Origin of the sequence: Kribbella koreensis (assembly GCF_039525325.1) — a bacterium.
Classification (GTDB): Bacteria; Actinomycetota; Actinomycetes; order Propionibacteriales; family Kribbellaceae; genus Kribbella; species Kribbella koreensis.
In genome coordinates, this window is sequence record NZ_BAAAHK010000008.1 from 1 (window position 1) to 214,145 (window position 214,145).

185 protein-coding genes, 5 tRNA genes and 4 pseudogenes are annotated in these 214,145 nt (G+C 67.9%); 106 read left to right on the forward strand and 88 right to left on the reverse strand.

Annotated features, from left to right (window positions below; all coding sequences use genetic code 11):
* The coding region (locus ABD116_RS18080; RefSeq protein ID WP_343971003.1) for a hypothetical protein at nucleotides 1-244 on the reverse strand (244 nt) is incomplete at its 3' end.
* 715 nt (nucleotides 245-959) lie between these two features.
* On the opposite strand from ABD116_RS18080, the gene ABD116_RS18085 reads away from it, so the two are divergent.
* The 5 genes from ABD116_RS18085 (at nucleotide 960) to ABD116_RS18105 (ending at nucleotide 11,615) form a co-directional block, all read left to right on the forward strand.
* Complete coding sequence (locus tag ABD116_RS18085) at nucleotides 960-1,406, forward strand: hypothetical protein (RefSeq protein WP_343971006.1); 447 nt, start codon at nucleotides 960-962, stop codon at nucleotides 1,404-1,406.
* Between the two features lie 306 nt (nucleotides 1,407-1,712).
* Nucleotides 1,713-6,602: a DNRLRE domain-containing protein gene (locus tag ABD116_RS18090; protein ID WP_343971009.1), complete on the forward strand. Its 4,890-nt coding sequence runs from the start codon at nucleotides 1,713-1,715 to the stop codon at nucleotides 6,600-6,602.
* Between the two features lie 18 nt (nucleotides 6,603-6,620).
* On the forward strand, nucleotides 6,621-10,313 hold the full coding sequence (locus tag ABD116_RS18095; protein ID WP_343971012.1) for a golvesin C-terminal-like domain-containing protein: 3,693 nt from the start codon (nucleotides 6,621-6,623) through the stop codon (nucleotides 10,311-10,313).
* 29 nt (nucleotides 10,314-10,342) lie between these two features.
* Complete coding sequence (locus tag ABD116_RS18100) at nucleotides 10,343-11,020, forward strand: DUF4241 domain-containing protein (RefSeq protein WP_343971017.1); 678 nt, start codon at nucleotides 10,343-10,345, stop codon at nucleotides 11,018-11,020.
* Nucleotides 11,021-11,303: 283 nt separating this feature from the next.
* Complete coding sequence (locus tag ABD116_RS18105; protein WP_343971020.1) at nucleotides 11,304-11,615, forward strand: beta-ketoacyl synthase N-terminal-like domain-containing protein; 312 nt, start codon at nucleotides 11,304-11,306, stop codon at nucleotides 11,613-11,615.
* 611 nt (nucleotides 11,616-12,226) lie between these two features.
* On the opposite strand, the gene ABD116_RS41800 is transcribed toward ABD116_RS18105, so the two are convergent.
* The 6 genes and pseudogenes from ABD116_RS41800 to tenA all read right to left on the reverse strand — a co-directional run bounded on the left by ABD116_RS41800 (nucleotide 12,227) and on the right by tenA (nucleotide 16,304).
* The gene (locus ABD116_RS41800; protein ID WP_425552103.1) at nucleotides 12,227-12,421 is read right to left on the reverse strand and encodes a tyrosine-type recombinase/integrase; all 195 of its coding nucleotides are present in this window, start codon (nucleotides 12,419-12,421) and stop codon (nucleotides 12,227-12,229) included.
* 72 nt (nucleotides 12,422-12,493) lie between these two features.
* Nucleotides 12,494-12,625: pseudogene (locus tag ABD116_RS41805) on the reverse strand (helix-turn-helix domain-containing protein); the annotation flags it as partial.
* A 556-nt stretch (nucleotides 12,626-13,181) separates the two neighbouring features.
* Nucleotides 13,182-13,658 (reverse strand): annotated as a pseudogene (locus ABD116_RS41810) (tyrosine-type recombinase/integrase); the annotation flags it as partial.
* 283 nt (nucleotides 13,659-13,941) lie between these two features.
* Nucleotides 13,942-14,017, reverse strand: a tRNA-Lys gene (locus tag ABD116_RS18120).
* Nucleotides 14,018-14,085: 68 nt separating this feature from the next.
* Nucleotides 14,086-15,639 carry a phytoene desaturase family protein gene (locus tag ABD116_RS18125; RefSeq protein ID WP_343971024.1) on the reverse strand — a complete coding sequence of 518 codons (1,554 nt, stop codon included), beginning with the start codon at nucleotides 15,637-15,639 and terminating at the stop codon, nucleotides 14,086-14,088.
* Nucleotides 15,639-16,304, reverse strand: a complete 666-nt coding sequence (gene tenA / locus ABD116_RS18130; protein WP_343971027.1) for a thiaminase II — start codon at nucleotides 16,302-16,304, stop codon at nucleotides 15,639-15,641. The genes ABD116_RS18125 and tenA overlap by 1 nt, the downstream gene beginning before the upstream one ends.
* A gap of 93 nt (nucleotides 16,305-16,397) precedes the next feature.
* Between tenA and ABD116_RS18135 the strand changes: the two genes are divergently transcribed.
* Entirely contained in the window at nucleotides 16,398-18,155 is a 1,758-nt protein-coding gene (locus ABD116_RS18135) for an aminotransferase class V-fold PLP-dependent enzyme (RefSeq protein WP_343971030.1), read from the forward strand.
* Here ABD116_RS18135 and ABD116_RS18140 read toward each other — a convergent pair.
* The 3 genes from ABD116_RS18140 to orn form a co-directional block, all read right to left on the reverse strand.
* Nucleotides 18,145-18,636, reverse strand: coding sequence for a hypothetical protein (locus tag ABD116_RS18140; protein WP_343971033.1), 492 nt, complete (start codon nucleotides 18,634-18,636; stop codon nucleotides 18,145-18,147). The genes ABD116_RS18135 and ABD116_RS18140 overlap by 11 nt on opposite strands.
* Nucleotides 18,637-18,750: 114 nt before the next feature.
* Nucleotides 18,751-18,823 (reverse strand) — tRNA-His (locus tag ABD116_RS18145).
* Between the two features lie 50 nt (nucleotides 18,824-18,873).
* Nucleotides 18,874-19,482, reverse strand: a complete 609-nt coding sequence (gene orn, locus ABD116_RS18150; protein WP_343971036.1) for an oligoribonuclease — start codon at nucleotides 19,480-19,482, stop codon at nucleotides 18,874-18,876.
* Between the two features lie 157 nt (nucleotides 19,483-19,639).
* Between orn and ABD116_RS18155 the strand changes: the two genes are divergently transcribed.
* The 3 genes from ABD116_RS18155 to ABD116_RS18165 all read left to right on the forward strand — a co-directional run bounded on the left by ABD116_RS18155 (nucleotide 19,640) and on the right by ABD116_RS18165 (nucleotide 23,834).
* Entirely contained in the window at nucleotides 19,640-22,837 is a 3,198-nt protein-coding gene (locus ABD116_RS18155) for a tetratricopeptide repeat protein (RefSeq protein WP_343971039.1), read from the forward strand.
* Between the two features lie 33 nt (nucleotides 22,838-22,870).
* Nucleotides 22,871-23,239, forward strand: coding sequence for a M23 family metallopeptidase (locus ABD116_RS18160; RefSeq protein ID WP_343971042.1), 369 nt, complete (start codon nucleotides 22,871-22,873; stop codon nucleotides 23,237-23,239).
* Between the two features lie 109 nt (nucleotides 23,240-23,348).
* Complete coding sequence (locus ABD116_RS18165) at nucleotides 23,349-23,834, forward strand: GNAT family N-acetyltransferase (protein WP_343971046.1); 486 nt, start codon at nucleotides 23,349-23,351, stop codon at nucleotides 23,832-23,834.
* Nucleotides 23,835-23,883: 49 nt separating this feature from the next.
* On the opposite strand, the gene ABD116_RS18170 is transcribed toward ABD116_RS18165, so the two are convergent.
* Both ABD116_RS18170 and ABD116_RS18175 read right to left on the reverse strand, forming a co-directional pair.
* Nucleotides 23,884-24,087, reverse strand: coding sequence for a cold-shock protein (locus tag ABD116_RS18170; RefSeq protein ID WP_026163488.1), 204 nt, complete (start codon nucleotides 24,085-24,087; stop codon nucleotides 23,884-23,886).
* A gap of 225 nt (nucleotides 24,088-24,312) precedes the next feature.
* On the reverse strand, nucleotides 24,313-25,716 hold the full coding sequence (locus tag ABD116_RS18175) for an MFS transporter (protein ID WP_343971049.1): 1,404 nt from the start codon (nucleotides 25,714-25,716) through the stop codon (nucleotides 24,313-24,315).
* A 59-nt stretch (nucleotides 25,717-25,775) separates the two neighbouring features.
* Between ABD116_RS18175 and ABD116_RS18180 the strand changes: the two genes are divergently transcribed.
* Nucleotides 25,776-26,210, forward strand: coding sequence for a MarR family winged helix-turn-helix transcriptional regulator (locus ABD116_RS18180; protein ID WP_343971052.1), 435 nt, complete (start codon nucleotides 25,776-25,778; stop codon nucleotides 26,208-26,210).
* Nucleotides 26,211-26,301: 91 nt separating this feature from the next.
* Here the strand turns inward: ABD116_RS18180 and ABD116_RS18185 are convergent, their stop codons facing one another.
* Complete coding sequence (locus ABD116_RS18185; RefSeq protein WP_343971055.1) at nucleotides 26,302-27,081, reverse strand: hypothetical protein; 780 nt, start codon at nucleotides 27,079-27,081, stop codon at nucleotides 26,302-26,304.
* 39 nt (nucleotides 27,082-27,120) lie between these two features.
* On the opposite strand from ABD116_RS18185, the gene ABD116_RS18190 reads away from it, so the two are divergent.
* Nucleotides 27,121-28,050: a sigma-70 family RNA polymerase sigma factor gene (locus ABD116_RS18190; RefSeq protein ID WP_343971058.1), complete on the forward strand. Its 930-nt coding sequence runs from the start codon at nucleotides 27,121-27,123 to the stop codon at nucleotides 28,048-28,050.
* On the opposite strand, the gene ABD116_RS18195 is transcribed toward ABD116_RS18190, so the two are convergent.
* Nucleotides 28,028-28,582 (reverse strand): dihydrofolate reductase family protein, encoded by a 555-nt coding sequence (locus tag ABD116_RS18195; protein WP_343971061.1) that lies wholly within the window; start codon nucleotides 28,580-28,582, stop codon nucleotides 28,028-28,030. The two genes, ABD116_RS18190 and ABD116_RS18195, sit on opposite strands and share 23 nt — an antisense overlap.
* Before the next feature lie 174 nt (nucleotides 28,583-28,756).
* Here ABD116_RS18195 and ABD116_RS18200 point away from each other — a divergent pair, with 174 nt between their 5' ends.
* From ABD116_RS18200 to ABD116_RS18215, 4 genes are all read left to right on the forward strand, one after another.
* Nucleotides 28,757-29,557, forward strand: a complete 801-nt coding sequence (locus tag ABD116_RS18200) for a hydroxypyruvate isomerase family protein (RefSeq protein WP_343971064.1) — start codon at nucleotides 28,757-28,759, stop codon at nucleotides 29,555-29,557.
* Between the two features lie 26 nt (nucleotides 29,558-29,583).
* The gene (gene gcl / locus ABD116_RS18205; RefSeq protein WP_343971067.1) at nucleotides 29,584-31,350 is read left to right on the forward strand and encodes a glyoxylate carboligase; all 1,767 of its coding nucleotides are present in this window, start codon (nucleotides 29,584-29,586) and stop codon (nucleotides 31,348-31,350) included.
* Nucleotides 31,351-31,360: 10 nt separating this feature from the next.
* Nucleotides 31,361-32,371, forward strand: coding sequence for a 2-dehydropantoate 2-reductase (locus tag ABD116_RS18210; protein WP_343971070.1), 1,011 nt, complete (start codon nucleotides 31,361-31,363; stop codon nucleotides 32,369-32,371).
* A 193-nt stretch (nucleotides 32,372-32,564) separates the two neighbouring features.
* On the forward strand, nucleotides 32,565-33,320 hold the full coding sequence (locus ABD116_RS18215; protein WP_343971073.1) for an EamA family transporter: 756 nt from the start codon (nucleotides 32,565-32,567) through the stop codon (nucleotides 33,318-33,320).
* A 74-nt stretch (nucleotides 33,321-33,394) separates the two neighbouring features.
* Here ABD116_RS18215 and ABD116_RS18220 read toward each other — a convergent pair whose 3' ends face one another.
* Genes ABD116_RS18220 through ABD116_RS18240 form a run of 5 tightly spaced genes read right to left on the reverse strand, consistent with a single transcriptional unit; the run spans nucleotide 33,395 to nucleotide 39,676 of the window.
* Nucleotides 33,395-35,119 carry a glycoside hydrolase family 35 protein gene (locus tag ABD116_RS18220; RefSeq protein WP_343971076.1) on the reverse strand — a complete coding sequence of 575 codons (1,725 nt, stop codon included), beginning with the start codon at nucleotides 35,117-35,119 and terminating at the stop codon, nucleotides 33,395-33,397.
* Nucleotides 35,120-35,161: 42 nt separating this feature from the next.
* The gene (locus ABD116_RS18225) at nucleotides 35,162-36,523 is read right to left on the reverse strand and encodes an ABC transporter substrate-binding protein (RefSeq protein ID WP_343971079.1); all 1,362 of its coding nucleotides are present in this window, start codon (nucleotides 36,521-36,523) and stop codon (nucleotides 35,162-35,164) included.
* A gap of 11 nt (nucleotides 36,524-36,534) precedes the next feature.
* Nucleotides 36,535-37,944: a ricin-type beta-trefoil lectin domain protein gene (locus ABD116_RS18230; RefSeq protein WP_343971082.1), complete on the reverse strand. Its 1,410-nt coding sequence runs from the start codon at nucleotides 37,942-37,944 to the stop codon at nucleotides 36,535-36,537.
* 11 nt (nucleotides 37,945-37,955) lie between these two features.
* Complete coding sequence (locus tag ABD116_RS18235) at nucleotides 37,956-38,813, reverse strand: carbohydrate ABC transporter permease (protein ID WP_343971085.1); 858 nt, start codon at nucleotides 38,811-38,813, stop codon at nucleotides 37,956-37,958.
* Nucleotides 38,810-39,676, reverse strand: a complete 867-nt coding sequence (locus ABD116_RS18240) for a carbohydrate ABC transporter permease (protein WP_343971088.1) — start codon at nucleotides 39,674-39,676, stop codon at nucleotides 38,810-38,812. Before ABD116_RS18240 ends, ABD116_RS18235 begins: the two co-directional genes overlap by 4 nt.
* 106 nt (nucleotides 39,677-39,782) lie before the next feature.
* Between ABD116_RS18240 and ABD116_RS18245 the strand changes: the two genes are divergently transcribed.
* Nucleotides 39,783-40,814, forward strand: a complete 1,032-nt coding sequence (locus tag ABD116_RS18245) for a LacI family DNA-binding transcriptional regulator (RefSeq protein ID WP_343971090.1) — start codon at nucleotides 39,783-39,785, stop codon at nucleotides 40,812-40,814.
* Nucleotides 40,815-40,879: 65 nt separating this feature from the next.
* Here ABD116_RS18245 and ABD116_RS18250 read toward each other — a convergent pair whose 3' ends face one another.
* The 3 genes from ABD116_RS18250 to sucC are packed head-to-tail and all read right to left on the reverse strand — an operon-like array spanning nucleotide 40,880 to nucleotide 43,832.
* Nucleotides 40,880-41,755, reverse strand: a complete 876-nt coding sequence (locus ABD116_RS18250) for a 2-hydroxy-3-oxopropionate reductase (RefSeq protein WP_343971093.1) — start codon at nucleotides 41,753-41,755, stop codon at nucleotides 40,880-40,882.
* 15 nt (nucleotides 41,756-41,770) lie between these two features.
* On the reverse strand, nucleotides 41,771-42,664 hold the full coding sequence (gene sucD, locus ABD116_RS18255) for a succinate--CoA ligase subunit alpha (protein ID WP_343971096.1): 894 nt from the start codon (nucleotides 42,662-42,664) through the stop codon (nucleotides 41,771-41,773).
* A gap of 19 nt (nucleotides 42,665-42,683) precedes the next feature.
* Nucleotides 42,684-43,832, reverse strand: a complete 1,149-nt coding sequence (gene sucC, locus ABD116_RS18260) for an ADP-forming succinate--CoA ligase subunit beta (protein ID WP_343971099.1) — start codon at nucleotides 43,830-43,832, stop codon at nucleotides 42,684-42,686.
* Between the two features lie 115 nt (nucleotides 43,833-43,947).
* Between sucC and ABD116_RS18265 the strand changes: the two genes are divergently transcribed.
* From ABD116_RS18265 to ABD116_RS18295, 7 genes are all read left to right on the forward strand, one after another.
* On the forward strand, nucleotides 43,948-45,318 hold the full coding sequence (locus tag ABD116_RS18265; protein WP_343971102.1) for an OFA family MFS transporter: 1,371 nt from the start codon (nucleotides 43,948-43,950) through the stop codon (nucleotides 45,316-45,318).
* Nucleotides 45,315-45,914 carry a hypothetical protein gene (locus ABD116_RS18270; RefSeq protein ID WP_343971105.1) on the forward strand — a complete coding sequence of 200 codons (600 nt, stop codon included), beginning with the start codon at nucleotides 45,315-45,317 and terminating at the stop codon, nucleotides 45,912-45,914. Before ABD116_RS18265 ends, ABD116_RS18270 begins: the two co-directional genes overlap by 4 nt.
* A gap of 335 nt (nucleotides 45,915-46,249) precedes the next feature.
* Nucleotides 46,250-47,974 carry a thiamine pyrophosphate-binding protein gene (locus tag ABD116_RS18275; protein ID WP_343971108.1) on the forward strand — a complete coding sequence of 575 codons (1,725 nt, stop codon included), beginning with the start codon at nucleotides 46,250-46,252 and terminating at the stop codon, nucleotides 47,972-47,974.
* 13 nt (nucleotides 47,975-47,987) lie between these two features.
* Entirely contained in the window at nucleotides 47,988-49,214 is a 1,227-nt protein-coding gene (frc, locus tag ABD116_RS18280) for a formyl-CoA transferase (RefSeq protein ID WP_343971111.1), read from the forward strand.
* Nucleotides 49,215-49,252: 38 nt separating this feature from the next.
* Nucleotides 49,253-51,391, forward strand: a complete 2,139-nt coding sequence (locus tag ABD116_RS18285) for an acetate--CoA ligase family protein (protein ID WP_343971114.1) — start codon at nucleotides 49,253-49,255, stop codon at nucleotides 51,389-51,391.
* 46 nt (nucleotides 51,392-51,437) lie between these two features.
* Complete coding sequence (locus tag ABD116_RS18290; RefSeq protein ID WP_343971117.1) at nucleotides 51,438-52,937, forward strand: Nramp family divalent metal transporter; 1,500 nt, start codon at nucleotides 51,438-51,440, stop codon at nucleotides 52,935-52,937.
* A 2-nt stretch (nucleotides 52,938-52,939) separates the two neighbouring features.
* The gene (locus ABD116_RS18295) at nucleotides 52,940-53,485 is read left to right on the forward strand and encodes a hypothetical protein (RefSeq protein ID WP_343971120.1); all 546 of its coding nucleotides are present in this window, start codon (nucleotides 52,940-52,942) and stop codon (nucleotides 53,483-53,485) included.
* A 322-nt stretch (nucleotides 53,486-53,807) separates the two neighbouring features.
* Here the strand turns inward: ABD116_RS18295 and ABD116_RS18300 are convergent, their stop codons facing one another.
* The 6 genes from ABD116_RS18300 to ABD116_RS18325 form a co-directional block, all read right to left on the reverse strand.
* A complete protein-coding gene (locus ABD116_RS18300; RefSeq protein ID WP_343971123.1) occupies nucleotides 53,808-54,557 on the reverse strand; it encodes a GntR family transcriptional regulator in 750 nt (249 codons plus the stop codon).
* Between the two features lie 175 nt (nucleotides 54,558-54,732).
* Complete coding sequence (locus ABD116_RS18305; RefSeq protein WP_343971126.1) at nucleotides 54,733-54,888, reverse strand: hypothetical protein; 156 nt, start codon at nucleotides 54,886-54,888, stop codon at nucleotides 54,733-54,735.
* Between the two features lie 118 nt (nucleotides 54,889-55,006).
* On the reverse strand, nucleotides 55,007-56,167 hold the full coding sequence (locus ABD116_RS18310) for an NAD-dependent formate dehydrogenase (RefSeq protein WP_343971128.1): 1,161 nt from the start codon (nucleotides 56,165-56,167) through the stop codon (nucleotides 55,007-55,009).
* Nucleotides 56,168-56,271: 104 nt separating this feature from the next.
* A complete protein-coding gene (locus ABD116_RS18315) occupies nucleotides 56,272-57,213 on the reverse strand; it encodes a LysR family transcriptional regulator (protein WP_343971131.1) in 942 nt (313 codons plus the stop codon).
* Between the two features lie 112 nt (nucleotides 57,214-57,325).
* Nucleotides 57,326-58,282, reverse strand: coding sequence for a hypothetical protein (locus ABD116_RS18320; protein ID WP_343971133.1), 957 nt, complete (start codon nucleotides 58,280-58,282; stop codon nucleotides 57,326-57,328).
* A gap of 56 nt (nucleotides 58,283-58,338) precedes the next feature.
* Nucleotides 58,339-58,722, reverse strand: a complete 384-nt coding sequence (locus ABD116_RS18325; RefSeq protein WP_343971136.1) for a winged helix-turn-helix transcriptional regulator — start codon at nucleotides 58,720-58,722, stop codon at nucleotides 58,339-58,341.
* Between the two features lie 87 nt (nucleotides 58,723-58,809).
* Here ABD116_RS18325 and ABD116_RS18330 point away from each other — a divergent pair, with 87 nt between their 5' ends.
* The gene (locus ABD116_RS18330; RefSeq protein WP_343971138.1) at nucleotides 58,810-59,199 is read left to right on the forward strand and encodes a nuclear transport factor 2 family protein; all 390 of its coding nucleotides are present in this window, start codon (nucleotides 58,810-58,812) and stop codon (nucleotides 59,197-59,199) included.
* Here ABD116_RS18330 and ABD116_RS18335 read toward each other — a convergent pair whose 3' ends face one another.
* Both ABD116_RS18335 and ABD116_RS18340 read right to left on the reverse strand, forming a co-directional pair.
* Entirely contained in the window at nucleotides 59,200-59,913 is a 714-nt protein-coding gene (locus tag ABD116_RS18335) for a YdcF family protein (RefSeq protein ID WP_343971141.1), read from the reverse strand.
* Between the two features lie 15 nt (nucleotides 59,914-59,928).
* Nucleotides 59,929-60,855, reverse strand: coding sequence for an aldo/keto reductase (locus ABD116_RS18340; RefSeq protein ID WP_343971144.1), 927 nt, complete (start codon nucleotides 60,853-60,855; stop codon nucleotides 59,929-59,931).
* A 125-nt stretch (nucleotides 60,856-60,980) separates the two neighbouring features.
* Here ABD116_RS18340 and ABD116_RS18345 point away from each other — a divergent pair, with 125 nt between their 5' ends.
* Genes ABD116_RS18345 through ABD116_RS18365 form a run of 5 tightly spaced genes read left to right on the forward strand, consistent with a single transcriptional unit; the run spans nucleotide 60,981 to nucleotide 66,065 of the window.
* Complete coding sequence (locus ABD116_RS18345) at nucleotides 60,981-61,325, forward strand: hypothetical protein (protein WP_343971147.1); 345 nt, start codon at nucleotides 60,981-60,983, stop codon at nucleotides 61,323-61,325.
* 27 nt (nucleotides 61,326-61,352) lie between these two features.
* Complete coding sequence (locus tag ABD116_RS18350; protein ID WP_343971150.1) at nucleotides 61,353-62,687, forward strand: glycosyltransferase; 1,335 nt, start codon at nucleotides 61,353-61,355, stop codon at nucleotides 62,685-62,687.
* Complete coding sequence (locus ABD116_RS18355; protein ID WP_343971153.1) at nucleotides 62,687-64,051, forward strand: hypothetical protein; 1,365 nt, start codon at nucleotides 62,687-62,689, stop codon at nucleotides 64,049-64,051. The genes ABD116_RS18350 and ABD116_RS18355 overlap by 1 nt, the downstream gene beginning before the upstream one ends.
* On the forward strand, nucleotides 64,048-64,761 hold the full coding sequence (locus ABD116_RS18360; RefSeq protein ID WP_343971155.1) for a hypothetical protein: 714 nt from the start codon (nucleotides 64,048-64,050) through the stop codon (nucleotides 64,759-64,761). Before ABD116_RS18355 ends, ABD116_RS18360 begins: the two co-directional genes overlap by 4 nt.
* A gap of 2 nt (nucleotides 64,762-64,763) precedes the next feature.
* The gene (locus tag ABD116_RS18365; protein WP_343971158.1) at nucleotides 64,764-66,065 is read left to right on the forward strand and encodes a hypothetical protein; all 1,302 of its coding nucleotides are present in this window, start codon (nucleotides 64,764-64,766) and stop codon (nucleotides 66,063-66,065) included.
* Between the two features lie 215 nt (nucleotides 66,066-66,280).
* On the opposite strand, the gene ABD116_RS18370 is transcribed toward ABD116_RS18365, so the two are convergent.
* Nucleotides 66,281-67,111, reverse strand: a complete 831-nt coding sequence (locus tag ABD116_RS18370) for an alpha/beta fold hydrolase (RefSeq protein ID WP_343971161.1) — start codon at nucleotides 67,109-67,111, stop codon at nucleotides 66,281-66,283.
* Between the two features lie 190 nt (nucleotides 67,112-67,301).
* Between ABD116_RS18370 and ABD116_RS18375 the strand changes: the two genes are divergently transcribed.
* Nucleotides 67,302-67,400, forward strand: a complete 99-nt coding sequence (locus ABD116_RS18375) for a DUF3418 domain-containing protein (protein ID WP_343971164.1) — start codon at nucleotides 67,302-67,304, stop codon at nucleotides 67,398-67,400.
* A 10-nt stretch (nucleotides 67,401-67,410) separates the two neighbouring features.
* On the opposite strand, the gene ABD116_RS18380 is transcribed toward ABD116_RS18375, so the two are convergent.
* The gene (locus ABD116_RS18380) at nucleotides 67,411-68,019 is read right to left on the reverse strand and encodes a TetR/AcrR family transcriptional regulator (RefSeq protein ID WP_343971167.1); all 609 of its coding nucleotides are present in this window, start codon (nucleotides 68,017-68,019) and stop codon (nucleotides 67,411-67,413) included.
* Between the two features lie 99 nt (nucleotides 68,020-68,118).
* The gene (locus ABD116_RS18385) at nucleotides 68,119-68,934 is read right to left on the reverse strand and encodes an alpha/beta fold hydrolase (protein ID WP_343971169.1); all 816 of its coding nucleotides are present in this window, start codon (nucleotides 68,932-68,934) and stop codon (nucleotides 68,119-68,121) included.
* A gap of 228 nt (nucleotides 68,935-69,162) precedes the next feature.
* On the opposite strand from ABD116_RS18385, the gene ABD116_RS18390 reads away from it, so the two are divergent.
* Nucleotides 69,163-72,372: an ATP-binding protein gene (locus ABD116_RS18390; protein WP_343971172.1), complete on the forward strand. Its 3,210-nt coding sequence runs from the start codon at nucleotides 69,163-69,165 to the stop codon at nucleotides 72,370-72,372.
* Here the strand turns inward: ABD116_RS18390 and ABD116_RS41915 are convergent.
* The 3 genes from ABD116_RS41915 to ABD116_RS18405 all read right to left on the reverse strand — a co-directional run bounded on the left by ABD116_RS41915 (nucleotide 72,358) and on the right by ABD116_RS18405 (nucleotide 73,289).
* A complete protein-coding gene (locus tag ABD116_RS41915; RefSeq protein WP_486336011.1) occupies nucleotides 72,358-72,555 on the reverse strand; it encodes a WCX domain-containing protein in 198 nt (65 codons plus the stop codon). The genes ABD116_RS18390 and ABD116_RS41915 overlap by 15 nt on opposite strands.
* Entirely contained in the window at nucleotides 72,552-72,866 is a 315-nt protein-coding gene (locus tag ABD116_RS41920; protein ID WP_343971175.1) for a helix-turn-helix transcriptional regulator, read from the reverse strand. The genes ABD116_RS41915 and ABD116_RS41920 overlap by 4 nt, the downstream gene beginning before the upstream one ends.
* Nucleotides 72,867-73,212: 346 nt before the next feature.
* Nucleotides 73,213-73,289 (reverse strand) — tRNA-Arg (locus ABD116_RS18405).
* Nucleotides 73,290-73,483: 194 nt separating this feature from the next.
* On the opposite strand from ABD116_RS18405, the gene ABD116_RS18410 reads away from it, so the two are divergent.
* From ABD116_RS18410 to ABD116_RS18420, 3 genes are all read left to right on the forward strand, one after another.
* The gene (locus ABD116_RS18410; RefSeq protein ID WP_343971178.1) at nucleotides 73,484-75,223 is read left to right on the forward strand and encodes a PrsW family intramembrane metalloprotease; all 1,740 of its coding nucleotides are present in this window, start codon (nucleotides 73,484-73,486) and stop codon (nucleotides 75,221-75,223) included.
* A gap of 90 nt (nucleotides 75,224-75,313) precedes the next feature.
* Nucleotides 75,314-79,252: a dynamin family protein gene (locus ABD116_RS18415; RefSeq protein ID WP_343971181.1), complete on the forward strand. Its 3,939-nt coding sequence runs from the start codon at nucleotides 75,314-75,316 to the stop codon at nucleotides 79,250-79,252.
* Complete coding sequence (locus tag ABD116_RS18420; RefSeq protein ID WP_343971184.1) at nucleotides 79,249-80,913, forward strand: GTPase; 1,665 nt, start codon at nucleotides 79,249-79,251, stop codon at nucleotides 80,911-80,913. The genes ABD116_RS18415 and ABD116_RS18420 overlap by 4 nt, the downstream gene beginning before the upstream one ends.
* Nucleotides 80,914-81,028: 115 nt before the next feature.
* Here ABD116_RS18420 and ABD116_RS18425 read toward each other — a convergent pair whose 3' ends face one another.
* The gene (locus tag ABD116_RS18425) at nucleotides 81,029-81,652 is read right to left on the reverse strand and encodes an SRPBCC family protein (protein ID WP_343971187.1); all 624 of its coding nucleotides are present in this window, start codon (nucleotides 81,650-81,652) and stop codon (nucleotides 81,029-81,031) included.
* 177 nt (nucleotides 81,653-81,829) lie between these two features.
* Between ABD116_RS18425 and ABD116_RS18430 the strand changes: the two genes are divergently transcribed.
* The gene (locus ABD116_RS18430) at nucleotides 81,830-82,261 is read left to right on the forward strand and encodes a single-stranded DNA-binding protein (protein WP_343971190.1); all 432 of its coding nucleotides are present in this window, start codon (nucleotides 81,830-81,832) and stop codon (nucleotides 82,259-82,261) included.
* A gap of 53 nt (nucleotides 82,262-82,314) precedes the next feature.
* Nucleotides 82,315-83,031, forward strand: coding sequence for a Type 1 glutamine amidotransferase-like domain-containing protein (locus ABD116_RS18435; protein WP_343971193.1), 717 nt, complete (start codon nucleotides 82,315-82,317; stop codon nucleotides 83,029-83,031).
* Between the two features lie 220 nt (nucleotides 83,032-83,251).
* Here the strand turns inward: ABD116_RS18435 and ABD116_RS18440 are convergent, their stop codons facing one another.
* A complete protein-coding gene (locus tag ABD116_RS18440) occupies nucleotides 83,252-83,455 on the reverse strand; it encodes a hypothetical protein (protein WP_343971195.1) in 204 nt (67 codons plus the stop codon).
* Nucleotides 83,456-84,339: 884 nt separating this feature from the next.
* Between ABD116_RS18440 and ettA the strand changes: the two genes are divergently transcribed.
* Entirely contained in the window at nucleotides 84,340-86,022 is a 1,683-nt protein-coding gene (ettA, locus tag ABD116_RS18445) for an energy-dependent translational throttle protein EttA (RefSeq protein WP_343971197.1), read from the forward strand.
* A 156-nt stretch (nucleotides 86,023-86,178) separates the two neighbouring features.
* Here ettA and ABD116_RS18450 read toward each other — a convergent pair whose 3' ends face one another.
* Nucleotides 86,179-86,628, reverse strand: coding sequence for a MarR family winged helix-turn-helix transcriptional regulator (locus tag ABD116_RS18450; protein WP_343971199.1), 450 nt, complete (start codon nucleotides 86,626-86,628; stop codon nucleotides 86,179-86,181).
* Nucleotides 86,629-86,750: 122 nt separating this feature from the next.
* Here ABD116_RS18450 and ABD116_RS18455 point away from each other — a divergent pair, with 122 nt between their 5' ends.
* A complete protein-coding gene (locus tag ABD116_RS18455; protein WP_343971202.1) occupies nucleotides 86,751-88,112 on the forward strand; it encodes an FAD-dependent oxidoreductase in 1,362 nt (453 codons plus the stop codon).
* Here the strand turns inward: ABD116_RS18455 and ABD116_RS18460 are convergent.
* Both ABD116_RS18460 and ABD116_RS18465 read right to left on the reverse strand, forming a co-directional pair.
* The gene (locus tag ABD116_RS18460; protein ID WP_343971870.1) at nucleotides 88,093-88,758 is read right to left on the reverse strand and encodes an SGNH/GDSL hydrolase family protein; all 666 of its coding nucleotides are present in this window, start codon (nucleotides 88,756-88,758) and stop codon (nucleotides 88,093-88,095) included. The two genes, ABD116_RS18455 and ABD116_RS18460, sit on opposite strands and share 20 nt — an antisense overlap.
* Nucleotides 88,755-89,213 (reverse strand): MarR family winged helix-turn-helix transcriptional regulator, encoded by a 459-nt coding sequence (locus ABD116_RS18465; protein WP_343971872.1) that lies wholly within the window; start codon nucleotides 89,211-89,213, stop codon nucleotides 88,755-88,757. Before ABD116_RS18465 ends, ABD116_RS18460 begins: the two co-directional genes overlap by 4 nt.
* 139 nt (nucleotides 89,214-89,352) lie before the next feature.
* Here ABD116_RS18465 and ABD116_RS18470 point away from each other — a divergent pair, with 139 nt between their 5' ends.
* Nucleotides 89,353-89,907 (forward strand): YceI family protein, encoded by a 555-nt coding sequence (locus tag ABD116_RS18470; RefSeq protein ID WP_343971205.1) that lies wholly within the window; start codon nucleotides 89,353-89,355, stop codon nucleotides 89,905-89,907.
* 47 nt (nucleotides 89,908-89,954) lie between these two features.
* On the opposite strand, the gene ABD116_RS18475 is transcribed toward ABD116_RS18470, so the two are convergent.
* Complete coding sequence (locus ABD116_RS18475; protein ID WP_343971208.1) at nucleotides 89,955-90,557, reverse strand: TetR/AcrR family transcriptional regulator; 603 nt, start codon at nucleotides 90,555-90,557, stop codon at nucleotides 89,955-89,957.
* Between the two features lie 104 nt (nucleotides 90,558-90,661).
* Here ABD116_RS18475 and ABD116_RS18480 point away from each other — a divergent pair, with 104 nt between their 5' ends.
* From ABD116_RS18480 to ABD116_RS18490, 3 genes are read left to right on the forward strand one after another with little or no spacing between them, the layout of a single operon-like run.
* Complete coding sequence (locus ABD116_RS18480; RefSeq protein WP_343971211.1) at nucleotides 90,662-91,807, forward strand: acyl-CoA dehydrogenase family protein; 1,146 nt, start codon at nucleotides 90,662-90,664, stop codon at nucleotides 91,805-91,807.
* Nucleotides 91,808-91,818: 11 nt separating this feature from the next.
* Nucleotides 91,819-93,039, forward strand: coding sequence for an acetyl-CoA C-acetyltransferase (locus ABD116_RS18485; protein WP_343971214.1), 1,221 nt, complete (start codon nucleotides 91,819-91,821; stop codon nucleotides 93,037-93,039).
* Nucleotides 93,039-93,794 carry an SDR family oxidoreductase gene (locus tag ABD116_RS18490; RefSeq protein WP_343971217.1) on the forward strand — a complete coding sequence of 252 codons (756 nt, stop codon included), beginning with the start codon at nucleotides 93,039-93,041 and terminating at the stop codon, nucleotides 93,792-93,794. Before ABD116_RS18485 ends, ABD116_RS18490 begins: the two co-directional genes overlap by 1 nt.
* A gap of 6 nt (nucleotides 93,795-93,800) precedes the next feature.
* On the opposite strand, the gene ABD116_RS18495 is transcribed toward ABD116_RS18490, so the two are convergent.
* The gene (locus ABD116_RS18495) at nucleotides 93,801-94,199 is read right to left on the reverse strand and encodes a (R)-mandelonitrile lyase (protein WP_343971221.1); all 399 of its coding nucleotides are present in this window, start codon (nucleotides 94,197-94,199) and stop codon (nucleotides 93,801-93,803) included.
* Nucleotides 94,200-94,202: 3 nt separating this feature from the next.
* Nucleotides 94,203-95,069, reverse strand: a complete 867-nt coding sequence (locus ABD116_RS18500; RefSeq protein WP_343971224.1) for a helix-turn-helix domain-containing protein — start codon at nucleotides 95,067-95,069, stop codon at nucleotides 94,203-94,205.
* A gap of 124 nt (nucleotides 95,070-95,193) precedes the next feature.
* On the opposite strand from ABD116_RS18500, the gene ABD116_RS18505 reads away from it, so the two are divergent.
* A complete protein-coding gene (locus ABD116_RS18505; RefSeq protein WP_343971227.1) occupies nucleotides 95,194-96,231 on the forward strand; it encodes a zinc-binding dehydrogenase in 1,038 nt (345 codons plus the stop codon).
* 73 nt (nucleotides 96,232-96,304) lie between these two features.
* Here ABD116_RS18505 and ABD116_RS18510 read toward each other — a convergent pair whose 3' ends face one another.
* Nucleotides 96,305-96,868 (reverse strand): TIGR03086 family metal-binding protein, encoded by a 564-nt coding sequence (locus tag ABD116_RS18510; RefSeq protein ID WP_343971230.1) that lies wholly within the window; start codon nucleotides 96,866-96,868, stop codon nucleotides 96,305-96,307.
* Nucleotides 96,869-96,943: 75 nt separating this feature from the next.
* Here ABD116_RS18510 and ABD116_RS18515 point away from each other — a divergent pair, with 75 nt between their 5' ends.
* The gene (locus tag ABD116_RS18515; RefSeq protein ID WP_343971233.1) at nucleotides 96,944-97,933 is read left to right on the forward strand and encodes a helix-turn-helix transcriptional regulator; all 990 of its coding nucleotides are present in this window, start codon (nucleotides 96,944-96,946) and stop codon (nucleotides 97,931-97,933) included.
* Here ABD116_RS18515 and ABD116_RS18520 read toward each other — a convergent pair.
* The 6 genes from ABD116_RS18520 to ABD116_RS18545 form a co-directional block, all read right to left on the reverse strand.
* Nucleotides 97,886-98,443, reverse strand: a complete 558-nt coding sequence (locus ABD116_RS18520) for a hypothetical protein (RefSeq protein ID WP_343971236.1) — start codon at nucleotides 98,441-98,443, stop codon at nucleotides 97,886-97,888. The two genes, ABD116_RS18515 and ABD116_RS18520, sit on opposite strands and share 48 nt — an antisense overlap.
* A gap of 23 nt (nucleotides 98,444-98,466) precedes the next feature.
* Entirely contained in the window at nucleotides 98,467-98,763 is a 297-nt protein-coding gene (locus ABD116_RS18525) for a hypothetical protein (RefSeq protein ID WP_343971238.1), read from the reverse strand.
* Nucleotides 98,764-99,030: 267 nt separating this feature from the next.
* Nucleotides 99,031-99,747 carry an ABC transporter permease gene (locus tag ABD116_RS18530; RefSeq protein WP_343971241.1) on the reverse strand — a complete coding sequence of 239 codons (717 nt, stop codon included), beginning with the start codon at nucleotides 99,745-99,747 and terminating at the stop codon, nucleotides 99,031-99,033.
* Between the two features lies 1 nt (nucleotide 99,748).
* A complete protein-coding gene (locus ABD116_RS18535) occupies nucleotides 99,749-100,663 on the reverse strand; it encodes an ABC transporter ATP-binding protein (RefSeq protein ID WP_343971244.1) in 915 nt (304 codons plus the stop codon).
* On the reverse strand, nucleotides 100,660-101,559 hold the full coding sequence (locus ABD116_RS18540; protein WP_343971247.1) for an ABC transporter permease: 900 nt from the start codon (nucleotides 101,557-101,559) through the stop codon (nucleotides 100,660-100,662). Before ABD116_RS18540 ends, ABD116_RS18535 begins: the two co-directional genes overlap by 4 nt.
* A complete protein-coding gene (locus ABD116_RS18545; RefSeq protein ID WP_343971250.1) occupies nucleotides 101,552-102,451 on the reverse strand; it encodes an ABC transporter ATP-binding protein in 900 nt (299 codons plus the stop codon). Before ABD116_RS18545 ends, ABD116_RS18540 begins: the two co-directional genes overlap by 8 nt.
* Nucleotides 102,452-102,580: 129 nt before the next feature.
* On the opposite strand from ABD116_RS18545, the gene ABD116_RS18550 reads away from it, so the two are divergent.
* Nucleotides 102,581-103,480: a GNAT family N-acetyltransferase gene (locus tag ABD116_RS18550; protein ID WP_343971253.1), complete on the forward strand. Its 900-nt coding sequence runs from the start codon at nucleotides 102,581-102,583 to the stop codon at nucleotides 103,478-103,480.
* A 78-nt stretch (nucleotides 103,481-103,558) separates the two neighbouring features.
* Nucleotides 103,559-104,446 carry a GNAT family N-acetyltransferase gene (locus ABD116_RS18555; protein WP_343971256.1) on the forward strand — a complete coding sequence of 296 codons (888 nt, stop codon included), beginning with the start codon at nucleotides 103,559-103,561 and terminating at the stop codon, nucleotides 104,444-104,446.
* Here ABD116_RS18555 and ABD116_RS18560 read toward each other — a convergent pair.
* A complete protein-coding gene (locus ABD116_RS18560; protein ID WP_343971258.1) occupies nucleotides 104,443-104,895 on the reverse strand; it encodes a MaoC family dehydratase in 453 nt (150 codons plus the stop codon). The two genes, ABD116_RS18555 and ABD116_RS18560, sit on opposite strands and share 4 nt — an antisense overlap.
* A gap of 12 nt (nucleotides 104,896-104,907) precedes the next feature.
* Nucleotides 104,908-105,663 (reverse strand): 3-oxoacyl-ACP reductase FabG, encoded by a 756-nt coding sequence (gene fabG / locus ABD116_RS18565; RefSeq protein WP_343971261.1) that lies wholly within the window; start codon nucleotides 105,661-105,663, stop codon nucleotides 104,908-104,910.
* A gap of 92 nt (nucleotides 105,664-105,755) precedes the next feature.
* Between fabG and ABD116_RS18570 the strand changes: the two genes are divergently transcribed.
* The 5 genes from ABD116_RS18570 (at nucleotide 105,756) to ABD116_RS18590 (ending at nucleotide 108,458) form a co-directional block, all read left to right on the forward strand.
* Nucleotides 105,756-106,184: an acyl-CoA thioesterase gene (locus ABD116_RS18570; RefSeq protein WP_343971264.1), complete on the forward strand. Its 429-nt coding sequence runs from the start codon at nucleotides 105,756-105,758 to the stop codon at nucleotides 106,182-106,184.
* Nucleotides 106,181-106,600, forward strand: a complete 420-nt coding sequence (locus ABD116_RS18575; protein ID WP_343971267.1) for an acyl-CoA thioesterase — start codon at nucleotides 106,181-106,183, stop codon at nucleotides 106,598-106,600. Before ABD116_RS18570 ends, ABD116_RS18575 begins: the two co-directional genes overlap by 4 nt.
* A gap of 13 nt (nucleotides 106,601-106,613) precedes the next feature.
* Entirely contained in the window at nucleotides 106,614-107,033 is a 420-nt protein-coding gene (locus ABD116_RS18580; RefSeq protein ID WP_343971270.1) for a globin, read from the forward strand.
* Nucleotides 107,034-107,055: 22 nt separating this feature from the next.
* Nucleotides 107,056-107,487 carry an OsmC family peroxiredoxin gene (locus ABD116_RS18585; protein WP_328321092.1) on the forward strand — a complete coding sequence of 144 codons (432 nt, stop codon included), beginning with the start codon at nucleotides 107,056-107,058 and terminating at the stop codon, nucleotides 107,485-107,487.
* A 128-nt stretch (nucleotides 107,488-107,615) separates the two neighbouring features.
* On the forward strand, nucleotides 107,616-108,458 hold the full coding sequence (locus ABD116_RS18590) for a hypothetical protein (RefSeq protein ID WP_343971275.1): 843 nt from the start codon (nucleotides 107,616-107,618) through the stop codon (nucleotides 108,456-108,458).
* 54 nt (nucleotides 108,459-108,512) lie between these two features.
* On the opposite strand, the gene ABD116_RS18595 is transcribed toward ABD116_RS18590, so the two are convergent.
* From ABD116_RS18595 to ABD116_RS18610, 4 genes are all read right to left on the reverse strand, one after another.
* Nucleotides 108,513-112,550 (reverse strand): glycoside hydrolase family 88 protein, encoded by a 4,038-nt coding sequence (locus tag ABD116_RS18595; RefSeq protein ID WP_343971278.1) that lies wholly within the window; start codon nucleotides 112,548-112,550, stop codon nucleotides 108,513-108,515.
* Nucleotides 112,547-115,936, reverse strand: a complete 3,390-nt coding sequence (locus ABD116_RS18600; protein ID WP_343971283.1) for a CBM35 domain-containing protein — start codon at nucleotides 115,934-115,936, stop codon at nucleotides 112,547-112,549. The genes ABD116_RS18595 and ABD116_RS18600 overlap by 4 nt, the downstream gene beginning before the upstream one ends.
* 135 nt (nucleotides 115,937-116,071) lie before the next feature.
* The gene (locus ABD116_RS18605; protein WP_343971286.1) at nucleotides 116,072-118,237 is read right to left on the reverse strand and encodes a discoidin domain-containing protein; all 2,166 of its coding nucleotides are present in this window, start codon (nucleotides 118,235-118,237) and stop codon (nucleotides 116,072-116,074) included.
* 266 nt (nucleotides 118,238-118,503) lie between these two features.
* Nucleotides 118,504-119,298, reverse strand: coding sequence for a mechanosensitive ion channel family protein (locus ABD116_RS18610; protein ID WP_343971289.1), 795 nt, complete (start codon nucleotides 119,296-119,298; stop codon nucleotides 118,504-118,506).
* 104 nt (nucleotides 119,299-119,402) lie between these two features.
* Between ABD116_RS18610 and ABD116_RS18615 the strand changes: the two genes are divergently transcribed.
* Entirely contained in the window at nucleotides 119,403-120,530 is a 1,128-nt protein-coding gene (locus ABD116_RS18615) for a hypothetical protein (RefSeq protein WP_343971292.1), read from the forward strand.
* Nucleotides 120,527-121,465, forward strand: a complete 939-nt coding sequence (locus tag ABD116_RS18620) for an FAD-dependent oxidoreductase (RefSeq protein ID WP_343971295.1) — start codon at nucleotides 120,527-120,529, stop codon at nucleotides 121,463-121,465. Before ABD116_RS18615 ends, ABD116_RS18620 begins: the two co-directional genes overlap by 4 nt.
* Here ABD116_RS18620 and ABD116_RS18625 read toward each other — a convergent pair.
* A complete protein-coding gene (locus tag ABD116_RS18625) occupies nucleotides 121,449-122,942 on the reverse strand; it encodes a glycerophosphodiester phosphodiesterase (protein WP_343971298.1) in 1,494 nt (497 codons plus the stop codon). The genes ABD116_RS18620 and ABD116_RS18625 overlap by 17 nt on opposite strands.
* Nucleotides 122,943-123,187: 245 nt before the next feature.
* Here ABD116_RS18625 and malQ point away from each other — a divergent pair, with 245 nt between their 5' ends.
* From malQ to ABD116_RS18650, 5 genes are all read left to right on the forward strand, one after another.
* Nucleotides 123,188-125,305, forward strand: coding sequence for a 4-alpha-glucanotransferase (malQ, locus tag ABD116_RS18630; RefSeq protein ID WP_343971301.1), 2,118 nt, complete (start codon nucleotides 123,188-123,190; stop codon nucleotides 125,303-125,305).
* 137 nt (nucleotides 125,306-125,442) lie between these two features.
* Nucleotides 125,443-126,084, forward strand: a complete 642-nt coding sequence (locus ABD116_RS18635) for a lytic polysaccharide monooxygenase auxiliary activity family 9 protein (protein WP_343971304.1) — start codon at nucleotides 125,443-125,445, stop codon at nucleotides 126,082-126,084.
* 155 nt (nucleotides 126,085-126,239) lie between these two features.
* A complete protein-coding gene (locus ABD116_RS18640) occupies nucleotides 126,240-126,740 on the forward strand; it encodes a hypothetical protein (RefSeq protein WP_343971307.1) in 501 nt (166 codons plus the stop codon).
* 70 nt (nucleotides 126,741-126,810) lie between these two features.
* Entirely contained in the window at nucleotides 126,811-127,089 is a 279-nt protein-coding gene (gene ctaJ, locus ABD116_RS18645; RefSeq protein WP_343971310.1) for an aa3-type cytochrome oxidase subunit CtaJ, read from the forward strand.
* Nucleotides 127,076-127,474, forward strand: a complete 399-nt coding sequence (locus ABD116_RS18650; RefSeq protein ID WP_343971313.1) for a DUF5130 family protein — start codon at nucleotides 127,076-127,078, stop codon at nucleotides 127,472-127,474. Before ctaJ ends, ABD116_RS18650 begins: the two co-directional genes overlap by 14 nt.
* Before the next feature lie 48 nt (nucleotides 127,475-127,522).
* On the opposite strand, the gene ABD116_RS18655 is transcribed toward ABD116_RS18650, so the two are convergent.
* The 3 genes from ABD116_RS18655 to pepN all read right to left on the reverse strand — a co-directional run bounded on the left by ABD116_RS18655 (nucleotide 127,523) and on the right by pepN (nucleotide 131,697).
* Nucleotides 127,523-128,371: a hypothetical protein gene (locus tag ABD116_RS18655; RefSeq protein ID WP_343971316.1), complete on the reverse strand. Its 849-nt coding sequence runs from the start codon at nucleotides 128,369-128,371 to the stop codon at nucleotides 127,523-127,525.
* A 210-nt stretch (nucleotides 128,372-128,581) separates the two neighbouring features.
* The gene (locus ABD116_RS18660) at nucleotides 128,582-129,124 is read right to left on the reverse strand and encodes a hypothetical protein (RefSeq protein ID WP_343971319.1); all 543 of its coding nucleotides are present in this window, start codon (nucleotides 129,122-129,124) and stop codon (nucleotides 128,582-128,584) included.
* Nucleotides 129,124-131,697 (reverse strand): aminopeptidase N, encoded by a 2,574-nt coding sequence (pepN, locus tag ABD116_RS18665; protein ID WP_343971322.1) that lies wholly within the window; start codon nucleotides 131,695-131,697, stop codon nucleotides 129,124-129,126. The genes ABD116_RS18660 and pepN overlap by 1 nt, the downstream gene beginning before the upstream one ends.
* 225 nt (nucleotides 131,698-131,922) lie before the next feature.
* On the opposite strand from pepN, the gene ABD116_RS18670 reads away from it, so the two are divergent.
* The 5 genes from ABD116_RS18670 to ABD116_RS18690 all read left to right on the forward strand — a co-directional run bounded on the left by ABD116_RS18670 (nucleotide 131,923) and on the right by ABD116_RS18690 (nucleotide 136,500).
* Nucleotides 131,923-132,519, forward strand: a complete 597-nt coding sequence (locus ABD116_RS18670; protein ID WP_343971324.1) for a mycothiol-dependent nitroreductase Rv2466c family protein — start codon at nucleotides 131,923-131,925, stop codon at nucleotides 132,517-132,519.
* A gap of 94 nt (nucleotides 132,520-132,613) precedes the next feature.
* Complete coding sequence (locus tag ABD116_RS18675) at nucleotides 132,614-133,648, forward strand: SH3 domain-containing protein (protein WP_343971327.1); 1,035 nt, start codon at nucleotides 132,614-132,616, stop codon at nucleotides 133,646-133,648.
* Nucleotides 133,649-133,760: 112 nt separating this feature from the next.
* Nucleotides 133,761-134,237 carry a ribose-5-phosphate isomerase gene (locus ABD116_RS18680; protein WP_343971330.1) on the forward strand — a complete coding sequence of 159 codons (477 nt, stop codon included), beginning with the start codon at nucleotides 133,761-133,763 and terminating at the stop codon, nucleotides 134,235-134,237.
* A gap of 144 nt (nucleotides 134,238-134,381) precedes the next feature.
* The gene (locus ABD116_RS18685) at nucleotides 134,382-135,221 is read left to right on the forward strand and encodes an Fpg/Nei family DNA glycosylase (protein WP_343971333.1); all 840 of its coding nucleotides are present in this window, start codon (nucleotides 134,382-134,384) and stop codon (nucleotides 135,219-135,221) included.
* Nucleotides 135,222-135,312: 91 nt separating this feature from the next.
* The gene (locus ABD116_RS18690; protein ID WP_343971336.1) at nucleotides 135,313-136,500 is read left to right on the forward strand and encodes a PP2C family protein-serine/threonine phosphatase; all 1,188 of its coding nucleotides are present in this window, start codon (nucleotides 135,313-135,315) and stop codon (nucleotides 136,498-136,500) included.
* On the opposite strand, the gene ABD116_RS18695 is transcribed toward ABD116_RS18690, so the two are convergent.
* Entirely contained in the window at nucleotides 136,488-136,904 is a 417-nt protein-coding gene (locus ABD116_RS18695; protein ID WP_343971338.1) for a hypothetical protein, read from the reverse strand. The genes ABD116_RS18690 and ABD116_RS18695 overlap by 13 nt on opposite strands.
* 220 nt (nucleotides 136,905-137,124) lie before the next feature.
* Here ABD116_RS18695 and ABD116_RS18700 point away from each other — a divergent pair, with 220 nt between their 5' ends.
* Both ABD116_RS18700 and ABD116_RS18705 read left to right on the forward strand, forming a co-directional pair.
* Entirely contained in the window at nucleotides 137,125-137,301 is a 177-nt protein-coding gene (locus ABD116_RS18700) for a hypothetical protein (protein WP_343971341.1), read from the forward strand.
* Between the two features lie 46 nt (nucleotides 137,302-137,347).
* The gene (locus ABD116_RS18705; protein WP_343971344.1) at nucleotides 137,348-137,800 is read left to right on the forward strand and encodes a hypothetical protein; all 453 of its coding nucleotides are present in this window, start codon (nucleotides 137,348-137,350) and stop codon (nucleotides 137,798-137,800) included.
* Here the strand turns inward: ABD116_RS18705 and ABD116_RS18710 are convergent.
* The 3 genes from ABD116_RS18710 to ABD116_RS18720 are packed head-to-tail and all read right to left on the reverse strand — an operon-like array spanning nucleotide 137,797 to nucleotide 138,950.
* The gene (locus ABD116_RS18710) at nucleotides 137,797-138,177 is read right to left on the reverse strand and encodes a PIN domain-containing protein (protein WP_343971347.1); all 381 of its coding nucleotides are present in this window, start codon (nucleotides 138,175-138,177) and stop codon (nucleotides 137,797-137,799) included. The genes ABD116_RS18705 and ABD116_RS18710 overlap by 4 nt on opposite strands.
* Nucleotides 138,177-138,464 carry a type II toxin -antitoxin system TacA 1-like antitoxin gene (locus ABD116_RS18715; protein WP_343971350.1) on the reverse strand — a complete coding sequence of 96 codons (288 nt, stop codon included), beginning with the start codon at nucleotides 138,462-138,464 and terminating at the stop codon, nucleotides 138,177-138,179. Before ABD116_RS18715 ends, ABD116_RS18710 begins: the two co-directional genes overlap by 1 nt.
* A gap of 39 nt (nucleotides 138,465-138,503) precedes the next feature.
* Nucleotides 138,504-138,950, reverse strand: coding sequence for a MarR family winged helix-turn-helix transcriptional regulator (locus tag ABD116_RS18720; RefSeq protein WP_343971353.1), 447 nt, complete (start codon nucleotides 138,948-138,950; stop codon nucleotides 138,504-138,506).
* A gap of 78 nt (nucleotides 138,951-139,028) precedes the next feature.
* Here ABD116_RS18720 and ABD116_RS18725 point away from each other — a divergent pair, with 78 nt between their 5' ends.
* The 4 genes from ABD116_RS18725 (at nucleotide 139,029) to ABD116_RS18740 (ending at nucleotide 141,475) form a co-directional block, all read left to right on the forward strand.
* On the forward strand, nucleotides 139,029-139,205 hold the full coding sequence (locus ABD116_RS18725) for a hypothetical protein (RefSeq protein WP_203591232.1): 177 nt from the start codon (nucleotides 139,029-139,031) through the stop codon (nucleotides 139,203-139,205).
* A 38-nt stretch (nucleotides 139,206-139,243) separates the two neighbouring features.
* Nucleotides 139,244-139,690, forward strand: a complete 447-nt coding sequence (locus ABD116_RS18730; RefSeq protein WP_343971357.1) for a nitroreductase family deazaflavin-dependent oxidoreductase — start codon at nucleotides 139,244-139,246, stop codon at nucleotides 139,688-139,690.
* A gap of 158 nt (nucleotides 139,691-139,848) precedes the next feature.
* Nucleotides 139,849-140,577 carry a CDP-alcohol phosphatidyltransferase family protein gene (locus ABD116_RS18735; RefSeq protein WP_328321152.1) on the forward strand — a complete coding sequence of 243 codons (729 nt, stop codon included), beginning with the start codon at nucleotides 139,849-139,851 and terminating at the stop codon, nucleotides 140,575-140,577.
* A 1-nt stretch (nucleotide 140,578) separates the two neighbouring features.
* Complete coding sequence (locus ABD116_RS18740; protein ID WP_343971360.1) at nucleotides 140,579-141,475, forward strand: DMT family protein; 897 nt, start codon at nucleotides 140,579-140,581, stop codon at nucleotides 141,473-141,475.
* Here the strand turns inward: ABD116_RS18740 and ABD116_RS18745 are convergent.
* Nucleotides 141,420-142,616: an AAA family ATPase gene (locus ABD116_RS18745; protein ID WP_343971363.1), complete on the reverse strand. Its 1,197-nt coding sequence runs from the start codon at nucleotides 142,614-142,616 to the stop codon at nucleotides 141,420-141,422. The genes ABD116_RS18740 and ABD116_RS18745 overlap by 56 nt on opposite strands.
* A gap of 145 nt (nucleotides 142,617-142,761) precedes the next feature.
* Here ABD116_RS18745 and ABD116_RS18750 point away from each other — a divergent pair, with 145 nt between their 5' ends.
* Complete coding sequence (locus ABD116_RS18750) at nucleotides 142,762-143,706, forward strand: Gfo/Idh/MocA family protein (RefSeq protein ID WP_343971366.1); 945 nt, start codon at nucleotides 142,762-142,764, stop codon at nucleotides 143,704-143,706.
* Between the two features lie 9 nt (nucleotides 143,707-143,715).
* Here ABD116_RS18750 and ABD116_RS18755 read toward each other — a convergent pair whose 3' ends face one another.
* From ABD116_RS18755 to ABD116_RS18775, 5 genes are all read right to left on the reverse strand, one after another.
* Nucleotides 143,716-145,758 (reverse strand): golvesin C-terminal-like domain-containing protein, encoded by a 2,043-nt coding sequence (locus tag ABD116_RS18755; RefSeq protein ID WP_343971369.1) that lies wholly within the window; start codon nucleotides 145,756-145,758, stop codon nucleotides 143,716-143,718.
* Nucleotides 145,759-145,913: 155 nt separating this feature from the next.
* Complete coding sequence (locus ABD116_RS18760; protein WP_343971372.1) at nucleotides 145,914-147,782, reverse strand: ABC transporter ATP-binding protein; 1,869 nt, start codon at nucleotides 147,780-147,782, stop codon at nucleotides 145,914-145,916.
* On the reverse strand, nucleotides 147,779-149,443 hold the full coding sequence (locus tag ABD116_RS18765) for an ABC transporter ATP-binding protein (RefSeq protein ID WP_343971874.1): 1,665 nt from the start codon (nucleotides 149,441-149,443) through the stop codon (nucleotides 147,779-147,781). The genes ABD116_RS18760 and ABD116_RS18765 overlap by 4 nt, the downstream gene beginning before the upstream one ends.
* A 329-nt stretch (nucleotides 149,444-149,772) precedes the next feature.
* Nucleotides 149,773-152,619 carry a hypothetical protein gene (locus tag ABD116_RS18770; RefSeq protein WP_343971375.1) on the reverse strand — a complete coding sequence of 949 codons (2,847 nt, stop codon included), beginning with the start codon at nucleotides 152,617-152,619 and terminating at the stop codon, nucleotides 149,773-149,775.
* Nucleotides 152,620-152,724: 105 nt separating this feature from the next.
* Nucleotides 152,725-155,502 (reverse strand): phage tail protein, encoded by a 2,778-nt coding sequence (locus tag ABD116_RS18775; RefSeq protein WP_343971378.1) that lies wholly within the window; start codon nucleotides 155,500-155,502, stop codon nucleotides 152,725-152,727.
* A 170-nt stretch (nucleotides 155,503-155,672) separates the two neighbouring features.
* Between ABD116_RS18775 and ABD116_RS18780 the strand changes: the two genes are divergently transcribed.
* The 7 genes from ABD116_RS18780 (at nucleotide 155,673) to ABD116_RS18810 (ending at nucleotide 162,440) form a co-directional block, all read left to right on the forward strand.
* The gene (locus ABD116_RS18780; protein WP_343971381.1) at nucleotides 155,673-156,734 is read left to right on the forward strand and encodes an AAA family ATPase; all 1,062 of its coding nucleotides are present in this window, start codon (nucleotides 155,673-155,675) and stop codon (nucleotides 156,732-156,734) included.
* A 187-nt stretch (nucleotides 156,735-156,921) separates the two neighbouring features.
* A complete protein-coding gene (locus ABD116_RS18785) occupies nucleotides 156,922-158,709 on the forward strand; it encodes a vWA domain-containing protein (protein WP_343971384.1) in 1,788 nt (595 codons plus the stop codon).
* 63 nt (nucleotides 158,710-158,772) lie between these two features.
* Complete coding sequence (locus ABD116_RS18790; protein WP_343971388.1) at nucleotides 158,773-159,951, forward strand: MFS transporter; 1,179 nt, start codon at nucleotides 158,773-158,775, stop codon at nucleotides 159,949-159,951.
* Between the two features lie 8 nt (nucleotides 159,952-159,959).
* Nucleotides 159,960-160,265 carry a hypothetical protein gene (locus ABD116_RS18795; RefSeq protein WP_343971390.1) on the forward strand — a complete coding sequence of 102 codons (306 nt, stop codon included), beginning with the start codon at nucleotides 159,960-159,962 and terminating at the stop codon, nucleotides 160,263-160,265.
* Nucleotides 160,266-160,396: 131 nt separating this feature from the next.
* Entirely contained in the window at nucleotides 160,397-161,167 is a 771-nt protein-coding gene (locus ABD116_RS18800; RefSeq protein ID WP_343971393.1) for an MBL fold metallo-hydrolase, read from the forward strand.
* A 42-nt stretch (nucleotides 161,168-161,209) separates the two neighbouring features.
* Nucleotides 161,210-161,611, forward strand: a complete 402-nt coding sequence (locus tag ABD116_RS18805; protein ID WP_343971396.1) for an NUDIX domain-containing protein — start codon at nucleotides 161,210-161,212, stop codon at nucleotides 161,609-161,611.
* Nucleotides 161,612-161,684: 73 nt separating this feature from the next.
* A complete protein-coding gene (locus ABD116_RS18810) occupies nucleotides 161,685-162,440 on the forward strand; it encodes a hypothetical protein (RefSeq protein WP_343971399.1) in 756 nt (251 codons plus the stop codon).
* Here ABD116_RS18810 and ABD116_RS18815 read toward each other — a convergent pair.
* A tRNA-Gly gene (locus tag ABD116_RS18815) sits at nucleotides 162,440-162,510 on the reverse strand. The two genes, ABD116_RS18810 and ABD116_RS18815, sit on opposite strands and share 1 nt — an antisense overlap.
* A 134-nt stretch (nucleotides 162,511-162,644) precedes the next feature.
* Here ABD116_RS18815 and ABD116_RS18820 point away from each other — a divergent pair.
* A tRNA-Pro gene (locus ABD116_RS18820) sits at nucleotides 162,645-162,717 on the forward strand.
* A gap of 77 nt (nucleotides 162,718-162,794) precedes the next feature.
* A complete protein-coding gene (gene tig, locus ABD116_RS18825; RefSeq protein WP_343971401.1) occupies nucleotides 162,795-164,192 on the forward strand; it encodes a trigger factor in 1,398 nt (465 codons plus the stop codon).
* Between the two features lie 117 nt (nucleotides 164,193-164,309).
* Here tig and ABD116_RS18830 read toward each other — a convergent pair whose 3' ends face one another.
* A complete protein-coding gene (locus ABD116_RS18830) occupies nucleotides 164,310-165,269 on the reverse strand; it encodes a hypothetical protein (protein WP_343971404.1) in 960 nt (319 codons plus the stop codon).
* 220 nt (nucleotides 165,270-165,489) lie between these two features.
* Here ABD116_RS18830 and ABD116_RS18835 point away from each other — a divergent pair, with 220 nt between their 5' ends.
* The 6 genes and pseudogenes from ABD116_RS18835 (at nucleotide 165,490) to ABD116_RS18860 (ending at nucleotide 172,991) form a co-directional block, all read left to right on the forward strand.
* On the forward strand, nucleotides 165,490-166,113 hold the full coding sequence (locus ABD116_RS18835; protein WP_343971407.1) for an ATP-dependent Clp protease proteolytic subunit: 624 nt from the start codon (nucleotides 165,490-165,492) through the stop codon (nucleotides 166,111-166,113).
* A 22-nt stretch (nucleotides 166,114-166,135) separates the two neighbouring features.
* Nucleotides 166,136-166,753: pseudogene (locus tag ABD116_RS18840) on the forward strand (ATP-dependent Clp protease proteolytic subunit); the annotation flags it as partial.
* Nucleotides 166,754-166,966: 213 nt separating this feature from the next.
* Nucleotides 166,967-168,262 carry an ATP-dependent Clp protease ATP-binding subunit ClpX gene (clpX, locus tag ABD116_RS18845; RefSeq protein WP_343971410.1) on the forward strand — a complete coding sequence of 432 codons (1,296 nt, stop codon included), beginning with the start codon at nucleotides 166,967-166,969 and terminating at the stop codon, nucleotides 168,260-168,262.
* 200 nt (nucleotides 168,263-168,462) lie between these two features.
* Nucleotides 168,463-170,064, forward strand: a complete 1,602-nt coding sequence (locus tag ABD116_RS18850) for an alpha/beta hydrolase (protein WP_343971413.1) — start codon at nucleotides 168,463-168,465, stop codon at nucleotides 170,062-170,064.
* Nucleotides 170,065-170,201: 137 nt separating this feature from the next.
* Nucleotides 170,202-171,740, forward strand: a complete 1,539-nt coding sequence (locus ABD116_RS18855) for an alkaline phosphatase D family protein (protein ID WP_343971416.1) — start codon at nucleotides 170,202-170,204, stop codon at nucleotides 171,738-171,740.
* Between the two features lie 12 nt (nucleotides 171,741-171,752).
* A complete protein-coding gene (locus tag ABD116_RS18860; protein WP_343971419.1) occupies nucleotides 171,753-172,991 on the forward strand; it encodes a hypothetical protein in 1,239 nt (412 codons plus the stop codon).
* 48 nt (nucleotides 172,992-173,039) lie between these two features.
* Here ABD116_RS18860 and ABD116_RS18865 read toward each other — a convergent pair whose 3' ends face one another.
* Nucleotides 173,040-174,341 carry a phosphodiester glycosidase family protein gene (locus ABD116_RS18865; protein WP_343971422.1) on the reverse strand — a complete coding sequence of 434 codons (1,302 nt, stop codon included), beginning with the start codon at nucleotides 174,339-174,341 and terminating at the stop codon, nucleotides 173,040-173,042.
* Between the two features lie 127 nt (nucleotides 174,342-174,468).
* Here ABD116_RS18865 and ABD116_RS18870 point away from each other — a divergent pair, with 127 nt between their 5' ends.
* Complete coding sequence (locus ABD116_RS18870) at nucleotides 174,469-175,392, forward strand: AEC family transporter (protein ID WP_343971425.1); 924 nt, start codon at nucleotides 174,469-174,471, stop codon at nucleotides 175,390-175,392.
* A gap of 29 nt (nucleotides 175,393-175,421) precedes the next feature.
* On the opposite strand, the gene ABD116_RS18875 is transcribed toward ABD116_RS18870, so the two are convergent.
* Together ABD116_RS18875 and valS are read right to left on the reverse strand one after the other, a co-directional pair.
* Entirely contained in the window at nucleotides 175,422-176,189 is a 768-nt protein-coding gene (locus ABD116_RS18875; RefSeq protein ID WP_343971428.1) for a hypothetical protein, read from the reverse strand.
* A gap of 299 nt (nucleotides 176,190-176,488) precedes the next feature.
* The gene (gene valS, locus ABD116_RS18880) at nucleotides 176,489-179,029 is read right to left on the reverse strand and encodes a valine--tRNA ligase (RefSeq protein ID WP_343971431.1); all 2,541 of its coding nucleotides are present in this window, start codon (nucleotides 179,027-179,029) and stop codon (nucleotides 176,489-176,491) included.
* A 71-nt stretch (nucleotides 179,030-179,100) separates the two neighbouring features.
* On the opposite strand from valS, the gene ABD116_RS18885 reads away from it, so the two are divergent.
* The 9 genes from ABD116_RS18885 (at nucleotide 179,101) to ABD116_RS18925 (ending at nucleotide 187,989) form a co-directional block, all read left to right on the forward strand.
* Nucleotides 179,101-180,462, forward strand: coding sequence for a bifunctional folylpolyglutamate synthase/dihydrofolate synthase (locus ABD116_RS18885; protein WP_343971434.1), 1,362 nt, complete (start codon nucleotides 179,101-179,103; stop codon nucleotides 180,460-180,462).
* On the forward strand, nucleotides 180,459-180,791 hold the full coding sequence (locus ABD116_RS18890; RefSeq protein ID WP_343971437.1) for a DUF4233 domain-containing protein: 333 nt from the start codon (nucleotides 180,459-180,461) through the stop codon (nucleotides 180,789-180,791). Before ABD116_RS18885 ends, ABD116_RS18890 begins: the two co-directional genes overlap by 4 nt.
* A gap of 58 nt (nucleotides 180,792-180,849) precedes the next feature.
* The gene (ndk, locus tag ABD116_RS18895; protein ID WP_343971440.1) at nucleotides 180,850-181,260 is read left to right on the forward strand and encodes a nucleoside-diphosphate kinase; all 411 of its coding nucleotides are present in this window, start codon (nucleotides 180,850-180,852) and stop codon (nucleotides 181,258-181,260) included.
* 151 nt (nucleotides 181,261-181,411) lie between these two features.
* The gene (locus ABD116_RS18900) at nucleotides 181,412-182,437 is read left to right on the forward strand and encodes a rod shape-determining protein (RefSeq protein WP_164603246.1); all 1,026 of its coding nucleotides are present in this window, start codon (nucleotides 181,412-181,414) and stop codon (nucleotides 182,435-182,437) included.
* 4 nt (nucleotides 182,438-182,441) lie between these two features.
* Nucleotides 182,442-183,368: a rod shape-determining protein MreC gene (mreC, locus tag ABD116_RS18905; protein WP_343971444.1), complete on the forward strand. Its 927-nt coding sequence runs from the start codon at nucleotides 182,442-182,444 to the stop codon at nucleotides 183,366-183,368.
* Nucleotides 183,369-183,413: 45 nt separating this feature from the next.
* Nucleotides 183,414-183,947, forward strand: a complete 534-nt coding sequence (gene mreD / locus ABD116_RS18910; RefSeq protein WP_343971447.1) for a rod shape-determining protein MreD — start codon at nucleotides 183,414-183,416, stop codon at nucleotides 183,945-183,947.
* Nucleotides 183,944-186,001: a penicillin-binding protein 2 gene (mrdA, locus tag ABD116_RS18915; RefSeq protein ID WP_343971450.1), complete on the forward strand. Its 2,058-nt coding sequence runs from the start codon at nucleotides 183,944-183,946 to the stop codon at nucleotides 185,999-186,001. Before mreD ends, mrdA begins: the two co-directional genes overlap by 4 nt.
* Nucleotides 185,998-187,164: a rod shape-determining protein RodA gene (gene rodA / locus ABD116_RS18920; protein ID WP_343971453.1), complete on the forward strand. Its 1,167-nt coding sequence runs from the start codon at nucleotides 185,998-186,000 to the stop codon at nucleotides 187,162-187,164. Before mrdA ends, rodA begins: the two co-directional genes overlap by 4 nt.
* 72 nt (nucleotides 187,165-187,236) lie before the next feature.
* Nucleotides 187,237-187,989 carry a hypothetical protein gene (locus ABD116_RS18925; protein WP_343971456.1) on the forward strand — a complete coding sequence of 251 codons (753 nt, stop codon included), beginning with the start codon at nucleotides 187,237-187,239 and terminating at the stop codon, nucleotides 187,987-187,989.
* A gap of 47 nt (nucleotides 187,990-188,036) precedes the next feature.
* Here ABD116_RS18925 and ABD116_RS18930 read toward each other — a convergent pair whose 3' ends face one another.
* Together ABD116_RS18930 and ABD116_RS18935 are read right to left on the reverse strand one after the other, a co-directional pair.
* Nucleotides 188,037-190,415 carry a helix-turn-helix transcriptional regulator gene (locus tag ABD116_RS18930; RefSeq protein WP_343971459.1) on the reverse strand — a complete coding sequence of 793 codons (2,379 nt, stop codon included), beginning with the start codon at nucleotides 190,413-190,415 and terminating at the stop codon, nucleotides 188,037-188,039.
* A 253-nt stretch (nucleotides 190,416-190,668) separates the two neighbouring features.
* Nucleotides 190,669-191,127, reverse strand: a complete 459-nt coding sequence (locus ABD116_RS18935) for an Lrp/AsnC family transcriptional regulator (protein ID WP_343971462.1) — start codon at nucleotides 191,125-191,127, stop codon at nucleotides 190,669-190,671.
* A 79-nt stretch (nucleotides 191,128-191,206) separates the two neighbouring features.
* Between ABD116_RS18935 and ABD116_RS18940 the strand changes: the two genes are divergently transcribed.
* Nucleotides 191,207-191,617, forward strand: coding sequence for a DUF2000 domain-containing protein (locus ABD116_RS18940; RefSeq protein ID WP_343971465.1), 411 nt, complete (start codon nucleotides 191,207-191,209; stop codon nucleotides 191,615-191,617).
* A gap of 6 nt (nucleotides 191,618-191,623) precedes the next feature.
* Here ABD116_RS18940 and ABD116_RS18945 read toward each other — a convergent pair whose 3' ends face one another.
* Nucleotides 191,624-192,589 (reverse strand): asparaginase, encoded by a 966-nt coding sequence (locus tag ABD116_RS18945; RefSeq protein ID WP_343971468.1) that lies wholly within the window; start codon nucleotides 192,587-192,589, stop codon nucleotides 191,624-191,626.
* A 35-nt stretch (nucleotides 192,590-192,624) separates the two neighbouring features.
* Between ABD116_RS18945 and pcaD the strand changes: the two genes are divergently transcribed.
* From pcaD to ABD116_RS18965, 4 genes are all read left to right on the forward strand, one after another.
* Nucleotides 192,625-193,383: a 3-oxoadipate enol-lactonase gene (gene pcaD / locus ABD116_RS18950; RefSeq protein WP_343971471.1), complete on the forward strand. Its 759-nt coding sequence runs from the start codon at nucleotides 192,625-192,627 to the stop codon at nucleotides 193,381-193,383.
* Nucleotides 193,384-193,434: 51 nt separating this feature from the next.
* A complete protein-coding gene (locus ABD116_RS18955) occupies nucleotides 193,435-195,669 on the forward strand; it encodes a P-loop NTPase fold protein (RefSeq protein ID WP_343971474.1) in 2,235 nt (744 codons plus the stop codon).
* 60 nt (nucleotides 195,670-195,729) lie between these two features.
* A complete protein-coding gene (locus ABD116_RS18960) occupies nucleotides 195,730-196,179 on the forward strand; it encodes a YcxB family protein (RefSeq protein WP_343971477.1) in 450 nt (149 codons plus the stop codon).
* Between the two features lie 81 nt (nucleotides 196,180-196,260).
* Complete coding sequence (locus ABD116_RS18965) at nucleotides 196,261-198,192, forward strand: TIGR03960 family B12-binding radical SAM protein (RefSeq protein ID WP_343971480.1); 1,932 nt, start codon at nucleotides 196,261-196,263, stop codon at nucleotides 198,190-198,192.
* Nucleotides 198,193-198,213: 21 nt separating this feature from the next.
* On the opposite strand, the gene ABD116_RS18970 is transcribed toward ABD116_RS18965, so the two are convergent.
* The 5 genes from ABD116_RS18970 to ABD116_RS18990 all read right to left on the reverse strand — a co-directional run bounded on the left by ABD116_RS18970 (nucleotide 198,214) and on the right by ABD116_RS18990 (nucleotide 203,881).
* Nucleotides 198,214-198,642, reverse strand: a complete 429-nt coding sequence (locus ABD116_RS18970) for an SEL1-like repeat protein (RefSeq protein WP_343971483.1) — start codon at nucleotides 198,640-198,642, stop codon at nucleotides 198,214-198,216.
* A gap of 122 nt (nucleotides 198,643-198,764) precedes the next feature.
* Nucleotides 198,765-200,144, reverse strand: coding sequence for an HAD-IA family hydrolase (locus tag ABD116_RS18975; protein ID WP_343971486.1), 1,380 nt, complete (start codon nucleotides 200,142-200,144; stop codon nucleotides 198,765-198,767).
* Nucleotides 200,141-201,487, reverse strand: coding sequence for a M28 family metallopeptidase (locus ABD116_RS18980; RefSeq protein WP_343971489.1), 1,347 nt, complete (start codon nucleotides 201,485-201,487; stop codon nucleotides 200,141-200,143). The genes ABD116_RS18975 and ABD116_RS18980 overlap by 4 nt, the downstream gene beginning before the upstream one ends.
* Before the next feature lies 1 nt (nucleotide 201,488).
* Nucleotides 201,489-201,719: a hypothetical protein gene (locus ABD116_RS18985; protein ID WP_343971492.1), complete on the reverse strand. Its 231-nt coding sequence runs from the start codon at nucleotides 201,717-201,719 to the stop codon at nucleotides 201,489-201,491.
* A 56-nt stretch (nucleotides 201,720-201,775) separates the two neighbouring features.
* Complete coding sequence (locus tag ABD116_RS18990; RefSeq protein ID WP_343971495.1) at nucleotides 201,776-203,881, reverse strand: DUF8189 domain-containing protein; 2,106 nt, start codon at nucleotides 203,879-203,881, stop codon at nucleotides 201,776-201,778.
* A 173-nt stretch (nucleotides 203,882-204,054) separates the two neighbouring features.
* Here ABD116_RS18990 and ABD116_RS18995 point away from each other — a divergent pair, with 173 nt between their 5' ends.
* Entirely contained in the window at nucleotides 204,055-204,594 is a 540-nt protein-coding gene (locus tag ABD116_RS18995) for a hypothetical protein (protein ID WP_343971498.1), read from the forward strand.
* On the opposite strand, the gene ABD116_RS19000 is transcribed toward ABD116_RS18995, so the two are convergent.
* The 3 genes from ABD116_RS19000 to ABD116_RS19010 form a co-directional block, all read right to left on the reverse strand.
* Nucleotides 204,591-205,574 carry a GNAT family N-acetyltransferase gene (locus tag ABD116_RS19000; RefSeq protein ID WP_343971500.1) on the reverse strand — a complete coding sequence of 328 codons (984 nt, stop codon included), beginning with the start codon at nucleotides 205,572-205,574 and terminating at the stop codon, nucleotides 204,591-204,593. The genes ABD116_RS18995 and ABD116_RS19000 overlap by 4 nt on opposite strands.
* A 123-nt stretch (nucleotides 205,575-205,697) precedes the next feature.
* Nucleotides 205,698-206,576 (reverse strand): prephenate dehydratase, encoded by an 879-nt coding sequence (locus ABD116_RS19005; RefSeq protein ID WP_343971502.1) that lies wholly within the window; start codon nucleotides 206,574-206,576, stop codon nucleotides 205,698-205,700.
* A 39-nt stretch (nucleotides 206,577-206,615) separates the two neighbouring features.
* Nucleotides 206,616-207,419, reverse strand: a complete 804-nt coding sequence (locus ABD116_RS19010) for a lysophospholipid acyltransferase family protein (RefSeq protein ID WP_343971504.1) — start codon at nucleotides 207,417-207,419, stop codon at nucleotides 206,616-206,618.
* A 175-nt stretch (nucleotides 207,420-207,594) separates the two neighbouring features.
* On the opposite strand from ABD116_RS19010, the gene ABD116_RS19015 reads away from it, so the two are divergent.
* Nucleotides 207,595-209,964: a M64 family metallopeptidase gene (locus ABD116_RS19015; protein WP_343971507.1), complete on the forward strand. Its 2,370-nt coding sequence runs from the start codon at nucleotides 207,595-207,597 to the stop codon at nucleotides 209,962-209,964.
* A 37-nt stretch (nucleotides 209,965-210,001) separates the two neighbouring features.
* On the forward strand, nucleotides 210,002-210,502 hold the full coding sequence (locus ABD116_RS19020; protein WP_343971510.1) for an anthrone oxygenase family protein: 501 nt from the start codon (nucleotides 210,002-210,004) through the stop codon (nucleotides 210,500-210,502).
* A gap of 6 nt (nucleotides 210,503-210,508) precedes the next feature.
* Here ABD116_RS19020 and ABD116_RS19025 read toward each other — a convergent pair whose 3' ends face one another.
* Nucleotides 210,509-211,492 carry a quinone oxidoreductase family protein gene (locus ABD116_RS19025; RefSeq protein ID WP_343971513.1) on the reverse strand — a complete coding sequence of 328 codons (984 nt, stop codon included), beginning with the start codon at nucleotides 211,490-211,492 and terminating at the stop codon, nucleotides 210,509-210,511.
* Nucleotides 211,493-211,570: 78 nt separating this feature from the next.
* Here ABD116_RS19025 and ABD116_RS19030 point away from each other — a divergent pair, with 78 nt between their 5' ends.
* From ABD116_RS19030 to ABD116_RS19040, 3 genes and pseudogenes are all read left to right on the forward strand, one after another.
* Entirely contained in the window at nucleotides 211,571-211,894 is a 324-nt protein-coding gene (locus tag ABD116_RS19030; RefSeq protein WP_343971516.1) for an ArsR/SmtB family transcription factor, read from the forward strand.
* A gap of 47 nt (nucleotides 211,895-211,941) precedes the next feature.
* Complete coding sequence (locus ABD116_RS19035; RefSeq protein WP_343971876.1) at nucleotides 211,942-212,769, forward strand: TIGR03936 family radical SAM-associated protein; 828 nt, start codon at nucleotides 211,942-211,944, stop codon at nucleotides 212,767-212,769.
* Between the two features lie 146 nt (nucleotides 212,770-212,915).
* Nucleotides 212,916-214,145, forward strand: a pseudogene (locus ABD116_RS19040) (ribonuclease E/G); the annotation flags it as partial.

Here is a 214,145-nt window from a genome sequence, read left to right on the forward strand (position 1 = left end):
TGGCGGTCGAGCCGCCGAGGTCGTCGTCCCAGTTGGCCGACCACTCGATCTTCACGTTCTTGCCACTGATCAGCGACTTGGGCCGGGCGACCGGGGTGTGCTCCTGGGCCAGGGCGCGGAGGTGCTGCTGGCGCCGGTCAACGGGATGTAGCGCCGGCTCGCGTCCTGCCGACGTGCCTTCGTCGACGGTAGGTTCAGGTGCACGGTTGGTGATGCTGGCGCGAACCGCGGCCCCGACGGCCACACTGATCAACCACACCGCCCCGTCGACGGACTTGCTCGGAGCTCAAATGGTGTGGCGCGGCACTGACCACTGCGACAACTCGCGTCGCGGCCCGGCACTGCGTCCAGGGTCAGCGCCTGGCCTCGTTCGATGTCGTGCTCAGTGCCGACAAACTCGTGCGATACCGCGCCCATCGTCGGGGAACGGACTCACATCAGGTCGATCAGAATGCTGACCGATGCCACTCTGGACTTTGCTGGGCTCCGGTCGCCGTGGGTGCTGTCGAGCGAGTCATTGCTGAGAACTCGGAGCTGCTAGAGCAGTGGGCAGGGGCCGACGATCTGGCATGGGCGGCTGCAGTTCAGGATCTGCTCAGCCGCCTGCGATGGCAGTTCGCGAAGGCGCACCGCCGCGTCGGCAAGGCGGCGGTTGCGGCGTGCAGTTTGACCGCAAAGGCGGCGCCGTAGCGAGCAAGGTCAGGGTCGTGCATAACCAAGCGCCCAGCCAGCGGCATCCGGCTCGGTGCGATGCATCCGCTGTGCGGCCTTGATCCGATCGCGGAACTCGGCTTCGAAGTAGATCTGGCAGTGCCCCGGGGCGCCGTCTAGCCTGATCGTCGGTCCACCTGCCATCAGGTCACACTCCTTGACATCACGGTGTCTCCTGGCCTGCGGGCGTAGGTCGGACTGCGGGATCCAGGCGAGGTGGCCATCACGGTCGCGGACTGCCCAAGCCATTGCCCACCGTCGCGAATCCAGGCATCCAATTCGCCCGGTTCCCAAGCGACAAGGTGCTCCACGGGCTGCGCCGGGTCGACGGAGCGGATCTCATCGGCCGGCCGTGGCCCGTGGGCGTTGAACTGCAGGTCGAGATCGGTCTTCATCTGCTCGGCTGCGGCCTTGTCGAGGTACTGGCGCAGAGCACTTATTCCTGGCTGTTGTATTCCTCTTCTGGCGCGGCAGGTCTGCAGAGATGGCTGGTGATCGCGGGGGCGGGTGGTTGGGTGTTGGCGCGGGATAGCCAACCCGCCGGCCAGCCAGCCGTGGCCGGAAACGGGGCGGTTGGTCGCGATGGCGACCGTGCGGTTAACGCAGATCCTGCCGGCGCTGTCCCTATCTGGACAGGCCCCGCGACATTGCCGCTGACAAGCATCCTCAAGGGCTTGCCTGTCAGCGGTTCGTGACCAGCAGTGGTCTCGCGCCGCCGCCTGCTGGGGCTCGGCGATGCTGTTGAAGCCCGTTCGGGGTCAATGGCCGGTCCTTCGACCCGACGCTCTGCACCGAATCGAACCCATCGCGCGTGATCGGGAAAGCCTGCGGGACGTTACAGATTTGCAGGTTGTGACATAACCGCGGAGTAGCACTTGTGCGGCCCCGGCCGTCTCAGGGAACCTTCTCCGGCCCAGCCAGAGCTGGGCGAACCGCCTGGCATCCGGGGTTCGGTGACTCACCGTGAGCCACCCCGGGCAGACGAAGGAGATCCGCCGCCCATGTCCCGAGTCCGCCGTGTGCTCGTCCCTGTGTCAGTAACCGTCGCCTTGCTCGTGTCCGGTCTGCAGACGCAGGCCTTCGCCGACTCGGCCAAGTCGTCGGCGCCTCCGGCCGCCGCCGACCTCAAGGGCTGGCGCAGCCAGTCAGGCCAGCCGGATCCGGAGCTGAACAACGTGCTGCCGGCCGGAGTCGCCGGTAACGAGAAGATTCCGGCGCCGATCAAGCGGGACGGTCGGCGAGTGAAGGAGCTCGCTGCCCGACGTACGCCCACCAGCAAGGTGTTTCAGCTGGCGGATGGCCGGACCGAGGCGGAGCTGTCCAGTGAGCCGGTCAACTTCGAGGCCGCGGACGGCACGCTGGAGCCGATCGACACCACGGTGAAGGCGAGCCGGGTCGCGGGGTTCGGCCTGGCCAACGAGACCAACAGCTTTCGCAGTTTCTTCGGTACGAAGGCAGATGGGCTCGTCCGGTTCGATCTGGGTGGCCGTGGGCTGACGCTGGGCGCGCAGACCACGAAGGCGCTGAAGCCGACCGCCGCTGGGGACACGGTCACCTACCCGGACGTGTTCGGAGACGCGGATCTGGTCTACCAGGTCGGGCCGGACCAGCTGAAGGAGAGCATCGTCCTGGAGTCGGCTCCGGCCGATCCGACGTACCACTTCAGCCTGAAGCTTGCCGGGGTGAAGGCTGTGCCGCAGGCGGACGGCTCGATCTCGTTCCTGCCGCAGAGTGGGGTCGGCCGGCCGGTGTTCACGATGCCGCGGCCGTTCATGACCGATGCCCGCGACGACGCGGCCTCGCCGTACGGGAAGGCCTTCAGCGACAGCGTCACGCAGACCGTCACCCAGCGCGGCGCCGACATCGACATCACCGTCCGCGCGGACGCCGCTTGGCTGGCTGCGCCGGAGCGGCAGTTCCCGGTCGTGATCGACCCGACGATCGCCATCGAGCCCGCGCCGGACCAGGCGCAGGACGCGATGGTCGACTCCGGCGCGCCGACCACCAACTACGGCGGCATCACCGGCCTGTACGCCGGTACGACCGCCTCGGCCAAGCGCCGCAGCCTGCTGAAGTTCGACATCTCCAGCATCCCGGCGGGCACCGCGGTCGACTCCGCCCAGCTGAAGCTCTACTTCGACCAGTCCTTCGAGACCAACGCGAACGCTGTCCAGTTGGAGGCCCGGCAGGTCGCGTCGGCCTGGACCGAGTCGACGGTGAACTGGAACTCGACCGCGAACACCACCTTGGGCAGCCTCGCCTACAACATGTCGTATGTCGACGACAGCTACACGTCGAAGACCTCGATGGTGGGCGCCTGGGTGCAGCAGGCGTTTCCTGCGGCCGACGGCGGCGGGTACAAGTACCAGAACGACGCTGCCACGGGGTCGTCCTTCAGCTGGTATCCCGACATCACCGAGACCGGGAACTACGAGGTCTCAGCGGGCTATATCGCAGGCAGCAACCGCGCGACCAATACGCCGTACTCGGTGGTCCATGGCGGCGGCACGACCGCGTACCTGCTCGACCAGACAGTGGGCACCGACAACGTCGTGAAGCCGCTGGCCACCTTGCCGTTCACCGCGGGTGGCAGCTATCGGGCCTCGGTGGGCGACGTCGCGAACAAGGTGACGACCGCGGACACGATGCGGTTCATCAAGCGGGCGTACGACACCAAGGACGCCGGCGAGACCAGCGTCTGGCACACCTTCAGCGTGCGCTCGATGCTGCAGAGCTGGCTGGGCGGCGCCCCGAACAACGGCATGATCGTCAAGGCGACCGACGAGACGCTCGGCCGGGGCGGACCCGTCTACCAGGCCAGCGAGTACGCCTACAACGGCTCGGACGTGCACCGGCACGCCAACCGGCCGAAGCTGATCGTCACCTACGGACGGCCGGGTGTCACTGTCAGTACGCCGACCACGATCGCCGCCACCGGCGCGACGCTGAACTGGAGCGCGTACGCCGATCCGAGCACCAGCACCGCCGACGACATCGTCGAGTACCAGGTGCACCGCAGCATCTTCCAGAACTTCACGCCGACCCCGGACACCCTGGTCTCGCCGGTGGCGACCGGAACGACGACGTTCACCGACACCAGTGCGGAGCCCACACCGGCCGACGACACCTCGGACGAGGGCGACGGCTACTACTACATGGTCGCGGTCAAGACGAAGGACGGCGGCCTGACCCCGTCGGCGACCCAGCTCGCCCGGCTGCCGAAGGCCGGTCAGGTGGTGAAGTACTTCCAGAACTCGGCCGACTCCACGCTGTCGAGCGTCCAGTTCGCCACGAACCTCGACAAGGTCGAGGGCAATGCCTGGCTCGAGGTCGGCAACAACTCCACCTACGGCAAGACCCGAGCGGTGGTGAACTTCGGCAACGTCGCTTCGTCCATCCCGGCCGGGTCGACGATCCTCGACGCCAAGCTGGGGTTGTGGAAGGCGCACTACGAGGGCACCGGGGCCCAGCTGAACGCGCATGCGCTGACGCGGACCTTCACCGAGGCCTCGACGACGTGGCAGAAGGCGGACTCCGCCACCAGTTGGACCACGGCGGGCGGTGACTTCGGTGCATCGCTGGACTTCGTGCCGGCCGCAAACATGGGTCCGGATCCGACCTGGCACTGGTGGCAGGCCAAGACCGCCGTACAAGGTTGGGTGAACACGCCCGGCACCGAGCGCGGCTTCGTGGTGAAGCAGGCAACTGAGACCACGACCGGGCATGCGTTGTTCCTCAGCGCGGAGGCTGCTGAGCCGTTGCTGCGGCCGCTGCTGAAGGTCACCTACCTGACGAAGACCCCGGAGTCGGCGTACCACGCGCCGCAGACTCCGCAGCGGCAGACGCCGGGCGCGCAGTACCCGGTCGATGTGACGATCACCAACACGCAGGCCTTCGCGCTGAAGACCTCGGACTACGCGCTGTCGTATCACTGGACGCTGCCGGACGGCACCGAGGTCACCTCGTCGGCGAACCGCCTCGACACGGCGCTGCCGGCCGACCTCGCACCGGGTGCGGCGGTCAAGGTGAGCGCCCAGGTGAAGAGCCCGGTCGCCGGTGATCCGAGCAACCGCCGTGAGGACTTCGTCCTCCAATGGGACCTGCGGAACAAGACGACGGGCGCCTGGCTCTCCAAGACCACCGGGGGAGTCGGCACGCTCGACCAGAACGCGGCGGTCGAGGACCCGACCTCGGACCAGCTCGGGCTGGAGAAGTTCTACCAGTACGCCGGTAAGAACACCGGCGCCGGCTCGTCGGCGATGGTCAACCTCGCGACCGGAAACGTTGCCTTCGGCTACAACGCACTGACGAACCCGAGCCGGGGCGCGTCCACCTTCGTCCGGATGACCTACAACAGCCTGGACACCTCGGCCTCGTCGATGGGCTACGGCTGGTCGTTGTCGACCTCGACGCTGAACCGCCTCGGCTCCGCGCTGGACTTCCACCCGCGCGGCCAGAAGTGGCCGACCGACATCACACTGACCGACGGCGACGGAACCAGCCATACGTTCGCGCTGAACAAGCACGGCACCACGGACGAGACGAAGTGGGACTACGACCACCCGAAGGGCGTACATCTCTACCTGCAGAAGCTCGCCGATCCGCCGGACAAGAAGACCTCGGTGAACCGTGCCTGGGTGCTGACCCGGCCGGACCGGACCCAGTTCTTCTTCGACGACCAGGGGTTCCAGTCGGTCCTGCGGGACAAGAACGGCAACGAGATGCTCTTCACCTACGAGGAGCGCAAGAGCGCCAACAAGCCGGTCAAGTTCCTGGACTACATCACCGACGCGGCCGGCCGGCGGACGCTCACCCTGGACTACTTCGAGAAGGGCCAGGCGTACAGCTACATCAACGACGCCGGCGTCAAGACGGCCGGGACGAACCTGACCAACCCGAAGATCATCGACCAGGTCGAGTCCGTCACCGACATCTCGGGCCGGAAGGTGACGTTCACCTACTCGGACAAGGGCCTGATGGCCGAGCTGGTGGACGGCGCGGGCGCCGCGGCGGCGAAGACGTTCAAGTTCGTCTACGACGCGACCAACACGAACAAGAACACCAAGCTGGTCCGGATCACCGACCCGCGGGGCAAGTCGACGAACCTGTCGTACTTCGCGGCGACCACCGATCCCAAGGACAAGTGGAAGCTCGAGAAGCTGACCGACCGGCTGGGCAAGACGACCACGTTCGGCTACGTCCCGGGGACGGGATCGGTGGAGACCACTGTCACCGACGCGACGCCGCGGACCACGAAGTACGTGACGGACGGCTTCGGCCGGCCGGTCCAGACGACCAACGCCAAGAACGAGACGACCAAACTGAGCTGGGACGACGACCACAACGTCACCCAGCTGGAAGAGCCCAACGGGGCACGCAGTACCTGGACGTACGACCCGAAGACCGGCTTCCCGTTGACGGTCAAGGACGCCGAGGCCAACGCGAACGGCACGCCGGGCACGGTGCTCAGCTACAACGTCGGCGGCAACGGCTTCTACGGTGAGCTGATCCGGAAGGTCAGCCCGGAGGGACGCACCTGGACGTTCGGGTACGACCCGCTCGGCAACCTCACCTCGGTGACCGACCCGAAGGGCAACGCCACTGCGACGGCCGGCGACTACACCACGAAGTACACCTATGACCTGCTCGGTCAGCTCAAGACGTCGATCGATGCGAACAACAACACCACGACGTACTCGCTGTATCACGACACGGGCTACCCGACCCGGATCACCGACGCGCTGTCGAAGTCGAGCGATGTCAGCTATGACGTGCGCGGGAACGTACTGACCACCACGGATGCCAAGCTCAAGACGAGCACGTACACGTACGACCTGTTCGGGCGGCCGCTGACCAGCAAGGTCCCCAAGGATCAGGCGGCCAACCTCTAAATCACCACCCCGGCGCCGGTGTACGACGCGAACGACAACGTCACTCAGGCGACGGCGCCGAACGGGGCGGTCAGCACCAACGCGTACGACGACGCCGACCAGCTGGTCTCGTCGAAGGCGCCCAAGGACTTGGCGACCGATCCCGACCGGGAGACGAAGTACGAGTACGACGTGGTCGGCAACCTGCTCCGGCAGACCGAGCCCAAGGGTGCGCTCACCCCGGACCCGGCCGACTTCGTCACGTCGTACGAGTACGACCCGGTGTACCAGCTGCTGTCGGTCACGAACGCGCAGAACGACAAGATCAGCTACGAGTACGACAACGTGGGCAACGTCGTGACGGTCGTCGACCCGCGCAAGTCCAAGTCGACCGACCCGGCGGACTACACCTCGAAGTCGACGTACGACAAGGCGCACCGCCCGAAGACGGCAACCGATGCGGCGGGCAAGACGACCTCGCAGGAGTACGACCGGGACGGCAACGTCATCAGCACGACCGATGCCGACGGCAACAAGACGCTGGTCACGCTGGACGAGCGCGGCAAGACCGTGCAGGTGAAGGTCCCGCACAGCAAGGACGCCGGCGGGGTGGTGACCTACCGGACCACGCAGGTCGAGTACGACCAGGTCGGCAACCAGACCAAGGTGATCAGCCCGCGCGGCGTCGAGACCACCGACGACCCGGACGACTTCGCCCAGGTGACCGTGTACGACGCGCTGAACCGGCCGAAGGAGAAGGTGTCGCCCTACGACAAGGACGACGCGCGCTACAACACGCCGGACAAGACGGTGATGACGTACGACGAGGTCGGCAACGTCACCAAGGTGAGCGCGCCGGCGTCGGAGGGGCAGACGGTCCGCAACGACACGTCGTACGACTACTTCGACAACGGCTGGGTGAAGTCGTCGACGGATCCGTGGGACATCGTCGCGGCGTACGGCTACAACGACCTCGGTCAGCAGACGGCGCGGACGCTGACCAGTGCGGGTGGTTCGTCGTCCCGCACGATGGCGTGGAACTTCTTCCCGGACGGCAAGCTCAAGTCTCGTAGCGACGACGGCGTACCGGTTGGGCTGGATGTCTCGCTGGTGGACAACTCCGATACGGGTGACGTGGATGTCGCCGGTACGTGGGCATTGTCGTCGAGCGGTACCGGGTTCCAGGGCACGAACTACCGGACGCACGCCGCGGCGACCGGAAGTACGGACAAGTACACGTGGAAGCTCAATGTGCCGGCCGATGGGAAGTACACCGTCTATGTGCGGTATCCGTCGGTGGCGGGTGCGTCCACGGCGGCGCCGTACTCGGTCAGCACGGGCGGCGCACCGGTGAGCAAGCCGGTCAATCAGACGACGGGGGCCGGCACCTGGGTGAGTCTCGGCCAGTTCACCTTCGCGGAGGCGACGACCGGGTCTGTGTCGCTGACGCCGGCTGCGACCGGCACGGTGGTGGCGGACGCGGTGAAGGTGGTTCGCGACAACACGGGTGAGACCGACGCGGAGAAGAAGGACTTCACCTACAACTACGACACGAACGGCAACCTGCTCCAGATCACCGACACCCAGCCGGGCGCGAAGGTCAGCGACTACCTGGTCAGCTACAACGGCCTGAACCAGGTGGCGAAGGTCGAGGAGAAGAAGGCCGCGGCGCTCCTCAAGACCACGACGTACACCTACAACGAGAACGGCGCCCCGGTCACCCGCGGCTACGACGACGCGGCGGACAAGGACGACCAGTTCTCGTCGTACAGCTACGACGTCCGGGACCTGGTCGAGCAGGTGAAGAACGGCAAGTCCGCTTCGGACCCGGCGCCGAAGATCTCGGGCTATACGTACACGTCCCGCGGCGAGGCCGACGTGGAGACCAAGGCCAACGGCAACACAGTCGACTCCGACTACTACCTCGACGGCCTGGTCGCCTCACAACTCGAGAAGAAGTCGAACGGCACGCTGGTCTCGCAGCACGCGATGGAGTACTCGCCGAACGGCGACCGGATCAAGGACACCGCGAAGGTCCAGAACGCCGATGACCATGCGGCGTACCTGGACAACGTCTTCGCCTACACCTTCGACCCCCTGGACCGGATCGCCAAGGTGGAGAAGAAGGATGCCGCCGGCGCAACAGTCCTCTCCACCGAGTCCTACACCCACGACCCAGCCGGCAACGTCGTCGCCCAGACGGTCAAGAACGTCTCGACGAACTACACCTACGACCGCAACCGCCTGCTGACCTCGACGACGGCCGGCGCCACCGCGTCGTACACCTACGACCCGTTCGGCCGGCTCTCCCAGGTCTCGTCCGCCGGCACCGTGATCGAACGCAACACCTACGACGGCTACGACCACATCGTCAAACACCGCCAACTTCAGGGAGACGGCAGCACCAAGACCACCAACACCACCTTCGACGCCCTGGACCGCACCAGCTCCAAGGTCGAGGGCACGAAGACCACCAACTACTCCTACCTGGGTCTGTCCGGCGAAGTCCTCTCCGAAGAGGTAGCCGGCCAGCTCACCGCGTCGTACCAGTACTCCCCGTGGGGCTCCCGCCTCTCCCAGGTCAAGTTCAAAGCCGACGGCTCCACCGAGGACTCGTACTACGGCTACAACCCGCACTCCGACGTAGAAACCCTGACCACCGAGACCGGCGACACCCGCTCCACCTACGGCTACACCGCCTACGGCAAGAACGACGACGACCGCTTCACCGGCGTAGACAAGCCCGAAGCCCAAAACCCAGGCAAAGACCCCTACAACGTCTACCGCTACAACGCCAAACGCTGGGACCAGTCGTCGGAGTCCTACGACATGGGCTTCCGCAACTACTCCCCAGGCCTCAACCGCTTCCTCACCCGCGACGCCTACAACGGCGCCCTCGCCGACCTCAACTTGGGCACCGACCCTTGGACCAGCAACCGCTACGCCTTCGCCGGCGGCAACCCCATCTCCGGCGTAGAGGTAGACGGCCACTACGCCATCGACGAGTACGGCAAGCGTGTCTCACAGGAGACGCCGACCCTCGTGCAGCCCAATCCGCCAGACGCGCCCGGAACAAGCATCGATCTGGTACCGGGAGTGTTCGCGTCCCGGCTCGCAGCTCAAGAAGCGGAGGCTGCCGCGGCGCGAGCAGCCGCCGCGGCGCGGCTCGGTACAGGGGCCCGACTTCTCGGCATCTTCGGCGCGATTCTCAGTCTTGGCGGCGACTCGGTACAGAACGAGATGCTAGAGGTGGACCGAGACTCCCAGGAGCGGTCTTGCCGAGACTTGATGACGTCGAACGGAACCTCGATCTACTATTACCCCACTCAAGGATCCTATGGGCCAAATGGTGAGGGGCGAGCTACGGGAGCCGTTGCCTGCTTGAACGGGGCCCTGCCGAAATCCTTCCGTGACGAGACGGCCAGGTACACGCCGCCCGGCTATGATTCGGACACGATGCATCGAGGCCACCTGATTGCTAACCAGTTCGGTGGAGACAACCGAAAGCCAGAGAACATCATCCCGCAATATTCCGGGCGCAACATGAGTGACATGAGAAAGGTGGAGAATAATATCGCCCGTCGCCTCGTGGCCGGACAGACAATTTACTACGGTGTGTTTCCGGTCTACGACCCATATAGTCGCGACCCCGCAGTGCCGAAGGGTGTCCAGATATATTGGCGGAGCAGTAACGGTGAGTCCGGCGACCCGTATGTTCCCAACTATCCGTGATCTAACCATGTCGGTAGGGAAGGTATACCGTGACAGGTCATGATTTTCCGTTTCGCGCGGGCGACCGGTACTCTTGGTCAAGCGGATCGCAAAGTGAAACAGAGATCGTTTCTGCGGGTGAGGTGCATTTTCCAACCGGTATGGTCGTCGCTGCCGATCCTGCCTGGTCGATCAATCCGCTGGAGGAATCGGATGCGGTCGCGGCGAATGTACCGCCCGGCAGCTACCCGGTTTCTCTCCTGGTCTCGGTTTGGCGTCAGCCGCCCGCTTCCGGTGTTATTCCGCGGAGCAAGGTATGCGCCTCCAAGGTTCGTATCTCGAATGATCCGGTGACTCAATGGATGCCCGCTTTTCCGTCGGAATCCGATCAAAGCGTGGCGCTCGGCTTCGCAGTGGACAGCGGAACGGCGAGCTTCTTCGACTTTTCCGCGAAGGATTGGCTTACCGCGCGGCAGGATAATGACGACTGGTGGGACGAGATTTCCGACGTACTCCTGCGCGATCTTTATGTTTTGATCGAAGATCAAGCCACCGGGGCTAACGCCATCATCTACGAATGCGGCATGGGCGACGGATCCTATGAAGTCTGGCTCGGGCTGAATGCCGATGGGCAGATCGCGGAGATCTTCGTCGATCTGGAGTTGCTGTCCCACAGTACCGGCACTGTGTCCCGAGATTCTGAGGTTGGACCGCGGGCGCCTGGCTGAGCAGTTATCGAACGATCGACGAAGCAGTGTGCACGGCCTCGGAGATGCTGATTGAGAACTCATTGCGACCGTTGACCTACCGTAGGGCGCGTTCGTGGACGGACGTGAGACGGGTCAGTTGCTGACCGGCCGTTTCGCTATCGTTTCGTGTCCTTGAGGCGCCGGACTTCGTTTCCCAGGACGAGGCTAACCAGTCCGGTGGTACCGCGGAACTTGGCGTACGAGGCTCCTGTGCCGGTGTCTCGAAGCGGCGCGAGCACAGGACCAAGAGAGCAGATGCGCCATGGCCGACAGACGTGTGGTCGTCACGGGAATGGGAGCGATCACGCCGTTGGGACTGACACCGGCTGCGGTGTTCGACAACCTCATGCAGGGACGAACCGGAGTGGCGGCCACCACCCGCTTCGACATGGCGCGATGCCCGGTGAAGCATTCCGGCGAGATCCGTGACTTCGACCCCACCAGACATGGCATCACCGCCCGGGACCTGCGCACTCTCGACCGCTGCCAGCAGTACGTACTCGCCGCGGCCCAGGACGCCCTGGCTGACGCGGGGCTGGACCTTCCGCAACGCGAGATCACGGCCCGCAGATAGGACGACGCGGGTTACGGCCGGATCGGCGCGGCGGTAGGAATGGCCTTCTCCAGCACCGAGGTGCTCGCCCGGCAACTCGAAATTCTCGCTGACAGGGGCGCTCGAGGAGTGACTCCGCGATTGTCCAATCAGACGCTCCCCAACGCGGCAGCGTCCCTGCTGTCGGTGCGATTCGGGCTGCGAGGCCCGCTGGTCACGGTCAGCGGCGAACTCATGGCGCGCATCGCTCGGGTGCGTGAAGAACGCAACGAACCACGGGTCGTCGAGGCCATCGAGAGTCTGGCCGCAGCTGCTGCTCAGTCGCGCGCGAGCAGGCTGGAGCCACGAAGATCAGACCTGCGCGGCGCCAACTCCCGGATCCGTCCGCAACACCCGCATCGGAGATGCCGACAGTCCCCGGTACACACGCAACCCCGACACTAGAACTCAACGTCCCGCTGTCGTCAGCAGGGCCTCAGCTGCCAACCAACGGCCGTCGGCTCCACGGCCCGGCTGCGGCTTGCTCTAGGCCGCCCGATTCGCCGGTGACAGATCGGCCTTACCAGTTGATCTGTCCTCGTCGGCACGCGCTAGATCCTCGACTGTTCGAACGCTGAAATGAAAACAGTCCTCTAGAGAAGGTCGGGGTCTTCGAAGGCATGTTGGATGGCGTTGGTGGCTTCGGGGTCGGGGGCTGTGCGGTCGTAGTAATGGTCCTGGGTCATGGAGATTCGGGAGTGGCCCAGTTGGTTGGCGGTGCCGCGGGCTGATTGGCCGGCCTTGTCTAGCGCGGTAGCCACGGTTTTGCGGAAGGCGTGGGAGGTGATCCAGGTGAGGGTGTCGGTGGGGACCGGTGCGGCGGCTTCGTCGACCTGGGATAGGAAGGCTTCGGTTGTCTCTGGGGTGGGAGCGTAGGTCCAGAGAAGGGTGGTGGCCACGGTGCGGTCGACCTTGATGCGGCCGGTTTCTATGAGTTCGATTCTGGTCTTGGGCCAGTTCAGGGCCTTGGCTGCTTCTTCTCGAGTGAGGCCGGCTTCTCGGCGGGAGGGCTCGGAGGGCTTGGCCGAGGTTTCGACGGGTGCTGTTGCCGACGGGGGCTAGGGCGGTGCGTAGGGAGCGGCGGACGTTGTTGGGGTCGCGGTGGCCGCCGGTGGTGTCGGGGAAGACGGGGTCGTCTAGGCGGATGCCAGCGGCGGCTCGGGTGCGGAGGGTGGCGATGAGCCAGTTGGGGAGGCCGACTTGGCGGTTGCTGGTTCTGGATTTGCCGGGTTTGCGGATGAGGCCTTCGCCCTTGATGCGGACGATGGTGTGGGTGATGTCGACGGTGGCTGCTTCGAGGTCGACTTGGGACCAGAGGATGGCGAGGGATTCGCCGATGCGGACGCCGGTGCCGAGCATGAAGGTGACGAGGTCGGGGAGGTCGGCTCGGACGGCTGTTTCGTCGGTTGCCAGGTGTTTGCGGAGGAGGGTGATCTCTTCGGTTTGGATGGCTCGGGCGGGTTTCTTGGCGGGGTGTTCGATGCTTTCGACTTCGCGGACCGGGTTGACGGTGATGGCGCCGTAGCGGACGGCGAGCTGCATCAGGCCGGAGATGATGGCTCGGCAGGTTTTGGCTGTTGGTGGGCCGGCGTTCTTCTTGATCTTGGAGATGACGGTGTCGATGCGGGGTGTGGTTGCTTCGCCGATGCGGAGTTCGCCGAGGGCGGGGCGGACGTGGTTCTTGATGGCGCGGAGGTAGGTGTCGAGGGAGGTGGGGGAGCGGGTGCCGTCGGCGATCTGTTGCCCGAACTTGGTGATCCAAAGGTCGATGAGGTGGTTGATCTTGTGCATCGCCGTGAGCTCGCCGCCCTGGCCGGTCTTGGCGCGATCCTGGAGCTTCTTGAGCAGGGCGCGCTCGGCGGCTGTCGCGGTTTTGGCGTAGGCCGTCACGTCGCGGACCTGGCCGTCATGGTCGCGGAAGTTGGTCTTCGCGCGGACGCTGACCGGCTTACCCTTCGTGTCGGTCTTCATGACCTTGGTGGAGATCCGTCCCCAGGTGCCGATGGGCAGTGGTGGTCTCGCCATCTCAAGCCTCCAACCTGTTCGATGGTTGGCTGCTCAACGGCTGGTTGGGAGGAAGATCCGGTGCCGGGGGAATGACGCGCAACGATGTGAGGTGACACACAGTCACGATCAGGTTAAGGCGTGGGGAAAAGCATGGTCGGCCGGAGGAGGGGTCGACGGAGGGTGCGGGTTCGGTCGCTGGTAACTCGATGACGAGCGACGTCCGGCAAAAGGGGTCGTAAGAGGGTCGTGAACAACACAAAGGCCCGAGAACAGATTGCGATGTCTGCTCGGGCCTAAGTGTTGGTGCGCCGCCAGGGACTCGAACCCCGAACCCGCTGATTAAGAGTCAGCTGCTCTGCCAATTGAGCTAGCGGCGCATGTTCTGTTGTGCTTGCGAACGAAGAGGATCGTAGCAGGGGTTTTGGGTGGAAGTGAAATCGGTATGTCAGGGGCGGAGGTCGAGGACTGCCATGGCCGCGTTGTGGCCGGCGATGCCGCTGACGGCGCCGCCTCGGCGGGCGCCGGAGCCGCAGATCAGGAGGTTGGCGACGTCGGTTTCGACGCCCCAGCGGCCGGCCTCGGTGTCGTCCTCGGCCCAGGGCCATTGGAGGTCGCCGTGGAAGATGTGGCCGCCGGGCATGCCGACGGATTCCTCGATGTCGACCGGGGTTTTGGCTTCGATACAGGGGTTGCCGTCGGCGTCGCGGGCGATGCAGGGGTCGAGCGGCTCGGCCAGGTAGGACTCCAGGCCGGCCAGCACCCGGCGTACCGATTCGGCGCGGGCGGCGTCGTTGTCGGTGGCAAACAAGCGGGTGGGGAAGTGGACGCCGAAGACGGTCAGGGTTTGGTGGCCTGAGGCAACCAATTCGGGGCTGAGGATGGAAGGATCGGTGAGCGAGTGGCAGTAGACCTCGGAGGGCGGTACGGACGGCAGCGAGCCACCGGCGGCCGACTGGTACGCGGTTTCGAGTTGGCTGTAGTCCTCGTCGATGTGGAAGGTGCCGGCGAAGGCTCGCCTCGGGTCGTCGCCGGAGCGCAACTGGGGGAGCCGGGAGAGCAGCAGGTTGATCTTGAGCTGGGAGCCTTCGGGCTTCTCGGTGACGGGTTGACCACGCAGCGCGGCAAGAGTGGTGGGCGCGACGTTGGCGAGTACGTAGGAGCAGTCCACCGTGCGCTCTCCGTCACCACCCATCCAGGTCACCGACCCGCGGGTGCCATCGGCTTCCACTGAGGTCACGGAGGCGTTGACGACCACAGAGGCGCCAGCACGTCGAGCAGCGCCGGCCAGTGCGTCCGTCACGGCGCCCATGCCACCCACGGGCACACGCCACTCGCCAGTGCCGTTGCCGATCAGGTGGTAGAGGAAGCAGCGGTTCTGGATCAGGGACTCGTCGTGCAGCCCGGCGAAGGTGCCGATGACCGCATCGGTCGCCACCACGCCCCGCACGGTGTCGTCGGCAAACAGTCGCTCCACGACCTCGCCGAAGGGCCGCTCGACCAGCGCCTCCCACAGCGCAGGGTCCACCTGCTTGCGGAGCTCCGCAACGGAAGGCAGCGGCCCCAGCAGGGTCGGCGCGACTACACCGGCCAGCGACGAGACAGAGTTGTAGAAGGACGTCCAGGCCTCGTACTCCGAATCGCTACCAGTCAGAGCCGCAAAGGAGGCCCGGGTAGCCGCCCCCTCCGGTCGCTCGACCACGAGGCCGAGGTCGCGCCCATCGCGGCGTACCGGTGTGTATGAGGCCACTGACCGCGAGCGGAGCTCCAGGCCCAGGCCGAGGTCGGCCACGATCTCGTCGGGGAGCAGGCTGACCAGGTACGAGTACCGCGACAGGCGAGCGTCCACACCCGGGAACACCTGCTGGCTGACTGCTGCACCGCCTGTATGCCCCTGCTGCTCGAGTACGAGCGTGCTGAGGCCGGCACCGGCCAGGTACGAAGCCGCGACGAGGCCGTTGTGGCCGCCGCCGACGATCACGACGTCGTAGAAGTTCTGCATCAGACCGGCCAATCCAGTTCGCGGTACGCGGCGTCCCAGAACATCCACTCGTACCTGGTGGTCGTGGCGAAGTGCCGGTGGCAACGGTCGCGTTCGCCCGGGCCCACCTCGGCGCCGAGCCGGTCTGTCACCGCCAGGACAGACTCTACGACCGCATCGAACTCCTCGGATCCGTACGCGGCGATCCACTCCGCATAGACCGGATCCGGCGAGGAGTGCTTGAGCAGCTCCCGCCCGACCTCGCGGTAGATCCAGTAGCAGGGCAGTACGGTCGCCACTGCCTCGGCGTATGTCCCAGTGGCGCAGACAGCGGTCAAGTAGGACATGTACGCCGTGGTGGTCGGCCCGGAGCCTACGGAGTCGACGTCGGCCGAGGTGAGACCCAGGGAGCCCAGTAGCGAGCTGTGGAGTTCCTGCTCGACAGCGATCGCGTCTGCGGCGTGCCGGGCGAACATGCTGACCGCATCCTCGTCCACTGCCCGGGCAGCGACCAGGGCTAGCGCACGGGAGTACGAGCGCAGGTAGTGGCTGTCCTGGATGATGAAGTAGCGGAAGGCGCTGTGCGGCAGCGTGCCGTCGGTCAGCCCGGTGATGAAGGGGTGCCGGACGATCCCGGCGTACACCTCGGCGGCCCCGGACTCCCACAGCTCCTTGGAAAACGTCATCCCCAGCTCCTCGCGTCGACTGCGCCAGAGCCTAGCCGCAGGAGTGTCAGGTCTTACAGGACGAATGTGGCTTACCGGCCGTACCCTGACGGCATGACGATGCAGGGGGATCTCTCGACCAGCACCGCCGACGACACCGCCGCGGACACCCAGGTGGCGATGCCGCCGGACACCGCGTTGCTGAGCCGGATCCGGGCCTCGGTGATCGGTGACGACCAGGTGATGCCGGGTCCGTACGGGCCGCGCCGGGTCACGTACGCCGACTACACCGCGTCCGGCCGGGCGCTCACCTTCCTCGAGGACTTCATCCGCGAGGAGGTGCTGCCGCGGTACGCGAACACGCACACCGAGTCGAGCGGCACCGGCCTGCAGACCACCCGGCTGCGTGAGGACGCCCGCCAGATCATCCACGACAGCGTCGGCGGCGACGACGAGACCGCGGTGATCTTCTGCGGCTCCGGCGCGACCGGCGCGATCGACAAGCTGATCGGCATCCTCGGCCTGCGCATCCCGGCCCAGCTGGACGACGAGTACCACCTGACCGACACGATCCCGCCGGAGCAGCGGCCGGTCGTCTTCATCGGCCCGTACGAGCACCACTCGAACGAGCTGCCCTGGCGCGAGTCGATCGCCGACGTGGTGGTGATCGGCCAGGACCCCGACGGGCACATCGACATCCCGATGCTGGAGAACCAGCTGGTGAAGTACGCCGGGCGGCCGCTGAAGATCGGCTCGTTCTCGGCCGCCAGCAACGTCACCGGCATCGTCAGCAACACCCATCGCGTCTCCGCCCTGCTGCACCGGCACGGTGCCCTGTCGTTCTGGGACTGCGCCGCCGCCGCGCCGTACGTCGAGATCGACATGTACGGCGGTCGCGACGCGGATCCGCTGGCCTACAAGGACGCCATCTTCCTCAGCCCGCACAAGTTCATCGGCGGACCCGGTACGCCGGGAGTGCTGGTGGCCCGGCGTGAGCTGATGCGCAATCGCGTGCCCGACGTACCGGGTGGCGGCACGGTCGCCTTCGTGAACCCGACCGAGCACCGCTACCTCGACGACCCGATCCACCGCGAGGAGGGCGGCACGCCGGCGATCATCGAGTCGATCCGGGCCGGCCTGGTCTTCCAGCTGAAGCAAGCGGTCGGCATCGACGTGATCCGCGCGCACGAGGACGCGTACCTGCGTCGCGCCGTCGAGGCGTGGCGTGCGGAACCGGCGATCGAGATCCTGGGCAACCTGGACGCGGAGCGGCTGTCGATCGTGTCGTTCGTGGTCAAGGCGCCGTCGGGCCGGTACCTGCATCACAACTTCGTGGTCGCGCTGCTGAACGACCTGTTCGGGATCCAGTCCCGGGGCGGCTGTTCCTGCGCGGGCCCTTACGGCCACACGCTGCTCGGTATCGACCTGGCCCGCTCCGCCGAGTTCGCAGAGGAGATCGTGCACGGCTGCGAGGGGATCAAGCCCGGCTGGGTGCGAGTGAACTTCAACTACTTCATCTCCGAGGCGGTCTTCGAGTACGTCGTCGCCGCGGTGAAGCTGGTCGCCTCGGATGGCTGGCGGTTGCTCGGCGACTACCGCTTCAACCCGGCCAACGGCCTGTGGAAGCACTACCGCGGTCCGGTGGAGCCGCCGATGCGGCTGTCGCAGGTCGGGTACGACGCGGACGGTCAGCTCCGCTATCCCCGCCACGACGACAAGGCGCCCGAGTCGGCGCTGGCCGGCTACCTGGCCGAGGCTCGTACGCTGCTGTCGGCCTGCCAGCACAAGGACTCGCAGACCGAGGCCCACGTCAACGACGAGTTCGACCACCTCAGGTGGTTCGACCTCCCGGCCGGCTGCATCACGAAGTAGCGGTTCGCAGGGCCTGCTCGTACTGCCCGTCAGCGCCCACCGTCCACGGCACCCCGTTCAGCAGCAGGGTCCGCCCGGCGATGGGCGCTTTCGCAGTGGCCAGTACGGAGTCGGTCTTCTTGTGGCAGCCGCTGCGGTAGACGCGTTGGGTGACCCGTACTGCGACCGCTCCCGCGCCCTCGGCGTACGTGACCACCTGCGGGTCCTGCGCGCAGCCGGTCGGGGTGGCGACGATCAGCACGACCTGCTGCGGATTGCCCTTGACTACTTGTACTTCCATCACGCCGACCGCGACCGGGCGCCGGTCGATCGTCGTGGTCGGGCTGGAGACCGCTTGAGGTTCGGGCGCCGGCTTCTCCTGCGGTGCCGAGGACCCGAACACCTTCGACAACACGAACACGGTGAAGGCGAGCATCCCGACCAAGAAGGTCACCACGACGGCGATCCCGTACCCGAACCATGCACTGCCCGACGACTTCACGCCTCGGATCCTAAGCGGGTGTGGGTGGCGAAGCCCCCACCCGCGCCGACGGCGCACAAAATACCGAGGGCGACCGGTCTGCGCTTTCTGCAGACACGATCGCCCTCGTCCGAGGGTGAGTAACGGGACTTGAACCCGCGGCCCCCTGGACCACAACCAGGTGCTCTACCAGCTGAGCTATACCCACCATGTTCAGCCGCCTTAATCAGCGCGACTGGAGAATCATAGCGATGAAGGTCAGGAACTTGAAATCGGGGTGCTGACCGCTGAAGCGGCCGCCTTCGCGGTTTCCGTGTCCGGACCGGGCATCGGGACGAAAACGGTCTGCCGGTAGTAGCGGAGCTCGGCGATCGACTCGGTGATGTCGGCCAGCGCGCGATGGTTGCCGTTCTTGGCCGGCGTCGCGTAGTACACGCGGGGGTACCAGCGGCGGACGAGTTCCTTGATCGAGCTGACGTCGACGTTGCGGTAGTGCAGATGCGACTCGACCTTGGGCATGTCGCGGACCAGGAAGGTGCGGTCGGTGCCGACCGAGTTGCCGGCCAGCGCCGCCTTGCGCGGCTCCTTGACGTAGCCGGAGATGAAGTCGAGGACCTGCTGCTCGGCGTCGGCGAGCTCGATGCCCTGCGGCAGTTCGTCGAGCAGGCCGGAGCCGGTGTGCATGTCGCGGACGAAGTCGCCCATCTGCTCCAGGGCGGCCGGTGGTGGTGCGATCACCAGGTCGATCCCGTCTCCGAGCACGTTGAGTTCGTAGTCGGTGACGAGCACGGCGACCTCGATCAGGGCATCCTTTTCGAGATCGAGTCCGGTCATCTCACAGTCGATCCACACCAGCCGGTCGTTCATGGGCACCCACCTTAGCCGTCCCGGGACGGCAGTCCCGCCGATACCGGGCAAACCTCCCGGAGAGATCCGGGCTAACACTGTTGCGGCGCCACTACTGACGGTGTTGTCCTGTTCTACGTACTCGGGGGAGTGCAGACGGGGACACGGAGGTGGGGCTATGGAAGGGACGGTCGCAAGGCCGAGGCTGACCAAGCTGCTCAGCGAGGGCGCTCGCCGCCGCTTGCTGACCGTGGTGGCCGACGCCGGGTTCGGCAAGTCCACTCTGCTCAGCGCCTGGGCTGCTGAGCGCCCCTGCGCTTGGTATACCGTCCGCGCCGAGGACCGCTCACTAGCTGCGATGGTCACCGGGCTGGTCGACGCACTGCGCCGCCAGGTGCCCGCACTGTCGACTGTGCTCGCCGCTGAGCTCCAGGGACCGCGCGGCCCCGACGCAGATGCCGAGCAGGGCACCAGAGCTCTCGCGTACGCCGCTTTGCTCGCCGACGCGCTCGAGCAGAACCTCACCGGCGACCTGGTGCTCGTGCTGGACGACCTGCACGAGCTCAATCCGGGTGACCCGGCAACGAAGTTGATCGAGGGCCTGGTGCGTGTCGCGCCGCCCTCGCTGCATCTCGTGGTGGCGTCCCGGACGGCCATGCCCTTCGGGATCGATCGGTTGCGTGGCAGAGGCCAGGTGCTGGAGATCGACGCGACAGCATTGGCTTTCACCGTGCAAGAGACCGTTGCCGTGCTCAACGTAGTACTGGGTGAAGGGGCTGAGGAGCTGGCTGAGCCGTTGCAGGCCGCAGTACAGGGGTGGCCGGCTGCTGTGCGGCTGGCTGTCGAGGCGCTGCGGACAGTACCGGCTTCGGAGCGGCCGGGCCGGCTGCAGCGAGCACTGCGGTCGGATGGGCCGCTCTATGACTACCTGGCCGAGGAGGTCTTCGCAGCAGAGCCAGCATCTGTACGCCGGTTGGTCGCTGCGGTCGCCGTCTTGCCCAGGTTCAGTGCCGAGCTCTGCCAAGCGATAGGGGTCACCGAGAACCCGGAATCCCTGCGCCAGTTGCGGATTCGAGGTCTGCTCGTCTCTGCGGGCGAGGTTGACGGGTATGAGCTCAACCCGCTGGTCCGGGGCTTCGCCATCGACAGATTGTCAGCGGATGAGGTCGGCATGGCGGAGCTGACACTGCAAGCAGGGCAGTGGTTCGAGTCTGTCGGAGACCAGCGAGACGCCCTGGCCTGCTACCAGGCAGTGGACCCGGCCCACGTCGCCCGGATGCTGACCCACCGTGGGCATGCCATGGTCAGTGGTGGCCTGGCGGAGACAGTGGTCGTAGCCGTCAGTTCCCTGCCGGACCAGCTACGGGATGCCGCGATGGATCAGCTGGAAGGCGAAGCACGGCAGGTACTCGGCGACTGGCAGGGCGCGGAGAGGTGTTTCGACCGGATCATCGAGCCCGAGGGCGAGATCCCCGTCGGCATCGCGTGGCGGCTCGGGCTGATCCATCACCTGCGCGGCAGAACCGATGTCGCGGTAGCCATGTACCGCAGGGGCAGGATCGACGGCCAGCACCCGGCGGACGAGGCCCTGTTGCAAGCCTGGTGGGCTGGAGCGCACTGGCTGCGGGGCGAGTTCGACGAATGCCGTGAGCTCATCGCGGCGGCGGAAATCTGCGCCAAGGTGTCCGCTGACGACCGGGCGATGGCCATCGTCCATACCGTGCTGGCGATGCTGGCCGCTGTCGACAGTGACCCGCGCGGCAACGCATCTCACTACCTGCGTGCGCTGGAGCACGCGGAGCGAGCCGGCGATCTCCTGCAGGCGATCCGGATCCGGGTCAATCGCGGATCGCACCATGTTGCCGAAGGCGACTACACGTTGGGGCTCGACGAGTTGGAGATCGCCCTGGAGCTGGCGGATCGCGCTGGCTTCGCGGTCTTCCGGGCGTTGGCCCTCAACAACCGGGGCGAGGCGCTGCTGCGGCTCGGCAGGCTCGACGAGGCCATCGGCGAGCTGGAGGCGTCCCGGGCGCTCTACCAGAAGCTGGAGTCGAAGCGGGTGGCTCAGCCGCTGGCCGTGCTGGGCGAGGTCTATCGCGAGAGGGGGGACAGGGCGATGGCGAGAGCGTGCTACGAGGAAGCGATCGCGATGGCGGACGACACCAAGGACATGCAGTCGCTCGTACCGTCCCTGGCCGGGCTTGCCCGGGTGCTGGCGGTGGAGGAGCCCGAGCGGGCGGCGGAGCTGGCCGAGATCGCCAGGCAGGCTGTGGCCTACGGCCCGGTCCCCGGCCTGTCCGGAGCGCTCGTGGCGCTGGGCTGGGTGACGCTGCATGCGGGCAACAAGGCGGAAGCGGCGGCGGCTGCCGAAGAGTCTGCGGCGCTCTGTCGTCGGCGCCGCGACCGGGCCGGGCTGGCCGATGCGCTTGAGCTGTACGCGGCTGCCGACGGCGGTGAGGTGCTGCACGAGGTTCTGAACATCCGGAACGAGCTGGGCGATCCGTTGGGACAGGCACGCGCGGAGTTGATGCTGGCCCAGCGTACGCAGGGTGCTGAGGGCCGAGAACTGGCGTTGCGAGCCCACCAGCAGTTCCTGGCCGCGGGAGCTACTCGCTATGCCGCAGCGGCTCTGGCGGCCAGTCAGCAGACAGGGCCGGCGCCGGTACGCATCGAATGCCTGGGCGGCTTCCGCGTACTACGTGACGGCAAAGCCATCCAACTAGGCGAATGGCCGTCGAAGAAAGCACGCGACCTACTGAAGATCCTGGTGGCCCGCCGCTGCCGCCCAGTCGCCCGGGTACAGCTTCTCGACCTGCTCTGGCCAGACCAAGGGGAGTCAGTCGCCTCGCCAAGACTCTCGGTCGCTCTCTCGACCGTGCGCTCAGTATTGGACCCCGAGAAGCGCTACTCGCCCGACCGCTTCGTCGGCGCCGACCGCGCGACCATCTGGCTGGACGGCGACCAGACCTCCGTCGACGTTGAGGGCTTCCTCCACGACGCCCGGAGCGGCCTGGACAGCAACAGCATGCCGCTGCTGCGAGCGGCCGAGGCCGCGTACAGCGGGGACTTCCTAGAGGAGGACGTGTACGCCGACTGGGCCGCGGGGATGCGTGAGGAGGCCAGGGCGCTCTATGTCCGGGTGGCGCGGGTGCTGGCCGAGCGGGGGAAGGATGATCCCGATGCGGCCGCCGGTTACCTGCTGCGGATCCTCCAGCGCGACCAGTACGACGAGCGTGCCCACCTGGGTCTGGTGGGCGCGTTCCAGGCGAGCGGGGCTCATGGAGAGGCCAGGCGGGCGTACCGGACCTACATCCAGCGGATGGCCGAGCTAGAAGTCGAACCGGCCCCTTACCCGGCGGTCCCAGCCCGGGTTTAAGACTGTCTGAAGGTTTGCTCGCACTCTCTTCCCATGGCAGCTCCGGTACACAATGCGGACGTGACCTGCGAGTTCGGGGTCGCGGGCGGCGAGCAACACGGCCTCCACTCGGGCCGTGACTACCGCGCGGCGGCCGGTACGCCGATCAGGGCCACCATGGCCGGGGTCGTCGTCCGGGTGCTGGCCCATCAGGTCGTGGTCGAGTCCAATGCCATCTGGCATCTCTACGACCATCTGGCCGAGCCGGAGGTCCGCCAGGGCGACACGGTGGAGACAGGGGATCGCCTTGGCGTGGCCGCCGGCCCACACCTGCACTACGAGGAGCGGGTCATGCCATACGGGTCCGGTGATCACCGGTACCCGCGGTTCGACCTGCATCCGAACACCAGGCTTCGGGCGTAACGGGAGGGAAGAAGGGGTGGAGATGGCGACGAGCGGGCCGGCCGTGGAGGGAGCGGCCGAGCCGCTCGAAGTCAGTGCACTCCGTCCTGAGCGCACTACCGTTAGCCGGATGATCGCGACCAGGTTCGTCACTGACCGGCTGGCCATGCTGCCGCTGCGGGTGGAGTACTCCGTGCCGATGGCCGCGGTGCTGGCCGATCCGGAGCTGTACAGGTTCACCGGGGGTGAGCCGCCGACGGCGGAGGCGCTCAGTGAGCGGTACCGCCGGCAGGTGGCGGGGCCAGGGCGGCCGGGGGAGTCGTGGCTCAACTGGGTGATCAGCGTTACGCAGTACGACCAACTGGTCGGCTATGTGCAGGCCACTGTGATCGGGGACGAGGCGGAGATCGCCTGGGTGCTGGGGATGGCCTGGCAGGGGCAGGGCTACGCCAAGGAGGCCGCCGTGGGGATGGTCGGCTGGCTGGAGGCTCATGGGGCCGCGCGGATCATCGCGCACGTCCATCCCGACCACACCGCGTCTGCGGCCGTCGCGGCCGCTGCCGGGCTTCGGCGTACCGATCAGGTGGACGACGGCGAACTTCTCTGGGTCAAATAAAAAGAACGAGCCCGGCCGAAAAATCGGCCGGGCTCGCTCAAGCGGTGGTTCAGACCGGGCGGACGTTCTCCGCCTGCGGGCCCTTCGGGCCCTGGGTCAGGTCGAACTCGACCTTCTGGTTCTCATCGAGCGAACGGTAGCCGTCCGCCGCGATCGCCGAGTAGTGCACGAAGACGTCGGCGCCGCCGCCGTCCTGAGAAATGAAGCCGAAGCCCTTTTCACCGTTGAACCACTTCACTGTTCCGCTGGCCATGATCTGCTCCTTGTGTGGGGCGGGTAACAGGTCCCGACGGTCGTCGGTCCCCTGGTTGCCGAACGAGCCCTCCCACACCGGACCGAGGCCCAGAAATGAGAAAACGCCCTGCGGATCACAAATCCGCGGGCGTTTCAAAAACGAACGGGGAACTGCAAAACTGCAACCGTCAGAAACGGTAGCACACCGTGGCGGTCCGCACCCGACACGGCCACGGCGAATTTCTCACCAGGATCCGCGATGATCCGGCACCAGCAGGGTGAACGGGACGATCAGCAGCAGGAGCGCGGCGAACACCACGAAACTGTGCGCCTGGGCCAGACCGCCATTACCTGCATGGGCCAGGAGCGTGGTGGTTACGGAGACCGCGACGATGCCGCCGGACTGCCGGAACATGCCGCGCAACCCGGCGATCGCTGAGATCTGATCGGGAGCAAGTTGCAAACTCGCGTTGTTCGAGGCGGGGATGGAAAGCCCCATCCCGACGCCGGTGATGCCGGCGGCGAGAGCCAGCCAGCCGTACGGGGTAAGGCCGTGCGGGGCCAGCGCCATCACCGTCATCCCGCCCGCGACCAGCAGGAACCCACCGATCATCGGCGCTCGATAGCCGGTACGCCGGAGCGCGAACACCGCCAGTCCGGCGACGCAGATCATCCCGACGGCCCGGGCGGTGAGCAACGTCCCGGCTTGCAGGGGCTGGATGCCGTAGCGCGATTCGGCGTACAGGGGGACCAGGGCGCCGAAGCCCAGGACGGCCGCGCCGAAGAGGAAGTTGATCGCGTTCATCGCGCCGAAACCGCGGCCGCGGAGCAGGGTGACCGGGATGAACGGGGCCGCGTTGCGGTTCGCGTGCCGGACGAAGAGGAAACCGAGCGTGACCGCAATCACCTCGGCGGCGATGAAGAGCGGGTCGGTCGGCTCGGCGCCGCTGCTGCCGAGCGAGGTGATCCCGTACATCCCGAACAGGATCGTCAGAGCCAGCAGCACGGCCCCGGTGATGTCCACGCGACCGGCCGGTTTGGGCGTGCTGCGCGGGATGAAGCGGGCGCCGAGCGCGATCAGCAGGATGCCGATCGGCACGTTGACGATGAAGATCTCCCGCCAGGACCAGTACGTGACGATGACGCCGCCGATGATCGGGCCGAGGATGCCGCCGATCGGGAAGATCGAGGTGAACATGCCGATCGCCCGGTCCCGCTCCCGGCCGAACTGCTCGGCCACGATGCCGGTCGCGGTCGGCATGAACGCGCCGCCGCCGATCGCCTGGAAGGCGCGGAACACCACCAGCAGATAGATGTCGTCGGCCAGGCTGCAGCACAGCGAGGCGACCGTGAACAGCACCGCGGCGCCGAGGAAGACCCGCTTGCGCCCGAACTGGTCACCGAGCCGGCCGGCCAGCGGCATCACGATGATCTGGCCGAGCGCGTAGATGGTGATCGTCCAGCCGCTCCAGTTCAGCTCCGCGTGCAGGTCGCCGCGGATGGCGTTCAGCGCGGTGGCCACTATGGTCTGATCGATCGAGGCCATCAACAGGCCGATCGCGACGATGCCGAAGACCAGCCGCCGGTGGGCCAGCGGCTCGTCCGCGGCCTGGTCGGCGGTCAGCTCTGCTGAACTCGACGGTTCCATCGATGAACAGACTACATTGCTTGCCAGCAGGCAATAAAGCCCGAAATGAGATTCCGGACATGACCGACACCGAGACGTTGAGCAAGCTCCGCGGCGTGATCTCCCGGCTCGCCCGCGAGCTCAACGCCACGGCCACCGCCGAGGGCCTGACTCCGACCCAGGCCTCGGTCCTCGGCCTGATCGCCTTCCGCGGCCCGCTGGGCCTGACCGAACTGGCGCAACTCGAAGGCCTCAACCCGACGATGCTGTCCCGCGTCGTCGGCAAACTGACCGAACTCGGCCTGATCCAGCGCGACCCCAACCCCGACGACCTCCGCGCCATCCGCGTCGAGGCCACCGACGCCGGCCGCCACCTCCACGAACGAGTAAAGCTCCTCCGCACCGAAGCCATCGCCACCTGCCTCGACCAACTCCCCACGGCGTCGGCCGAGACAATCATCAACGCCCTCCCCGCCCTGGAGGAACTAGCCCTGGCACTGCGAGCCACGCACTAGTACGACCGCGAGCCGGCCCTAGCTACGGCGGCGAGGCGGCCCTAGCTGCGAGCGCGAGCCGGCCCCAGCGCGAGCCGCCGGGCCGGCGGCCCTAGTGGTGCGCGTCCGCCCCGCGGGCGTCGTACTCGTCGGGTGTCTCCGAGACGGTGAGGGCGCAGCCCGACCGGCCGCACTCGCAGGCGAATGGGTAAGGCTGCTGCTCGGCCACCGCGATGTCCGCCAGCCAGAGCCGGATCTGCCGGCTGGCTGCCTTGTTCTCGATCGACCGCTGCCGGGCGAGCTGACTCCCGGGCGGCAGCTGCTGTTGAGGCCCAAGTGCTGTTCTTACCGCTGTGGTGATCGCGGACCAATCCGGGTCGGCCGCGACCTCGATCAACGTCTGCCCGTACTGCGTTGTCTCCTGCCGCACCCGATCGGCAAGGAGGGCGTCGCGGGCGAGCAGCCCTTCGAGGCGCGCCCGGCCCCTCGCGTCCTCAACACGAGCGAGCCGTGCCTCCCGCGCCCGGCGCGTCTGCTCGGCATCGGGCATCAGCCAGACCGCGGCACGCACCCCGTCAGCGACCATCGACGGATAGAGCTGTGGCCCCTCGACAAGCGCCGGTACGTCGCCGAGCTCGCGCGCCCGAACGTCCTCGACGACCAGCTCGATCCGCAACCGCGCGATCCGTACGAACGCCTCGGCCGCGACCTCCGGGCCCTCGGCCAGATCTTCTTCGAGCGGCCGATGCGCAGGCATCCGGCCCACGTGGTCGTAGGTCCACAGATCCACCGGATGCAACGGCAGATCCAGCTCCCTCGCCAGTTGCCGTGCGATCGTCGACTTTCCGGCGCCTGGTGCGCCGCCGATCCAGATCATCCCCGGCCAGCTCATCCGGCCATCTTGGCAGCCGTCGGGTGCTTTGATGGGTGGGTGGACTTCGAAGGGCGGACGGCGCCGTTCCGGCGGGAGTTGCTGACGTTGTGTTACCGGATGTCGGGCTCCAATCACGATGCCGAGGACCTGCTGCAGGAGACGATGATCCGGGCCTGGCGGGCCTTCGACCGGTACGACGAGACGCGCGCCTCCCTGCGTACCTGGCTGTACAAGATCGCCACCAACACCTGTCTCACCGAGCTGGAGAACCGAGGACGGCGACCGTTGCCATCCGGGCTGGTGGCCAGCGGGGACGATCCCGAGGGACCGCTGCGGAAGGGTGCTGAAGTCCCTTGGCTGCAACCGTTTCCGGACGATCCGGCAACGGTGGCGGAGGAGCGCGGGACGCTTCGGCTCGCGCTGATCGCGGCGCTGCAGTTCCTGCCGGCCAAGCAGCGGGCGGTACTGATCCTGCGTGATGTCCTCGCCTGGTCCGCCGCGGAGACGGCCGACGTTCTTCAGCTGACGCCCGCGGCTGCGAACAGTGCGCTGCAGCGCGCACGGGCGAAGCTCAAGGAGACAGGGCTGGCCGAGGAGGATGTCCTCGAGCCGGACGACCCCAAGTGCGTCGACTTCCTCAATCGCTACATCGCCGCCTTCGAGCGTGCCGACGTCGCGGCCTTCACTGACCTGCTGACCGAGGATGTCCTGCTGGAGATGCCGCCGTTCTACAACTGGTTCCGCGGCCGCGAGTACCACCTGCGCTTCATCGCGCGGGTCTTCGACCAACGCGGTACCGACTGGCGCGTCCACCCGATCGCGGCGAACGGCCAGCCGGGCATCGCGGTCTACCGCGGCGACGGCGACGGCGGGTACGTGCTGCACACCTTGCACGTCTTCACCGTCACCGTGGCCGGCATCTCCCACAACCACACGTTCCAGGACGACGGGGTGTTCGCGGCTTTCAAGCTCGCCGGTACTGCGTAAGCACCGCGGCCCCCGCCTGATCCGACGCAACGCAGGTCAGGTGGACCGGCGACGACGTCGGACCGAACAGCCGCTCGCCCGCGCCCACGATCGACGGGAAGGTGAGCAACCGGTACTCGTCGATCAGCTCGTGTTCCTGCAAGAGGTGGATGACGCTCGAACTGCCCGTCACGACCACATCGCGTTCCTCGCGCCGGACGGCGTCGACGACGTCGCCATCGACCAGCGTCGAGTTGGACCACCCGGAGACGTCCGTGAGGCGATGCGATGCGACGAGCTTCGGGATCTTGTTCATCTTGGTGGAGAAGTCGTCGGCCCGCTGGGGGAAGAGCCCGCTGAAGAGCTCCCAGGTCCGCCGGCCGAGCAGCAGGACGCCGTCGTCCAGGAGAGCGCCGAGCCGGAACTTGTCCCCGCCGACGGCCTCCGGTCCGTGCCGGAAGGCCCAGCCCCCGTACGGCGTACCGCCTGAACCGTCCGGATCGGTGACGTAGCCGTCGAGGCTGACGAAGGCGATCGCGATGACTGTGCCCATGACTGAAGTCCTTTCGGAAGGTTGCTGTCACGGGTACGTACCGGCGGGCTCGCGAGAACTCATCGGTGCTGCCTATCAAATCATCGCAAATGTGACCTACGTCATGTCTTGACCCGTTCTTCGAGCCCGGCCTACTGTATGCGGTATACCAAACCGCTCCGGAAGGTGGGATCGATGGAGAGTCGGTTTGCCGTCAACTGCTCGATTCTGTTCACCGAACTGCCGTTGCTGGAGCGGCCGCAGGCTGCTCGGGCGGCCGGGTTCGAGGGGGTGGAGTTCTGGTGGCCTTTCGATACCGCGTTGCCCGGCGATGCTGAGGTTGACGCCTTTGAGCGGGCGATTCTGGATGCCGGTGTCCAGTTGGTCGGGCTCAACTTTGCTGCTGGTGACATGCCGGGCGGTGATCGCGGGCTGGTGTCGTGGCCGCAGCGGTCGCTGGAGTTCCGGGACAACATCGCGGTGACGTTGGGGATCGGCGAGCGACTCGGGTGCCGCGCGTTCAACGCGTTGTACGGCAACCGGGTCGACGGCGTTGATCCAGCTGCGCAGGATGAGTTGGCGGTGGAGAACCTTGCCCTCGCCGGTACGGCTGCAGGCTCGTTCGGTGCGACCGTGCTGGTCGAGCCGGTCAGTGGCGCCGCGCGGTATCCGTTGCTGACGGCAACCGATGCGGTCGGGGTGATCGACCGGGTGGAGCGCGAGTCCGGCGTCACCAGTGTCGGGTTGCTCGCGGACCTGTATCACCTGACCGTGAACGGGGATGACGTGAGCGCGGCGATCGCGAAGTACGGGGATCGGATCGCGCATGTGCAGATCGCCGACGCGCCGGGCCGAAATGAACCGGGTACGGGCGAGATTCAGCTCGAGCGGTATCTCGGCGAGCTGCAGGAAGCCGGCTACGACGGCTGGATCGGCCTCGAGTACAAGCCCAGCACCACCAGCCAGGACAGCTTCCGCTGGCTGCGACAGCTTTGAGCGCACCTGAGAACAAGGAGCACTGTATGCCCCGAATGACTGCCGCCCGCGCGGCGGTGGAGATCCTCCGTCGCGAAGGCATCACGAACCTGTTCGGCCTCCCCGGTGCGGCCATCAACCCCTTCTACAGCGCGGTTCGCGCCCAGGGCGAGCTCAAGCATGTGCTCGCCCGGCACGTCGAGGGCGCCTCGCACATGGCCGAGGGGTACACCCGCGCCAAGGCGGGAAACATCGGCGTCTGCGTCGGTACGTCGGGTCCGGCCGGCACCGACATGATCACCGGCCTGTACTCCGCTTCGGCCGACTCGATCCCGATCCTGTGCATCACCGGGCAGGCCCCGGTCGCGAAGCTGCACAAGGAGGACTTCCAGGCCGTCGACATCGCCTCGATCGCCGGGCCGGTCGCCAAGTGGGCTGTGACGGTGATGGAGGCGGCGCAGGTCCCGGGCGCTTTCCAGAAGGCGTTCCAGTTGATGCGCACCGGTCGTCCCGGGCCGGTGCTCATCGACCTGCCGATCGATGTCCAGTTGACCGAGATCGACTTCGATCCGGAGCTGTACGTCCCGCTGCCGGTCGCTGTGCCGCGTGCTTCGGTGGCGCAGGCTTCGGAGGTGCTGCGGCTGCTGGGTGAGGCGGAGCGGCCCCTGATCGTGGCCGGTGGCGGGATCATCAACGCGGACGCGGCTTCTTTGCTGGTGGAGTTTGCTGAGCTCACCGGCGTACCGGTGGTGCCTACGTTGATGGGCTGGGGGACCATCCCTGACGACCATCGGTTGATGGCTGGGATGGTGGGGCTGCAGACGTCGCATCGGTATGGGAACGCGACGTTGCTTGCGTCCGATCTGGTGATCGGGATCGGTAATCGGTGGGCGAATCGGCATACGGGGTCGGTGGCTACTTATACGCAAGGTCGGAAGTTCGTCCACATCGACATCGAGCCGACGCAGATCGGGCGGGTGTTCGCGCCGGATCTGGGGATCGTGTCGGATGCGAGGGCGGCGCTCGAGGTACTGATCCATGTCGCTCGGGAGAACGCTCCGCTGCGCGACCGGTCGGAGTGGGTGGCTGCTTGCCGGGAACGGAAGCGGACGATGCTGCGGCGGACCGACTACGACGACGTCCCGGTGAAGCCGCCGCGGGTCTATCAGGAGATGAACAACGCCTTCGGACCGGAGACCCGGTATGTCTCGACGATCGGGTTGTCGCAGATCCAGGCGGCGCAGATGCTGCATGTGTACCGGCCGCGGCACTGGATCAACGCCGGCCAGGCTGGTCCGCTCGGCTGGACGGGTCCGGCGGCGCTGGGTGTGGCGGTCGCGGATCCGGAGGCGACTGTCGTCGCGCTGTCGGGTGACTACGACTTCCAGTTCCTGATCGAGGAGCTGGCGGTCGGGGCGCAGTTCAACATCCCGTACATCCACGTGGTGGTCAACAACGCTTACCTCGGGCTGATCCGGCAGGCGCAGCGGGGGCTGGAGATGGACTGCTGCGTGCAGCTGTCGTTCGAGAACATCAACACGCCGGAGCTGAACGGGTACGGGGTCGACCACGTGAAGGTCGCCGAAGGCCTTGGCTGCAAGGCGTTGCGGGTCTTCGAGCCGGACGGGATCCTGCCGGCCCTCGAGGAGGCGAAGAAGCTGATGGTCGAGTACCAGGTGCCGATCATGGTCGAGGTGATCCTGGAGCGCGTCACCAATGTGTCGATGGGGACCGAGATCGACAACGTGGTCGAGTTCGCCGAGCTGGACGGCGTACAGAATCCGATCCCGACCGCCTCCGGCCTGCGAGACTAGGGGAATCAGGATGAAGGTTGCGATTCTGGGCGCCGGCGCGATCGGCGCGTACGTCGGCGCCGCGCTGCACCGTGGTGGGACCGAGGTGCATCTTGTTGCCCGTGGCCCCCATCTGCAGGCGATCCGGGCTGATGGGGTGCAGGTGCTGAGCCCACGTGGAGACTGGGTGGCCCGTACGCCGGCCACCGACGACCCCGCCGAGATCGGGCCGGTCGATGTCGTCTTCCTCGGGCTGAAGGCGAACTCGTACGCGTCCTGCGGCCCGCTGATCGAGCCGCTGCTGCACGACAAGACGGCCGTCGTGGCCGCCCAGAACGGCATCCCGTGGTGGTACTTCCACGGCCTGCCGGGCCCGTACGAGGGTCGCCGGATCGAGTCGGTGGACCCAGGTGGTGAGGTGACCCGGGTCCTCTCGCTCGACCGCGCGATCGGCTGCGTCGTCTACTGCTCGACGGAGTTGGAGGGGCCGGGCGTCGTACGGCATCTCGAAGGCACCCGCTTCTCGATCGGCGAACCTGGTGGCGGCCGATCGGACCGCTGCCTGGAGTTCAGCGAGGCGATGATCGCCGGCGGCCTGAAGTGCCCGGTCGAGGAGGACATCCGCAACGACATCTGGATCAAACTCCTCGGCAACGCCGCCTTCAACCCGATCAGCGCGCTCGCCCGCGCCACCATGGTCGAGATCGCCCAGCACCGCGGCACCCGCGCGATGATCCGCCTGATGATGGAAGAAACCCTCGAGATCGCCGCCGCCGTCGGCTCCACCCCCGACATCTCCGTCGACAAACGCATCGACGGCGCCGAGCGGGTCGGCGAACACAAAACCTCCATGCTCCAGGACCTGGAAAAAGACAAGCCCCTGGAACTCGACGTCATCCTCGCCGCGGTTGTCGAACTAGCCGACCTGACCCACACCAAAGCCCCCACCCTCCGAGCAGTCCACGCAGTAACCGACCTCCTCTCCACCAAAGTCGGCACCACCCCAATAGCCCACGCACCCACCGCAGCCCGAGCCGTCTAACCCAGACGACCGCCCGAGCCATCCAGACCCAGGTGGGTCCGCAGGCGCGAGCCCTGCCAGGCCCCTCCGGACCCACCTGTCTCCATTCCAATGAGTAGACAGTGTCTACGCCGGTGCTGTAGACATTGACTACGTGATGGTTCTGGGGATCTTGGGTGCTGCGGCGGTGTGTCATGCCGGGTGGAATCTGTTGATGAAGAAGGCCACGCAGGACGGGCCGGAACTCGCCTGGTTGTGTGCGGTGATCGCGGCGCCGGTCTCCGTCGGGCTGCTGGTGTGGGCCGGTTTGCAGGGGGAGTTGGCGAAGACCTGGCCTGCTGGATTGGTGAGCATGGTGCTGCATACCGCGTACTCCGTGGTGCTGCGGTGGGCCTATAAGGCGGGCGACTTCAACGTCGTGTACTCCGTCAGCCGGGGCGCGACCCCCGTCATCGTCACCCTCGCCGCGATCCCGTGGATCGGCAGCCCGCCGCCACAGGTGTGGGGCGGGGTCGCGGCAGTGGTCGTGGGGGTGATGGTGATGGATCGGGTGGCGTCCGGGCGGGGGAGCCTGCCGGGGGTGGCGGTGGCTGGGTGCAGTGCTGTGTACACGTTGTGGGATGGGCATGCGATCGCGTCGCTCGGGGTGAGTGTGTTGCCGTATCTGGCGGTGACGAATGTGGGGCAGTTGGTGGTGCTGAGTTTGGTGCTAGGGCCTCGGCGGAAGCTGGATTTCTCGGGGTGGCGGCGGGCGGTGCCGATTGCGGTGCTGACGCCGGCCAGTTACGGGTTGGTGCTGGTGGCGATGTCGATCTCGCCGGTCAGCACGGTGGCGGTCGGGCGGACGCTCAATGTTGCCGTGGGCAATCTTCTGGGAGTCGTCGTACTGCGCGAGCGGCTCACCCTCGTGAGCGTCGTCGGCCTGACCGCGGTACTGGCCGGCGTGGTACTCGTCTCGATTGGAGCTTGATGAAGGCAGGACACCGGATCCTCTCGAAGGTGCCGGACCAATGGCTCGCCGCGGTCTCGGCCTTTCTCGCCTAGCTACAGGTCGGTCGGGCCGAGTGATGCGGTTGCGGTGAACTGTGCGGTTCGGGAGGGCATTGTGTCGAGTTCGAGGACGACCAGGTCGTTCGGGCCTTGGTGGATGAGTGGGCCGGGAACATAGAGCGTGTGCTGGGGGCCGCGGTGCCAGTAGCGGCCCAGGCAGAAGCCGTTGACCCAGGCGAATCCCTTGCCCCAGGCATCGGTTTTCAGGAAGTGGTCGATGGGGCCGTCGGCGTTGAAGGTCGCTCGCCAGGCGGTCGGGCCTGGGCCCACAACGGACGCTCCACCGGACTGCCATGCAGTGGGAACCGTGTCGAGATCGATGACGCAGGTCGTCCACTCGGTGAGCGGCGTAGAGTCGAGCAGGACGCCGCCGATCAGGCCCTTCGGTTCGCCGATCCGGGGGCCGTAGTTGACCCGGCCCTGGTCCTCGACGACCAGCTCCAGCCGGCCGCGGCCGTGCGGTAGGAGGATGGCGCGATCGTGGTTCTCGCGTTCGAGCACACCGACAGGATGTCCGTCGAGGAAGACCTGGGCACGGTCGCGAACCTCGCCGACCTCGAGCAGCGCCGGGCCCTCGACGTCCAGCTCGGTCCGGTAGATCGCGAGCCTGGCGCCCAGCTCATCGAGAGTCGGCAGGGCCGCCGCGGCCGTCCACACGCCTCGAACAGCAACGGGGTCGCCCAGAGGTACAGAGAATTCCGGCGCCGGCGCGACCGGATCCGGTGCGAGCGGCGGCACCGGGGCATACCGGGAGATCACCTCGCGGAAGGCATGGAACTTCGCGGTGAAGTTACCCGCCTCGTCCAAGGGCGCGTCGTAGTCGTACGACGTCACCGTCGGCCGATAGACGCCCTTGTCGTTGGCCCCGTTCGTGAGCCCGAAGTTCGTGCCGCCATGAAACATGTACACGTTGACCGAGGCGCCCGCAGCCAGCAGAGCATCCAGCTCCGCGGCCGCGTCAGCCACCGAGGTCGTGTGATGCGGCCCGCCCCAGTGGTCGAACCACCCGTCCCAGAACTCCATGCACATCAACGGCCCCGACGGCTGATGCGCCCGCAACGTCCGGAGCCGTTCCGCAGACCTGGAGCCGAACGACCCAGTACGCAGTACGCCGTCCAGCCCACCGGCCTCGAGCATCTCGTCGACCGGCTGGTCCACGGTCACCAGCGGCACCGTGATCCCGCCCTGGCCGATCAGGTCCGCGATCGCCTTCAGATAGACCTGGTCATCCCCGAAGGCGCCGTACTCGTTCTCGACCTGAACCAGCAGCACCGGCCCATCGTGCTGGACCTGCAGCGGCTCCACGATCCGCAGTACCTGCCGCAGGTACTCCTCGATCGCGGTCATGAACTGCTTCTCATGCCGGCGCACCCCCACGCCCGGCTCCTGGAAGAGCCAGGCGGGGAGCCCGCCGTTGTCCCACTCCGCGCAGATGTACGGACCCGGCCGCACGATCGCGTACATCCCCGCCTCGGCCACCAGCCGTAGGAACCGGCCCAGGTCGAGGATCCCCGAGGTGTCGAAGACCCCGCGCCGCGGGCTGTGCGCGTTCCACGGCACGTAGGTCTCGACGGTGTTGAGCCCCATCAGGCGGGCCTTCTCGATCCGGTCCGCCCAGGAGTCCGGGTGGACGCGGAAGTAGTGCAGGGCGCCGGACAGGATCCGGAACGGCGCACCGTCGAGGAGGAAATCGGACTCACCGATCGTGAAGTCGGACATGGATCCCTTTCTGCGCGGAACGCGCGGGAATCGTGGAGGGGGTCAGCCGTTGGTCTGGAAGCCCTGCTGGTTGCCGTACCCCACCAGCGCGTCCTGCCAGGCCTTGAGCGCCGGGTTCAGATCGGACTTGCTCTGGTACGCCTTGCCGACCGTGTCGCCGAAGATGCTGTTCGCGTACAGCTGGAACGGCAGGTAGCTCCAGTCCTTGACGACCGTACCGGCCGCGCCGGTGAGCACCTGGTTGATCTTCTGGCCGCCGAAGTACGCGCTCGGCTTGTCGACGAAGGCGGGATCCTTGAGGTCGGCAACGGTCGACGGGAAGCCGCCGCTGGCCAGGAACGGCTTCACGCCGTTGTCGTGGTTGAGCCACTTGACGAAGCCGGCCGCCAGCGCCGGGTTCGCGCTCTGCTTGAGGACCGACTGGGTGCTGCCGCCGTTCTCCGCGGTGGCCGGTTGTCCGTCGTACGTCGGCATCGGCGCGACCGCCCACTTGCCGGCGCCGGCCTTGACCGACGACTCGAGGACGCCGGGCATCCACGCGCCGACCGCCAGCGAGGCGATCGTGCCGTCGCCGAGCGCCTTGAACCACTCGTCCGACCAGCCCGGGATGCTCGCCACCAGGCCGCCCTCGACGAGCTGGTTCCACACGCCGGTCCACTTCTTGGTGCCGTCGTCGGCGAGGTTGATCGTGACGGCCTTGCCGTTGGTGCTGAACGGCTTGCCACCGGCCTGCCAGATCATGCTGGTCGCGAAGCCGGCGTCACCGGTGTCGTTGGTGATGAACTTCTTCGGGTCGGCGGCGTGCAGCTTCTTGGCGGCCGCGACGTACTCGTCCCAGGTTTTCGGCACGGTGATGCCGTACTTGCCGAAGACCTCCTTGTTGTAGAACAGGGCCATCGGGCCCGAGTCCTGCGGCAGCCCGTAGAGCCCGTCGCCGGCGTGCACCGCCGTCCAGGTCGACGCCGTGTACGCCGACTGGAAGCTGTCGAACCCGTACTGCCGCAGGTCGACCAGCGAGCCCGGCAACGCGAACTGCGGCAGCGCCTGGTACTCGATCTGCGCGACGTCCGGCGCCCCCGACCCGGCCTTGATGACGTTCTGCAGCTTCGTGTACTGGTCGTTGCCGGTCCCGGCGTTGACGTAGTTCACCTTGACGTTCGGGTACTCCTTCTCGAACGCCTTCACCTGAGCCTCGGCCGACGGCGTCCAGCTCCAGTACGTGATGCTCCCGCCCTTCTCGAGCGCGGCCTTCACAGCATCCGGCGACCCCGCCGGCTGGCCGCCACTGCCCGAGCTGCCGGAGCTGTCCGATCCACCGCAGGCAGCCAGCAGAACCGATGCGGTCGTGATGGCGACGGTGCTGACGACAAGGTGCCGCAGGCTGCGCCGATGACTGGTCTTCATGATGTTCCCTCTCACTGTTCCCACTGCTGGTTGCTGAGGCCGTTGCAGGCCGAGACGATGACTGCACTTCCGTTGGCGGTGCCGGCGGCATCGAGGCAGAGACCGGGATGGCCGATGCTCGTGACCGACTTGTCCGCCTGGAGCTCCCACGCCTGGTCGGAGGCGCCGGTGCAGGTGGTGATGATCGCCGGGCTGCCGGCAACGGCTCCGCCGGCGGTCACGCACTTGTTGCCGTAGACCGTCAATTGCTTGCCGGCCGTGTGGTTCCAGGACTGGTTGCCGCCGCCGTTGCAGTCCCACAGGTCGAGCGCGGTGCCGTTGGTGGTGGAGGCGCCCGGTACGTCGAGACAGCGGCCGCTTGCGACTCCGCGCAGTTCCTCACCTGGTGGCGCGGGTGGAAGGTCGTTGACCGGTTCCTTCTTCAGCAGGCCCCAGCCCCACTGCAGCTGGGCCAGCCCGCTCGCGTTGTTGACCTCGAGGTCGCGCTCGCTGATCCGGGTGGTCATCGAGTAGGAGTCACCGTCGCGCAGGCCCGGCCAGTACACGATGCCCATCTTCTGCTCGCGGGCGACCTGGGTGAGCGCGCCGAAGTACGAGGTGGAGACGTTGCCTTCGTGGTTGCCGTAGTTGAGGCCGGTGGTCATCGGGGAGCCGGCCTCGTCGATGATGGTGCGCCAGCCGTACTGGCCGATGCGGGGGCGGAGGTTCGCGAGCCATTCCGCCTCGGTGGTCGCGTCGTCCCAGAAGCCGTAGAAGTGCAGCGACAGCAGGGTTCCCGTCAAGGCGGGGACCGCGCCGACGCCGGTGACGTTGTCGTTGTAGCCGGTACCTGAGATGACGACCCGGCCACGCGGCACATCCCGGTGCCGGGCCAGCCAGGAGGTGGTGACGCCCACCCACTCGTCGAGGGAGTAGCCGAACGGCTCGTTCATCGGTTCGAAGTACACACGGGGGTTCTTGCCGTACCTCTTGACGACGGTGTCCCACATGGCGGCGTAGGCGGCTGGGTCGTCGACCCGGCCGTCCTTGGCGTCGTTGGCTTCCCAGTAGCTGAGGATGACCTTGAAGCCGTTGCCGGTGGAGGCGTCGATCGCGGCCTGGTACGACCGCCACCAGCTGGTCCCGACACTCGACGGGTTGATCGGCAGCCGGATCGTGTTGGCCTTCAGCTCCGCCCGGAACTCGCGGACGATGCCGGTGGCCTTGCGGTAGGTGGTCGCGTAGTCGTCCGCAGTACTGAGGCCGGACGGTACGACCTCGTCGGACGCGTAGTTGTCGCGCGGATCCGCCCAGTTCACACCGCGGTACTCGCGCGTGTTCGCCGGAGACGGCGCCGGCGACGCGGCTGCGGGGACAGTCGTCACAACACCGGTCACCAGGGCCAGTGCTGCGGCGGCGTGGAGCCAAGCTGCAGGTTTCATCCACAGTCCTTTCATTGTTTGACGCTGCCCGCGGTCAGGCCGGACTGCCAGAAGCGTTGGAGGAGGAGGAAGGCGACGACGAGCGGGACGATGGTCAGCAGCGAACCGGTGATCACCAGGTTGTAGATGGGGCGTGCGCCGACGCCGGTCGCCTGGTTGCTCCACTGGGTGAGCCCGACGGTGAGCGGATACAGGTTCGGTTTGCTGAGCATGATCAGCGGCAGGAAGTAGTTGTTCCAGGTCGATACGACCGCGAACAGCAAGACGGTGACGATGCCGGGGGCAAGGAGTCGCAGGGCGACGGTGAAGAAGATCCGGATCTCCCCGGCGCCGTCGATCCGGGCCGCCTCGAGCAGGTCGTACGGCACCGCGTCGGTCGCGTAGACCCAGATCAGGTAGAGCCCGAACGGGCTGATCAGCGACGGGATGATGATCGCCCAGACCGTGTTCGTCAGCCCCAGCTTGGAGAACATCAAGAAGGTCGGCACGGCCAAGGCGGTCCCAGGGACGGCGACCGCACCCAGCAGGACGGCGAAGACAGCGCGCCGCCCGGCGAACCGGTACTTCGCAAGCCCATAACCAGCCGCAGTCGCCAGCAACGTGGCGCCGCCCGCTCCGACGACGACGTACAGCAGCGTGTTGCCCAGCCAGCGCAGGAAGATGCCGTCGTCGTAGGTCAGCGTGTCGTGGATGTTGCCGAACAGCGCGAACGAGCGACCGAACCACAGCCCCGGACTCGACACCAGATCGCCTTGCGTCTTGGTTGCACTGAGCAACAACCACAGCAGTGGGACCAGCGTGTAGACGAGGTACAGCACCATCAGCACGGTCAGCAGAGGCGAGCGTCTGGGACGCAGTGACGTGTTCACAACGCCTCCCGGGATCCGCGCAGCTGGACCACGTAGGCGATCACCGCGGTGATGATGCCCATCACGATCGCCACCGTCGCGGAGTAGTTGAACTGCTGACCCGCGAAGGACAGGTTGTAGGCGTACATGTTCGGCGTGTAGTACGTGGTGATCACGTTCGGCGCCAGTGTGCGCAGGATGTTCGGCTCGTTGAAGAGCTGGAAGCTGCCGATGATCGAGAAGATGGTGGCGATCACGATCGCGCCACGCAATGCCGGCAGCTTGACCGCCCGGATCGTCCGGAACGCGCCGGCGCCGTCGATCGCGGCCGCCTCGTACAACTCCTCCGGTACGGTCCGCAGGGCCGAGTAGAAGATCAGCATGTTGTAGCCCACGAACTCCCAGGTGACGATGTTGGCGATCGACGGCAGCATCCACTTCCCGCTGAGCGGCTGGATGGCCGTCGTGCCGAGCAGGTCGTTGAGGTCCGCGGCCAGCCCGAAGTTGTTGCCGTAGATGAAGCCCCACATCAAGACGGCGACCACGCCCGGTACGGCGTACGGGAGGAAGATCACCACCCGGAAGAAGCTCGCGCCGTGCAGCCGGGCGCTGTCGATGGCGAGCGCGGCCAGCAGGGCGAAGACGAGCATCACCGGCACCTGGACGACCAGGAACAGCAGCACCCGCAGGAACGACTCCCACAGCTTCGAGTCCTGGATCGCGTCGACGTAGTTGTCGAGCCCGACGAACACGGTGCCGCCGAAGAACGCCTGGTCGCGGAACAGGCTCAGGTAGATCGCGTAGCCGATCGGCGCCAGGAAGGTGAGCGCGAACACGGCGAGGAACGGCCCGACGAACAGCCATCCCCTGGTCTCTCGGTGCATCTGCCCACAGCCTCCATGTTTACGTCAACATTTCTGGCGAGGAAGCTAACGTGTTTACGTCAACATGTCTATAGTTCGGCGGAGACGACCGAGGGGGAGACGCCTGATGACCACAGACGAAACGCCGGTACGCCGCCGGCGCGGAGCCTCGATGGCCGACGTCGCCCGGCTGGCCGGTGTCTCGGGCCAGACGGTGTCCCGGGTAGCGAACGGCCGGCGCAACGTCGACGAGGCCACCCGGGACCGGGTGCTGGCCGCGATGCGCGAGGTCGGGTACCGCCCGAACAGCGCGGCGCGGGCCCTGCGCAACGGGCAGTTCCGCAGCATCGGCGTGATCGCGTTCGAGCTGTCCAGCTTCGGCAACACCCGGACCCTGGACGCCATCGCCGCGGCGGCCACGTCCAGCGGGTACGCCGTGAACCTGATCCCGGTGCTGCATGGCACCCCCCACGACTTGTCGGGGGCCTTCGACCGGCTCGGTGAGCAGGCGGTGGACGGGGTCATCATCCTGATCGAGGCGCACCGGCTGGACGAGGCCGATGTCCAGATGCCCGAGGGGATGCCGGTCGTGGTCATCGACTCGAACGCTGATCTCGACTACCCGGTCGTCGACACCGACCAGGCCCAGGGCTCCCGACTGGCGACTGAGCACCTGCTCGACCTCGGCCACCGTACGGTCTGGCATCTCGGCGGTCCCGAGGACTCGTACGCCGCCTCGCGCCGGCTCCGATCCTGGCGCCAGACCCTGATCGACCACGGCTGCCCGGTACCGCCCGTGCTGACCGGCGATTGGTCGGCCGGCTCCGGGTACGCGGCCGGCCGCAAACTCGCCGCCGACCCCGACGTCACCGCGGTCTTCGCGGCCAACGACCAGATGGCCCTCGGCCTGCTGCGCGCCTTGCACGAGGCCGGCCGGGCGGTTCCGGAAGACGTCAGCGTGGTGGGCTTCGACGACATGGAGGAAGCCGCCCAGTTCTGGCCGCCGCTGACGACGATCCGGCAGTTCTTCCCGGAGGTCGCGCGCCGCAGCGTCGACGCCCTGATCGAGGGGATCCGGACCGGCGAGCACCACCACCAGCCCGTCGCCGTCGGCACCGAACTGGTGGTACGGGCCAGCACGGCCCCGCCCCGCCGCTAACCAGCGGCGGGCCAGTACCGCCCCGCCCGTGATCGGGGGCGGGCGAGTACCGCCCCGCCTCGTGATCAGCGACCGGACAGTTGCTCTACCACCTTGAGTAGTGCGGAGTGGTCCAGCGAACCGTTGCCCTGGGCACGCGCCGCTGCGACCAGCTGAGCAACGATCCCGGTGACGGGCAAGGACACTCCCGCGGCGCGAGCCGATGCCAGGGCGATGCCCATGTCCTTGTGGTGCAAGTCGATCCGGAAGCCCGGTTCGAACTGGCGGGCAAGCATCGAGGCCGACTTCAGATCGAGGATCCGGTTGCCCGCGAGCCCACCGGCCAGTACTTCGAGCCCGCGCTCGCCGTCGACCCCCGAAGCCTCCAGCAGCACGATCGCCTCGCTGACCAGCGCGATGATGCCGGCCACCATCAACTGGTTGGCCGCCTTCACCGTCTGGCCGGCGCCGTGCCCGCCGACATGCACGATGGTCCGCCCGAGGTCCTCGAAGATCGGCCGCGCCGACGCGAAGTCCTCCGCCGACCCGCCGACCATGATCGACAGCGACGCCTTGATCGCGCCCTGCTCGCCACCACTCACCGGCGCATCCAGCACCCGTACTCCGCGCGCCGCGCCCTCGGCAGCAACAGCAAGCGACGTCTCCGGCGCGATCGAACTCATGTCGATCAGCAGAACTCCCGCTGCGACCGCCTCGAGCACCCCGCCCGGCCCGAGCACGACCTCCGAGACCTGCGGCGAATCCGGCAGCATCGTGATGACGACCTCCGCGCCCTCGACCGCCGAAGCGATGTCGGGCGCGGGCTTGCCACCGGCCTGCAGGAGTTTGTCGACGGACGCCGGTACGACGTCGTACCCGGTGACCTCATGGCCGGCCGTGATCAGGTTCGCGGCCATGTGCGAGCCCATGATGCCCAGCCCGATGAATCCGATCTTCGCCATCCCAGGGCTCCTTTGTCAGTGCACGAGCAGTTGGTCGAGGGCTTCGCGCATCAGCCGGGCCGTCTCGCTCGGCGTCTTGCCGACCTTCACACCGACCGCTTCGAGGGCTTCCTGCTTGGCGGCCGCGGTCCCGGACGAGCCCGACACGATCGCGCCCGCATGCCCCATCGTCTTGCCTTCGGGCGCGGTGAAGCCGGCCACATAACCAATGACGGGTTTCGTAACATATGAGCTGATGAACGCGGCCGCGCGTTCCTCCGCGTCGCCGCCGATCTCGCCGATCATCACGATCGCCTCGGTCTCGGGGTCGTCCTGGAAGGCCCGCAGCGCGTCGATGTGCGTGGTCCCGATGATCGGGTCGCCGCCGATCCCGATCGCCGTCGTGAAGCCGTACTCCCGCAGCTCGTACATCATCTGGTACGTCAGCGTGCCCGACTTCGACACCAACCCGATCCGGCCCGGCCCGGCGATGTCGGCCGGAATGATCCCGGCGTTCGCCTTGCCGGGACTGATCAGCCCGGGGGAGTTGGGGCCGATGATCCGGGTGGTCCCGGACGCCTCGGCGTGGGCGAAGAAGGCGGCCGTGTCATGCACCGGCACACCTTCGGTGATCACCACCACCAAAGGGATCCCGGCGTCGATCGCCTCGATCACCGCACCCTTCGTGAAGCGCGGCGGGACGAAAACGATCGACACATCCGCGCCGGTGGACTTCACCGCGTCGGCACACGACCCGTAGACGGGGATCGACCGCTTCGCGAAGTCGACCGACTGGCCGCCCTTGCCCGGCGTCACGCCGCCGACGATGTTGGTGCCTGCGGCAAGCATCCGCGAGGTGTGCTTCTGCCCCTCGGCGCCGGTCATGCCCTGCACGACGACCCTGCTGTTCTCGGTCAAGAAGATTGCCATCTCTCAAAGCCTCCTAGGCCTAAGCAGCCAGCTCGGCGGCGCGGTCCGCGGCGCCGTCCATGGTGTCGACCACCGTCACCAGTGGGTGGTTCGCCTGCGTGAGGATCCGCCGGCCCTCGTCCACGTTGTTGCCGTCGAGCCGGACGACGAGCGGTTTGTCCGCCTGGTCGCCGAGCAGCGCGAGCGCCTGCACGATGCCGTTCGAGACCGCGTCGCAAGCGGTGATCCCGCCGAACACGTTCACGAACACACTGCGCACCTGCGGGTCGCCGAGGATGATGCTCAGCCCGTTCTTCATCACCTCGGCCGACGCGCCGCCTCCGATGTCGAGGAAGTTCGCGGGCTTCACGCCGCCGTGTGCCTCACCGGCGTACGCGACGACGTCGAGGGTGGACATCACGAGCCCCGCTCCGTTGCCGATGATGCCGACGGAGCCGTCGAGCTTGACGTAGTTCAGCCCCTTCCCGGCCGCCGCGACCTCCAGTGGATCCCCGGCGGCCTTGTCCTCGAAGGCCGCGTGATCGCGATGCCGGTACGCCGCGTTCTCGTCCAGCGTCACCTTCCCGTCGAGCGCCTCCAGCGATCCATCGGCCAGCTTCACCAACGGATTCACCTCGACCAGCGACGCGTCCTCCTTGATGAACACGTCCCACAAGGCCCGTACTACGGAAGCCGCCTCCGCAGGGAATCCCGCCGCGGCCACGATCTCGGCCGCCTTCGCCTCATCGACCCCAGTGGCGGGATCGATCGACACCTTGGCAATCGCATCCGGGTTGGAGTTGGCGACCTCCTCGATCTCGACGCCGCCCTCGGTGCTCGCGATGCACAGGTAGCCGCGGTTCGCCCGATCCACCAGGAAGGAGAAGTAGTACTCCTCGGCGATGTCCGCGGCCGGCGCGAGCAGCACCCGCCGGACGGTGTGGCCCTTGATGCCCATGCCGAGGATGTCCTGGGCGCGTTCGGTCGCCTCGGCCGGCGTCGCGGCCAGCTTGACGCCACCCGCCTTGCCGCGGCCGCCGGCCTTCACCTGGGCCTTCACCACTACGCGGCCGCCGAGTTCTTCCGCGGCCGCGGCGGCGTCGGCCGCGTCCTCGATGACTCGCCCGAGAGTGACCGGAACGCCGTGCCGGGCGAAGAGTTCTTTGGCTTGGTACTCCATCAGGTCCATGCAGACGACTGTATTCTGTATGCACTCACGTCACAAGACCTTCTCAACTCTGGACAACCGCCACCGCAGAGGAGTACCAAGAACACATACGGTATGCAGTAGTCAGGAGGCGCTGATGAAGGCACGGGACGTAAGAGACGTGTACGGCCGCCAGTACCGGGTCGGTGAGGATCCGCGAGAACTCACCGGCCATCCGAGGCGGTGGCAGCTGTGGGCCGCCTGGGCTTGCATGGTGGCGATCAGCCCTCTGCAGTACTCCTTCGGTTCGGCGGCTCTCGACCTGCAGTCGAATCGCGGTTGGGGTTTCGTCCAGACGATGTGGCTGCTGGCGATCTTCGTCGCCTGCCAGGCGCTCGTCGCGATCCCGGCGGCGTGGCTCCAGCGAGTGCGACGGGTCTCGCCGACGCAACTCGTAGTACTAGGTGGTGTCTTTGCTGCAGCAGGTCTGGCGACGCTGGCACATGCGGGCAGCTACGCGGTCGTGGTGCTCGGCTATGCGTTGATCGGCGGGGTCGGGGCGGGTCTGGTGTACGCGGCCTGCATCACGACCGCCGGCCGGTGGTTCCCGGACAAGCGGGTGGCCACGATCGGCTTCGTCACCGGTGGCTTCGCCGTCGGCGCGGTACCGAGTATCGCGCTGCTGGCGGTCTTCAATTCGTCCAGCGGCCATCGCCTGGTCTTCGACCTCGCCGCGGCAATCGCTCTACTCACAGTGCTGACAGCTGGCGGCGTACTGAAGGATCCGCCTCGGCATTGGTGGCCTGCCGATCTCGAACCGCAGTCCTGGGCGATCGACCGCAAGCTCAATCGCAGCATCCCGAACAACATCCCCGCGGCCCGGCACTATCGCCCTGGTGAGGCGATGCGCACCGGCGCGCTGCCGTTGATGTGGTTGACCCTCGCGCTTTGTGCCGCGCTGTCGCTGTTCGGCATAGCGTTCGTCGTGAGCTATGCGATGCAGGCCGGGCTGGGCTTGGCGGTCGCCGGGTTCGCGGCCGGGTTGCTTGCCGCGGTCAACGGTCTCGGCAGGTCCTTCGCCGGTCACCTCTCGGAACAGTTCGGTCGTCGGCGGGTGCTGGCGGCGGTACTGATGATCGAAGGTCTCGCTCATGCCGGACTCGTGCTGGCGGGCGAGTCTGGCGTGGAGTGGGCGTTCGTGTTCTGCGCGATGTTCGCCGGCCTCGGCGGTGGCGCCTTCTACGCGATCATGGCGAACCTGGTGCTGGAGTTCTTCGGTGAGAACAGCCTGCTGCAGAACCACGCGATCCTCTACAGCGCCAAGGCGTTCGGGGGTCTGGTCGGGATCGGCGTGACGGCCAGTCTGGTGGAGGCGATCGGCTATCGGCCGGTCTTCCTGATCGCCGGCTTCCTCGGCCTCGGCACGGCGATGACGGTCCGGTTCCTCAAACAGCCTGGCCGACCGTCCCTGACTGTCCGGCGGCAGTTGGGGACTCCGGTCGCCGGAGTAGTCCGGCCAGGCGAGTGAGCCAGGCGGAGTACGGCCGGGTGATGCGGCCTGAGCCGTGCGTACTGGAGCTCGTCTCCAAGCTGGCCAGGGAACCCTGGACGGATCGGCCCGCCTGCGTCCACCCCGTCCTCGGTGCGGTTGCCCGAATGGTCCACGATCACAGCACGAAGGCGGGGCGACGAGCCCTGCTGCCGTTCGCGGCCGACTTCATCGACACGGCTCGAGTGGGCTTCGACGGCTCGGCCCGCCTGGTGGCGCTCTGTACGTCGACGGCCCTCGCGACCGCGGAGGAGTTGGCCGAGGATGAACGAAGACGCATGTCCAACGCGCGTCGTACGGCGCTCTATCTACTCGGTACTGCGGACGAACCGGCCGGCCCAGCAAAATGGTGGCTACCCGCGCTGAACCGGGTCGCGCTGGGCGAACCGTTCTACCGCACCTTCGTCGCCCCCGAACAAGCTGCCGAAGCCGTATCGGTCACCGCGCGAGCGGCGGACGACATACGACTCCGGCAGCTGTTGAAGCAGTGTCTGGCGGTTCAAGGGGCTCGGCGGCCTGGTGCGCCCAGCCCCTCATGGTCAGCGTCGCCCGTTGCCCAGAGATTGTGGTTGTAATCGTCGTCAGGGATGGCCACCAACTCCTGCAAGCGCGGCGGACCGACCTGTTCCTCGAGTCGCCGAAGGTCCGTCGAACACCTCGTCACGTCGTCGATCAGGCGCAGTACGTCGAGGTGCGCGCCGAGCTGATTCCGTAAGCCCGCAAGGGCTTTCTCAAGATTCTGTACCGCGCGACGGGTCTGGCCGAGTTCGTCATGGATCGACATCGCAACTCCCTGCTGAGCTCTGGACAAGGGGATCGGCAGTGCGGTATGACTACGACTACCAAATACTGTATGCAATCTACAGGCTGATAATCCAGCACGGCCTTCCTCTGAGGAGATGACTGCCAGATGGCCCAGACAGTGTCCGAAACGAACGCGGTTGCCCAGGTGACCGAGCCGGAGCCGAGCACCGCCACGATCTCGGGTGGGCATCTGGTCGCCAAGGCCCTCAAGGCCGAGGGCATCGACGTGATCTTCACCCTCTGCGGCGGCCACATCATCGACATCTACGACGGCTGTGTCGACGAGGGCATCGCCGTCGTCGACGTCCGGCACGAGCAGGTCGCGGCGCACGCCGCCGACGGCTACGCCCGGATGACCGGCAAGCCGGGTTGTGCCGTCGTCACCGCCGGCCCCGGTACCACCGACGCCGTCACCGGTGTCGCCAACGCCTTCCGTGCCGAGAGCCCGATGCTGCTGATCGGCGGCCAGGGCGCGCTGAACCAGCACAAGATGGGCTCACTGCAGGACCTGCCGCACGTCGACATGATGACGCCGATCACCAAGTTCGCCGCCACCGTGCCGCACACCGCGCGGGTCGCCGACATGGTCTCGATGGCGTTCCGCGAGTGCTACAACGGCGCTCCCGGCCCGTCCTTCCTGGAGATCCCGCGCGACATCCTGGACAACTCGGTCCCGGTCGAGTCGGCCACGATCCCCGAGGCGGGCCGGTACCGCGCGTCGACGAAGAGCATCGGCGACCCGGCCAGCATCGAGGCGCTGGCCGACCTGATCTCCCGGGCGGAGAAGCCGGTCGTCCTGCTCGGCACCCAGGTCTGGACCGCTCGCGGCAGCGACGCGGCGATCGACTTCGTCCGCCAGCTCAACATCCCGGCCTTCATGAACGGCTCGGCGCGCGGCACCCTGCCGCCCGGTGACCCGCACCACTTCCACCTGTCCCGCCGGTACGGCTTCAACAACGCCGACCTGATCCTGATCGTCGGCACCCCGTTCGACTTCCGGATGGGTTACGGCCGCCGGCTGCCGAAGGGCGCGACCGTGGTCCAGATCGACATGGACTACCGCACCGTCGGCAAGAACCGCGACATCGACCTCGGCCTGGTCGGCGACCCGGGCGCCATCCTGGCAGCCGTCACCCAGGCCTCCTCGGGCCGGATCGCGAAGGCCGGTGACCGCAAGGCCTGGTTCAGCGAACTGCGGGCCGAAGAGGACGCGGCGTACCAGAAGCGGCTGCCCCGGCAGCTCTTGGACGCCAACCCGATCCACCCGTTGCGGCTCGCGCACGAGATCAACGAGTTCCTCACCGAGGACTCGATCTACATCGGCGACGGCGGCGACATCGTCACCTTCTCCGGCGGCGTGGTGCAGCCGAAGTCGCCGGGCCACTGGATGGACCCGGGACCGCTCGGCACCATCGGCGTCGGCATCCCGTTCGTGATGGCGGCCAAGTACGCGCGGCCGGACAAGGAGGTCGTCGCGCTGTTCGGCGACGGCGCCTTCTCGCTGACCGGCTGGGACTTCGAGACGCTGGTCCGGTTCAAGCTGCCGTTCGTCGGCGTGGTCGGCAACAACTCCTCGATGAACCAGATCCGGTACGGCCAGGAGGCCAAGTACGGGCACGACCGCGGCCGGATCGGCAACACGCTGGGCGACGTCAAGTACGACCAGTTCGCCAAGATGCTCGGCGGGTACGGCGAGGAGGTCCGCGACCCCAAGGACATCGGGCCGGCCATGCAGCGCGCCCGCGAGTCGGGGCTGCCGTCGCTGATCAACGTCTGGGTCGATCCCGACGCCTACGCGCCCGGAACCATGAACCAAACCATGTACAAGTAGCCGGAGGACCGTTATGGGTAAGGCCCTTGAAGGTGTTCGTGTACTCGACATGACCCACGTGCAGTCAGGACCCTCCTGTACTCAGATCCTGGCCTGGCTGGGCGCCGACGTCATCAAGCTGGAGGCGCCGACGGGTGACATCACCCGCCAGCAGCTGCGCGATCTGCCCGACGTCGACAGCCTCTACTTCACGATGCTGAACTGCAACAAGCGCAGCATCACCTTGAACATGAAGTCCGAGCGGGGCAAGGAGATCTTCACCGACCTGGTGAAGAACTCCGACATCCTGGTGGAGAACTTCGCGCCCGGCGCGATCGACCGGATGGGCTTCACCTGGGACCGGCTCCAGAGCATCAACCCGGAGCTGATCTACGCCTCGATCAAGGGCTTCGGCCCGGGCCGGTACGAGGACTTCAAGGCCTACGAGGTGGTCGCCCAGGCGATGGGCGGCGCGATGAGCACGACCGGGTTCGAAGACGGCCCGCCGACCGCCACCGGAGCTCAGATCGGTGACTCCGGCACCGGCATCCACCTGGTCGCCGGCATCCTCGCCGCCCTGTACCAGCGGACGACCACCGGCAAGGGCCAGCGGGTCTCGGTGGCCATGCAGGAGGCGGTACTGAACCTCACGCGGGTCAAGCTGCGTGACCAGCAGCGGCTCGCGCACGGTCCGCTGAAGGAGTACCCGAACGACAACTTCGGGGACGAGGTACCGCGCTCAGGCAACGCGTCCGGCGGCGGACAGCCCGGGTGGGCGGTCCGTACCGCGCCCGGCGGCCCGAACGACTACATCTACGTGATCGTCCAGCCGCCCGGCTGGGCCCCGATCGCCAACCTGATCGGCAAGCCCGAGCTGGCCGACGACCCGGACTGGAACACGCCGGCCGCCCGGCTCGACAAGCTCGACAAGATGTTCGGGCTGATCGAGCAGTGGACCGAGCAGCACACCAAGTTCGAGGTGATGGAGAAGCTGAACGCGCTGAACGTGCCGTGCGGCCCGATCCTGTCCACCAAGGAACTGATCGAGGACGAGACGCTGGCCGAGCTCGGCGCCGTCGTCGAGGTGAAGCACCCGCAGCGCGGCACCTTCAAGACCGTCGGCTGCCCGATCAAGCTGTCCGACTCCCCGGTCCAGGTGGAGACCTCGCCCGGCCTGGGCGAACACAACTCCGCGATCTACGGCGGCCTGGGCATCGATACCGCCGAACTCGAAGAACTCAAGGCCGCCGGCGTCGTCTGAACGCCGTCCCACCCAACCGCTTCTGAGGAGCTTCAGGCATGACTTATGACAAGGCAGCTGTCCAGTCCGTCCTCGACCGGGCGCTGGCGGAGGGCCGGACCTCGCTGAGCGCACCGGAGGCCAAACAGGTCGCCGACGCGTACGGGATCCCGACGCCGGGTGAGGGGCTGGCCACCAGCCCCGAGGGGGCCGCCGCGCTGGCGGCCGAGATCGGGTTCCCGGTCGTGCTGAAGATCGTTTCGCCGGACATCCTGCACAAGACCGAGGCCGGTGGCGTGGTGGTCGGCGTCGACAGCGCGGAGGCCGCGGTCACGGCGTACGAGCGGATCATCGCGAACGCTCGTGCCTATGACGCTGAGGCCGAGCTCACCGGCGTACAGGTGCAGAAGATGCTGGTCACCGGGGGCGACGTGCAGGAGGTGATCGTCGGGTCCGTCACCGACGAGACCTTCGGCAAGATCGTCGCCTTCGGGCTGGGCGGCGTCCTGGTCGAGGTGCTCAAGGACGTCACCTTCCGGCTCGCGCCGACCTCTGCTTCTGAGGCGCGGTCGATGGTCGACGGCATCAGCGCTCACGAGATGCTGAACGGCGTCCGCGGGTCGAAGCCGGTCGACAAGGACGCGATCGCGGCCATCATCAGCAAGCTGTCCGACCTGGTCGAGGACTTCCCGCAGTTCGCGGAGGTCGACCTGAACCCGGTGCTGGCCGGTCCGGACGGCGCCACCGCGGTCGACTTCCGGATCATCGTGGACGCCGGGGCCGGCAAGCCGGTCGAGCGCTACACCCAGGACGAGATCCTGACCGCGATGACCCGGATCATGAAGCCGCGCGCGGTGGCCGTGATCGGCGCGTCCAACGAGGACGGCAAGATCGGCAACTCGGTGATGAAGAACCTGGTCAACGGGGGATACAAGGGTGACATCTACCCGATCAACCCTCGCGGCGGTGAGGTGCTGGGGCTGAAGGCGTTCCCGTCCATCACCGACGTGCCGGGGGACGTGGACGTCGCGGTGTTCGCCGTCCCGGCCAAGTTCGTCGGTGGCGCGCTCGAGCAGTGCGGGCAGAAGGGGGTCGCGGGCGCGATCCTGATCCCGTCCGGGTTCGCCGAGACCGGTGAGCAGGAGCTGCAGGACGAGGTCGTCGCGATCGCCCGCAAGCACGGCGTACGGATCCTCGGGCCGAACATCTACGGCTACTACTACCTGCCGGAGAACCTGTGCGCGACGTTCTGCACACCGTACGACGTGAAGGGCAGTGTCGCGCTCTCATCGCAGAGCGGCGGGATCGGGATGGCCATCCTCGGCTTCAGCCGGTCCAGCCGGATGGGCGTCTCGGCGATCGTTGGGGTAGGCAACAAGGCCGACATCGACGAGGATGACCTCCTGACGTTCTTCGAGACCGACGACAACACCAACCTGATCGCCATGCACCTAGAGGATCTCAAGGACGGCCGGGCCTTCGCCGAGACGGCCGCGCGGGTGTCGAAGAAGAAGCCGGTCGTCGTGCTGAAGGCCGGCCGGACGAGCGCGGGCGCCAAGGCGGCCAGCTCGCACACCGGCGCGCTGGCCGGCAACGACAAGGTCTACGACGACATCCTGCGGCAGAGCGGCGTGGTCCGGGCGCCGGGGCTGAACGAGATGCTCCAGTACGCCCGGGGGATCCCGCTGCTGCCGACGCCGAAGGGCGAGAACGTCGTCATCATCACCGGCGCCGGCGGCTCGGGTGTCCTGCTTTCGGACGCCTGCGTCGACAACGGGCTGCAGCTGATGACGATCCCGCCGGATCTGGACGCGGCGTTCAAGAAGTTCATCCCGCCGTTCGGGGCGGCCGGGAACCCGGTCGACATCACCGGTGGCGAGCCGCCGTCGACGTACCGGAACACGGTCGCGCTCGGGCTCGAGGACGACCGGATCCACGCCCTGATCCTGGGCTACTGGCACACGATCGTGACGCCGCCGATGGTGTTCGCGAAGCTGGTCGCCGAGGTGGTCGAGGAGTACCGGGCCAAGGGCATCGACAAGCCGGTCGTCGCCTCGTTGTCGGGTGACGTGGAGGTCGAGCAAGCAAGTCAGTACCTGTTCGAACACGGGGTAGTCGCATATCCGTACACCACCGAGACACCGGTCCAGGTGCTCGGTGCCAAGTACCGCTGGGCCCGGAACGCGGGCGCGCTGTAGCAAGTAGTCACCCCACCCCAGTTGGCGTCGATCTAAGGAGTCCGCCTTGGACGTCACAAGCAAGACCTCAGAAGTACCCGAAGAGCCCGCGGCAGCAGCGGTGACCGATCGGGTCTGGAAGGCCGGCCGGCTCGAACCGATGCCGATCCGGCCGCTACCGCCAGCACCGCCTTCTCTGCACATCCTCGGTCCGACCGTCTTCCTGGTCGCGCTGGGCGTCGGCATGGGTGAGTCCTACATGTGGCCCCGGCTCGTCCTGGTGTTCGGTCCGGACATCCGCTGGCTGTTCATGGTCGGTGTCACCCTGCAGGCGTTCGTGCTGCTGGAGATGGCGCGGTACGCGATGGCGACCGGAGAGAGCATCTTCTTCGGCGCCGCCCGGGTGTTCAAACCGCTGATGTGGTTCTTCTACGTCGCGGCGATCCTGATCTACATCTGGCCGGGCCACCTGTCGGCCGGCGCGGCGGCGTTCGAGGAGATCACGGGGATACCTTGGCAGGCGACCGCCTGTGTGGCCCTGGTGTTCGTGGGCGTGCTGTTCAGCATGCTGTCGGTGATCTACAACTTCCTCGAGAAGCTGCTCGGCTTGCTGATCGGCTTCCTGGTGGTCGGTACGTCGATCATCGCGGCGATCGTCGGCAGCTGGGACGACCTGGCCCAGACGCTGTCCGGCATGTTCGCGATCGGCTTCCTGCCGGACAAGGCGTTGACGGAGGCGTGGTTCCCGATCCTGGTCGGCTCGATCGCTTTCGCCGGCCCGTCGGGCATGCAGCAGATGTGGTACACGCTGCAGCTGCGGGACAGCGGTGCCGGTATGGGCGCGCACATCCCGAAGGTGCGTGGTCTGCGGACGTCCGGCGAGGCGGAGGCGATGCCGTCGCGCGGGTACATGTTCGACACCGAGGACCCCGAGGAGATGAAGAAGTGGAGGGGCTGGCGCAAGTGGGTCACCTTCGACGCGCTGCTGCTCTTCTGGGGTATCACGATGCTGGTCACGATCTCGTTCACCGTGCTGGCCATGTCGGCGGCGCGGCAGAATCCGAATGTGGCGTCGCTGATCGAGGGCGGTGACCGGGAGGCGGCGCTGAAGGCGATGTCCGACTCGTTCGCCTCGGCGGGCAGCCCGATCCTGGGTACCTTGTTCTTCGCCTTCATCGCGCTGATCGGCCTGAACGCGACGTTGGGTCTGTTCGACTCGTTCTCGCGGGGTCAGGCGGACATGACGTACTACTTCATCCCGGGCGCCAAACGGTTCTCGATGTCGAAGTTGTACGCCGGGTTCCTCTGGGGCGTGATCACGTTCGGCATCCTGATCCTGCTGTTCGGGCCGGCCGATGGTCCGGCGGGGATCCTCGATGTGCTGGCCTTCTTGTCGACCTTCGCGATGGGCGCGTACTGCATCGTGTTGCTCCTGGTGAACAACAAGTTGCTGCCCAAACCGATCCGGCCGGGACCGGTGCGCAACGTCATCATCGGGTTCGGCGCGATCTTCTATCTGGGCATGCTGTTCTACAGCCTGGTGCGCTTCGGCGTGGTCGTGGGCTGATCATGGACAGGTTGAAGATCCGGCAGCTCATGGAGTTCTCGTTGCCCGCGGCCACCGTGGGCGTAGCAGCCGGGTTCGTCGCCGGTGGGTTGGCCGCGTTTGTCGGCCGGCCCATCGGCTGGGCGATCGTCACCGGCCTGGGCCTGGCTGTTCCGTTGGTGCTCTTCGGTGTCGGGTACGCCGTACTGCTTGCCCTCGGCAAGCTTCCCGCCGGCGTATTCGCCCCGGCGGCGGTCTACTGGGTGATCGGCTTCCCACTCGCACTGCTGGTGCACGCCGTCGTCACCGAGTGGTCCGTGGTCGGTACTCCCGGCCTCCCCGCCGAACCCTGGAAGTTCCTGGCCTTCCGCGCCCTGCTCAGCATGGGCTTCGCCATCGGCTTCCTCTGGATGCACGAACAACTAGGCCGCCACTGGTGGCCCCGCATCCTCGACCACAACCCCTACGCCCGCCGGGTAGTAGGCGACTACATCCACCTAGCCGACTCCCTGGCAGCCCGCAAGGCCGCCACAACCCGCAACCGCAAGAACGCCAACGCGACAAAGTAACCAACCCCACCGCCCACCATCCCAGCGCCCACCATCCCGCCGCCCCACCGCCCCACCATCCCAGCGCCCACCATCCCAGCGCCCACCATCCCAGCGCCCACCGTCCCGCCGCCCACCATCTGAGGGGTTAACCCCTCAGATGGTGGGTTGCCTCACGAGATCCGGAGGGTGCAACCCACCATCTGGGGGGTTAACCCCCCAGATGTGGCGGCGCGGCGTCGGGTGGGCCGGGCGAGGGAGTGGGGTGAGCCGGGTGGGGCGGGGCGAGGGGCCCGGGTGGGGCGTCGGGTGGGGCGGGGGTGAGGGGAGCTGGGTGGGGTGGTTAGGTGGTGCGGCGGCGGGGCTTTTTGTCGGGGGTGGGGGAGTCTTCGGTGGGGGTGCCAGTTTGGAGGTCGTGGTAGGCCTTGCGGGTGTGTTCGGTGTGTTCTCGCATGATCTGGGCGGCTTTGTCTTCGTCGCCGTCGGCGATTGCTTTGACCAGGCGGGTGTGTTCACGCCAGGAGGCCGCGCCGCGGACGGGGGCTACGGGGGTGTAGTACCAGCGGACCCGGCGGTCGACCTGGCCGGCGAAGTCGACCAGGAAGCGGTTGCCGGACATTTCGGTGATCAGGCTGTGGAGCTCGGCGTTGGTGCGGACGGTGCCGTCGATGTCGCCGGTCTCCTGCAGTTGGGCGCCGATCTTGCAGAGCTCTTTGAGCTTGGCGACGGCGTCCTTGTCGGGGTTGCGCGCGGCCAGTCGCGCGGACTCGGATTCGAGCGCGGCGCGGGCGGCCAGCAACTGGTCCACCTCGTCCTCAGCAGGTACATGCACCATCGCGCCGAAGCCAGGCCGCAGATCCACCCAACCCTCGTTGTTCAGCCGCTGCAGCGCCTCGCGGACCGGCTGGCGGGAGACGCCGAGCATGCCGGCCAGCTCCACCTCGACCAGGTGCCGGCCACGCTCGAGCGTGCCGTCGATGATCATCTCGGTGAGGGCCTCGTAGACCGACTCCCGCAGTGGCGTCGGCCGCTTGACGTGCCGGACGCCAGGGGAGTCGGAGTTGGCTTCCGGGCCCGCGCTGGTTGTCGTCATGAGGTCCTTCCCCGCCGGTGATGATGGAGATACAAGTGGCACTTGGTAGACAGTCTACCAAGTGCCACGGTCGATCGTCCTGCTCCCGGTGCTCCGGATCCTTGCATTCTGCCCCGCGGGGAGTCCGCCGCCGCGGTGGTGACGCGTGTGTCCGGAGCACCGATCGGGCTGGTCCTCAGGCGGCAGTGGTGACGCGCTCCTGCTCGCCGCTCTCGGTGTGCTGGTTGTGCTGGATTTCGACGTCGACGTCCAGCTCCTGCTGCTGCAGCTCCGGTGCATCCGGGAACTGCGGCCGGGCCGCCAGAGCGCCGAACCTACGGGTGAAGATCATGGTGCCCTCTCATCTGGGTTGGAATTCTGCCTTCTGTATACATTCAACCAGGTGTGCCGGGCGGTTATGCCCGCGTCTCACGTGATCCCGGTTACGTGCGACGTGATCCCGGTTACGTTCAGGACCTGGTGGAGTACGAGTGCGCGCCGGTACCGGCCAGCCGGCCGCCGTCGACGATCAGGTACTCGTCGCGGATCGGCGTACCGGCGAAGAAGGACTCGAGGATCTCGCGGGTGCCGGCGGCGTACCTGGTCTGAGCGGACAGGGACGAGCCGGAGATGTGCGGGGTCATTCCGTGGTGCGGCATGGTCCGCCACGGGTGGCCGGCCGGGGCGGGTTGCGGGTACCAGACGTCACCGGCGTACCCAGCGAGCCGACCGCTCTCCAAGGCGCGGACGATGGCGTCGCGGTCGGCGATCTTCGCGCGGGCGGTGTTGATCAGGTAGGTGCCGCGCTTCATCGTGCCGATCAGCTTGTCGTTGAACAGGCCCTCGGTCTCGGGGTGCAGCGGCGCGTTGACGGTGACGACGTCGCAGTACGGCACCATGCTGGCGGCGTCGGGGTGGAAGGTCAGGTTGAGTTCGCGCTCGATCGACTCGGGCAGGCGGTGGCGGTCGGTGTAGTGCAGTTTGACGTCGAAGGGTGCGAGGCGGCGCAGTACCGCCGTGCCGATGCGGCCGGCGGCGACCGTACCGACATGCATGCCTTCGAGATCGTACGAGCGGGCGACGCAGTCGGCGATGTCCCAGCCGCCGTCGAGGACGACCTGGTGGGACGGGAGGTAGTTGCGGACCAGGCCGAGGATCATCATCACCACGTGCTCGGCGACGCTGATGCTGTTGCAATAGGTGACCTCGGCAACGGTGATCTTGCCGGCGATCGCGGCGTCCAGGTCGACGTGGTCCGAGCCGATGCCGGCGGTGATCGCGAGTTTGAGGTTGGGCGCCTTGGCGATCCGCTCGGCGGTCAGGTACGCGGGCCAGAACGGCTGTGAGATGACCACGTCGGCGTCGGGCAGTTCTTGGTCGAGTACCGAGTTCTCGCCTTCCTTGTCGGACGTGACGACGAGGGTGTGGCCCTGGCTCTCCAGGTACTCGCGAAGGCCGAGCTCGCCGGAGACGCTGCCGAGCAGGGCACCCGGGGTGAAGTCGATCGCCTTCGGGGTCGGCGCGGTCTGGCCGCCCGGGTAGGACGCGATGACCGGGATGTCGTCGCGCGCGTAGGTGGTCGGATAGCCGTCCTTCGGGTCGTCGTACAGCACGCACAAGACCTTGGCCATGATGGGCAACTCCTCAACGTCTGAAGGGGATTCGGTCCTTCAACAGTGCTTCTCGAGGGTGGCCGCGGTCCAAGACTTGCTTGCTATCCCGGGATAGGCGCGCGCTATCGGGTGAGCTGGCCACCCATCAGGTGGACGTCGAGGAGTTCGTCCAGTGCGGTGTGTACGCCGGCTTGGCGGGCGACGTCGAGGAGGGCGCGGGCGAGGACGGGTTCGGGGCTTCGTGCGGCGATCACCAGGCCGACGCGTGGGCCGTGGGCGGGGGATTTGAGCGGTACGACCTTCATACCGGCGGGTACGCCGAACATGTGGAGCCAGGCGTGGGAGATGACGGTGCTCCAGTGGTTGCCGCGCAAGTGGCTGTAGAGGCCGGAGACGGTGTCGCTCTCGATCGCGGGGGTGGCAGTGACGCCGTCGTCGGTGAAGTAGCCGTTCATGATCCGGCGGTTGCGCATCTGGGGTGAGAGCAGGCAGAGGGGTTGTTCGGAGACTTGGGCCCAGGTGGCGACGGGGAGTTCGGCGAGGTCGCTGGTTTCGGGGGTGAGGAGGAGGTAGCGCTCTTCGTACAGGGGTGTTTTGCGGACTTGGCCGAGGGTGTCGTCGTCGAGGTAGGTCATGGCGACGTCGAGTTCGAACTCGGCGAGTTTCTGGGTGATGTCGCGCGACGAGAGCGACTCGAGGGTGACGCGGGCCTGGGTGTGGCGGGCGCAGAACGGGGTGGTCAGGAGCGAGACGACGGGCATGGCGGTGGGGATGGCGCCGAGCCTGAGGGTGCCGGTGAGGCCGCCGCGCATGACGGACAGTTCGTGTCGCAGGGCGTCGCGTTCGGCCAGGATGCGCTGGGCCCAGAGCAGGACGCGTTCGCCTTCGGGTGTGAGGCCCTCGAAGCGGCGGCCGCGGCGGACGATCGGTACGTCGAGTTCTTGCTCGAGTTTGCGGATCGCGGCGGACAGCGACGGCTGCGAGACGTAGCAAGTGTCAGCCGCGCGGGCGAAGTGCCGCTCCCGGGCGAGTGCGACGAGGTACTCGAGCTGACGCAGCAACATCGCCCCTCAACCCCGCACCCGGCCGTAGCCAGCATACCGTTCACCTGTATACATAATCCAACACTACGCGCTCAGTCGTGCCCCGGGAAGACGCGGCCGTCGCCGAATTCCTTCAGCTGAACGGCACCCAGCGGGCGCGCAGTACGCCGTCGGCATCGGGAAGCACGGCTTGGGCCAGCGGGCGGTAGCCGTCAGAGGTCGACGAGACGACAAGCGCCCCGACCGCCTCGCCGGGAATCACCAGGCCGGCGGCTTCCTCGACGCGTTCGGTGTGGATGGCTCCGGTGCGGTCTACCCAGATCAGTTCGCAGCCGAGCTCCATCGACGCCGCCTGCGCACGGACGGTGTCGAAATCAGTCGAGCAGTCCGGCCAGATCTCGACGATCGCCCGCGGCGCCAACCGCCGGCGTACGGCGTGGAGGTGGCCGGGTTCGACCCGATGCCACCGGACGCCGTTCCGAACGAAATGCTCCGCCAGCAGCACGGCTCCATGCCCCTCGGCGAGCGAGGCGACCTCGGCCCAGAAGGCGTCGTCGGCGGGCTGGGCCGGACCATCGTCGTCCAGGTCGTCGTAGGGAGACCGGTCGATCCGAACCGGGAACAGGCCGGCTTGCACGGTGACTTCCAGGGCGCGTTCGCAGTACGTCGTGCTGCCGATGTACAGGTATTGGTCATAGCCGACCTGGACGCAGAAGCGGTCCTCCACCTCGAGTTGGCACCACGCGCCATGATCGCGAAGCATCGCGCGAACCAAGGCGAGTCCCACCTCGATCGACACGACGGCGCCGTCGAAATAGTCACTCAGGTCGGGCGCGAACAGCCCCGCCAGACCGTGTCCCTCGATCGGAGGCTCGAGCCCGAAGGAGACGAAGGCGGGGATGTGTGGATCGCGGACGGTCAGTTCGGTGACACCGCTCTCGGCGGCGAACGAGGTGACTGCCGACAGATAGGCGCTTTCCTGGGGTCCGTGGTCGCTGGTCGTCACCTCGGCGCCGACGTACCGGCCCTGGTCGTCGCGGTCGGCTGGGTCGTACTTGGTGACCTGGTAGACGTACGGCAGATTCGGCATTTGCCGATGGTTGCAGGGCTTGTGAGTCGCCGCCTCTGGTTTTGCCGTCCGTTTCGTCAGCGGTCGTCGTAGGCGTCGCGGGCTGCCAGGACCTCGGGGATGTGTTCTTCGGCCCAGCGGCAGAGGGCGGTCAGGGGGCCTTGGAGGGTGCGGCCGAGGGGGGTCAGTTCGTATTCGACCCGCGGCGGGACTTCGGAGTACGAGCGCCTGGTCACCATGCCGTCGCGTTCGAGGTCGCGCAGGGTGTCGGTGAGGACCTTGCCGCTGATCCCGTCGAGGGCGGTGCGGATGTCGCCGAACCGCAGCGGGCCGTCGTCGAGCACGACCACGGTCATCGCGGTCCACTTGTTGGCGATCCGGGCCAGTGAGGTCCGCGACGGGCACTGGCTGGACAGCACGTCCCAGTTGCGTCCCGCCGGTGGAGCGTAAGTCTTCGGCATCAGGCCCCATTAGTTACGTTGAAGTTAATGGTCACCAATAGTAAGTATTGGCCACTGCAAGGGCAAACAACCGATCTGGAGGATCTCATGAGTGACCCGGTGGCAGTGGTCCAGCAGTACTTCGACGCGCTCGCGGCGAAGGATTTCGCGACGGTGGCGGGCTTCCTCGCCGACGACATCGTCTGGCACCAGCCCGGCGCCAACCAGTTCTCCGGCGTACGGAGCGGCGCGGGCGCCGTGAACGCGATGATCGGCGGGATGATGGAGATCAGCGAGGGGACCTTCGAGCTGTCGCTGACCGCACCCCCGATGCTCAACGGCGATCTCGTCGCCGCGCCCATCCACTTCACCGCCAAGCGCGCGGGCGCCGACCTGGCCCAGGACGGCGTAGACCTCCTGAAGGTCACCAACGGCAAGATCGTCGAGGCCTGGCTCTTCTCAGCGGACCAGCCGGGCGAGGACACCTTCTGGGGCTGATCAGCCACCCGCGGGCCGGATCAGTGCGGGGTACTGATCCGAAACCCTGCGGTATGCCTCTTCTACTGCGGCCGGCGCGTCCACGTGGTCGATGAAGTCCCGGCCGCGTGGACCGTAGCCGTCCTCGTCGTCGCGGAGCCGCCGGATCTCGCCCAGCACCAGCGACGCGAACCGCTCACGCTCCCAGATCACCGGCCCGCCGGCCGCGGCCGCGACGCCGTACGGGGTAATCGTCGGGATCACCGGGGCGAAGCTGATCAGCTGGGTGCCGGGGAGGTCGCGGAACGAGCGGACGAACGACGCGTGCGTCCGCCGCTGCATGGTCGGGTCCTGCACGAGCAGGATCCGCTGCGCCCGGTCGACGAACGGCCGGGTGAACTCCGCGTTCTCCCCACAGTTCGTCGACCGCTCCTCGACCTCGATCACGTCGGCCGATACGCCGTACTCGCCCGTCAGTAGCTCGCTGAAGATCTGCGACTCGGGCCGCAGCACCTCCTGGCCGACCTTCGCCAGCAGGTGCTGCGTCGAGTGCCCGATCCCACCGCTGACCACGATCCGCGGCACCAACCCATGTCGCCAAACCCGCGCAGCCAGCTCCACCGACTCCAGCACGGCGCTGCCCATCAGGACCAGCAGGTCAGCGTCAACCGGCTCAGCAACATCCCGCCGGGCCAGGTAGCCGGCAATCAAGGTCAGCTCCGCGTCGAGGTCCACGGCGTCAAGTCTGGGCTAGTCGGAGGGGATGGCGTCGAGGGTGGCTAGGTCGGCGGGGGTGAGGTGGATGCGGCCTGCGGCGATGTTCTCGGCCAGGTGGATGGGGTTGCCGGTGCCGGGGATGGCCAGGACGTGGGGGCCTTTGGCCAGGGTCCAGGCGATCCGGATCTGGGCGGGGGTGGCGTCGTGGGCGCGGGCGATGGTGGCGACCGGGTCGGAGTGGGCTACTCCGCCTTGTTCGCGGCCGGTGGCGGTGACGGCGAAGAAGGGGACGAAGGCGATGCCCTGGGCGCCGCAGGTTTCCAGCATCGTGTCGTTGACGCGGCCGAAGCCGACGCCGTAGCGGTTCTGTACTGCGACCACGGGCGCGATCTCCTGCGCCTGGGCAAGGTGCTCGAGCCGGACGTTGGACAGCCCGAGGTGCTTGATCAGACCAGCTGTCTGCAACTCGGCCAGTACGCCGTAATGCTCCGCGACCGAATCGAGCCCGGTCTGGCGGAGGTATACCAGGTCCAGCGTCTCCAGCCCGAGTTGGCGGAGATCGTGCTCGACCAGCGCGCGCAGCTGGTCCGGCCGGGCCAGTCCGTGCTCCGTCGGGCCGACCTTGGTGGCGATCGTGAGCTCGCCGGAGTACGGCGAGAGCGCCCGCCGGACCGCGTCGTTGGCCCACTCGAGGCTGTCGAAGCCGTGCTGCTCGCCGGCCCGGCCGACCGACGGATAGAAGCCGGCCGTGTCGAGGTGATCGACGCCGAGGGCAACGGCCTGGCGCAGCAGCTCGATCGCCTGCTCGGGGCTGCTGCCGAGGCGTTTGGTGCCGAAGCCGATCCGGTTGACGGCTTGCCCGCCGAGCCGCCAGACTCCGGCCTCGTTCGGGGACTTGCGCTCTGCTTCATCAGATGCTAGGGTTGAGACGAGATCTGTGTTCACATCTGTTCTATGCATGTGGATAGGATAAGGCCCCGCTCGCTTCCGGTCTAGTGCCGTTTGCTTGCCAGGGGCATATTTTTTTTGGGCCGAGCGCCGGAAACCATGGTCTCGATCGCCCCTCTGCATGGGATTCTTCGGCAATGAATTCGGAGATGGTCGCGGCCGACCCGGGCCGCCACATGCTCAGTACTTATCGGCACGGCTGGGACGAGCAGGGGCAAGCCGTCCAGGCGCCGGTCGAGTTCCGGGAGCAGGCCGCTGGCTCGCGTGAGTCGCTACGGCCGCCGCAAGACGAGGACGCAGCTCGTACGGTCGAGTTGGGCGGTACCGAAGTACTGGTTGCCGCATCCCTGCTCCGGGAGCTCTCCGCGCGTCTGCGCGATGAGGCTGCCCGTGGCCTGATCAGCCCGGACGCCGAGCAGTTGGCGGCTGTGTCCGACGAGCTGGTCGAGCGCTTCTACACCGCCGCCGGCCTGCGCGGCTGATCGAGAACACCGGAGGAACGAAACAGCATGTCCGATCCCTTCGAGGGTCTACCGAACACCGGCCGTCCGTTGCGAGTACTGGCTCTCGCTGACAAGTGGTACGGCGGTGGGCCGTTCGCGGTGAACCGTGAGGTCGCCCAGTCGCTTGCCCGGATGGGCCACCAGGTCACCGCCCGCGTCACCACCCCGACCGACCTGCACCGGCTGGTCGACATCCAGGTGCTCAAGCCTGTCCCGGGTATCACCGACACCCGGGCGCAGTTGCTGCGCGCCGACGGTCTGCCGCCGGACATCGACGTGATCCTCGGCCACGGGCGGTTCTCCGGTGGCGCGGCGGGCTACCTGCGGGACAACTTCTACCCGAACGCCAAAGTCATCCACTTCATGCACGTCACGGCTGACCAGATGGACCGTGGCCGCGGCAACCCCCAGCAGTCCAACGAGCACACCATCACCGAGCGGGCGCTGGTCGAGCGGGCCGACCTGGTGGTCGGTGTCGGGCCGCTGCTGACAGAGGAGGGTCGCCGGCTGGCGCGGATGTGCGAGAAGCCGCCGCCGGTCGTCGAGCTGAAGCCCGGCATGGTGATGGAGTCCCCGGCCTTCCACGACCCGAACCAGCGGATCAAGAACCTGCTGGTGTTCACTCGGACCGACGACCCGCTGAAGGGCGCGGACATCGCGGCGCGGGCAGCGGCCGAGTTGCGGGCCCGGGGCCTGCAGGTCCAGCTAACGATGCTCGGCGCGCGGTCGGCCGAAGTAGCGGAGCAGGAACGGATGCTGTCCGACATCGCCGGGTTCCCGGTCCGGGTGCGCGCCTACACCAAGGATCTCGAGATCATGCGGGGCGAGATCCGGAGCGCGGACCTCGTCATGCACACGGCTCGCTGGGGCGACTACGAACTGGCCCCGCTGGAGGTAGCCGGCTACCGGGTGCCAGTGATCGTCGGCAACCACACAGGCGTCGGTATGGACCTCAGTGACCCGAACAGCGTGCCGCAGGGCATCGGCGACCCGGCAGTGGTCGACACCACCGGCCTGTCGCAGGACAAGTACCACCTGGCCTTCGCGGACAAGGCGGAGTGGCACCTGCGCAACCCGGAGGAGTCCAAGGCGTCGGCCGTCCGGCTGGGCGACTACTTCGAGCAGAACCGGAGCTGGGACCACGGGACCGCCGGGCTGGTGAGGGAGATGGACAAGCTCGGCATGATGCCGGAGCCGGAGCCCGGCCAGCCGATCAAGGGCCCGGCCGACATGAGCCGCTTCCTTGGTACCGGCGGTGCGGTCGACTTGTCGAAGGGTGATGGCGCCCGCGAGAAGCCGGCGACCGTCACCTCCATCAGCCGGCCGACCGTGGAGCGTTGATGGCGGGCAGACCCTGGGTGCTGGTCGACATCGACGGGGTGCTGAACCCGGAGAAGAACCAGGCCGAGCGGGGCTTCACGCCGTACCGGCTGAAGGGTGAGGAGTACCTGGTCTGGCTGCATCCCGAGCACGGGCGGATGCTGAACGAGCTGGATCGCGAAGGGCTGGTCGACCTGCGCTGGGGGACCACCTGGAACGACGCCGCCAACCGGATGGTCGGTCCGGCGATCGGGCTCGACCGGCGCTGGGAGTTCGTCAACATCGACCGGGCCGCGGCCGGGCCGGTGCGGTTCGGCCACAACTGGAAGGCGGTCAGCGTTCGGGAGGGGGTCGGCGATCAGGCGTTCGCCTGGCTGGACGACGCGATCACCGAGCCTGATCGGCTGTGGGCCGAGGATCGGGTCCTCGACGAGGGCATCCCGACGCTGCTGATGCCGATCGACCGGAATGTCGGGCTGCAGCCTGCGCATCTGGATGAGGTGCGGCATTGGGCTCAGAGTGTCTCTGAGCCGTCGCCGGTGAGTGCTGAGCAGTTGCTGCGGCGTACGCCGGACCTGGCGGCGGATCCGGTGGCAGTGGCACGGGCGGAGTGGCTGGCGCGGACGGTGGCGGCTCTGCCGGACACGGTTGCTGCTGGCAACGGTGTGGTGAGTCGTAGCGAGTTGGCGTTGTCCGTGTGGGATCGGACGGGGCATGCGGTCACTGCGGAGTACAAGGCTTCTGGCGGCGGTAGGCCCGTGGATGACTTTGTGCGGCAGTCTCTGCGCCGGTATGGCCGGGGCCAGGGGGATGCGGCGGTGGCATGGGCGGATAGGGCGGCCTTGCGGGCGTCTGCTCCGCATGCCGGGCATGTCCGGCCGGTGGGACCGCATGAGCACCGGCTGGTGTTGCCGGCTCAACCTGGTCGGGAGCACGGGTACCAGGTGCAGGCGTTGATCGACTCGGCCGCTGCGGTGATCGGGACGAATCCGGAGTGGCAGCGGGTGCAGAAGTCCGTCCAGGTCGGTGCGGACGGGCCGACGATGCTGGTCAATCTGCGGGCGGATCGGAAGACCACGTCGACCGGGTTGACCCTTGCCTTCGGCAACGCTGGGGCTGTCGAGCGACCGTACGAGGAGTTGCTGCGCGGTGGGCCGGAGGCTGCGCTGGAGGCTGTGCGGACGGCCACCGACTATGAGATCGAGCCGCTTCAGCAGGTCGTACAGGGCGCGCAGGCAGATGCGCAGGGGTTGCGGCTGTCGCCGTTGACTGACCCTGCGTTGCTGCCGCCTGGAGCCGCCCGGCCTGGAACTACAGTGCGAGCCGAGAACAGCCGCTGGACCGGTACGACCGGCCAGCAGAACACGACGAGGACGATGGAATGACTTTCGACCAGCCTGAGCGCAAGAGCCTGGCGCAGCAGTCCGTGGACGACTGGGAGGCGCTGCGCAGCGTGGGGGAGCTGTTCCCCGGAACCCCTCTGGCGGACAGCGCCTCGGAGCTGCCCGCCTGGCCGGAGAACCTGCAGGGCACGCCTGTGGTGCTCGCTGTTGGTGCCGCTGGCTTGGTACTGCGTATCGCGGCGTCCACCGCGCGGGACCTCGCCCTGGTCGTCACCGACGACGTTGCGGCGGCGCGCGCGGTACTGGACTCGCTGGGACGCGAGGACGTGAATGTAACTGCGGAGGCCTCAGCGGTTGCTGAAGTACCGGGTGAAGGCCAGGTGCGCTGGATCGGCGCGGGGCGGGACACCAGTGCACTCGCAAGTCTCATCGACTCGGAGGTCGTCGGCCGGCTGCGAGTTACGCAGCTGCAGGTTGACGGGGGAGCGGGACCGGTACTGGAGGCCGCGGCGGCTGGACGGTTGAAACTCGATCTTGTAAGCCCGAACCCGGACGATGGGGAGCTGGGGCCGGCAGTGGTCGTCGCTGGTGGGCTGGCGCTGCCGTTCGTCGACTTCAGGCAGGTACCGGTCGGGGTGGACGCGCTGGGACGGTTCCAGCCGCAGCAGGGCGGTGTCGTCCTGTGGTGGGGCGTTAGCACCGAGGCTGGGGCGTTGCAGGCCTGGCTCGACCGCGTCGACGGCGGTAGGTGACCGTGGCGATCGAACGAGAGCTCCCGCCGCTGGCGGCGATCAGCGATGCGTACGGGCTGAAGGACCAGGCGGACCGGGATGCGGTGGAGCGGATCTACAACGCGTTCCGGGCCCACCACGCGCGCTTCGTCACGTCGATCGCGCGGGACATGCTGCGCGACCTGCGCCGAGAGGTGGCGGCCAACCCGCACACCAGGGTGGTGTTCCTCGGCCGGGACGGCTACAGCCTGTCCGTGGCGACTCGGACGCTGGACCCCGAGTTCTTCTCGGCGCACTGCCATGACGCTGTCCTGTCCCGGGCGGTGGCGGAGGCCGCAGTGCAGGACCTGGAACAGAACGGCGGCAAGTCCTTCCCGGAGATCAGCGGGTACCGGGAGAACACCGCCAGTGTGTCCGCAGAGGACGTTGCTGGGTCTTACCAGCAGCTCACCCGCTACCTGCGCGGTGCAGGCGTCCCGGTCGGTACGCCGGGCAGCCGGGTCGTACTGATGGACAGCTGTCTCAAGGGGACGGTGCAGGAGCTGCTGTCGTCGGCGTACCCGGAGACGCACTTCGAGGGCCGGTACATGTTCTACGACGGCATCGCGTCGGATCCGCACCCCGGGACGAAGCGGGGGTACGTGCTGCACCGTGACGAGGGCATCGGAGGCGGTATGAAGGAGCTGCCGCGTGATCCCGGGCTGACGTTCGGCAGCCTCGCCGCGATCCGCACGATCGAGAACTCCCTCCAGGGCCCGCTGAGCAGCCCCAAAGCCCTGGACGAGTCAGGGCCGGTCCAGCGTCGCCTCACCGAGGAGCAGGACCGCACCTTCGGCGTCAACCCGATCCTGGTGGACCCGCCGTACCTGAACCCGGTGGTCCGCGAGGCCTGCAAGGTAGCCGGCCTCCGAGCCGTCATGGACGCCGCAGCCGAAGTCCGCGACGGCGCTCCCCTCGACACCACGGCCGTCCAGCAACAGTTCACCAACGACGTCCGAGCCTGGCTCACCCACGCCCCAGCCCAGGACCCTGAACTCAAGCTCCTCCTGGACAGCTTCGTCCACCGCGACGACCACCGAATGATCCGCCAGGTCGACAAAATGCTCCACGAAAGCACCCTGACCCCAGAAGCCCACCACCAGGTCTGGCAAAGCTTCGAGGTAGCCCAAACCCTCCAGGAAAAACAGGCCGTACTAGCCAACGTCCAAGCCATAACCCAACAAACCAAGCCGCCAACCGCTCAGACCGCCGCCACCGACACCTCAGCAGCCCAACACCCCGGCCGCACCACCCGCCACCCCAACCAGTCCTTCGAAGTCGGCTGACAGCCGGTGCCGGGCCGCCAGATCGATGCCTGACCAGCGGGTCCAGGAGGCGCGCCCGGCAGGATTCGAACCTGCGACCAACTTCAGTTCGCACCACGAATAGCCCCACGTCCGTGGCCCAGCCGGCCACGCCCGGCGCTAAGGCGGGGGTGGGAGCGCGCGTAGCGACGGCGGCTCGGACTCGGCACCTTCTCCCACCCGTGAGTTATCAGCGCTCATCGAGTGGTTTCACGTACCGCCCGCTCGATGAAGGAGACGGTCGTGTCCGGGTGTGAGACGAACACCATGTGGGAGGCGCCTTTGACCGTCTGTACCGTCGATCCCGCGCGCTTGGACATGTACCGCTGGGCCGCGGGCGGGATGATCTTGTCGGCGCCGCTGATCAGGGCATAGCTCCGGATCGTGTGCCACGCCTGCTCCCCCAGGATCGGCTCGGTGAGTGCCACGTTGGTGGCGGGGCGCTGGGTAATCGAGTAGAGCGCGGCGTCCTTGGCCGGCAGGTCGGGCGCGAAATTCGCACGGAACACAGCGGGATCGATGTAGAGATCGACCACTCCGTCCGGCAGCGGCACCGCCTTGAGGGACGCGTCCACCGTGCTGCCGGGGAACTTGTCGGTCAGCTGCGCCACAGTCTCTCCGGTCTCGGGGATGTACGCCGCCACGTAGACCAGCGCCTTGACGTTCTTGTTCCCGGTGGCGGCCGTGGACATGACGACCCCACCGTAGGAGTGGCCGACCAGCACGATCGGACCCTTGATGCTGTCGAGCAGGGCAGAGAGTTGCGCGGCGTCGGACGGGACCGCTCGCAGCGGGTTGGCCGCGGCGACGACCGGGTAACCGTCCTTCGTCAGCCGCTGGATCACCGCGTTGAAGCCGCTGCTGTCGGCGAACGCGCCGTGGACCAGGACGATCGTGGGCTTGTCCGCCGGAGCGTGGCCTTGGCCGCCCGGGCGGGCGTCGGCCGTCGTGACGGCGAGCATGCTGACGCACGCGGCAACAACTGCTACCGAGGCCCCGACGAGGGCCGTGAGTCTCTTGCTGATCATGATTGCGCTCCCTCTGGTCTAGTCCTGCATCCGGAGCCCGCTGGAGCCCCGGGGACGACGCTAGGGATCGCCAGTGGACGGGTTGTGGACAGACGCGGCGCGGTCGGTGTTCCCGATGGAGCCGTACTGGAGGGACGCCGGCGAGCCGATCAACTAGCTGTCCACTGGAACTGATCCGTCGCGCCGCTGGATGCTCGAGGAACTCCGGATCAGCCTGTTCGCGCAGACCCTCGGCACGCCGTACCCGGTCTCGGAGGAGCGGATCCGGAAGGCGCTGGCCGAGCGCTAGGCCTTCAGGATCACCGAAGGATCACCGACGCGACCCGCTCGGTGAGCCAGCGGGTCGTGCGTTCGGCACCCCAGCCGAACTCGTCCGCGGCGAGCGCGAACTGCGGGTACCGGAAGTGGAAGAAGATGACCTGGACGGCCTCGTCCACCGTGATCCCGTCGGCGAGGCCGCCGGCGTCCCGCATGCCGGTGACGATGTCCCGGAGCGCGTTCTGCTGGCGTTCGTCGGCCACCTCTAGGTACGCCTCCGCGACGGGCGAGGCGGCCGCGGCCCGGGTCACGATCTGGATGATGTCGCCGAACTCCGCGTAGATCGCGACGTACCCCCTCGCCAGCGCGTCCAGTTTGGCGTGTGCCGACTCGGCGGCCAGGCATTCGGCGATGGTGCTCGGTACCAGGTCGCTCGTGGTCCACAAGTCCATCAGCGCTCGGAGGAGGCCCTCCTTTCCGCCGCACTGCGCGTAGATCGTCGCCGGGGACACCCCGGCATCCCGGGCGATGCTCTCGACAGTGGTCTGCGAGTACCCGATCTGGCCGAACAACTTCCGTGCCGAGCGCAGGACCTCTCGCTTGGTCATGTCCGCGTACAGATCGCGCCGGGTCTGTCCGTTCTCTGGCACCCGCACCCACCTTCGATCTCCGACGATCCCGGCACCGCGCGAGCGCGGCCGGTTCCGCGGCGAATCTATCCGAGCGGGACCGGCGGCGCCGTGCTGCCCTCAGGACTCGACGAACTCGAGGATGTCCGCGTTGATGACGTCGGCGTTCGTGGTCGGGATGCCGTGCGGCCAGCCGGGGTAGGTCTTGAGCGTGCCGTTCGCGAGGATCTCGACGGCCCGCGGCGCGGTGCTGCGGTAGGGAACGATCTGGTCGTCGTCGCCTTGCATGACCAGGACCGGCACGCTGATCTTCTTCAGGTCGTCGGTGTAGTCCTCCTGGGCGAACGCGTCGACGCAGTCGAACTGGGCCTTCGCCGAGCCCATCATGCCCTGGCGCCACCAGTTCTCGATGACTGCCTCGTTCGGTTCGGCACCCGGCCGGTTGTACCCGTAGAAGGGCCCGGCGGCCACCTCACGGTAGAACGCCGACCGGTTCGTCGCGATGCCTTGCTTCAGACCCGCGAAGACCTCCGGCGGCTGGCCGTCAGGATTCGCATCGGTCAACTGCTGCGACGGTACGACGGAGCTGATCAGCACGAGCTTCGCCACGCGGCTCTCGCCGTGCCGCCCGAGGTAGCGCACCAGTTCGCCGCCGCCGGCCGAGTGCCCCACGAGCACGGCGCCGCGGAGATCGAGGTGGTCGAGGAGCGCCGCGAGGTCGTCGGCGTAGTGGTTCATGTCGTGGCCGTCGGACACCTGGGCGGACCGTCCGTGTCCCCGGCGGTCGTGCGCGATCACCCGGAAGCCATGGCCGAGGAAGAACAGCATCTGGTTGTCCCAGTCGTCGGCCGACAGCGGCCAGCCGTGACTGAACACGATCGGGCGGCCGGATCCCCAGTCCTTGTAGAACAGCTCCACCCCGTCGGGGGTCGTCATCGTTGCCATGGTGTTCTCGCCTTTCTCGTTCGAGGTGGTCCGCGGGCAGTCGCTCCGGGGCCGGGAGCGTGCACGCCACCGTCGACGGTAGGGAGCCGCAGTTGACGGTCAGTGGATTTGCAGTGGAATCGCTGGCTGGAGCGGGACTCCAGCCTCTAGAGTGCAACTTGACCGAAGCGCGTGAGGACAGATGCCGCGGCGGCCGGACCATCGACGAGGGGGCCGGACATGACGGAGACGCTCGTACCTCGAAGCGTCGACGGACAGCCTTGGGGTGACGTCGGCTCGCTGAGGCTGCAGGTGCTCGGGCCGCTGCGGGTGTGGCACGGCGGTGTCGAGGTCGATCCCGGTCCACGCCAGCAGACCTATCTGCTCGCGCTGTTGCTTGCGCACGTCGGGAGACCGATCGGCCCCGGCGAGCTGATCGAGCTGATCTGGGGCGGGAACGAGCCGGCCAGTGCACTGAACGTCATCCACAAGTACGTCGGTGCACTCCGCCGCCTCCTCGAGCCCGCCCTGCCACCGCGGCAACCGGGTGCCTACCTCGCGCGGAGCACCAACGGATATCTGTGTACCGCCGGCCCGGACGTCCTGGACCTCGCGCGCTTCCGGCAACTCGTCACCGCGGCTCGGGCGGCTGTCGACAACAGCCGCGAAGCAGCCGCGCTCGACCAGTACGCCGCCGCGCTGGAGCTGTGGAGCGGCCCGGCCGGAGGCGGCGCCGCGCACAGCCCCGCCGCTGTCGCGATCTTCGCCGGACTCGACGACGAGTTCTTCGTTGCTTGTGTCGAGGGTGCGGAGCTCGCGATCTCGCTGAACCGGCCCCATCGGATGCTGCCGGCCCTGCACCTCGCCTCAACCATGGCCGCTCTGAACGAACCGGTGCACGCCGGCCTGATCCGCTCATTGTGCGCCGCCGGGCAGCAGGCGGAGGCGCTGACGGCGTACGACGTGATCCGGCGCCGGCTCGCGGACGACCTCGGGATCGAACCCGGCGCGGCATTGCGTTCCGCCCAGCGGCAGGTACTCGAACAGACTGCCGTGGCTGCGCCGCCTTCTCCCCGGACCGCGCCGGCCGCCACCCTCAACGGCGAGTTGGTGGGCCGAGCCGAGGAGTTCGGCCTGCTCCGCAGCGCCGTCGAGCCGGCGCTCGCGGCCGGGACGGCTGTCGTCCTGCTCGAAGGCGAGCCCGGCATCGGCAAGACCCGTCTCCTTCAGGAGACCGCCCGGCACGCCCAGGATCGGGCCGCGCGCGTTGTCTGGGGGCATGGTCTCCAGGGCGGCGGCGCTCCCGCGATGTGGCCGTGGGTGGAGGTCGTCCGGAGTCTGCTCCAGAGCCGGTCGGCGACTCGTCGCGCGGAGTGGCTCAGCGGCGATCTGAGCCGCCTCACCGAGACTCGGGACCCCGCCGGATCAGCACCGGCCGTCCCGGATGACGGCGCCCAGTTCCGGCTGTTCGAAGAGGTCGTCGGGGTGATCTCCGAATCCGCAGCCGAGCATCCCCTGGTGATCGTCCTCGACGACCTCCACTGGGCGGATCCCGCGTCGTTGCACCTGTTCGACCATGTCGTCGCCCGGCTCCCCGCCGGTACTGCCGTGGTCGCGGCGCTGCGGAACCGGGACCCGTCGCTCGGCCTCGAGCTGGCCCGGACTCTTGCCGCCACGAGCCGGATCCGTGGCCATCGCCGGCTCCTCGTCGGACCGCTCGCCCAGTCGGGCGTTGCCGAGCTGATGCGCCGCGAGACGGGCGACCTGCCCGCTGCGGAGGTCTCCCGTGCGGTGCATGCGCGAACCGCCGGCAATCCGTTCTTCGTCCAAGAGGTGGCGCGGCTCCTCGCCGACGGCAAGACCGTCACCGAGGAGTCTGTGCTGCGCAGTGGTGTCCCGCTGACCGTCCGGGACGTGGTTCGCGACCGCATGGCCGCGCTGGACCCCGGCGCTCAGGAGCTTCTGCAGGCGGCCGCGCTCGCCGGCCGGAGTGTTGACCTGGTGCTGCTCGCACGGATCGCGACCGCGGACGTGGCGACCTGTCTCGAGCAGCTGGAACCGGTCCGCGACCTCGGTCTCGCCGGTCCCGCGCCGGGAGATCCCTTCAGTTACTGCTTCGCCCACGATCTCGTCCGCGAGGCAGTCTGCGAGACCGTCCCGCCCGGACGCGCCGCGTCGCTGCACCGAGCGATCGCCGACGCGATCGAGGCCGTCGGCTCGACGGACGACTCGCTCGCAGAGCGGGCGGCGCACCATCTGTGGGAGGCCGGTCCGTTCATCGACCCGGCCCGCACTGTCTCGGCCCTGCTTCGCGCCGGGGCGCGGGCGACCGCGAAGACCGCACTCCGGGACGCCGAGCGTCACCTCGTCCGCGCCGTCGAGCGCGCCCGCGGAGCGGCCCTGCCCGAGCTCGAACTGGAGGCGCTGTCCCGCTTGATCGCGGTCGCCGGGATGCGCTCCATGTACGGCACCGCGTCCGTCGACCTGCTGGAACGAGCGGAAACAGTGGCGAAGACACTCGGCCGGGAGCGTCAGGCCGCGAGCTTTCTGTTCTCCCGGTGGACCGCGCACGTGCAAGGCCTTGAGCACGAACGCAGCGGCATCCTGGCGGACCGCCTGCTGGAGCAGGGATCGACCTCCAGCGATCCGGTCGTCCGCAGCTACGGGGACGCCGCGTGGGGAATTCAGCAGTGGCACCTCGGGCGTCTCGGAGCGTCGTACCGCCACCTGACCGCGACGGCCTCCCAAGGGCTGCCTGGCGATCACGGCCCCGACCCGGTGTGGGACGGGCTCCGGCTGCTGATCGTGGCAACGCTGGCCGAGATCTCCGCGTACCACGGGAAGACCGCTCGCGCCCGGGCGGCCCTGGACGAGCTCGTCGCGGGCGCCGGGGACGATGCCTACGCGACCGCCGTCGCGACGTGCATGGCTGCCCGGGCCGCCTCGGTCGTCGGCGACCCGGACTGGGCGCTGCAGGTCGCGGACCGTGGGATCGCGGCGGATCCGCAGTTCTCGTTCGTCTTTCTCGGCACCTACCTCCGCCTGGCGCGATACTGGGCGCTGGCGATGACCGGTCGCGATCCTGGTACGGCCGCGGATGCGGCGGAGCGGCTGATCGTGGCCAACCTGACGAACCCCGTCCGATCCAGCGTCTCCACCTGGTACGCGCTCCTCGCGGAGATGCGGCTGGCAGCCGGTGACCCGGACGCCGCCGCCGTTGCGCTCGACCAGGCCGACACCTTCCGCGACCGCTACGGGCAGCGGTCGGCGGACGGCCTGCACCTGCTCGTCGGGGCTCAGCTGGCGAACAAGCTCGGCGACCGGGGCAGCGCCGTACGTCTGGCCGAGCAGGCACGGGTTGTGGCTGAGCGGCAGGAGGCGTACCTGTTCGTGCAGCGCGCCGAGCTGCTCCTCGGCGACCTCATCGATCGAGAGCTAGGAGTTCAGTAGGCGGCGGGCGTGCTCGTGGACGGCGGCTCGGAGTTCGGGTGGGTCGAGGATTTCGAACGGCCAGTAGATCCGGACCACACCGGAGACGAGCGGTCCCAGGTCGTTGGCGGCGAAGCGGACCTCGCAGGTGGTGGCGTCGACTGCTTCGACCACGCCCTGGCTCGGCGGGATCAGCTTCTTCACCGTCTCAGCCGGGGCCTGGACGCGGACTCGGCCGACGATGTCCCACGGAGCGACTCCGGTGCCTTCGGCAACCAGCTCGACCGGGTCCGGGGGTTCTCGTAGCGGGAACCGGTCAGCTCCGGGAGGGTGATGCGGTCGACGCGGAACGTCCGCCAGGCCTGACGGTCGCTGGCGACCAGGTACCAGCGGCGGCCGGTGTGGACGATCCGCAACGGTTCGACGCTGCGCTCGGATTCGGTGCCGTCGTGGGTGCGGTACCGGAACCGGATGCCTTCGGTGTGCCGGCACCCCGCGGCGAGCGTGACGAGCACGCCGCCGTCGACCTGCGGCAGCTCGCCCTGCGGTAGCTGCGTGGTGTGGGCGCTGATCGCGTCGACCTACTGCGGATGCACCACCCGCGAAGGCATGGCGATCGCCCGCGCCAAAGGACAGCTCAAGGGCCGAGCGCCGAAGCTGTCAGCCGCCCGGCAGGCCCACCTGCTGAACTGCACACCGCCGGCGCCTAAGAGGGTCTCAACGAAGGATACGAACTGCTACAGACCTCGCTGACTCCAGACGACGGGAGTAGCTTCTAGTTCGCACCATGAATGGCCCCACGCGGGCGTTGTCATCACGGTCTGCATGTCGGCCAACTGCCGCCTGATCAGCGGGTTCAGGTGGCGCGCCCGGCAGGATTCGAACCTGCGACCAACGGATTAGAAGTCCGACGCTCTATCCAGCTGAGCTACGGGCGCTCGGCCGGATCGGTGTCCGGCACGGATCAGAGTCTCTCAGATGGTGGGCCGATCATGCTCGTGGGTTCCTCCGGCGGGGCGGGGACGGGTTACGGCCGCCGGGGCTACTGCGAAGTACAGGGTTGTCGTTCCATCCCGGTAACGCCGAGTGGCCGGTCCTGCCGTGTGGATGGCTCTACAACTAGGCTGCGTGCATGAGTTACCCCTCAGGAGGCCCGCCCGAGTCGCCGCAACCCGCGGTGGCGGCGGTCGGCGTGCCCGGCCCACCCGGCTCGCAGCAACCGGAGCCCAACCGGCTCGGGACCCACCCGGTGCCCGGCCAGCGGCGCAACCAGAGCATCCTGATCGGGGTCGTCGTCGCGGTCGCCTTCGCGATCGCCGGGCTGGGCATCTTCGCGATCGTGGCGAAGTCGACCGGCGCCAGCGGGTTCATGTGGGGTCTGGTCTTCGCGTTCATCCCGGTGGTACCGGTGATCGCCCTGTACCTGTGGCTGGACCGTTACGAACCGGAGCCGGCCAAATACATCCTGACCGCGCTGTGCTGGGGCGCCTTCATCGCGACCCTGGCCGCCATCTTCATCAACACCCAGGCGTCCGAGTGGCTGCACGAGACCGGCAGCGGTGGCAGCCGGGCCGCGGTCTTCGTGGCGCCGCCGGTGGAGGAGTTCGCCAAGGGCTCGATCATCGCGTTGCTGGCGCTGCTGCGGCGCAAGGAGTTCGACGGGATCATCGACGCGCTCGTCTACGCCGGCATGGTCGGCGTCGGCTTCGCCTTCACCGAGAACATCCTGTACTACGGCCGGCTGTTCCATCAGCTGTCCGAGGAGTCCGGCAGTGACGCCGGTCTGCGCGGGACCTTCTTCCTGTTCGTGTTCCGCGGCGGGATCTCGCCGTTCGCGCATCCACTCTTCACGTCGTTCACCGCGATCGGGATCGGGATCGCCGTGCGGCACCGCAGTACCGTCGTGCGGTATCTGGCGCCGATCGTCGGGTATCTGGCCGCGGTGCTGGCACACGCGTCCTGGAACGGTGGGGCGAGCCTGTCCGGTGGTGGCGGGTTCCTGATCGTGTACCTGTTCCTGATGTTCCCGATCTTCATCGCGATGTTCATCTTCGCGCTGGTGATGCGGTCGCGGGAGGGGCAGATGATCGCGTCCCGGCTGTATGACTACGTGCGGTTCGGGTGGCTGGCGCCGCAGGATGTGCCGCTGATCGCGACGCTGCGCGGGCGCAAGGCGCTCCGGCAGAACGCGAAGCGGTACGGACCGCAGGCGGCCGCCGCGGCCAAGGCGTTCCAGCAGACGGCGACGGAGCTGGCCTACCTGCGAGACAAGATCGTCCGCCAGGTGATCGGCCCGGACGCGCTGGTGACGGAGAAGGAGCTGCTGGACGAGCTCCGGGCACGGAGGCCTAGCGTGCCGTTCCCGCCGATGCCGGCCTTTGCCCAGGCTGTCGTGCCGCAGTACCCGGTTGGAGCGCCGCAGGGGATGGCCGGTGGGCCGCAGTTCCCCGGGGGTGGGCCGCAGTACCCGGGGAGTGGACCGCAGGGCCAGCCGATGCCGGCCGGTGGGGCGCCGTACCCGGGCTCGCCGGGGCAGCCGTATCCGGCCGGTGGGGCGCAGTACCCGGGTGGCGGGCCGCAGAGCCCGGCGGGTGGGTCCCAGGGGGCGCAGTACCCGGGTGGTGGTCCGCAGGACCCGCAGTACCAGGGGAGTGCCCCGCAGGGGGCGCAGTACCCGGGTGGCGGGGCGCAGGGGGCGCCGTACCCGGGAGGGCCTGGATATCCACCGGGACAGGCGGGTTATCCGCCGCCTCAGCCGGGGTATCCCTCCGGGCAACCCGGCTACTCAGCGGGCCAGCCCGGTTACCCACCGGGACCCCCTGGACCGTCCGGAACGCCGGGAGGATACGGTCCGTATCCACCGTCGCAGTGACTGCCACCCGTCCACGCCGCCAAACGGGGATGAAGATGACTTTGCTTCTGCGCTGTCCGACCGGGCACTCTGTGCTCGTGGGCGGTAGCCGTGGCTGACACCAGGCCAGCTGGTGAGGGTTCGGAGCGTTCGGGAGAGCCGAAGGTTCCGGCCCAGGATCAGCCTGTCTCCGAACTGGCCCGGCTGATCGCCGAATCCGATGCCAAAGGCAAAGGTTTCTGGCGCCGCCGCAAACGCAAGTCAGCCAGTACGCCGACCGCTGTGCCGACCCTCCAGACGGAGCCGGCCGCACCCTCTGTGGCGACCAAGCCCGCCGCTACGCCGACAGCCGGCCAGGCGACGGATGGCCAGGCGATGGGCGGCAAGCTGACGGGCGACGACGCATCCGAGGCCGAGAAGTCGACGGTCGAGAAGGCGACGAGCGCCGATCCTGTGGTGGCGACCTCGACCGAGCAGCCTGCGGTCGAGACCCCGGCTGAGCCGGCAGCCGACCAGTCCGAGGCCGAGAAGCCTGCCGACAAGCCTGTCGAGTCCGCCGCCGAGGCGACCGACGTGACTGCTGACGCGACCGCCGCCGACGCTGCTTCTCCCGCCGACGCGGACACCTCACCCGCAGACAAGAACAAGGCAACGGAAGCCGAGCCGGCCACCGAAGTGACGACCGATCCCACGGGTACCGACTCAACCGACGCCGAGGCAACTGACACCCAGGCAGCTGAGGTAGCTGACGCGCAGGCAACAGACGATCAGGTCGCCGATGCCCAGCCGGCCGACGGCGAGCAGCCGACCGCTGCCGAGAAGGCGGGCGACGAGCAGGCTGCAGAGCAGTCGCCAACCGAGGTACCGGCCGCTGATGCGTCCAGTGCCTCGACCACCGAGGAATCAACCGATGGACACCCCGAGCCCGAATCCGTCACCCCGGCCAGCGCGGTGACTCTGACGGCAGAGGAAGAGGCGGCGCGCCCGAAGGTCGGCGTCGTCTACGAGCCGGACGAGTCGGCCGAGGGCTTCCCCCTCGAGTACGGCGACATCATCATCGGCCTCCCCAAGCAACCGGGCGCCTCCGAAGAGCCCACAGCCCTCCGCGACGAAGCAGACGCCGAACTAGAAGCCGTCTCCGCCGCCGAAGCCGAAGCCGAGGCCCAGGCAGCAACCGAAGCCGCCACAACCCAGGCAACGGAACCAACAACCGAAGCTCCCTCCGACTCCGCTACACCGCACGATGCGGAGCCAACTGCCGAGGCTTCACCTGGCTCCGACCCCGAGACGGCCGCACCGCAGGACGGCGACCCCACCGACGAGTCAGCGGCTGGGTCCGAGTCCGAAGCTCCCACAGACTCCGATGCCGGCGCCGAGCATGCCGACGGCAACGCCGAAACAGCTGCCGGGGCGACAGCGGACGCCGAGGTCGAGCAGACTGCGGAAACTGAGGTCGACCAAACCGCAGAGACCGACTCGGCTGCACCTGCAGAGTCGGACGAGGCGAAGGATGACGCACCCTCCGAGGCGGGTGAACAGCAAGACGATGTACCTGTCGAGGCGGGTGGGGAGCAGGGCGGCGTGGCTGCCGAGGAGGTGGCTGGAGGGGGAGAGGCAGCCGTAGCCGCAGCGGTGGAGGGTGGGTTGAGCGCGCCTGCGGAAGGCGAGTCGACCCCGGACGCGGATGGCGAGAGTGCTGAAGCCGGCTCCGGTGACAGTGCAGCTGGGGCAGAGGCAGACGTTGACGCATCCGCGCCTGCGGAGGGTGAATCGACCGCAGTCGCGGACGGCGAGAGTGCCGACGGCGGCACCGACTCCGACGCGGACGCAGGGCCAGACGCAGAGCCGGACTCCGACGTCAGCGAAGCGGACACAGAGCCAGACGCAGAGCCGGACTCCGACGTCAGCGAAGCGGGCGCGGCGGATTCCTTGGCGGAGGGCGGGGAGCCCGCTGGGGATGCCGAGGCGGCGTCTGATGGCGAGCAGAGCGCTGAGGTTGAGTCGGCTGTGACCGCCGAAGACGGTGGCGTGCAGGCAGAGGATGCAGCGGGTGCTGAGGCGCCCACAGGTGCGGAGGCTGAGGTATCCGCGTCTGCGGTAGGTGGACTGGCTGCAGTCGCGGACGACGGGAGTGCCGAGAGCGACTCCGACGACAATGCGCAGGGTGGTACCGACTCTGAGGCAAACGACTCCGCCGCGGGTGCTGTCGCCGACTCCGGTGCGGACAGCGCCGAGTCCGGTGCGGACGGCGCCGAGTCCGGTGAGGATGCGGTCGACGGTGGCTCCGGTGCTGATGCTCCTGCGGAGGTTGTGCGGGAGAAGTCTGCTGAGGAGGTGGCTACTGAGCAGGCGGCTATGGCGTTGATCACGGCGTTGATGAAGCTGCGGGGCGCGTTGGCCGCCAGTCGGTTGCCTATTGATGTGGTGGGGGCTGATGAGGCCCGCCAGCAGCAGAAGGCGATGTTGGATCAGCTGGACGACTACGTGCTGCCGCGGCTGGTGCAGCTCGAGGCGCCGGTACTTGCGGTGGTTGGCGGGTCGACCGGGGCGGGCAAGTCGACGCTCGTGAACAGCATCATCGGGCAGGTCGTCAGCGAGCCCGGCGTACTGCGCCCAACAACCCGTTCCCCAGTACTGATCCACAACCCGGCCGACGCCGACTGGTTCACCAATGACCGCGTACTGCCCGACATGGCGCGCTCCAGCGGTGACAGCCCGGGCGGGATGGAGGACCCCGGGCAGATCCGCCTGGTCGCCGCCGACACCATCCCGCAGGGCCTGGCCATCCTCGACGCCCCCGACATCGACTCGGTCGTCGAGGCCAACCGTGACCTCGCCACCCAGTTGCTGGCGGCCGCCGACCTCTGGCTGTTCGTCACCACTGCCGCCCGGTACGCCGACGCGGTCCCGTGGGAGTTCCTGCAGAGCGCGTCAGACCGCAGTACTGCGGTAGCTGTCGTCCTCGACCGAGCCCCGTCCGACACGATCGACGACATCACCGGCCACCTGGCCCAGATGCTGCTCGAGCGTGGACTCGGCGACTCGCCGCTGTTCAGCATCAAGGAGACCGTTGTCGACGGCAACGGAATGCTGGCCAGCGAGGTCGTTGCCTCGATCAAGGACTGGCTGATCGACCTGGCCGCCGATGCCGAGGCGCGTTCAGGTGTTGTACGGCGTACGCTCCAAGGCGCCGTCACTGCGATGACCAAGAAGACCCCGGCCTTCGCCAAGGCGGTCAGGGCGCAGGCGGACACGGTCGTCGAGCTACGGTCGACTGCCGAATCGGCGTACGACCAGGCTGTCCAGGACATCGCCAAGGCGACCACGGACGGCACCATGCTGCGCGGCGAGGTGCTGGCCCGCTGGCAGGAGTTCGTCGGCACGGGTGAGCTGCTCAAGGGCCTGCAGACCAACGTCGGCCGACTGCGCGACAAGGTCCGTACTGCGGTAGTCGGCAACCCGCCGCCGACGCGTGACCTCAAGGACGCCATCGAGTCCGGCCTGGAGTCGTTGCTGCGTGAGCACGCCGCCGCCGGTGCTGAGCGCGCCGAGGCGGCCTGGCAGGCGTCGGCCCCCGGTCGCCAGTTGCTCGCGGCCGGCGACCCCGCGATGGGTGGGATGTCCGAGGAGTTCCCGGACGCGGCGGGTCGCGCGGTGCGGGAGTGGCAGGAGGGCGTGTTCGAGCTGATTCGCCAGGAGGGCGCCGACAAGCGCAGTACGGCGAAGATCCTTGCCTACGGCGAGAACGGCCTCGGCCTGGCCCTGATGATCTCCATCTTCGCCAGTACTGCGAGCGTCCCGACCGGCTCGAAGGCCGCGACGGGAGTCGGTACGGCCGTGGTCGGACAGCGGCTGCTGGATGCCGTCTTCGGCGAAGAGGCGGTTCGCGGGCTGGCCGCCAAGGCCCGGGACGATCTTGACGCTAGAGTTCATGCTTTGATGGATGCCGAATTCGCCCGCTACCTGGCTGTGCTCGACCAGCATCCGGTCGATCCCGATGCACCCAGGCAACTGACGGAGGCCGCGCGCGCGGTGGAGGACTGCACGTGACGGGAACTGTGGATACGGTCAAGGGCCTGACGCGAGGCGCTACCGATGTCCTGACGAAGATCGAGGCCGTCGAGGACGCTGCCGAGGCCGGCCGGGGACGGCTGGACCAGGTGGTCCTGAGTGAGGCGTCGCAGATCGTGGACCGGGCCAGCCAACGGCTCAGGATGTCCGGCGATCTGACAGTCGTGGCGCTGGCCGGTGCGACCGGTTCGGGCAAGTCGTCGCTGTTCAACGCGCTGACCGGGCTGGACCTGGCCGCGATCGGCACCCGGCGGCCGACCAGCTCGATGCCGCTGGCCTGTGTGTGGGGCGAGGAGCCGGCCGGCGAGCTGTTGAACTGGCTGGGCATCCCGCGCCGGCACCAGGTGCAGCACCGCAGCTCGCTCGAGGACGCGCACTCCGAGGACCTCGACGGGCTGGTCCTGCTCGACCTGCCTGACCACGATTCCACCGAGGTCGAGCACCGGCTCATCGTCGACCGGCTGGTCGAGCTGGTCGACGTACTGGTCTGGGTGGTCGATCCGCAGAAGTACGCCGATGCGGCACTGCACAACCGGTACATCAAGCCGTTCGCGTCGCACTCGTCGGTGATGGTGTTCGCGCTGAACCACGCCGACAAGCTCACCGACGAGCAACGCGAGAGCTGCCTCGCCGACCTGACCCGGCTGCTCAAGTCGGACGGTCTGAAGAACCCGCAGCTTGTGGCGACATCTGCCATGAGCGGCGACGGGCTGGACGACCTGCGGGACCTGCTGGTCAAGCGAGTCAGCGCCAAGCGGGCTGCCCGCGAGCGACTTGCTGCCGACGTGGATCGCGTCGCAGACCGGATGGCCAGCCAGTGCGGCACGGCGAAGACCCCGGAGATCGCCCAAGCGGACATCACCGAGCTAGTGGATGCATTGTCGGACGCTAGCGGGCTACCTGTCGTTGTAGAGGCCGTGCGCCGGTCTTACTTGCAGCGGGCAACTGCTGCGACTGGATGGCCGGTCACCAAGTGGCTTGCTCGCTTCCGGCCGGATCCGTTGCGGCGTTTGCATCTGGACCAGGTTCCCCGCCAGCAAGGGAAGGCGCTGCGCAAGTCGGCCTCCAACGAGGTATCGATCGCACGGTCTACGTTGCCTGCGGCAACTCCAGTGCAGCGCGCCCGGATGGATACTGCCGTCCGGACCATCACCAACAAGGCCGCGGCCGGGTTGTCCCGGCCCTGGGCCGATTCAGTCCGTACTGCGATCCGCAAGCGCGAGGAGTCCCTCGGCGACGAGCTGGACCAGGCAGTGGCTCGTACGGATCTCGGCACCAACAACAACCCGGGCTGGTGGGCGGCGGCGCGGTTCCTGCAGTGGTTGCTGTTCCTGGTGGCGCTGGGTGGGGCCGTCTGGCTCGTACTGGCCGCCTTCCTCGATGGTGTGACGCTGCCGGAGTGGGAGGGCATTCCGTACGCGACGATGATGCTAGTCGGCGGAGCTGTCCTCGGGGTGGCTCTCTCGATCGCCTGCCGTCTCTTCGCGACCAGCGGCGCCAACCGCCGGGCTCGCTTGGTGGCCAAGGCGCTTCGTACGGAGCTGGAGAAGGTCGCCGACAGCCATGTCGTCGCGCCGGCTCGCGAGGAGCTCGACGCCTACACCGTCTGCCGCGACAAGCTGGCCATCGCTCGCGGTTAGTCGGTGGTCTTGGGCTCGCAGCTGTCTGCTGCGGATGGCCTGGGCCGCCAAGACGGCGGCCAAGCGCGCTCTGGGTAGCTAGCTTGTGCGGTTGGCCGGCGTCTCGTAGTACGGGTCAGAGGTAGTCGTCTGCTGAGGAACCTGGGGCGAATTGGGCGGCTGAGGCCTCGGTGGCGGCGCGCAGTTCTTCCTCGGAGACCAGGCCGGAGTCGCGGAGTGCCTTGACCCAGGCGTGGATCGACGCCGTGTTGAACTCGATCACCTCGGGGGAGTTGGCCATCTCCTGCGGGTCGTGGTGCTCCTCGAGCTTGCCCTCGACGTACAGGGCGAGTCCGAGCAGGGCGCCGTCCCAGCCGGGGCCGACGTAGAGCGCTCCGCTGGCGCCGCCGAAGTCGGCGGGGACCGAGTGGTCCATCTGGAGCTCGGTGGAGTCACCGTCCTGGCTCAGGCTGATCTCGACCAGGCTGGCCGGGCCGCCGAAGCTGACCTTGAACCGCTTCGGTGGTTCGCATTCGAGGATCTCGCCGCCGGCGTTGCCTTCCAGCTGGAAGCTGCCGCCGACCTTCAGCTCGCCGGTGATCGGCATCATCCAGCGGCGGATCCGGTCCGGGTCGGTCAGCGCGTCCCAGACGTCCTCGACCCCTGCCTGATAGGTACGCCGCAGCGTCACGCGGACCTCTTCGCCGGTCTGGCTCACCTGGCGCTGGATCGCGGCGATGTGCTCGAGGATGTCGATCACGGGGGTTCCCTCTCGGTGGTTGTCGTCTTCGGCTGCACCAGAGTGCCGGGTTCGGCTTATATAAGTCAAGACTGAAATATAGTTTTCCCCAGGCTGGAAAGTCGTTCCCGGAATCGGGGCGTGGGCGGGCACCTTCTCTGGTGACAGCACAGATGCGACCTCAGGAAGGCGGAGGACATGAGCTTCAGCGAGACCTATGTGGCGGTGCAGGGGTGGATCGGCAGCGACATCCGGTACCGGGAGGTGTCGGAGGGGGTGCCGGTGGTGACGTTCCGGCTGGCCACCACGCCGCGCCAGTTCGACCGGGGTACCGGCGGCTGGGTCGACCGGCCGACGAACTGGTTCACCGTCGAGTGCTGGCGCGCACTCGCGACGAACGTCAAGCAGTCGATGGAGCGCGGTCATCCGGTGGTGGTGAGCGGCCGCTTCCGCACGAACGAGTGGCAGGACGAGGAAGGTGCGCCGAGATCGAAACTGGTCCTCGAAGCCTTCGGCGTCGGCCACGACCTCTCCAGGGGCACGGCCACCTTCGTCAAAACCCCTCCACGTGCCCAACTCCAGGAGCCCCCTCTCCTCGACGAGGAAATGCCCGAGCCCCAAGCCGCCTAGTAGACAAAGATGTGGTGACGTCGTAGTCACTCTGGAACCCGAGGGGAATCTCGATGGTGGATGCACAGATCCTGGCGATGGGTGGTGGCGGCTTCTCGATGGAGCCCGACAACCCCTTGCTCGACGACTACTTGCTCTCGCTCGCGCCGGCGGGCCGCAAGCCACGGGTCTGTTTCGTGCCGACGGCCAGCGGTGATTCCGACGGCTACAGCGAGAAGTTCCTCGCCGCCTTTGGCCCGGACCGGGCCGAAGCGACGGTGCTGTCCCTCTTCAATCGCACCGTCACCGACCTCGACGCGTTCGTCCTGGAGCAGGACATCATCTACGTCGGCGGCGGCAACACCGCGAACCTCCTGGCGGTCTGGCGCGTCCACGGCCTCGACGTCGCCCTCACGAAGGCCTACCGAGAAGGCGTGATCCTCGCCGGAATCAGCGCCGGCATGAACTGCTGGTTCGAAGCCTCCGTGACCGACTCCTTCAACTCAAACGGCCTAGCCCCACTACCCGACGGCCTAGGCCTGCTCCCCGGCAGCGCCTGCCCCCACTACGACGGCGAGCCCCTCCGCCGCGGCACTTACCGAGCCCTCATCCAATCTGGCTTCCCCACCGGCTACGCAGCCGAAGACGGCGCAGCCCTCCACTTCACCAACGGCGACCTGACGGCCGTAGTAACCTCCCGCCCCCAAGCCACCGCCTACAAACTCACCCCAGGCCCCACCATCCCCACAGAACAACCCCTACCAACCACCTACCTAGGCACCCCTGAGTAGCCCACCCGTCCCCACCACCAACTCGCGAGGCGAACGCTTCCGAGTACCCGCAGTTCGGTATGTCGGAGTAGTCACGAGCCCGACGCACCCCAAGTCGCCCCTACCCGGCGTACCGGCGTACGGGCGTACGGGCGAATCCGAGCACCCGCATGCCGGAGTTGCTGTTGTGCCTGGTGTGCCTGCGAGACCGAGTACTTGAGTTCGCGGGGCCGGGTGCGAATCACCGGAATGCGGGCGCCTCACCCGCGAGCGATGCTGCTGAGGCGCCCACCGGCGTCATCTGTCCGGCGGTCGTCTCAACCGCGGGAACCCGCAGTCCACCTCCCGCAAGCGCGAGCACCTCAGCTACTGCGGTGCACGCCTCCACCGAGCCGATCGTCGTACCGGGTGGAGAGATCCACCTCAGCCCCCCTTCGCTAAACACCACTGACTCCTCGACCCCCGGCGGATGTGAGCACCCGACCGTTGGAGCACGCGACCGTTCGAGCACCCGAGTACTGGAATACCTGCGTGCAGCCGGAGCACCACGGAGCCGGAGTACTTGCGAAACTCGAGCAGGGCGGGCCGGCGTACCGGAGTGTGTCCGGCGGAGCGGAGTACTCGCGGGCCGGGAGCTGTCAGCCGTTCCGATCCGGGTGTCCGCAAAGCTGGCCTGTCCGAGTACTCCGAACACCAATGGACCCGGCGCAGCCGAGCCCGGCGTACCCGTGCGGGTTCGGATTCGGTGTACCGGAGTGCTTGTCGGCTGGACGCATCCGAGTGCCGGCGAATCGCCGCACCCGGCGTACCGGCGTACGTGCGGATCCGAGTACCTGTCATGCCGGAGTTGTCTGCTGTGCCTGGCGTGCCCGTGAGACCGAATGCCTGAGTTCGCGGTGGCGGGCCGCGAATCACCTGAACCGGGTGTCGCTCACCCGCGATCGATCGATGCTGCTGAAGCGCGTGCGACTGGGCGGCACCTGCTCGGCGGTCGTCTCAACCGCAGCAACCTGCAGTCCACCTCCGGCAAACGCCAGTGCGTCCGCTCCTCCGGCGTACGTCGCTGCCGCGCCAATCGTCGTATCGGTGGGGGAGATCCAGCTCACAGTCCACCCGCCGTTCTCCAATCCTCACTGACTCCTTCACTGCGGCGCATGTGAGCACCCGACCGTCCGAGCACCTGACTGTTCGAGCATGCGAGCAGGCGAGCACGCGGCGTTCGAGCACGCGGGCAGCGAAGTACCTGCGAACGCCGGAGTGCCTCGTGCTGGTGTGGGGTGGGTGGTGGCGATTGGGGGTGGGTGGGGGTTGGGACATAGGCTCTGGGGTATGGCGGAATTCATCTATACCCTTCGCAACGTCCGGAAGGCGCATGGGGACAAGGTCGTGCTCGACGATGTCACCCTGAACTTTCTGACCGGGGCGAAGATCGGCGTGGTCGGGCCGAACGGTACCGGCAAGTCCTCGTTGTTCAAGATCATGGCGGGGCTGGATCAGCCCAACAACGGTGAGGGGCGGCTGGCCGAGGGCGCGACGGTGGGGATCCTGTTGCAGGAGCCGCCGTTGACCGAGGGCAAGACCGTGCTGGAGAACGTCGAGGAAGGGGTCGGCGACACCAAGAAGAAGCTCGACCGCTTCAACGAGATCTCCGCGGAGCTGGCCGACCCGGACGCCGACTACGACACGCTGCTGACCGAGATGGGCGACCTGCAGACCGAGCTCGACCACCGCAACGCGTGGGACGTCGACGCTCAGCTGGAGCAGGCGATGGACGCGCTGCGCTGTCCGCCACCGGACGCGCTCGTCGACAACCTGTCCGGTGGTGAGCGCCGCCGGGTAGCGCTGTGCAAGCTGCTGCTGCAGGCGCCCGACCTGCTGCTGCTCGACGAGCCCACCAACCACCTGGACGCCGAGTCGGTGCTGTGGCTCGAGCAGCACCTGCAGAAGTACGCGGGCGCCGTCCTGGCGATCACCCACGACCGGTACTTCCTGGACAACGTGGCCGAGTGGATCCTCGAGCTCGACCGCGGCAAGACCTACGGGTACGAGGGCAACTACTCGAAGTACCTGGAGACCAAGCAGCAGCGGCTGGTCGTCGAGGGCCAGAAGGACGCGAAGCGGGCGAAGATCCTGGAGCGCGAGCTCGAGTGGGTCCGGTCGAACGCGAAGGCCCGGCAGACCAAGAGCAAGTCCCGGCTGGCTCGGTACGAGGAGCTCGCGGCCGAGGCCGAGCGCTCCAAGCCGCGCGACATCGACGAGATCAACATCCCGGCGGGTCCGCGCCTCGGCAGCACGGTGCTGGAGGCCGACAAGCTGGTGAAGGGGTTCGGCGATCGCGTTCTGATCAACGGGCTGAGCTTCTCGCTGCCCCGGGCCGGCATCGTCGGCGTCGTCGGCCCGAACGGTGTCGGCAAGTCGACGCTGTTCCGGATGATCGTCGGCGAGGAAACGCCCGACAACGGCAGCCTCAAGCTCGGTGAGACGGTCCGGATCTCGTACGTCGACCAGTCGCGCGGCGGTCTGGACCCGAAGAAGACGGTCTGGCAGCAGGTCTCCGACGAGCTCGACTACATCAAGGTCGCGAACTTCGAGATGCCGAGCCGCGCGTACGTCGCGTCGTTCGGGTTCAAGGGGCCGGACCAGCAGAAGCCGACCGGCGTACTGTCCGGCGGTGAGCGCAACCGGCTGAACCTGGCGCTGACGCTGAAGATGGGCGGCAACCTGCTGCTGCTCGACGAGCCGACCAACGACCTGGACGTCGAGACGCTGCAGTCGCTCGAGGACGCGCTGCTCGAGTTCCCGGGTTGTGCCGTGGTGATCTCCCACGACCGGTGGTTCCTCGACCGCGTCGCGACCCACATCCTCGCCTGGGAAGGTACCGACGAGGACCCGTCGAAGTGGTTCTGGTTCGAGGGCAACTTCGCGGCCTACGAGGCGAACAAGGTCGACCGCCTCGGCGCGGAGGCGGCTCGCCCGCACCGCGTCACCTACCGCAAGCTCACCCGCGACTGACAGCAGAAGACACAGAAAGGCTCGTCCGGCAGGCGCCGGGCGGGCCTTTCTCTTTGTCAGTGGGTGTTGGGGCGGGTCAGTTCCAGGGCGGCGGCGCTAACCGTAGTACCGGAGCCTGATTTCCTGGCGGGCCGTGGTGCCCGGTACTACCCGCGGCTAGGCGATGTCGAGCGGCTGCTGGTTGGCGATCGAGTCGCGGAAGAAGTCGGAGATCACTCGCAGGTCGGCGTCGGAGCGGCCAGCCAGGACCTCGTGCATGCGGCGGCCTTGTTCGGCGTACAGGGGAGCGAGCTTTTCCTGGATCGCCTCGGAGGACGGGGTGACCAGGACCTTGCGGCGGTCGTTGGGGTCGGGCTCGCGGGTGATCAGGCCGATGCCCTCCAAGCGGTCGATCACGCCGGTGACCGTACCGGAGGTGAGGCCGGTGTGTTCGGACAGTTGCCGTGGGGTCAGCGGGCCGTACGACTGCAGCAGAGTCATGAACTGGGAGTCGCTGCCGCCCAGGCCGACCTTGGCCGACACGGCGTGGTTGAACAGGATCACGTCCGCGATGAAGCGGACCATCCGCTCCTGCAGTTCGGCGGCCAGCTCTTCCCGGGTACTCATCACAAACCTCCACGACGACGGGCTTGCATTTCTCTCGGATCTCCAAGATACTCGGCTTATCGAGATACTTGAATAACCGAGATACTTGTAGATCCGAGACAATCGTAGTGGAGGCGGGACCGATGAAGGTGTTGGTGATCGGTGGCGGGACCGGCGGGCTGGCGCTCGCCCACGGGCTGAAGCGGGCCGGCGTCGAGGTGCGCGTGTTCGAGCGGGACGTCCTGCGGACCGACGGGCTGCACGGCTACCGGGTCGGGATCGACCCCGACGGCAGCCGGGCGCTCAGCGTGTTGCTGCCCAAGGAGCTGTTCGCCACGTTCGTCGCGACGAAGGCGCGCGATCCCAGGTACTTCAATATGGTCACCGAGGACCTCAAGGAGGTTCTCTCGATGGAGCTGCCGCCGGCCACCGACCCGATCGAGAGCGAGAAGTCGATCAGCCGGATGACGCTGCGGCAGGTGCTGCTGACCGGGCTGGACGACGTGGTTGAGTTCGGCAAGGAGTTCGTCCGGTTCGAGCAGCAGGGTGAGGCTGTCACGGCGTACTTCGCCGACGGCTCGTCCGAGACCGGTGATCTGCTGGTCGCCGCCGACGGTTCGGGCTCCCGGGTACGCCGGCAGTACCTGCCGCAGGCGAAGACCGAGCCGACCGGGATCATCGCGCTGGCCGGCAAGCTGCCGATCACCGAGGAGAGCGCGAAACTCGTCTCGCCCAAGGTGTTCGGGGGCATCACGATGCTGCAGGCGCCGCACGGATTCGGCTGCATCCTGCACGTGATGGAGTTCCAGTGGGACCGTGACGGCAACGTCAAGGAGGGGATCGGCGGCAACACCGAGGATCTGATCCGCCGCTGGCCGGGACTGCAGTTCGACAACACCCGCGACTACATCAACTGGGGTCTGTGGGCAGCCGCCGACAAGCTGCCGGCCAACGTCATGGACCTTCGCGGCCAGGAGTTGGTCGACGTCGCGCTGGCGGTGACGGCGGGCTGGAGTCCGAAGCTGCGGCGGCTGTTCGAGCTGACCGATCCGGGGACGTGCTTCCCGGTGAACATCTGGACGTCGGTCCCGCTGGATGCCTGGCCGACGACCAACGTGACGCTGCTGGGTGACGCGATCCACACGATGACGCCGGGGCGTGGGGTCGGCGCCAACACCGCGCTTCGCGATGCGCTGCAGCTGTGCAAGAAGCTCATTGACGTCAGGGACGGACGAAGCGGGCTGATCGAGGCGGTCGCGGACTACGAGAAGGCGATGATCGAGTACGGCTTCGACGCGGTACTGAAGTCACGGGCTCAGATGACGTCGGCCGACCCGATGCACAAACCGGTGATCGGCCGGGTGGCGCTGGCGGGCATGCGGACGGTGATGCGCGTCATCAACCACCTACCGCCGCTGAAGCGCCGGATGCAGCAGTCGATGATGGCCTACCGCGGCGCCGACCGCGATGAGGCCGCCTTCGAGATCACGCCGCCGGTGAAGTGATCGCGGCGATCCAGGCGTCGGCGAGCACTCGCTGGCCGGCGTACGTCGGATGGATGCCGTCCCAGATCCAGTGCTCGGCGGGCGCGCGCAGTACTGCGCTGTCGAAGGCGGCCTGGTTGGGCACGAGGACGGCGTCGAAGGAGGTGGCCAGCTCTCGTACGATCTCGGCTCGTTGCCTCACAGCAGACGCCCAATCGGCGTGGAGCCCGGGATCCGGGCTGGTCGGCAGGTAGAACGGCTCGCCCAGCACCAAGCGCACGTCCGGCAGTGCGACGCGGGTCCGGTCCAGCAACAACCGGTACTCCGCTGCGAAAGCGGAACCGTCGACGTCGTCCGACTTGCCGCCGAGCAGCGCGTCGACGTCGTTGACCCCGACGAGGATGCTGAGCACGTCCGGGCGCAGGTCGATCGCGTCCTGCTGCCAGCGGGCGGCGAGATCGGCCAGTGTGTCTCCGCTCACGCCCCGGTTGACGAAACGCCAGCCGCGCTCCGGCAGCGCGGCGGCCGCTGCCGAGGCGATCAGGAACGGGTACGAGTGGCCGAGGATGTGGTTCGGGTCCTCGGTGGATCCGCGGCCCCCGTGGGTGATCGAGTCGCCCTGGAAGACGATCTGAGCACCCGTCGGGAGGCCGAGATCAACGCTCAGCGCTGGCCGATGTGTTCGGAGACGGCGTCGAAGACGCGGCCGAGGGCGGCGAAGTCCTCGGGGGAGACGAGGTCGACGAGGTTCTCCCGGACGCCCTCCACGTGGTACGGCGCGGCGTGCTCCAGGAGGGAGAAGCCTGCCTCGGTCAGCTCGGCCCAGACGCCGCGCTTGTCGCTCTTGCACGAGGTGCGGCGGACCAGTTCGGCTGCCTCCAGGCGGCCGACCGTGTGGGTCAGGCGGGAGCGGCTCTGGTGCAGCCGGTCGGCCAGTTCGGCCATCCGGAGGCGGCGCTCGGGCGCCTCGGAGAGCCGGACCAGGATCTCGTAGTCGTTGATGCCCAGGCCGAACTGTCGGAGATCGTCGTCGAGTTTGGCCATCAGGCGTGCAGTGCCCAGCAGGTAGGCGCGCCACGCCACCTGCTGCTCGGAGTCAAGCCACCGGGTCCCAGTCGTCATCGTCACCGGATCAGTGTACCGGGAATGTAGTTGACTTTTAAATAGTTCATATCTACTGTCGACGTCGTTGGTTGAAGTTTTAACGAACCTCGACTGCGACGCCCCCATAGCTCCCCGGTTTGTGAAAGGACCCCCACACATGAGCACCGCCACCACCACGATTCCCGGCCTCGTGTCCGGAACCTACGCCCTCGACGTCGCGCACTCCGAGATCGGCTTCACCGTCCGGCACCTGATGACCAAGGTCCGCGGCACCTTCCAGGAGTTCTCCGGCGACATCATCGTCAAGGACTCGATCGAGGAGTCGACGACCACCGTCGCCGTCGAGTTGGCCTCCGTGCACACCCGGAGCGAGCAGCGCGACGGTCACCTGCGCTCCGGTGACTTCTTCGACGCCGAGAACAGCCCGAAGATGACCTTCGTCAGCACCGGCATCAAGCCCGAGGGTGACGACTACATCCTGGCCGGCGAGCTGACCATCAAGGACGTCACCAAGCCGATCGAGTTCGCCGTCGAGTTCCTCGGCGTGGACCAGAACGCCTACGGCCAGACCATCATCGGCTTCGAGGGCTCGACCTCGATCAGCCGCAAGGACTGGGGTATCGACTTCAACGTCCCGCTGGAGGGCGGCAAGCTCCTCATCGGCGACAAGGTCGACATCCACCTCGACGTACAGGCCGCTCTGCAGGTCTGATCTTCGTAGACAAAGCCCCGCACCTCTTCTGAGGGAGCGGGGCTTTTCTACGCCTGGACCATGCGGAGGGCGAGGTCCGCGTACGTCGCGCCCAATGCCTCGGGGGAGGGGCGGCGGGTGGGGTCGTACCAGCGGGCTACGTCTATGGAGAGGGAGAGGACTGCGAGGGTGGTACCGGGGAGGTCGGGGACTGTGAAGGTGCCGTTGCTCACGCCGTCGGCGAGGACCTTTTCGATCAGGGACGAGATGGCTCGGCGGATGGTGGCTACCTCGGTGAAGTGTTCGGGGGAGAGGGCCGCCAACTCGTACTGGACCACGCGGGCGATGGTGTGGTGTTCGGCGTGCCAGGCGGTGAAGGCGGCGACCATGGCGCGGAGGCGGTCCGCGGGGGTGTCGGCGGTGTCGGCCGCGGTCAGGATCTCCAGGGCGGCGCGGTGACCGTACAGGCTGATCTCGAAGAGCAGGCGTTCCTTCGAGGGGTAGTGCACGTAGAGCGCTGCCGGTGACATGTCGGCCCGGGAGGCGATGTCGCGGGTGGTGGTGGCCTGGAAGCCACGCTCGGCGAACGCCTCGATGGCGCCCGTGAGCAGGCGGCGGGCGGCGGCGGGCTGGACGTGCTCCCACGCGAGGGGGCTGGTGACTGCGGACACGTTGACACCATGCCCTAAGTTCGCGAAGCTAAGCAAGCGCTTAGCCATCAGGTGGCGACAGCGGCGACGCAGCGTGATCACGCGGACATCTCGGGAGGACAGCGATGGAACGGATCATCTTCAACGAGGACCACCACGCCTTCCGGGCCAGTGCCAAGGAGTACTGCGACCGCTCGCTGGTGCCGCGGATGGAGCAGTTCCTCGAGGAGAAGACGATCGAGCGGGCCGCCTGGCTGGAGGCCGGCAAGCAGGGCTTCCTCGGCCTCGACGTACCGGAGGAGTACGGCGGCTCGTCAGTCGGCGACTACCGGTTCAACCAGGTGTTCGCCGAGGAGGTCTCGAAGGTCTCCGCCTCGCTGTCGAGCTGTTTCGGCATCCACTACGACTGTGCCGCGCCGTACTTCGTCGACCTCGGCACCGAGGAGCAGAAGCAGCGCTGGCTGCCGAAGTTCTGCTCCGGCGAGTACATCGCCGCGATCGGGATGACCGAGCCGTCCGGCGGCTCCGACCTGGCCGCGCTGAAGACGACCGCGAAGAAGGCCGACGGCGGCTGGGTGCTGAACGGGTCGAAGACCTTCATCACCAACGGCGACATGGCCGACCTCGTCATCGTCGCCGCCCGGACCACCCCCGAGAAGGGCGCGAAGGGCATCACGCTGTTCGTGGTCGAGGAGGGCATGACGGGGTTCGCCCGCGGCCGCAAGCTCGACAAGGTCGGGCAGACCGAGTCCGGCACGTCGGAGCTGTTCTTCGAGGACCTGTTCGTCCCGGACGAGAACGTGCTCGGGGAGCTCGACCGTGGCTTCATCCACATGATGGAGCGACTGGCCCAGGAGCGGATCGGCGCCGCGGTGTCGAACATCGCGCACGCGACCCAGATCCTGAACGAGACGATCGAGTACGTGAAGCAGCGCAAGGCGTTCGGCCAGCCGGTCGGCTCGTTCCAGTACAACAAGTTCCTGATCGCCGAGCTCGTCACCAAGGCCGAGGTGACCCAGGCCTACGTCGACAACGCGGTGGTCGCGCACGACGAGGACCGGCTGTCGGCTGTGGACGCAGCCAAGGCGAAGTGGTGGAGTGCACAGGTACAGAACGAGATCCTCGACGCCTGCGTCCAGCTGCACGGCGGCTACGGCTACATGAACGAGTACCGGGTCGCCCGCGCCTGGCGGGACGCGCGCGTCACCAAGATCTGGGCCGGCTCGAACGAGATCATGAAGGAACTCATCGGCCGCGATCTGGGCCTCTGAAAGGAATCGGTATGCCTGAAGCAGTCATCGTCTCCACCGCGCGGTCGCCGATCGGCCGGGCCAACAAGGGGTCGCTGACCTCGATCCGGCCGGACGATCTGGCCGTCCAGATGATCAAGGCGGCCGTCGACAAGGCCGGCCTGACCGGGGACCAGATCGAGGACCTGATGCTCGGGTGCGCCGAGCCGCACGACGAGCACGGCGGCAACATGGCCCGCCGGGTCGCCGTCCAGCTGGGCTGGGACAACACGCCCGCGACGACGATCAACCGGTTCTGCGCGTCGTCGACGCAGACCGCGCGGATGGCCTTCCACGCGATCAAGTCCGGTGAGGGCGACATCTTCATCAGCGCCGGGGTCGAGTGCGTCTCGCGGTACAAGAACTTCGGCTCGGCCGGGGTCGGCGACCCGAGCTCGTTCAACGAGGTCTTCGCGGACGCCGTCCAGCGCACGGTGAAGTACGCCGAGACCAACGAGACCTGGCACGACCCGCGCGAGGACGGGCTGATCCCGGACGTCTACATCTCGATGGGGCAGACCGCGGAGAACGTCGCGACGCTGCGCGGGATCAGCCGGGAAGACCAGGACGCGTTCGGCGTACGGTCGCAGAACCTGGCCGAGAAGGCGATCAACAACGGCTTCTTCGAGCGCGAGATCGTCCCGGTGACGCTGCCCGACGGCACGGTGGTCAGTGCGGACGACGGTCCGCGGGCCGGTACGACGCTGGAGAAGGTCAGCCAGCTCAAGCCGGTGTTCCGTCCGGACGGTACGGTCACCGCCGGCAACTGCTGCCCGCTGAACGACGGCGCCGCGGCCGTGGTGATCATGAGCGACACCAAGGCGCGCGAGCTCGGCCTGACCCCGCTGGCCCGGATCGTCTCGACCGGCGTGAGCGGCTTGTCGCCGGAGATCATGGGCCTCGGCCCGGTCGACGCGACCAAGCAGGCGCTGGCCCGGGCCGGGATGAGCATCGGCGACATCGACCTGGTCGAGATCAACGAGGCGTTCGCCGTCCAGGTGATCGGCTCGGCGCGTGAGCTCGGTATCGACGAGGACCGGCTGAACGTGCACGGCGGCGCGATCGCGCTCGGCCACCCGTTCGGCTCGACCGGCGCGCGGATCATGACCACGCTGGTCAACGGCCTGCAGTTCGAGGACAAGCAGTTCGGCCTGGAGACGATGTGCGTCGGCGGCGGGCAGGGCATGGCTGTGATCCTGGAGCGCCTGAGCTGATGACGCTGAAAGGCAAGACGGCGATCGTCACCGGTGCCTCCCGCGGCATCGGGCTGGCGATCGCCAAGCGGCTGGTGGCCGACGGTGCCCATGTGATCATCACGGGGCGCAAGCAGGAGGCGCTGGACGAGGCGATCGCCGGCCTGGGCGGTCGCGACAACGCGATGGCGGTCGCCGGCAACGCGGCCGATCCGGCTCACCGCGCGAGTGTGGTGGCGGCGGCGGTCGCGACGTACGGATCGGTCGATCTGCTGGTCAACAACACCGGCATCAACCCGATCTACGGCTCGCTGCTCGACGTGGACAGCGCGGTCGCGGCCAAGATGGTCGACACCAACGTGCTGGCGACCATCGCCTGGGTCAAGGCGTGCAGCGATGCGTGGATGCGCGCTCACGGCGGCTCGGTCGTCAACCTGTCCTCGGTGGCCGGCTTGTCGCCGTCACCGGGAATCGGCTGGTACGGCGCCACGAAGGCGATGCTGTCGCGCGTGACGGCAGAGCTGGCGGTGGAGCTCGCCCCGGCGATCCGGGTCAACGCGGTCGCCCCCGCCGTGGTGAAGACCCGATTCGCCGGCGCTCTCTACGAAGGCCGCGAGGAGAAGGTCGCCGCGGCGTACCCCCTGAAGCGCCTGGGCACGCCCGAGGACGTCGCGTCCCTGGTGTGGTTCCTGCTCTCCGACGAAGCCTCCTGGATCACCGGCCAGACCATCACCATCGACGGCGGCCTGACCCTCAACGGCGGCATCACCGGCTGACCGGTACTACGAGACGCCGTACTCCGCGTCCGTGACGTGCTCGCCCCACTCGGACTCGGGCACGTCCGGCTCGCCGGCCTCCCAGATGGCCGTATGGACCATGAAGTTGTCCGGTGATCCACCGTGCCAGTGCCACTCGCCCGGCGGCGTGTAGATCACGTCGCCCGGGCGGATCGTGATGACCTCGCCGCCGCGGGCCTGGATGAGCCCGACCCCGTCGGTGACGTGCAGCGTCTGGCCCTGCGCGTGCCTGTGCCAGGCCGTCCGGGCGCCCGGAGCGAAGCGGACGGTGTTGACCCGCACGCGGGACGGCTCCTCGCCGCGGATGATCACGTCGAACCAGACATCGCCGGTGAACATCTCGGCCGGTCCCTTGGTGCTCGGCGTTCTGGGTAGCAGGTGCACTGACTACTCCTTGCTGTGGGCAACTGATTCGGTGGCGGCCCAGCTCGCGAGCAGCGTCAGGGCATCCGCGGTGGGGGTGCCCGGTGCGGCTGTGTAGACGAGCAGGGTCAGGCCGGGGGAGGAGGGGAACTCCATGGCCTCGAAGTCGAGGTCCAGGAGGCCTACGACGGGGTGATGGAGTTGCTTCTTGCCGGTGCGGTGGAAGCGGACGTTGTGGGTCGCCCAGCGGGTGCGGAAGTCCTCGCTGCGGGTGGAGAGTTCGCCGATCAGCTCGGTGAGCGCCTTGTCGTGTGGGTTGCGGCCGGCGTGGCTGCGCAGGATCGCGGCGATGTCGTCGGCTGTTCTGTCCCAGTGCGGGAAGAAGTCCTTGGATGCGGGGTCCAGGTAGACGAAGCGCGCAGTGTTCGCCGGGCGGCGCGGGTCGGCGAGCATCGGGGCGTACAAGGCCGACGCCATCTGGTTGGCGGCCAGCATGTCGTGGCGGTCGTTGCGGACCCAGGCCGGTGCGTCGGTGATCGCGTCGAGGATCTGTTGGATGGCCGGCTTCACGGCTTGCGTAGTACTGCGGCGGCGCCGGGCCGGGCTTGCTGTGCTCTGCCGGGCCAGGGCGAACAGGTGGGACTGTTCGGCCTCGTCGAGTTGCAGTGCTCGGGCTACTGACTCCAGCACGCTCTCGGAGGCTCCGCTGAGGTTCCCGCGCTCCAGGCGGATGTAGTAGTCCACGGACACTCCGGCGAGCAGGGCGACCTCCTCCCGGCGCAGTCCCTTCACCCGGCGGTTGCCTCCGTACGCGGGTAGCCCGGCGCGCTCAGGGGTGATCCGCGCACGCCGAGAGCTGAGGAACTCCCGGATCTCGGCTCTGTGGTCCATGCCCCCACGCTACGTCGCTGTTCGGGCCTGAAGGAGGTACTGCCGTTACCTGGAACGACAGACACTGCCGGGTCGGAGTGCGAGCGCCTTCACTGGGGACATCCAAGCCAGTTGAGAGGAAGCTATGCGAGCGACATACCTGTACGGCGCCGGCGACGTCCGAGTGATCGACGTACCGGACCCAGTCATCCAGCAGCCCACCGACGCGGTACTGCGGGTCATCCGCTCCTGCGTTTGCGGGAGTGATCTCCACCCGTACCACGGTGCGCCCGTCCCGCCTGGCGGCAAGCCGATGGGCCACGAGTTCATCGGAGTCGTCGAGGAGATCGGTAGTGAGGTGGCGACCGTCAAGCGCGGTGATGTGGTCATCACCCCGTTCGCCTGGTCGGACGGGACCTGCGACTTCTGCCGCGAAGGACTCCAGACATCCTGCCGGCATGGCGGGTTCTGGGGCAGCAACGGCATCGGTGGCGGCCAGGCCGAGGCGGTCCGCGTACCGCTGGCGGACGGAACGCTGGTGAAGGTACCGGTTGGCGAGGACTCCGAGTTGCTGCCATCGCTGCTCACGCTGTCGGATGTCTACGGCACGGGCTACCACGCGGCGGTGAAGGGTGGCGTCAGCGAGCGCACGGCGGTGACCGTCATCGGCGACGGGGCAGTCGGTCTGCTGGCAGTGCTTTCGGCCAAGCAGTTGGGAGCGTCGAGGATTGTGTTGATGGGGCGGCACAAGGAGCGTACGGAGCTTGGGGTCGAGTTCGGCGCTACGGATGTTGTTGCCGAGCGGGGTGACGAGGGTGTCGCGAAGGTCCGCGAGCTGACCGGCGGCGACGGCACCCACGTGGTAATCGACGCGGTCGGCTTCCGCGAGGCCTACGACCAGGCGCTCGGCATCGTCAGGCCAGGCGGCGTGATCAGCCGGGTCGGCGTTCCGCAGTACGCCGACGCACCCGCGAGCTTCGCCGGCTTCTTCGTCCCCAACATCACCCTCACCGGCGGCGCCGCCCCCGCTCGCGCCTACATCGAACGGCTGCTCCCGGATGTACTGGCCGGCAAAGTTGCCCCCGGCAAGGTCTTCGACCAGACCGTCACCCTGGAAGACATCCCGGCCGGCTACCGCGCGATGCACGAGCGGACGGCACTGAAGGTACTCGTCCGCCCGTGATCGCCAGGCTGGTCCAGCCACGCTGGTCCGGCCAGGCCGGTTCAGCGAGGCCGGTTCAGCCAGGCCGGTTCGGTCAGGGCTGGCGGCCTTGCCAGGCGGCTAGGCGGTCGTAGGGGGAGGCGTCTTCGGGGACCTCGACCACCGGGCCGAACGGGATGTGGCCGCCTCGGGGTGTGGCGGGGAGGAACTGTTGGGAGAGGGGGAGGCAGTAGGTGGCGATGGTGTCATCCAGTAGGTCGGTGCGGCCGGTGGCCTTGGCGAGGTCCCAGGCGTGGGTGGCCAGTTCGCTTGTGTAGGAGGCGATTGCGGCGGCGCCGGGGATGGTTCCCCACGGCACTGTGCAGGTCATGGTGAGGACGGCCGGGTTGGCGAGGGTTTCGTCGGCGGCGGCGCGGCGTTCCTTCCAGGTGGCGGCGAAGTCCTTGACGCCGGGCGTCACGGTCGGGATCGACAGCGGGTTGTTGCCGGTCAGCGCTAGGTCGATCCGGGCGATGACAGTCATCAGGTGGCCGAGCAGCGTCTCGACGTCGTACTCCGGGCAGGGCGTCGGCAGGGCCAGGTCGTCGGCGCCGATGGTGTCGATCATCGCCTGGGTCTGGTCCAGAGCGCGGGCGAGCATCGGGCGTGGGTCGGTCACGGTTCCTCCAGTGATTGCGTTGTCGGAACCACTCTCGCCGGGTAAGTACGACATCTTCTGTCGTATATTCGAGAAGTGCGAGCTGACCGGTTGCTGCAGATCATCCTGCTGCTGCAGCGCCATCCCCGGTTGAGCGCGCGGGAGCTGTCCGAGCGGCTGGAGGTGTCGACCCGGACGGTGATGCGCGACATGGAGGCGTTGTCGGCTGCCGGCGTACCGGTCTACACGGAGCGCGGGCGCAACGGCGGTTGTGTGTTGCTGCCGGGCTACCGGGCCGATGTGAGCGGGCTGACTCCGCGGGAGGCGCAGGCGTTGTTTGCCTGGAGCGGTAGGGCGTCTCTGTCGCAGGAGCTCGGCCTGCATGACGCACTGCAGTCTGCGATGGGCAAGCTGTCCTCCACGCTTCCGCTGCAGTTGCAGGACGACGCAGAGGCTCTGTCCGACGCCATAGTCGTCGACCGGCGCCGGTGGTTCGCCGATGCCGAGGACACCGGTGCACTGCCGGTACTACGCCAGGCCGTGGTCACCCGTCGTCGGGTAGCCATCCGCTACGCCTCAGCCAGCGAGGGCAGGTCGGTACGCCGTACCGTCGACCCCTGGGGCCTCGTCGAACAGGCGGGTCGCTGGTACTTGGTGGCAGCCCATCGCGGGGTCGCCCGGATGTACAGGGTGTCGCGGGTCGAGCAGGTCGACGTACTGGACGTAGCAGCGGTTAGGCCGGAAAACCTCGACCTGCAAGAGGAATGGGACCGCCTGCGGTCAGGCCTGGAGCGGACGCTGCCGGCCAAAGGAGTGTATGTACTACTCCGGGTGCGGCCGGATCGGGCGGAGCAGGTCAGACGGATCTCCGCGCCGATGCTGGCCCGGGGTGAGCGCGTGCACGACGTACCAGCCGAGGATGACGAGTGGCCGCGACTGTCGATGCGCTTCCGCATCCGCGAGGCCGCCTGCGGCATCCTGCTCGGCTTCGGCGATGTCGTGGAGGTACTCGAACCAAGCGACCTCCGCGACGAACTCCTACGCCTGGCGGAAGCCGTCGTCGAGGTCTACAGCGCGGGTACCTGAGAAGCGTTGCCGTACGAAGATCCTGCCGTCGGCGTCCTCGTCCTCGTTGCGCCACTGGAAGCTCGTCGCGGTGATGTCGGTGAAGATCCACCGCGTCTTGGCCAGGTCCGAGTCGCGGGCCTCGAGCGTGATGCTGCCCGGCCCGGCATGCCCGATGAAGGTCTTCACCAGCGCAGCGCGAGGCCCCATCCAGGTCGACCGGAATGCGTCCAGCTCAGGATCGTAGATCCGGATGCTGAGCCCCCATTCACCGTCCTCCGGCGAGGTGCGAACCGCTCGGCTCGGCGTGATCCAGATGTCAGCCACCGCGCTTCCATCGAGCGCCCAGGCGAAATGCCATTCACCCTTGGTCTCGCGGGTCAGCTGCCCCTCGTCGTCGTACCAGCTGACATCCAGATCCCAGCTACCGATCAACGGCGCGTACGGCTGGAAGGCCTGCTCGAACTCCGGTCGCGGTGACTCGGAGACGAACAGGCCGGCCAGCATCGAAGCCGGTGACACTGCCGTCATGCCCGGCACGTTACAACATCAGATCAGGAGGGGAAGACCCGCTGCGAGACGAGGAACTTCTCGACACCGCTGTGCAGGTCAACGGCCATCAGGCTCACTCGGACCGAGGCCGCGCCGCCGATGACGTCGGCAGGCAGGTTGGTGGTCGCCAGGACGCTACCTTCACAGGCAATGTTGGAATCATCGACCGAATCGGGGCTGAGCTGGTGGCCGGCCGGATTGAGTGCCTGAACCCGGATGAAGCGACAGTCGGTCAAGCTCACCGACTTGACTGTACCGTCGGTCGCCACTCCGCGATTGAAGAAGGTCACGGTGCCCACCGCGTAAGTGTTTCCGTACCTCACGTCGAACGGAGCCGTCGGATACGCGGTGGTTGCCGCCTGGCTGGCAAGCGGGGCGGCCAGGCAGGCCAACCCGGCCGCGACAGCCACTCCAGCGGAAACAGACCTTCTGATCATTGTTGAAACCCTTCGTCGTCGCACTCGGATGTCCAGCGGTCACAGCCTGCAGCAGCGAAAGGCCAGGACAGAAGCCTTTTGCAGCAACGTGCAACGAGGATCCGGCGAAGCGGGGAAAGGGTTACGGTTTCACTCGGCGGTCGAGAGGATCAGGCTGCGGAGGCGGGTGATCGCGAGGGTTAGGCCGATGACGGTGACGGCCAGCAGGAGGATGGTGGCGAGGGGGAGTTTGACGGCGGAGTCGACGTCGGGGTGGTCGGTGAGTTTGTTGATGACGGCCAGGGACCACTGCTGGACACTGAGAGTTTTGGCGCCGTCGACGTACTGGCCCATCACGCCTTCCCAGAGCAGGGCGTAGATCAGGCCGATGGTGACCGCGTTGCCCGAGATCACCGACAGGGCGAGGAAGATGGCGGTGTAGGCGATTCCGGCGACCAGGGAACCGATGCCGAAGGCAACGGCTGTCTGGATGTCGTGGACGTCCAGGATCAGGCCGGCGACGAACATCGGCACGGCACCGAGCACGAAGATCACCGCGATCGCTACCAGGGCCTTGGTCAGGATGATCGTGGAGCGCTTGATCGGCTTGCTCAGCAGGTAGACGATCGAGCCGTCGTCGATCTCCGACGACAGCGCGCCGGTCGCCGCGATCAGTGAGACCAGCGGCACGATCACCGCGAGGCCGAACAGCTGCAGCAGGCTGATGCTGAAGTCGGACGAATCGTCCAGCGTCAGCGCCAACAGCACGCACAGGGCCAGCAGAACGCCGGGCAGGATGAACAGCAGCAGGCCGCGCCGGTGGCCGAACAGCGTGGCCATTGTCAGCCGGGCGATCGTCATGTTCATCTCAGCGCCTCCCGACGAGGTAGGAGAAGACGCTCTCGAGGGACTCGTCGGTCGGAGCGACTTCCAGCAGGCGGATGCCGAGGTCGCGCGCCAGCGACGGCACGATCCGGCTGAACCGCTCGAAGTCGACGACCTGCACCTGCAGCGCGCCACCATCGAGATCCGCGCCGGACGTACAGGCATCGCCGATCAGCGCGGACGCGAGCCGGCGATCATCCGAGGAGCGCAGCCGGTACAGCACCGGCCGGTCCGTCATCAGCGTGCGGATGGCGCGATAGTCGCCTGAGGCCGCGTGCCGCCCGGACACGACGACCTCGATGTGCGTCGCGACCTGCTGCACCTCTTCGAGGATGTGCGAGCTGAAGAGCACCGTACGTCCGTCCGCACCCATCTTGCGGAGCAGGTCCATCAGGTGGAGCCGTTGCCGCGGATCCATCCCGTTGAACGGCTCGTCGAGCAGCAGTACCGACGGATCGTGGACGAGTGCCGCGGCCATCTTGATCCGCTGCTTCATGCCCTTCGAGTACGTCGAGATGCGCCGCCCCGCCGCTTCCTCCATCGCTACCGTCGCGATCGCGGCGGCCCCGGCCGCGCCCGGATTCGGCAGGCCCTGCAACTCCGCATTCGCCACAACGAAAGCCGAGCCGGTCAACGTGTCGTACACAGCCTCGGTCTCGGGCACCAGCCCGATGTGCCGGTAGGAGCTCTCGTTCCGCCAGACCGGTACGCCGTCCAGCGTGACCTCACCCGTCGACGGCGGCAGGAAGCCCGCCATCATCGTGATGAGCGTCGACTTGCCCGCACCGTTCGGCCCGAGCAACCCGGTCACGCCAGGACCGATCGTCATCGTCACGTCGTTGACCGCGACGACGTTGCCGTACCAGCGGGAGACCTTCTGGATCTCGATCACGCTCATCCGCGGGCCACCTTCGCGTAGCGCGAGTTGACGCCCCAGACGCAGAGCGCGACGAGGGCGACGTAGACGGCTGTGAAGACCAGACCCTCGGCCAGCGTCGGTTCGAAGTCGCCGCCGCCGCGGAGGATGAAGCTCTGCAGCACCTGGACGAGCGTGAAAGGCGAACCCAGGTTGGTGTAGTGGGCCGCCGTGCTGTCCTGGTCGGCCTGCGAGTTGAGGATCGCGGTCGTGGTGACGACGGCGGTGAAGGAGACGATCAGGACCGCGATGATCGCCGCGACGGCGAAGCCCCGGCGCGGGGTCGCGGCGGAGATGAGTCCGCCGATCGCGGCCAGCAGGATCGAGAGCAGCAGGGCCGCGACGAGTCCGCTGAGGAACTGCTTGGTCATGTCGGTGAAGTCGAACTTGGCCAGCAGCGCACCGGCGTACAGGATCACCAGCGGCAGGCCGGTGAGGATCATCAGCGCGAGGGTGAGTGCCGTCAGCTTGGCCAGCGCGTAGTCGGTCCGCCGCAACGGCCGGGCGAGGTAGAGCACGATCGAGCGGTACCGGAGATCCCGCGAGAACAGCTGCGGCGCCTGCGAGGCCAGGTAGAGCGCGATGACGGCCTGGAGCAAGAAGATGTAGTCCACCTGGTTCACCGGTGGCTTGTCGAACTGCAGTGCGCTCTCGATGCCGACGATGATCGCCACCGGGACCACCATCACGGCGAGCAGCAGGATCGGCATCACCTTCGACTTGCCGGACCGGCCGAGCCCGTACGCATGCCGCAGGCTCGACACCACCAGCGCCTGCCAGATCGCGAACCGGCCGAGCCGCGGACCGTCGTAGTGCCGGTAACCGATGTCATGGATGACACCAGCCCTCTGCTGCAACCCGGGCTGCTGGTCAGACACTGAAAACCTCTTCCAGCCGATGGCGGTGCTGCTCGACTCTCACCAGTCCGAGGCCGAGCTCGGCGATCGAGTCGCGGACCAGGTCGTACGTCTCCTCGCCGCTGATCTCGACGAGAACCAGAGGACCGTCGGTCCGCGCGCGTCCGCCGGCTCGCTCCAGCGCGGCGGCCAGTCGGTCGCGTCCGCTGAGATCCCGTACTTCGACCGCCAGTACTCCGGTCTCGCCGGTCAGCGCGGCCTTCGACTCCGACCTCAGAAGACGACCGCCGTCGAGTACGACGATGTGGTCGCAGACGTGTTCGAGCTCGCCGAGCAGGTGCGACGTGATCAGTACGGGGATGCCGAACTCGGTGCCGATCCGGCGTACCAGCTCGAGCATCTCGTCGCGGCCGGCCGGGTCGAGCCCGTTGGTCGGTTCGTCGAGCAGGACGAGCTTGGGGTCGTGCACGAGGGCCTGGGCCAGCTTGACCCGTTGCTTCATGCCGGTGGAGTAGCCGCCCATCGGGCGGTAGCGCGCTTCGTCGAGGCCGACGTGGCGCAGCACGTCGGCGGCGCGCTCCCGGGCGGCGGTCGCGGGCAGGCCGGACATCTGGGCGAGGTGCACCGCGAACTCGGTCGCGGAGACGTCGGGAGGCAGGCAGTCGTGCTCCGGCATGTAGCCGACGAGAGCACGGACCGCCTCGCCGCCGGTGACCACGTCGTGTCCCAGCACGATGGCGCTTCCGGCGGTCGGGGCGATCAGTCCGAGCAGAATTTTCAGCAGGGTCGACTTGCCGGCACCGTTGGCTCCGACCAGTCCGGTCACGCCGGACCCCACCTCGACAGTCAGCTCGTCCAGGGCCGTCACACGCGGGTATCGCTTGGTCAACGATGTGGTCGCGATAACGGGCACCGGCCAACCCTAATGCCCACCAGGCCCACGGCAGAATCACAGCCGCCGCACAGCTGTTGCGATCGCGTGCCAACTAAGAGGGCGGCTAATCCGCTGGCGGCCTGGAGACGCTCTGGCTAGGGTCCGGAGATGCGAATCAGGGTGATGACGGCCGACGACGCCGAGGTGGTTTCGCGGTTGCGGCGGGAGGTCTATTCGTACTCCGTGATGTCGCCGGCCTACATCGCGCACCAGTTCGCGACGCGGTCGGCGGCGGAGCGGCAGCTCGGGCTGATCGCGGAGGACGGCGGTCAGGTCGTCGGGATGGGAACCGCTGGGCTGAACGTCTGGACCAGTGAGCCGGGTCAGAGCGAGGTGGCGATCCAGGTCCATCCGTCGCATCGCCGTCGTGGCATCGGTGGCGCGCTGGCCGAGCGGTTGCATGGTCATCTGGGTGAGGTCGGCGCGTTGCGGATCCGTACCTTCGCAACGCCGGCTGGGCTGTCTTTTGCAGTCGCGCTTGGGTATGAGCCGTCGCGCGAGATGCATTACTCGGGCGTCGATCCACGGGTACTTCCGGAGCAGCCTGCCGTGCCCGACGGGATCCGGATCGCGACGCTGGACACTTTGGAGCCACGGCAGATCTTCCTCGCCGACACGATCGCCACCCTGGACGAGCCGAGCGATTCGCCGATGGATTCGGTGGACTACGACGACTGGGTCAAGGAGATCTGGGAGTCGCCGGCTTCGGACAAGACGTTGAGCGTCGCCGCGCTCGCCGGCGATGAGGTGGTTTGCTTCACGGCGGTCGCGGCCGACGGCGACCGGGCCTGGTCGGACATGACGGGGACCGTTCCGGGGTACCGGGGCCGAGGACTCGCGAAGCTGGTGAAGTCCGTCGCTCTCCGGCGCTGCGCCGAGGCCGGCATCACCGGCGCGTTCACCTCGAACGACGACACGAATTCGCCGATGCTCGCCATCAACGACTGGCTCGGCTATCGCCGGATCGAGACCCAGACAAGCCTGCTCAGGACGCTTGGAGTTCGATAACTATTGCAGCAGTCCAGACCAGTTCGGTTCTGACCGCGGGTATGTTCCCGTTGACTCTTCGCCCCTGAAGGAGTTCCGATGGATATCAGGCCAGCTGTACCGGATGATGCCGCGGGCGCCGCGGCGCTCTACGAGATCGTCGAGCCGTGGTCGGTGACCACTGCCGAGTCGATGCGGGCCGGGCTCGAGGAGGGCAGTGGGTCGCGGGCTCGGGCCGCCTTTGCCGCGTTCGAGGGCGACCAGCTGATCGGCTGGGGGAGTTGTGCGGTGATTCCGGGGTCCAACCCGCTCAGTAGTCAGTTGCGGGTGCTGGTGCATCCGGAGTACCGCAGCCGTGGTGCGGGGACCGGGCTGGTGGAGTGGACGCATGCGCATCTGAAGGCGGCGGGGGCGGTGAACGTTCGCGTGTTCGCCGACCCGGCGTCGCGGGAGTGGGCGTCGCAGTGGGGGTATCAGCAGACGCGGCAGGTGCATTACGCGGGGATCGATCCGCGAGAGGCGCCGGCGCTTCCCGTAGTACCGGCTGGGGTTCGGCTGGCGCGGTTGGCCGAGGTGGATCCGCGGCTGGTCTATGCGGCCGATGAAGTTGCCCAGCGCATCAAACCGGGCGATGCGAAGATCGAGAGCCGGCCGTACGAGGACTGGCTGGCCGACGTGTGGCAGTCCCGGGGCATGATGCTCGACCTGAGCGTCGCGGCGCTGCAGGACGACGAGGTCATCGGGTTCACGCTCGGTACCGGGAGCTATCACAAGATCTGGTCGCAGATGACGGCGACGATGCCCGGGCACCAAGGGCGCGGGCTGGCGAAGCTGGTGAAGTGCGCGGCGCTGCACAGGGCTGCCGACGCTGGGGTAGTCGGTGCGTACACCGCCAACTACGACGGCAACGAGCCGATGCTTGCCGTCAACAACTGGTTGGGCTACCGCCGGGCGGCAACCCACTCAGTCCTGGTCTGCCCGCTCTAGGGAACGAGCAGTACTACGGTCTCGGCGACGCAGGCCGGCTTGGTGGAGTCCTCGAGCTCGATGACCCACTGCAGCGAGACCTGTACGCCGGCCGGTGTCTTCTGCGCGCCCGCGATCGAGGCGCTCGCGCGGACCCGGCTGCCGACCGGGACCGGGCTGGGGAAGCGGACCTTGTTGACGCCGTAGTTCAGCTTGGCCGTGACGCCCTCGACCGAGAACAGCTCCTCGCCGAACCGGGCGATCAGGCTCAGCGTCAGGTAGCCGTGCGCGATCGTGCCGCCGTACGGGCCCTTCGCCGCGCGGTCGACGTCGACGTGGATCCACTGGTGGTCACCGGTCGCCTCGGCGAACTGGTTCACCTGCTCCTGGGTGATCTCCAGCCACGCGGTCTCGCCCAGCTGGGTACCGACGGCGTGGACGACCTCGTCGACGCCGGTGAAGGTCTGCATTCTGTCCGACTCCTAGTTGCGGGGTCCGCCGGCGACGTACAGGACCTGACCGGAGACGAAGCCGGCCTCCTCGCTGCAGAAGAACGACGCGGCGGCGGCGATGTCCTCCGGCTTGCCCGTCCGGTTCACCGGGATGGTGGCCGCGGTGGCCTTCTTGAACTCCTCGAAGTCGACGCCGACCCGGGCCGCGGTGGCCGCCGTCATGTCGGTCTCGATGAAGCCCGGCGCGATCGCGTTCGCGGTGATGCCGAACTTGCCCAGCTCGATCGCGAGCGTCTTGGCCAGGCCTTGCAGACCGGCCTTGGCGGAGGCGTAGTTCGCCTGGCCGCGGTTACCCAGCGCGGAGGTGGAGGAGAGGAAGACCATCCGGCCGTAGCCGGCCTCGACCATGTGAGCCTGGCAGGCCTTCGACATCAGGAAGCTGCCGCGCAGGTGCACCGACATGACGGTGTCCCAGTCGTCCTCGGACATCTTGAAGAGCAGGTTGTCGCGCAGGACGCCGGCGTTGTTCACCAGGATCGTCGGCGGGCCGAGCTCGGCGAGCACCCGCCCGACGGCCGCGGTCACCTGGTCGGCCTTGCTCACGTCACAGCCGATCGCGACGGCCTTGCCGCCGGCCTCGGTGATCGCCTCGACGGTCGCGGCACAGGCCGCCTCGTCCAGGTCGAGTACTGCGACGGCGTTGCCGTCGGCGGCGAGCCGCTGCGCCACGGCGGCGCCGATTCCCCGGGCCGACCCGGTCACGATCGCCACGCGCTGCTCGCTCATACCGCCTGCTCCCTACTGATCGGTTCGCATCCGGGGATGACATTACCCACGTTCGGTGATTGCCGGTGCGGTCAGGATGCGATGATCGCCGTGTGGATCATCACAACCGGCACGTTTACCACTGTCCGCTCCGCTGGGGGGACATGGACGCGCTGGGCCACGTCAACAACGGCCGGTACGTCGACTACCTGCAGGACGCGCGTGTCGACTTCCTGTTCCGGACCGCCAAGGAGCTGGGCGCCGACGACCTGGAGACCGGGCTGCTGGTGGCCCGGCACGAGGTGGAGTACCGGCGGCCGCTGGTCTTCCGGCCCGAACCGGTCCGGATCGAGCTGTGGATCAGCGAGATCAAGGCGGCGTCGTTCGTGGTCGACTACGAGATCCTGGACGCTGCTCCCGAGGGCCGGATCACCTATGTCGAGGCGCGGACCCGGCTCGTCCCGTTCGATTTCGCCGCCAATCGGCTGCGCCGGATCACCCCGGTGGAGCGGGCGGCGCTGGAGAAGCTGGTGGGCTCGTGACGTTCAGTCATCCCGTACTGGTCCGCTGGTCCGACATCGACTCCTACGACCACGTGAACAACGTCCGGTACTTCGACTACTTCCAGGAGGCCCGGATCCTGTTCCTGGCCCAGCTGGTGGGTGTCGAGGGCGACTACTTCGCGCACTATCCGGTCGTACTGGTGAGTCAGACCGTCGATTACCTGCGGCCGATCCTGCTGCGGCATCCGCCCTACGACGTGGACGTCTGGGTCGAGGCGGTCGGGCGTACGTCGTACACGCTGGGCTCCCGGATCGTCGACCGGGCGGGTGAGACGGAGGACCTCTACGCGCGGGCGACGTCGGTTCTGGTCGCCGTGGACGGCGAGACGCACGCCAAGCGGGAGCTCACGGACGCCGAACGGGACGCCCTCGTGCGGCACGTTTCGGTGGCTTGAGACACTGATGACGATGAGCGAGCCGATGAGTTTCTACGACGCCGTGGGCGGGGCCGACACGTTCCACCGCTTGGTGGCCGCCTTCTACCGCGGCGTCGCCGCCGATCCGGAGCTGCGCGCGCTGTACCCGGAGGAGGATCTCGGCCCGGCTGAGGTGCGCTTCCGGATGTTCCTCGAGCAGTACTGGGGCGGGCCGCGGACGTACTCCGAGCAGCGCGGGCATCCCCGGCTGCGGATGCGGCACAACCCGTTCGCCGTCACCCCGAGCGCCCGGGACAGCTGGCTGCGGCACATGCGGGCAGCGCTCGACGAGATCAAGCTCGAGCCGGAGCGCGACGACGAGATCTGGAAGTACATGGTGATGGCCGCGCACAGCATGGTGAACACCGACGAACCGCACTATCCGGGCGCGATCGACGTGGCCGGGAACTGACTTCTTAGGAGTGACAAAGAGCATGGCTGCTATTCGCACCGCCAAGGCCCACTGGGAAGGTTCGCTGCTGGAGGGGGCCGGCAAGGTCAACCTCGAGTCGTCGAAGCTCGGCTCCTTCGACGTGACCTGGGCCGCCCGGTCCAACGACAAGGCCGAAGGCATCACCAGCCCCGAAGAGCTGATCGCCGCCGCCCACTCGACCTGCTTCTCGATGGCGCTGTCCCACGCCCTGGCCGGCGCCGGCAACGCGCCGGAGTCGATCGACACCACCGCCGACGTCACCTTCGTCCCCGGTGAGGGCATCACCGGCATCAAGCTCTCCGTCAACGGCAAGGTCCCCGGCCTGACCGCCGACGAGTTCGCCCAGTTCGCCGAAGAAGCCAAGAAGAACTGCCCGGTCTCCCAGGCCCTCTCCGGCACCACCATCACTCTGGACGTCACCTTCACCGCCTGACCTTCTTCAACACCTCCCGGCGCCGCTCTCCCTCCACGGAGACCGGCGCCGGAGCTGTTCACGCCGCCTGGGTCGGCGCATGGTCGCCGCCCGGATCTCGACCTAAGCTGCGGTCGGAGGTGGGGGCGATGTCTCCTGAGGACGTCACCGAGACCTGGGACTTCGACGAGCGGGCCGTCCAGATCTCTGCGCTGGTACGACGTAGGCCGACCCTGGATGGCGGGATCTCGGTGGATGCCGCCACGCGCTCCGTGGTGGTTCGTCTGGTCGGGTCGGTCGACGAGCCGTCGCGTTCGGTACGGCGGCTGATGGAGTCCGTGCTCGCGGCAGCCGGCGACCTGACCGTGGAGTTCAGGTCGGTGCGGTACTCGCGGACCAAACTGTCGCGGTTGGCCGACAAGCTCTTCCACGACCCGGAACTCCGCGGCATCAGCGGTGGCTGGAACACCGACGCGAACCAGATCGAGGTCATGGTCCGGCTCGACCTGGACAATTCGCAGTACCTGCTCGATCGGCTTCGCGGGCTCGAGGACGAGCGGATCCGGATCGTCGCCTTCACACCGACCCCGCACGACTGGGGACGGCGTCCGCGAGCCCGGCCCGCGGCCGATCGCGTCGATGAGGCAACCGCGCCGGTGGAGTTGCCGGGCCTGTCGGTGCAGCGCTTGATCGCCGTCGAGGCGATGCAGGCGCTGCTGACCGGGACTCTGGAGATCGACGAGTCGACGAACTGCTTGATGCTCCGGCGTGGCGGGACCTTGGTGGAGGTCGCCTGGCCGTGGCGATGGAGCGTGGAGATCCGCTCGGGTGAGGTCGCTCTCCTCGACGAGCGGGGGGAGACGGTCTGCTGGGTGGGGGAGGAGATCGCCATCGGCGGAGGCACCGTGGACGCCGGCCCTGCAGACATCGAGTCCTGCGCTGGGTACCAGTGGGTGTTTCTGGCGAGCGGTTCGGTCGAGGTCGTGGAGTGAACGAGGAAGGCGCCGCGATCCCGCCCCCGGGGTCTCGGCGCCTTCCGGTCGGGGTTAGCGGAGTTGTTCGTTCATGATCAGGAAGGCGCCCAGGCCGTGGCGGTCGTTGGTGGCTCGGTCCCGGGCGATGTAGTACGCGTAGTCGCCTACGTTGGTGCCGATGGAGATGTCCTTGAGGTTGGTACGGCCGTCACTTCCTAGAGAGAGTTTGGCGAGGACGCCTTGATACCCGCGTTGGGCGACCGTGCTGTAGGAGGCGTCCACGTAGCCGCGCTGGACGGCTCGGGAGATGACGAAGGTGTACATGCTGGAGCAGGAGGTCTCGGTCCAGTTGTCGGAGCGGCCGCCTTTGTCGACCACCTGGAACCAGCGGCCGGTGGCGGGGTCCTGGTAGGTCTTGTAGGCCGCGATGAGCTTCTGCAGCACTTGGAGTAGTTCGGCCCGGCGGGGTTGGCTGGCGGGGATCACCTCCAGTACGTCGATCGCGGCCATCCCGTACCAGCCCTCAGCCCGGCACCAGACCTCGGGGGACTGGCCGGTGCTGGGGTCGGCCCAGGACTGGGTGTGCGATTCGTCGTACGCGTGCCGCAGCAACCCCGTGGACCGCTGCAGGTGACTCGCATACGTCAGGAGCTGGTCGACCGTCTCCTTGTTCGTGTACGCCGAATCGCCGAACTCCCGCCCGTACTCCGCCAGGAACGGGTTCACCATGAAGACCCCGTCGCCCCACAGCTGGTGCTGCCGGCTGGTCGCGTGCCAGAAGCCGCCGTCGGCCGTGCGGGGATAGGTCTTCAACCGGTTGCGGATCTTCGTCGCGGCGATCTTGTACCGGTCCTGCCCGGTCTCGTGATGCAGGATCACCAGCAGCCGCCCCGACAGCATGCTGTCCAGGTTGCCGAAGCTGTTGTCGATGTTCCCGCTGCTGTCGACGAACCGGTCGACCCAGGACTTGATGTACGCCAGGTACTTCGGGTTGTGCGTCCGCTGATAGACCAGGTACTGCCCGTACAGATAGAGCCCGTTCGTGTACGACCAGCCGCCGAGCGAACTGGGCGTGTACCGGGCCATCGTCGAGTCCACCATTGCCACCGACCAGTCGGTACTCCGAGCGGCCGGCGCGCTAAAACCCGTCGGCAACCTGTACTGAGCGATGACCTTCGTGAAGTCGTACGCCTTCTGCGAAACCCCACTGCACTCGTCCCCGGCGCCACCACCCGAGCAGGCCCGATCCCGGTTGACCGACCAGAACGTGAAGCGGGCCAGGTGATGCTGCTGCGCGTACGCGAGCAACGTCTTGAAATCAGCCAGCCGAACCGTCTCACTGGAGTCGTCAGTCTTGCCGTTCATCGACGAGATGCCCATCCGCCGGTACGCCTGGTCGTCGCTGTAGCCGTAGGCGCTCTTCAGCTTCGCCTTCAGCCCCTCGGACGCCTTCACCGACAGCGTCGCCATGTTGGTGCTGCCGCCACCGAAGTCGAACGGCATCAGGACCCAGCCGTCGTTCGCCAACCCGGCCGCGGCGCCCTTGCTGATCAGCCCGCTGCCCCACGAGTCCGGGCCGCCCTGGTCGGTGCCCATCGTGATGTAGGTCTTGAGACCGGGGTTGTTCGTCTTGATGATCTTCAGCGCGTCGATCACCCGCTTCTGCACGGTGTTGTTCTGGAACTCGGTGTTCTCGATGTCGATGTCGATCGCCTTCAGCGCATAGGCGTTGATCACCTTCTGGTAGGCGCCGGCCAGCGCCGAGGCGCTCGTGCACGCCTGGCCGAGTTTCTTGCCGGACCAGCCGCCGAAGGACGGGATGACGTCGCCGCCGGCCGCGCGGATGCTGTTGATCGCGGCCTGGTCGCTGCCGCCGGTGAGGGCGCGGCTGCCATCCCACTTCGGGTTGCAGCCGCCGTCGGACAGGATGAAGGCGAGCGTGAACCACTTGTTGCCGGCCGCCTTCATCACGTCGGTGGGCTTCTGCGGATTGCCCCAACCGAGATAGAGATAGGGAGCCGCCGGCATCGCCGCTGGGTCTGCTGCAACAGCTTTCGCCGTTGAGATTGTTTTCCCGGTGGTGAGGTTGGAGCGCAGGACCTTGTCGGAGCCGTCCGGCTGGCCGCCGTTGTTGTCGGCGTTCGTGGTGGTGAACCAGATCGCGTTCTCGCCCGGCACCTTCGCGACCGCGCGCAGCCGTCCGTACGTCCCGCTCCAGTGCGACGTGACCGTCCCGACGTTCTCGCCGTTGAGCGGTATCCGCCACATCCGCTGACCCCGCAACGCCGCCATGAACAGCGCTCCGTTGGCATAAGCGAGCCCGCTCGGCGAGGCCGACGACACCGACCACGTCTTCTTCGGGTTCGTCATACCGGCCGTGCTGCAACTGCCTTCGCAGGTTGGCCAGCCGTAGTTCTTGCCCGGCTGGATCAGGTTGAGCTCGTCCGACGTCGAGTCGCCGAGTTCGGACGACCAGAGCCGTCCGGCCGAGTCCCAGGCCAGCCCCTGCGGATTGCGGTGACCGTAGCTGTAGACCGCAGTACCGAACGGGTTGCCCGGAGCCGCCGCGCCCGTCTTGGTGATGCGCAGGATCTTGCCGTTGAGCGCGTTCTTGTCCTGCGCCAGGTTGCCTTGCTGCGAGTCGCCGATCGCGACGTACAGGAAGCCGTCCGGACCGAACCGGATCCGGCCGCCGTTGTGGTAGCGGCTCTTCCGCATCCCGCTCAGGATCGTGCCGTAGCCGGACAGCGCCGTCCCGTTGAAGTTCATCTTCGCGACGCGGTTGCCCTCGGACGCGGTGTGCATGAAGAACACCTGCTGGTCTGAGCCGCCGTTCCAGGTCGGCGAGAACGCGACCCCCATCAGGCCGCCTTCGCCGTCGGTGGTGACGGCGTTCGGTACGGTCCCGACCTGGGTCTTGCCCGAGCCGTTCCTGTTGATCTTGAAGACCTTGAACGAGTCCCGCTCGGTGACCAGCGCGAAGCTGCCGTCCGGCGCCCAGGCGATGTCCCACGGGATCGACCAGCCGGTCGAGACCTGCGTCGGCGTCGCCGGGTTGTTGCCGCCCTCGCAAGCCCCAGTGGTGAAGGTCGCCGTCGGACTCTTCGCAGAGGTGTTGCCCGCGGCATCCTTCGCCACGACATGGATCGTGTACGCCGTATTGCAAGCGAGCGTGCTCAGCGTCTTCGACGTCGCGGGCGGCGTACCGGTCACGGAGTCGAGTACTGCGTTGCTGGCATTCCTGACGTCGTACTGCGTAACGCCCCGATCATCCGTAGACGCGCCCCACGACACGGTGGCCCCAGTCTGGTTGACCCCGGTAACCGTGGGCTGCCCCGGAGCGGATGGCGGCGTCGGGTCACCCGGATCAGCCGTCGTCGTGCAGATCGCCTCCGGGCTGGTCGCCGACACATTGCCGGCCGCATCCCGCCCGAACACCGACAACTCGTACTGTGCGTTCGGCCGCAACCCGGTCAACCGATACGGCGACCCCGGCGGATTCGGGGCCTCCGCGATCTTCTGCCCCTGGTTGTAGATGTCGTACGCGACGACCCCCACGTTGTCCGTCGACGCCGGGAAGCTCAGGGTCAGCGCGTTGAAGGTGATGTCGCTGCAGACCGGTTGCCCCGGCGCTGTCGGGTGCTCGGTGTCCGACGGCGCACCGACCTGCAGCCGATCCAGGTTCGGACCGCCGTTCGCGGTGGTCGCGGTGGCCCGGATCGTGTTGCTTCCAGCAACCAAAGTGGTGTTGACGACCGCGTCCTGCCAGGTCGTCCAAGCACCCGTCCCCGGGAACGATCGCGCGGTCGCGACGGTCGTTCCGTTCACCGTGATCGTCATCGGCCGGTCGGTGGTCGTCCCATTGGCGAACCGGAAGGTGAGGCCCGCAGGCCCCGCCGAAGCCGCGGATACGGCGAACTGCACGTAGCTACCGGTGACGTTGTCGTAGTTGACGAACCCGGTCCCCGTGTAGCCGGCGTGGTTGGACTCCACCACGCCCTTGGAGATCGTCGCGTTCTCTGCTTGGTAGTCGGTTGCCGCTGGAGCAGCGGACGCGGGTGTCGGTATCAGTAGCAGCGCGGAGAGCACTGCCAGCCAGCGAGCCTTCATCGAGCGACCTCCAGGTAGTCGAGGTTGGGCGTGCCGCCGGTGCTGGTGGCGGTCGCGCGGATCACGTTCTGGCCGGCGGCGAGATTCACCGTCGTCACGTTGTCGCGCCACAGCGTCCAGGCCCCGGTGTTCGGGAAACTGACGTTCTTCTTGACCACGACGCCGTTGACGGAGATGTCCATCGGGCGGTCGGTGGTGGTGCCGTTGGCGTGGTCGAACACGAGAGTGGCGGCGCCGGCCTGCGGCTGCGCGACCGTCCACTCGACATAGCTGCCGACGGCGTTGGGCGTGTTGACGAAGCCAGTACCGGAGTACCCGGAGTGGTCCTTGTCCACTGTGCTTCCGGGGGTGGAGCTGGCCAGCTCGGCTTCGTAGCGGGTCGTAGTACCGACCCGGGAGACGCGGTAGATGACAGTGCCGTGCGCTGGGACGGATGCGCTGATACTGCTGCTGGTACTACGGGTTGTCTTGCTCCACAGGTCCTTCAGCTCATACGACGAGGATCCGCCGAGCCCTAGCGCAGCGGCCGTAGTACTGATCGTGGCTGCAGCCGTGGTCTCGTTGGAGAGGGCTACTGCGCGGTCGCCGTTGGCCAGGGTCTTGCCGTAGACGACCTGGCCGCCGCTGGAGCTGACTACCGTCGCCTGGCGGCCGAGCCGGTCCTGGTCGACAGCGATGACGTCCTGGTTGGTGAGGATGCTGTACGTCTCGTCAGAGGCCTTGCGGAGGTCAGTACCGATCAGCAGCGGGGCAGACATCATCGCCCAGAGACTGAGGTGCGTCTTGTACTCCGCAGCGGTCATCCCGCCGTTGCCGACCTCGAGCATGTCCGGGTCGTTCCAGTGCCCAGGACCCGCGTACTGCGCCAGGACTCGGTTGGCCTGGGCCTTGCTGATCATGCTCGACCAGTTGTCGCTGATGTCGCCCGTGGTACGCCAGAGGTTGCCGACGTCGCCGCCCCATTCCCACACGCGCGGCGGGCCGGTCCGGCCCCACTCGCAGATCGAGTAGGTGATCGGGCGACCGGTGTCGCGTAGGGCGTCCCGCATGGCCTTGTAGCGCTGCTGGGCGTCGACGTTCTGGTTGTTGCAGTTGTCGTACTTGAGGTAGTCGACGCCCCAGGAGGCGAACAGGTTGGCGTCCTGCTTCTCATGCCCTAGCCCACCAGGGAACCCGGCCTTGTCGCAGGTCTTGGTGCCGGCGCTCGTGTAGAGGCCGAACTTGAGCCCTTTGCCGTGCACGTAGTCGGCCAGCGACTTGATGCCGTTGGGGAAGCGGGCGGGGTCGGGTACGAGGTTGCCCTGGGCGTTGCGCTGGGGGAGTGCCCAGCAGTCGTCGATGTTGACGTACTGGTATCCGGCCGCCTTCAGGCCCTTGCTGACGAACAGGTCCGCGATGCCCTTGATCATCGCTTCGTTGAACTCCGCCCGGCACTTGGTCGAGTTCCAGTTGTTGAACCCCATCGGTGGCGTCCGCGCCAGGCCGTTCTCGAGCGCAACCGCCATCGCTGGCCGGGCCGTCGTCTCCAAGTAGTCGATGTTCGGTCCACCGAGTGCTGTGGTCGCACTGAGCCGCACGGTGTTCGTGCCGGCCTGCAGGGCGGCAGTGACCGGCACTGTCTGCCAGGTGGTCCAGGCGCCGGTACCAGGGAACGCCTGAGCGGCTGCGACGACTGCGCCGTTGACAGTCACACTCATCGGCCGGTTGACCGTGGTGCCGTTGGCATGGCGGATGCCCAGCGTGTAGCTGCCTGCGGTGGGCGCATTGACCGTCCACTCGACGCTGGCGCCGACTGCGTTGGTGGTGTTGCAGAAGCCGGTACCGGAGTACCCGGCGTGGTCGCTGTCGACAGTGCCTTGGCACACGGCGTTCTCGGCCTCTAGCCGGGTGCTGCTGGGAGGTGTGCAGTTGCCGCTGGATCCCGTGGCGTTGACTCGCAGTGCGCCGCCGGTGGTGTTCTGGCCTGTTGCGCAGTACCCGGTGACGGTCTGGAACCCGATGTCATGTGGGCTGTTGGTGCCGCGCTCGGCGGTGAAGCCGTCCAGCCGGACGTTGTTGCTCTCGTTCGCGATCACGGCCGGCCGGCCGTCGTTGGACGCGAACTCGACCGAGCTGTTGGTGAACTTCACGCCGTCGACCCGGCGGAGGTACCAGCCGTAGGCGGGCCGGGTGCCGATGCTGTTCGGGTTGTAGTTGGTCGGATCGTTGCTCGGTACGCCCGTGCTCATCGTGCCGTTGCCGCCGGGGACGGTGAGCTTGACGTTGTCGAAGCTGACGTTGCGGATCCGGTTGGCGGCGGCCGCTTCGCCCCAGAGCGTCGAGCTGTAGGCGGTACCGGCTGAGCCGTTGTAGGTACCGGTGACGTTCTGGTAGGTGACGTCGCTGATGCCACCGATCCCCGGGCTGTCGCCGCAGCGCCGGCGGGTGCCGATCTTCTGCATGATGTGGCCGCGGGTGCCGGACATCGTGATGTCGCGGTAGTGCACGTCGGAGATCTTGCTGCCGTCCATCGAGACCAGGCCGAGCCCGGACTTGCCGGCGCCGGTGATGGTGATCCGCTCGAAGACGTAGTCGGTGAAGTCGCCGCAGGTCTCCGAGCCGAACATCAGCGCGTTGCAGCAGCCGGCGGACAGCTTGGAGTCGCTCACCCGGACGTGGCCGTTGTCGATCGTCTGTCCGAGGGCCCAGTCGCTCTTGAAGACCAGGGCGTCGTCGTTGGCCGCGATGTTCGCGTTGGTGACGGTGACGTTCTTGGCGTTGATCACGTTCCAGCCGTCGCGGTCGCCGGCGGTCTCGATCCTCAGGTTGTTGGAGGTGATGTTGTCGCAGCCGTTGCTGAGGATCGCGAAGTGGCCGCCCTGGCGGAGCCTGATGCCGTCGATCTTCAGGCCGTTGCAGCGGGTCAGCGAGATGATCTTGTCGGCCTGGCCGGCCTTGGGGTTGCCGGTGATCAGGTGGTCGTCGCCGTCGATCGTGCCGGTGCCGGTGAAGGTGACGTTGGTCAGCCGGTCGCCGTACATCATCGCGTTGTGGAAGTGACTGTGGCCGTAGTCCTGGTACTCGTCGTTCGGGTTCGGCTCGGCGGCGTCGTAGGTGTCGTTGCCGGCGCCGAGGATGGTCGAGCCGGCGTCGAGCTGGATGGTGAGGTTGCTCTTCAGATGGATCGTGTTCGCCGAGCGGTAGTTGCCGGCGGTGAACCGGACGGTGCCGCCGCCGGCCGCGCTGGCGGCGTTGATCGCCTTGTTGATGGCCGCTGTGTCGTTGGTGGTGCCGTCGCCTTTGGCGCCGTAGTCACGGACGTCGAAGGTGGCGGCGTGGGCTGGTGAGGTTGGCAGGATGAACAAGGTCAGCACTGCAAGGACCATGAAGATCCATCGAGTTCGCACAACTGCCTCCTGGGGCGGGCGGAGAGATGTGACGGACTAGCTGGTGCGGCGAGCACGCCGGTCGGGGGCGCTCGCGGTCAGGATGGTCGCCCGGGCTAGGGCGGTGGCGGTCGAGGCTGTCGCCGGGGTGCGGCGTCAGCGGTCGAGGTAGTCGAGGTTGGGGCCGCCGGTGGCTGTGGTCGCCGTGAGGGTGATGGTGTTGGGGCCGGACTGGAGGGTGGCGGCGACCGGGGCGGTCTGCCAGGTGGTCCAGGCGCCGGTGGGGGCGAATTGCTGGGTACCTGCCGCTACGCCGTTGACGGTGACGGTCATGGGGCGGGCGGCCGTGGTGCCGTTGGCATAGCCGATGGAGAGGTTCGCTGGGCCGGCAGTGGTCGCGTTGACCGTCCACTGGAGGCTGGCGCCGATGGCGTTGTCGGTGTTGCAGAAGCCGGTACCGGAGTACCCGGCGTGGTCGCTGTCGACGGTGCCTTGGCAGGTGGCGTTCTCGGCCTCATACCGGGTCGAGGGGGTGCCTGCGCCCGCGTACGACGTAGCGACCCAGGCCTCGTCGATGCGGAGGCGCTTGTAGCGGGTGGTGTCGCTGGACGCCGCGTAGGTGTTGAGCACCTCGAGCCGTACGTGCCGCGCGGTCTGAGCGGGGAGGTCGATGAACGCTACCGCTCTGTGGCTCGGCAGGGTGCCGGTCTTGATCGGGTTGCCCCAGTTGGTGCCGTCGCTGCTGACGTAGACCTTGTAGTCCCGGATGCGGGCGGATTGCTCGGTTGCCGAGCGGGCGTAGCTGACCGAGTCCTCGCGCTGGTTGATACCGAGGTACTGGATCCGCTTCGGTGCTTTGAGGTCGAAGCGCAGGGAGACGGGGGTGGTCTTGTTGCTGTCCCAGTACGTCAGGTAGCTACCGTCCGTGGCGTTGCCGGGATTGCTGCCGGCCGAGGCGGTCGTCGTATACGTGGTGGGCGGGATGATCCCCTCGCGGCCGTCGGTCTCGACGCGGAAGACCGTGTCGTACGGGTCCCAGGTGGTGAGGCCGGTCAGGGTGAGGGTGCCGTTGGCCTGGCTGCTGGCGATGGTGGCGCCGGTGCGGAGGTTGGTGACTCTGGTGACGCGGTAGCCGTTGTCGCGGATCTTGAGGGTGCTGCCCGAGGGCTTGGTGAGGACGTGGACGTAGTGCAGGTCCGGGTTGGTGGAGCTCACGGTGGTGACGCCGTGGGCGCCGTCGTTCCAGTAGCCGGGTTGCAGGCCGCCGCGGTCGTAGCCGCCTCCCGTCGTACCGGTGACGGACGGCCAGATCGGGTCGAGATATTTGTCAAGAAGGTTGTTGAATTGCTCCTGCTTGGCCGGGAAGCGGCCGTTGACCATCGCCGTCTCGGCCATCAGCGACTTCACCGACGAGCCGGTGTTGCTGATCAGCCGGCCGATGTTGAGCCCGGTGTCGACGGCGGGGTCGCCACCGCCGTACCACCAGGAACCGGTGCTCGGGAGCTTGAAGTCGGCCTCGATCAGGCGCGGTGCCGCGGTGTAGATCGCCTGCGGGTAGTCGTAGGCGGGGGACATGCCGGTCTTCTGCTCGTTGCTGATCATGTCCATGATCGGCGTGTCCTCGTTGTTGTTGCTGAGGGTGAAGCTGGGCCGGTCCTGGCGGATCTTCTCGTACAGCCCGTGGGTCTCCCAGTAGGCGTTGTCGTTGTCGATCCAGAAGCCGCCGAGCGCCGGGTACCGCTGCATCACCTCGACGAAGTTGTCGTAGCTGAACTCGCCGAATCCGTCGCGGGTGGTCAGGTCGACGGACTTGCCCTTGTACTGCGAGTAGGCAGCCGAGTCGAGCCAGCTTTTCCCTGCCGGCAGGCCTTCCGCGTGCCATTGCGGGTCGTCGGTCATGTAGAGGATGACCTTCAGGCCCTTGGCGGTCGCCGCGTCGATGGTCTCCTTGAGGATGTCGCGCTTGGAGTGGCAACTGCCGGGGATGGCTGACGGCCAGGGTCGTGCGTAGCCGAGGCGGCTGTGGAAGGTGGCGAGTACGAGGTACTGGGCGTGGAGCTTCTGCGCCTCGCGGACCCAGTACGCCGGATCCCAGTTGCCCGACGTGACCGCGCTCTCCCACGCGTTGCAGCTGGTGTAGCCGGGGGAGGTGCGCATCCCCCAGTGCAGGAAGAGCCCGCCGGTCGCCTGGCGGAGAAACTCCTGTCTGGGATGCTGCAACTCGGCGTTGGCCGGTGTCGCTGGGGTGGCGGTGAGAAGCGCGGCGAACAGAGCGCTGACAAGCAGCACTCCCAGAGCGCGCAGCCGGGACGGACTCAGCATGACAAGCTCCAACCTGGGGGCGAACAGGTTTTGGTTAGGAAGGTTTCCTAATCAATGGCTCGTCCGATCATGACCCCGAGTACCAACCCGGTCAAGATCTGTGCCGGTGAATTTTGGGGCGCGGCCCTGAGTGGCGGGTTTTTGTGTTGCCGGCGGCCTGCGTCACGCCAGTGCTATGAAAACCTGCTAGCGCTGAGTCAGTGGAGCTGGGGTGGGCAGGGCGGTCGGGCGGCAGGCGCCAGCTGAGGTCGAAGGGGGTGGGGCGGCTAGGCGGTGGGTTCGTGGCCGCCGCTGGTGTGGTGGGCGGGGGTGGAGCGGGGCGGGGGCTCGTCGGCGGGGGCTTCTAGGGGTGCTAGGCCGTCGGCGGCTTCGGCGGCGCTGCCTACGCCGGTGGTGGAGGTGGCGGGGGCGTCTGGGTCTCGGGTGGTCAGGTTGCCTACGCGGAGGACCTCGCCGTTGCGGACGTACCAGGTGGTGCCGTCTTCGCCGCGGAGGCGGGTGACCCGGAGGCCTACCGCCTCTACTACGCCGGTGGCTTTCTCCATGTCGACCAGGTCGCCTACGCCGTACTGGTCCTCGAAGATCATGAAGATGCCGGCCAGGAAGTCCTTGACCAGGGTCTGGGCGCCGAAGCCGAGGGCTACGCCGATGATGCTGGCGGAGGCGACGACCGGGAGGATGTTGAAGCCGAGTTCGGCCAGGACCATGACGACCAGGACGGCGGTCAGGATGATCGTCACCGAGCTGCACAGGAGCGACGCGATGGTCTCGGCGCGCTGGGTGCGGCGTTCGCTCATCAGGGTCTGTTCGACGAACTCCTGGCCGCGCTTGGAGCGGGCCAGCACGCCGGCCACCGCGCCGTTGCCGGTACGCCGGGCGAAGCGGCGGATCGCCTTGTGCAGCAGCCAGCGGACGATGAAGAACGCGAGGACCAGGCCGACGATCCGGGCCGGGACGGTGATGATCTGGTCGGTCACCTCCAGCTTGCCGTCGTTGCCTCGCCGGAAGAACGTCGGGAAGGTGTCCGGTACGGAAAACAGGGGGTGACTGAGCAGGGACACGGGGTAACTGAGCAGAATAGGCATCTCGCCGCCCTACTGTAGTGATCGCCGCCAGGATCTCTGCAATCCCCGACCGGAGATTTCGCGAGGAGGAACGAACGGATATGCCGAGCCGGCTGCAGGACGAGCTGACCAGGCTGGTGTCTGCGGGCGTCCTGCGCCCCCACCAGGCCGAGGCCCTCCGCGCAGCCGCCGAAGCAGACGCCGCCGCGCCTCGCGCCGCCTCCAGTGCCGCTCGCTCGGGCGAGGGGTTGGAGGGCGGCCGCCCCGGCGACCCGCCTCGCGCCGCCTCCGGTGTCGCTCGCTCCGCGGACGGGCGGGGCAGCTCAGCAGGTTCCGGGGATGGGCGCAGCGGTGCAGCAGGTCAGTCCGGTAGTGCCCGGGGCTGGGAGCGGCGACCGCCTCCTACGGCTGTGCATTCGTCTGCGCTCACTGAGGTCTTGGGGTATATCGGGGGTGCGTTGCTGCTGGGGGCGGTGGCGCTTCTTACGCTGGCCAACTGGGGCGAGATGGGGCGGGCTGCCCGGATCAGTACTGGGGCCAGTGCGGCGATCATCTTGCTGGGCACGGCGGGGGTGCTGGCCCTGTTGCGGCGCCGGGAGCAGTTGAGTTCGGCGTTGGCGTCGCTGGGGTGTTGTGTGGCGGGCTTCGCTACCTATGTCGCGATCGAGGGGGAGACCGGCCGGGTCGTCGGAGTCGCCGTGGCGCTTGCGCTGGCGGTGCTCGGGGTGTGGTGGCTGGCCGGGTCTTCGTTGCTGGTGGCAACTTTCGGGATCCTGGCCGTCGGTGTGTTGGTGATCACCGCGGACGTCCTCACTCCGGACACTTCGACGACCACCAACTCCGCCGGCATCGCTGGTACCGGTTTCATCCTCGTCGCCTTCGTGATGGCGATGATCGGTCTAGTCCGCGACCAGGTGACCGCATGGTCACTCGCCGGCGCAGCGATGTTCAGTTCCTCCATCTGCTGGCTGGTCCAAGAGCGAGGCGAGGTGATGGCCCTCGCCGTCGGTACTGCGGGCCCGGCCGCACTCCTGGTCGCCTACGGCCGCCGCCACGCATCGGCGTACGCCGTAGTCGGCTGCTCGATCCTCCTGGTCATCTGGCCGATCTCCCTCTACCAGCTGACCAACAACGTCGCCGGTGTCGCCATCGGCCTGGTAGTCGCCAGTACTGCGCTCCTGCTGGCCGTCTTGCTCCTCACCCGCCGCCAACGAAGACTGCTCGAGTGAGAGTCGTAGTACTCGGCGCCGGCATCTCCGGTCTGTCCACCGCAACCCTCCTCAGGCAGCGCGGCGACGAGGTGATCGTGGTCAGCGCTCATCCCACCGAAGCGACCACCTCCCACCTGGCAGCAGCTGTCTGGTTCCCAACCGCAGCAGCCCCCGCAGACAAGGTCGCCAGCTGGGGCACCACCACGTACGACGTACTAGCCGCCGAAGCCGCCCGTGGAGTCCCAGGCGTAGTCATGCGCGAGTCACTCGTCCTCTACCGCGACGAGCCGCAACCCCAACCCTGGGCCGAGGCTGTAGGCGACATCCGCCCAGCCCGACCCGACGAGCTCCCACCCGGCTACAGCCACGGCCTGCGCTTCGCCGTACCGCTCGTCGAGATGCCCACGTACCTGCCCTGGCTCTACCGCCAGTACCTCGACGGAGGCGGCCAGCAGGAGACCCGCCGGATAGACCGTCTCGACGATCTGGAAGATCTCCAGCCAGACGTCATCGTCAACTGCGCGGGACTAGCCGCCGGAGTACTGGTCGGCGACACCAGCACCTACCCGATCCGCGGTCAGATCGTAAGAGTCACCAACCCAGGCCTGACCCTGTCCGTCCGCGACGAGCACCACCCGGCCGGCCGCGCCTACGTCCACCCGAGGACGAACGACTGCATCCTCGGCGGCAGCCTCGATGCGGGCGCCTGGGACACCAGGGTCAACGACGAGCTCACCGAGTCGATCGTGGACCGCTGCACCGACCTGGTCCCGGCGCTGGCCGAGGCGGAGGTCATCGAGGCGCTCGTCGGGCTACGGCCCGGCCGACCCGAGGTGAGGCTCGAGCGGGACGAAGGCCACGCAGTACCGGTGGTGCACAACTACGGGCATGGCGGCAGTGGCATCACCCTGGCGTGGGGGTGTGCAGCGGACGCGGTCAGGGCGTGCGGGTGACCTTCAGACCGCGCAGTGCGAGGCTGCCGTCGGTCGAGGCGCGGCCTAGGTGCAAGTAGCCGCCCCGGTAGGTCTTGTCCTCGACCGTCACCTTCGTCGGGTGGTCGAGGCGGCTCCAGGTGAGCGTGGTCGGCGTGACGTCGAGGCGGAACCGCATCCACTCGCCCGCGAACACCGGCGCGGACTTCCGGACGGCCAGCTTGACCCCCGGCCGCTGCCCGCTCCGATGCGCCCACAGGCCCAGTTCCCCATTGGCCTGCAGGATCGCGTGATAGCCGCTGACGGTCCCGATCCGGTTCTCGTAGTACGAGTCGTCCTCGTGGCCGAAGGCCAGCGAGAGGCTCGCGAGCGGGTCGACCGGCAAGGCGGCGAACGACGCCTGGAACTCGACCGAGTAGACCGGTGAGGTGATCGGGCCGAGATTGCCCAGCGTCAGGAAGTGCTGCGTGCCCTTCGCCGCGAGCCCGATGCTGCCGCCGCGCCCCCAGCTGACGGCGAACCGGTCGTCATAGGGATCCCGCGTGAGCTCGCCCGACACGACCGCTCCGGCCGCCCACTGATCGGTCGTCACCTGCTCGGTCTTGCCGAGGATGTAGCCGAGGTTCGACGTGACCGCGCCCTGCATGCCGAGCGCGGTGTAGTGCGCGACGTCCGCCCGACGGTGCAGCGGATACGGCCAGATCGGGATACCGGTCGCCACGGCCGCCTCGACCAGCGACACGTCGAGGTAGCCGCCGGGACCGGAGTTCGGTACGACGATCGCGTCCGTCCGTGGCGACAACTGCGCGGCGACCGACTGGATCGTCTCCGGGGTCATCTCGTCCGGCGTGGTGAAGTACGCGAACACGCCCAGCCCGAGCGACTTCACGTCGGCGATCAGCTTGCTCTTGAAGTAGGTCTTGATCAGCACAGCCGATTCCAGCCGGTACTTCGCCACCATCGCCATCATCGGCGCGTAGGCCCGCTCGTCCTTCGCCTCGATCGCAAGGATCACCCGGCCGCCGTACTTGCGCAGGACGTCCTCGAATAGCGGCACCTTGAGCTTCTTCTCCGCCCATTGCGGGCCCAGCCGCGGGATCTGCAGCCAGCCCTTCTCCAACTGGGAGTACTTGACCGCCCGCAGGTTGCCGGTGAGGTTGGTGGTCCGGTCGAGGGTCGTGTCGTGCATGCAGACCAGCACACTGTCCGCGGTGATGCCGACACTGACCTCCATCGCCTGTACGCCCCAGCCGACCGCAGCGTCGTACGACTCCATGCTGTGCTCGGGGAACACGTCACCGACGCCCCGGTGCGCGACCAGGTAGCGGTCGCCCCGGTCCGCGACCCAGTCGGTGAGGCTGTAGTCGCCGGTGATGCCGATACTGCCGCCGGTCGTCGTCTCGCGACAACCAGTGACCAGCGAGCCGGTTGCGACGGCGCCGAGCAGTCCCAGCGTTGTACGGCGGCTGATCCGGGTCCGCGGCAGCAACTCATCCATCGGGTGCCCTCTCCAACGCACGGCGCAAGTCCCCCCTGCGCGGCATGAATACCTTCCCCGCCCCACCACCCCGGTCAGGCTTAGCCGAAGAGTAAGGGCACCAGCCCGTCCTGCGGCAGTGCTCGATGCACTGTCGTGACGCACGAGAACGCGTAGTGCCGATCCGCCTGCGCGCGGTGACGTACAAGACCCTCCCGGCGCGCGCCGTTGGGTCCCATGGCCCGTGATGCGGCAGACTCGCACGCGTGACTGCTCCCACTCCAGCCCTTGTCGAGCTTGCCGTCGCGCACGGAGTGGCGACCGAGTACTGGAACTGGCAGGGCGAACACGTTCTGGTGTCGTCCGAGGTTGTCTCCACAGTGCTGGCCGCACTCGGTGTCGACGCGTCTACCCCCGAGCAAGCCACCGATGCGCTGGCAGAGCACCAGTTGGCGCGCTGGCGCCGTGTGCTGCCCGCCACGCTGGTGATGCGGGAGGGCTGGACGCCCTGGTTCGCAGTACACCTGCCGCACGGCTCCACTGCCGAGGTGTGGGTCGATCTGGAGGACGGTGGCCAGCGCCGGGACATCCCGCAGCAGGAGCACTGGGTAGAGCCCGAGTGGGTCGACGGCGTGCAGATCGGCGAAGCGACGTACCAGCTGCCGGGGGACCTGCCACTCGGCTACCACCGGCTGTGCGCGCGCATCGGGACCAACCCGGAGATCTCGGTCGGCTCCCTGATCGTCACCCCGCAACGACTCGAGCCGCAGCGGCTGCAGCGGACCTGGGGCTGGGTACTCCAGCTGTACTCCGTACGCTCCCGCAGGTCCTGGGGTATCGGCGATCTCCACGACCTGGCCGACCTGGCTGCGTGGTCCGCCAATGACCTCGGCGCCGGCTTCGTACTGGTCAATCCGCTGCACGCAGCCGAGACAGCTGGTCGGATGGAGCCCTCGCCGTACCTGCCGGCCTCCCGCCGGTTCGCGAACCCGCTGTACCTCCGCATCGAGGACATCGACGAGTACGGCGACCTAGCACCCGCCGAGCGCGACCGTGTCCGCACACTGGCCCTCCAGGCCCGAGCATTGAGCGAGGACCCGGACGCGCTGGACCGCGACACCGTCTGGGCCGCCAAGCGCGAGGCGCTGCAGCTCCTGTTCGGCGTCCGCCCGTCCATCGGCCGCATCGCGGAGTACGGCGCGTACTGCGACCGTGAAGGCCAAGGCCTGATCGACTTCGCCACCTGGGCCGCCATCTCGGACGTACACGGTCCCGAGTGGAGCAAGTGGCCCGAGGAGCTGCAGGACCCGAACGCACCCGCAGTCATTGCCTTCCGCAACGACAACCCGGACGCGGTCGAGTTCCACTGCTGGCTGCAGTGGCAGCTCGACGATCAGCTGGCCCGGACCCAGGCGCGAGCCAAGTCGGCCGGCATGTCGCTCGGCATCCTGCATGACCTCGCAGTCGGCGTACACCCTGATGGCGCCGACGCGTGGGCGCTCAAGCGCGTACTAGCCGCGGGCATCCATGTAGGCGCCCCGCCGGACGCGTTCAACCAGCAGGGACAGGACTGGTCGCAACCTCCGTGGCGGCCGGACGCCCTCGCTGCCACCGGCTACGCGCCCTGGCGGGACCTCGTCCGCGCAGTGATCCGGCACGGCGGCGGGCTGCGGATCGACCACATCCTCGGTCTGTTCCGGCTCTGGTGGGTCACCTCGCCGGAGCGGCCGACCGAGGGCACCTACGTGCGCTACGACCACGAGGCGCTGATCGGCATCCTCGTCCTCGAGGCGTCCCGCGCCGGCGTCGTCGTCGTGGGGGAGGACCTGGGCACGGTCGAGCCGTGGGTGCGCGACTACCTCACCGAACGCGGAGTCCTCGGTACGTCGGTGCTGTGGTTCGAGCGCGACGCGAACGGCAACCCGCTCCCGCCCGAGCGCTGGCGTGAACTCTGCCTGGCCACGGTGACGACCCACGACCTGCCGCCGACGGCCGGCTACCTGGCCGGCGACCACGTCGAGCTGCGCGACCGCCTCGGCCTGCTGACCCGCCCGTACGCCGAAGAGCTCGCCGTCGACGAGGCCGAGCGCGACTCCTGGCTGAACGCGTTGCGCGAACGGCACCTGCTGGGCAACGCGGACGGCGACGTCGAGCGCATCGTCGAGGCGCTGCACCGGTACGTCGCGCACACCCCGGCGAAGCTGGTCGGAGTCGCCCTGACCGACGCGGTCGGCGAACGGCGTACCCAGAATCAGCCCGGCACCACGGACGAGTACCCGAACTGGCGGGTCCCGCTCGGCGGCCCCGACGGCATGCCCGTCCTGATCGAGGACCTGCCCAACAACCAACGGCTGCGCCGGCTCATCGGAGTACTGCACTCCTAGGCAGTATGAGCGGAAAGTAAACAGCCGCCTACGAGCTGTTGACAATAGATTTGAACGGTTGTTATCTATTGTCAACGAAGGCGCCTTCCTTCATTCCCCGACCGCCCCCACAACCGGGAATCCGAAGGAGTGTCCGCATGCCGCGAACACGCAAACTCAGCCTGGCCGCAGTAGCCGCCGGAGCCTTGGCTCTGACGGCCTCGACAACCCTGTCCGTACCCGTGGCCTACGGGCACGGGTACACCAACTCGCCGATCAGTCGCGCCAAGCTGTGCGCGAACACGACGGTCAAGAACTGCGGCGCGATCCAGTGGGAGCCGCAGAGCACCGAGGGTCCGAAGGGCTTCCCCGGCGCGGGTCCCGCCGACGGGAAACTCTGCTCGGCAGGCCTGCAGCAGTTCGACGAGCTGAACGACCAGCGCGGTGGCGCCTGGCCGGCCACCCAGCTCACCTCGGGCGCGAACTATGCGTTCAAGTGGCACCTGACCGCGCAGCACGCGACGACGGACTTCAAGTACTACGTCACCAAGCAGGGCTGGAACCAGGGTGCCGCGCTGAGCCGTTCGGCGCTCGACCTGACCCCGTTCCTGACGGTGCCGATGGGTGGTGCCCGGCCCGCCGCCGACATCACCCACAACGGCCGGCTGCCGAGCCGGTCCGGGCGGCACATGATTCTCGCCGTCTGGACCATCGCGGACACCGGCAACGCGTTCTATCAGTGCTCGGACGTCCAATTCGCCAGCTCCATTTCGAAGACCGGGACCGATTTCGGGTTCTGACCACATTCGGCGCCCCCCGGCGTGGAGCCGAGCCGACTGCCCTCGGTTCGGTTCCACGCAGCCGTCTGGCCGGTGAGTGTTCACGTTTGGTTAATAACTTTCCTGGGAATGGCACTCCTTGAAACCTTCCGCCCCGAGTTTCAAGGAGAGTCCCCATGAAATCCTTTCTCCGTCGCGTGACCGTGCCCTTGGTCGCCCTGATGGTCGGGCTGCTGCCCGGCCTGCTGGTGATCGAGAACGCCTCGGCACTCACCAAGCTGACCCACGCCCAGGCCGCGGCGATCTTCAGCGCCGCCGGCATCACCTGGTCGTCCAGTGGCAACTGCTCCGACTGGAACAACTCCACCTGTACGTCGTTCACCAACATCAACGACAGCACCGTGTACGGCGTCCGGACGCTGCACACGGCCAGCGGCTGCGCGGTGAACATCACCGGTGGTACCGAGACCGGCCACGCCAGCGGGACCTACAGCCACCGCAACGGCTACAAGGTCGACATCTCGAAGTACACGTGTGTCGGCAACTACATCAAGAACACCTTCACCCGGATCGCCAACCGCGGTGACGGCTACCCGCAGTGGAAGGCCGCCTCCGGCAACATCTACTGCGACGAGGGCAGCCACTGGGACATCACGTACTACACCTGTGGCTGCTGATTAGTTTCGTGCCCGCCCCGGTCGAGGCCCCGGGGCGGGTACGGCTGTCAGTGGGACTAGTCTTCTCACCGTGATCACTCTGCTCTCCGGCCACACCGTGCTGGTGTTCGTCGGTATTCCGGTGCTGGTCGTGGCGGTGCTGGCCTTGCTCGTCTTCGCCTCCTCGATCGCACAGGGTCCGCGCTATCGCCCGGGCCTGTCCTGGTGGGCTCCGCCGGTCTGGATCGGCGGCCCGACGGCCACCCGGCCGGACCCGGCCAACCTGCCCGAGCTCCCCGCCGGCACCACTACCGCGACCGCCGGCACCGGCGTCGCCCGGACGACCGGAGGCGCAAGTGCCAGCTGGTGACGCATTCACCCCGGACCAGCTCTACGACATCGAGCGCGCCGTCCGGCACGCCGAGGACGCGTCGGGCCTGCACTTCTCCGTGTACGTCGGGGGAGCGGACTCCGAGACGCGCCCGTTCGCCCTGGAGCTGCTGAACGAGCTGGACGACCCGGACAACAGCGTCCTGGTGTACGTCGACCCGGCCGGGCGCCGGCTCGAGGTCGTCACCGGCGCGAACGCGCGGCGGCAGCTCTCGGATCACGCGGCCGGTCTGGCAGCGCTGACCATGCAGACGTCCTTCGCCACCGGCGACCTGACCGGCGGCCTCGTCACCGGCGTACAGCAACTGGGCACGCACGCGCACCAGCCGCCGCTGCTGCACGCGAACGAGCCCCACAAGCAGTAGACAGAGCCCGCGAGCCCGGCTGATCGATCAGCCGGGCTGCTGGTTCGGCTAGCCGGGCTTGGCGGCCGGTTCGTACGTGGGGCAGGCGATGTTCGAGTGGATCGCCTGCGTCTTCGGCGCCTGGCACAGGTTGAGTGCTGCCTGCGCGTTGGACAGCGCGGAGAGGTACACGACCCACTGGCCGGTCTCCGGCTCGAGGCTGCTGTTCGCGATGCCCGGGTACTGCCCGTTGAGGAACATCGCCCGGCCCGGGATGCCGGCGGCGATCAGCTTGCCGGCCAGTTCCTTGGCGATCTGCTCGGCGTCCATACCGGCGTCCGTCGGGTAGGAGTCGAGCACTGCGATCCACTGGCCGCGCCGGAAGACCGGGGTGGCCGGGCCGGTGTTCGGCGTCGCGGACGCCCTCGTGGTGGTTGTCTTGGCCACGGTCGGCTTGGGTGCCGTCGGCTTGGCCGCCGGAGGCTTGCGGTCGGCTTTCACCGTGCTGACCGCGGCAGGCGCCGCGTCGCTCTTCGTCTTCGGTGGCGCGGAGGTGGCCGGTCCCGGCACCGGCGGATTACTTCCGCTCTGCGGCGCGGAGCCGCCATTCGTCAGGATAAAAGCAGAAGTCGCGACCACTGCGGCAATCGCAATGATCGCGGCTCCGACCGCGGCAGTGGATCGCTTCGATTTCTTCCGGCCGGAATGGCCCGCGCCGCGGCCCGCGGAGCGCTTGCCGGCGGCCAGCCGCTCGGCGCGATCGGCTTCGCTCTCCAGCTGGGAGCCGGCTACGTCCTTCGTCGGTACCGCACGTCCGGCGCGGGCGGCCACCCGGCTGTCGCCGCCGTGGTTGAGCGCACGCGCATTGGCCCGGCCGGTCGGGCGTTTCGCCCGGGTCGGTCCTTTCCGGTCATCCACGTGTGTCACGACAAAGGTCCTCCCCAGAATCCCTTGAGTGAATATTGTGGGTCAGCTTAGACCGGGAAACCGGAAAAGTGAGGCCCCTTCACGTGGTGAGAATCTCCTTCTGGACAAGGATATCGCGGCCCGCGACCGAGCCGCGACGATGCGCCGACAAGCAATTGTTTGAATATCACCGAAAGCGCACGGGCAGGCACTGTCCGGAATTCAGGTCCCGGACGGGATGCCGCCCTGTTTCGGGGCGGGCCGGGTGTCCAGGCAGTCGTCGAGCCAGGTCTCGACGTCCACCTCGGCGTTCAGGATGTGGTTCACGTACGCGGCCCGCTCGTGGCTGAGGACCTCCTGCTCCCAGACGCAGGGCGCGACGCCGATCGGCGCCGGGCGGAGATCGTCGACGTCCAGGCCGCGGAAGATGCTCAGCCGGGACTGGAACTCCCTCGCCCAGCTCTGCACGACCAGGTACGTGGCGTCATCACTCAGATGGAGGATCACCACGCCGAGTCCGACGGCGCCCATCGCGTCGTCGAACTCCAGCTGCTTGGCGGCGGCCACTCGCGCCACCGCGACCATCTGGTCGTCCCAGGAGCGGCCGCGGGCGGTGATCACGTACGGCTTGACCAGCCGTCCGGTGAACCGCCAGGGCATCAGCGGGGTGACCGGACGCGGCCGGTAGGCCTCGGCCAGGCCGGTGAGGGCCACGGCCGAGGCGCCGGCTAACGAGGGGTCGCCTTGCGCACCCTGGTCAGGCATCAGCCGACCGCGTCGCGACGCTGGGCCTCCAGCGCACGCTCCAGGTCGGCACGGGCCTCTCCGACGTACCGGAGGGTCGGCGCGTCGACCGACTCGGCCTCGGTGTCCAGCCAGCCGCTCAGGGCGTCCAGCGTGGCCTGCTCGGCCAGACCTCGCGGCGACAGGTAGACCAGCACGTTCTCGCCCATGGAGGAGCCGAGCCGGGTGTAGACGTCCTTGGCCGCGCTCAGGTACTTGCCGACGTACGGCCGGAGCAACTCCTCCTGGCCCGGCTGCTGGAAGCCCAGGATGGTCCGGAACTGCGTCTCGTTCGGGGTGTCCTCCGACTCGACCGCGATCTGCCATGCGTCGGCCTTGGCCTCGGCGGTCGGCCGGGCGGCACGTGCCTGGGCCGCCCGCTCCTGGCCAGTGATCGTGGTGTCGTGGGTCAGCTCTTCGTCGATGGCGTCCGCGTCGACCCGGCCGAGCCTGGCCAGCGCGACGATCAGGGTCCAGCGCAGGTCCGTGTCGATGACCAGGCCGTCCGGCAGGTCCGTACCGGCGACCCAGGCGGCCAAGCGGTCCGCACCGGCGTCGGAGAACACTCCGCCGATGTAGGCACGGGCGAACGCGAGCTGGTGGTCGCTCCCCGGCTCTGCCCCGGCCAGCAGGTCAGCCAGGGTCTCCTCGTACTGCGCCCGCAGCTGCGCGCGGTGCTCCGGTGCCGCGTAGCTGTTGATCGCCGAGGTGGCCTGCGAGAGCAGTGACCGTACGCCGGTGAGGTCCGTCTCGGCGCGAACGCCCTTGAGCACGATCCCGACGTACTGGCTGGCGGGCATCTCCGCGTCGCGGGTCATGTCCCAGGCGGCACCCCAAGCGAGGGCGCGGGCCAGCGACTGGTCGAGCTTGTCGATCGACTCGACCAGGGTCTGCCGGGACCGCTCGTCCAGCCGGATCTTGGCGTAGGTCAGGTCGTCGTCGTTGAGCAGCACCAGGTCCGGCTGCGTCGCGCCGACCAGCTCGGCCAGCTCGGTCCGCGGGCCGTCGATGTCGACCTCGAACCGCTCGGTCCGGACCAGGCCTGCGTCGGTCAGCCGGTACAGGCCGACCGCGAGCCGGTGCGGCCGCAGGGTCGGGTGGCCGGCGGCCGCGGTCTGCTCGATCGCGAAGGTCTGGAACTTGCCGTCGGCGTCCACGGTGAAGTCGGCGCGCAGGGTGTTCACCCCGGCGGTCCGCAGCCAGCGCTCGGTCCAGTCGTCCAGGTCGCGGCCGGACGCCTTCTCCAGCGGCTTGAGCAGGTCGGCCAGCTCGGTGTTGCCGAACGCGTGGTCGGCGAAGTACTCCTTCAGCGCGATGATGAAGGTCTCCTCACCGACGAACGCGACCAGCTGGCGCAGCGTGGAGGCGCCCTTGGCGTAGGTGATGCCGTCGAAGTTCACCTCGACCGCGTGCAGGTCGATCATGTCCGCGGCGATCGGGTGCGTCGAGGGCAGCTGGTCCTGCCGGTAGGCCCAGTTCTTCCGGGCGTTGCAGAAGGTCGTCCAGGCGCCGGCGTACTTCGTCGTCGCGGTCGCCTGGGCCCAGTGGCTGGCCCACTCGGCGAACGACTCGTTCAGCCACAGGTCGTCCCACCAGGTCATCGTGACCAGGTCGCCGAACCACATGTGCGCGAGCTCGTGCAGCACCGTGTTCGCGCGGCTCTCCAGCTCGGCGTGCGTGGTGCGGCTGCGGTAGATGTACTCGTCGCGGATCGTCACGCAACCGGCGTTCTCCATCGCGCCCATGTTGTACTCCGGCACGAACGCCTGGTCGTACTTGTGGAACGGGTACGGAACGCCGAAGGCGCGCTCGAACAGCTCGAAGCCCTGCTTGGTCACCTCGAACAGGTCCTCGACGTCGAGCGAGTCGGCCAGCGACGGGCGGCACAGCAGCGACATCGGGTACGTGCCGTTCGGGCCCTCGTAGGCGTCGGTGACGACGTGGTACGGACCGGCCACGACGGCGGTGATGTAGGTCGAGATCGGCTCGGTCGGCGCGAAGCTCCAGGTCGCCAGGTCCTCGCCGTTCTCGCCCTTGTACGGCGTCGGCTCGGGGGTCGGCGCGTTCGAGATGACGACCCAGCGGGCCGGCGCGGAGACGGTGAAGGTGAACGGCGCCTTCAGGTCCGGCTGCTCGAAGGTGGTGAACACCCGGCGGGCGTCCGGCACCTCGAACTGGGTGTAGAGGTAGGTCTCCTTGTCGGCCGGGTCGACCGAGCGGTGCAGCCCTTCACCGGTACGCGAGTAGATGCAGTCCGCGACCACGACGAGCTCGTTGCGCTCGGCCAGACCGTCGAGCTGCAGCCGCGCGCCGTCGTACACGCTGTCCGGGTCGAGCGCGCGTCCGTTCAGCGTCACCTCCCGCACCGTCGCGGCGATCAGATCGGCGAAGGTGCTCGCGCCGGCTTCGGCGGCGAAGGTGAGCGTGGTCGTCGACGCGAACGTCGCGGCGCCACTGGCGGCGGTGGTCAGGTCGAGCTCGATCGCGTAGCTCACGTCACTGACCAGGCCGGCGCGGGTGCGCGCTTCATTGCGCGTCAGGTTGGTTCCAGGCATGTCGGCATCCTATGCACCTGGATGCGTGCGGCGCCGAGGGATTCCCCGCGACTTGCGCAAGCTGTGGGAAACCGTTGTCAGAGCTTGATCCGGCGTTGCCCGAGGGTGACCGGCCGGTATCGCGGGGTGACCGGTCTGGTCCGCTGTTCTAGCGTTCGTCGTCCGGTGGGCGAGACGCCACGCGCGCCGGAGTATGAAGTGGTTTCAGTTTGTACGATCGATCGCATGACCCCCACCGCTGATTTCTGGTTCGACCCGGCCTGCCCCTGGGCCTGGATGACGTCTCGCTGGATGCTCGAGGTCGAGCAGGTCCGGGACGTGAAGACCGCCTGGCATGTGATGAGCCTCGCGATCCTGAACGAGGAGCGCGACGAACACGACGCGAACTGGCTGCGCAAGCTCGGTCTGGTCCGGGTGCTGATCGCCGCCGAGCAGGCGCACGGCAACGAGGCGCTGCTGCCGCTCTACACCGCACTCGGCAATCGAATCCACGTCCAGGGCCGCGGCATCAACGGCGAAGGCGTGCTCGAGGAGTCGCTGGCCGAAGCCGGGTTGCCCGCCTCGCTGGCGGAGGCCGCTGACAACGACCGGTACGACGACGCGGTCCGCAAGTCCCACCTGGCCGGGATCGAACTGGTCGGGATGGAGGTCGGCACGCCGGTCATCTCCGTCGAGGGCAGCGCGTTCTTCGGCCCGGTGGTCACGCCGGCACCCAAGGGCGAGGCGGCCGGCAAGCTCTGGGACGGGGTCCGGCTGGTCGCCGCGACCGACGGATTCTTCGAGCTGAAGCGGACCCGGGACCGGAGTCCCAGCTTCGATTGATTCCTTCGAACTTGCTGAGAAGGGGTTGAACGTTCCAACAGTCTCGGCGAAGGTTACTCACCAAGTTAATCGTTCAATGGTGAGTAGGTTGCTTGTGAAGCTTCTGCGTAGTGACGAGTCGGTCGTCGTGCCGGTGGGTGTGACGGCCGGTGTCGCGGTCTTCGACCGGCAGGCCGGGCAGTTCACCGACCTGGTCAACCCGGATCTGCGGTTCCGCTCGGCGTCGGTGGTAAAGCTGCTGCTGGTGCTCGACTTCCTGTGGGACCGCGGTCCGGCGTACGAGATCCCGGCGGCCGACCAGGCCCGGCTCGAGGTGATGCTGCGCAGCAGTGACGACGACGCGGCCAGCTACTACTGGGACCATCTCGGTGGCTCGGCGATCATCGACCGGATGATGCCGCGGCTCGGCCTGACCCACACGGCCGGGCCGCCGCCCACCCACCCGGGCTTCTGGGGGTACGCGGCCTTCACTGCCGCCGACACCGTCCGGATCTACCGCTACCTCCTCGACCAGGCTCCTGCGCCGGTGCGGGACTTCGTGATGGGCAACCTGCACCAGGCCACCCGCTACGGCACCGACGGCTTCGACCAGTACTTCGGGATCGCGTCGGTCTTCGACTCGTCCTTCGCCATCAAGCAGGGCTGGTCGGGCTTCCCCAACTCCAGTGGCTTCGGGCGGGACAAGAGCAAGCCCAAGGAGTCGGTCGTGGACCTTGCCAACGAGGCACTGCACACCACCGGGACGGTGGGGCCGAGCGACCGGACCATCGTCGCGGTCTACACGCTGCACCCCGACGGCACGGGGTACGGGAAGGCCTACTCCGACGTGACCCGGCTGATCCGGGCGTTGAACGTACCGGGCGCGGTGAAGACGCCAGGGAGCTGGGTGACGACCACTGGGAGTGGAGTACGGGTTCGGTCGGCGCCGAACACCTCTGCCGGGGTGCTCGGGACGCTGCCGTCCGGGGTCGAGGTACTGGTCAGTTGTCAGAAGAAGGGCCAGCTGATCGACACTCCGCCCCGCAGTAGCGAGTGGTGGGCGTACTTGCCGAAGTACGACGGGTACGTGACCAACGTGTACGTCGGTAGCGGGTCGCCGAAGCTGCCCGGCGTACCGGACTGTCAGTAGTAAGCGGTCGGGGACGGGGATCCTCCGGCGCTTGCGGCGCCCAGGCACGCACCTCGACACCGCAATCACTCGGAGGATCCCCGTCCCCGACCGCTATGTAAGACTTCTGGTCATGCGAGTGCACATCGGCTCTGATCACGCCGGCTTCGACCTGAAGAACCACCTGGTCCAGCACCTCAAGGGTGCCGGGCACGACGTCGTCGACCACGGCCCGGCCGTGTTCGACGCGGTGGACGACTATCCGCCGTTCTGCCTGCGCGCTGCGGAGGGGACCGTCGGTGACGAGGGCAGCCTCGGCATCGTGATCGGCGGCTCGGGCAACGGCGAGCAGATCGCCGCGAACAAGGTGAAGGGCGTCCGGGCCGCGCTGGCCTGGAGCGTCGAGACCGCCGAGCTCGGCCGGCTGCACAACAACGCGAACGTCGTCAGCGTCGGTGCGCGGATGCACACCGAGGAGGAGGCGACCTCGTTCGTGGAGAAGTTCCTCGCCACGGCGTACTCCGGCGAGGAGCGGCACACCCGGCGGATCGAGATGCTGTCCGACTACGAGGAGACCGGCGAGCTACCGCCGTTGCCCTCCTCTTCCTGATCTTCCTTTTGCTTGCGGGCCGGCCGGTCCGGAGTACGAGGCCTGGAGACGTCCCGGGCCCGCATGGAACGGCCGGTCCCGACCACTGCCGGGGTCGGCGCGCCGCCGCGGCCTTTACCTGATGTCAGACCCATAAGAGGAATCATGCCCGAAGGTCACACCCTGCACCGGCTCGCGAACGACGTCTGGGCCGGCTTCGGCGGCCGGGTGGTCCGCGCGTCGAGTCCTCAGGGCCGGTTCGTCGAGGGCGCCGCGCTGCTCGACGGACACGTGCTCCGCGGGACCGAGGCGCACGGCAAGCACTTCCTGGCCGACTTCGAGGGTGCCGGCTGGCTGCACATCCACCTCGGGCTGATCGGCAAGATGGACTTCGGCACGATCGAGGCCGGGGACGCCGCGCCGCAGCCCGTGGGGCAGGTCCGGCTCAGGTTGCAGAACGCAACGGCGTACGCCGATCTGCGCGGCGCGACCGTCTGCGAAGTACTGACCGACGGCGAGCGTGAGGCGCTGATCAAGCGGCTCGGCCCCGACCCGCTGCGCGACGACGCCGACCCGGAGCCGGCCTGGAAACGGATCCACCGCAGCAAGCTGCCGATCGGCCAGCTGCTGATGGACCAGGAAGTGTTGAGCGGCGTCGGCAACGTGTATCGCGCCGAGGTGCTGTTCCGCGCGAAGCTGCACCCGAAGACGCCCGGCCGCCTGGTCAAGAAGAAGGAATGGCAGGGGATGTGGACCGACCTGGTCGAGCTGATGAAGTACGGCGTGGAGACCGGCCGGATCGATACCGTTGCCGATGACCACACTCCGGAGGCGATGGGCCGCGACGCGCGCCAGGACGATCACGGCGGCGAGGTCTACGTGTATCGGCGCCAGGGCCAGCACTGTCATGTCTGCGACTCGGTGATCCGGACCGAGATCCTGGCCGGGCGCAACCTTTTCTGGTGCCCGAAGTGCCAGCGGACCGGCTTGACCAGGCGTGGCTGAGTGCTCAACCGGTATCGATTGTGAAAAGGCTGCAATCAACTTGTGACAATGTGATGCGCGGACCGGATGGTGCCGTTATCTTCATTTCACCATGAGTAGCGGCGGTGGCGGCAACGCTGTTCTGCGACGGGTCGGCAACCGGGCCGAGTCGTTGCTTCGGCGCGCGCAGAAGTCACACCAGCTGGCCTTCGTCGGTCTGCTGGCGCTGACGGTCACGGTCAGTTCCGCCGCACTGGCGATGCCGTCCTTCATACCCACTTCCATCCTGGTCATACCTCTGTTGCTCGGCGGATTGCTGCTGCGCTTCCGGCCGCTGGTGCTGCTGACGGTGATCGCCGTCGCCGCCGGCGCCTACGTGGTGTCCGAACGGGTGGCCGGGTTGCCGAAGACCGGGTTCGTGGTGGTGCTCGGGCTGATCGCGTGGATCATCCTGGCCGGGGCGAAGGTGCGCAGCCGGCTCGGCGTACAGGGCACCCGCGGCGAGACGATGCTGATGGAGCTGCGCGACACGTTGACGGCGCAGGGCGAACTGCCGGAGTTGCCGGCCGGCTGGCGGGCCGAGCAGGCGATCCGGTCGGCGGGTGGGGCGTCCTTCTCCGGCGACTTCGTGGTGTCGACGACGCGGTCGGACAAGGTACTGGAGATCGCGCTTGTCGATGTGTCAGGCAAGGGAATCGATGCCGGTACGCGGGCGCTGCTGTTGTCCGGGGCCTTCGGCGGGTTGCTGGGGGTGGTACCGGTGGAGGAGTTCCTGCCGGCGGCCAACCACTACCTGCGGCGGCAGGACTGGAACGACGACTTCGCGACCGTGGTGCACGTGGCGGTCGATCTGGGGACGGGCGAGTTCGAGGTGCGGACCGCCGGGCATCCGCCGGCGATCCAGTTCGACGCGTGGTCGGGGCGGTGGCAGACGCGGGACGCCGACGGGCCGCTGCTCGGGCTGGTCGAGACGCCGGACTTCGTGGTCAATCGCGGCCAGCTGAAGATGGGCGACGCGCTGTTCCTCTACAGCGACGGCATGGTCGAGACGCCCCGGCGCGACATCGAGCGGGGGACCGACCGGCTGGCTGGTCACGCCGAGCGGCTGATCGCGACCGGGTTCAAGGGCGCGGCGCTCGAACTGGTCGACGAGATCGGCGGACCGGGCGACGACTCGGCGATCGTGGTCATCCACCGCAAGACGAACCCGTCCGAATCACCGGACTGCGCGACCGCGCGCCCGGGGTTCACCACGAAGATGCAGCGCCGCAAGGCAGCAATGCTTCGCTACGCCCGCTGAAATGCTTCGCTACGCCCCCTGACCGCGCGCATACTGCTGAGGAAGACACCTTCACTTCCCAGTGTCTGCGAACGGGGCAGTGCCGTGATCGCTAACTCGGCCAGGATGTTGCCGCTACTGCTGATCGCCTTCGCCACGCTCGCGTTCGGGCCGCAACCCGCTGCCGCTGAGGAACTGCCGGGGACTGTTCCGGTGGCGTCGAGTGAGCGGCCGCCGACCGTCCCGGTCGCGACAGTGTCGACCCCGGTGGCGTCTGAGTCGCCTCCGGAGACGCCACCCAGTACGCCGCCGGCCACGCCGCCCACCACGTCTCCGTCGACTCCACCGGTCACACCGCCTTCGACTCCACCCACCAGCCAGCCACCGAGCAGTCCGCCGGCGACGCCACCCGGTACGCCGGCCACCTGTCAGCCTTCGAGGGCGTTCGCGGTGGGGTGCTCGGCAGGGCGTCCGACCTTTCCCGTCCGGCCAGTGCCGCCCGTGCCGTCGACTGGCTCGGCATCGTCGTCCACCCCGTCGGTGACGACGTCTGAGCAGGCTGCACCGGTTTGGCGGGGTGGGCCGAGCGATGGGCCTCGGCGCCAGTCGACTATGGGTGCGGCGCCTACGGTCCCGCCCAGTGGGGTGACTCTGCCACCGCCGACGGCGGGCGGAGTACAGGTTGAGGGGGTTGCGTTAGCCCGGAATGCGGCGCCGGTGTTGCCGTTCGACGTACTGGGCGGCATCTTCCTGTCGTCCGGCGGCCTACTGCTGGCAGCGGCCGTCCTGCTGCTCCGCCGCCGGGGCAAGCACTCCTACTGACGCACTCCTGCCGGGCTGACCGCGGCATGGCGTACCGTGCTCGGTCGTGACGATAGATGGGGTGGACAGCGGCGCGGACCGAAGCGCGCCGGACGTCTCGTTCGACGAACTACTGGCGATGACTCCGCCGTCGATGCGCGAAGTCTTCCCCCAGACCCACTGGCAACTGGGCAAACTCTGGGCCCTGGACCTGCGCGTGGAGCCGGTCGAGGTGGCCGACCTCCTCTGGATGTTCGACCTCCCCCTCTGGCAACTCAACGGGGAACGCTTCAAGGTCACCCCCAACCAGGTAGCCGCCACCCCCATGAACTACCGCCCCCACTACGAACGCGTAATGGACGCAGACCTCGACTTCCCCATCCACCTGGTCGCCTACCGAGGCCGCCTGGTAGTCCTGGACGGCGTCCACCGCCTCCTGAAGGCCCACTTCCTCCGCCGCCGCTGGATAGAAGCCAAAATCGCCACCGCAGCCCAACTCCAGGAATGCACCCCCAGCTAGACGGTGAAGAGCTGGAGCTTGACGCCGATCGATGAGGCCAGGTGTGTCAGGTCGTCAGGATCACTGGTGACAACCGATGCCTGATGCTGAACGGCAGTCACGACGACAATCGCGTCGACCACGTCAGCTGTGCCGGAGGACTTGCAGACGACACCAGCAGCGCGACCGATCCGCTGGTCGTCGGAGACGATGTCGCATCCCTTGAGTAACCGGGAGATCTGGTGCTGCGGTCCGCCTCGCCACACCTGGGCGAGAACAACCACCGGAACCAGCGGGCGGATGTGCGCTGCGGCCAACTCGTGGTGCAGGGCGATCATGCGTGGCGAGCGGCGCTCGGCTGCCACTAGGGCGCCTGCGTCGTAAACGATTGAGCGCACTAACCGGCCGACTGCCAGTTGTCGTCGTCAAGCAGACCGGCTTCCATCATGAACTCCCGGGCGTTGCGCCGGTGCTCCTCTGAGATGGGACCGTTCTCCGCTTCGTACTCCTCGACCAGCTCGCGGGCCGCGGCCAACCCCGCGGCATGTGCGGCGGCGGCTTGTGCCTTCTCGACGGCGGCCTCAGCCAGCCATGCGGAGACAGGTTTGCCCTCCTCGGCCGCTGCCGCCTTGATCGTCTCCTCGACCTCGGGCGGCACCGAGATCGACAGCTTCCGTGCCGTCATGGACTCCATCGTAGCAACGGTAGGAATGGATTCCTACCGTCAGTTGGTGGCGGCCGCGATGACTCTGGTGAGGGATTTGTGGAGGGCTTCCAGTTCTTCGAGGGTCATGCCCAGGCGATCGATGATTGCCGGTGGGATTGCCAGGGCTTGGCCGCGGAGGGCCTGGCCGGAGTCGGTGAGGGTTACCGCCAGGGCGCGTTCGTCGCGGGGGTCTCTGGCTCGGGTGATGAAGCCGCTGGACTCGAGGCGTTTGAGTAAGGGGGAGAGGGTGCCGGGGTCCAGGGCTAGCAGGTTGCTCAGTTGCTTGACGGAGAGCGGGGACTCCTCCCACAGGGCGAGCATGACCAGGTACTGCGGGTGGGTCAGGCCCATGGGGTCGAGCAGCGGGCGGTAGAGGGCGATCACGTTGCGGGAGGCGACGGCTAGCGCGAAGCAGACCTGGCGGTCCAGGGCCAGTAGGTCGACCTCTTCGGATGTCCCGGGCATATCTCTCCTTCGATCTGTGTTGACTAGAGTATCAGTTGGTGTACAAACTATTGCCACACCAAGCAATTGGAGAGATCGATGAGCAAGAAGACCGACGGCCTGAGCCTCCCGTACAAGATCCGCTGGCGCCTGACCTGGCTCCTGCTCCACATCGCCGGCCCCGCGACCCTCCCGGACCACCTGGACCCGCGCCGCCGGATGGAACGCGAACGCGCCGCGCGGGTCGCCCGCTTCCAAGCGGCGCACCACGCCTGAACAGGCGCTGACCTGCCCGATAGGGCAGGGTGGGTGACATGTCATCCAACGAAGAAGAATATGCCCCCAGTACGACCGGCTGGGTTCGCGCCGCGGTCGAGAAGATGGTGGCGGCCGGCGACACCAGCGTCGGCGGGTTCAACGGTATGCACGTGGTGCTGATGACCATGCGCGGCGCCAAGTCCGGCAAGCTCCGCAAGGTGCCGGTGATGCGCGTGGAGCACGACGGCGTGTACGCCGCGGTCGCCTCGCTCGGCGGCGCTCCGAAGAACCCGGTCTGGTACTACAACCTCCAGGCCGATCCCAAGATCCAGCTGCAGGACGGCGAGCGCACCGGCGAGTACGTGGCCCGTGAGATCGACGGCGAGGAGTACAAGCTGTGGTGGAAGCGCTCGGTCGAGGCCTTCCCGAACTATGCCGAGTACCAGACCAAGACCGACCGGATCATCCCGGTCTTCCTGCTGGAGCCGGTCCCCGGTAGCTGATCGAACCAGGCGGCGATCGTAAGGTCGCCGCCAGTTCCGGCGCCCGAACGGTATGCGGTCTCCGGTTCGGCACCCGCCTCATGAGACCCTGACTCTCTGAAGTCCGGGGCATTGCGCCCGGCCGAGTTCTGGGAGTTCTCCTGACCACACACGACGCGGTGCGGGAACCGTTCGTCGGGTCGACGCGGTTGCGTCTGGCCGGACTTGCACTGCATGCCTATACCGCGAGCGGAACGGTGCTCGCGTTGCTGATCGTGATCGCGGCGATCGACGGGGACGCGGTCCGCGCGCTCTGGCTCGGCCTGGCCGCGCTCTGGATCGACGGCACCGACGGGATGATCGCGCGGCGGCTCCGGGTGAAGGAGACGATCCCGTGGTTCGACGGCGCGATGCTGGACAACATCGTCGACTACCTGACGTACGCGTTCGCGCCGATCGTGTTGCTGTGGACCGGCGGCTACCTGCCGCACGGCTTCATCGGCGCCGCGCTGGCCGCGCTGCCGCTGCTTGCCTCCAGCTACCAGTTCTGCCGGACCGACGCGAAGACCGACGACCACTTCTTCCTGGGCTTCCCGAGCTACTGGAACGTGGTCGCCTTCTACGTCGTCGTGCTCGACCTCGGCCAGACCGCGACCGGCATCATCCTGCTGACCTGCTCGATCCTGGTCTTCATCCCGATCAAGTACGTCTACCCCTCGAGGACCAAGGCGTTCCGGACCACCAACCTGGTCACCACGCTGATCTGGCTCGGCTCGTACGCCGTCCTGCTTACCCAGATGCCGAACCCGAGCGCGATCGTGGTCGCGATCTCGCTGGCCTATCTCGTGTACTACGGAGTGCTCAGCCTGTACCTGACCTTCTGGGCCCCCAGACGTAAGGCAGCCTGACTTGATCCTCGGCCTGAGCGCGGCCCTCGGAGCCGCAGTCGTCTTCGGCATCGCGTCGATCCTCCAGGCGGTCGGTTCCCGCAAGGTGCCGACCGGCTCGGAGCTCGACCCGCGGCGCTTCGGCGGCTTCGTCATCGCCCTGCTCAAGCAACCGGCGTGGCTCGGCGCCCTCGTGCTCCAGTTGGCCGGCTTCGGCCTGCACTTCGTCGCACTACGCCTACTACCTCTGTACCTCGCCCAGGCAGGTATCGCAGTCAGTCTCGTAGTCACCGCCTTGCTGGCGACTCGCTTGATGGCCGACCGGCTGTCGGCGATCGAGTGGTCGGCCGTCGTCGCGGTCTGCGGCGGACTCGGACTGCTCGCGGTCTCATCCGGCGACGCGGGCGAGGCGGCCGTCCATCACGGCCTGACGATCGGCGTCATCGTCGGCCTGATCGCCATCGCGGTGCTCGGTGGCGTAGCGAGCCGCTCGCAACACGCGAGCGCGACGGCAGTACTCGGCGTACTCGCAGGCTTCGGGTACGCCGGCGTGGCGATCTCGGCGCGCATGCTCGACGACAGCTCGATCGGCGCCCTCTTCTCCAGCCCGACGACCTACACGCTGCCCGTCTCGGCCGCGCTCGCGTTCATCCTCTACTCGCTAGCCCTGCAACGCGGCTCGGTCACCCTCGCAACCACCCCGATGATCGCCCTTCAGACGATCACCCCTGCCGCGGTCGGCGTCTTCCTCCTGGACGACAAGATCCGCGACGGCTGGTACGCCGGAGCCATCGCCGGCTTCGCCATCACCGCGATCGGCGCCCTGATCCTGGTCCGCTTCGAAAGCGTCAAGGACGAGGCGGCTACCGACTCGGCCACTTCCACGCCGGCTCATCCAGAGGGCGCTGACCCTCGATAGTCGTCTGGCCGAATTCCTTCACCAGTTCGATAGTGCGAAGGTCGAGGTCGGTCTCGTCGGCGCCGGCCTGGAGCGCGGACTGGAAGGGGCGGGAGTGGGTCACGACGATCACCTGGGTGTTGCGTGCGGCGGTGACGACGAGGTTCGCCAGCGCCGGCAGTAGATCCGGATGGAGACTCGTCTCGGGCTCGTTGAGAACCAGCAGCGCGGGCGGTCTCGGGGTCAGCAACGCAGCGACCCACAGCAGGTATCTGAGCGTGCCGTCGGAGAGTTCGGCGCCGGACAGCGGTCGCAACAGACCGTGCTGGTGGAAGGCGATCTCGAACCGCCCGGCGTTGTTGCGGATCTCGACCTTGCTGCCCGGGAAAGCCTGCTCGATCGCCAGATCGAGTCCGCCCCGCGGCCCGATCTCGCGGATCGTCTGCAGGGCCGCCGCCACGTCGGCGCCTTCCGGACCGAGGATCGTCGTCCGGGTGCCGATCTGTACCTGCCGGGCCGGCGCGTCCGCGTCGGTCCGGAGATGGTCGTAGAACCGCCACGACCGCATCCGCTCCCGCAGGGTCAGCAGCTCCGGTGCCCGCTCGGGATCGGCGAGCTCGCTCAGGATGCTGTCGAACGGCTGCAGCGCGTGCCCACCGTCGTGCCACTGCCCGTCGCCACCCCGGATCCGGACGCCGCCGCCCCCGCGCTCGACCAGCAACGCGGCAGGTCTGAGGAAGGGTCCTGCCCACAGCGCCTCGCGCTTGATCTCCGGATCCAGGCTGAACGCCGACGGCTCGTTGAACTCGCCCTTCAGCGGCGGCGGCAACCCGAAGTCCATCGCATACCCGTAGTCCTCCGAGGCGAAGCCCATCCGCAGACTGACCGCCTTGCTCCGCACGGTCCCCTGCAGCGGGTGCTCGCCCCGCCGGACAGCCTTCGAAATACCCTCCGGCCCCGCCCATAACGTCGAAGGCAGCCCGCCCTCGCGTGCCAGCGCTGCCACCGCTCCGTTGCGCGAGGCATCGGCGAGCAACCGCAAAGCTCTGTACAGACTCGACTTCCCGGTCCCGTTCGCCCCGCTCACCACGTTCAACCGCCCCAGCGGCACCACCAGCCGCAGCAACGACCGGTAGTTCTCGATTGCCAACGTGGTCAACATGCCAACCAACGTAGCCGCCGCCGGGGACATGTCCCGAGCGACAGGACATAGTCCGGTTTCAGCCCCCGCTGGAGTGCATCGCCAGGCGTGGCATCGCGTTGGACAGCCGAATATGTCCTGTCGCTCGGGACGGCAGACTGTCGCCATGACCACACCGATCCGCCTCGGCATCGTCGGCCTCGGAGCGATGGGCCGCCATCTGCTCGCCGAAGCCCTCGACCACCCGGACTTCACCGTCACCCACGCCGTCGACCTCGCCCCGGCCACCGTCGCCGCGCTCCAGGACGAGCACCCCGCCGTTCAGTTCAGTACCTCGATCGCCGACGTGATCAGTGCCGCCGACGTCGACGCCGTCTATCTCGCCACGCCGCCGGCCACGCACGCGGCGCTCGTCGTACCGGCGTTGGAGGCTGGGCAGGCGGTGTTCTGCGAGAAGCCGCTGGCCGTATCAGCCGACGATGCGGCAGCCATGCTCAAGGCGGCTGAGGGTAAAGCGGCCGGCGTGAACTTCTCATTGTCCGACCGGCAGTCCACCCGGTACGTCGAGCAGGCGATCGCCGACGGCCGGGTCGGTGACGTGCTCGGCGTCGAGATCCGGCTCGCGTTCCCGGTCTGGCCGCGGGGGTTCCAGGCTGAGGCGACCTGGGTGGGGGAGCGTGCGCAGGGCGGGTTCGTCCGTGAGGTGTTCTCGCACTTCGCGTACCTCACCGATCGGCTCGTCGGCCCGCTGCGGGCGGTCCACACGGAGTTGGAGCACCGGACTCCGGCGAGTGAGACGGCGGCGTACGGGCTGATGAAGGCGGGGGAGATCCCGGTCCAGTTGAGCGGGCTCGTCGGTGCCGCCGGTCCGGAGAGTTACGAGTGGGAACTGCGCGGGACCAGGCAGTCCTACCGGCTGACCGGCTGGCGTGATCTGTTTGTTGCCGAGGACAACGAATGGCGTCCGGTCGAGCTGACCGGTGAGCTCGGCTCGGAGGGGACCCGGCTGACGCTGTTCGCGCAGGCCGTGCGCGGCGAGCATCCTCGGGATCTGGCGGACTTCGCGGCGGGCGAGCGGGTGCGCAGCGTCGTCGAAGCCTTCCACCACTGAGCATTGCTTCTAGGGCTGGCGGCGGAAGCGGACCGCGTCGGCGATGACGAAGCCGTCGGCGGCGTCGGTGAGTTGGACGTAGCCGCCGAGCCCTGCCTTGAAGGTGAAGATGCCGAGAGGGAGCCACTCGCCGGTGCGGTTGTCGGGGGTGGCGCGGACTCGCTGGTTGACGGTGACCGTGGTGGTGCCGGTTGCATGGCGGACGGCGTACTTGGCGTTGCTGGCCCGGTTGGGGTCTGCGGTGTAGGAGACCAGTACTTCGTACCGACCGTCGCCTGGGATGGCCGGACGGTAGCGGACCAGGTTCGTACCGGTGCCCTTGGCGTGGGTGAGGTAGTTGAAGCCGTAGTAGCCGGGGATGCTGCGACCGCTGTTCCAGGTGCCGACTGTTTCGAAGCCGAGCGTGTCGTTGTCGACCGTGAGCTCCTCGCGGACGTCGGGCTTGGCAGGGGCGGTGATTAGGCTCAGTCGGTCGAGGGCCAGCGCAGTACCGCCACCACGGCCCGCACCGGTCGTGGTGAATCGGATCGTGTGTCGGCCGGGTAGGAGTCGGCGCTGGTCGAGCAGCAGTACGTCGTACCCGTCGCCGCGGAAGGAGGTGAGGTCGATGGTGCTGTTGCGCGGCGCCAAGCCGTCCACTGCCACAGTGACCAGCCCGCCGTCCACCGACCGGAAGTACCGCAACCACAGCTCGTACTGTCCGTCAGCACCGACCATGAACGGGTACTCGACGACGTCACCGACCGCCTGCACTGGCAACCCTGGATGGCCGAGGTCAAGGTCGCGCCGGGTCAGCCCCGGACCGGTGGCGAGGCTGTCGCGCCCCTGCGTGAGCCACTCGAGGTTGAACCGGGCAACGCTCACCCGTCGGGGACTACCGTCGAGCTCGCCGTCGCAGCCGTACAGCAACACGATCGTGCCGTCCGACGGCCGGGCCAAGTCGGAGTAGAACGACCGCCCCGGGTAGACCGTCCGGCTGTAGCGGTACGACTCCTTCTCGTCGTAGCTGACCGCCACCGTCATGTTCCAGCGCATGGGAGAGTCCGGCCGGCTGAGCAGTACCCGATTGACGTCTGTCGAGTCGGGACCACCGGTGTACCGGGTAAGCCCCATGTCGACGCCATTGAAGAGTCCGGCGCCGAAGTCCATCACCGGCAACGACCAGCTGAGGCCGTCGTCCGTACTGACCGCGTACCCGTGCGGCCAGTCGCCACCCGAGCCGACCCGGGTGTTCAAGACGACCGTGCCGTCGTCCCGCTGCAGCAGGCGGGACTCACCCACATGCGGAAGGGCCGGACCCAGCGGTACCTCGCCACCGGACTTCCAGGTACGCCCGTGGTCGTCGCTGTAGATGCTGGAGGCCCCGTACTTCCGATCCTCCGCCGGAACGCTGGTGATGATGGTCCGGTGTCCGACGGTGAGCAGTAGCCGCCCGGACTCGAGCTGGATGCCATGACCCGGCCCTGGACCGTGCATGGCCCAGTTGTAGGGGAAGTGGTCGAACAGACCGGCCAGACTCGAGCGTGGGCTCCAGGTGACGCCGCCGTCGGTGCTGGAGCGGTAGTAGACCGTGCCGGAGTCGGATGAGCAACTGGTGTTCTCCGGGAGCCGCTCGCAGAGGTTGTAGAAGAGGAACACCTCGCTGGTGGACTTGTCGACGACGAAGGCGGGGTTGGCCCAGCTCTGGCCGCCTACTGACGGCTCTACCGCTTGGGTCGGGGTCCAGGTCAGTCCGCCGTCGGTACTGCGGCGGATGAGGAGGTCGTGTGGGCCGGCGTCGCAGACCTCGTGACGGCCTTCTGTGCAAGCAATGATCGTGTCGTCGGGCAGGACAGCGAGGCCGTAGACGAAATAGCTGGCCAGTGGGTCGACGGTGTTGTCCCACAGCGTTGTCTCTGAAAAGAACGGAGCGGCGGCGGCCGGCGCCTGACCGGAAGACGCGGGCAACGCGGATGTGGACAACGCGGACGCGGGGGTGGTGGGGAGCGCGGTGGCCGCGGCTCCTCCGGCGAGCCCGATGGTGAAGGCACGACGGCTGATGGGCAGGCTCATGGAGCACTCCTCGTGAACCGGGGCGGGCGGTCGTCAGGAAGCCTGCCGGGAGCCCGGACGCAGAGCCAGCGCAATCAACGGCCAGTACTGGACATTGACCAGAACTGGCCCCCGCACCCCGTAGTACAGGGTCCGGAGGCCAGCCAGCCAAAGCGTCAGGCCAGGGAGTCTTCCCAGGCCTGGTGGAGGTCGGCGTAGTTGCCGCCGGTGGTGACCAGCTGCGAAGGAGCACCGTCCTCGATGATGCGGCCGTGCTCGAGCACGATCACGCGATCTGCCGTCTCCACGGTGGAGAGGCGGTGCGCGATGACGATCGCCGTCCGGTCGTCGAGGATCGTCCGCAGCGCGCGCTGGATCAGCCGCTCGCTGGGGATGTCGAGGCTCGACGTCGCCTCATCCAGGATCAGCACCGCCGGATCCGCCAGGAACGCCCGGGCGAAGGCGACCAGCTGCCGCTGACCGGCCGACAATCGGCTACCGCGCTTGGCCACGGCGGTCTCATACCCGTCCGGCAGCGCCATGATGAAGTCGTGCGCGCCGATCACCTTGGCCGCCTCGACGATCTCGTCCATCGTCGCGTCCGGCTTGCCGAACCGGATGTTGTCGGCGACCGAGCCGGTGAACAGGAAGTTCTCCTGGGTCACCATCACCACCCGCTCGCGCAGGTCGTCCTCGGTCAGGTCGCGCAGATCGATCCCGTCCAGCAGCACATGGCCGCCGGTCGGGTCGTAGAAACGCGCGACCAGCTTGGCGATCGTCGTCTTGCCGGCTCCCGTCGTACCGACGAGGGCAAGGGTCTGCCCGGCCGGCACATCCAGGTCGAGCCCGGGTAGTACCGGCACTCCGTCGACGTACCGGAACTGCACGTTGCGCAGCTCCAGATGCCCACGTGCATGCGGTGAAGGCTTCGCCGGCTTGACCGGCTCAGGCACGTCCGGCTTCTCGTTCAGCACGCCGGACAGCTTCTCCAGCGCGGCACTCGCCGACAGGAAGGTGTTGTAGAACTGCGAGATGTCCTGCAGCGGCTCGAAGAACTGCCGCAGGTACAGCAGGAACGCGGTCAGCACCCCGACGGTCACGTGCCCGTGGTACGCCTGCCAGCCGCCGTAGGCCAGGATCGCGACGATCGTGATGTTGCCGACGCCCTTGATCGACGGCATGAAGATCGCGTTGATCCGGAACGACTCGAGGTTCGCCTCGCGGTACTTGTCGTTGACCCCGTAGAAGATCTCCTCGTTGCGCGGCTCCCGCCGGAACGCCTGGACCGCGCGGATCCCGTGCATCGACTCGACGAAGTGCACGATCACCAGGACGACGGCCTCGCGCGTCCGCCGGTACACGATCGCCGACCGCTTCCGGAACCACGCGGTCAGCACGAACAGCACCGGGAACGACAGCAGCGCCAGCAGCCCGAGCTTCACGTCCAGCGTGAGCAGCAGGATCGCCGTACCGACCAGGGTCAGCAGCGCCGTCACAAGCCCGTCGAAGCCGGTCTCCAGCATCTCGTCGATGACGTCCACGTCCGAGGTCAGCCGCGAGATCACCCGCCCCGACGTGTACTTGTCGTGGAACGACGGGCTGAGCCGCTGGAAGTGGTCGAACACCCGCCGGCGCAGGCCGAGCAGGATGGTCTGGCCGAGCCGGCCGGACCGCATCAGGAAGATCTGCCGGGCGCCGGCCTGGATCAGCGCCGACGCGAGCACGATCAGCACGATGTCGATCAGCGTCGAGCTGCCCTGACCCGCCAGGATCGGCGGGATGCCCTTGTCGATGCCGAGGTGGACCAGGTACGGCACCGCCAGCCGGGCCGCGTTCTCCACCACGACGATCGCGACCAGCAGCCAGATCATCTTCTTGTACGGCCGGAGCAGCTCGCCGAGCAGTTTGCGCGACTGCGTCTTGAGTCGCAGGGTCGTTGCCTTCGACAACTCCCGGTCCGGGTCCTCGGCGTACCCGCGCCAGGTCTCCTCGGCGCTGGGCTGATCGGCCGGCTGGGGCTGAGGTGTTTGCTGAGTGGTCGTCATGCGTGCACCTCCTCCTCTTCCGCCGCGAGCAGGGTCCGGTACGCCGGTACCGTCGCCAGCAACTCCTGATGCGTCCCGACGTGGGTGATGGTGCCGCCCTCGAGCAACGCCACCTGGTCGGCCAGCATCACCGTCGACGCCCGGTGCGCGACCACGATGCCGGTCGTGGCGGCGAGCACGTTGCGCAACGCCTCCTCGACCAGTGCCTCGGTGTGCACGTCCAGTGCCGACAACGTGTCGTCCAGGACCAGTACTGCCGGCCTGGCCAGTACTGCGCGCGCCAGTGCGAGCCGTTGCCGCTGGCCACCCGACAGGGACATGCCCTGCTCGCCGACCCGGGTCTCCAGTCCCCAGGGCAGCTCGTTGGCGAAGGTCGCCTGCGCGATCTCCAGTGCTTGCTGGACCTCGGCGTCGGTCGCGTCCGGCCGGCCGAGGGTGATGTTCTCCCGGGCGCTCATCGAGAACAGCGTCGGGTCGTCGAACGCGGACGCGACCGCGCTGCGCAGCGACTTCAGGGTGAGGTCGCGGACGTCGTGCCCGTCGATCGTGATCCGGCCGCCGGTGACGTCGTACAGCCGGGGGACCAGCGACGTCAGGGTGGTCTTGCCCGAGCCGGTGGCGCCGACCAGGGCGAGCGTCGTACCGGGGGCGAGGTCGAGGTTGATGTCGTGCAGGACGTCGGCCGAGTCCGGGCCGAACCGGAAGCTGACGTTCTCGAAGACCAGGTGACCACGGGGGTCGACCAGCTCGTCCGGACCGTCGGTGATGGTGGACTCGGTGTCCAGGATCTCGCTGATCCGGTCCGCCGACGTCATCGCCTCCTGCGCCATCGCGAGGATGGTGCCGAGCGACTCGACCGGCCAGATCAGCGACAGCATCAAGGTGATGAAGGCGACCAGGGTGCCCAGCGTGATCGAGTGCCGGCCGACGGCGAGCGCGCCGAGCAGCAGCACGATCACCAGGGTCAGGTTCGGGATCACCTCCAGGAAGGTCCAGAACCGCGACGCCAGCCGGACCTTGTCGACCGAGGTCTCGTAGAGCTTCACCGCGCCGTCGTCGAACTGCTTCTTGACGTGCTCGCGGCGGCCGAACGCCTTGATCACCCGGAAACCGACCGCCGACTCCTCGATCCGGGTGGCCAGGTCGCCCTGCTGGTCCTGCACCCGGCGGGAGATCGCCAGGTACTTCTTCTCGAACTTCAGCGACACGATGATGATCGGCGCGGCGGCCACCAGGACCACGACGCCGAGCGGCCAGTACAGCCGCAGCAGCAGGAAGGTGACGACCACCAGTTGCAGGATGTTGATCACCAGGAACAACAGGCCGAAGCCCATGAACCGGCGGATGGTGGACAGGTCGGCGGTGACCCGGGAGAGCAGCTGACCGCTCTGCCAGCGGCTGTGGAACTCCATCGGGAGGGCCTGCAGCCGGATGTAGAGGTCGTTGCGGAGATTGGCCTCGAGGTCGCTGACCGTGCGCGACTGGGCCCACCGGCGGACCCAGACCAGCAGTACTTCGCTGATGCTCAGGCCGAGGGCCAGCAGGCCGAGGGGGAGCAGGAGGTCGATCTCGCGCCGGGTGACCGGCCCGTCGATGATGGCCCGGGTGACGAGCGGGACGGTGAGGCTGACACCTACGCCGAGGATCGCCGTGGTGAACATCGTCACCAGGCGCCACTTGTGGGGGCGGAGGTAGGGGCGGAGTCGCCAGAGATTCTGGCTCCGCCGGGGGGTCGTGCGGTTGGAGGGGGCAGCGATAGAGGGCGCTTGGACAGGGTGCTCAGAGGGCATCTGGAGGGGCGCACTTCCCAACATGACTCGGCGCGGGATTGGCTGGCGACCGGAAACGGCGCACTTTCAATTGTCGCTCAGTGGTAAGCGCTTGTCCTGCGAATTCCATTCCCTGGAGCTGAATTACCGCTTGTTGCAATAGCCGAGCCCCGTCACCCTGCGGTGACGGGGCTCACACTGATCACGAATCGTGATGAGTCTCAGCTGCGCAAGAAGGCGACGCCATCGATCACGGCCTGCGCCGCGCCGGCCGAGACGATCTTGAGCTCGCCGGTCCGGTACGGGGTGACCGGGAGCAAGGTGACCGTCACCTTGCTGCTCGGCGCGAGCAGGGAGACCCGGCCGATCTTCACGCCCGCGTGGTAAACGTCCACGCTGCCCTGACCGGGCCCGTTGACGGTCACCAGCGCGATCCGCAGCCCGGCCTCACCGGCCTTGGTGAGCGTCGCGCCGGTCGCCTTCAACTGCGAGATCGTGCCCTTGTACGTGATCGAGCTGGTCGCCCGGGTGACAGTCCCGGTGGCCGTCAGCGCCCGGTCGTCCTGCGGCGCGACCGCACAGGCAGGCGCAGACCAGCCGGACAGGTGCCCGGTGGCGTCCCGGGCCCTGACCATGAAGCACCGATCGACGCCTGCCACCGGCGTCCACGTGACCGAGGTGGCGGTCGTCGCCTGCCAGGTGGCGGGGTACTGCCACTTGCCGTAGGCCTGACCGGCGATCGCGTCCCGGTAGACCACGTCGTACGACGCGACCTTGCCGCTGTTGTCGGTGAAGGCGTAGCTGTACTTGCCGGTGGCCGCCGTGATCACCCGCTCACCCGCACTGCTGCTGGTCAGTGTCGGCGGCGTCCCGTCGACCTCTGTGCAGAAGCCGTGGCTCCACTCGGTCTGGTTGCCGGCCCGGTCTCGTGCCCTGACCTCGAAACAGGTGGTGGTGCCTGGAGCCGCCTCGAGGCTGACGTTGGTGATGTGCTTGGGCAGCTTCTGCCAGGCGGCCGGTGTGACCACGTCCCCGAACGGCGCAGTAGGCGATGGCCGCTGCTGGTACCTGACGTCGTACTCCGCGATGCCGCTGGCCCGGTCGTCCGGGCCCGCCGGGTTGTCGGTGAACGAGTAGCGGAAGAGCAGGGTCGACCCGCTCTGGACATCCGGACCGGAGCTCGCGTTGTCCAGCACCGGAGCGAGGTGGTCGGTGTCGACCGTGGGCTGCGGGGCCAGCCAGTCGAGCGTGACGATCCGGGGCTGCCGGTTCCGGTCGTTGTAGACGAGCCGGGCGGCGTCCGCGTCGTCCGGCTGGTAGCGGGGGCTGGTCCAGAAGTACGCGGCGACCGGGCCGTACCGGCGTTCGGCCAGGTTGAGGGTGTTCAGGTCGGTGACCACGAGATCGATCGGCTTCGACGGTGAGATGACGGTGCCGGCGGTGTCCTGGACCAGGAAGTCGTAGCCGAGCTTCCAGCGCGGGCCGAGCGTGATCGTCCGCGTCGGCACCTGGCCCTGGACGTCGATGATCCGGTCGTCGGTGCCCGCGCAGTCGACCACGACCCAGCGGCCGGCCGCCTGGATGCCCTGCGCCGGTCCGCAGCCGGGTCCGGCGGGATAGGTGGTGGAGAACCCGTTGGTCGTCGCGGTCAGGTTGTCGCGCCAGTCCGGCCCGGTCCAGATCGTCTGGCCGTTCAAGCCGACCGGCAGCGGGAAGGGGTCGATCATCTTCCGGGCGGCCAGGTCGTAGACCTGCACGAACTCGCTGCTGTTCGGCATGCCCACCGCAACCAGCTTGCCGCCCCGGCCGAGGTGCGCCACCGGGCCGTCGAACTGGATGGTTCCCTTCCCGTCGGTCACCAACCCGTACTCGGTCCCGTCGTAGCGGACGCGGGTGGTCGCCAGCGCGTTGCCGGCGAACTGTGGCGGGTGCCTGAACTGATCTTCGGTGACCGCCGCGTCGGTCCAGGTCAGCCCGAGGTCCGACGTCTGGTGAACGGTGGTGAGTTTGTCATCGCGCACCCCGGTCTGCGGTGGCACCGCCGCATCGGTGACCACCTTGCTGCCGGACAGCATCACGAACTCGGACTGACCGTGGAACGGCGGTGTCTGGGCGATGGTCTGCAGCACGCCGTCCGCCCCGACGCTTGCCACCTGTGCCTGAGCAGTGACGAGCAATCGCCCGTTGCCCTGGTCTTCCGCGTCGTGCACCCCGGTGGCGAGGTTCCTGGTCACCGCGCCGTCCTGGAGGCTGACCTTGACCAGCTCCTTGGTGTCCGGCACCCGCACGGCGACGTCGTCGCCCAGCGGCAGCAACGGCTGCTTGAACGGTACGACGACTGTGCCGTCGCCCGAGCCGGTCCGCTGCTTCCAGGCCAGGGTCGTCGTCGTGTCGCTGGTAGCGGCCTGCCAGATGACCCGGCCGGGGGTGAGCTGCGCCCACGGGGTCTCCGCGGTCAGAGTCGCCACCTGCGTCGCAGTACCGGTGGCTACGTCGAGGACGTACAGGCCGGTCGCTGTGCCGAGCAGGAAGTCGTCGTCGGTGCGGTCCAGCACCTTCGCGGTGGCGGTGACTCCGGTGACGGGCGTCTCGGCGCCTGCGTAGGTACGGAGAGCGAAGGCGTCTCCGCGGGCCAGCAGCACGCCACCGGGGTAGACGTTGCGAACCGTGGTACCGGCAGGAGCGTTGATGACTTGGAGGTCGTCGGTACCCAGCCGGCGGGCTGCGGCGTCGCCGTCGCTCCACTTGACCGCGTACTCGCCGACGATGTCGGGGGTCGCGTTCATGTCGATGTTCTGGCGCGGGAAATCACCCTTGACGGTTCCGTCGAGGACGCTCTTGATGCTCCACGGGGCGGGGGTGAAGTCCGTCGGCCACCCGTAGTCGGTCAGGTAGTACTTGCTCGTCGCCGCCACGATCTGGATCGGCGGATCGGCCTCGAGACGCGGCGCGAGCAGCGTGCCCTCGCCGAGGTGGATCGGTGGCTCGGCGGCGTTGGCCGCCGTACTGGAGCCGACGGGTAGCAGTGCCAGGAGACAGGCGGCGGCGACCGCGCTACGCAACTTCAAGAGGACCCCTCCCACAGGACCGGCCAAGCCGGATCAGCGGGCGCAGCCTAGAGGCCGGGAGAGCTCAATGTCGCCGCCTGCCGGTGTTTCTGCAGGAAGTTGCAGTCAGTACCTCAAGAAGGCGACCCCGTCGATCGCGGCCGGGGCTGTCGAGGTCGAGACGACCTTGACTACTCCGCTGCGGTAGACAGTGGTCGGCAAGTAGGTGACCGTGCGCGCGGTGGTCGTCGCGGCCAGGTTGACGGTGCCGATCTTGACTCCTGCGTGGTAGACGTCGACCTTGCCCTGCCCTGGTCCGCTGATGCCGACCACTGCGATCCGCAGGGCGCCTTCGCCGGTCTTGGTCAGGTACGCGCCGTTGGCCTTCAGGATCGAGGTGGTGCCCTGGTAGGCGATCGTGTTGGTCGCCCGGGTCACTGTGCCGGACGACGTGAACGCCCGGTCGTCCTGCGGCGCCACCGAGCAGAGCGGCACCGACCACGCCGACAGGTTTCCGACGACGTCGCGGGCGCGGACCATGAAGCACTCGTCCATGCCCAGTCGTGGGGTCCAGGAGATCGACTGGATCTGGGTGTTCTGCCATGCGGCGGGGTAGACCCAGCTACCGAAGGCTGCTCCGGCTGCGGCGGTCTTATAGACGATGTCGTACGTCGCGACGGCGGTCTCGTCGGTGTAGGCCCAGCGGACGGTGGCCGGTGTCGCCAGGTTGGTACGGTCGCCGATCCGCAGCGTGACGGCGGTCGGCGCGATGCCGTCGACCTCACTGCAGTACGACGTGCTCCAGTTGCTCACGTTGCCGGCGTAGTCACGCGCCCGGACCTGCCAACACGTGTCGGTGCCCGGTACCGCGCTGTAGCTCGCCGCTGTCGTCGTGAGGCCCTGCCAGTTCGCCGGCAGGTTCCAGGCCCCGTACGGCGAGGTGCGACTGGGTCGCTGCTGGATGCGGAGGTCGTAGGACTTGACCCCGGTCGCCGGGGCGTTCGGGTCTTGCGGGTCGGTGTAGGCCCAGTTGAACGACAGGCTCGTGTTGTCCCGCAGGCGGTCGCCCGCGGTGGCACTGGTCAGCACGGGAGCAGTGGTGTCGGGGCGTTGCTGCGGGTCGGCCGCCAGCCAGGTGAGGCTGATGATCCGGGGCCGGGCGTCGGGATCCGCGTAGATGAGCTTCGCGCCGCCACCGCCGTCAGTGCGGAAGCTGGGCGGCTGCAGGAGCCTGCCGTTGATCGGACCGTAGCGGCGCTGGCCGAGACCCTGGTCGTTGAGGTCGGTGACCAGCAACTCCTTGGTGGACAGGCCACCCGCGTCCTGACCGACAGCGGTCTGTACTACGAACCCGTTGCCCAGCTGGGAGTCTGCCGCGACGGTGAGGTTGCGCGGCGCCTCCGGACCCTTGATGTCGATGACCTGCTTGCAGCCACTGAGCAGTGCCCAGCGACCGTTGACCCCGTCCGCGCCGACGGTGCAGCTACTGGCCACTGCGATCGTCTTGGTCGCCTGCGTGGTGAGGTCCTTGCCGGTCAGTACTCCGGTCGCGGTGACCTTCCAGACCGAGCTGTCAGCCATGGCGAAGGGCACTGCGTAGTCCGCGACCTTCGTCTTGGTCGCGACGTCGTAGACCTCGGCAGTCGCCGCATCCGGTGCACGATGTGAGACCAGCTTGCCGCCCTTGCCCAGTACGACCTCGTCGGCCGCAGGGAAGGTCAGGTCGCCGCCAGAGCCACGCACGCGGGCGATACCGGCCTGGTACGTGACCAGGGTGGTCCCCTCGAGCTGCAGCGGTTTGGAGGAGTTGCTGGTGCTCAGCGACGACCAGGTGGTGCCGTTGGTGGTCGTCTCGTACACGCCATGGTCTGGCTGGTAGTCAGCCGTCACCACGCGCGCGCCGGACATCGCCACTCCGCTGACCTGAGCAGCAAAGGCGGGAGTCGCCTTAACGGTCGTCAGTACGCCGTCTGCTCCGACACTGGCCACCTTGCTCTGGGCACTGACCAGCAGCCGACCGTTGTCGAGGTCTGCCGCGTCGTGGACTCCAGTGACGAAGGCTGGTGTGACAGTCCCGCCGTTGGCCGCGATCTTCGCCAGTTGCTTGGTCTCAGGCACCAGTACCGCGAGGTCGTCGCCAACCGTCAGCAGTGGCAGCCCGAAGGGCACGTCTACCGAGCCAGTGGTCGTGCCTTGCTTCCAGCCGACCGTCTTGGAGCTTGCGGTCGCAGCGGTCTGCCAGAGGACCCTGTTGGGAGTCAGCGCCGCCCAGGCCGGGTTGGCGGGGAGGGTCGTGACGGCGGTCGCAGTACCGGTTGCGGTGTCTACCACTGAGAGGTGACCGGCTACGGCGATCAGGATCGACGTGGCGGTCGTGTCGAGGATGACGGGGTCACCGAAGGCTGCACCGGTGACTGGCTTCTCGGTGTTGTCCAGTGCGCGCAGGGCGAACGAGCTGTCGGCTGCGCGGGACAGCAGGATGCCGCCGGGGTAGGCGCCCTGGTACGTCGCTCCGGCCGGTACCGAGACGTCGCTGACCGCGTCGGTGGCGATGTCGCGGAAGGTCGTTTGAGCGGCGGCCGGCGTGACGACGTACTTGCCGAGCAGGGTCGGGGGCTTGTCCGGGTCGTCACGGAGTCGCGGGGCGGTACTGACCAGGGCTCCGTTGGTGGTGCTGAGGATCTCCCACGGCTCGGGTGAATGGTCGTCGGGCTGGCCGTAGGACGTCACGTAGTACGAGCTGGTGGCCTGCCTGATCTGGAGCGCGGGGTCGGCCACGGACCGGCTGCCGACCGGTGTGCCCTCGCCGAGGTGCGGCGGCGGATCGGCGGCCATCACCTTCACGGCGGCCAGCGGCAGCAGGACGACCGCGCAGGCGGCGGCGACCAGTTTCGAACGCAGCATCATCAGAACGCAAACCCCCTCGGTGGCTGAGCCACCGTGTCTTCTCCTGATTCGCGGCACCTTAGCCGGTAACCCGGAGTAACGGAAGCGCTTGCCGGGAAATCCGATGGACACGCGCAGTGACGCGGAGGACCATCGAAGGTGTCTCCCGAAACCGCTGAAAGGACCCGATGCAGGCCGCCATCACCGTGACGCCGGCGCAGTTGCCGGACGTGTTGCTGAACGTAGCCGTGGTTCGGCCTGTCTTCGTCTGGGGCGCTCCGGGGATCGGCAAGAGCAGCCTGGTTCGCTCGTTCGCGGACTCGCTCGGCTTGGACTGCGTGACGTTGCTGGGGACGCAGTTGGCGCCGGAGGACCTGATCGGCGTACCGCAGATCGTGGACGGCCGGAGCCGGTTCGCGCCGCCGGTGAGCATCGCGCGGGAGACGCCGTACTGCTTGTTCCTGGACGAGCTGAACGCGTCGTCGCCGGAGGTGCAGAAGGCGTTCTACTCGCTGATCCTGGACCGCCGGATCGGTGAGTACGAGCTGCCCGCGGGGTCGGTCGTGATCGGGGCTGGGAACCGGGCTACCGACAACGCACTGGCTCGGCCGATGGCTTCGGCGCTGCTCAACCGGCTGGTGCATGTTCATCTGAGCGCGTCGGCGCGGGACTGGCTGGCGTGGGCCGCGGGGGCGGGGATTCACCCATGGGTGCTGGACTACCTGCTCAACCGGCCCGATCACTTGTGGACCGCGCCGCCGAAGACGGAGGAGCCGTTCTCGACGCCGCGTAGCTGGCACATGCTGTCCGACGCGCTGCACTCCTACGGCGACGAGGTGGACGACGAGACCGTCCGGATCCTTGCCTTCGGCACCTTGACTGCTTCGCATGCTTCGACGTTCCGGGCGTTCGTGAAGACGGTCCGGAATGCTTTCGGGCTGGAGGCGGTGCTGAAGGGTGAGGCGAACTGGCCGGCGGCGCCGCAGGATCGCGATCTTCTGTACTTCCTGGCCGAGACGTTCCGCGCGCGGCTGGTGAAGGAGCTGTCGGCCGACAAGGCGTCGGCGAGTCCGGCGGCGCGGCAGTTGGCCTATCGCGGCAAGGCGTTGCTGGTGGAGCTGGCCGAAATCTCATTGGAGGTAGCCCAGATCGTGATCGCATCCGACGACGACGGACGTCCTGTCCTTCCGTCCTGGTTCCTGGTCGAGGTCACCCGCGACCTGCCCCGGCTCGTGGCTGCCCGGTCCTGACATGGGGTGGGCGAGCAGGCCGGGGTGGTGGGCCAAGAAGCCGGCTCGGTGGGAGCCTCGGCTGACCCGGTGGGAGAAGCGAGCAGCCAGGCGCGAGCAGAAGCCGCCCCGCCGGGAGAACGGCCCGGCCCGCTGGGCCGCCCGAGCCAGGCGAGGACTCGGCTGATGCCTCGGTGGGGACTGGCTGATGGCTCGGCGCGGGCCTAAGAAGGATCCGGCGCTCGAAGCGATCCGCGCCGGGTGGGGCGTGGTTGCGGCGCATCCGCTCTTCCGGGCGATGGTCAGCTACCGGAGCGAGCCCCGGCGGGTGCAGAACGGTCCGTGTCCTGCCGACGGCTGGGCGGTCGTCGACTCGGACGGGACCTTCTACGCTCACCCGACGCGGTTGGCTGATGCGGATCAGTGGGCTTGGGTGTTCGCGCATTTGCTGATCCACCTGGGGCTGGGACACGCGACGCCCGGCCGGCCTGTCGCGGATCATGCTTCGGCAGCGGCTTGTGATGTGGCGGTCAATCGGTTCCTGGCGTCGTTGGGGATCGGGCGGGCGGTGGTGCGGTTGCCTGACGAGTTGCCGGGGACGGACGAGGAAGCGCTGGCGCGCGAGTGGCGGCGTACCGGCGTACCGGTTGAGTTCGGGCAGTTGGGTGTGGCTGGGCATGTGAACGACGTAGTCGTGAAGCCCTGGACTGGGTGGGGTGATCCGCCCGCCTGGGAGGACTGGTTTGCAGTTGGGCTCTCGGACGCGGCTGCGGCGGCTGTAGACGTCGCTGGTGGGGTGCGGTCGTCGCTGTCGGACGCGGGTGGTCGTCTGGATGAGTGGGACCGAGCGCTGGCGTGGTTTGTGTCGTCGTACCCGTTGCTGGGCGCGCTGGCGGCGAGCATGAAGGTCGTGGCCGAGGCGGAGCTCGCCCGCGGGTGGGACATTCACGTGGCGGCGGTGAACGCCGAGGCGGGGGAGATCTACATCAACCCGCTGCACAAGCTGACTCAGAACGAGTGGCGCTTCGTGATGGCCCACGAGATGCTGCACGCTGCTCTGCGCCACGGTGCTCGCGTAGGAGGGCGTGATGCGTACCTGTGGAACGTGGCGGCCGACCTGGTCATCAACGGCTGGCTGATCGAGATGGGCGTCGGCACGATGCCGGAGGGAGCCCTGTACGACGTATCGCTGCGCGGACTGTCCGTGGAGGCCGTGTACGACCGGATCACGACTGATCTGCGCAGGTACCGCAAGCTGGCGACTCTGCGGGGTGTGGGACTAGGGGACGTGCTCGGGCAGCCGCTGCCCCGGGTGGGCGAGGCTGCGCGGGCTGCTGACCTCGACGACATCTACCGGCGCTCGCTGACGACCGGGCTGGCGTACCACGACAGCAGCCGGGGTCTACTGCCTGCAGGGCTTGTGGAGGAGATCAAGGCGCTCGACCATCCACCGCTGGCTTGGGATGCGCAGTTGGCGCGCTGGTTCGAGGAGCATGTGCCGTCGGTGTCGAAGGTACGGACGTACGCTCGCGCCTTGCGTCGCCAGGCGAGTACGCCGGACATCCCGCGGCCGGGGTGGATCCGGCCGACCAGTGTCGAGCGACTGCCGACGTACGGGGTGGTCCTGGATACGTCCGGGTCGATGTATCGGCCGCTGCTGGGGAAGGCGTTGGGCGCGATCGCGTCGTACTCGATGGCACGGGACGTCCCGGCGGCTCGAGTGGTCTTCTGCGATGCGGCGGCGTACGACGCGGGGTATGTGCCGGTCGACGAGATCGCTGGGCGGGTGAAGGTGCGTGGGCGGGGTGGGACGGTGCTGCAGCCGGGGGTGGATCTGCTGGAGCGCGCGGACGACTTCCCGGTGGACGGGCCGATCCTGATCATCACGGACGGCCAGTGCGACGTAGTACGGGTGCGGCGTGAGCATGCGTGGCTGGTGCCTGCGGGAGCGACGCTGCCGTTCACGCCGCGGGGTCCTGTCTTCCGCGTGCAGTGAACAGGCTTCGCTGTCGGTGAACCGAGCTGTTGCTTGAACCCGTCGCATTGCGAGGGTCTGGGCATGTGGCGCAACCGGGAGTTCCTGAAGCTGTGGTCAGGGCAGGCGATCTCCTGGACCGGCAGTGCGATCACCACTGTCGCCATGCCGCTGGTTGCCGTCGTCACTCTGCATGCGTCGGCTGTGGAGATGGGTGTGCTCGCGGCCCTCAATGTCCTTCCACACTTGGTGTTTGGGCTCCCAGCGGGCCTATGGGCCAGTCGCTTCTCGCTGCGCCGCGTACTGATTGTCGCTGACCTGGGCAGAGCGCTATTGCTCGGCGCGATCCCTTTGCTGGCAAGCATCGGGCACCTACAGATGCTTCATCTCTACCTGGTCGCGGTTGGCGCCGGCACCCTCACACTGCTGTCCGACACCGCCTCGCAGTCGCTGCTGCCGGTACTCATCCCGCGCAAGGACCTGATGTCCGCCAACAGCGCAACCCTCTTCACCCAGACCGTCGCCGGCACCGCCGGCCCATCCCTGGCCGGCGCCCTGATTGCGGCCGCCAGCGCCCCCTTCGCCATCACCTTCGACGCTCTGTCCTACGCCGCATCCGCAGTTACCTCTGTACTCCTCAAGAAACCACCGCCCCTCCCTACCTCTCGCGGACCCGCGTTATCCCTCACGGGCGGCCTACGACACCTCTTCGGCGACCCGCTGCTCAGACCACTGGTCATCTCCGCAACAGCAGCCGCAGCCTTTGGAGCCCTCCAGGCCCCGCTGGCGGTCCTCTACCTGGTCCGGGAACTCCACTGGTCCCCAGTGCTCGTCGGCGCCGCCATCACCGTCGCAGGAGTCGCCTCCGCACTCGGCGCACTCGCAGCCCCGGCGTACGGGCGTCTCCTAGGCCTAGGCCGCGCCTACATCACCGGCCAGCTCCTCGCATCCCTCTCAGGCCTAGCCCTAGCCGCAGCCCTAACCCCACTGGCCTTCCTGAGCCAGCTCCTAACCGGTCTAGGCATGCCCCTGTACGGCGTCCCCCAACGCACCCTCCGCCAATCCCTCGTCCCTCCCGCCCTACTTCCACAAACCACAGCCACCTGGCGCACCCTGGTAACCGGCGGCCAAACCCTCGGCGCCCTAACCTCCGGTGTCCTGGCCACCACCGTCGGTCTTCGCCCCACCTTCATCCTCACCACCCTCGGCATGCTCACCGCCACCCTCTACTCCGCCCTATCCGCCCTCCGCCACGCGCGATGATGGCTCCCATGACCCCAGTCCACTCCGCACTGGTACTGCTGCTCGCTGCGGTGGTCAGCGCCCAGGTCCTGATGCTGATGGAAGGCGAGCGCTCACTACGCCAACGCCTGCGCGACCTGAGCTGGGGCGGCGACGCATCCTCGCTACTACTCGCCACCGCCTTGATCGCCGGAGCCCTCGGCCTACTCCTCGGCAGCCTCTGGCACAGCGCCGGCGTAGGCGCGGGAGCCGGCCTAGTGCTCAGCGTCATGGGCTGGGCAGCCGCGGTCGCCTGGGCCCATCGACGACCGGCGGAGGGCGACACCGAGGTCTGACGTTGCGGACGTCGGCGCTGGCGCCGAGCTGAGTCAGCCGACGGGGGATGTCGGTGCTCGCGCTGGGGTGGGGCAGCTGACGGGGGATGTCGGCGCTCGCGCTGGGGGTGGGCAGCTGGCAAGGTGGGCGGATGCTGACGCAGGTGGCTGATGGGGTGTGGGTGCGGCAGAGCGAGTGGGTGTGGAGCAATGCCGTGGTGGTGCGTGGGGACGGTGGGTTGGTGCTGGTCGATCCGGGGATCGATGGGGACGACCTGAGCCAGCTGGCGGATGATGTCGAGCGGTTGGGGATTCCTGTGGTTGCTGGGTTCTCCACTCATCCGCACTGGGATCACCTGCTGTGGCACTCCCGATTCGGTGACGTGCCGCGGTACGGGACCGCCGGTTGCGTACAGATCGCCAGCGAAGCGCGAGAGCGGGCGCAGGCGATGGCGGCCGAGTCTGCGTCGGGCATCCCACTCGAACTGATCGGGCTCCTCACCCCGCTACCCGCGGACGGGGGAGGCGTACCGGGCAAGCTCATCGAGCACCAGGCACATGCCGTCGGCCATGCAGCGATCCTGCTCGCGGACCGCGGCGTACTGATCGCCGGCGACATGCTCTCCGACGTACTCATCCCACTCCTCGACCCCCGCCGCCCTGGCCAACTGGACACCTACGAAGCAGCCCTCGACCAACTGGACGAAGCAGCCCGGCACGCCGAGGTCCTGGTACCCGGCCACGGGGCCGTAGCCAAAGGCCCCGAGCTGGCCGCCCGCCTGTCCACCGACCGCGCCTACCTCGCCGCACTCCGCCAAGGAACCAACCCCGCCGACCCACGCCTAGCCCAGCCCTGGCTCGCCGGCCCCCACCAGTCGAACGTAGACCAGGCCTCCGGGGCAGCCGACGAAGAGCACCCATAGCCGTCCGCCCCAAAGGCGTTCGTTTGCGCCTAGGGTGACCCGATGGCCGCCCGGATCCAGATCGCAGTCGCCGTCCTCGTCCGCGACGGCCTCGTACTCCTGGTGCACCGCCACCCCGCGCGCCAGCACTACCCCAACGCCTGGAGCTTCTCCGCCGGCGGCCACGTCGACCCAGGCGAGTCGCACCACCAAGCCGTCACCCGGGAATGCCGCGAAGAACTCGCGATCCAGATCCACGCCCCCGTACCCGTCCCCATGACGATCAGCGACCCCACCCTCGACATGCGCGCGTTCCTAGTCACCAGCTGGGACGGGGACCCGGTCAACGCGGCCCCGGAGGAGCACGACGACCTCCGCTGGTTCCGCCCCGCCGACCTCCCAGCCCTGAACCTGGCCCACCCCGAGAGCCTCCCGACCCTCCTGAGCGCCATCCGGACCGCCTGAGCGCGGTACAGAATGGAAGCCAAGGCCCGCGCCGCGGTTCTGTACTGCTCCCTCGAAGCGTTTATGGTTCGACGTGCCTGGAATCTATGAGCAGCGCTGGCGATGGGCGGTCGATTTCATCGATCCGGACCCGTCCCGGCGCCGGGCCGCGAAGGTGCGAAACGATCGGTACCGCGCCGAGCACAGTGAGTCGATCCGGCGCGAGAACGCCCTGTGGTGGTCGAACGGCCAGAGCTACGACTTCTCGGCGGAGCCTGCCCTGGAAGCGGAGTTCTACCGGCAGGTCGCGATCGGGCGGACCGCGGGCGACCACACGATCTACGGTGCGCTGTCCAGGTTCATCGACGCTTCGTGGTACCCGGACCGCTGGGCGACCTTCGAGCAGCTCACGCCGTACGCGGTGCTCTTCCTGCGCTGGGAGGCCACTTATCCCGAGGAGTGGGGGGCCGGCGACGGAGCTCCCTGGGGTCTGAAGAAGCGGATCCTTCGGAGCTTCGCACGAGCCGGTGTACCTGACTCGGCTCGTGCTCAGCTGGTAGAGCTCGTCACCCAGGCCGTGTCGAGAACGTACCGCTGCGAGGACCGCTGGTACGCCGCACTGGCGCGACGCGTCGACGGCCCAGACCTGAGAGCAGCCCTCGACGAGCGCCGGAAGTCACCCGATGACTTGGTGCGCGTCAAGGCGGACTACGTGGAAGCTGTCCTGGCCGACGCGGAAATGCCCGTCACCCGGGCAAGCTGGCGCCGGTACCTCGCCTGCTCGGGCACGAACGTGACAGAAGGCCCCTGGTCACCGGATCCCGGCGGCCAGAGGCCTTCTGCTTCCTGAGCGGGTGACGAGAATCGAACTCGCGTAGTCAGTTTGGAAGACTGGGGCTCTACCATTGAGCTACACCCGCATGCGCCCTGTTGGGGGCACGCGCACATGATTCCACATGGCCGGGCCAGGTCTCAAACCGGTTCCCGTCGGCGGTCTCGATGGGGGTGGTGGCGCGAGCACTGGTCCGCGTCCACTAGACTCGTGCGGTCACTGCGGGGCGTAGCGTAGTGGCTAGCGCGCCTGCTTTGGGAGCAGGAGACCGCAGGTTCGAGTCCTGTCGCCCCGACAAACCCCAGCAGCACCGTGCAGCGTGGCCTGTCCGGCCACGGCTGTGAACGTCATCGACCAAGGAGAACCGCCACCGTGAAGAGCACCGTCGAGTCCTTGAGCCCGACCAAGGTCAAGCTCATCGTCGAGGTGCCGTTCGAGGAGCTCAAGCCGAGCCTCGACGCGGCGTACAAGAGCATCGGAAGCCAGATCGTCGTCCCCGGCTTCCGCAAGGGCAAGATCCCGCCGCAGGTCATCGACCAGCGGGTCGGTCGCGGTCCGGTGCTCGAAGAGGCGATCAACGACGCGCTGCCGAAGCTGTACTCGCAGGCCGTCCAGGACAACCAGGTCAAGGCGATCGGCCGGCCTGAGGTCGATGTGACCGAGTTCAACGACAAGGAGAGCCTGCAGTTCTCCGCCGAGGTCGAGGTCCGTCCCGAGATCACCCTGCCGGACCTCGAGGGCCTCGAGGCCGGCGTCGAGGACATCGCGATCAGCGACGACGAGGTGAACGAGCAGATCGAGGCGCTGCGCCAGCGGTTCGGCGCGCTGAACCCGGTCGAGCGCGCGGTCGCCGACAAGGACTTCATCACGATCGACCTGTCGGCCACCAAGGACGGCGAGAAGATCGAAGAGGCGCAGGCGACCGGCCTGTCGTACCAGGTCGGCAGCGGTCAGCTGCTCGACGGCCTGGACGAGGCCGTCCTCGGCCTCAACGCGGGCGAGTCGAAGACCTTCGTGACCCAGCTGGTCGGTGGTGAGCTCAAGGGCGAGGACGTCGACGTCGAGGTCACCGTGACCGCGGTCAAGGAGCAGGAGCTGCCGGAGTTCGACGACGACTTCGCGCAGACCGCGTCGGAGTTCGACACCGCCGAGGAGCTGACCGCTGACGTCCGTACCCGGCTGGAGCGCGGCAAGCGCCTCGAGCAGGCCGGCGACGCGCGCGACGCCGTACTGGAGAAGATCCTCACCCTGGTCGAGGTGCCGGTCCCCGAGGGCCTGCTGACCGACGAGCTGGCCGCCCGCCGGGAGAACCTGGAGCAGCAGCTCGGGTACTCCGGGATGACGTTCGCGCAGTTCCTCGAGGGCGAGGAGCAGACCGAGGAAGAGTTCGACGAGGACCTGAAGAAGCGTTCCGAGGACGCGATCAAGGCCCAGTTCGTGCTCGACCTGGTGGCCGAGCAGCAGGAACTGAGCGTCAACGACCAGGAGCTGACCGAGCACATCGTCCGGCACGCCCAGCGTTCCGGTGTCAGCCCCGACCAGTTCGCCCAGCACGCCGTCGAGAACAACCTGGTCCCGAGCCTGGTCTCCGAGGTAGTCCGCGGCAAGGCACTGGCCCACCTGGTCGAGAACGCCAAGATCACCGACGCCTCCGGCAACACCGTCGAGCTCAAGACCCTCCAGCCCGACGGCACCTACGCCGACCCGGCCGACGACACCGACGCCGAAGCCCCCGTAGCCCCGGCCGAGGAAGAGCCCGCCAAGGCCTGAACCACCTGAACACCAAGCCGACGGCCCCGATCCCCAACGGATCGGGGCCGTCGGCTGTTTCGGCCCATCCCGACCTAGCTGGTAACTAACTTGCACCTGGCGACGAAAAGTTTCCGCCTAATCACGTACGGGGCATTGGCGACTACAGGGATCGGCCGGGAGGCCGGGAGCCCGGCGGCGAAGGACATCGAGGACCTGTACGGCGGCATCACAGGGGCGGTTGGTGATGTCGAACCAGCCGTAGCGCAAGGTGGCCTCGGCTCGTAGGGTGGCGCGATTGTCGCGGTCGAGGTCACGCCACCGGCGCTGGGGCGCGAGGTGGAAGCGCCCGTCGAGTTCGACCACCAGGCCGTACCGGGGATAGGCGACGTCCGTGAATTCCTGATCCACCTGGCGTTGCCGTACGCCGGTCGGCAACCTGTGCCGCCGTTCGACGTCGCGTAGGTATCGCAGTTCGAGCAGGGAATGCGAGCCGGATGCGACGTCGGCCAGGATCGGTCGCAGTACGGACCGGTGACGCAGGCGGCCTCTCGTGTCGAGGGCTCGGACGATGTCGGCGGGGCTGACCTGCCCGCTCTGGCAGGCTTCGGCGATCGTGGCTGCGGCCTCGTCCGGGGTCGCTGAGACTCCGACGATGTCCAGTACGGCCTGGGCCGCCTGCCGTCTCGGCGGGATGACGGTTGCCAGGCGGTTGGCCCAGTGCTCGTCGCGGTGGATCCGGAGGTTCGGGCGGCTCCTGACTCGCCGCTCGGCAGGGATGGTCACGTGGACCGGCCGGCGGTCGTCGCGTTTGATCAGCCCGTGCTGTTCGGCGGCGGTGTGGTGGCTCCAGGCTGCATCCGGACCGGCGTACAGGAGTGCTGCGAGGAGGCGTTCGTCGTACCCGATCGGGCCGGTGTGAGTCGCATAGACGCCGGGGTGGACCGTCTGCCAGGACCGGCGGCGCAACCGGCGGCGGATGTCGGCGTCCGACCAGCCCGCGGCCAGGAGCTGGCTGCGCGCGATGATCCGGTCCTGGGTATGGATCAGCACGTCGAGGCCTTCGTCCGCAAGCTCTTGCCGCCACCACCAGTCCATCTGTACGAGAGTGCCTGAACCAGCCGGAACGGCGCTGATGCGGCTGTGGACAGCCGCCATCTGGTAACTAACTTGCACCAGGCGACGAAAAGTTTCCCGAGTCGGGGTGGAGCGTAAACGGCTGTTCGGGGAGTTCGCTGAGGGCAGATGGCGTGCGCCGTGAGCGAACAGGTGGCTACCAGCCTTAGGTCTGTGGGTGGGGACCAGTAATGTCGGCTTTGTGAACGAGACATTTGCAGCCAGCCCCACCGCCGCGGGCGGTGCCGGATCCGGCGGACTAGACGACCACATCTACCAGCGCCTGCTGAGCAACCGGATCATCTTCCTGGGGTCCGAGGTTCGCGACGACAACGCGAACGCCATCTGCGCTCAGATGTTGCTCCTCAACGCCGAAGACCCCAACAAGGACATCTGGCTGTACATCAACTCGCCGGGTGGCTCGGTGGACTCCGGGATGGCGATCTACGACACCATGCAGTGGATCTCCAACGACGTCGCCACGGTCGGGATGGGCCTGGCCGCCTCGATGGGCCAGTTCCTGCTCTGCGCCGGCGCGAAGGACAAGCGCTTCGCCCTGCCGCACGCGCGGATCATGATGCACCAGCCGTCGGGCGGCATGGGTGGTACGGCCTCCGACATCAAGATCCAGGCCCAGCAGTCGCTGCACATCAAGGCGCAGCTGTTCAAGCTGATCGCCGAGCACACCGGCCAGCCGCTGGAGCAGGTCGAGACCGACGCCGACCGCGACCGTTGGTTTACCGCGGACCAGGCGAAGGAATACGGCTTCATCGACCACGTCGTGGCCAGTGCTGCTCAGCTGAGCAGCGGCAGCCCGAACTCCTGACCTCTCCTGCGAAACTAAGGACACCAGCATGAACTACTTCATCCCGCAGTGGGAGGAGCGCACGTCGTACGGCATGCGCCGGATCGACCCCTACACGAAGCTGTTCGAGGACCGGATCATCTTCCTCGGCACCCCGATCACCGACGAGATCGCCAACGCCGTGATGGCGCAGCTGCTCTGTCTGCAGGCGATGGACTCCGACCGGGACATCAGCATCTACATCAACTCGCCCGGTGGCTCGTTCACCGCGCTGACCGCGATCTACGACACGATCCGGTACATCAAGCCGGACGTGCAGACGGTCTGCCTGGGCCAGGCGGCCTCCGCCGCCGCGGTGCTGCTCGCAGCCGGTACGCCGGGCAAGCGCCTCGCCCTGCCGAACAGCCGGATCATCATCCACCAGCCGGCCACCGAGGGCACCTACGGGCAGTCCAGCGACATCGAGATCCAGGCCAACGAGATCCTGCGTCTGCGGGCTCTGCTGGAGACCATGCTCGCCGAGGCCAGCGGCAAGCCGCACGAAGAGGTCTCCCGCGACATCGAGCGGGACAAGTTCCTGACCGCCGACCAGGCGATCGAGTACGGCCTGATCGACGACATCCTGCAGACCCTCAAGACCCCGGTCCCGGCCGGCGTCTGAGAACGACCGTTCCGCTTCCGGCGGTACCGAGTCAGGGGAACGCACTGTCAAGTGACAGTGCGTTCGCCACCGGCGTAGTCACAACGCGTCGGTGGGCGCGGCGTTTCGGCCCCGGGCGCGGTACCGTCGAAGCGAGTTCCGGGTGGGGATCAACTCCGATGGTTCAGGTTCGAGTCCGCCCGGTTCGACTGCTCAGAGAAGGGATCTGTCCCGGTGGCACGCATAGGTGACGGCGGTGACCTGCTCAAATGCTCGTTCTGCGGCAAGAGCCAGAAGCAGGTCAAGAAGCTCATCGCCGGTCCCGGCGTCTACATCTGCGACGAGTGCATCGATCTCTGTAACGAGATCATCGAGGAGGAGCTGAACGAGGGCTCCGAGGTCGGTCTGACGGAGCTGCCCAAGCCCCGGGAGATCTACGACTTCCTCAATGCCTACGTCGTCGGACAGGACGTGGCGAAGAAGGCGCTCGCGGTAGCGGTCTACAACCACTACAAGCGGGTCCGCGACGGTCAGGGCTCGTCGAGCGCCGGCCGGCACGCGAAGGACGAGGCCGTCGAGCTGGCCAAGTCGAACATCCTGCTGATCGGCCCCACGGGCTGCGGCAAGACGTACCTGGCCCAGACGCTCGCGCGGATGCTGAACGTGCCGTTCGCGATCGCCGACGCCACCGCGCTGACCGAGGCGGGCTACGTCGGCGAGGACGTCGAGAACATCCTGCTGAAGCTGATCCAGGCGGCCGACTACGACGTCAAGAAGGCCGAGACCGGGATCATCTACATCGACGAGGTCGACAAGATCGCCCGCAAGAGCGAGAACCCGTCGATCACCCGCGATGTCTCCGGCGAGGGTGTCCAGCAGGCGCTGCTGAAGATCCTGGAAGGCACCACGGCCAGCGTTCCGCCGCAGGGCGGCCGCAAGCACCCGCACCAGGAGTTCATCCAGATCGACACCACCAACGTGTTGTTCATCGTCGGCGGCGCGTTCGCCGGGCTGGACCACATGGTGGAGCAGCGGGTCGGCAAGAAGACGCTCGGCTTCAACGCCAAGCGCGAGCCGGAGAAGCCCAAGGAGCTCAGCGGCTACTCCGACGTGATGCCGGAGGACCTGCTCAAGTTCGGTCTGATCCCCGAGTTCATCGGCCGGCTCCCGGTGATCACCACGGTCTCCCCGCTGGACCGGGACGCGCTGATCAAGATCCTGTCCGAGCCGAAGAACGCGCTGGTCAAGCAGTACCGGCGGCTGTTCGAGATCGACAACGTCGAGCTGGAGTTCAGCGACGACGCGGTCGAGGCGATCGCGGACCAGGCGCTGCTGCGCGGCACCGGCGCCCGCGGGCTGCGCGCGATCATGGAAGAAGTCCTGCTCAACGTGATGTACGAGGTGCCGAGCCGCGAAGACGTCGCCAAGGTCGTCGTCACCGGCGAGGTCGTCCTGGAGAACGTCAACCCGACGCTGATCCCGCGCGACCAGATGGTCAGCAAGCGCGAGCGCCGCGAAAAGACCGCCTGACAAAAGCAAAACGAAGTACGGGGTGCGGTCGGTCGGCAATCCGTACTACGGGTGAGCTCCGCTCACCAGGTTCACTCCTGCGAGGGGCCGGCATCCGCTGAGAGGCGGACTGCCGGCCTCCTTCCGTTGATGGACTCGGACCGACAGCTCCCGGCAATAGCGTCGATGACGTCCACTCATCGACTCGCTGGGGGAGAACCGTGTACGTCCGACCCGCTCGACGGATAGCGGCGGTACTAGCCGCGGCCGCACTCGTAGTACCAACTACGGCGACAGCCGCACCAACCACAAGCACCAAGCAACCAGTAGTCCCCAAGCTCAACTGGGGGAGCTGTGGCAGCGCCCCGGAGCTGAAACCGTTCCAGTGCGCCACAGTGGAGGTCCCCACCGACTACGACCACCCTCGTGGCCCGACAACCACTATCGCGCTGACCCGGCTGCCCGCCAGCGACCCGGCTCATCGCATCGGCACGCTGTTCACCAACCCGGGCGGCCCTGGCGGCCCAGGTGTCGACTTCATCCAGCAGGTCGCCCAGATCGCCTACACCCCGCAGGTACGGGCGCAGTTCGACATCCTCGGCTTCGACCCGCGCGGCGTCGGCAAGTCCGACCCGGCGACCTGCTACCGCACAGAGGCCGAGGAGCAGAAGGTACTGGCCAGCCAGCCGGCCTTCCCTGTCACCCATGCCGAGGAGCGCGCCTACACCACTTGGGGCATCAAGGTCGGCCTGCACTGCACCGCATTCGCAGGTGACAAGCTGGCCCACATGTCGACGGCGAACGTTGCCCGTGACATGGATCTGCTCCGCCAGGCAGTCGGTGACGACAAGCTGAGCTACGTCGGCTACTCCTACGGCACGTACCTCGGTGCCACCTACGCCAAGCTGTTCCCCACAAGGGTTCGCGCACTGGTTCTCGACGGGACGCTCAGCCCGACCGGGTACTCCGGGTCGGACGGCGATCGGCGCCCGTTCGGCGTACGGGTTGCGCAGGGCGACGGTGCTGCAGCGACCTTCGCTCAGTTCAAGGCAGAGTGCAGGAAGGCCGGGCCGGACAGGTGCTCGCTGGCCAAGCTCGGTGACCCGTCCACGGTCATCGAGAAGCTCTTCAAGCGGCTGAAGACCCACCCGGTCGTCGTGACGCTGCCTGACGGGACCACAACGACCGTGACCTACCAGGTCGCTGTGGTGGTCGGCTTCCAGCACATGTACGACCCCGCAGGTTGGCCGGAGCTCGCCGACCTCTACAGCCAACTGGCGGCCCCCGCGAAGAGGTCGAAGGTGCCGGCTGCGCTGGCCGAGTGGACCAAGCACAGGGAGGTGTATCCCTCGCTGGCACAGGCCATGCAGCCCTGCATCGAGACCGCGAAGGCCGGCCGGCCTCTGGCCTACCCCGAGTACGCCGATGCCGCCGACAAGACCGGTCCGCACTTCGGCCGTTTCCGCGCCTGGATCAGTCAGCCGTGCGAGTCCATGCCGGTCAAGGACACCGACGCGTTCAAGGGCCCCTGGCCGAACGAGGTGAAGGCGCCGGTACTGGTCATCGGCACCCGGTACGACCCAGCGACGCCGTACCAGGCCACCCGCCCGTACGCCGACCTCTTCCCGGCCGCCCGGATGCTCACGGTCGAGGGCTACGGCCACACGACGCTCTTCAAGAGCAACTGCGCCGACGCCCGCATCACGACGTACCTGACAACCCTGCAGGCACCAGCCGACGGCAGTACGTGTCAGCAGGACCGCAAGCCCTTCGATCCGATCCCGGCAGGCAAAAAATTGGTCCAGGGAGCTGTTGTCCAGTAGGACAACGTGTAGGAAAGTTACCAAATTTTGGGGAGTATGGGCACGAACCGCCCCAATCGTGAGGTTCTCCGGACGGATCCGTCGTATTCATCCGTCCGGAGGGCCCTGCGCCATGTGCACCTCGGAAGGTGACGCCCATGAAACCCATCAGTCGTCGAACCCTTGTTCTCGGCGGACTGGCGGCGGCCAGTGCTACCGCGCTGCCCGCCCGCTCCAGCATCATCACCGCCACTGCTGCTGTCCCCTATCCGTTCCAGCTAGGGGTCGCCTCGGGTGAGCCGGACGCGAGCAGCGTCGTGCTCTGGACCCGCCTGGCCCCGTCCCCGCTCAATGCCGACGGCCAGGGCGGCATGGCCAACGCCAATGTCGCCGTGGACTGGCAGGTGTCCACTACCGAGTCCTTCAGCACCCTGGTCACCTCAGGGACCGTCACTGCTACCTACGGAGCCGCTCACTCCGTCCATGCGATCGCCAACGGCCTCAACCCCGACTCGGACTACTTCTACCGCTTCCGCGCCCAGGGCCACGTCTCACCCGTCGGCCGCACCCGTACTGCGCCCGCTGCGGGCACGAACGGCCGCGACCTCGTCATGGCCTTCACGTCCTGCGCGCACTACGAGGAGGGCTACTACACGGCGTACCGGCGAATGGCTGAGGACAATCCGGGCCTCATCCTGTTCCTGGGCGACTACATCTACGAGTACCCCGCTACTAGCGGTCGGACCCGTCTCCACCTGGGTGCTACGGAGATCACGACACTGGCCGACTACCGGCGTCGCTATGCGCAGTACAAGTCGGACCCGGATCTGCAGGCGGCCCATGCGGTCGCGCCGTGGATCGTCGTACCGGACGACCATGAGGTGGAGAACAACTACGCCAACATGACTCGTGCGGACAGTACTCCGGCGCTGACGACGGCGCAGTGGACAGCGCGCCGTACTGCGGCGTACCAGGCGTACTACGAGAACATGCCGCTGCGGCCGGCCCAGGCCAGCAACGGCAACTCCATCCAGTTGTACCGGCGCCTGCCGTGGGGCAAGCTCGCCACGTTCCACATGCTCGACACCAGGCAGTACCGCAACGACCAGGCGTGCGGCGACGGCTGGAAGATCTGCTCGGACGCAGACCTGGCCACCCGGAGCCTGCCCGGCAACGCTCAGGAGACCTGGCTGCTCAACGGTCTTGCCGAGAAGGCGGCCACCTGGGACATCATCGGGCAGCAGGTGTTCTTCGCCCGGCGCTTCAACTCGACCGGGGCCAGCATGGACTCGTGGGACGGGTACCGCGCATCGCGGGCCCGGATCCAGCAGGGCTGGATCGACCGCGGCAACCGCAACCCGGTCGTGCTCACCGGCGACGTGCACCGCGCCTGGGGCAACAACCTGATGGCCGACTACGACAACGCGGACTCGGCCGTGATCGGCACCGAGCTCGTCACCAGCTCGGCCACCTCGACCGGCGACGGCGACGCCACCACGGCGATCCCGGACGTCGGGACCAACCCGTGGCTGAAGTTCTACAGCAACCGCCGCGGCTACATCCGGACGACGGTCACGCCGACGCAGATGCAGGCGGACTTCCGTGGCGTGGCGAAGGTTTCGGAGCACGACGCGCCGGTGTCGACGCTCAAGTCGTTCGTGATCGAAGAAGGCCAGCCCGGCCTTCAGGCCGTCTGAGGGGACCCAGCGATGAAGAAGAAGCTACTCGCCTTGGCCGTTGCCGTTCCCTCGCTACTGTTCACAATCCCTGCACAGGCAGCGATTGCGGCGCCTGTCTGGAGTACTGCGAACAGCGTGTCGACCGGCGACCAGGACACCGCCTCGATCGCGACCAACCGCAACGGGTACGTCGCCGTCGTCTGGGAGGACGACCGTGACACGACCGATGCGACCGACAATGCGCACAGCGAGATCTTCCTGCGGTTGTATCGCAACGGCACGGCGCTCTACGAGGTCAAGCTGTCCTCGGCCGGCAGCAGTGGCGTCACCAACTGGCGCCACCTGCACCCGGATGTCGGGCTGGACGACAAGGGCAATGCAGTTGTCGTGTGGGCCGACGACCCGGACGGCAACGGGTACTACAACATCCCTTACCGGGTGGTGAATACGGCCGGTACCGTGACAGCATCGGCCAACGCGAACACGTCGGCCGATGGCCAGCAGATCAACCCGCGGGTGGCGGTCGACCCGGACGGCGCTCCGTCGACAGCGGCGGTCGCGTTCACCGTGGTGTGGGAGGACATCCAGACGGGCACGCCGGCGACGGTGAAGGCGGCTGGATTCACCGGGCCGACGACTCGCGGCTACGAGGTGACCGCCTCGACGACGACGGGTCAGCACCACAACCCGGACGTGGCGGTGTCGGCCTCGGGCGACGCGGTCGTGGTGTGGGACGACGGGTCGACCGATACGGCGTACAACGTCGGACTGGTTGGGCTGGCCCGTACGAATGGCGCGGTCACGCTGTCCCGGCGTACGGCGAACGGCACTACCGCCGGCGCGCAGGCGCATGCCTCGGTGGCCGCCAACTTCAACGGCGACTTCGCGGTCGCTTGGGAGTCGGGTGGCGGAGTGTGGACGCGAGGCTTCACCGGCGCTGGTGCCGCGCGCACTGCTGAGGTGGAAGTTGTTGCCAGTGGCAAGAATCCGTCGATCGGGATCGATGACCAGGCCGGCAGCGTCGTCGGCTGGACCGCTACAGCCACGGACTCCGACGTATGGGTCCGCGGCTTCAACTCAGCCGGTACTACGGACGCGCCGCGGCTGTCGGCTCAGCAGTTGAGTCAGGTGCCCGCGGGGCGGCAGGAGCAGCTGGTGGTCGCCGTGTCGCCTTGGTCGGAGGTGGCTGTCGCCTACACGGACGACAACGACGGGAACACCTATGACCAGGTGATCCTGGGCCAGGGCATTTCGAACAACAACTTCTGACAACTGTGCAGGGCCCGGGCAGCCTGCCCGGGCCCTGCGTTTGAGGTACTACTTCTTGGCGACCCAGATGAGGGCATCGCCGACGGCCCGCTCGGCCCCGTTGGTGCCGCTGGGGTGGCTGACGAGCGCACCGTTGACGGCCATCGCGGTCGAGCCGCCGCCGTCGAGGTTGATCGCATCGGTCAGGTCGAGGGCGTTGGCCACGGCGGCCGTCTCGTCCATCGTCGTACCGACGCTGGTGGTCTGCCGGCCGTCGAGCGCGGCCAGGGTGAGCTTGCCGTCGCTGGTGGTGCCGACGATCGAACGCGGGTTGCGGTCGAAGAAGCTGCCGGTACCTGCAGGGACGACGACCTGGCCGTTGGCGGTGAGACGGTAGCGGCCGGTTACGGCGTACAGGTCCTTGCGCAGTTTGAGGTTGGTGCCGTGCTCGTCGGCGATCGCGATGTCGGTCTTCAGGCAGGTGTGCGAGACCATCGCGAGCAATGCGTTCGAGTCGCTGCCGGTGGCCTGCAGCGAGGTCTGGTTCTTCGTCAGGGTCGTACCGCGGGTGGCTGCGACCCGCTCGACGCAGCCGTCCCGGTCGAGGACGACCTCGATGCCCGCGCCGGCCGGGGTGCTGGCCGCGAACTCGGGGGTGAAGAGCGTGACGTCGCCGGGGACGGAGCAGGCGGTCTGGGCCGGGAGAGTCGCGCAGGCGGTCGGGATGACCGGCGGATGGTTGACGAACTCGAGGGGCAGCGTCGCGCCGGTCTTCGGGTTCTTGACCGCGCCGGTCCAGCGGAGATGGCCCATCACGGCCTTGTTGGTCTTGGCGTCGACGATGAAGTTGGCCTCGGCGGGATCGGTGAGCGGTTCGCTGAGCAGCTTGCCGTCGGAGATGCCGAGACCGACCGGGTCGCCGGGGTAGAGGGCGCTGGCGGTGAAGGTGAAGAAGGACGCGTTGATACCGGCGAGGGCGCCGGACGTACGGACCAGGTCGCTGGTCTTCTCGACCTTGGCGAGGTCGGGGCCATACGTCGTCCGCAGCTCGCCCCTCGCCTTGCGCGGGTCGATGGTGAGGACGTTGACGATCCACGGGCCGCGGGTCGTGGTGTTGATCTGGTCGGCCGGCGCGGGGTCGGTACCGCGGACGATGCGGGTGAGGGTGACGCCCTCGGCGAGGGTCGTGACGGTGCGGGTCTCGGCGAGGTCCGCGTCGCCGAGGGGGAGGGCGCCGGCGGCGTACTGGATCGGGGCCGGTTGCTGTTCGGGGCTGGGCTCGGCGGCGGTGGCGGACGGGGCGACGAGCAGGGTCGCGAGCGCGGCCAGCATCGTGGTGGCGGCGGCGCGAGACCTGGCGGGAGAAGTCATGGTGGCCATCCTTCGGGGTTTTGGTGGAATCTTTCCACTCGGATGGCTGGCTGGTCAGTAACTTGCAGGTGAAACGTTTCGTCTACGATCGCTGGCGTGATGACGAAGCCGCCGGGTCGCTGATCTTGTGTCTGCCGTTGTCGCTGCCTTCGTCGCGCTCGTTTCGGTCGCGGTGCTCGGGTACCTGGTGGGGCTGGCCGGCGTGCTGCGGGCCGAGGACGAGCTGGTGTTGTCGCGGCTGGCGTTCTACGTCGCGACGCCGGCGTTGCTGTTCACCACGGTGGCGCGGGCTGATCTCCATGCGATCTTCTCGCCGGTGCTGCTGACGAATCTGGCGGGGCTGTTCGTCGTACAGGTGCTGTATCTCGGCGTGGCCGTGCTGATCTGGCGGCGGAATCGGGCGCAGGCGACGATCGGGGTGCTGGCTGCGTCGTACGTGAACGCGGGGAATCTGGGGGTGCCGGTCGCCGCTTACGTGCTGGGCGACGGGGCCTTGGTGGCGCCGATTGTGTTGTTCCAGTTGCTGGTGATGGCGCCGGTGGCGTTCGCCGTACTGGATGGGGATCGGCGTGGCGCGGGGCGGCGGGTGCCGGTGCGGGTGCTGTTGACGCGGCCGTTGCGAAATCCGCTGACGGTGGCGTCGCTGCTCGGGTTGCTGGTCGCAGCGGCAGGCATCTCGCTGCCGTCGTTGCTGATGCGGCCGATCGATCTGGTGGCGGCGGCTGCGGTGCCGGTCGCGTTGGTGGCTTATGGATTGAGCCTTGGCGGCGCGAAGGATTCGATCAGCCTCGACCGGGATGCGGTACTGGCTGTCCTGCTGAAGACGCTGGTCCAGCCGCTCGTCGCGTACTCCGTCGGCCGCTGGCTCCTCGACCTCGAGGGTCCTGCCTTGCTGGCCCCGGTGCTGTTGGCTGCGTTGCCGACCGCTCAGAACGTCTACGTGTACGCCGTGCAGTACCGCGCCGCGCGGAGACTCGCCCGCAGCGCGGTACTGCTCAGCACCTTGCTCTCGATCCCGGTGATGATCGCCTTGAGCGGCCTACTCGCCTGACTACCGGTCTGCTCGCCTGACTGCTTCGGTTACTTCATGGCCTTGAAGGCCTCGTCGGCGAGCGGGCCGACGTCGTTCACACTGACACCGTCGTTGGCCGCCTGGGCGATCACGGTCAGCGTGTTGGATCCTCGGTAGCACTGCGTCGGCAGATTATCGGTCGACTCCACACAGGTCGCCTGCCCGACCTTCTTCACCTGCTCGGGCCTCGCGCCGGAATCCTTGATCGTCTTGTCGATGTCGACCTTGCCGCGTAACGCGATCACCACGAACAACCGCTGCCCGTCGAGATTCCCGTACGCCTCGACAGTCGCCTGCTTGCCGTCGTTGATCCGGCTCAACGCGTCCCGCGTCTCCTCGAGCTTCAACTGCTGCCGGATCTGCGCATCAGTAACCCGATCCAGCCCACCCAACTTCGCCGGCGGCGTGATGCCCCTCGCGGTGTTCAGCCGACTCATCGGCCCCAGCCCAGCGAAGTACCCAAACGCCGCCACCACCGCCAACGCCAGCACAACCCCACCCACAGTCACCCACGGGTTCCGCCGCCATTTCACCTTCTTAAGCGCCCGCCAAGGCGCCTTCCACCAAGCTCCCTTGCCTCCACCATCACCCGGACTCGAGTGCGTCGGCGTGTCTGTGACGCTGGCCGCTGGGGTGGGCGCGGTCGGGCTATTCGGACCAGTACCCGTGCCCGACGGGCCCACTCCGGCCGGAAGACCTGCGGGCGGGGTCGAGGACGACGGAAGGGGTGTCTGCTTCGGGTGGTCGTCCGGGCCGGGGGTGGTGGGGGTGCTCATGAGTGCTCCTCGGGGCGCGCGGACGGGGTCGCCGGGGGTCGGGCTGGGGTTGTCCCGATCGTTTCATATCTGGACAAGGTGATCTCGCAGCGGTCGGCGGACCGGCTGAACCCGCAGGGTAGTCGCTCGGGTGAAACCAGTAGCGCCCGCCTCCGAAGAAGCGGGCGCTACCGGACGGACGATCCGCCAGGGTGCTGCGACGAGTCAGCCCAGGATCGCGGATAACTCGGGTACAGCCGGTGACCCGGGTACTGCGGGTGACTCTGGTGCTGCCGGTGACTCTGGTGCTGCGGGTGAGCTCAGAGAGCGGCGATGACTGAGACCTCGGTGGATTCGTCGGGGCTCCAGAGGATTTCGCCGGTGATTCGGCCGGCGGCGCGGAGGTCGACTTCGGCCTGGGCGGCGAGGGTGAGGCGGGCGGCGGGGCCGCTGACCTCGACCTTCGAGACCTCGGTCTTCATCGAGACCTGGGCCGTCGACTTGGCGCCGCGGATACCAGCGAGGACCTCGGCGACCGCGTCGAGGACGGCCGGGTCGTGCTCGGCAGCAGCGACGTCGACCGACGGGACCGGCCAGGAGGTGGTGTGGATCGAACCTTCCTGCCACCACGACCAGACCTCTTCGGTCGCGAACGGCAGGTACGGCGCGAGCAGCCGCAGCTGAACCGACAAGGCGACAGCGAGCGCCGCCTTCGCCGACACAGCACCCTCCTCACCGTGTCCGCCGTACGCCCGCTCCTTGACCAGCTCGACGTAGTCGTCGCAGAAGCTCCAGAAGAACCGCTCGGCGATCTCCAGCGCACCCGTGTAGTCGTACCGCTCGAAGGCAGCCGTCGCCTCGTCGATGACGTTCCGCAACTGCGCCAGCATCGCCAGGTCGACCGGCTGCGTGACGGCACCCGCGTCGACCGACGTCGCCCCGAACGACAAGACGAACTTCGACGCGTTCAGAACCTTGATCGCCAGCCGCCGCCCGACCTTCATCTGCGACTCGTCGAACGGGGAGTCCATCCCCGGCCGGGCCATCGCGGCCCGCCAGCGAACCGCGTCCGAGCCGAACTTCTCCAGGATCTCCGACGGGACGATCGCGTTGCCCTTGGACTTCGACATCTTCTTGCGGTCGGGGTCGACGACGAAGCCGGAGATCATCGACCGCGCCCACGGCAGCGTGCCGTTCTCGTAGTGCGCGCGGACGACGCGGGAGAACAGCCAGGTGCGGATGATCTCGTGCGCGTGCGTGTTCAGGTCCATCGGGAAGGTGCGCTGGAACAGGTCGTCGTCACGCTCCCAGCCGCAGACGATGTGCGGGCTCAGCGACGACGTCGCCCAGGTGTCCATCACATCGGGATCCGCGACGAAACCTCCCGGCTTGCCGCGCTGGGACTCGTCGTACCCACCCGGGACCTGGGAGGTCGGGTCGATCGGCAGGTCGGCCTCGCTCGGCATCAGCGGGTGCGCGTAGTCCGGCTCGCCGTCGTGGCCGAGCGGGTACCAGACCGGGAACGGGACGCCGAAGTAGCGCTGCCGGGAGACCAGCCAGTCCCCGTTCAGCCCCTCGACCCAGTTCTGGTAGCGGTGGTGCATGAACTCGGGAACCCAGGCCAGCTCGTCGCCACGCTCGAGGAACTCGGCCTTCAGCGCGTCGTCCCGGCCGCCGTTGCGGATGTACCACTGCCGGGTGGAGACGATCTCGAGCGGCTTGTCGCCGTTCTCGTAGAAGTTCGCCTTGCGCTGGGTCGGCTTCGGCTCGCCGTCCAGGTCGCCGCTGTCCCGCAGCTTGCCGACGATCAGCTCGCGCGCGCTGAAGGCCGTCTTGCCCGCGATCTCCGCATACAGCTCGGAACCCTCGAGCCACGCCGGGGTGTCGCGCAGGATCCGGCCGTCGCGGCCGATGACGGTGCGGACCGGGAGCTGCAGCTCGCGCCACCAGATGACGTCGGTGAGGTCGCCGAAGGTGCAGCACATGGCGATACCGGCGCCCTTGTCGGGCTCGGCCGCCTCGTGCGCCAGGACCGGGATCTCGACGTCGAACAGCGGCGAGCGGACCGTGGTACCGAACAAGTGCTTGTAGCGCTCGTCGGACGGGTGGGCGATCAGCGCGACACAGGCCGGCAGCAGCTCGGGCCGGGTGGTCTCGATGTAGATCGGGCCGTCGGCGCCGTGGAAGGCGATCTTGTGGAACGCGCCCGGGTAGTCGCGGGCCTCCAGCTCCGCCTGCGCGACCGCCGTCTGGAACGTGACGTCCCACAGCGTCGGCGCCTCGGACAGGTACGCCTCGCCGCGCGCGAAGTTGCGCAGGAAGGCGCGCTGCGAGGTCCGCCGGGAGTCGTCGGAGATCGTCGTGTAGAGGTAGTTCCAGTCGACGCTCAGCCCGACCTGGCGCCACATCGCCTCGAACGCCTGCTCGTCGATGTGGGTCAGCTCGCCGCACAGGTCGACGAAGTTCTGCCGCGAGATTCCGACCTGCTTCTTCGGGTCCGGCTTCTCCGGCGGGGTGAAGTCTGGGTCGTACGGCAGCGACGGGTCGCACTTGACGCCGTAGTAGTTCTGGACCCGGCGCTCGGTCGGCAGCCCGTTGTCGTCCCAGCCGATCGGGTAGAAGACCTTCTTGCCGCGCATCCGCTGGAAGCGCGCGACCAGGTCGGTGTGGGTGTAGCTGAAGATGTGCCCGACGTGCAGCGACCCGGAGACGGTCGGCGGCGGGGTGTCGATCGAGTAGACGTCCGCGCGCTCCGCAGTACGGTCGAACGCGTAGGTCTGCTGTTCCTTCCATACGGCAGCCCACTTCTCCTCGAGACCGTCGAGGGTGGGCTTGTCAGGAACACGGGACGCTTCGCTCATACGGCAATCCTAGTGGTTGTCAAGGGGTGCTCACGACGGGTTATCCACAGCCCTCCTACACTGGCCGTCTGATGAGCGCACTCTCTTATGCCGAGGTATCGGCGAAGCTTCAGGCCCGTTGGCCGGAGAACAAGATCGATCCCACGCTGGACCGGGTCCGGCGGCTCGTCGAGCTGCTCGGCGATCCGCAGAAGAGCTATCCCGTCGTCCATCTGACCGGGACCAACGGCAAGACCTCGACCGCGCGGATGGTCGACGCGCTCCTGCGCGAGGCCGGGCTGCGGACCGGGCGGTTCACCAGCCCGCATCTGGAGTCGGTGCGCGAGCGGATCACGCTGAACGGTGAGCCGATCGACGAGCAGCGGTTCGTCGAGGTCTACACCGAGATCGAGCCGTACGTCGATGTCGTCGACTCCGAGAACGAGCACCCGCTGTCCTTCTTCGAGGTGATGACCGGTATGGCGTTCGCCGCCTTCGCGGACGCGCCGGTCGACGTCGCGGTGGTCGAGGTCGGCCTCGGCGGCACCTGGGACTCGACCAACGTCGCCGACGGCACGGTCGCGGTGATCACGCCGGTCGCCGTCGACCACGCGCACATCCTCGGCGCCGATCCGGTCACCATCGCCAGGGACAAGTCCGGGATCATCAAGTCCGGCAGCACCGCGGTGATCTCGCAGCAGAGCCTCGACGTGGCCGAGGTGCTGGTACGCCGGGCCGCCGAGGTCGGTGCCCAGGTCGCCCGCGAGGGACTCGAGTTCGGGGTCGTCAGCCGCTCGGTCGCGGTCGGCGGCCAGCTGATCTCCTTCAAGGGTCTCGGCGGCGAGTACGACGACATCTACCTCCCGCTGCACGGTGAGTACCAGGCCCACAACGCCTCCACCGCACTCGCGGCCGTCGAGGCGCTGCTCGGGGCGAGCGGGCAGAACGAGGGCCAGCGGATGACCCGCGAGCTGGTCGAGGCAGCCTTCGCCGAGGTGACCAGCCCCGGCCGGATGGAGGTCGTCCGGACCAGTCCCACCGTCATCGTCGACGCCGCGCACAATCCGCACGGCGCCCAGGCGACCGCCGAGACGGTGTCGGAGGCGTTCGCGTTCCAGCCGCTGATCGGCGTACTGGGCTGCATGAAGGACAAGGACGTGTACGGCGTGCTCGAGGCGTACGAGCCGATCATGGAGACCGTCGTCTGCACCCGGAACTCGTTCGACCGGTCGATGCCGGCCGAGGAGCTGGGCGAGCTGGCGATCGAGATCTTCGGCGAGGACCGGGTGCTGGTCCGGCCCAAGCTGCTCGACGCGATCGACGACGCGATCCGGCTGGCCGAGGAGAACGCGCTGGCGATGGGCACCGGCGGCGTACTGATCACCGGCTCGGTGATCACCGCGGGCGAGGCCCGGACGCTGCTGGTCCGCAAACCGGCAGGCGAGAAGCGATGAGGTCGCTGGCCGGCATCGTGCTCGGCTTCGAGTTCATCGTCCTGGCGCTCGTGACGCCGGTGATGATCTCGGTCGCCGACGTGAAACCCAGTACCGCGCTCCCGGTGTGCCTGGGGCTGGCCGTGCTCGCGCTCGTCGCGGCCGGACTGCTGCGCAACCAGGCCGGCTACGTCCTGGGCTCGATCATCCAGGTCGCCGCGGTCGGCCTCGGGTTCGTCGTACCGGTGATGTTCGTGCTCGGCCTGGCCTTCGCCGCGTTCTGGGTGATGGCGATCGTGCTCGGCCGCCGGATCGACGAGGCCAAGGCCGCCCAAGCCGCCCACGGGTGACAACCACTAGGCTCGGCCGCAGCAAGCCCGCCTGAACAGCATCGGAGAGAGAACAGACATGTCGCAGCGCACCCTCGTCCTGCTCAAGCCCGACACGGTACGCCGTGGCCTGGTCGGGGAGGTCCTCGGACGGTTCGAGGCGAAGGGCCTCACCGTCGTCGCGATGGACCTGCGCACGATCGACGGCGAGCTGGCCGACCAGCACTACGCCGAGCACGTCGAGCGGGACTTCTATCCGCCGCTGCGCGAGTTCGTCACCAGCGGCCCGCTGGTCGCGCTGGTGCTCGAGGGCGACGAGGCGGTCGAGGTCGTCCGTGCGCTGAACGGCGCCACCGACGGCCGCAAGGCCGCTCCGGGCACGATCCGCGGCGACCTGTCGCTGTCGAACCGGGAGAACCTCGTGCACGGCTCGGACTCGCCGGAGTCGGCCGACCGCGAGATCAAGATCTGGTTCCCCGACCTGCCGTAGTACTCCGCAGTTGTGGAGGGCGGCGCGAACACCTGGTGAATGGACCGATACGATGCGTCGCGGGCGGACGAGTCGTGTCGGTCCCCGGGTGGCGATGGGTCCGCGCTTAGCCTGAGAACCCCGGGACCCGAGCAGCGGGAGGCCGCCGAAAATGGCGAACAGCATGCTCGGCCGCGATATGGCGGTCGACCTCGGTACGGCCAACACACTCGTGTACGTACGCGGACGTGGCGTCGTACTGAACGAGCCGTCGGTGGTCGCGATCCGGACCGACGAACCGCGCGAGGCGGTCGCGTTCGGCGCCGAGGCGAAGAAGATGATCGGCCGGACACCCGGCAACATCACCGCCATCCGGCCGCTCAAGGACGGCGTGATCGCCGACTTCGACGCCGCCGAGCAGATGCTGCGGTACTTCATCCAGCGCGTCCACCGCCGCCGGTACTTCGCCAAGCCGCGGATCGTCGTCTGCGTACCGTCCGGCATCACCGCCGTCGAGCAGCGCGCCGTCCGCGACGCCGGCTACATGGCCGGCGCCCGCAAGGTCTACATCATCGAGGAGCCGATGGCCGCTGCCCTCGGCTCGAACCTCGAGGTCCGCGACGCGACCGGCAACATGGTGGTCGACATCGGCGGCGGGACGACCGAGGTGGCGGTGATCTCGTTCGGCGGGATCGTCACGTCGCAGTCCATCCGGGTGGCCGGCGACGCGATCGACAAGGCGGTCGTGAACTACTGCAAGAAGGAGTACTCGCTGATGCTCGGCGAGGCCACCTCCGAGCAGATCAAGATGACGATCGGCTCGGCCTTCCCGACCTCCGACGGGCCGGACTCCGAGATCCGCGGCCGGGACATGGTCTCCGGGCTGCCGCGCACCGTGAAGGTGTCCTCGGCGAGCATCCGGCAGGCGATCGAGGAGCCGATCACCGCGATCGTCGACGCGGTCAAGGCCACCCTGGACAAGACGCCGCCCGAGCTGGCCGGCGACATCGTCGACCGCGGCATCGTGCTGACCGGCGGCGGCGCGCTGCTGAAGGGCATGGACGAGCGGCTGCGGCACGAGACGGGGATCCCGATCCACGTCGCGGAGAACCCGCTGGACGCCGTCGTGCTGGGCGCCGGCAAGTGTGTCGACAACATCGAGACACTGAACCGCATCCTCGTCACCGACCGCCGCTGAACCGATGCTGAAAGATCTCGGTACGCCGGCACGCGGGCTGGTCCGTTCGGCCGGGTTGCCCCGGGAGATCCGCCGTCGCCGGACCATCCTGGTGCTCGTCATCCTGGCCTCCTTCACCCTGATCGTGCTGGACGCGCGACGCTCGGCGGGCTCTCCCGTCGAGCCGCTGCGGCATGCGGCGGCGGCCGTCTTCGGCCCGCTGGAGTCGACCGCGACCAACGCCCGGCAGCCTGTGGACAACCTCCGGGACCGGTTCGCGGAACTGGATACCTTGAAGGCAGAGAACGAAAAACTCCAAGCAGACAACGAGAAGCTCACCAGCGAGCTGCGCACGACCGACTACGCCCGCAACCGCGCCGGGGAACTGGACCGGCTGCTGAAGGTGGCGCCGACCTACACGGTGACACCGGCCCGGGTGATCGGTCTGGGCAGCGCGCAGAGCTTCAACCACACAGTGACCATCGATGCCGGAACGGCGGACGGGGTGCGACCGGACATGACAGTACTGAATGGCGACGGGCTGGTGGGCCGCGTCGTGCGGACCACCGAGGCCACCGCCACGGTGCTGCTGATCGGCGACCGCAACTCGACCGTCGGCGGCCGGCTGAACTCGACGATGGCGCTCGGATTCGTCTCCGGCCGGGGCGAGATCGGCTCGTCGGCCGCGCTCGACTACAAGCTGGTGGACCTGAAGGCCCGGCCGAAGGTGGGCGACCGGATCGTCACCTGGGGCTCGAGCGGCAACGCGCCGTATGTCCCGGGTGTGCCGATCGGCGAGGTCACCTCGGTGACATCGGTCCAAGGCGCGCTCGGTTCGACCGCGCTGGTGAAGCCGTTCGTCGACCCGACCCGGATCGACCTGGTCGGTGTCGTCACCGGTCCGCCCGCGCGGGCACCCCGCGGAACTGTCCCGGCAAGCGGTGCCCGATGACTGCCCCGCGCTGCAGCAGCTCGGCGTTGGCGGAGGGATGCTGAGATGACGGCCGTTCGGGTTGGGCTGGGGGTTCTGTTCCTGATGATCGCCGTGACGGTGCAGACCTCGTTGCTGCCGCACATCGCGGTCGCCGGGGTGACCTGCGACCTGGTGATGATCGTGGTCATCGCGCTCGCGCTCTCCCGCGGGGCCGAGTGGGGTGCGATCGCGGGCTTCCTCGGCGGACTCCTGCTCGACGTCGCGCCTCCTGCCGACCACACCGCCGGCCGCTGGGCCCTCGCCCTCGCGCTGTCCGGATACGTCGCGGGCCTGATCCGGCGCGAGACGTCAGCCGCACCGGTCGGTCCAGTGGCCGTCGCGCTGACTGTCGTACTGGGCGCGGCCCTCTCCCTGACGGTGTATTCCGCGACGGGGTCGTTGCTGCATGATCCGGCGGTCGACTGGGGTCAGTTCGGGGTGCGGCTCGGTATCGCTGCTGGGTACGACGTGGTCGCGGCGATCCTGGTCATCCCGCTGGTGATGTGGGTGATGGGACGCGTCGTGCCGGCGCGGGAGCGGCGGCGGGTGCTGCCATGAGCTTCGACAGCTTCAACCCGGCGCCGCTGAAGCCGCGGTTGCGCCTGTTCGTGATCCAGGTGCTCGTCTTCTCGCTGATGTTCACCTTGCTCGCCCGGCTCTGGTACATGCAGGTGATGTCGTCCGACGACTACTCCCAGGCCGCCACTCAGAACCACACCCGCGAGGTGCTCGTCCCGGCGCCGCGCGGAACGATCGTCGACGCGGCCGGCCGGACCCTGGTCGGCAATCGGGTGTCCCTGGTGATCACCGTCGACCGCTCGGTGCTCGCGAAGCTGCCCGACGGCCAGCAGCAGGTGGTGCTGGCCCGGCTGGCGAAGGTGCTCGGCCAGAAGCCGAAGGACCTGACCGCGCGGACCATGCTCTGCGGCGAGCCCGGCGCGTCCAAACCACCGGCCTGCTGGAACGGCACGCCGTACCAGCCGATCCCGGTCGCCAAGGACGTCAGCGAGCAGGTCGCGATCGAGGTGATGGAGCGCCGCGAGGACTTCCCGGGCGTCGCCGCGGAGTCGCAGACGCTGCGCGCGTACCCAGCGCCGTACAAGGTGAACGCGGCCCACATCCTCGGCTACCTGTCGCCGATCACCACCAGCGAGCTGGACGAGCTCGACAAGGCAGGGCAGGACTCGGTGCCGCACCGCTCGGACCTGGTCGGCCGGGCCGGCGTCGAGCGTACCTACGACCAGCTGCTGCGCGGGACGCCCGGCGTGAAGAACGTCATCGTCGACGCGGTCGGCTACACCACCGGCCTCAAGAGCCAGACCGCGCCGGTGCCGGGATCGACCCTGATGACGAGCATCGACGCGCGGATCCAGGCGTCGGTCGAGGCCCAGCTGCGCGGCGCGATCATGACGGCCCGCAAGCAGTACGACAAGATCACCCATCGCAACTACGTCGCCGACTCCGGCGCGGCCGTGGTGATGGACACCAAGACCGGCCAGATCGTCGCGATGGCGAGCTACCCGAGCTACGACCCGGGCGTCTGGGTCGGCGGCATCTCGCAGCGCGAGCTCGACGCGCTCTACTCCACCAAGGCCGGCACGCCGCTGGTGTCGCGGGCGATCCAGGGCCAGCTCGCGCCCGGTTCGACCTTCAAGCCGATCACCACCGCGGCCTCCTTCGCCAACGGCTACGGGCCGAAGACCCGGCTGGACTGCTCGTCGTACTTCGAGGTCGGCGACCGCCGGTTCAAGAACTACGAGTCCGCCTCCTACGGGATGATCGGCTTCGACCAGGCGCTCGCGATCTCCTGCGACACCTTCTTCTACCGGATCGCCTACGCGCTGTGGCTCAAGGAGGGTGGCAACTCCGGTGACATCACCGCCGCCGACCCGATGGTCCAGATGGCGAAGAGCTTCGGCCTCGGCCGGCCGACCGGGATCGACCTGCCCGGCGAGGTGTCCGGCCGGATCGCGGACCGGAAGTGGAAGAAGGAGTACTACGACGCGCAGAAGGACTACTACTGCAAGCTCGCCGACAACCCGCCGGCCGGCACGTCGGCGTTCCTGAAGCAGTTCTCGCGTGAGTTCTGCGAGGACGGCTATCGCTACCGGGCCGGTGACGCGGTCAACTTCGCGATCGGCCAGGGCGACACCACCGTCACTCCGTTGCAGATGGCAACGGCCTACTCGGCACTGTCGAACGGCGGCAAGCTCTGGGAGCCCCGGGTGGCGAAGGCGGTGATCGGCCCGAACGGCAAGGTCAGGCCGGTGCCGTCCAAGCTCGCGGGGCGGCTCCCGGTGCCGGCCTCGACGCTGCGTTACATCGACCGGTCGCTCAAGGAGACCGCCAAGACCGGTACGGCGGCCTGGAAGTTCAACGGGTTCCCGCTCGACCAGGTCCCGGTCCGGGTGAAGACCGGAACGGCCGAGGTCTACGGCAAGCAGACGACGTCCTGGATGGCGAGCTACACCGATCGCTACGCCGTGGTGATGATGATCAGCCAGGCCGGTACCGGATCGGGCGCCTCCGGCACGGCGGTCCGGCACATCTACGAAACCCTCTACAACGTCAAGCCCCCGGTCGCCCCCACCGAAAAGAAGGTCGACCGATGAGCTTGCTGACGCCGGTCCGGCAGTCCCGGCCGCGGGCTGATCGGCGGTCGACGTTGTGGCAGGTCGACTGGGTGCTGGTGATCGGCGTGCTCGCGTTGTCGGCGATCGGGTCGTTGCTGATCTGGTCGGCGACGTACAACCGGACCGCGCTCACCGACGGCAACCAGCACGCGTTCCTGCTCCGGCACGCGCTCAACTTCGCCATCGGTCTGGTCCTCGCGGTGCTCGCCGCCGTCAGCGACCACCGCCGTCTCCGCATCCTCGCCCCAGTCCTGTACGCCGCGTCCGTGGTCGGCCTGATCCTCGTCCTGGTGCCCGGGGTCGGCGCGGTGATCAACGGGTCGCGATCCTGGATCCAGGTGCCCGGGATGTCGATCCAGCCGAGCGAGTTCGCGAAGCTGGCGGTGATCGTCGGGATGGCGCTGCTGATCGCCGAGAAGGGCGAGACCAACCACCGCGAGGCCCGGACGATCGACATCGCCCAGGCGATCGCGGTCGCCGCGATCCCGGTGCTGCTGGTGATGCTGCAACCCGACCTCGGCACGGTGATGGTGCTCGGCTCGATCGTCTTCGGCATCGTCGCGGTGTCCGGCGTGCCGAAGCGCTGGATGCTCGGCATCGTCACCGCGGCGACGGTGATCGCGGTGCTCGCGATCCAGTTCAACGTGCTGAAGAAGTACCAGCTGGCCCGGTTCACGGCGTTCGCGGATCCGGCGTCGGACCCGCAGGGCATCGGCTACAACGTGAACCAGGCACGGATCGCGATCGGCAACGGCGGTGTCTTCGGGCAGGGCCTGTTCCACGGTTCGCAGACGCAGAACGGGTTCGTGCCCGAGCAACACACCGACTTCGTCTTCACCGTCGCGGGGGAGGAGCTCGGCCTGGTCGGCGCGGGCGCGATCATCTGCCTGTTCGTGCTGATTCTGTGGCGCGGACTGCGGATCGCGGTCAACGCCCGGGACGCGTTCGGCCGGCTGATCGCCACCGGCGTGGTGTGCTGGTTCGCCTTCCAGGCCTTCGAGAACATCGGTATGACGCTGGGAATCATGCCGGTCACCGGTCTGCCATTGCCGTTCGTCTCCTACGGTGGTTCGTCGATGCTCGCCGGTCTGCTCGCGGTCGGGCTGTTGCAGAACATCCACCTGCGATCGCACCAGGTCTAGTCCGCGTCAGGCGGCCCGGCCTGGTCAGGTACGCTTCAGCTTCCCTGCGCCCTCGACGGTTCTGGATGGGTCATGAAGCTCGCGTCGTCGTTCCCGCTCGCCGTTGCCGCTGCTGTCTCGTTGTCGCTCGCCGCCTGTGGTGAGGACAAGCCCAACGGGTCGTCCGGCCCCACCTCGGCACCCTCGGTCACCGCGACTCCCACGCAGAGTGCGCCGACCGATCAGCCGACCGAGACCGGTCCGGTCAAACGCTCGAAAACCGAACTCACCAAGGCGCTTCTCGAGCTGAAGGAGCTGCCGAGCGGCTTCTCCGAGGAGAAGGACGACCCGGCCGACGACGGCAGCAACCCGTTCTCCGCGCCGACCAGCAAGTGCAAGCCGCTGGTCAAGTTGCTGAACGCGGACGAGGCGCCCGGCTCCAAGCGGAGCGTGCATCGCTCGTTCTCGGGCAGCCAGGAAGGGCCGTACATCGACTTCTCGCTGGACTCGATGAGCACGTCGAAGGCGGTCCGCGAACTGCAGACGTCGTACCAGGATGCCGTTGCGTCCTGCAAGAAGGTGACGATGCGGATGGACGGCGCGGGCTCCACACAGATGGAGGTCGTCGAGATCCCCGCGCCGCAGTTCGGCGACGAGCCCTTCGCCTTCAAACTGACCGGCGTCAGTGGGCCGAAGGAAGGCCTCGAGTTCGACGCGGCCGTCACCGGCATCGGCGATGTCGTCCTCGCCGTCGGCGTCCTGGCCGGCCAACCAGGCGAACTCGACGGCGCCACCGAGGCGGCCGTCGAGAAGGCCCGCACCACCCTCAGCAAAACCGGCAGCTGACCCACCCCGACCCGCCCAGCTACCCGACCAGCCGATCGGCTTCGGTCTTACGGGTTCAAGAGTCCGGGTGGGACCCAGCGAGAAATCTCTGTCCTCGACTCGATCAGCAGTTTGCGGCGGACGTTTTCGAGGTGCTTCTCGACGGTTCGTACCGAGCAGACCCGCCGGCGGGCGATCTGGGCGTCGGACAATCCCTGCGCGGCCAGCTGGGCAACGTGCTTCTCGGCCGACGTCAGATCGGACCAGGGCGTCGGCGCCGCACAGCCGTTGTCGTGCCCGTCCGGCGAGCCGACTACCTCGTTCGTCGCGAGGGCGTCGATCTCGTCGTAGTGCAGCGCGTTGCCGAACCGGTACGCCGTCCTGAAGCCGTCGGCGCCGAGCACACCGGTCGCCACCCGCTCGGCCTCGGCGTTGGCATCCCGAAACGGTGGCAGGGTGGCGATCGCCACCCGATAGCGCTCCCGGAGCCGGCTCGCGCCACCGAGCGCACGAGCTGCCCGGATCGCGTCGGCGTGGTCGGCGTCGGCGCTCGGTTCGGGGCGCTGCTTGATCACCTCGGCCGCAGCCCAGGCGACGAGATGGGTCAGGTACATCAGGCCCCAGTGATCGCCCGATTGCTGCCGCGCTCGCTTGATCGGGGGCAGGCTGAGCGCGTCGACGTGCCAGATCAGCGCGAGCCCGGACACCAGCAGGGACCAGCCGTGAGCCCATTCGGCGCCGTCCGCCAGCGTCTCGTCGGCGTACTGCTGGGAGAGCTCGACGGCTTCGCTGGCCGGCCCGTACCAGTCGGCGGCCATCCCCGCGAACATGAGCGCCATCGCACGCTCACCCCGGTACTGCGCACCGGCGCTCTCGAAGCCGGTGGCGGCAGCGCGCAGTACCGCGATCGAGGCCGGATCTCCGAGCGCGAAAAACGCATGCAGGCCCAGCAGGAGAGCCATCAGCGCCGCACTGAGTCCATCGTCGCCGGCCTCGTCCCGTCCCTGGTCGGCCATTGCCTCCGCAGTGCTCAGATCGCCTTGGCACAGGGCGGTCAGACCGGTCATCACCACTGCCCACAGGCGGAGCTCGGGTGCTTCCGCCGCCTTCGTCGCAGCCAGGCCGGTCCGCAGCCAGTCGATCGTCTCGCCCGAGTTGCCGAGGTAGAACTGCAGTCGCAGCCGGGCCAGGCCGACCGCGATCTCCAGTCCGGCGGCCTCCTCGCCGGCGATCGAGCTGCTCCAGGCGAGGGCAGCGCGGAAGTTCGCCAGGTCGCGACTGGTGCGCGAGAGCCACTCGACCTCGCGAGGTCCGTACCAATCGACAGCCGCCTGCCGGGAGACTTCGAGGAAGTGATCGCGATGCCGACGGCGCAAGCTCTCGGTCTCGCCGCTCTCCTCGGCCCGCGCGACGCCGTACTGCCGCAGCGTCTCCAGCATCCGGTACCGGGTCGACGGACCACTGGTGTCGGCAGTCACGACCGACTTGCCGACCAACTCGGTGAGGACGTCGAGGACCTGCGCCGCGGGCAGATCCGGCCCGGCGCCGACCGCTTGGGCGGCTGCCAGGTCCCAGCCGTTCTCGAAGACGGAAAGCCTTGCCCACAAGCTCTTCTCGGCGTCGTCGCAGAGCCGGTAGCTCCAGTCCACCGCGGCCTGCATGCTGTGGTGCATCGGATGCGCCCCATGCCGTGGCCCGCGGGTGAGCAGGCTGAACCGCTCATCGCCCGGCCCGCCGTCCAACCGGGCGAGGATCTCGCGCAGTGACTGGCTACGCAGCCCCGCGGCCGCCAGCTCGATCGCCAGCGGCAAGCCGTCGAGGCGCTGGCAAAGCAACGCAGCGGTCGTGTGGTCAGCAGGGCCGATGCTGATGCCCACTGCTGCGGCCCGCTCGGTCAGCAGGTCGAGCGCCTCGTACCGCGACCCTTCCGGCGCATCGGACAGACAGGTCAGCGGAGGTACCGCGAAGAGTTGCTCACCGGCGCACCCGAGCGCCTCGCGACTGGTGGCGAGCACCTGTACGCCGGAGACCTCCGCGAGGATCGCACTGACCAGTGACCCCACCGGTGCGGCCACGTGCTCGCAGTTGTCGAGCACCAGCAGCACCGGTCCCGAGCCGGCCTCCTCACCGAGGTGGTCCAGCAGCATGCTCCGCGCCGACCGTTCGGTGACGATCTCGACGCCGAGCGACTTGGCCACCGTCCGCTCGACCGTCACCGCGTCGGCGCCATCCGGTACGCCGATCAGCGTGCACCAGTGCACCCGCAGCCGGGGATCTGCCTTCTGCGCGGCCTGCGCGAGCCGCCCGGCCAGCCGGGTCTTGCCGACCCCACCCGGGCCGACCAGAGTCAGCGGGTTGGCAGCCTCCAGGCGGACCAGCCCAGCCCGGATCTGCTCCTCGCGGCCGACGAACGAGGTGAGTTCGACCGGTACCTCCCCAGTGCTCACCCTCAGGTTCTACACGCTCGACGGCCGGTAATCGAATCCCGTCTACGTACCGATCTAAGTACTACTACGGTCGCCTCCCGGCCGTCCGATCCGCGAGTCTGAACGGGCCATCTGACGAAGGGAGACCCCATGAACACCAGGACCACCCGAGTCACCTGAGGCGGCTCTACCCGCCTGGCGATGTGGATCCGTGCGTCGCCCGCTGACCGATCGGGGGAGCGTCACTCCGGCTGGGAGCCTGGGGTGGCGCTCTTCAGCGCTCCGGCAGCGGCAGGACCGTCGTCCGGCGGTGGTGTTCGAAGACGACGGAGCTGCGGATGTCGGCGATCTCCTGGCGCTTGGCGAGGTCGAGGACGAGGTCGCGGAGCGCCTGGGTATCCTTGACGGCCACGTGGGCGAGGAAGTCGGAGGCGCCGGAGACCATGAACATCGCCAGCGTCTGCGGAAGTTTCTGGACGTAGGTCTGGAAGGTGGTGGCCGTCGCCATCGCCTGCGGGCGGAGTTTGATCGAGATGATCGCCTGGGTGGAGCGGTCGATCGCCTGCAGGTCGACCTCCGCGTGGTACCCGCTGATCACGCCGCGGTCGCGCAACCCTCTGATCCGCTCCAGACAGGTCGACGGCGCGATCCCCAGCTCGGCCGCCATCTCCCGGTTGGTCCGGCGCGCGTCGTTCTGCAGCATCCGCAGCAGCGCCGTATCAAGTTCGTCCATAGCCGCCATTTTCGCAGACCTGCCGAACATCGTTCGGTACCACCGTCCGCCAGCCGTTCAAGCGGCTAACGTCGGTCGGGTGCTGGCGAACAAGTTAGTCGTCGTGATCGACGCAGACGCACCCATCGGAGTAGCACTCAACGCAGCGGCCCTGGTCGGAGTCGGTGTCGGCTCGCATATACCCGACCTGGTCGGCACGGAGGCGCAAGACGCCGCAGGTAACCCGCATCCCGGTATGTGCGCCCACCCGATCCCCGTCCTCAAGGCGGACCCTGCGCGCCTGACCGAACTCCGCGCCGCAGCGGCCGCTCACCCCGAGGTAGCGGTCCACGACGTCAACCAGGTAGCCCAAGGATCCCGGACCTACGACCAGTATGCAGCCACGATGTCCGGCACCAAGCCCGACGACCTGCACTACACGGCCCTGGCAATCCACGGCCCCCGCCCCGCAGTCGACTCGCTAACAGGCGCTCTCCCCCTCTACCGCTAGTCGCCGCTACAGGGTTGGGCGGATCTCGCCGACCGGTTGGCCTCCGCCCAGTACGGGCAGGCTGATCAGGTTGGCAGCTGGGGTGGTGTCGACGCCGCACTTGGACAGCAGGGTCAGGGCCAGGGCTGTGGTGGCTCGGGGGTTGCCGTCGATGACTTTGACGGCTACTGCGTGGCCGTCGGGGGTGGCCATGGCTATTACGCCCTCGGCGCCGCCCTTGGCGATGATGCCGGGCAGTAGGCGCATCACCTCGGTGTTCTGGTGGCCTGCGCCGCCGACGAAGTCTGGGTGCTGGCGCATGGCGGCCGCGACCCGGCCTTCCGGCGTACCGGGTGGGGCTGTTGCCAGGCGGCTGAAGGCGAGGGCCAGGCCGGACAACGGCATGCCGAGCAGGGGAGTGCCGCAGCCGTCGGTGGTGAGGATGCCGGTGGAGGAGTCGGTGAGGCGTTCGATCTCGGCGGTGATCGTGCGCTGTACCGGTGACTGCGGATCGAGGTAGCTGGCGGGGTCGTTGCCTTGGGCGACGGTCGCCAGCAGCATCGCGGCGTGTTTGCCGGAGCAGTTCATCCGGACCGGCGACGGTTCGATGCCTTCGGCAATCAACCGGAAGCGGGTCGGCTCGTCTTCGGGCCGGTCCGGCGGACAACGCAGCGCGTCGCGATCAAGGCCGGCCGACGCCAGCAGGCGATCCACCACCGCGACATGACGGTCCTCGCCGGTATGGCTGCCGGCTCCGATCGCCACCTCCTCGCCAACCAGCTCCGCGCCGGCGACGATGCAGCCGACTGCTTGCAGCGGCTTCGCGGTCGACCGCGGGAGTACAAGACCGTCGACGTCCCCGGCCGCATACAGAGCCTTGCCGTCCGGATCCAGCGCTACCGCCAGCCCGAAGTGCCGGCTTTCCACGAACCCGCTCCGCACCACCTCGGCCAGCTCGACCACATTTCCCAGCCCGGGAACACCCTTGATCATGGCCCGACGCTAGCAACGTTCGTAATGTGGACTCCATGCGACTCAACTACGAGACGACCGGTCCTGATGACGCGCCTGTGCTGTTGCTCGGCTCGTCGCTCGGTACTACGCACGCGATGTGGGCGCCGCAGCTCGACGTCCTGTCGCAGCGGTTCCGGGTGATCGCGTTCGACCATCGCGGGCACGGGGACTCCGAGGCGCCCGACGGTCCGTACACGATCGAGGACCTCGGTGGCGACGTGGTCGAGTTGCTCAACGAGTTGCTGATCGAGCGGGCGTCGTACGTCGGCATCTCGCTCGGCGGCGCGGTCGGCCTCTGGCTCGCCGAGAACGCGCCCGACCGGTTCCACCGCTTCGCGCTGCTGTGCCCGCCGGCGTACCCGGCCGCAGGCGCCCAGATGTGGACCGACCGCGCCGCGCAGGTCCGCGCCGAAGGCACCAAGGCGATCACCGAGGCGACGCTCAGCCGGTGGTTCCTTCCCGAGTACGCCGATGCGCAACCGGCAGCCGTCGACGCGATCCGCCAGCAACTCCTCACCACCTCGCCCGAGGGCTATGCCTCCTGCTGCGAAGCGCTCGGCGCCATGGACCTCCGCCCGGGACTCGGAGACATCACCGCCCCCGTCCTCCTGGTCACCGCCGAGTCCGACGCCTCCATCCCGCCCGAGACGGTGATCCCGCTGGCCATGCAGATCCCCGGCGCCCACCTGGAGATCCTCGAGTCCGCCGCCCACCTGGTCACCTACTCCCACCCCGACCAGATCAACCAACTCCTCCTCACCCACCTCACCTGACCACTGTCCGTAGCCGCCGCACCCCACTAACCTGCTGACCGGGAGGGGTGCATGGCTGAGCAGCAGCAGATGGTCGTTACCGTCGACGGGCACCGGGTCGAGATCTTCCTCGGTGATCTCTTCGAGAGCGGGGCACGGGTGCTGGTCGTGCCCTGCAGCACCACCGGCAGCATGGCGCCGGAATTCGTGGACCGGTTGGACGCGCTCCGGATCTCGCGGCCGGTCGAGGTCTTCGATCCGGGTCAGGTCGTCGAGGTCTCGCCTCCGGACAGTCGTCAGGCGATCCTGCTCGCGGCGGTGGTGGCGGACAGTGGCTCGACAACGCAGACCGTGATCGATGCGGTGCATCACGTCGGCGAGTTCGCCGTTCGCCTCGGTGCACCTGATCGCCCTGTCGACACCGCTTTCCCGCTGCTTGGCAGTGGTGCGGGTGGTCTGAGCCCGGAGGACTCGCTGTACTCGATCGCCACCGGGTACGGCGCTGCCCGTCCCAGCCTGGTGCCGCGTGTCTATGTCCTCGACCCGAAGATCTACGACCGTCTCCGCAAGCTGAGCCTGAGCAGCACAGTCTCGCCGGAACCGCCCACCAGCAGCAGCACCGCAGTAACGGGCGAAGGCGCACCAACCGCGGCCGATGACAACGCCTCAGCAACGGGCTTCGTCGAGAGCGCTCGCGCTGGGCGGCGGGAGGAGTTGGTGCCGACGCATACGGATGGGCCGGCGCGGATTGATGAGTTGGGGCGGCAGGGGTTTGCGAGGGTGTTGGCTCGGCGGATTCGGGATGCGCGGAAGGAGGAGGCGAAGAACAGTGCGCAGGCGGACGTACCGCGGGGTGGGGCGTTCATCGTGCATCTGCATGCGCCCTGGGGTGCGGGCAAGACGTCTGTGCTCAACTTCCTCGCCGACGAGCTGCGGAAGGTCGACAAGCGGGCCGGCGAGAAGCGTTGTGTCGTGGTCGAGTTCAACGCCTGGCGGCATCAGCGGATCGAGCCGCCCTGGTGGTGGCTGATGACCGCCCTGTACGCCGGTGCCGTCCGCGAACTCTGGAAGTTCGACAAGCCGAGGGCCGCGTGGCTCTGGCTCCGGGAGCGACTCTGGCGCTCGAAGGGTGGCTGGCCGGGCTACCTCGCCCTCCTGCTCGTCGCGGGAGCCGTCACCTGGGCCTGGCGGGCCGGCTGGTTCGGTGCTGCCGGCAACGAGAAGCTGTTCTCGCCTGACACGGTCAAGGACTACGTGGTCACCGCCGCCGCCATCATCACCCCGGCGCTCACCGTCTGGGGCCTCCTGCACACGATGGGCCGCTGGGTCTTCACCACCTCCGCGCGGGGCGCCAGACGCTTCATGGCCAACACCAGCGACCCGATGCGGACGGTGCAGGATCACCTGGCCGACCTCACCAAGTGGATCCACCACGACGTCGTGGTGATGATCGACGACCTCGACCGCTGCAAGGGCCCGTACGTCGTCGAGTTGCTCGAGGGCATCCAGACGCTGTTCCGCGACGTACCGGTGACGTACGTGATCGCCGCGGACCGGGACTGGCTCGCGGACAGTTACGCCAAGGAGTACGCCGAGTTCGTCAGCGCCGGGGGAGGGCCTGGCCGGCCGGTCGGCTATCTCTTCCTGGAGAAGACGTTCCAGATCTCCACCGGACTGCCGCAGGCGGGCAAGCGGCTGAACGACTTCTGGGGCCGGATCCTCCGGTCGGCGAACGTGCCCGGCGAGCAGGAGCTGAAGCGGGCGCGCGCCGATGCCGGCCGCGAGCTCGCCGGCAAGACGAGCGAGGAGGTGCGGGCGGAAGTACTGGCGAACCCGGGCCGGACGCCCGCCGACGAGCAGGCCCGGCTGGAGACCCTCGCCATCGAGATGGTCGGCGAACGCGCCCAGCAACAGAACCAGCACACCCTGGAACCGTTCCAGCGGCTCCTCGGCCGCGACCAGAACCCGCGCGCCATGAAGCGCCTGGTCAACGCCTACGGCATCGCCCGGGGCATCGAGACGCTCCAAGAGGTGAACCTGGCCGACAACCACCTCCAGGAGCAGCAAACCGCGCTCTGGACCATCCTCACCCTCCGCTGGCCCAAACTCGCCGGCCACCTCGCCCGGTACCCCGAACACCTCCAGTACGTCGGTACGCCCGACCCACCCACCACCATCCCGCCCGACCTCCGCCCCCTCTTCGCCGACCCGGAACTCCACGACGTCGTCCACGGAAACGCCGGCGAAGAAAACAAGGTCGAAGCAGCCCTCACCCCCGAGTTCCTGACCGAAACCCCGCTCCGCTGAGCCCGGCGCCCGGTATGCTCCGCCAGCTGCCCAGATCGGCGGCGGGGGCGAGGAGACTCGATGAACATTGCTGTGCCGGTCCAGGTGACACTGGGTCGCCGGCTACGGAACACCCGGCTGCAGATGCGCTGGGTCGGCTGGGCGTTCAGAGCCGCCGGGGTCGGCTACCTGATCTGGGGACTGGTGGTCGACGATGGCGCCATCAATGTCCTAGGGCTGATCTTCATCGGGTATCCGGAGCTGTTGGGGGTCATCAGACACCTGGTCGCCAGGAAGTACGGATCGGTCTATACCTACACGATGACGGACGAGGGGCTGCGGATCGTGACCGCGATCACCGACCTCCAGTACACCTGGAGCGCCGTGAAGTCGCTTCGGGAGGCTTCCGGCCAGTGGAACTTCCGCTTCGTCGGCGCTGGAGCGTCGACCGTTCCCACGGCCGGCTTCAGCCCGGAGCAGGATGCGGAATGGCGTGCGTTCATCGCTGCCAACGGGCTGGTTCGCGCCTGAGGCCAGGCGCGATGAGGGTGCCCGGGCGTACCGGCGTTAGGCTGGTGGGTGGTATGGATGCGTCGAGTGGGAAGTTCTGTGATGACTGTTGAGTCCTTGTTTCCCCGCCTGGAAGCGTTGCTGCCTACCGTGCAGAAGCCGATCCAGTACGTCGGCGGTGAGCTGAACTCCGTCAGCAAGGACTGGGAGTCGGCCAGCGTGCGCTGGGCGTTGATGTATCCGGACGCCTACGAGGTCGGCCTGCCGAACCAGGGCGTGCAGATCCTGTACGAGGTGCTGAACGAGCGCGAGCACACCCTCGCGGAGCGGACCTACTCGGTCTGGCCGGACATGGAGCAGGTGATGCGGGACAACGCGATCCCGCAGTTCACGCTCGACAGCCACCGCCCGGTCCGGGCCTTCGACGTGTTCGGGATCTCGTTCTCCACCGAGCTCGGCTACACCAACATGCTGACCGCGCTCGACCTGGCCGGGATCCCGCTGTACGCCGTGGACCGCACCGACGAGGACCCGATCGTGCTGGCCGGCGGGCACGCGGCGTTCAACCCGGAGCCGATCGGCGACTTCATCGACGCGGCGGTGCTCGGCGACGGCGAGGAGATCGTGCTCGCCATCTCCGACGTGATCCGGGAGTGGAAGGACGAGGGCAGCCCGGGCGGTCGCGACGAGGTGCTGCACCGGCTCGCCTCCACCGGCGGCGTCTACATCCCCAAGTTCTTCACCGTCGACTACCTCGACGACGGGCGGATCAAGCGGATCGCCCCGAACCGTCCCGGCGTCCCGTACCGGACCGCCAAGCACACCGTGATGGACCTGGACGCCTGGCCGTACCCGAAGAAGCCGCTGGTACCGCTCGCCGAGACCGTCCACGAGCGCTTCTCGGTGGAGATCTTCCGCGGCTGCACCCGGGGCTGCCGGTTCTGCCAGGCCGGGATGATCACCCGCCCGGTCCGCGAGCGCAGCATCACCACGATCGGCGACATGGTCGAGAACGGCCTGAAGCAGACCGGCTTCGAGGAGGTCGGGCTGCTCAGCCTGTCGTCGGCCGACCACACCGAGATCGCCGAGGTCGCGAAGGGCCTGGGCGACCGGTACGAGGGCAGCAACGTCTCGCTGTCGTTGCCCTCGACAAGGGTCGACGCCTTCAACATCACGCTGGCCAACGAGTTCTCCCGCAACGGCCGGCGCAGCGGTCTGACCTTCGCCCCCGAGGGTGGATCGGAGCGGCTGCGCAAGGTGATCAACAAGATGGTCACCGAGGACGACCTGATCCGGACCGTCGCGGCGGCGTACAGCCACGGCTGGCGGCAGGTGAAGCTGTACTTCATGTGCGGCCTGCCGACCGAGACCGACGAGGACGTGCTGGCGATCGCCGACCTGGCCAAGCGGGTGATCGCGACCGGCCGGCAGGTGTCCGGCCGCAACGACATCCGCTGCACGGTGTCGATCGGCGGGTTCGTGCCGAAGCCGCACACCCCGTTCCAGTGGGCCGCGCAGCTCGGCGTCGAGGAGACCGACGCCCGGCTGGCCAAGCTGAACGCGGCGATCCGCTCGGACAAGAAGTACGCCAAGGCGATCGGTTTCCGGTACCACGACGGCAAACCGGGCATCATCGAGGGCCTGCTCTCGCGCGGCGACCGCCGGGTCGGCCGGATCATCGAGCAGGTCTGGCGCGACGGCGGCCGGTTCGACGGCTGGAGCGAGCACTTCTCGTACGAGCGCTGGATCGCCGCCACCGAGAAGGCGCTGGCCGGCACCCCGGTCGACCTCGCCTGGTACACCACGCGTGAGCGCGAGTACGCCGAGGTGCTGCCGTGGGACCACCTGGACTCCGGGCTGGACCGCGACTGGCTGTGGGAGGACTGGCAGGACGCGCTCGAGGAGGACGGCGCGATCGAGGTCGAGGACTGCCGCTGGACGCCGTGCTTCGACTGCGGCGTCTGCCCGCAGATGAACACCGAGATCCAGATCGGCCCCACCGGCAAGAAACTGTTGCCGCTCTCGGTGGTCTGAGAGCTGTCTGTGGTCTGACGGTTACGCGGGGTCGCGGCGCTTGAGATAGCGCCGGGCCGCGAAGTGACCGTTGTCCGCGGCCATCCGGTACCACGGTTCGCTGGCATCGATTCCATCGCGCTGCTCGATGAGCCGGCCCAGCTCCCACATCGAGTCGACGTCGCCGTGGTCGATCGCGACCAGCAGCAACCGCTCGGCCCGGGCGTCGTCACCAATGCTCAAGGCATCCATCGCCAAGGCCCGGATCGCGCGCGGGTTGCCCGCCTCGGCGGCGGCGCGGGCGGCTTCCGGCGTACGGAATCCCTTGCGGCGCGGCCAGAACCACAACCAGAGCGCGGAGAAGGCCCCGACAACCCAGATCCCGATGCCGACATAGAGCATCGCCAAGTTGTCGGTGATGACCGCGGCCAGGGTGAAGCCCGCAGCGGCGGCGAACAGAAACAGCGTCATCGCAGGTCCCCTCTCCCCAGCCCCGCGCCCGCCCCCCAGCGGTCCTACCTAGGCCCAAGGTAACCGACCCGCAGGTCCAGCACCTCCTCTTCCGCGCGCCGCGACCCCTTCAAACGAAGGGTTCAAACGCCCGCATTCCGCCGCGATGCGGCAAGCAACGCGTCGCTGAGGGTCAGCTCGCCGGCACTGCCCAGGGTCAGGTCGGCGGCACTCAGCGCGGCGGCCCGCACGTACGGGTTGGGGATTGCGATCGTTGCCATGCCCGCGGCGGTGGCCGCCTCGACGCCGTGCGGAGTGTCCTCGACCGCTGCGGTCGCGCTACCGGACAGACCCAGTCGTTCCAGGGCGAGCAGGTAGACCGCCGGGTCCGGCTTGTGGCCGTCCACCTCGTCGCCTGCGGCAATGACATCGAAGAGGTCGAGGGCGCCGACCCGCTCCAGGTGCCCGATCACCCACGAGCGCTCCGAACTGCTGGCGATCGCGGGCCTCAGCCCGAGCTCACGGGCCTCCAGCAACCAGTCGCGGATGCCCGGCCGGAAGTCGAGGTCTTCGTGCAGGCTGTCGCGGTACGCCGTACGCCGCGCCTGACTCACCTCGCGATCGAAGTCCGGCACCAGGGCAGCCAGCTGCGCGTACCGGGCGTCCTTCGTATCCCCGCCGTGCCCCGGCCAGAAGTCGTCGGCCAGTTCGAGCTCGAGACCGTGCTGGGCCCATTCGAACTGCCAGCTCTTCACCAGCGTCGTCTCGGTGTCCATCAGCAGTCCGTCGAAGTCGAACACCACCGCCTCGACCGGCGACCCCACCAGCCGCATCGCCAGCCGATGAAGCTCCCCAGCGGTCAGCCCGCACAGCTCCAGGTAGCTCCGCACCCCGCCGTACCGCTCGTCCACATGATCAAGAGCGGCGGTGATCGTCTCGGGCAACGTCCGCGACAGCAACAGCGCACGCTCCCGCTCCTCAGCCGGCAACCCGGCGGCCCGTTCGAGCACCCCGAGCCGCACCTCACTGACCACGTAGTCGGCCACGATCTGGTCCCGCGGCACACCGATCAGGTCGAGCAGCAACGCGACCAGCAACCCGGTCCGGTCCTTGCCCGACTTGCAGTGCACGACGACCGGCCGATCCTCCGGCGCCGAAGCAACAGCCCGCAAAGCAGCACCGATCTGCCCCTGGTTGCGATCGAGACTGCCGCGATAGATGTCGCCCAGCAGTGGTTCGTCCGCCGGTACGCGTTCCTTGTCCCGGACCGGATCGATCCACGGAATCCGCCGGTACTCCGCTACGCCCTCCAGCGGATGTGTCCGCGTCATCTCCCAGTCCGAGCGCAGGTCGAGCACCAAGCCGGCCCCGACGCCACGCAACGCGGCCCGCCCGGCGGCGTCGAGCTTGTCGGGGGAGTCGGTCCGGATCATCGTCCCGCCCCGCGTCACCCCGCCGTACCGGGTCGAAAACCCAGCCAGATCACGAGTGTTCAGGCAACCGTTCCAGTCAAGGTCCGTCACCCTGAAGACCCTATGACACCTCCCAACGACTCGAAGTCGTGCCAGGTGCCGCCGTCCCAGTAGAGGTGGTGGAGGGCCGAATCCGTCCCCCGCACGAAGATGTCGAGCCGGCCAGGACCCCAGGACACGGCTGACCCGGCCGGTTGCGGGCGGGGCGCCTCAGCCGCTCCGACCAGGCCGAGCCAGCCGGCCAGCGCCGCGATGTTCATCCGCAGGATCTCGCTCGCCAGCGCCCAGTCGAGGAACTCGAGCTTGTCGTTCGCCGAATGGATGTGCCCGTTCGCACTGTCCGCGCCCTCGATCGTCAGCACCGCAGGCACCCCGGCGTTGATGAACGGCACATGATCACTGGCGAACGGATTCAGCGACGTCTCGACCTTCAGCCCCGTGTACGTCGCAGCCGCCGCGGCCAGGTCGTCCATCTGCCCCGACGACACCGGCGCGCCCTCGAGCAGGACGGTCGGCGCAGCTGTGTTCTTCGACGCGATCATGTCCATGTTGAGCACCGCGCGAATCCGCGACCGCTCGGCCGGCGGCAGCGCAGCGACGTACTGCTTGCTCCCGAACAGCCCCTCTTCCTCGCCACCGAAGAGGATCAGCCGGACGTCGTGCTCCCACTCCCGGCTCGCGATCAGCCGCCCGAGCTCCAGTACGCCGGCCGACCCGCTCCCGTTGTCGTCGGCCCCGGGCGCACTACCGCCCGGGCCGCCCGCGAGGTTGATCGAATCGAGGTGCGCGGTGATCACGACCAGCCCGCGCGTGCCGGCTCCCGACCCGGCGCGATCACCGATCAGGTTCTCCGAATGCCCAGCTCCCACAGTGATCGGCACCCGCGTGACGCTGTAGCCGAGGGCAACCATCCGGGCCGCCGCGAACTCCACCGCGGTCGTGAAGGACGCACTCAGCGAATGCCGGGTCGGCAGCGAGGCCAGCCAGGTCAGATCAGCCTGGTACGACGCCGGCGCCACCTCACCGACCAGCCCCGCAACCACCGGGTCAGCGCGCCGGGCCATCCGCGCCGGGACGTCGACAACCGTCGTACCGGCCTTCAACGCCTCCACTCGCCAGCAATGGTTGGAGCGCCGTCGCCGGGGCTTGTCGGCGGCCGAGATCACCAGGTGGCGACCGTGATCGAGCAGCGGAGTGACGTCGGGAAACTCGTCCTGGAAGCTCCGGCCGACCTGCGTCACGAGGACCAAACCGGGCGCGGTACGAGAGGCCCGGCCGAGCTTCTGATCGGCGGGTCCCCACAGGATCGTCTTGTCGCCGAACCGGGCCGACTTGGCGCCGTCGGCCGCGTCCTCGGTCGGCACCACCAGGTACCGAACAGGCGAACCGGTCATCTCACTCCTTCCAGCGAATCTCCAGCCGATCCGGTGTCGCGGCGACGATCGACCCGGCGGAGCCTGTACTACGGCTGATCTCGCCGCCCGCCGACCAGCGCCCGGCATGCCCCTCCGGAGCGTCGCCACGGCCGATCAGCCAGTCGGTGAAACTGCCGTCGGCATGGAACTCCACCCCCCGCCGGCCGCGAGCCGGCGGGAAGGCGAAGTCGTCGCGGCGGTAGACGGTCACTCCGTCGTGGTCCTCCTCGAAGGAGTGCGTCCACCGCCCGACCAACCGCGAGGTGTTCAGTTCAGCACCGCCTGCTCGGCAGAGGCGCCGTTGGGCAACTGGTCCGGCGCCGGCTGATCCAGCTTGAAGTCGCTGATCACGCCGCCGAGCGCTTCGTACCCGGTGATGGACGGTCCCCAGGCGGTTCCGTCCCACCACTTGTGGTATATCCCGCCGTCCGTGCCGACGACGAAGACGTCCAGCCGATCCGGTCCCCACGACGTCACTCGCGGCTCCTCGGTGCAGATGCCGCCGAGCGACTCGAACCCGGACCACGACGTACCGTCCCACCACTGGTGGTACAGCGCGGAGTCGGTCCCCAGGACGAACACGTCGAGCCGGTTCGCGGCCCACGAGACGACGGTCGGCGCGCTCGTGCAGATGCCGCCGAGGTTCTCCCAGTCCGCCGACCACGACGTACCGTCGTACCACTTGTGGTAGAGCGCGGAGTCGGTGCCGATGACGAACAGGTCGAGCCGGTTCGGGCCCCAGGCCACCGCGGTCGGGGGAGAGGCGCAGACGCCACCGAGCGACTCGAAGCCACCCCACGCGGTGCCGTCCCACCACTTGTGCCAGACGGCGTTGTCCGTGCCGAGCACGAAGACGTCCAGCCGATCGGGGCCCCAGGCAACTACTTCGGGCGGGCTCATGCAGATCCCGCCGAGGTACTCGTAGTCGTTCCACTGAGCCCCGTCCCACCACTTGTGGTAGAGCGCGCGGTCGGTCCCGAGCACGAAGACGTCGAGCCGGTTCTCCGCCCAGGTGGCAACTCGCGGCGGGCTCATGCAGACGCCGCCGAGCGCCTCGTAGCCCGTCTCCGACGGTCCCCAGGCGGTCCCGTCCCACCACTTGTGGTAGAGCCCGTGGTCGGTTCCGAGGACGAAGGCGTCGAGCCGGTTCGGCCCCCAGGACGCCACTTCAGGAGCACTCATGCACACACCACCCAGGTACTCGTAGCCGTTCACGGACGGTCCCCAGGCGGCCCCGTCCCACCACTTGTGGTACGTCGCCCGGTCGGTGCCGAGCACGAACGCGTCGATCCGGTTGTCGTCCCACGACACGACCGGCCCGGCGGGAGTCGGCAGTGCGCTGGTGGAGCTCGAACCCTGGTTGAGATCCGTCCGTACGGTGTCCAGGCAGGCCGCCATCCGGGCGACCTGGTCGTTGGTGAACATCACCATGCCGCGGTCGTCGGTGTAGTCCATGTAGTTCACGAACAGGTCGCCGTTCGGCCCGTTGCTGCAGGACAGCTTCGGGAACGTCGGTACGCCGAAGTTCGGGCCGCCCTGGTTGGGGGTGTCGGCCACCTCGTCGCTGCCGCTGCAGCCGGTGCCGTCGTCGCCCCAGATGTGGAACAGGTTGAGGTAGTGGCCGATCTCGTGGGTCGTCGTCCGGCCGAGATCGAACGGCGCTGCCGCCGTACCGTTCGTGCCGAACCCGCTGTGCAGGATGACCACGCCGTCGGTCTCGGCCGGGCCGCCCGGGAACTGGGCGTAGCCGAGCAGGCCGCCACCGAGCTGGCCGACCCAGATGTTCAGGTACTTGTCGGCCGGCCAGGGATCGATGCCACCGGTCGCCGACGACTTGATCGCGTCGTCGGTCGTGAAGCCGGTGCGCGTCGTCTGGGTCCGGGTGACACCCGTCGTCGGGTTGCCGTTCGGGTCCGTCGTGGCCAGCGCGAACTCGATCCGGGCGTCGGCGACCAGCCCGGTGAACGGGGCCGGCACGATGCCGACGTCGGTGTTGGTCGCCCGGAAGTCCCGGTTCAGGACCTCGATCTGGCTGTCGATCTGGGCCTGCGAGATGTTCTGCGCGGCCGTGTTCCAGACGACATGCACCACCACGGGGATGTGCGCGACACCGCTGAACCGCTGCTGCGACGCGACGTACTGCGTGGTCGCGTTCTCCAGGTAGGAACGCGCCGCGACGTACTCCGCCGACGTCGACAGCAACCGCCGGTGCACATCCATCACGCCACACTGCCGCCGGCTCGGCGTCTGAGCATCGCGCCCCATCCCAGGCGCGGCACCAGCACCGCCGACGGTCTCCATCATTCCACCGGGCATCTGATCCCCGGCGCCCCGTTCGTTCTTGTCCGCTCTCCCGTTGGCCTTTCTCGGCATCTCTCCCCCTAGTACGTGCGGGGGCAAGGAAAGAAGAACGAACAGGCTGCCCCCCAAGACGCTGCTCTTTTTCAGCGTGCTCCCGCTACCGCAGGTGCACAAGAGCATGAGCCCCGGTAGTCAATTTCACCTTTTCCCTTGCGCACGTTGGAGAATGGCGTCAGGAGGGGTGAATGAGACGAGAGCTGTCCGTTCCGTTCGAGGTCCGCGGCCAACGCGGACTGATCAACATCCGCGTGCTGGCCAACGACGACCCTTACGCCTCGGGTCACCAACTCGTCGTACCGGGCCTGGACGCGGAGTCCTACCGCAACTTCCCGATCTGTACCGCGACCCTGCGCTACCACGGCCAGGGCATCAACGCGATCATGGGCTGGATCCAGCTCGTCACGCGGTCCGGCGTCGTCACGGTGGATGCGCCGGCCTTCACCGCCGACGCCAGTCCACTGTCCGCGTACGGTTTCCTGCCGACCTTCTTCGACGCCCCCGCGCACCCGGAGGACCCCGACGGCGTCTGGCGAGCGGACACCTTCCTGGTGATCGTGCCCGACGTGATCCATACCCGCGCCGTCGAGCCGGTCGCCGCCTTCACCTGGGGCTACCGCCTCCACGGTGGCTACGCCGACCCACTCGATCCAGCCCGCCGCTCAGCCGACTGGCAGGACCACCGCGCCACGCTCGCCGCGCGCTACCCGTACTGGATGTTCCTCTAGATCTCCAGCTCCCAGTCGGTCCGCTGGGCGACCGGCCGGAAGCCGAGATGCACGTTGACGGCGATCATCGGGGCGTTCGTGATCGCGTTCCAGGTGTGCAGCACGGCCGGACGGTCCAGTCCGGCCTGCAGCGACCGGAAGTTGGGGACCTTCACGGCCAGCCCCAGCCGTCGGCCGCGATGTTCTGGTCGGACGAACGTGTCCCACTGGTAGAGGCGCCCGGGATCGCCGGTCCCGCCACCCATCTGCGTGTACGCCGCCAGCTGACCGTCCTTGTCGACGGCGACAGTGGTGTGGCAGAAGCGCCCTTGCTTGAGCCTGCGCGCCTCGGCCTCCCGCAGCCGCTCCGGCGTCCACCGGGCCGGCTCCTGATCGAGCTCTCCGGTCGGGACGTCGACAGACATCGCGCTCAGCGCTTCGGCGAACTGCTCGACCCACTCGTCCGGCGTGTGCTCACGCCACTGCACGATCTCGTACCCGTCGACCGGCTGGTCGAGGTCGGCCAGCCGCTCCTCCGAGAGCGGCAACTCGAGCACCTGGTGCAACTCAACGAGCTTGCGGACGAACCCGTGCTTGGCGGCGAACGCGGTACCGGCGCTCTCCCCAGTCTCCGCGTCGCCCAGGATCATGCCGGCGAGCAGTCGGCGGTCGTCCTGCCTGGCCCGCTCGATCACGGCCTCCAGCAGGCGGCTTCCGACGCCCGTACGCCGGTACGCCGCGGCGACCGCGATCTCCACCTCGACGAGATGCGTGTTCTCCTGCAGCCACCAGTCGAGCCAGGCGATCCCCAGCCACTTGTCGCCGTCGACCAGGGCAAGCCCGTCGGCCCGCATGTCGGAGTGCTGGTCGGCCATCAGGACCCGGGCCTCTTCCAGTCCGAGACCTGACGGGAACTCGGCTTCCCGGCGTACGGCGTCCCGGAGGTTGTAGAACCGCTCGAAAACCTCAGCGTCCTGGCCATCCACCTCAACAAGTTCCACCCAGCGACCTTAGGCGTCCCGAGCGACAGGACATAGTCGATTAAATCGACCGTCGAGCTCGACCCTCAGGCGGGACGCCGATCCCTCACAGCGACTATGTCCTGTCGCTCGGGACACGGAAGGTCAGTGGTGCGGGCGGAGGGTGCGGTTGGCGGCCGGCTCGGCGATCTGCTCGCGGAAGGGGTGGGCGGGGTAGACGCCCAGGATCCGGACCTCGACCGAGAAGAAGGCGAGCTCCTCCAGCGCGAGGGCGACGTGCGGGTCCTCGGGGTGGCCCTCGACGTCGGCGTAGAACTGGGTGGCGAAGAACGAGCCGCCGAGCTGGTAGCTCTCCAGCTTGGTCATGTTGACGCCGTTGGTCGCGAAGCCGCCCATCGCCTTGTAGAGGGCGGCGGGCACGTTGCGGACCCGGTAGACGAAGCTCGTGATCGTCGGTCCGGAGCCGACCGCCGGGACGTGCGGCTCGCGGGACAGGACCAGGAAGCGGGTCGTGTTGTGGTGCTCGTCCTCGACGTCCTCAGCCAGGATGTCGAGCCCGTAGAGCCCGGCCGCGGCGACCGGTGACAGGGCGGCGACGCCTCTGTCGTTCAGCTCGGAGACCTCGCGGGCCGCGCCGGCGGTGTCGTCGGCGACGACGGTCGACCAGCCGTGCTCGCGGATGATCTTGCGGCACTGGCCGAGCGCGTGGACGTGGCTGCGGACCGTCTTGATCGACTCCAGCGTGGCCCCCGGGACGGCCATCAGCTGGAAGTGGATCGGCAGGAAGAACTCGCCGATGATGTGCAGCCCGGAGTCCGGCAGCAGGTGGTGGATGTCGGCCACCCGGCCGGCGATCGAGTTGTCGACCGGGATCATCGCGAGTCCGGCGCGGCCGGTGTTCACCGCCTCGAGGGCGTCCTCGAAGGTCGTACAGGGCAGCTGTTCGCGGCCGGGAAACATCTCGGTGCACGCCATCGCCGAATTGGCTCCTGGCTCACCCTGGTACGCGATCGGTCCGTCCACGGTTTCCCAGCCTAGTGCCACCCTGTCTCACCCCTTGACTCAGGTGTCCGACTTGCGGACTTTCTTGGGGGCGCCGGTGGTCGCCCGGCCCTCCAGCGACTTGGCCTTGGTGGCGTACATGTCGACGTACTCCTGGCCGGACAGCTCCATGATCTTGTACATGATCTCGTCGGTGACGGCGCGCAGGATCAGCCGGTCTCCCTCCATCCCGTCGTACCGGGAGAAGTCCAGCGGCTCGCCGAACTTGACCGTCGGGGAGGCGAACGAGGCGACCACCTTGCCGGGCGGGGCGACCACGTCGGTGCCGATCACGCCGCACGGAATCACCGGGACCTTCGCCTCGAGCGCGAGCCGGGCGACGCCGGTGCGGCCCTTGTAGAGCTTGCCGTCGTGGGAGCGGGTGCCCTCGGGGTAGATGCCGAACAGGTCGCCGCGCTCCAGCACCTTCAGGCCGGCCTTGATCGCGCCCTCGGACGCCGAGCCGCCGGACCGGTCGATGGGGACCTGGCCGGTGCCCTTGAAGAAGCCGCGCTGGAACCGGCCCTTGATCCCGGCGCCGGTGAAGTAGTCGGACTTGGCGACGAAGGTGACCCGGCGGCGCAGTACCAGCGGCATGAAGATCCAGTCCGCGTAGGACAGGTGGTTGCTCGCGATGATCGCCGGACCGACGTCCGGGATGTTCTCGGCGCCCTCCACCTTCGGGCGGAAGATGCGCTTGACCGGCGGGCCGACCACGACGTTCTTCAGCACCCAGTAGATGCCCTTGCCATCGCCGTCACCGGCGTCGTCGACCGGGCGCTCAGGCTCCGGCTCGAACCGCGGCGACTGTGCCGGTTCCGTCATCGATGTCCTTTCCTCACGTTTCCCCGAGCCCTCATGATGCCGTACCGGGCCCCGGGCCGCTCCTGCCTACTGGCAAGTTCGGCGCGCGGAAGCCGCTGACAACTCCGCCGTCGCCTTCGTAGGCTTCTCACGGCGGCCTCGCCCAGGAGCCGCCACACCAGGGGAGGACCGCCTCGTGAGGACTGGTTTCAGTAAGTCGCGCCTGACCGCAGTACTGGCAGTAGCCGCGACAGCGATGGCCGGTGTGCCACTGGCCGCATCAGCCGGTACTACGTCCGCCGCGGCCGATGCCGTGCCGGCGCCGAAGGTGGTGCCGCTCCAGGTGACCGGGCCGGCGTCGTCACGGTTCAACCTGGTGGTGATGGGGGACGGGTACACGGCAGCGGACCTGCCGAAGTTCCGGGAGCAGGTGGACAAGCACCTGAACGTGCTCTGGAGCATCGAGCCGTTCAAGACGTACCGCAACTACGTGAACGTGTACGCCGTCGAGATCGCCTCACCCGAGAGCGGCGTCGACTGCGACCCCGGCCTCGACTCACCCAAGGTCGACACCCCGCTCCAGATGGGCTTCTGGGGCGGCTGCAACCCCGGCTCGGTCCAGCGGCTGCTCACGGTCAGCGCGACCGCGGCAGCGCAGTACGCCGACCTGGTTCCCGGCACCACGCCCGCCAACCGCCAAATCCTTGCCATCGGCAACAGCAACACCTACGGCGGCGCAGGCGGCACCTATGCGACCGCCTCCGGCGGCAACGCACTCTCCGCCCTCATCACCCCGCATGAACTGGGCCACTCCCTGGGCGGCCTCCAAGACGAATACGACTACTACGCGAGAGGCGACCGAGGCGCCCCCTACGAAGGCCCCGAACCGTCCTCGATCCACCACACCCTGCTCACCGAACAACAAATGCTCGCTCAGCAGAAGAAGTGGTTCCGCTGGCTGGGCGAGCCGTCCGAGTCAGGCGGCCCCATCGCCCGCTACGAAGCCGGCATGTACGCCGGAAGCGGCATCTGGCGCCCCTCGAAACACTCCATGATGAAGGTCCTCGGCTACTACTTCGACCAGGTCTCCCGAGAACGAATGACCCAGCGAATCTCCTCCAGAGCCACCCTCATCCAGTCCAGCACCCCACCCGGCCAAGTGACCCCCACCCAGTCCGTCTGGCTACAAACCCTCCACCCCGCCACCCACGAGTTGACAGTCACCTGGACCCTCGACAGCACAACCCTCCCCACCAACAACCGACGCTACGTAGACCTGAGCTCCCTCTCCCTAACCCCCGGATCCCACACCCTCACCGCAAAGATCGTCGACCCCACCGATTTCGTCCGAGACCCAGCAGTAAGAGCCTCCACCGCCCTCACAGCAACCCGCACCTGGACCGTCACCCCCACCAACGAGGCAGGCTTCGGCCTACCGCCGGCGGCTCAGGCCGACCCGGCCACCGCCGAGGTGGCCGCCGCCCCTCAGTCAACCTTCACCACCTCCACCTCCACCTCCACCTCCACCTCCACCGAGCACCCGGTGAATGCGGATGAGGTGGTTTATGTGGAGACGACCCAGTCAGACACCGAGCAACCAACGGTGGAATGGCGGGTTGACGGCCAAGTGGTAGCCAACCCCGGCAACGACCGTGACTTCGAGCTGGCGCCGCTCAACCTGACCGGCACCCACACCCTCACCGCCCGTGCAGGCGCCAGCGAACTGACCTGGCAGATCGACGGAGTAGAGCCGACAGTGACCCCCACCCTGTCGAAGCCCCTCCTCAAGATCACCAAACCCACCGGCCCGGAGTACATCTACAACGACGCCTTCACCATGGCCCTGAAGGCGACAGACGACACCGACGGCTACGTAGTACCGGAGTTCCGCACCGACGGCGACGGTTGGTACAACTACTACGGCTGGCCGACCGACGCCAACGCCCCGTTCAAGTTCACCGCCGAAGGCACCGAGATCGACCAACTCGTCTACGGCAAACTCGGCACCCCGCGAGTAGTCCCCTGGGACGACGTCCCGTCCGGCTACGGCCGCCACCGGATCGAGTACCGCGCGATCGATGCCCCCGGCAACATCGCCACCCCGCAAAGCTTCGCGGTCACCCTCCTCCGCCCCACGCCGGCCTGTACGACGACCATCACCGGCACCCGCAACGGCCCCCTGACGGTCACCTCCGGCGTCACCTGTCTCACCAATGCCACCATCAACGGCCCGGTCGCCATCCGCCCCGGTGCGTCCCTCGTCGCCACCGACACCAAGATCTCCGGCCCGGTCAACGCCACCAACGCAGCAGACCTCCACCTGCTCCGTACGACGGTCAGCGGCCCGGTCACCTCAACCGGCACCACCCGCTCCGAAGTGCTCGTAGCGACTACCGTCAGCGGCCCGACGACCGTACGCAACTCGAGCACCGCCGACCCCGTAGCACTGGCCGGCAACACCATCAACGGCCCGCTCACCTGCTCCGCCAACACAGCAGCCCCGTCGAACCTCCAAGCCCCCAACCACGTCACGGGCCCACGCTCCGGCCAATGCAGCGGCCTCTGACAGGCCGATGAAAGACCAGGCCAGGTAGCTTGCCGTCATGAACGGACTGCGAGTGGGGTCGCTGCTGGTCGCGACGATGCTGACCGGCCTGGTCGCGGGGGTGTTCGGCATCTACGCGAACGCCTTCATGCCCGGTCTGGCCAAGACCGATGACAAGACGTTCGTCGGTGCCTTCCAAGCAGTCGATCGAGCGATCATCAACCCGGTGTTCCTCGGCATCGGCTTCTTCGGCGCGCTGTTCTTCACGCTGCTGGCCGGCATCGTGAACCTGAAGGAGAAGGCGCTCCCGTGGATCGCGGTCGCCTTCGTCCTCTACCTGATCGTCGTGATCGTCACGATGAGTGTCAACGTCCCGCTGAACGACGCGATCAAGGCCGCCGGCGACCCGAACGCGATCGATGTCACCGCCGTCCGCGCCGCCTTCGACGAGTCCAAGTGGCGCGCCTTCAACCTGGTCCGCGTCGTCCTCAACACCGTTGCCTTCGCCCTGCTCGCCTGGGCGCTGTATCTGACCGGCAAGTCCAGCGCCCAGCCCTAACCGTTCTCACAGCCGTACTACGTACTTCCCCTCGCCCCGCCCATCCGCCAACGCCTGCTGGGCTTCCGGAGCATTCTCGAGCCCGTCGACGACAGTCGGCTCGACCTGCAACTCACCACGGCTGAGCCGCTGCAGTACTTCGCTCAGCGCCTCAGCCACCATCCACGGCGCCTTGGCCGCGTACCCCCGGATGCTGAACCCACCGATCGCCGCATTCCCACCGAACAGCCTCCCGGCCGCAGGCAGCGACGCCAGGGGAGTCCCACCAGCATTGCCGAACAGCACGATCCGCCCACCGGCCGCGACCAGTTCCAGGTCCGTCTCGATCCAGTCCGTCCCCTGCGGATCCAGGATGAGGTCGACACCCCGCCCATCCGTCAATTCCCTAACCCTGTCGACGATTCCGTCGCCACGGACGACCACTGCGTCGTACCCAGCCTTCTCCGCCGCCGCGGCCCGCCCTGCGCCACCAACTGTCCCCAGCAACAGCCCAGCGCCGTGCAGCCGAGCAAGCGAAGCCAGTGCCTGCCCCACCCCGCCAGCGGCCGAGTGGACGAGCACACTGTCGCCCTCCCGCAACCGCCCGGTCGGCCCAAGCAGCAACGCCGCAGTAGTCAGCGTCCCCGGAGCAACAGCCGCCTGCTCGAACGACAACCCAGCGGGGATCTCCACAACAAGCTCACCCCGTACTACGGCAACGTCAGCCAACCCACCCGTCGCAGTGAAGGCCGCCACCGGCGTACCGACCGCCGGCCCACTCACCCCCGCACCAAGCGACCGCACCGTCCCCGCAACCTCCAGCCCTGGTACGAACGGCCAGCCAGTCGCATACCCGGCGTCCCCACGTCGAGCCATCACGTCGATGAAGTTCACCCCAGCCGCCCGGACGTCGATCGCCACCTCACCAGGCCCCGGCTCCGGGGTCGCAACCTCACCCACCCTGGTCGTACTCGTATCGGCAGCAGGCTGATCGAAGAGCAGAGCGCGCATCATCGGATTCCTTTCGACGTTCGTCGTACATCGAAACCAAGCTACACTTCCTTTCGACGATCGTCGAAAGGAAATTGGATGGCGCACGCACGCCGGCCGGCCCTGGTCCACCCCGAGGCAGCCGACCTGAACCTGTACGCCGTCCTGCACGCCCTGGCCGACCCGACCCGGCTGACCATCGTCCGCACGCTCCGGGAGGACCTCGAGCGCGCCTGCGGCACCTTCCCGGTCTCCGTCGCGCCCTCGACCCTCACCCACCACTTCCGCGTACTCCGGGAAGCCGGCGTGATCCACCAGCGTGAGGACGGCAACCGCCGCTGGACCACCCTCCGCTACGACGACCTGCAGTCGCGCTTCCCGGGCGTCGTCGACACCGTCCTCCAGGCCGAAACCGGTCCTTGAAGCCGCGGAGGTGAGTCGGTGGCGGGGAAGCTGCGAGAATGGCGTTCGTGGCACCAGTACAGGCTCCGCCGTCCCAGCAGCTTCCCGCGGTCCAGAAGTTGCGGATCCGCTTCGCCAAGCGCGGGCGGCTGCGATTCACCTCGCACCGCGACTTCCAGCGCGCTTTCGAGCGTGCGGTCCGCCGCGCCGGGCTGCCGGTGGCGTTCTCGCACGGCTTCAGCCCGCACCCGAAGATCTCGTACGCCGGTGCCGCGCCGACCGGCGCCGCCTCCGAGGCGGAGTACTTGGAGATCTCGCTCACACACGAGCGGGACCCCGAGCAGGTCCGGGCCGCCCTCGACGAGGCGCTCCCGCCCGGGCTGGACGTGCTCGAGGTGGTCGTCGCCGGACCGGGCTCCCTGGCCGACCAGCTGGAGGCCAGTGAGTGGCTGATCGCGCTGCCTGGCGTGGATCCGGCCGACGCCGAGCCGGCGGTCGCCGCGTTCCTCGCCCGGGACGAAATTCTGGTCGAGCGCATGACCAAACGGGGTCTTCGCTCGTTTGACTGCCGGGAAGCCGTCCTCCGACTCACCGTCGGTAGTGACCCGGCGACGGTTGAGACGTGTGCGATACTGCAAGTGGTGTTACGGCTCGGAACCCCGGCCGTGAGACCCGACGACGTTCTCGCCGGCGTGCTAGAGGTAGCGACGCTTGAGGTGACGGGCCCGGCTCTTCTGACCAGGCTCGCCCAAGGCCCGCTCATCGCGGCAACCGGCACTGTGGACGATCCGCTCGCTCGTGACCGCGACGCCACCCAGGCGACCGCGACCGGCCAGGCGGTCGACCACCAGACGCATGTAGCGGAGGGCGACGCCGCCGCTCCAGCTGTGCCCTGACGGCATTGCAGGGAGCGGATCCAGAAGGCTTCCGCCGCACCGGATTAGCACCCGGGAGTGGCGAACCGTGACCGCCAGCTGGCAGCGCCGGACCTGTGACAGAGGCCCGCAGGGTGCGCCGGATGGCTTGAGGAGACCCGCACCGCATGCTCGACAACGAGCCCAACGACACCCAGGCAGCCGACGTGGCCGCCACCGCCCCCGCAGCCAAGCGTGCTGCCAGACAACCGGCCGCCAAGAAGGCGACCACGACGCGCAAGCGCACGGCCAAGAAGGCCGCCGCCGTGCCCGCCGAGGCCGCCGCCGTCAGCACCCAGGACGATGGCGAGAGCGCCGACCCGGCCCCCGCGCCGGTCAAGAAGACCGCCGCGAAGCGCACGGTCAAGAAGACGGCCGCCAAACGCCCGGCGAAGAAGGCCGCCGCCCGCGGCACCACCCAGGACAGCCTCCTGGACACCGACGCGGACAGCGCCGACGCCACCGCGGGCGCTACTGCTGACGCCACCGCCGACGCGGCCTCCGTCGAGGCCGCCGCTCCGGCGCGCGCCGCGAAGAAGACCACCACCCGCAAGCGCACCACCAAGAAGGCCGCGGCACCCCAGCCCGACCTCCTCTCCGAGGACACCCCGCTCACCGACGGCCCGGTAGCGGCCGCCGAGCTCCCCGAAGAGCAGCTGACCGAGGAGGAGCTGGCCGCCGCCGAGGCAGCAGCCGCCGAGCTCGCCGCGAAGGAAGCGGCCCTCCTGGCTGCCGCCGAGGCTCCCGCCCGCCGTTCACGCCGACGGGCGCCGCCCGCTGCGGCCGTACTGTTCCAGGCTCCGACCGAGGTGCCCGCCCAGGCTGCGGCCACCAGCGCGGTGGAAGCCACGCCGGAAGCAGCCCCGGAGGAGGCGCCGGCCACCGGTCGTCGTACCCGCCGTCGTTCGACCGCAGCTGAGCGTGCGGCCGAGGCTGCCGCGACCGCTCAGGCCGCCGAGGCCGAGGTCGCCGAAGAGCAGACCCCCGAGGTCGCCGAAGAGCAGACCACCACGACCCGCCGTCGCCGGAGCCGTCGCAGCCGTGACGCCGAAGAGGTCGCCGCCGACCGTGCCGAGCCCGTGCTCGAGCAGGCCCGTGGCACCAACGCGGACACCGACGACGACGAGACCGACGAGGGTCACGACGCCGAGGCCGACGAGAACGACGACGACCAGCCCAGCACCACCCGCCGGCGTCGTCGCCGCGGTGGCCGTCGCCGCCGCAAGGCCGGGGACGCCGACTCCGAGGACAGCGCCGACGAGGGCGACGAGTCCGACGAGGACCAGCAGGACGAGGACGCCGAGGACCACGACCAGTCGGCCGAGTCCGACGACGAGGCCGAGGGCGCCGGTACGTCG

Bases quoted from the DNA above. Each gene is read 5' to 3' on its own strand.
- ABD116_RS18090 (WP_343971009.1), top strand. From the start codon at position 1,713: ATGTCCCGAGTCCGCCGTGTGCTCGTCCCTGTGTCAGTAACCGTCGCC.
- ABD116_RS18105 (WP_343971020.1), top strand. From the start codon at position 11,304: ATGGCCGACAGACGTGTGGTCGTCACGGGAATGGGAGCGATCACGCCG.
- ABD116_RS18125 (WP_343971024.1), bottom strand. From the start codon at position 15,639: ATGCAGAACTTCTACGACGTCGTGATCGTCGGCGGCGGCCACAACGGC.
- tenA (WP_343971027.1), bottom strand. From the start codon at position 16,304: ATGACGTTTTCCAAGGAGCTGTGGGAGTCCGGGGCCGCCGAGGTGTAC.
- ABD116_RS18135 (WP_343971030.1), top strand. From the start codon at position 16,398: ATGACGATGCAGGGGGATCTCTCGACCAGCACCGCCGACGACACCGCC.
- orn (WP_343971036.1), bottom strand. From the start codon at position 19,482: ATGAACGACCGGCTGGTGTGGATCGACTGTGAGATGACCGGACTCGAT.
- ABD116_RS18155 (WP_343971039.1), top strand. From the start codon at position 19,640: ATGGAAGGGACGGTCGCAAGGCCGAGGCTGACCAAGCTGCTCAGCGAG.
- ABD116_RS18160 (WP_343971042.1), top strand. From the start codon at position 22,871: ATGGCAGCTCCGGTACACAATGCGGACGTGACCTGCGAGTTCGGGGTC.
- ABD116_RS18165 (WP_343971046.1), top strand. From the start codon at position 23,349: ATGATCGCGACCAGGTTCGTCACTGACCGGCTGGCCATGCTGCCGCTG.
- ABD116_RS18170 (WP_026163488.1), bottom strand. From the start codon at position 24,087: ATGGCCAGCGGAACAGTGAAGTGGTTCAACGGTGAAAAGGGCTTCGGC.
- ABD116_RS18175 (WP_343971049.1), bottom strand. From the start codon at position 25,716: ATGGAACCGTCGAGTTCAGCAGAGCTGACCGCCGACCAGGCCGCGGAC.
- ABD116_RS18180 (WP_343971052.1), top strand. From the start codon at position 25,776: ATGACCGACACCGAGACGTTGAGCAAGCTCCGCGGCGTGATCTCCCGG.
- ABD116_RS18185 (WP_343971055.1), bottom strand. From the start codon at position 27,081: ATGAGCTGGCCGGGGATGATCTGGATCGGCGGCGCACCAGGCGCCGGA.
- ABD116_RS18195 (WP_343971061.1), bottom strand. From the start codon at position 28,582: ATGGGCACAGTCATCGCGATCGCCTTCGTCAGCCTCGACGGCTACGTC.
- ABD116_RS18200 (WP_343971064.1), top strand. From the start codon at position 28,757: ATGGAGAGTCGGTTTGCCGTCAACTGCTCGATTCTGTTCACCGAACTG.
- gcl (WP_343971067.1), top strand. From the start codon at position 29,584: ATGCCCCGAATGACTGCCGCCCGCGCGGCGGTGGAGATCCTCCGTCGC.
- ABD116_RS18210 (WP_343971070.1), top strand. From the start codon at position 31,361: ATGAAGGTTGCGATTCTGGGCGCCGGCGCGATCGGCGCGTACGTCGGC.
- ABD116_RS18215 (WP_343971073.1), top strand. From the start codon at position 32,565: ATGAAGAAGGCCACGCAGGACGGGCCGGAACTCGCCTGGTTGTGTGCG.
- ABD116_RS18220 (WP_343971076.1), bottom strand. From the start codon at position 35,119: ATGTCCGACTTCACGATCGGTGAGTCCGATTTCCTCCTCGACGGTGCG.
- ABD116_RS18225 (WP_343971079.1), bottom strand. From the start codon at position 36,523: ATGAAGACCAGTCATCGGCGCAGCCTGCGGCACCTTGTCGTCAGCACC.
- ABD116_RS18230 (WP_343971082.1), bottom strand. From the start codon at position 37,944: ATGAAACCTGCAGCTTGGCTCCACGCCGCCGCAGCACTGGCCCTGGTG.
- ABD116_RS18240 (WP_343971088.1), bottom strand. From the start codon at position 39,676: ATGCACCGAGAGACCAGGGGATGGCTGTTCGTCGGGCCGTTCCTCGCC.
- ABD116_RS18245 (WP_343971090.1), top strand. From the start codon at position 39,783: ATGACCACAGACGAAACGCCGGTACGCCGCCGGCGCGGAGCCTCGATG.
- ABD116_RS18250 (WP_343971093.1), bottom strand. From the start codon at position 41,755: ATGGCGAAGATCGGATTCATCGGGCTGGGCATCATGGGCTCGCACATG.
- sucD (WP_343971096.1), bottom strand. From the start codon at position 42,664: ATGGCAATCTTCTTGACCGAGAACAGCAGGGTCGTCGTGCAGGGCATG.
- sucC (WP_343971099.1), bottom strand. From the start codon at position 43,832: ATGGACCTGATGGAGTACCAAGCCAAAGAACTCTTCGCCCGGCACGGC.
- ABD116_RS18265 (WP_343971102.1), top strand. From the start codon at position 43,948: ATGAAGGCACGGGACGTAAGAGACGTGTACGGCCGCCAGTACCGGGTC.
- ABD116_RS18275 (WP_343971108.1), top strand. From the start codon at position 46,250: ATGGCCCAGACAGTGTCCGAAACGAACGCGGTTGCCCAGGTGACCGAG.
- frc (WP_343971111.1), top strand. From the start codon at position 47,988: ATGGGTAAGGCCCTTGAAGGTGTTCGTGTACTCGACATGACCCACGTG.
- ABD116_RS18285 (WP_343971114.1), top strand. From the start codon at position 49,253: ATGACTTATGACAAGGCAGCTGTCCAGTCCGTCCTCGACCGGGCGCTG.
- ABD116_RS18295 (WP_343971120.1), top strand. From the start codon at position 52,940: ATGGACAGGTTGAAGATCCGGCAGCTCATGGAGTTCTCGTTGCCCGCG.
- ABD116_RS18300 (WP_343971123.1), bottom strand. From the start codon at position 54,557: ATGACGACAACCAGCGCGGGCCCGGAAGCCAACTCCGACTCCCCTGGC.
- ABD116_RS18305 (WP_343971126.1), bottom strand. From the start codon at position 54,888: ATGATCTTCACCCGTAGGTTCGGCGCTCTGGCGGCCCGGCCGCAGTTC.
- ABD116_RS18310 (WP_343971128.1), bottom strand. From the start codon at position 56,167: ATGGCCAAGGTCTTGTGCGTGCTGTACGACGACCCGAAGGACGGCTAT.
- ABD116_RS18315 (WP_343971131.1), bottom strand. From the start codon at position 57,213: ATGTTGCTGCGTCAGCTCGAGTACCTCGTCGCACTCGCCCGGGAGCGG.
- ABD116_RS18320 (WP_343971133.1), bottom strand. From the start codon at position 58,282: ATGCCGAATCTGCCGTACGTCTACCAGGTCACCAAGTACGACCCAGCC.
- ABD116_RS18325 (WP_343971136.1), bottom strand. From the start codon at position 58,722: ATGCCGAAGACTTACGCTCCACCGGCGGGACGCAACTGGGACGTGCTG.
- ABD116_RS18330 (WP_343971138.1), top strand. From the start codon at position 58,810: ATGAGTGACCCGGTGGCAGTGGTCCAGCAGTACTTCGACGCGCTCGCG.
- ABD116_RS18340 (WP_343971144.1), bottom strand. From the start codon at position 60,855: ATGCATAGAACAGATGTGAACACAGATCTCGTCTCAACCCTAGCATCT.
- ABD116_RS18345 (WP_343971147.1), top strand. From the start codon at position 60,981: ATGAATTCGGAGATGGTCGCGGCCGACCCGGGCCGCCACATGCTCAGT.
- ABD116_RS18350 (WP_343971150.1), top strand. From the start codon at position 61,353: ATGTCCGATCCCTTCGAGGGTCTACCGAACACCGGCCGTCCGTTGCGA.
- ABD116_RS18355 (WP_343971153.1), top strand. From the start codon at position 62,687: ATGGCGGGCAGACCCTGGGTGCTGGTCGACATCGACGGGGTGCTGAAC.
- ABD116_RS18360 (WP_343971155.1), top strand. From the start codon at position 64,048: ATGACTTTCGACCAGCCTGAGCGCAAGAGCCTGGCGCAGCAGTCCGTG.
- ABD116_RS18370 (WP_343971161.1), bottom strand. From the start codon at position 67,111: ATGATCAGCAAGAGACTCACGGCCCTCGTCGGGGCCTCGGTAGCAGTT.
- ABD116_RS18375 (WP_343971164.1), top strand. From the start codon at position 67,302: ATGCTCGAGGAACTCCGGATCAGCCTGTTCGCGCAGACCCTCGGCACG.
- ABD116_RS18385 (WP_343971169.1), bottom strand. From the start codon at position 68,934: ATGACGACCCCCGACGGGGTGGAGCTGTTCTACAAGGACTGGGGATCC.
- ABD116_RS18390 (WP_343971172.1), top strand. From the start codon at position 69,163: ATGACGGAGACGCTCGTACCTCGAAGCGTCGACGGACAGCCTTGGGGT.
- ABD116_RS18410 (WP_343971178.1), top strand. From the start codon at position 73,484: ATGAGTTACCCCTCAGGAGGCCCGCCCGAGTCGCCGCAACCCGCGGTG.
- ABD116_RS18430 (WP_343971190.1), top strand. From the start codon at position 81,830: ATGAGCTTCAGCGAGACCTATGTGGCGGTGCAGGGGTGGATCGGCAGC.
- ABD116_RS18435 (WP_343971193.1), top strand. From the start codon at position 82,315: ATGGTGGATGCACAGATCCTGGCGATGGGTGGTGGCGGCTTCTCGATG.
- ettA (WP_343971197.1), top strand. From the start codon at position 84,340: ATGGCGGAATTCATCTATACCCTTCGCAACGTCCGGAAGGCGCATGGG.
- ABD116_RS18450 (WP_343971199.1), bottom strand. From the start codon at position 86,628: ATGAGTACCCGGGAAGAGCTGGCCGCCGAACTGCAGGAGCGGATGGTC.
- ABD116_RS18455 (WP_343971202.1), top strand. From the start codon at position 86,751: ATGAAGGTGTTGGTGATCGGTGGCGGGACCGGCGGGCTGGCGCTCGCC.
- ABD116_RS18465 (WP_343971872.1), bottom strand. From the start codon at position 89,213: ATGACGACTGGGACCCGGTGGCTTGACTCCGAGCAGCAGGTGGCGTGG.
- ABD116_RS18470 (WP_343971205.1), top strand. From the start codon at position 89,353: ATGAGCACCGCCACCACCACGATTCCCGGCCTCGTGTCCGGAACCTAC.
- ABD116_RS18480 (WP_343971211.1), top strand. From the start codon at position 90,662: ATGGAACGGATCATCTTCAACGAGGACCACCACGCCTTCCGGGCCAGT.
- ABD116_RS18485 (WP_343971214.1), top strand. From the start codon at position 91,819: ATGCCTGAAGCAGTCATCGTCTCCACCGCGCGGTCGCCGATCGGCCGG.
- ABD116_RS18490 (WP_343971217.1), top strand. From the start codon at position 93,039: ATGACGCTGAAAGGCAAGACGGCGATCGTCACCGGTGCCTCCCGCGGC.
- ABD116_RS18500 (WP_343971224.1), bottom strand. From the start codon at position 95,069: ATGGACCACAGAGCCGAGATCCGGGAGTTCCTCAGCTCTCGGCGTGCG.
- ABD116_RS18505 (WP_343971227.1), top strand. From the start codon at position 95,194: ATGCGAGCGACATACCTGTACGGCGCCGGCGACGTCCGAGTGATCGAC.
- ABD116_RS18520 (WP_343971236.1), bottom strand. From the start codon at position 98,443: ATGACGGCAGTGTCACCGGCTTCGATGCTGGCCGGCCTGTTCGTCTCC.
- ABD116_RS18530 (WP_343971241.1), bottom strand. From the start codon at position 99,747: ATGAACATGACGATCGCCCGGCTGACAATGGCCACGCTGTTCGGCCAC.
- ABD116_RS18535 (WP_343971244.1), bottom strand. From the start codon at position 100,663: ATGAGCGTGATCGAGATCCAGAAGGTCTCCCGCTGGTACGGCAACGTC.
- ABD116_RS18550 (WP_343971253.1), top strand. From the start codon at position 102,581: ATGCGAATCAGGGTGATGACGGCCGACGACGCCGAGGTGGTTTCGCGG.
- ABD116_RS18555 (WP_343971256.1), top strand. From the start codon at position 103,559: ATGGATATCAGGCCAGCTGTACCGGATGATGCCGCGGGCGCCGCGGCG.
- ABD116_RS18560 (WP_343971258.1), bottom strand. From the start codon at position 104,895: ATGCAGACCTTCACCGGCGTCGACGAGGTCGTCCACGCCGTCGGTACC.
- fabG (WP_343971261.1), bottom strand. From the start codon at position 105,663: ATGAGCGAGCAGCGCGTGGCGATCGTGACCGGGTCGGCCCGGGGAATC.
- ABD116_RS18580 (WP_343971270.1), top strand. From the start codon at position 106,614: ATGAGCGAGCCGATGAGTTTCTACGACGCCGTGGGCGGGGCCGACACG.
- ABD116_RS18585 (WP_328321092.1), top strand. From the start codon at position 107,056: ATGGCTGCTATTCGCACCGCCAAGGCCCACTGGGAAGGTTCGCTGCTG.
- ABD116_RS18590 (WP_343971275.1), top strand. From the start codon at position 107,616: ATGTCTCCTGAGGACGTCACCGAGACCTGGGACTTCGACGAGCGGGCC.
- ABD116_RS18595 (WP_343971278.1), bottom strand. From the start codon at position 112,550: ATGAAGGCTCGCTGGCTGGCAGTGCTCTCCGCGCTGCTACTGATACCG.
- ABD116_RS18605 (WP_343971286.1), bottom strand. From the start codon at position 118,237: ATGCTGAGTCCGTCCCGGCTGCGCGCTCTGGGAGTGCTGCTTGTCAGC.
- ABD116_RS18615 (WP_343971292.1), top strand. From the start codon at position 119,403: ATGCCGAGCCGGCTGCAGGACGAGCTGACCAGGCTGGTGTCTGCGGGC.
- ABD116_RS18625 (WP_343971298.1), bottom strand. From the start codon at position 122,942: ATGGATGAGTTGCTGCCGCGGACCCGGATCAGCCGCCGTACAACGCTG.
- ABD116_RS18635 (WP_343971304.1), top strand. From the start codon at position 125,443: ATGCCGCGAACACGCAAACTCAGCCTGGCCGCAGTAGCCGCCGGAGCC.
- ABD116_RS18640 (WP_343971307.1), top strand. From the start codon at position 126,240: ATGAAATCCTTTCTCCGTCGCGTGACCGTGCCCTTGGTCGCCCTGATG.
- ABD116_RS18660 (WP_343971319.1), bottom strand. From the start codon at position 129,124: ATGCCTGACCAGGGTGCGCAAGGCGACCCCTCGTTAGCCGGCGCCTCG.
- pepN (WP_343971322.1), bottom strand. From the start codon at position 131,697: ATGCCTGGAACCAACCTGACGCGCAATGAAGCGCGCACCCGCGCCGGC.
- ABD116_RS18670 (WP_343971324.1), top strand. From the start codon at position 131,923: ATGACCCCCACCGCTGATTTCTGGTTCGACCCGGCCTGCCCCTGGGCC.
- ABD116_RS18680 (WP_343971330.1), top strand. From the start codon at position 133,761: ATGCGAGTGCACATCGGCTCTGATCACGCCGGCTTCGACCTGAAGAAC.
- ABD116_RS18685 (WP_343971333.1), top strand. From the start codon at position 134,382: ATGCCCGAAGGTCACACCCTGCACCGGCTCGCGAACGACGTCTGGGCC.
- ABD116_RS18690 (WP_343971336.1), top strand. From the start codon at position 135,313: ATGAGTAGCGGCGGTGGCGGCAACGCTGTTCTGCGACGGGTCGGCAAC.
- ABD116_RS18715 (WP_343971350.1), bottom strand. From the start codon at position 138,464: ATGACGGCACGGAAGCTGTCGATCTCGGTGCCGCCCGAGGTCGAGGAG.
- ABD116_RS18720 (WP_343971353.1), bottom strand. From the start codon at position 138,950: ATGCCCGGGACATCCGAAGAGGTCGACCTACTGGCCCTGGACCGCCAG.
- ABD116_RS18725 (WP_203591232.1), top strand. From the start codon at position 139,029: ATGAGCAAGAAGACCGACGGCCTGAGCCTCCCGTACAAGATCCGCTGG.
- ABD116_RS18730 (WP_343971357.1), top strand. From the start codon at position 139,244: ATGTCATCCAACGAAGAAGAATATGCCCCCAGTACGACCGGCTGGGTT.
- ABD116_RS18745 (WP_343971363.1), bottom strand. From the start codon at position 142,616: ATGTTGACCACGTTGGCAATCGAGAACTACCGGTCGTTGCTGCGGCTG.
- ABD116_RS18750 (WP_343971366.1), top strand. From the start codon at position 142,762: ATGACCACACCGATCCGCCTCGGCATCGTCGGCCTCGGAGCGATGGGC.
- ABD116_RS18755 (WP_343971369.1), bottom strand. From the start codon at position 145,758: ATGAGCCTGCCCATCAGCCGTCGTGCCTTCACCATCGGGCTCGCCGGA.
- ABD116_RS18760 (WP_343971372.1), bottom strand. From the start codon at position 147,782: ATGACGACCACTCAGCAAACACCTCAGCCCCAGCCGGCCGATCAGCCC.
- ABD116_RS18765 (WP_343971874.1), bottom strand. From the start codon at position 149,443: ATGTTCACCACGGCGATCCTCGGCGTAGGTGTCAGCCTCACCGTCCCG.
- ABD116_RS18775 (WP_343971378.1), bottom strand. From the start codon at position 155,502: ATGCTGCGTTCGAAACTGGTCGCCGCCGCCTGCGCGGTCGTCCTGCTG.
- ABD116_RS18780 (WP_343971381.1), top strand. From the start codon at position 155,673: ATGCAGGCCGCCATCACCGTGACGCCGGCGCAGTTGCCGGACGTGTTG.
- ABD116_RS18785 (WP_343971384.1), top strand. From the start codon at position 156,922: ATGGCTCGGCGCGGGCCTAAGAAGGATCCGGCGCTCGAAGCGATCCGC.
- ABD116_RS18790 (WP_343971388.1), top strand. From the start codon at position 158,773: ATGTGGCGCAACCGGGAGTTCCTGAAGCTGTGGTCAGGGCAGGCGATC.
- ABD116_RS18795 (WP_343971390.1), top strand. From the start codon at position 159,960: ATGACCCCAGTCCACTCCGCACTGGTACTGCTGCTCGCTGCGGTGGTC.
- ABD116_RS18800 (WP_343971393.1), top strand. From the start codon at position 160,397: ATGCTGACGCAGGTGGCTGATGGGGTGTGGGTGCGGCAGAGCGAGTGG.
- ABD116_RS18805 (WP_343971396.1), top strand. From the start codon at position 161,210: ATGGCCGCCCGGATCCAGATCGCAGTCGCCGTCCTCGTCCGCGACGGC.
- ABD116_RS18830 (WP_343971404.1), bottom strand. From the start codon at position 165,269: ATGGACTGGTGGTGGCGGCAAGAGCTTGCGGACGAAGGCCTCGACGTG.
- ABD116_RS18855 (WP_343971416.1), top strand. From the start codon at position 170,202: ATGAAACCCATCAGTCGTCGAACCCTTGTTCTCGGCGGACTGGCGGCG.
- ABD116_RS18860 (WP_343971419.1), top strand. From the start codon at position 171,753: ATGAAGAAGAAGCTACTCGCCTTGGCCGTTGCCGTTCCCTCGCTACTG.
- ABD116_RS18865 (WP_343971422.1), bottom strand. From the start codon at position 174,341: ATGACTTCTCCCGCCAGGTCTCGCGCCGCCGCCACCACGATGCTGGCC.
- ABD116_RS18875 (WP_343971428.1), bottom strand. From the start codon at position 176,189: ATGAGCACCCCCACCACCCCCGGCCCGGACGACCACCCGAAGCAGACA.
- valS (WP_343971431.1), bottom strand. From the start codon at position 179,029: ATGAGCGAAGCGTCCCGTGTTCCTGACAAGCCCACCCTCGACGGTCTC.
- ABD116_RS18885 (WP_343971434.1), top strand. From the start codon at position 179,101: ATGAGCGCACTCTCTTATGCCGAGGTATCGGCGAAGCTTCAGGCCCGT.
- ABD116_RS18890 (WP_343971437.1), top strand. From the start codon at position 180,459: ATGAGGTCGCTGGCCGGCATCGTGCTCGGCTTCGAGTTCATCGTCCTG.
- ndk (WP_343971440.1), top strand. From the start codon at position 180,850: ATGTCGCAGCGCACCCTCGTCCTGCTCAAGCCCGACACGGTACGCCGT.
- ABD116_RS18900 (WP_164603246.1), top strand. From the start codon at position 181,412: ATGGCGAACAGCATGCTCGGCCGCGATATGGCGGTCGACCTCGGTACG.
- mreC (WP_343971444.1), top strand. From the start codon at position 182,442: ATGCTGAAAGATCTCGGTACGCCGGCACGCGGGCTGGTCCGTTCGGCC.
- mreD (WP_343971447.1), top strand. From the start codon at position 183,414: ATGACGGCCGTTCGGGTTGGGCTGGGGGTTCTGTTCCTGATGATCGCC.
- mrdA (WP_343971450.1), top strand. From the start codon at position 183,944: ATGAGCTTCGACAGCTTCAACCCGGCGCCGCTGAAGCCGCGGTTGCGC.
- rodA (WP_343971453.1), top strand. From the start codon at position 185,998: ATGAGCTTGCTGACGCCGGTCCGGCAGTCCCGGCCGCGGGCTGATCGG.
- ABD116_RS18925 (WP_343971456.1), top strand. From the start codon at position 187,237: ATGAAGCTCGCGTCGTCGTTCCCGCTCGCCGTTGCCGCTGCTGTCTCG.
- ABD116_RS18935 (WP_343971462.1), bottom strand. From the start codon at position 191,127: ATGGACGAACTTGATACGGCGCTGCTGCGGATGCTGCAGAACGACGCG.
- ABD116_RS18945 (WP_343971468.1), bottom strand. From the start codon at position 192,589: ATGATCAAGGGTGTTCCCGGGCTGGGAAATGTGGTCGAGCTGGCCGAG.
- pcaD (WP_343971471.1), top strand. From the start codon at position 192,625: ATGCGACTCAACTACGAGACGACCGGTCCTGATGACGCGCCTGTGCTG.
- ABD116_RS18955 (WP_343971474.1), top strand. From the start codon at position 193,435: ATGGCTGAGCAGCAGCAGATGGTCGTTACCGTCGACGGGCACCGGGTC.
- ABD116_RS18960 (WP_343971477.1), top strand. From the start codon at position 195,730: ATGAACATTGCTGTGCCGGTCCAGGTGACACTGGGTCGCCGGCTACGG.
- ABD116_RS18965 (WP_343971480.1), top strand. From the start codon at position 196,261: ATGACTGTTGAGTCCTTGTTTCCCCGCCTGGAAGCGTTGCTGCCTACC.
- ABD116_RS18970 (WP_343971483.1), bottom strand. From the start codon at position 198,642: ATGACGCTGTTTCTGTTCGCCGCCGCTGCGGGCTTCACCCTGGCCGCG.
- ABD116_RS18980 (WP_343971489.1), bottom strand. From the start codon at position 201,487: ATGACCGGTTCGCCTGTTCGGTACCTGGTGGTGCCGACCGAGGACGCG.
- ABD116_RS18990 (WP_343971495.1), bottom strand. From the start codon at position 203,881: ATGCCGAGAAAGGCCAACGGGAGAGCGGACAAGAACGAACGGGGCGCC.
- ABD116_RS18995 (WP_343971498.1), top strand. From the start codon at position 204,055: ATGAGACGAGAGCTGTCCGTTCCGTTCGAGGTCCGCGGCCAACGCGGA.
- ABD116_RS19010 (WP_343971504.1), bottom strand. From the start codon at position 207,419: ATGACGGAACCGGCACAGTCGCCGCGGTTCGAGCCGGAGCCTGAGCGC.
- ABD116_RS19020 (WP_343971510.1), top strand. From the start codon at position 210,002: ATGAACGGACTGCGAGTGGGGTCGCTGCTGGTCGCGACGATGCTGACC.
- ABD116_RS19025 (WP_343971513.1), bottom strand. From the start codon at position 211,492: ATGCGCGCTCTGCTCTTCGATCAGCCTGCTGCCGATACGAGTACGACC.
- ABD116_RS19030 (WP_343971516.1), top strand. From the start codon at position 211,571: ATGGCGCACGCACGCCGGCCGGCCCTGGTCCACCCCGAGGCAGCCGAC.